This window comes from Arthrobacter sp. K4-10C (genome assembly GCF_059090085.1).
In genome coordinates, this window is sequence record NZ_JBNHFI010000001.1 from 1 (window position 1) to 230,686 (window position 230,686).

General features: G+C 65.8%; 198 protein-coding genes, 3 tRNA genes and 1 riboswitch (1 of these 202 cut by a window edge). Of the genes, 76 read left to right on the forward strand and 125 right to left on the reverse strand.

Annotated features, from left to right (window positions below; translation table 11 throughout):
- Nucleotides 1-174: 174 nt before the first annotated feature.
- On the reverse strand, nucleotides 175-450 hold the full coding sequence (locus tag AC5RUU_RS00005; protein ID WP_493973187.1) for a helix-turn-helix domain-containing protein: 276 nt from the start codon (nucleotides 448-450) through the stop codon (nucleotides 175-177).
- Between the two features lie 302 nt (nucleotides 451-752).
- The gene (locus AC5RUU_RS00010; RefSeq protein ID WP_493973188.1) at nucleotides 753-1,634 is read right to left on the reverse strand and encodes a glycosyltransferase family 2 protein; all 882 of its coding nucleotides are present in this window, start codon (nucleotides 1,632-1,634) and stop codon (nucleotides 753-755) included.
- A 164-nt stretch (nucleotides 1,635-1,798) separates the two neighbouring features.
- Here AC5RUU_RS00010 and AC5RUU_RS00015 point away from each other — a divergent pair, with 164 nt between their 5' ends.
- From AC5RUU_RS00015 to AC5RUU_RS00045, 7 genes are all read left to right on the forward strand, one after another.
- Complete coding sequence (locus AC5RUU_RS00015; protein ID WP_493973189.1) at nucleotides 1,799-2,563, forward strand: glycosyltransferase; 765 nt, start codon at nucleotides 1,799-1,801, stop codon at nucleotides 2,561-2,563.
- Nucleotides 2,563-3,498, forward strand: a complete 936-nt coding sequence (locus AC5RUU_RS00020; protein WP_493973190.1) for a glycosyltransferase — start codon at nucleotides 2,563-2,565, stop codon at nucleotides 3,496-3,498. Before AC5RUU_RS00015 ends, AC5RUU_RS00020 begins: the two co-directional genes overlap by 1 nt.
- Nucleotides 3,499-3,553: 55 nt before the next feature.
- A complete protein-coding gene (locus tag AC5RUU_RS00025; protein ID WP_493973191.1) occupies nucleotides 3,554-4,597 on the forward strand; it encodes a hypothetical protein in 1,044 nt (347 codons plus the stop codon).
- Nucleotides 4,598-4,624: 27 nt separating this feature from the next.
- Complete coding sequence (locus AC5RUU_RS00030; RefSeq protein WP_493973192.1) at nucleotides 4,625-5,857, forward strand: lipopolysaccharide biosynthesis protein; 1,233 nt, start codon at nucleotides 4,625-4,627, stop codon at nucleotides 5,855-5,857.
- Nucleotides 5,858-5,862: 5 nt separating this feature from the next.
- Entirely contained in the window at nucleotides 5,863-7,827 is a 1,965-nt protein-coding gene (locus AC5RUU_RS00035; RefSeq protein WP_493973665.1) for a DUF6541 family protein, read from the forward strand.
- Nucleotides 7,828-7,894: 67 nt separating this feature from the next.
- Nucleotides 7,895-8,959, forward strand: a complete 1,065-nt coding sequence (locus AC5RUU_RS00040; RefSeq protein WP_493973193.1) for a substrate-binding domain-containing protein — start codon at nucleotides 7,895-7,897, stop codon at nucleotides 8,957-8,959.
- Nucleotides 8,956-10,644 (forward strand): DUF2142 domain-containing protein, encoded by a 1,689-nt coding sequence (locus AC5RUU_RS00045; RefSeq protein ID WP_493973194.1) that lies wholly within the window; start codon nucleotides 8,956-8,958, stop codon nucleotides 10,642-10,644. The genes AC5RUU_RS00040 and AC5RUU_RS00045 overlap by 4 nt, the downstream gene beginning before the upstream one ends.
- Nucleotides 10,645-11,545: 901 nt before the next feature.
- Here AC5RUU_RS00045 and AC5RUU_RS00050 read toward each other — a convergent pair.
- Nucleotides 11,546-12,028, reverse strand: a complete 483-nt coding sequence (locus tag AC5RUU_RS00050) for a GtrA family protein (protein ID WP_493973195.1) — start codon at nucleotides 12,026-12,028, stop codon at nucleotides 11,546-11,548.
- Between the two features lie 74 nt (nucleotides 12,029-12,102).
- Here AC5RUU_RS00050 and AC5RUU_RS00055 point away from each other — a divergent pair, with 74 nt between their 5' ends.
- Entirely contained in the window at nucleotides 12,103-13,698 is a 1,596-nt protein-coding gene (locus AC5RUU_RS00055) for a DUF2142 domain-containing protein (RefSeq protein WP_493973196.1), read from the forward strand.
- Between the two features lies 1 nt (nucleotide 13,699).
- Here the strand turns inward: AC5RUU_RS00055 and AC5RUU_RS00060 are convergent, their stop codons facing one another.
- The 3 genes from AC5RUU_RS00060 to AC5RUU_RS00070 form a co-directional block, all read right to left on the reverse strand.
- Nucleotides 13,700-15,553 (reverse strand): glycosyltransferase, encoded by a 1,854-nt coding sequence (locus tag AC5RUU_RS00060; protein ID WP_493973197.1) that lies wholly within the window; start codon nucleotides 15,551-15,553, stop codon nucleotides 13,700-13,702.
- Between the two features lie 167 nt (nucleotides 15,554-15,720).
- Nucleotides 15,721-16,908, reverse strand: a complete 1,188-nt coding sequence (gene glf, locus AC5RUU_RS00065; protein ID WP_493973198.1) for a UDP-galactopyranose mutase — start codon at nucleotides 16,906-16,908, stop codon at nucleotides 15,721-15,723.
- A 122-nt stretch (nucleotides 16,909-17,030) separates the two neighbouring features.
- Nucleotides 17,031-17,615 (reverse strand): acyltransferase, encoded by a 585-nt coding sequence (locus AC5RUU_RS00070; RefSeq protein WP_493973199.1) that lies wholly within the window; start codon nucleotides 17,613-17,615, stop codon nucleotides 17,031-17,033.
- A 180-nt stretch (nucleotides 17,616-17,795) separates the two neighbouring features.
- On the opposite strand from AC5RUU_RS00070, the gene AC5RUU_RS00075 reads away from it, so the two are divergent.
- Nucleotides 17,796-21,824, forward strand: a complete 4,029-nt coding sequence (locus AC5RUU_RS00075; protein WP_493973200.1) for a type VII secretion EssC family protein — start codon at nucleotides 17,796-17,798, stop codon at nucleotides 21,822-21,824.
- Here the strand turns inward: AC5RUU_RS00075 and AC5RUU_RS00080 are convergent.
- Nucleotides 21,785-22,177 carry a hypothetical protein gene (locus AC5RUU_RS00080; protein ID WP_493973666.1) on the reverse strand — a complete coding sequence of 131 codons (393 nt, stop codon included), beginning with the start codon at nucleotides 22,175-22,177 and terminating at the stop codon, nucleotides 21,785-21,787. The genes AC5RUU_RS00075 and AC5RUU_RS00080 overlap by 40 nt on opposite strands.
- A gap of 324 nt (nucleotides 22,178-22,501) precedes the next feature.
- Between AC5RUU_RS00080 and AC5RUU_RS00085 the strand changes: the two genes are divergently transcribed.
- On the forward strand, nucleotides 22,502-22,750 hold the full coding sequence (locus AC5RUU_RS00085) for a WhiB family transcriptional regulator (protein ID WP_493973201.1): 249 nt from the start codon (nucleotides 22,502-22,504) through the stop codon (nucleotides 22,748-22,750).
- Nucleotides 22,751-22,870: 120 nt separating this feature from the next.
- Here the strand turns inward: AC5RUU_RS00085 and AC5RUU_RS00090 are convergent, their stop codons facing one another.
- The 4 genes from AC5RUU_RS00090 to AC5RUU_RS00105 are packed head-to-tail and all read right to left on the reverse strand — an operon-like array spanning nucleotide 22,871 to nucleotide 31,239.
- Nucleotides 22,871-24,337, reverse strand: a complete 1,467-nt coding sequence (locus tag AC5RUU_RS00090; RefSeq protein ID WP_493973202.1) for a sensor histidine kinase — start codon at nucleotides 24,335-24,337, stop codon at nucleotides 22,871-22,873.
- 28 nt (nucleotides 24,338-24,365) lie between these two features.
- The gene (locus tag AC5RUU_RS00095) at nucleotides 24,366-29,219 is read right to left on the reverse strand and encodes an NAD-glutamate dehydrogenase (RefSeq protein WP_493973203.1); all 4,854 of its coding nucleotides are present in this window, start codon (nucleotides 29,217-29,219) and stop codon (nucleotides 24,366-24,368) included.
- A 56-nt stretch (nucleotides 29,220-29,275) separates the two neighbouring features.
- Nucleotides 29,276-30,598 (reverse strand): CpaE/TadZ family protein, encoded by a 1,323-nt coding sequence (locus tag AC5RUU_RS00100; RefSeq protein ID WP_493973204.1) that lies wholly within the window; start codon nucleotides 30,596-30,598, stop codon nucleotides 29,276-29,278.
- Nucleotides 30,595-31,239, reverse strand: a complete 645-nt coding sequence (locus AC5RUU_RS00105) for a hypothetical protein (protein WP_493973205.1) — start codon at nucleotides 31,237-31,239, stop codon at nucleotides 30,595-30,597. The genes AC5RUU_RS00100 and AC5RUU_RS00105 overlap by 4 nt, the downstream gene beginning before the upstream one ends.
- Before the next feature lie 152 nt (nucleotides 31,240-31,391).
- Here AC5RUU_RS00105 and AC5RUU_RS00110 point away from each other — a divergent pair, with 152 nt between their 5' ends.
- Nucleotides 31,392-31,607: a helix-turn-helix domain-containing protein gene (locus AC5RUU_RS00110; protein WP_009356834.1), complete on the forward strand. Its 216-nt coding sequence runs from the start codon at nucleotides 31,392-31,394 to the stop codon at nucleotides 31,605-31,607.
- A gap of 44 nt (nucleotides 31,608-31,651) precedes the next feature.
- On the opposite strand, the gene AC5RUU_RS00115 is transcribed toward AC5RUU_RS00110, so the two are convergent.
- Nucleotides 31,652-32,266 carry a hypothetical protein gene (locus tag AC5RUU_RS00115; RefSeq protein WP_493973206.1) on the reverse strand — a complete coding sequence of 205 codons (615 nt, stop codon included), beginning with the start codon at nucleotides 32,264-32,266 and terminating at the stop codon, nucleotides 31,652-31,654.
- 93 nt (nucleotides 32,267-32,359) lie between these two features.
- Between AC5RUU_RS00115 and AC5RUU_RS00120 the strand changes: the two genes are divergently transcribed.
- Nucleotides 32,360-33,229, forward strand: coding sequence for a LysM peptidoglycan-binding domain-containing protein (locus tag AC5RUU_RS00120; protein ID WP_493973207.1), 870 nt, complete (start codon nucleotides 32,360-32,362; stop codon nucleotides 33,227-33,229).
- A gap of 83 nt (nucleotides 33,230-33,312) precedes the next feature.
- Nucleotides 33,313-33,819, forward strand: coding sequence for an Rv3235 family protein (locus AC5RUU_RS00125; RefSeq protein WP_493973208.1), 507 nt, complete (start codon nucleotides 33,313-33,315; stop codon nucleotides 33,817-33,819).
- A gap of 84 nt (nucleotides 33,820-33,903) precedes the next feature.
- Here the strand turns inward: AC5RUU_RS00125 and secA are convergent, their stop codons facing one another.
- From secA to mtrA, 7 genes are all read right to left on the reverse strand, one after another.
- Nucleotides 33,904-36,642 (reverse strand): preprotein translocase subunit SecA, encoded by a 2,739-nt coding sequence (gene secA, locus AC5RUU_RS00130; protein WP_493973209.1) that lies wholly within the window; start codon nucleotides 36,640-36,642, stop codon nucleotides 33,904-33,906.
- A gap of 99 nt (nucleotides 36,643-36,741) precedes the next feature.
- Complete coding sequence (locus AC5RUU_RS00135; protein ID WP_493973210.1) at nucleotides 36,742-37,947, reverse strand: winged helix-turn-helix domain-containing protein; 1,206 nt, start codon at nucleotides 37,945-37,947, stop codon at nucleotides 36,742-36,744.
- A 30-nt stretch (nucleotides 37,948-37,977) separates the two neighbouring features.
- Nucleotides 37,978-38,703 carry a ribosome hibernation-promoting factor, HPF/YfiA family gene (gene hpf / locus AC5RUU_RS00140; protein WP_493973211.1) on the reverse strand — a complete coding sequence of 242 codons (726 nt, stop codon included), beginning with the start codon at nucleotides 38,701-38,703 and terminating at the stop codon, nucleotides 37,978-37,980.
- Nucleotides 38,704-38,876: 173 nt separating this feature from the next.
- Entirely contained in the window at nucleotides 38,877-39,761 is an 885-nt protein-coding gene (locus AC5RUU_RS00145; protein ID WP_493973212.1) for a ComF family protein, read from the reverse strand.
- A gap of 133 nt (nucleotides 39,762-39,894) precedes the next feature.
- A complete protein-coding gene (locus tag AC5RUU_RS00150; RefSeq protein ID WP_493973667.1) occupies nucleotides 39,895-41,607 on the reverse strand; it encodes an LpqB family beta-propeller domain-containing protein in 1,713 nt (570 codons plus the stop codon).
- Nucleotides 41,607-43,553, reverse strand: a complete 1,947-nt coding sequence (gene mtrB, locus AC5RUU_RS00155) for an MtrAB system histidine kinase MtrB (protein WP_493973213.1) — start codon at nucleotides 43,551-43,553, stop codon at nucleotides 41,607-41,609. The genes AC5RUU_RS00150 and mtrB overlap by 1 nt, the downstream gene beginning before the upstream one ends.
- Nucleotides 43,525-44,199 carry an MtrAB system response regulator MtrA gene (mtrA, locus tag AC5RUU_RS00160; protein WP_493973214.1) on the reverse strand — a complete coding sequence of 225 codons (675 nt, stop codon included), beginning with the start codon at nucleotides 44,197-44,199 and terminating at the stop codon, nucleotides 43,525-43,527. The genes mtrB and mtrA overlap by 29 nt, the downstream gene beginning before the upstream one ends.
- A gap of 407 nt (nucleotides 44,200-44,606) precedes the next feature.
- On the opposite strand from mtrA, the gene AC5RUU_RS00165 reads away from it, so the two are divergent.
- Genes AC5RUU_RS00165 through AC5RUU_RS00190 form a run of 6 tightly spaced genes read left to right on the forward strand, consistent with a single transcriptional unit; the run spans nucleotide 44,607 to nucleotide 50,551 of the window.
- Entirely contained in the window at nucleotides 44,607-45,689 is a 1,083-nt protein-coding gene (locus AC5RUU_RS00165) for a DUF7847 domain-containing protein (protein WP_493973215.1), read from the forward strand.
- Complete coding sequence (locus AC5RUU_RS00170) at nucleotides 45,679-46,320, forward strand: DUF4129 domain-containing protein (RefSeq protein WP_493973216.1); 642 nt, start codon at nucleotides 45,679-45,681, stop codon at nucleotides 46,318-46,320. Before AC5RUU_RS00165 ends, AC5RUU_RS00170 begins: the two co-directional genes overlap by 11 nt.
- A complete protein-coding gene (locus tag AC5RUU_RS00175; RefSeq protein WP_493973217.1) occupies nucleotides 46,317-47,519 on the forward strand; it encodes a DUF4350 domain-containing protein in 1,203 nt (400 codons plus the stop codon). The genes AC5RUU_RS00170 and AC5RUU_RS00175 overlap by 4 nt, the downstream gene beginning before the upstream one ends.
- Nucleotides 47,516-48,511, forward strand: coding sequence for an AAA family ATPase (locus AC5RUU_RS00180; protein ID WP_493973218.1), 996 nt, complete (start codon nucleotides 47,516-47,518; stop codon nucleotides 48,509-48,511). Before AC5RUU_RS00175 ends, AC5RUU_RS00180 begins: the two co-directional genes overlap by 4 nt.
- Nucleotides 48,511-49,803 (forward strand): DUF58 domain-containing protein, encoded by a 1,293-nt coding sequence (locus tag AC5RUU_RS00185; RefSeq protein WP_493973219.1) that lies wholly within the window; start codon nucleotides 48,511-48,513, stop codon nucleotides 49,801-49,803. The genes AC5RUU_RS00180 and AC5RUU_RS00185 overlap by 1 nt, the downstream gene beginning before the upstream one ends.
- Before the next feature lie 34 nt (nucleotides 49,804-49,837).
- Complete coding sequence (locus tag AC5RUU_RS00190; RefSeq protein WP_493973220.1) at nucleotides 49,838-50,551, forward strand: DUF4166 domain-containing protein; 714 nt, start codon at nucleotides 49,838-49,840, stop codon at nucleotides 50,549-50,551.
- A gap of 13 nt (nucleotides 50,552-50,564) precedes the next feature.
- Here the strand turns inward: AC5RUU_RS00190 and AC5RUU_RS00195 are convergent, their stop codons facing one another.
- The 5 genes from AC5RUU_RS00195 to AC5RUU_RS00215 form a co-directional block, all read right to left on the reverse strand.
- Nucleotides 50,565-51,629 (reverse strand): uroporphyrinogen decarboxylase/cobalamine-independent methonine synthase family protein, encoded by a 1,065-nt coding sequence (locus AC5RUU_RS00195; RefSeq protein ID WP_493973668.1) that lies wholly within the window; start codon nucleotides 51,627-51,629, stop codon nucleotides 50,565-50,567.
- Nucleotides 51,630-51,631: 2 nt separating this feature from the next.
- The gene (locus AC5RUU_RS00200; RefSeq protein ID WP_493973221.1) at nucleotides 51,632-52,039 is read right to left on the reverse strand and encodes a chorismate mutase; all 408 of its coding nucleotides are present in this window, start codon (nucleotides 52,037-52,039) and stop codon (nucleotides 51,632-51,634) included.
- Nucleotides 52,040-52,098: 59 nt separating this feature from the next.
- Nucleotides 52,099-53,226 (reverse strand): tRNA 2-thiouridine(34) synthase MnmA, encoded by a 1,128-nt coding sequence (gene mnmA, locus AC5RUU_RS00205; protein ID WP_493973222.1) that lies wholly within the window; start codon nucleotides 53,224-53,226, stop codon nucleotides 52,099-52,101.
- A 144-nt stretch (nucleotides 53,227-53,370) separates the two neighbouring features.
- The gene (locus AC5RUU_RS00210) at nucleotides 53,371-54,600 is read right to left on the reverse strand and encodes a cysteine desulfurase family protein (protein WP_493973223.1); all 1,230 of its coding nucleotides are present in this window, start codon (nucleotides 54,598-54,600) and stop codon (nucleotides 53,371-53,373) included.
- A gap of 65 nt (nucleotides 54,601-54,665) precedes the next feature.
- Nucleotides 54,666-55,331, reverse strand: a complete 666-nt coding sequence (locus tag AC5RUU_RS00215; RefSeq protein WP_493973224.1) for a helix-turn-helix transcriptional regulator — start codon at nucleotides 55,329-55,331, stop codon at nucleotides 54,666-54,668.
- 84 nt (nucleotides 55,332-55,415) lie between these two features.
- On the opposite strand from AC5RUU_RS00215, the gene AC5RUU_RS00220 reads away from it, so the two are divergent.
- The gene (locus tag AC5RUU_RS00220; protein WP_493973225.1) at nucleotides 55,416-55,835 is read left to right on the forward strand and encodes a hypothetical protein; all 420 of its coding nucleotides are present in this window, start codon (nucleotides 55,416-55,418) and stop codon (nucleotides 55,833-55,835) included.
- 140 nt (nucleotides 55,836-55,975) lie between these two features.
- Here the strand turns inward: AC5RUU_RS00220 and AC5RUU_RS00225 are convergent, their stop codons facing one another.
- Entirely contained in the window at nucleotides 55,976-56,665 is a 690-nt protein-coding gene (locus AC5RUU_RS00225; protein ID WP_493973226.1) for a hypothetical protein, read from the reverse strand.
- Nucleotides 56,666-56,850: 185 nt separating this feature from the next.
- Here AC5RUU_RS00225 and AC5RUU_RS00230 point away from each other — a divergent pair, with 185 nt between their 5' ends.
- From AC5RUU_RS00230 to AC5RUU_RS00245, 4 genes are all read left to right on the forward strand, one after another.
- A complete protein-coding gene (locus AC5RUU_RS00230; protein ID WP_493973227.1) occupies nucleotides 56,851-57,798 on the forward strand; it encodes a J domain-containing protein in 948 nt (315 codons plus the stop codon).
- 36 nt (nucleotides 57,799-57,834) lie between these two features.
- Nucleotides 57,835-58,302, forward strand: coding sequence for a tRNA (cytidine(34)-2'-O)-methyltransferase (locus tag AC5RUU_RS00235; protein WP_493973228.1), 468 nt, complete (start codon nucleotides 57,835-57,837; stop codon nucleotides 58,300-58,302).
- A gap of 206 nt (nucleotides 58,303-58,508) precedes the next feature.
- Complete coding sequence (locus tag AC5RUU_RS00240) at nucleotides 58,509-59,117, forward strand: sigma-70 family RNA polymerase sigma factor (RefSeq protein WP_493973229.1); 609 nt, start codon at nucleotides 58,509-58,511, stop codon at nucleotides 59,115-59,117.
- A gap of 1 nt (nucleotide 59,118) precedes the next feature.
- Nucleotides 59,119-59,985 (forward strand): anti-sigma factor, encoded by an 867-nt coding sequence (locus AC5RUU_RS00245; RefSeq protein ID WP_493973230.1) that lies wholly within the window; start codon nucleotides 59,119-59,121, stop codon nucleotides 59,983-59,985.
- Nucleotides 59,986-60,085: 100 nt separating this feature from the next.
- Here AC5RUU_RS00245 and AC5RUU_RS00250 read toward each other — a convergent pair whose 3' ends face one another.
- The 4 genes from AC5RUU_RS00250 to AC5RUU_RS00265 all read right to left on the reverse strand — a co-directional run bounded on the left by AC5RUU_RS00250 (nucleotide 60,086) and on the right by AC5RUU_RS00265 (nucleotide 64,494).
- The gene (locus AC5RUU_RS00250; RefSeq protein WP_493973231.1) at nucleotides 60,086-60,865 is read right to left on the reverse strand and encodes a PIG-L deacetylase family protein; all 780 of its coding nucleotides are present in this window, start codon (nucleotides 60,863-60,865) and stop codon (nucleotides 60,086-60,088) included.
- 4 nt (nucleotides 60,866-60,869) lie between these two features.
- Entirely contained in the window at nucleotides 60,870-61,817 is a 948-nt protein-coding gene (locus tag AC5RUU_RS00255) for an electron transfer flavoprotein subunit alpha/FixB family protein (protein WP_493973232.1), read from the reverse strand.
- 14 nt (nucleotides 61,818-61,831) lie between these two features.
- Nucleotides 61,832-62,623 carry an electron transfer flavoprotein subunit beta/FixA family protein gene (locus AC5RUU_RS00260; RefSeq protein ID WP_493973669.1) on the reverse strand — a complete coding sequence of 264 codons (792 nt, stop codon included), beginning with the start codon at nucleotides 62,621-62,623 and terminating at the stop codon, nucleotides 61,832-61,834.
- Nucleotides 62,624-62,865: 242 nt separating this feature from the next.
- Nucleotides 62,866-64,494, reverse strand: coding sequence for a S1C family serine protease (locus tag AC5RUU_RS00265; RefSeq protein ID WP_493973233.1), 1,629 nt, complete (start codon nucleotides 64,492-64,494; stop codon nucleotides 62,866-62,868).
- Nucleotides 64,495-64,780: 286 nt separating this feature from the next.
- Here AC5RUU_RS00265 and AC5RUU_RS00270 point away from each other — a divergent pair, with 286 nt between their 5' ends.
- The 3 genes from AC5RUU_RS00270 (at nucleotide 64,781) to AC5RUU_RS00280 (ending at nucleotide 69,247) form a co-directional block, all read left to right on the forward strand.
- Nucleotides 64,781-66,829, forward strand: coding sequence for a TPM domain-containing protein (locus AC5RUU_RS00270; protein ID WP_493973234.1), 2,049 nt, complete (start codon nucleotides 64,781-64,783; stop codon nucleotides 66,827-66,829).
- Nucleotides 66,830-66,936: 107 nt separating this feature from the next.
- Nucleotides 66,937-67,725 (forward strand): PspA/IM30 family protein, encoded by a 789-nt coding sequence (locus tag AC5RUU_RS00275; protein ID WP_493973235.1) that lies wholly within the window; start codon nucleotides 66,937-66,939, stop codon nucleotides 67,723-67,725.
- A 94-nt stretch (nucleotides 67,726-67,819) separates the two neighbouring features.
- Nucleotides 67,820-69,247 (forward strand): cryptochrome/photolyase family protein, encoded by a 1,428-nt coding sequence (locus tag AC5RUU_RS00280; protein WP_493973236.1) that lies wholly within the window; start codon nucleotides 67,820-67,822, stop codon nucleotides 69,245-69,247.
- 6 nt (nucleotides 69,248-69,253) lie between these two features.
- Here AC5RUU_RS00280 and AC5RUU_RS00285 read toward each other — a convergent pair whose 3' ends face one another.
- From AC5RUU_RS00285 to AC5RUU_RS00305, 5 genes are all read right to left on the reverse strand, one after another.
- Nucleotides 69,254-70,186, reverse strand: coding sequence for a cytochrome b/b6 domain-containing protein (locus AC5RUU_RS00285; protein ID WP_493973237.1), 933 nt, complete (start codon nucleotides 70,184-70,186; stop codon nucleotides 69,254-69,256).
- A 141-nt stretch (nucleotides 70,187-70,327) separates the two neighbouring features.
- A tRNA-Met gene (locus AC5RUU_RS00290) sits at nucleotides 70,328-70,401 on the reverse strand.
- 120 nt (nucleotides 70,402-70,521) lie between these two features.
- A tRNA-Met gene (locus AC5RUU_RS00295) sits at nucleotides 70,522-70,595 on the reverse strand.
- Between the two features lie 115 nt (nucleotides 70,596-70,710).
- Nucleotides 70,711-73,686, reverse strand: coding sequence for a UPF0182 family membrane protein (locus tag AC5RUU_RS00300; RefSeq protein WP_493973238.1), 2,976 nt, complete (start codon nucleotides 73,684-73,686; stop codon nucleotides 70,711-70,713).
- Nucleotides 73,687-73,851: 165 nt separating this feature from the next.
- Nucleotides 73,852-75,036, reverse strand: a complete 1,185-nt coding sequence (locus tag AC5RUU_RS00305; RefSeq protein WP_493973239.1) for a YlbL family protein — start codon at nucleotides 75,034-75,036, stop codon at nucleotides 73,852-73,854.
- Nucleotides 75,037-75,173: 137 nt separating this feature from the next.
- Between AC5RUU_RS00305 and AC5RUU_RS00310 the strand changes: the two genes are divergently transcribed.
- Nucleotides 75,174-76,589, forward strand: a complete 1,416-nt coding sequence (locus AC5RUU_RS00310; protein WP_493973240.1) for a zinc-dependent metalloprotease — start codon at nucleotides 75,174-75,176, stop codon at nucleotides 76,587-76,589.
- A 27-nt stretch (nucleotides 76,590-76,616) separates the two neighbouring features.
- Here the strand turns inward: AC5RUU_RS00310 and AC5RUU_RS00315 are convergent, their stop codons facing one another.
- Genes AC5RUU_RS00315 through nudC form a run of 3 tightly spaced genes read right to left on the reverse strand, consistent with a single transcriptional unit; the run spans nucleotide 76,617 to nucleotide 80,477 of the window.
- Nucleotides 76,617-77,270 (reverse strand): M48 metallopeptidase family protein, encoded by a 654-nt coding sequence (locus tag AC5RUU_RS00315; RefSeq protein ID WP_493973241.1) that lies wholly within the window; start codon nucleotides 77,268-77,270, stop codon nucleotides 76,617-76,619.
- Nucleotides 77,267-79,402 carry an ATP-dependent DNA helicase UvrD2 gene (locus tag AC5RUU_RS00320; protein ID WP_493973242.1) on the reverse strand — a complete coding sequence of 712 codons (2,136 nt, stop codon included), beginning with the start codon at nucleotides 79,400-79,402 and terminating at the stop codon, nucleotides 77,267-77,269. The genes AC5RUU_RS00315 and AC5RUU_RS00320 overlap by 4 nt, the downstream gene beginning before the upstream one ends.
- A gap of 55 nt (nucleotides 79,403-79,457) precedes the next feature.
- Complete coding sequence (gene nudC, locus AC5RUU_RS00325) at nucleotides 79,458-80,477, reverse strand: NAD(+) diphosphatase (protein WP_493973243.1); 1,020 nt, start codon at nucleotides 80,475-80,477, stop codon at nucleotides 79,458-79,460.
- Between the two features lie 144 nt (nucleotides 80,478-80,621).
- Between nudC and AC5RUU_RS00330 the strand changes: the two genes are divergently transcribed.
- Nucleotides 80,622-81,926, forward strand: coding sequence for a macrolide 2'-phosphotransferase (locus AC5RUU_RS00330; protein ID WP_493973244.1), 1,305 nt, complete (start codon nucleotides 80,622-80,624; stop codon nucleotides 81,924-81,926).
- Between the two features lie 39 nt (nucleotides 81,927-81,965).
- Here the strand turns inward: AC5RUU_RS00330 and AC5RUU_RS00335 are convergent, their stop codons facing one another.
- The 3 genes from AC5RUU_RS00335 to AC5RUU_RS00345 form a co-directional block, all read right to left on the reverse strand.
- A complete protein-coding gene (locus AC5RUU_RS00335; protein ID WP_493973245.1) occupies nucleotides 81,966-85,505 on the reverse strand; it encodes an ATP-dependent helicase in 3,540 nt (1,179 codons plus the stop codon).
- Entirely contained in the window at nucleotides 85,502-88,741 is a 3,240-nt protein-coding gene (locus AC5RUU_RS00340; protein ID WP_493973670.1) for an ATP-dependent helicase, read from the reverse strand. The genes AC5RUU_RS00335 and AC5RUU_RS00340 overlap by 4 nt, the downstream gene beginning before the upstream one ends.
- 140 nt (nucleotides 88,742-88,881) lie before the next feature.
- Nucleotides 88,882-89,298 carry an MGMT family protein gene (locus tag AC5RUU_RS00345; RefSeq protein WP_493973246.1) on the reverse strand — a complete coding sequence of 139 codons (417 nt, stop codon included), beginning with the start codon at nucleotides 89,296-89,298 and terminating at the stop codon, nucleotides 88,882-88,884.
- 63 nt (nucleotides 89,299-89,361) lie between these two features.
- On the opposite strand from AC5RUU_RS00345, the gene AC5RUU_RS00350 reads away from it, so the two are divergent.
- The 4 genes from AC5RUU_RS00350 (at nucleotide 89,362) to AC5RUU_RS00365 (ending at nucleotide 92,857) form a co-directional block, all read left to right on the forward strand.
- Nucleotides 89,362-90,072, forward strand: a complete 711-nt coding sequence (locus tag AC5RUU_RS00350; RefSeq protein WP_493973247.1) for a 3'-5' exonuclease — start codon at nucleotides 89,362-89,364, stop codon at nucleotides 90,070-90,072.
- A 334-nt stretch (nucleotides 90,073-90,406) separates the two neighbouring features.
- The gene (locus tag AC5RUU_RS00355) at nucleotides 90,407-91,342 is read left to right on the forward strand and encodes a substrate-binding periplasmic protein (RefSeq protein ID WP_493973248.1); all 936 of its coding nucleotides are present in this window, start codon (nucleotides 90,407-90,409) and stop codon (nucleotides 91,340-91,342) included.
- A gap of 16 nt (nucleotides 91,343-91,358) precedes the next feature.
- On the forward strand, nucleotides 91,359-92,123 hold the full coding sequence (locus AC5RUU_RS00360; RefSeq protein ID WP_493973249.1) for an amino acid ABC transporter permease: 765 nt from the start codon (nucleotides 91,359-91,361) through the stop codon (nucleotides 92,121-92,123).
- Nucleotides 92,120-92,857: an amino acid ABC transporter ATP-binding protein gene (locus AC5RUU_RS00365; protein WP_493973250.1), complete on the forward strand. Its 738-nt coding sequence runs from the start codon at nucleotides 92,120-92,122 to the stop codon at nucleotides 92,855-92,857. Before AC5RUU_RS00360 ends, AC5RUU_RS00365 begins: the two co-directional genes overlap by 4 nt.
- 110 nt (nucleotides 92,858-92,967) lie before the next feature.
- Here AC5RUU_RS00365 and hemL read toward each other — a convergent pair whose 3' ends face one another.
- From hemL to hemE, 10 genes are all read right to left on the reverse strand, one after another.
- Nucleotides 92,968-94,299, reverse strand: a complete 1,332-nt coding sequence (gene hemL, locus AC5RUU_RS00370; protein ID WP_493973251.1) for a glutamate-1-semialdehyde 2,1-aminomutase — start codon at nucleotides 94,297-94,299, stop codon at nucleotides 92,968-92,970.
- 29 nt (nucleotides 94,300-94,328) lie between these two features.
- Nucleotides 94,329-95,402 carry an LLM class flavin-dependent oxidoreductase gene (locus tag AC5RUU_RS00375; RefSeq protein WP_493973252.1) on the reverse strand — a complete coding sequence of 358 codons (1,074 nt, stop codon included), beginning with the start codon at nucleotides 95,400-95,402 and terminating at the stop codon, nucleotides 94,329-94,331.
- Nucleotides 95,402-96,382, reverse strand: a complete 981-nt coding sequence (gene hemB / locus AC5RUU_RS00380) for a porphobilinogen synthase (RefSeq protein WP_493973253.1) — start codon at nucleotides 96,380-96,382, stop codon at nucleotides 95,402-95,404. Before hemB ends, AC5RUU_RS00375 begins: the two co-directional genes overlap by 1 nt.
- 11 nt (nucleotides 96,383-96,393) lie before the next feature.
- A complete protein-coding gene (locus AC5RUU_RS00385) occupies nucleotides 96,394-97,302 on the reverse strand; it encodes a uroporphyrinogen-III synthase (RefSeq protein ID WP_493973254.1) in 909 nt (302 codons plus the stop codon).
- A gap of 7 nt (nucleotides 97,303-97,309) precedes the next feature.
- Nucleotides 97,310-98,308, reverse strand: a complete 999-nt coding sequence (hemC, locus tag AC5RUU_RS00390) for a hydroxymethylbilane synthase (protein WP_493973255.1) — start codon at nucleotides 98,306-98,308, stop codon at nucleotides 97,310-97,312.
- Nucleotides 98,305-99,567, reverse strand: coding sequence for a ferrochelatase (locus AC5RUU_RS00395; protein WP_493973256.1), 1,263 nt, complete (start codon nucleotides 99,565-99,567; stop codon nucleotides 98,305-98,307). The genes hemC and AC5RUU_RS00395 overlap by 4 nt, the downstream gene beginning before the upstream one ends.
- Nucleotides 99,564-100,265, reverse strand: a complete 702-nt coding sequence (hemQ, locus tag AC5RUU_RS00400; protein ID WP_493973257.1) for a hydrogen peroxide-dependent heme synthase — start codon at nucleotides 100,263-100,265, stop codon at nucleotides 99,564-99,566. The genes AC5RUU_RS00395 and hemQ overlap by 4 nt, the downstream gene beginning before the upstream one ends.
- A gap of 116 nt (nucleotides 100,266-100,381) precedes the next feature.
- Complete coding sequence (locus AC5RUU_RS00405) at nucleotides 100,382-101,305, reverse strand: hypothetical protein (RefSeq protein WP_493973258.1); 924 nt, start codon at nucleotides 101,303-101,305, stop codon at nucleotides 100,382-100,384.
- 139 nt (nucleotides 101,306-101,444) lie between these two features.
- Nucleotides 101,445-102,905, reverse strand: coding sequence for a protoporphyrinogen oxidase (gene hemG / locus AC5RUU_RS00410; protein WP_493973259.1), 1,461 nt, complete (start codon nucleotides 102,903-102,905; stop codon nucleotides 101,445-101,447).
- A 3-nt stretch (nucleotides 102,906-102,908) separates the two neighbouring features.
- Entirely contained in the window at nucleotides 102,909-104,003 is a 1,095-nt protein-coding gene (hemE, locus tag AC5RUU_RS00415) for a uroporphyrinogen decarboxylase (RefSeq protein ID WP_493973260.1), read from the reverse strand.
- Between the two features lie 158 nt (nucleotides 104,004-104,161).
- Between hemE and AC5RUU_RS00420 the strand changes: the two genes are divergently transcribed.
- Nucleotides 104,162-105,481 (forward strand): glutamyl-tRNA reductase, encoded by a 1,320-nt coding sequence (locus tag AC5RUU_RS00420; RefSeq protein ID WP_493973261.1) that lies wholly within the window; start codon nucleotides 104,162-104,164, stop codon nucleotides 105,479-105,481.
- Between the two features lie 139 nt (nucleotides 105,482-105,620).
- On the opposite strand, the gene moeB is transcribed toward AC5RUU_RS00420, so the two are convergent.
- Entirely contained in the window at nucleotides 105,621-106,820 is a 1,200-nt protein-coding gene (gene moeB / locus AC5RUU_RS00425; protein ID WP_493973262.1) for a molybdopterin-synthase adenylyltransferase MoeB, read from the reverse strand.
- An 84-nt stretch (nucleotides 106,821-106,904) separates the two neighbouring features.
- On the opposite strand from moeB, the gene AC5RUU_RS00430 reads away from it, so the two are divergent.
- From AC5RUU_RS00430 to AC5RUU_RS00440, 3 genes are read left to right on the forward strand one after another with little or no spacing between them, the layout of a single operon-like run.
- The gene (locus AC5RUU_RS00430; RefSeq protein ID WP_493973263.1) at nucleotides 106,905-107,570 is read left to right on the forward strand and encodes a TetR/AcrR family transcriptional regulator; all 666 of its coding nucleotides are present in this window, start codon (nucleotides 106,905-106,907) and stop codon (nucleotides 107,568-107,570) included.
- 49 nt (nucleotides 107,571-107,619) lie between these two features.
- Nucleotides 107,620-107,844: a DUF3107 domain-containing protein gene (locus AC5RUU_RS00435; protein ID WP_493973264.1), complete on the forward strand. Its 225-nt coding sequence runs from the start codon at nucleotides 107,620-107,622 to the stop codon at nucleotides 107,842-107,844.
- Between the two features lie 36 nt (nucleotides 107,845-107,880).
- Complete coding sequence (locus tag AC5RUU_RS00440) at nucleotides 107,881-108,183, forward strand: hypothetical protein (RefSeq protein ID WP_493973265.1); 303 nt, start codon at nucleotides 107,881-107,883, stop codon at nucleotides 108,181-108,183.
- A gap of 72 nt (nucleotides 108,184-108,255) precedes the next feature.
- Here the strand turns inward: AC5RUU_RS00440 and AC5RUU_RS00445 are convergent, their stop codons facing one another.
- From AC5RUU_RS00445 to thiO, 4 genes are all read right to left on the reverse strand, one after another.
- A complete protein-coding gene (locus AC5RUU_RS00445) occupies nucleotides 108,256-108,594 on the reverse strand; it encodes a 4a-hydroxytetrahydrobiopterin dehydratase (protein WP_493973266.1) in 339 nt (112 codons plus the stop codon).
- 45 nt (nucleotides 108,595-108,639) lie between these two features.
- Entirely contained in the window at nucleotides 108,640-109,455 is an 816-nt protein-coding gene (locus AC5RUU_RS00450) for a thiazole synthase (RefSeq protein WP_493973267.1), read from the reverse strand.
- A 4-nt stretch (nucleotides 109,456-109,459) separates the two neighbouring features.
- On the reverse strand, nucleotides 109,460-109,696 hold the full coding sequence (gene thiS, locus AC5RUU_RS00455; RefSeq protein ID WP_493973268.1) for a sulfur carrier protein ThiS: 237 nt from the start codon (nucleotides 109,694-109,696) through the stop codon (nucleotides 109,460-109,462).
- Entirely contained in the window at nucleotides 109,693-111,027 is a 1,335-nt protein-coding gene (gene thiO, locus AC5RUU_RS00460) for a glycine oxidase ThiO (RefSeq protein ID WP_493973269.1), read from the reverse strand. Before thiO ends, thiS begins: the two co-directional genes overlap by 4 nt.
- A riboswitch (TPP riboswitch) is annotated at nucleotides 111,020-111,138 on the reverse strand. (Overlaps the previous gene by 8 nt.)
- 27 nt (nucleotides 111,139-111,165) lie before the next feature.
- Between thiO and thiE the strand changes: the two genes are divergently transcribed.
- From thiE to AC5RUU_RS00480, 4 genes are all read left to right on the forward strand, one after another.
- On the forward strand, nucleotides 111,166-111,906 hold the full coding sequence (thiE, locus tag AC5RUU_RS00465) for a thiamine phosphate synthase (RefSeq protein WP_493973270.1): 741 nt from the start codon (nucleotides 111,166-111,168) through the stop codon (nucleotides 111,904-111,906).
- Between the two features lie 85 nt (nucleotides 111,907-111,991).
- The gene (locus tag AC5RUU_RS00470) at nucleotides 111,992-113,488 is read left to right on the forward strand and encodes an RNB domain-containing ribonuclease (protein ID WP_493973271.1); all 1,497 of its coding nucleotides are present in this window, start codon (nucleotides 111,992-111,994) and stop codon (nucleotides 113,486-113,488) included.
- A 302-nt stretch (nucleotides 113,489-113,790) separates the two neighbouring features.
- Nucleotides 113,791-115,503: a DEAD/DEAH box helicase gene (locus tag AC5RUU_RS00475; RefSeq protein ID WP_493973272.1), complete on the forward strand. Its 1,713-nt coding sequence runs from the start codon at nucleotides 113,791-113,793 to the stop codon at nucleotides 115,501-115,503.
- 8 nt (nucleotides 115,504-115,511) lie between these two features.
- On the forward strand, nucleotides 115,512-116,384 hold the full coding sequence (locus AC5RUU_RS00480) for a DNA-methyltransferase (RefSeq protein ID WP_493973273.1): 873 nt from the start codon (nucleotides 115,512-115,514) through the stop codon (nucleotides 116,382-116,384).
- Between the two features lie 62 nt (nucleotides 116,385-116,446).
- Here the strand turns inward: AC5RUU_RS00480 and AC5RUU_RS00485 are convergent, their stop codons facing one another.
- Complete coding sequence (locus tag AC5RUU_RS00485) at nucleotides 116,447-117,295, reverse strand: PHP domain-containing protein (protein WP_493973274.1); 849 nt, start codon at nucleotides 117,293-117,295, stop codon at nucleotides 116,447-116,449.
- Nucleotides 117,296-117,375: 80 nt separating this feature from the next.
- On the opposite strand from AC5RUU_RS00485, the gene AC5RUU_RS00490 reads away from it, so the two are divergent.
- The gene (locus AC5RUU_RS00490; RefSeq protein ID WP_493973275.1) at nucleotides 117,376-118,956 is read left to right on the forward strand and encodes an aminopeptidase P family protein; all 1,581 of its coding nucleotides are present in this window, start codon (nucleotides 117,376-117,378) and stop codon (nucleotides 118,954-118,956) included.
- Between the two features lie 79 nt (nucleotides 118,957-119,035).
- Here the strand turns inward: AC5RUU_RS00490 and AC5RUU_RS00495 are convergent, their stop codons facing one another.
- Nucleotides 119,036-120,016, reverse strand: coding sequence for a YflT domain-containing protein (locus AC5RUU_RS00495; protein WP_493973276.1), 981 nt, complete (start codon nucleotides 120,014-120,016; stop codon nucleotides 119,036-119,038).
- Nucleotides 120,017-120,093: 77 nt separating this feature from the next.
- Here AC5RUU_RS00495 and AC5RUU_RS00500 point away from each other — a divergent pair, with 77 nt between their 5' ends.
- Genes AC5RUU_RS00500 through AC5RUU_RS00510 form a run of 3 tightly spaced genes read left to right on the forward strand, consistent with a single transcriptional unit; the run spans nucleotide 120,094 to nucleotide 123,206 of the window.
- Entirely contained in the window at nucleotides 120,094-121,377 is a 1,284-nt protein-coding gene (locus AC5RUU_RS00500) for a magnesium transporter MgtE N-terminal domain-containing protein (protein WP_493973277.1), read from the forward strand.
- Nucleotides 121,361-122,065, forward strand: coding sequence for a DUF1003 domain-containing protein (locus AC5RUU_RS00505; protein WP_493973278.1), 705 nt, complete (start codon nucleotides 121,361-121,363; stop codon nucleotides 122,063-122,065). Before AC5RUU_RS00500 ends, AC5RUU_RS00505 begins: the two co-directional genes overlap by 17 nt.
- Nucleotides 122,066-122,102: 37 nt before the next feature.
- On the forward strand, nucleotides 122,103-123,206 hold the full coding sequence (locus AC5RUU_RS00510) for an Mrp/NBP35 family ATP-binding protein (RefSeq protein WP_493973279.1): 1,104 nt from the start codon (nucleotides 122,103-122,105) through the stop codon (nucleotides 123,204-123,206).
- Between the two features lie 50 nt (nucleotides 123,207-123,256).
- Here the strand turns inward: AC5RUU_RS00510 and AC5RUU_RS00515 are convergent, their stop codons facing one another.
- From AC5RUU_RS00515 to sigE, 3 genes are all read right to left on the reverse strand, one after another.
- Nucleotides 123,257-123,667 (reverse strand): twin-arginine translocase TatA/TatE family subunit, encoded by a 411-nt coding sequence (locus AC5RUU_RS00515; protein ID WP_493973280.1) that lies wholly within the window; start codon nucleotides 123,665-123,667, stop codon nucleotides 123,257-123,259.
- 69 nt (nucleotides 123,668-123,736) lie between these two features.
- On the reverse strand, nucleotides 123,737-124,597 hold the full coding sequence (locus tag AC5RUU_RS00520) for an anti-sigma factor (RefSeq protein WP_493973281.1): 861 nt from the start codon (nucleotides 124,595-124,597) through the stop codon (nucleotides 123,737-123,739).
- A gap of 7 nt (nucleotides 124,598-124,604) precedes the next feature.
- On the reverse strand, nucleotides 124,605-125,219 hold the full coding sequence (gene sigE / locus AC5RUU_RS00525; protein ID WP_493973282.1) for an RNA polymerase sigma factor SigE: 615 nt from the start codon (nucleotides 125,217-125,219) through the stop codon (nucleotides 124,605-124,607).
- Between the two features lie 228 nt (nucleotides 125,220-125,447).
- On the opposite strand from sigE, the gene AC5RUU_RS00530 reads away from it, so the two are divergent.
- Nucleotides 125,448-126,080, forward strand: a complete 633-nt coding sequence (locus AC5RUU_RS00530) for an O-methyltransferase (protein WP_493973283.1) — start codon at nucleotides 125,448-125,450, stop codon at nucleotides 126,078-126,080.
- A gap of 87 nt (nucleotides 126,081-126,167) precedes the next feature.
- On the opposite strand, the gene AC5RUU_RS00535 is transcribed toward AC5RUU_RS00530, so the two are convergent.
- The 4 genes from AC5RUU_RS00535 to AC5RUU_RS00550 all read right to left on the reverse strand — a co-directional run bounded on the left by AC5RUU_RS00535 (nucleotide 126,168) and on the right by AC5RUU_RS00550 (nucleotide 129,095).
- Nucleotides 126,168-126,335, reverse strand: coding sequence for a DUF3117 domain-containing protein (locus AC5RUU_RS00535; protein ID WP_009357720.1), 168 nt, complete (start codon nucleotides 126,333-126,335; stop codon nucleotides 126,168-126,170).
- Nucleotides 126,336-126,567: 232 nt separating this feature from the next.
- Complete coding sequence (locus AC5RUU_RS00540; RefSeq protein ID WP_493973284.1) at nucleotides 126,568-127,848, reverse strand: hypothetical protein; 1,281 nt, start codon at nucleotides 127,846-127,848, stop codon at nucleotides 126,568-126,570.
- Entirely contained in the window at nucleotides 127,845-128,264 is a 420-nt protein-coding gene (locus AC5RUU_RS00545; RefSeq protein ID WP_493973285.1) for a DivIVA domain-containing protein, read from the reverse strand. The genes AC5RUU_RS00540 and AC5RUU_RS00545 overlap by 4 nt, the downstream gene beginning before the upstream one ends.
- Before the next feature lie 48 nt (nucleotides 128,265-128,312).
- Nucleotides 128,313-129,095: an LOG family protein gene (locus tag AC5RUU_RS00550; RefSeq protein WP_493973286.1), complete on the reverse strand. Its 783-nt coding sequence runs from the start codon at nucleotides 129,093-129,095 to the stop codon at nucleotides 128,313-128,315.
- A gap of 103 nt (nucleotides 129,096-129,198) precedes the next feature.
- Here AC5RUU_RS00550 and AC5RUU_RS00555 point away from each other — a divergent pair, with 103 nt between their 5' ends.
- From AC5RUU_RS00555 to AC5RUU_RS00570, 4 genes are all read left to right on the forward strand, one after another.
- Nucleotides 129,199-129,954: an amino acid ABC transporter ATP-binding protein gene (locus AC5RUU_RS00555; protein WP_493973287.1), complete on the forward strand. Its 756-nt coding sequence runs from the start codon at nucleotides 129,199-129,201 to the stop codon at nucleotides 129,952-129,954.
- Between the two features lie 76 nt (nucleotides 129,955-130,030).
- A complete protein-coding gene (locus AC5RUU_RS00560) occupies nucleotides 130,031-130,918 on the forward strand; it encodes a glutamate ABC transporter substrate-binding protein (RefSeq protein WP_493973288.1) in 888 nt (295 codons plus the stop codon).
- An 80-nt stretch (nucleotides 130,919-130,998) separates the two neighbouring features.
- On the forward strand, nucleotides 130,999-131,649 hold the full coding sequence (locus tag AC5RUU_RS00565; RefSeq protein ID WP_493973289.1) for an amino acid ABC transporter permease: 651 nt from the start codon (nucleotides 130,999-131,001) through the stop codon (nucleotides 131,647-131,649).
- Nucleotides 131,646-132,485, forward strand: a complete 840-nt coding sequence (locus AC5RUU_RS00570; protein WP_493973290.1) for an amino acid ABC transporter permease — start codon at nucleotides 131,646-131,648, stop codon at nucleotides 132,483-132,485. Before AC5RUU_RS00565 ends, AC5RUU_RS00570 begins: the two co-directional genes overlap by 4 nt.
- Before the next feature lie 173 nt (nucleotides 132,486-132,658).
- Here AC5RUU_RS00570 and AC5RUU_RS00575 read toward each other — a convergent pair whose 3' ends face one another.
- Both AC5RUU_RS00575 and dapE read right to left on the reverse strand, forming a co-directional pair.
- Nucleotides 132,659-133,693: an AAA family ATPase gene (locus tag AC5RUU_RS00575; RefSeq protein ID WP_493973291.1), complete on the reverse strand. Its 1,035-nt coding sequence runs from the start codon at nucleotides 133,691-133,693 to the stop codon at nucleotides 132,659-132,661.
- A gap of 298 nt (nucleotides 133,694-133,991) precedes the next feature.
- Nucleotides 133,992-135,167: a succinyl-diaminopimelate desuccinylase gene (gene dapE / locus AC5RUU_RS00580; RefSeq protein WP_493973292.1), complete on the reverse strand. Its 1,176-nt coding sequence runs from the start codon at nucleotides 135,165-135,167 to the stop codon at nucleotides 133,992-133,994.
- A 51-nt stretch (nucleotides 135,168-135,218) separates the two neighbouring features.
- Between dapE and dapD the strand changes: the two genes are divergently transcribed.
- Together dapD and AC5RUU_RS00590 are read left to right on the forward strand one after the other, a co-directional pair.
- Nucleotides 135,219-136,253: a 2,3,4,5-tetrahydropyridine-2,6-dicarboxylate N-succinyltransferase gene (dapD, locus tag AC5RUU_RS00585; RefSeq protein ID WP_493973293.1), complete on the forward strand. Its 1,035-nt coding sequence runs from the start codon at nucleotides 135,219-135,221 to the stop codon at nucleotides 136,251-136,253.
- A 7-nt stretch (nucleotides 136,254-136,260) separates the two neighbouring features.
- The gene (locus AC5RUU_RS00590) at nucleotides 136,261-137,112 is read left to right on the forward strand and encodes a transglycosylase SLT domain-containing protein (RefSeq protein WP_493973294.1); all 852 of its coding nucleotides are present in this window, start codon (nucleotides 136,261-136,263) and stop codon (nucleotides 137,110-137,112) included.
- A 21-nt stretch (nucleotides 137,113-137,133) separates the two neighbouring features.
- Here AC5RUU_RS00590 and AC5RUU_RS00595 read toward each other — a convergent pair whose 3' ends face one another.
- Nucleotides 137,134-137,745, reverse strand: coding sequence for a hypothetical protein (locus tag AC5RUU_RS00595; RefSeq protein WP_493973295.1), 612 nt, complete (start codon nucleotides 137,743-137,745; stop codon nucleotides 137,134-137,136).
- Between the two features lie 98 nt (nucleotides 137,746-137,843).
- Nucleotides 137,844-138,452 (reverse strand): TetR/AcrR family transcriptional regulator, encoded by a 609-nt coding sequence (locus AC5RUU_RS00600; RefSeq protein WP_493973296.1) that lies wholly within the window; start codon nucleotides 138,450-138,452, stop codon nucleotides 137,844-137,846.
- Nucleotides 138,453-138,557: 105 nt separating this feature from the next.
- On the opposite strand from AC5RUU_RS00600, the gene galE reads away from it, so the two are divergent.
- The gene (gene galE / locus AC5RUU_RS00605; protein WP_493973297.1) at nucleotides 138,558-139,571 is read left to right on the forward strand and encodes a UDP-glucose 4-epimerase GalE; all 1,014 of its coding nucleotides are present in this window, start codon (nucleotides 138,558-138,560) and stop codon (nucleotides 139,569-139,571) included.
- A gap of 124 nt (nucleotides 139,572-139,695) precedes the next feature.
- Here galE and AC5RUU_RS00610 read toward each other — a convergent pair whose 3' ends face one another.
- The 3 genes from AC5RUU_RS00610 to fdxA all read right to left on the reverse strand — a co-directional run bounded on the left by AC5RUU_RS00610 (nucleotide 139,696) and on the right by fdxA (nucleotide 142,712).
- Nucleotides 139,696-140,982: a citrate synthase gene (locus AC5RUU_RS00610; RefSeq protein ID WP_493973298.1), complete on the reverse strand. Its 1,287-nt coding sequence runs from the start codon at nucleotides 140,980-140,982 to the stop codon at nucleotides 139,696-139,698.
- Nucleotides 140,983-141,231: 249 nt separating this feature from the next.
- Entirely contained in the window at nucleotides 141,232-142,371 is a 1,140-nt protein-coding gene (dapC, locus tag AC5RUU_RS00615) for a succinyldiaminopimelate transaminase (RefSeq protein WP_493973299.1), read from the reverse strand.
- Between the two features lie 14 nt (nucleotides 142,372-142,385).
- Nucleotides 142,386-142,712, reverse strand: coding sequence for a ferredoxin (fdxA, locus tag AC5RUU_RS00620; RefSeq protein ID WP_009356972.1), 327 nt, complete (start codon nucleotides 142,710-142,712; stop codon nucleotides 142,386-142,388).
- 137 nt (nucleotides 142,713-142,849) lie between these two features.
- Here fdxA and AC5RUU_RS00625 point away from each other — a divergent pair, with 137 nt between their 5' ends.
- Entirely contained in the window at nucleotides 142,850-143,083 is a 234-nt protein-coding gene (locus tag AC5RUU_RS00625; RefSeq protein ID WP_493973300.1) for a putative acetyltransferase, read from the forward strand.
- A gap of 117 nt (nucleotides 143,084-143,200) precedes the next feature.
- Here the strand turns inward: AC5RUU_RS00625 and typA are convergent, their stop codons facing one another.
- Nucleotides 143,201-145,129: a translational GTPase TypA gene (gene typA, locus AC5RUU_RS00630; protein ID WP_493973301.1), complete on the reverse strand. Its 1,929-nt coding sequence runs from the start codon at nucleotides 145,127-145,129 to the stop codon at nucleotides 143,201-143,203.
- 278 nt (nucleotides 145,130-145,407) lie between these two features.
- Here typA and AC5RUU_RS00635 point away from each other — a divergent pair, with 278 nt between their 5' ends.
- Nucleotides 145,408-146,265 carry an SGNH/GDSL hydrolase family protein gene (locus AC5RUU_RS00635; protein ID WP_493973302.1) on the forward strand — a complete coding sequence of 286 codons (858 nt, stop codon included), beginning with the start codon at nucleotides 145,408-145,410 and terminating at the stop codon, nucleotides 146,263-146,265.
- An 81-nt stretch (nucleotides 146,266-146,346) separates the two neighbouring features.
- On the opposite strand, the gene AC5RUU_RS00640 is transcribed toward AC5RUU_RS00635, so the two are convergent.
- The 6 genes from AC5RUU_RS00640 to ychF form a co-directional block, all read right to left on the reverse strand.
- On the reverse strand, nucleotides 146,347-148,053 hold the full coding sequence (locus AC5RUU_RS00640) for a dipeptide ABC transporter ATP-binding protein (RefSeq protein ID WP_493973303.1): 1,707 nt from the start codon (nucleotides 148,051-148,053) through the stop codon (nucleotides 146,347-146,349).
- 11 nt (nucleotides 148,054-148,064) lie between these two features.
- On the reverse strand, nucleotides 148,065-149,009 hold the full coding sequence (locus AC5RUU_RS00645; protein WP_493973304.1) for an ABC transporter permease: 945 nt from the start codon (nucleotides 149,007-149,009) through the stop codon (nucleotides 148,065-148,067).
- Nucleotides 148,999-149,928, reverse strand: a complete 930-nt coding sequence (locus AC5RUU_RS00650; RefSeq protein WP_493973305.1) for an ABC transporter permease — start codon at nucleotides 149,926-149,928, stop codon at nucleotides 148,999-149,001. Before AC5RUU_RS00650 ends, AC5RUU_RS00645 begins: the two co-directional genes overlap by 11 nt.
- A gap of 122 nt (nucleotides 149,929-150,050) precedes the next feature.
- Nucleotides 150,051-151,736 (reverse strand): peptide ABC transporter substrate-binding protein, encoded by a 1,686-nt coding sequence (locus AC5RUU_RS00655; RefSeq protein ID WP_493973306.1) that lies wholly within the window; start codon nucleotides 151,734-151,736, stop codon nucleotides 150,051-150,053.
- Between the two features lie 289 nt (nucleotides 151,737-152,025).
- Nucleotides 152,026-153,786, reverse strand: coding sequence for an ABC transporter family substrate-binding protein (locus AC5RUU_RS00660; protein WP_493973307.1), 1,761 nt, complete (start codon nucleotides 153,784-153,786; stop codon nucleotides 152,026-152,028).
- Between the two features lie 105 nt (nucleotides 153,787-153,891).
- On the reverse strand, nucleotides 153,892-154,977 hold the full coding sequence (gene ychF / locus AC5RUU_RS00665; protein WP_493973308.1) for a redox-regulated ATPase YchF: 1,086 nt from the start codon (nucleotides 154,975-154,977) through the stop codon (nucleotides 153,892-153,894).
- Nucleotides 154,978-155,068: 91 nt separating this feature from the next.
- Between ychF and AC5RUU_RS00670 the strand changes: the two genes are divergently transcribed.
- Entirely contained in the window at nucleotides 155,069-156,295 is a 1,227-nt protein-coding gene (locus tag AC5RUU_RS00670) for a DNA recombination protein RmuC (RefSeq protein WP_493973309.1), read from the forward strand.
- A gap of 23 nt (nucleotides 156,296-156,318) precedes the next feature.
- On the opposite strand, the gene AC5RUU_RS00675 is transcribed toward AC5RUU_RS00670, so the two are convergent.
- Together AC5RUU_RS00675 and AC5RUU_RS00680 are read right to left on the reverse strand one after the other, a co-directional pair.
- On the reverse strand, nucleotides 156,319-157,398 hold the full coding sequence (locus AC5RUU_RS00675; RefSeq protein ID WP_493973310.1) for a 4-hydroxy-3-methylbut-2-enyl diphosphate reductase: 1,080 nt from the start codon (nucleotides 157,396-157,398) through the stop codon (nucleotides 156,319-156,321).
- Between the two features lie 9 nt (nucleotides 157,399-157,407).
- Nucleotides 157,408-158,247, reverse strand: coding sequence for a hypothetical protein (locus AC5RUU_RS00680; RefSeq protein WP_493973311.1), 840 nt, complete (start codon nucleotides 158,245-158,247; stop codon nucleotides 157,408-157,410).
- 173 nt (nucleotides 158,248-158,420) lie between these two features.
- Between AC5RUU_RS00680 and xseA the strand changes: the two genes are divergently transcribed.
- Both xseA and AC5RUU_RS00690 read left to right on the forward strand, forming a co-directional pair.
- Nucleotides 158,421-159,758, forward strand: coding sequence for an exodeoxyribonuclease VII large subunit (xseA, locus tag AC5RUU_RS00685; protein WP_493973312.1), 1,338 nt, complete (start codon nucleotides 158,421-158,423; stop codon nucleotides 159,756-159,758).
- Nucleotides 159,751-159,969: an exodeoxyribonuclease VII small subunit gene (locus AC5RUU_RS00690; RefSeq protein WP_493973313.1), complete on the forward strand. Its 219-nt coding sequence runs from the start codon at nucleotides 159,751-159,753 to the stop codon at nucleotides 159,967-159,969. Before xseA ends, AC5RUU_RS00690 begins: the two co-directional genes overlap by 8 nt.
- 76 nt (nucleotides 159,970-160,045) lie before the next feature.
- Here the strand turns inward: AC5RUU_RS00690 and AC5RUU_RS00695 are convergent, their stop codons facing one another.
- The 6 genes from AC5RUU_RS00695 to AC5RUU_RS00720 all read right to left on the reverse strand — a co-directional run bounded on the left by AC5RUU_RS00695 (nucleotide 160,046) and on the right by AC5RUU_RS00720 (nucleotide 165,847).
- Nucleotides 160,046-160,900: a polyphosphate kinase 2 family protein gene (locus AC5RUU_RS00695; protein ID WP_493973314.1), complete on the reverse strand. Its 855-nt coding sequence runs from the start codon at nucleotides 160,898-160,900 to the stop codon at nucleotides 160,046-160,048.
- A gap of 52 nt (nucleotides 160,901-160,952) precedes the next feature.
- The gene (locus tag AC5RUU_RS00700; RefSeq protein WP_493973315.1) at nucleotides 160,953-162,173 is read right to left on the reverse strand and encodes a pyridoxal phosphate-dependent aminotransferase; all 1,221 of its coding nucleotides are present in this window, start codon (nucleotides 162,171-162,173) and stop codon (nucleotides 160,953-160,955) included.
- 143 nt (nucleotides 162,174-162,316) lie between these two features.
- Entirely contained in the window at nucleotides 162,317-163,279 is a 963-nt protein-coding gene (locus tag AC5RUU_RS00705) for an ABC transporter substrate-binding protein (protein ID WP_493973316.1), read from the reverse strand.
- The gene (locus tag AC5RUU_RS00710; RefSeq protein ID WP_493973317.1) at nucleotides 163,276-164,022 is read right to left on the reverse strand and encodes an ABC transporter permease; all 747 of its coding nucleotides are present in this window, start codon (nucleotides 164,020-164,022) and stop codon (nucleotides 163,276-163,278) included. Before AC5RUU_RS00710 ends, AC5RUU_RS00705 begins: the two co-directional genes overlap by 4 nt.
- A complete protein-coding gene (locus AC5RUU_RS00715) occupies nucleotides 164,019-164,747 on the reverse strand; it encodes an ABC transporter permease (protein WP_493973318.1) in 729 nt (242 codons plus the stop codon). The genes AC5RUU_RS00710 and AC5RUU_RS00715 overlap by 4 nt, the downstream gene beginning before the upstream one ends.
- On the reverse strand, nucleotides 164,747-165,847 hold the full coding sequence (locus AC5RUU_RS00720) for an ABC transporter ATP-binding protein (RefSeq protein WP_493973319.1): 1,101 nt from the start codon (nucleotides 165,845-165,847) through the stop codon (nucleotides 164,747-164,749). The genes AC5RUU_RS00715 and AC5RUU_RS00720 overlap by 1 nt, the downstream gene beginning before the upstream one ends.
- A 246-nt stretch (nucleotides 165,848-166,093) precedes the next feature.
- On the opposite strand from AC5RUU_RS00720, the gene AC5RUU_RS00725 reads away from it, so the two are divergent.
- Nucleotides 166,094-167,110: a pirin family protein gene (locus tag AC5RUU_RS00725; RefSeq protein WP_493973320.1), complete on the forward strand. Its 1,017-nt coding sequence runs from the start codon at nucleotides 166,094-166,096 to the stop codon at nucleotides 167,108-167,110.
- A 37-nt stretch (nucleotides 167,111-167,147) separates the two neighbouring features.
- Here AC5RUU_RS00725 and AC5RUU_RS00730 read toward each other — a convergent pair whose 3' ends face one another.
- Both AC5RUU_RS00730 and AC5RUU_RS00735 read right to left on the reverse strand, forming a co-directional pair.
- Nucleotides 167,148-168,098: an N-acetylglucosamine kinase gene (locus AC5RUU_RS00730; protein WP_493973321.1), complete on the reverse strand. Its 951-nt coding sequence runs from the start codon at nucleotides 168,096-168,098 to the stop codon at nucleotides 167,148-167,150.
- A gap of 84 nt (nucleotides 168,099-168,182) precedes the next feature.
- Nucleotides 168,183-169,157, reverse strand: a complete 975-nt coding sequence (locus AC5RUU_RS00735; protein WP_493973322.1) for a LysR family transcriptional regulator — start codon at nucleotides 169,155-169,157, stop codon at nucleotides 168,183-168,185.
- 105 nt (nucleotides 169,158-169,262) lie between these two features.
- Between AC5RUU_RS00735 and AC5RUU_RS00740 the strand changes: the two genes are divergently transcribed.
- Nucleotides 169,263-170,537, forward strand: a complete 1,275-nt coding sequence (locus AC5RUU_RS00740; protein ID WP_493973323.1) for an MFS transporter — start codon at nucleotides 169,263-169,265, stop codon at nucleotides 170,535-170,537.
- Nucleotides 170,538-170,652: 115 nt separating this feature from the next.
- A complete protein-coding gene (locus tag AC5RUU_RS00745) occupies nucleotides 170,653-171,156 on the forward strand; it encodes an Lrp/AsnC family transcriptional regulator (protein WP_493973324.1) in 504 nt (167 codons plus the stop codon).
- A 17-nt stretch (nucleotides 171,157-171,173) separates the two neighbouring features.
- On the opposite strand, the gene AC5RUU_RS00750 is transcribed toward AC5RUU_RS00745, so the two are convergent.
- A complete protein-coding gene (locus AC5RUU_RS00750) occupies nucleotides 171,174-172,424 on the reverse strand; it encodes an MFS transporter (protein WP_493973325.1) in 1,251 nt (416 codons plus the stop codon).
- Between the two features lie 169 nt (nucleotides 172,425-172,593).
- On the opposite strand from AC5RUU_RS00750, the gene AC5RUU_RS00755 reads away from it, so the two are divergent.
- The 3 genes from AC5RUU_RS00755 to corA all read left to right on the forward strand — a co-directional run bounded on the left by AC5RUU_RS00755 (nucleotide 172,594) and on the right by corA (nucleotide 174,599).
- Nucleotides 172,594-173,073, forward strand: coding sequence for an Lrp/AsnC family transcriptional regulator (locus AC5RUU_RS00755; protein WP_493973326.1), 480 nt, complete (start codon nucleotides 172,594-172,596; stop codon nucleotides 173,071-173,073).
- Between the two features lie 70 nt (nucleotides 173,074-173,143).
- On the forward strand, nucleotides 173,144-173,569 hold the full coding sequence (locus AC5RUU_RS00760) for a DUF1761 domain-containing protein (RefSeq protein WP_493973327.1): 426 nt from the start codon (nucleotides 173,144-173,146) through the stop codon (nucleotides 173,567-173,569).
- Nucleotides 173,570-173,603: 34 nt separating this feature from the next.
- Entirely contained in the window at nucleotides 173,604-174,599 is a 996-nt protein-coding gene (gene corA / locus AC5RUU_RS00765) for a magnesium/cobalt transporter CorA (RefSeq protein WP_493973328.1), read from the forward strand.
- A gap of 24 nt (nucleotides 174,600-174,623) precedes the next feature.
- Here corA and AC5RUU_RS00770 read toward each other — a convergent pair.
- The 4 genes from AC5RUU_RS00770 to galU all read right to left on the reverse strand — a co-directional run bounded on the left by AC5RUU_RS00770 (nucleotide 174,624) and on the right by galU (nucleotide 177,373).
- Nucleotides 174,624-174,696: transfer RNA gene (locus tag AC5RUU_RS00770), tRNA-Ala, on the reverse strand.
- Nucleotides 174,697-174,827: 131 nt separating this feature from the next.
- Nucleotides 174,828-175,736: a hypothetical protein gene (locus tag AC5RUU_RS00775; RefSeq protein ID WP_493973671.1), complete on the reverse strand. Its 909-nt coding sequence runs from the start codon at nucleotides 175,734-175,736 to the stop codon at nucleotides 174,828-174,830.
- Nucleotides 175,737-175,841: 105 nt separating this feature from the next.
- Nucleotides 175,842-176,462, reverse strand: a complete 621-nt coding sequence (locus AC5RUU_RS00780) for a GNAT family N-acetyltransferase (RefSeq protein WP_493973329.1) — start codon at nucleotides 176,460-176,462, stop codon at nucleotides 175,842-175,844.
- 5 nt (nucleotides 176,463-176,467) lie between these two features.
- Nucleotides 176,468-177,373, reverse strand: a complete 906-nt coding sequence (gene galU / locus AC5RUU_RS00785; protein WP_493973330.1) for a UTP--glucose-1-phosphate uridylyltransferase GalU — start codon at nucleotides 177,371-177,373, stop codon at nucleotides 176,468-176,470.
- Nucleotides 177,374-177,482: 109 nt separating this feature from the next.
- Between galU and AC5RUU_RS00790 the strand changes: the two genes are divergently transcribed.
- The 3 genes from AC5RUU_RS00790 (at nucleotide 177,483) to AC5RUU_RS00800 (ending at nucleotide 179,340) form a co-directional block, all read left to right on the forward strand.
- Nucleotides 177,483-178,103 carry a 5-formyltetrahydrofolate cyclo-ligase gene (locus AC5RUU_RS00790; protein WP_493973331.1) on the forward strand — a complete coding sequence of 207 codons (621 nt, stop codon included), beginning with the start codon at nucleotides 177,483-177,485 and terminating at the stop codon, nucleotides 178,101-178,103.
- 116 nt (nucleotides 178,104-178,219) lie between these two features.
- On the forward strand, nucleotides 178,220-178,492 hold the full coding sequence (locus AC5RUU_RS00795; protein WP_493973332.1) for an FmdB family zinc ribbon protein: 273 nt from the start codon (nucleotides 178,220-178,222) through the stop codon (nucleotides 178,490-178,492).
- A 110-nt stretch (nucleotides 178,493-178,602) separates the two neighbouring features.
- Nucleotides 178,603-179,340, forward strand: coding sequence for an RcpC/CpaB family pilus assembly protein (locus AC5RUU_RS00800; RefSeq protein ID WP_493973333.1), 738 nt, complete (start codon nucleotides 178,603-178,605; stop codon nucleotides 179,338-179,340).
- Nucleotides 179,341-179,375: 35 nt separating this feature from the next.
- Here AC5RUU_RS00800 and AC5RUU_RS00805 read toward each other — a convergent pair whose 3' ends face one another.
- The 16 genes from AC5RUU_RS00805 to AC5RUU_RS00880 all read right to left on the reverse strand — a co-directional run bounded on the left by AC5RUU_RS00805 (nucleotide 179,376) and on the right by AC5RUU_RS00880 (nucleotide 203,177).
- Complete coding sequence (locus AC5RUU_RS00805) at nucleotides 179,376-183,578, reverse strand: AAA family ATPase (RefSeq protein ID WP_493973334.1); 4,203 nt, start codon at nucleotides 183,576-183,578, stop codon at nucleotides 179,376-179,378.
- 129 nt (nucleotides 183,579-183,707) lie between these two features.
- A complete protein-coding gene (gene guaA, locus AC5RUU_RS00810; protein WP_493973335.1) occupies nucleotides 183,708-185,297 on the reverse strand; it encodes a glutamine-hydrolyzing GMP synthase in 1,590 nt (529 codons plus the stop codon).
- Nucleotides 185,298-185,412: 115 nt separating this feature from the next.
- Complete coding sequence (locus AC5RUU_RS00815) at nucleotides 185,413-185,925, reverse strand: DUF3817 domain-containing protein (RefSeq protein WP_493973336.1); 513 nt, start codon at nucleotides 185,923-185,925, stop codon at nucleotides 185,413-185,415.
- Entirely contained in the window at nucleotides 185,922-186,773 is an 852-nt protein-coding gene (locus AC5RUU_RS00820) for an SURF1 family protein (RefSeq protein ID WP_493973337.1), read from the reverse strand. The genes AC5RUU_RS00815 and AC5RUU_RS00820 overlap by 4 nt, the downstream gene beginning before the upstream one ends.
- A 70-nt stretch (nucleotides 186,774-186,843) precedes the next feature.
- The gene (locus AC5RUU_RS00825) at nucleotides 186,844-187,332 is read right to left on the reverse strand and encodes a PTS sugar transporter subunit IIA (protein ID WP_493973338.1); all 489 of its coding nucleotides are present in this window, start codon (nucleotides 187,330-187,332) and stop codon (nucleotides 186,844-186,846) included.
- A 39-nt stretch (nucleotides 187,333-187,371) separates the two neighbouring features.
- Entirely contained in the window at nucleotides 187,372-189,111 is a 1,740-nt protein-coding gene (locus AC5RUU_RS00830; protein ID WP_493973339.1) for a glycerol-3-phosphate dehydrogenase/oxidase, read from the reverse strand.
- A gap of 109 nt (nucleotides 189,112-189,220) precedes the next feature.
- Nucleotides 189,221-190,357, reverse strand: coding sequence for a GuaB3 family IMP dehydrogenase-related protein (locus AC5RUU_RS00835; protein WP_493973340.1), 1,137 nt, complete (start codon nucleotides 190,355-190,357; stop codon nucleotides 189,221-189,223).
- A gap of 38 nt (nucleotides 190,358-190,395) precedes the next feature.
- Nucleotides 190,396-192,255, reverse strand: a complete 1,860-nt coding sequence (locus AC5RUU_RS00840; protein WP_493973341.1) for an ABC transporter ATP-binding protein — start codon at nucleotides 192,253-192,255, stop codon at nucleotides 190,396-190,398.
- A 37-nt stretch (nucleotides 192,256-192,292) separates the two neighbouring features.
- Nucleotides 192,293-192,700 carry a hypothetical protein gene (locus AC5RUU_RS00845; RefSeq protein WP_493973342.1) on the reverse strand — a complete coding sequence of 136 codons (408 nt, stop codon included), beginning with the start codon at nucleotides 192,698-192,700 and terminating at the stop codon, nucleotides 192,293-192,295.
- A gap of 100 nt (nucleotides 192,701-192,800) precedes the next feature.
- Entirely contained in the window at nucleotides 192,801-194,156 is a 1,356-nt protein-coding gene (locus tag AC5RUU_RS00850) for a hypothetical protein (RefSeq protein ID WP_493973343.1), read from the reverse strand.
- Between the two features lie 92 nt (nucleotides 194,157-194,248).
- On the reverse strand, nucleotides 194,249-195,760 hold the full coding sequence (gene guaB, locus AC5RUU_RS00855) for an IMP dehydrogenase (RefSeq protein ID WP_493973344.1): 1,512 nt from the start codon (nucleotides 195,758-195,760) through the stop codon (nucleotides 194,249-194,251).
- A gap of 227 nt (nucleotides 195,761-195,987) precedes the next feature.
- Nucleotides 195,988-198,060: an acyltransferase family protein gene (locus AC5RUU_RS00860; RefSeq protein WP_493973672.1), complete on the reverse strand. Its 2,073-nt coding sequence runs from the start codon at nucleotides 198,058-198,060 to the stop codon at nucleotides 195,988-195,990.
- Between the two features lie 204 nt (nucleotides 198,061-198,264).
- Nucleotides 198,265-199,383: a flavin-containing monooxygenase gene (locus AC5RUU_RS00865; RefSeq protein WP_493973345.1), complete on the reverse strand. Its 1,119-nt coding sequence runs from the start codon at nucleotides 199,381-199,383 to the stop codon at nucleotides 198,265-198,267.
- The gene (locus AC5RUU_RS00870; protein ID WP_493973346.1) at nucleotides 199,380-199,727 is read right to left on the reverse strand and encodes a hypothetical protein; all 348 of its coding nucleotides are present in this window, start codon (nucleotides 199,725-199,727) and stop codon (nucleotides 199,380-199,382) included. Before AC5RUU_RS00870 ends, AC5RUU_RS00865 begins: the two co-directional genes overlap by 4 nt.
- A 92-nt stretch (nucleotides 199,728-199,819) precedes the next feature.
- On the reverse strand, nucleotides 199,820-201,454 hold the full coding sequence (locus AC5RUU_RS00875) for a response regulator transcription factor (RefSeq protein ID WP_493973347.1): 1,635 nt from the start codon (nucleotides 201,452-201,454) through the stop codon (nucleotides 199,820-199,822).
- A 199-nt stretch (nucleotides 201,455-201,653) separates the two neighbouring features.
- On the reverse strand, nucleotides 201,654-203,177 hold the full coding sequence (locus tag AC5RUU_RS00880; RefSeq protein ID WP_493973348.1) for an ATP-dependent DNA ligase: 1,524 nt from the start codon (nucleotides 203,175-203,177) through the stop codon (nucleotides 201,654-201,656).
- A 101-nt stretch (nucleotides 203,178-203,278) separates the two neighbouring features.
- Here AC5RUU_RS00880 and AC5RUU_RS00885 point away from each other — a divergent pair, with 101 nt between their 5' ends.
- Complete coding sequence (locus AC5RUU_RS00885) at nucleotides 203,279-203,881, forward strand: dihydrofolate reductase family protein (protein WP_493973349.1); 603 nt, start codon at nucleotides 203,279-203,281, stop codon at nucleotides 203,879-203,881.
- Nucleotides 203,882-203,968: 87 nt separating this feature from the next.
- On the opposite strand, the gene groL is transcribed toward AC5RUU_RS00885, so the two are convergent.
- Together groL and groES are read right to left on the reverse strand one after the other, a co-directional pair.
- Complete coding sequence (gene groL / locus AC5RUU_RS00890) at nucleotides 203,969-205,579, reverse strand: chaperonin GroEL (RefSeq protein ID WP_493973350.1); 1,611 nt, start codon at nucleotides 205,577-205,579, stop codon at nucleotides 203,969-203,971.
- A 77-nt stretch (nucleotides 205,580-205,656) separates the two neighbouring features.
- Nucleotides 205,657-205,950, reverse strand: coding sequence for a co-chaperone GroES (gene groES, locus AC5RUU_RS00895; RefSeq protein ID WP_493973351.1), 294 nt, complete (start codon nucleotides 205,948-205,950; stop codon nucleotides 205,657-205,659).
- A 225-nt stretch (nucleotides 205,951-206,175) separates the two neighbouring features.
- Here groES and AC5RUU_RS00900 point away from each other — a divergent pair, with 225 nt between their 5' ends.
- Nucleotides 206,176-207,093, forward strand: a complete 918-nt coding sequence (locus tag AC5RUU_RS00900) for a DMT family transporter (protein WP_493973352.1) — start codon at nucleotides 206,176-206,178, stop codon at nucleotides 207,091-207,093.
- Here the strand turns inward: AC5RUU_RS00900 and AC5RUU_RS00905 are convergent.
- A complete protein-coding gene (locus tag AC5RUU_RS00905; protein WP_493973353.1) occupies nucleotides 207,033-207,413 on the reverse strand; it encodes a hypothetical protein in 381 nt (126 codons plus the stop codon). The two genes, AC5RUU_RS00900 and AC5RUU_RS00905, sit on opposite strands and share 61 nt — an antisense overlap.
- Nucleotides 207,414-207,466: 53 nt before the next feature.
- Here AC5RUU_RS00905 and AC5RUU_RS00910 point away from each other — a divergent pair, with 53 nt between their 5' ends.
- A complete protein-coding gene (locus tag AC5RUU_RS00910; RefSeq protein WP_493973354.1) occupies nucleotides 207,467-208,711 on the forward strand; it encodes a THUMP-like domain-containing protein in 1,245 nt (414 codons plus the stop codon).
- Nucleotides 208,712-208,730: 19 nt separating this feature from the next.
- Here AC5RUU_RS00910 and AC5RUU_RS00915 read toward each other — a convergent pair whose 3' ends face one another.
- Nucleotides 208,731-209,549: a shikimate 5-dehydrogenase gene (locus tag AC5RUU_RS00915; protein ID WP_493973355.1), complete on the reverse strand. Its 819-nt coding sequence runs from the start codon at nucleotides 209,547-209,549 to the stop codon at nucleotides 208,731-208,733.
- A 27-nt stretch (nucleotides 209,550-209,576) separates the two neighbouring features.
- Nucleotides 209,577-211,010, reverse strand: a complete 1,434-nt coding sequence (locus AC5RUU_RS00920) for a glycoside hydrolase family 3 N-terminal domain-containing protein (protein WP_493973673.1) — start codon at nucleotides 211,008-211,010, stop codon at nucleotides 209,577-209,579.
- Nucleotides 211,011-211,377: 367 nt separating this feature from the next.
- On the opposite strand from AC5RUU_RS00920, the gene AC5RUU_RS00925 reads away from it, so the two are divergent.
- A complete protein-coding gene (locus AC5RUU_RS00925) occupies nucleotides 211,378-212,529 on the forward strand; it encodes a glutamate--cysteine ligase (protein ID WP_493973356.1) in 1,152 nt (383 codons plus the stop codon).
- Between the two features lie 20 nt (nucleotides 212,530-212,549).
- Here the strand turns inward: AC5RUU_RS00925 and tsaD are convergent, their stop codons facing one another.
- The 6 genes from tsaD to AC5RUU_RS00955 all read right to left on the reverse strand — a co-directional run bounded on the left by tsaD (nucleotide 212,550) and on the right by AC5RUU_RS00955 (nucleotide 217,903).
- Nucleotides 212,550-213,638 (reverse strand): tRNA (adenosine(37)-N6)-threonylcarbamoyltransferase complex transferase subunit TsaD, encoded by a 1,089-nt coding sequence (tsaD, locus tag AC5RUU_RS00930; RefSeq protein WP_493973357.1) that lies wholly within the window; start codon nucleotides 213,636-213,638, stop codon nucleotides 212,550-212,552.
- Entirely contained in the window at nucleotides 213,635-214,093 is a 459-nt protein-coding gene (gene rimI, locus AC5RUU_RS00935) for a ribosomal protein S18-alanine N-acetyltransferase (protein WP_493973674.1), read from the reverse strand. Before rimI ends, tsaD begins: the two co-directional genes overlap by 4 nt.
- Nucleotides 214,094-214,137: 44 nt before the next feature.
- Nucleotides 214,138-214,809, reverse strand: coding sequence for a tRNA (adenosine(37)-N6)-threonylcarbamoyltransferase complex dimerization subunit type 1 TsaB (gene tsaB / locus AC5RUU_RS00940; protein ID WP_493973358.1), 672 nt, complete (start codon nucleotides 214,807-214,809; stop codon nucleotides 214,138-214,140).
- Nucleotides 214,809-215,441 carry a tRNA (adenosine(37)-N6)-threonylcarbamoyltransferase complex ATPase subunit type 1 TsaE gene (gene tsaE / locus AC5RUU_RS00945; RefSeq protein ID WP_493973359.1) on the reverse strand — a complete coding sequence of 211 codons (633 nt, stop codon included), beginning with the start codon at nucleotides 215,439-215,441 and terminating at the stop codon, nucleotides 214,809-214,811. The genes tsaB and tsaE overlap by 1 nt, the downstream gene beginning before the upstream one ends.
- Nucleotides 215,438-216,673, reverse strand: a complete 1,236-nt coding sequence (gene alr / locus AC5RUU_RS00950; RefSeq protein WP_493973360.1) for an alanine racemase — start codon at nucleotides 216,671-216,673, stop codon at nucleotides 215,438-215,440. Before alr ends, tsaE begins: the two co-directional genes overlap by 4 nt.
- A 138-nt stretch (nucleotides 216,674-216,811) precedes the next feature.
- On the reverse strand, nucleotides 216,812-217,903 hold the full coding sequence (locus AC5RUU_RS00955) for a carbohydrate kinase family protein (RefSeq protein WP_493973361.1): 1,092 nt from the start codon (nucleotides 217,901-217,903) through the stop codon (nucleotides 216,812-216,814).
- 114 nt (nucleotides 217,904-218,017) lie between these two features.
- On the opposite strand from AC5RUU_RS00955, the gene AC5RUU_RS00960 reads away from it, so the two are divergent.
- The 4 genes from AC5RUU_RS00960 (at nucleotide 218,018) to AC5RUU_RS00975 (ending at nucleotide 223,694) form a co-directional block, all read left to right on the forward strand.
- On the forward strand, nucleotides 218,018-219,409 hold the full coding sequence (locus AC5RUU_RS00960) for a family 4 glycosyl hydrolase (RefSeq protein WP_493973362.1): 1,392 nt from the start codon (nucleotides 218,018-218,020) through the stop codon (nucleotides 219,407-219,409).
- A 96-nt stretch (nucleotides 219,410-219,505) separates the two neighbouring features.
- Complete coding sequence (mshA, locus tag AC5RUU_RS00965; protein ID WP_493973363.1) at nucleotides 219,506-220,771, forward strand: D-inositol-3-phosphate glycosyltransferase; 1,266 nt, start codon at nucleotides 219,506-219,508, stop codon at nucleotides 220,769-220,771.
- A 72-nt stretch (nucleotides 220,772-220,843) separates the two neighbouring features.
- On the forward strand, nucleotides 220,844-222,520 hold the full coding sequence (locus AC5RUU_RS00970; protein ID WP_493973675.1) for a formate--tetrahydrofolate ligase: 1,677 nt from the start codon (nucleotides 220,844-220,846) through the stop codon (nucleotides 222,518-222,520).
- Nucleotides 222,521-223,325: 805 nt separating this feature from the next.
- Nucleotides 223,326-223,694, forward strand: a complete 369-nt coding sequence (locus AC5RUU_RS00975) for an endonuclease domain-containing protein (RefSeq protein ID WP_493973676.1) — start codon at nucleotides 223,326-223,328, stop codon at nucleotides 223,692-223,694.
- On the opposite strand, the gene AC5RUU_RS00980 is transcribed toward AC5RUU_RS00975, so the two are convergent.
- Nucleotides 223,647-224,201: a DUF2306 domain-containing protein gene (locus AC5RUU_RS00980; protein WP_493973364.1), complete on the reverse strand. Its 555-nt coding sequence runs from the start codon at nucleotides 224,199-224,201 to the stop codon at nucleotides 223,647-223,649. The two genes, AC5RUU_RS00975 and AC5RUU_RS00980, sit on opposite strands and share 48 nt — an antisense overlap.
- A gap of 106 nt (nucleotides 224,202-224,307) precedes the next feature.
- Here AC5RUU_RS00980 and AC5RUU_RS00985 point away from each other — a divergent pair, with 106 nt between their 5' ends.
- Nucleotides 224,308-224,991, forward strand: a complete 684-nt coding sequence (locus tag AC5RUU_RS00985) for a MerR family transcriptional regulator (protein WP_493973365.1) — start codon at nucleotides 224,308-224,310, stop codon at nucleotides 224,989-224,991.
- Nucleotides 224,992-225,041: 50 nt separating this feature from the next.
- Here the strand turns inward: AC5RUU_RS00985 and AC5RUU_RS00990 are convergent, their stop codons facing one another.
- The 4 genes from AC5RUU_RS00990 to treZ all read right to left on the reverse strand — a co-directional run.
- Nucleotides 225,042-226,127, reverse strand: a complete 1,086-nt coding sequence (locus tag AC5RUU_RS00990) for an inositol-3-phosphate synthase (RefSeq protein ID WP_493973366.1) — start codon at nucleotides 226,125-226,127, stop codon at nucleotides 225,042-225,044.
- Between the two features lie 149 nt (nucleotides 226,128-226,276).
- On the reverse strand, nucleotides 226,277-227,320 hold the full coding sequence (gene mgrA, locus AC5RUU_RS00995) for an L-glyceraldehyde 3-phosphate reductase (protein ID WP_493973367.1): 1,044 nt from the start codon (nucleotides 227,318-227,320) through the stop codon (nucleotides 226,277-226,279).
- A gap of 51 nt (nucleotides 227,321-227,371) precedes the next feature.
- Entirely contained in the window at nucleotides 227,372-229,993 is a 2,622-nt protein-coding gene (locus AC5RUU_RS01000; protein WP_493973368.1) for a hypothetical protein, read from the reverse strand.
- Nucleotides 229,994-230,098: 105 nt separating this feature from the next.
- On the reverse strand, nucleotides 230,099-230,686 hold the final stretch of the coding sequence (treZ, locus tag AC5RUU_RS01005; RefSeq protein ID WP_493973369.1) for a malto-oligosyltrehalose trehalohydrolase. Its footprint extends 1,203 nt past the window's final position; the window shows 588 of its 1,791 coding nt (coding positions 1,204-1,791); the start codon falls outside the window, past its right edge; it ends in the stop codon at nucleotides 230,099-230,101.

The window sequence follows — 230,686 nt, forward strand, 5'->3', positions numbered from 1 at the left end:
AACGGGCATGGTTCTCCATGAAGATTTCAGTGACCGCGTCCTTTAGTGCTGCTTGCGGGTCGGGAGTCTGGAGTCGGCTCTGGTGATAGAAGTAGGTGGACCGGGCCAGTCCGGCAACGTCCAGAAGTACATCCAGCCGGTGTTCGGCCTTGAGAGCGATGACGGCACGGGCCTTTAGCGCCGCCCCTCGTCCCTCAAGGCCTGCACTTTTCCCAAGAAGGCCACCTCTGCCCTCAGACGCTCGTTCTCGCGGCGCAGACGCTGCAGCTCTGATTCAGGCTTCGCGGGAGCAGCAAGGCTTGATTTGGGACGGCCTTTCGGTTTCGGGCGCAGGCCTTCCTGGCCCTCATCCCTGTATTGCTGAGCCCACTTCTCCAGCAAACGCGGAGATGACAAATCAAGTTCCTTCGCCAACGCAACCTTGTTCTCGCCTGAAAGGAAACGCTGCACGGCCTCAAGCTGAAATCAAACGAAAACAACCGCTTGGTTGGCTTGGTCACCAGTGCCGTACCTCCACGAACCCGCCATCGCTCGTACAGCCTACGGACCGGACCTTTGTCCACTCCAAGTCGCGCTGCCGCCGCCTTAGCTCCCCAACCAGCATCAAACAAAGATACCGCCGCCTCGCGCTGCTCCGCTGATAGCGAACTGTCCTCACGCATAAAACTGCTCCCCGAAAACCGGAACTGAATTTCTCAGTCCAACTTTCGGGGAGCAGTTCAGTTCAGGGCGTCCCTTTTCTTTCCAGTGGACTAGCTCACGATGTGCTTGGCCAGCCGGGGCAGCGAATCGAACTTGCCTTTTTGGACTGACTTCAGGATCAAGGAAGCGGCGTTCAGCCGCGACGTCGTGTGAAAACTTGCGGCTCGCGCCGCACCCTTCCAGCCCAGGCGGCTGAAGCGCTCGGCCTGCTGCTGGAAAAACCGCCGCTCCTCATCAAAGCGCCTGCCGTCCAATGCCCTCACCGACGAATCCGATGCCGAGTGCCGGCGATAAAGGAACGCCAGCACGGGATCGACAATCATGGAACCGTGTTCGGCCGCGATATCCAGCAGGAGGGCGAGATCCTGGACCACGTCCAGTCCTTCAGTGAAGCCAATACGCTTGACGGTTTCAGAGCGCCATGCGAGTGAAGGGAAATAAGCCCAGTCCGCGCGGACGAGGCTGGTTGCCATCACCTCACCCTTCAGTTCGATGCGCTCACTCGTTTTTGGGGCGTACACCTTTTTCACAGCATCGACGAGGGGCGTGCAGGCGATGCCCTGTTCGTCGATCACCTGGACGCCTGGCTGGACCACGTCGGCATTTGGATACTCCTCAAAGGCGCTCACCACCACGTCCAAGTAATTTGGGAGCATGATGTCGTCGGCGCCCATGATGACCACATAGGGCGCTTCAACCAGGGTCAGTGCCTTGCGGTAGTTACCGTTGGCACCAAGATTGTTCTCGTTTTTCAGGTAGGTGACGCGGGAGTCGGTGATAGTCGAGAACCAGCGTTCAGGCTCGGGATCCGGATAGCCGTCGTCGATGACAACAAGCCGCCAGTCCTGGTTCTCCTGATTCATCACGCTGCGGGCGGCGAGCTTCATTTGATGGACATCGCCGTAGTACGGCAACATTACGTCAACGGTCATGGACCTGAGGTTCCTTCCGTGGTTTCCGCTCGAAGAGCTCGGCGGCTGCATCCACTCGATTATAGTTGACCAGCACCGCGTCCTTCCCGGCAGGCGCAGCTTGCTAGACTGCTTGGGACCTGCCCGCCCCGCTGGCACCGCCCGGAGGCACGAGGAGAAAACTTATGGAGCCCGCAACCGCCCCGAAGCCACGCGTCAGCGTGTGCATGGCGGCGTACAATGGCGCCCGCCACATCAAAGAGCAGATTGACTCGATACTGACGGAAATCGGCCGCCACGACGAGCTGATAATCGTCAATGACTGTTCCACTGATGAGACGCCGGCCATTGTTGCTGGAATTAACGATCCACGGATCCGCCTAATCCTGGCCGAGCGCAATAACGGCTACGTTCGTACTTTCGAATGGGCCCTCAGCGAGGCCCGCGGAGAGTTCATCTTCCTTTCCGACCAGGACGACGTGTGGCTGCCGGGCCGGGTAGAACGCATGATTTCGGCCATGGGCGGCAAGGACATGGCGGTCAGCAACTGCAAGCACTTTGATGGGCCCCTGGGAGCCTTTCACGAGATCCGACTTCGGCCGGAAGATTCATCGCACTCTGTCCGCAACATTCTCGGTATCGTAATTGGCTATCGCCTGCATTGGGGCTGCGCCATGGCGATCCGGCATAGGCTCCTCAAGCAGGTGTTGCCTTTCCCCTCCTACATGAATGAGTCCCACGACCAGTGGCTGGCCACTGTGGGAAATGTCAACCGCTCCATCGTCTACATGGAAGAAGACACCATCCTGCATCGGTTGCACGGTGAAAACCTGACCCCGCACGGCATACGTTCCGCATCGAAGATCCTGAAGGCGCGGGTCGTCTTCCTCCGAAACGTCTACGAGGCGGTCCGGCGGGCACGTCGGGCAACTCGGGCCAGGGCAGCCTGATGGGGTCTGAAGAGCTGGGAACATCCGGGCCGAGCCGGGACGTGTGCGGAGTTGTTTCGGCCTTTAACCCCGGACCCGAAAACGTAGCGAACGTCACATGGCTCCTCGACTTCGTGGAACACGTCGTTGTCGTTGACGACGGTTCGCCCAACGACGTCTCCCAGGCACTGGAGGAGATGGAGCGGGCAGGTGCTGTCGTCGTCAGGCTCGGCACCAACTCCGGGATTGCCAGGGCACTCAACGTTGGAATCAAGGAAGCAATCGACCGGTGGGATCCCGAGTGGATCGTGACCATGGACCAGGACTCGCGGTTCACCGGCGACTACGTGGCCTCTGCCCTGGCAACGGCGCAAAGCTCCCAGGAGCCGGACAGCGTAGGCATGGTCTGCGCCGAATCGCACAACAACATTCCCCTGCCAACGTGGGGCAGCCCGGAAGAACCCCAAATTTTTGACCCGATGACCAGTGGCACCCTGGTGCGTACCAGCTCGTTCAAGGCGATTGGCTTCTTTGACGAAGGCTTCTTCATCGATTGCGTGGATTCAGAATTCAACGCCCGTCTCCGGGAACGGGGACTGCGCGCCCTGGCTGGAAGGGGCTGCAACCTGGAGCACAGCCTGGGAAACGCACGTCCCATGAAAATTCTCGGATGGCACGCACGGGTGGGCTCAAAAAAACTTTACGTGTACTACCACGCACCATTCCGGGTTTACTACATCACACGCAACTCATTGATTCTCGCCCGCCGGTACGCCCTAAAACAGCCCGCATGGGTCCTTCGCCGGATTTACATGGAGATCCAAAGCCACGTGGTGCGGTTCGGGTTTGGCCCCAACCGGAAGAAACATCTCCTTGCCGCTACAGCCGGCATTCGTGATGCTTTCCGCCAAAAGATGGGCAAGATAGACGAGTCCCTCGCCGCCCGCCTGCGTTAGCAAATTTCATTATTCAGCAGTTGCCTATGGCCCGGCCGAGATCGAAAGACCAGTCATGACCACCACTTCAGGAACAATCTTCGTCCTCTACCACAGGGGGTTGAGGACCGGGGGCCCCGAAGCCCTTCACCAGCTCGTAGATATGCTGCGGGAGCTTGGGCAGGATGCCTACCTTGTCCCGCATCCCCACACCACGCACAATTCGCGGGTCGAGCAGTACAACGGCTACAACGCTCCCGAGGCTCCTGAAATTGTGGATGCGCCGGAGAACGTAGTTGTTTATCCCGAGACTTACGTTTATGAGATGTCGAAGGTAAAACTGGCGCGGCGCATGTGCTGGTGGCTGAGCATCGATAATTCCCTGACGTTCATGGCGGAACGGATGTGGCAGCGTAACACCGCCGGGCTGGTGGAAAAGGCCAAAGAAAGCGCATTTCCATACGCACGGATGTGGAAAAACCGGGTCAACCCCGGGATGCTCCGAAAGGACCGGGATGTGGTCCACCTGGTTCAGTCATCCTATGCGTGGGCCTTCATTGCCACACGCCTGGATGTAGTGCCGTCACTCCTATCCGACTACACACCGAATGCTGAGTTCCAGGGCTCGCCTAAGCCTGCGCGCAACCGGCAGCTTGTAACCTACAATCCCGCCAAGGGCGGCCATCTCATTGAGGCCGTCCAGGCCCAATGCCCGTCATCCATTGAGTGGCGCCCCATTGCCGGCATGACAAGGTCCGAGGTGGTTGCCACCCTCCAGGGTTGCGGCGTTTACCTGGATCTGGGCCACCACCCCGGCAAGGACCGCATGCCCCGCGAGGCTGCGCTGTCTGGTGCACTCACCGTCGTGGCGCGCCGCGGTTCAGGCGCCTTCTACGCGGATGTCCCTGTCCCGTGGGAACATAAAGTCACCCCTGGTCACGACGAAGTGCCCACAGCTGCAGCTATGCTTCCGCAACTCATCAACAACTTTGACGCCGAGGTTGCTAAGCAGGACAGCTACCGGGCCGCTATCCTCAATGAGCGTTCCAGGTTCAAGAGCGAAGTCGAGGATGTTTTTGTCAGGGGTCGGCTTGGCAAGGACGCCTATGACTACCTGTAGCGCGTGCCCCAAGCCAGGGGGAACGGCATGATCAAAAGGATCGCAGCGTTTGCCGGGCTGCCGCTGCTCGCTTCCCTGGCATCGTTCATCCTCCTGCCGATCATTGCGCACGTCGGCGGAACCCCGGCCTGGAATTCCTTGGCTGTGGGCCAGGCAGTTGGGTCAATCGCCGCCATTGTCATAGCACTGGGATGGCCCCTCACGGGACCAGCCGCTGTGGCATCAGCGCCGGAAGAGCATATACGACGGCGGCATTACGCCGTCAGCTTCGTCACCCGTTCGTTCATGTTCGTTTGCGCAGTGCCCCTCATGGCGGTTGCCCTGACGTTCACGAGCGGCAGCAACCAGTTTTGGGTGGCCTTCCTGATGGCGTGTGCCCAGGGTGCCGCAGGCCTGACTCCGGCCTGGTACTGCATCGCAACCGGACATGCCGGCCGGATAGCGAAGTACGATGTCGTGCCGCGTATGATCGCCACCCTTGGCGTGATTCCGCTGTTGTTTGCTACGGGCCAGATGTACATCTACCCACTCGCTTTGCTGGTGCTTGGACTCGCCGGTACCCTCTGGTTCAACAAAGACCATTCCAGCCGGCAGGATTTCGCGGGGCTCACCCTGCCGACCGTGCTGAAGGAAATCTGGGGGCTTCGAGCCGGAGCAGGCATCACCGTTGCCGCCGGGGCGTACGCCTCCACGCCTGTGCTGGTGGTGCAGTTCGCGGCTTCAGCTGGCGGCCTGGCCGCATTCGTGTCAGCCGAAAAGTTCTACCGCATCGGGCAACTTGCCACTGCCGCCCTGGGCAACAGCCTCCAGGGCTGGGTCAGCGAGTTCGGCACCGACCACAGGCACCGGCGGAAGTTCTCCCTGATGGCCCTCACGGGACTAGGCCTTGCAGGCTGGCTGATTCTGGCACTGCTCGGTCCGTGGACCAGTGAACGGCTGTTCGGGTCGGAGCGGGCGGCTGACTTCTGGACGTGTTTCTGGTTTGGCCTGTCGTTCCTGCTTGTCTGCGTGACAACGTCCACTGGCGCGCATTGGCTTGTGCCCGCAAAGCGGATGCGCGTTGTGTTCTCCAGCACCATCACCGGTGCTGTGGTGGGCCTGCCCGCCATGATCATCCTTTCAGGCTTGATGGGTGGCCAGGGCGGAGCCCTTGGGCTGGCGATCGGTGAGATAGCAGTCACAGCCATCCAGATCCGCGCGATCCTGCAACTTCTTCGGGATAAGGCGCCGCAGGACAGGACCGAGGAAGTACCTTCGTGAGCTGGATGGGTATCCTTCCCGCGGTCATAGTGGCAATCCTCCTGCTATATATCCCCGGTGCTGTTATCGCCGTTTGCCTCAAGTTCCGCTTGGGCAGCGTTCTCGGCCTCGCGCCCCTTCATTCGACGGCGGCTGCCGGACTCGCCGGAGTGCTTGCCGGGGTTCTGGGCATCCCCTGGGGCGTTCTTCCGTTCATCGTCGTCGCCCTGTTGCTCGCCGGGGCCGCCCTGCTGATCACGCGCGGGATTCGCTGGCGAGTAGCGGGTGCTCCGCCGTGGCGGCAGTGCCTGCCTTTCGCCGCCGTGGCGCTCGCTACTGTCCCTATCACCTGGCGCTTCATCCAGTTGGTCGGCTCGCCCGAGCACCCTTCCCAGGTTTTCGATAACGTCTTCCACCTGAACGCCATCCGGTACATCCTGGACACGGGAAACGCCTCGTCCTTAACCCTCGCGTCGCTTCAGGGGGTGTCCGGTCTCGATGCTGTATATCCTGCCGCGTGGCACTCTTTCGCCGCCCTTGTGGTGCAGCTGACCGCCGTCGACATTGCAACGTCCCAAAACGTGCTCAACCTGGTCCTCGCAGCTGTACTGTGGCCGGCCTCCTGTCTGTTCCTCGTTGCCAAGACAATCTCGCGCCGGCCTGCCGCCCTCCTTGTCGCTGCCGTCGTCGCGGCCACCCAAGTGGCCTTCCCGTTCCTCATGATCGTCTGGGGCCCGCTGTTTCCATATGCGCTGGCGGTTAGCATGATGCCCGCGGTCATAACTTCCCTGGCAGCGGTGGCCCGGGTTGGGCGTACGCGGACGGACCCGCTGCGCAGCTGGGTCGCCTCACTGCTGCTCGCGCTGGCAGGACTTGCCTTCGCCCACACGAGTTCAATCAACACCACTATTGCGGTAAGTTTCCCAATCGTGGGGCTGGTCTGGTGGCGTCTTGCGAGGAACACCAGATTCCAGGCAAGCGCCGTGCGGTCGTGGCTTTTCATCGGCGGGACCCTGTTTGCCCTTGTAGTGGCAGCAGCGTTCTGGTTGAAATTGCGTCCTGCGCCCTACGATAACTGGGGTCCTTCTGTTAAGCCGGGTGCGGCCGTCGGGGAGATCCTCACAGTCAGTCCCATGCAATCTGCCATACCGGCGCTCGTCGTTGCCGTCCTTTCCGTCGCCGGTTTGCTGACGGTGTTTCGACGGCGGAGGCTGCGCTGGATAGCGGCATGTTACGGCGTGGTTGGCGGGCTGTATGTGGTGGCCGCGTCGTTTCCCAAGGGCGCACTGCGAGATGCACTGGTGGGCACCTGGTACCAGGACACCTACCGGCTGGCTGCCCTCCTCCCGCTGTTCGCAACACCCCTGGCCGTCGTGGGCGGTTTGCGTCTCTGGGATTCCTGGCGGGCCTCTACCGTCGCAATCCGCATGCAGGGCGGCCTGGAGCGTCGCTTCCGCAGGCTGGCGGACTGTGGCGCAGTGGCCCTGGCCGCCATCACTGCAGCTGTTTTCACGGTGCTGGCGACATTCGCCGGGCCGGTCACGCACTATATCGGCGGCGCATCCACTGTGTACCGGTTCGACGCGGCTTCCGAGTTGCTGACTCCGGATGAACTTGCACTCTTGAAACGCCTCCCAAATCACGTTCCCGCCGATGCCGTCATTGCCGATAACCCCTGGAACGGCAGTTCCCTTGCGTACGCTTACAGCGGTCGGCGCGTCTTGACGGCCCATCTGTTTGCGGAAAAAGACCAGGACGCAACACTCATTGACGAACGCCTCAAGGATGGGCCGAACGATGCCCGTGTCTGTGCCGCGCTAAGGAGCAAAAACGTTCAATACGTGTTGGATTTCGGAAGCCGGTATCTGATAGATCTGCCTGGTTCCCGGGAATATCCCGGTGTCACGGACATCGGTGAAGTCCTTGGTCTGACCCTTGTGGATTCGCAAGGCGAAGCGGCACGCCTGTACAAAATCTCAACATGCATATAACAAGCCCCCGCCACTGCCCAACGTTCACCTGCCCATACTTTCTTTGTACGGGCACTAGGCTGGAGAGGTGATTCCCGTTTCTCGCCGAGCAAAACTAAGGACTGCGGTCTTGTTGTCGGGACTCCTGTCCCTGTCTGCATGTGCCGCCACTCCCCCAGGCACCGTTCAAGGTGCCCTTACTGGAATCGGCAGCAACGCCGCCCAAGGGGCTGTCAGCGCATGGGGTCTGGCTTGGGGCAGCGCAGTCAAAGGCACTTCGGTGAGCTATTCTCCCGATGGCGCGGCACCGGGGCTCAAAGCCTTCCAGGACGGCCAGGCACATTTCGCGGTGGGTTCGGCACCCCTTTCCGATCAGGAAGCCGCAGCTGTGCGGGGATTGTGCACATCTGACGGCGCCGTATCGGTGGCTGCAGGCGTTTTACCGGTGGGTGTTGCCGTCAAAATCAAAGGCGTCAATGACATTGTGCTGGATGCCCCCAGCCTCGCTGCAATCCTGCAGGGCGAGGTCACGCGCTGGAACGATCCGCGCCTCCTCGCCCTGAACCCCGGGTCGGCATTGCCCGACCTCGAAATCACCGTCATCGCGCCGGAGGGTCCGTCGGATACGGTCCGTCCAGTAAACGATTACCTTGGCCGGGAAGCTGGCACTGACTGGGAACCTGACGCGCCGGACCGCTGGCCGTCCACCGTCGAAGGACAAGTTTCGTCCTCGCAGCTGGACCTCGCCGACAAACTGGACGGTACAAATGGCGGGCTTTCCATCCTCGATGGAAGCATCATCGGCAACAGGTTTACCCCTGCGCAGCTCGTCTTTGATGGCAAGCCCAGGAGGCTTCAGGCGTCCTCTGTCGTCGACGCCGTCACTACTGGTGACGTCAGTTCTTCCCCGCGCAGCGTGGTCCAGAGCCTCGACGGGCGCTCCGGCTATGCACTGGGCACTGTGATCTACGTACATATGTGCCGGGAGTACTCCGAACCAGCCTTGACCGGACTGAGCCGGTCGTTGGGCGATAGCCTCCTCAGCGAAGACGCGCAGAAGAACGCGAATGCATTTGCCTTCGTCATGTCACCAAGCAAGACGGCGGTAAGCGAAGGACGTGCACTGATTGGCACCAACGGAGACGGACAATGACCCTTTTCTTCAATAACGTCCGCCGCGGCCTTCCACGTCCACTGCCGACGTTCGGGCTCCTTGCCACGATCTTTGCCCTGCTGTTCGGCCTATGGTCGATGGCCACCCCACTCATGGGTGCGCCCGACGAACCGGCGCACACCATCAAGGCTGCTGCGGTAGTCCGGGGCCAGGTTCTTGTCGAGGAAGGCACCTCCTTTGGTCATGGCGTCCATGTCCGGGTCCCCAACTACATCGCCAGCCTCCACGCCCAAAGCTGCTATAAATTCAATCGTGCCCAGGCAGCTGACTGCGCAGCTCCGGTCTATGCGGACGATACATTCACAAACATCGGCGTGACCTCCGCGGGGTCGTACAACCCGATGTACTACTGGGTGGTCGGACTCCCCACCCTCTTCATGTCCGGTGCCCCTGCCATTTATGCCATGAGGCTGGTCAGCGCCTTGCTGTGCGCGCTGTTTTTCGCGGCCGGGTTCACTGCCCTGACCGAACTGAGACGGCCGAAGTATCCGGTCCTCGTGGCTGCGTTGACCATGACACCGATGATCCTGTTCCTCGGAGGAGGCATCAACCCCAACTCGCTGGAAATTGCGGCCACAATGGCGGCGTTCGCGGGATTCGTCGTCGTCCTGGATAACTGGCGCAATACCAGACGGGTGCTGCCTGCACTTGCAACAGTCGTAGCGGCCACCGTGGTACTGGCAAATGCCCGGCAAATTTCCCTCGTGTGGCTGCTTTGTGCCCTGATCGTCGGCGTATGTTCGTTCCGGCTCCGCCGCACGATGGCAGTGTTCAAGGACAGAAGGGTTCTGACAGCTGTCGGTTTGGCTGTCCCTGGCGCGTTGCTGGGGCTCCTGTGGATGTACGTCGCAGCCAACGGGCCGGCGAATGTCGGAGTGGCTCCCGAAGGAATTGCGAATCCCCGTCCGGACGCCCCTCTGTACCGGGGCTTCATGATCATGCTGGACCGGACCTACGACTTCTTCCCGCAGTACATCGGCACCATGGGATGGCTGGACACACCAGCGCCGGAACTGGTCACGCTCGTTTGGGGCGGCCTCATGGTCGCTGCCTTAATCATCCCCTTCTGTGTCCGCCCCCTCCGCAACTGGACCGGTTACTGGGTGGCCTTGGCCATGCTCTACCTGGTCCCCGCACTGCTGCAAACCGCCCTGTGGCGCGGCATGGGGTTCATTTGGCAGGGACGGTACACACTGCCGCTCGTCGTCGTCCTCTTCATCAGCGTTGGACTGGGTTTGCGGAAGCTTCGATTCCCCACCAGCCCGGTTGCGGTGCACATTTCACGGGTGTTGTTCTGGCTGGTTGTGTTTTGCCACACCCTGACGTTTGTCTACGTTCTGCGACGCTACGTCGTGGGCATCAGCGAGATCGCCAACTGGCAAACGCTGTTTTCGTCTCCCGACTGGCAGCCACCCCTCGGCTGGTTTGCCTTGACTGTCGCCTATCTGCTCGTGACAGCCACCGGGGTTCTGCTCCTGTTCCGGTACCTCCACCGGGGCCAGCCGCTCATTGACCGGACCAGCGGTCGTGGCGGTCACCTATGGAAAACGCCCGAACAGCGGCAAACCCTGCCGGAAACTGCCGCGAGCACAGAGGCTGAGCCAAATCCCGGTGACCGCGTTGCTTCAGGTTCCGGGCTCCCGGCGGGCCAGGGTCAGTCCTAGGGGCGTGTCTCCTAAAGCTGCCAGCCAGATGCTGACTGCTCTGAGGACAGCTCCGCCCCGGTAGGTCAGGGCGAGTTGTCGTAGCCCGTGGCCGAGGCATGCCATTGCTTGTAAATGTCGAAGTTGCGTTCGACGACGTTTCGGCCGGACTCGCTCCGGGCGGGTCGGGGGCCCTGCCCAAACCTGCCCGGTTAATCTTCGTGTAATTCGACCGGGCCCCCTGCGGTGCGGCGAAGGTTGGTGCCGTGCTGGTGGGCGCGGTCTACCGTCGAGTCCACTGATATCAACCGCTCCCCTTCACCCCGCACATCCGCCACCGTCAGCAGCCCGGCCAGGACCCTGTCCCGAGTTCCATCACCGCTATAGCGGCGGTGCCGCTTCCAAATCGTCTGCCACGAACCAAACTCGGACGGCCACATCCCGTCAAGCGATCCCTCACCGGTACCGGTAAATGATGCCTTCGATCACCCGGCGGTCGTCCCGGAAGGGACGACCGCGACGGCCAGCAGACGACGGCAGCAACGGCTCAATGCGGGCCACTGCCCATTAGCCAAATAAGAAGTACGCGACACCCATCAAGCATCTCGGAGAGAGGACGAGGATTAGGAGACGCGCCCGTGAGGCAGGTGCCACAGGCGCACCCAGGAACAGAGCGATGGGTGAAGGCATCCGGCACGACCAGCAGTTCGCAAATAAGTCACGGCCGGGCCTGGAATTCTGTCGGCTGGTCCCGGGCGCTGGATGCCCATCCCTGTAAGGCCGTAGTCCGGTTTGGGTAGCGTCCGACGCGACCGCGGGCGTAACCGTAACTGGTATTTGGGCGGGCGCCTCCCTACGGTTGCCGTAGGAAGCAAAACCATGCCACTGAACTGGCGCAAGTCCCCCGGCAGGACCAAGCCTCTCAGGCCGGCAGGCTGCTATTGTCGGGAGTCCGCTTGAAGATCCAGTGACGGTAAAGAAGGTAATTCCAGACCGTTGTCATGACCGTGGCCGTCGCCTTACCGATGATGTATGACCACCCAAGCGCGTCGAAGCCTGTGACGACCAAATCGATGACCGCGATGTTTACGAGCACCAACAGGATGTATTTAGCGGCGCTGACGCTGCCCTTGTTAGTGGCGCGGAAGGTGAACATGCGCTGCAGCAGGAAATTGAAGACCAGGCTGACGATGAATGCGATGGGTGTTGCAACCCAAAGGGCTACACCAAAAACTTCATGAAGCAGGGCCAGGATCCCCAGGTCGAGCGCAAAAGAAAGGCCGCCGACAAACAGGAACCGCACAACAGCGTTTTCATATAAGCCAATAGCGAGCCCGGGGACTGCAGGGGGCGCATCAACGGGGGGTCCTGGGGACGACGATGCACGAGAAATCGAACTGCGCATCGTTATTTATCCTCCCCAGAAGCTGGAGCGCACGGATTTAAACTGCGAGCGTCCAAAGTATGGTTAAACCTATCATGCAAAATTCCATTAGCCAGTTACGGCCGCCGTCAGTGAGATCTTTCAGGCGGGACGACAGCCGCCCGTCACCGCTCCGCGTGCTGTTAGTTTCCTGGATACTGTTCGGCTGCATCGGGACCCTTTGGAGCTTCGCGTCACCCCTGATGTCGATCCCCGACGAAGCCGCTCACACGATAAAGGCCGCTGCCGTAGCCCGGGGTCAACTGAGCGGCAACAGCCAAGGGGGCCAAGGTGAACCCGTATCGGTTTCAGTGCCCGGCTATATCGCCCACCTCAACGAATACAACTGCTTCGCTACAAGGCCGAGCGTCACACCTGCGTGCTCTCCGGCTATCGACGGGGCTGATCGGGGGCCAACTTCCGCCACAACAACAGCAGGCAACTACAACCCCGTCTACTACGCCGTAGTAGGCCTCGGCAGTCGTGGGTTGACGGGCGAAGTGGCCATATACGCAATGCGACTCATCAGTTCGTGGATGACCGCGTTCTTTCTGGCGGCCACCTTTTGCGCAGCCACTTCATTTCGAAGATTCCAGATGCCAACGATTGCCGCAGCTGTAGCCCTAACCCCTGCAGTGTTTTTCCTCACCGGCGCCGTCAACCCAAATGCCTTGGAAATCGCCTCTACTGCGGCCTTTTTCATGAATCTGTGTCTCATTCTTGAACAATCCTCCCGGCAACGGCCAACGACGCTCAATGTAGCCGCCATGACCGCAGCCGGAGTATTGCTGGCCAATACCAGGCCACTCTCACTGGTGTGGCTGTGTCTGGCAGCTGTTGCGGCAGCTCTCACCAGCAGTATTCCTGCGCTGGTACGGACCCTGAAAAACAGATCATTCCAAGTGAGCATTCTCTTGGTGGGCATGTCGAGCCTTTTCTCAATCTGGTGGACGCTGAGCGCGCGCAGTTTCGACAGTCTTTTCTCCGTCACTCCGCCCATCCCAAAAGAGGAAGCTGCGCTGCTGATGCTCGAACGCACTGTCGGGTACATGCGCGAATATGTGGGGGTTCTGGGCTCCCTGGATACTGCACCACCGATAGACGTGGTTTATGCGTGGGTGCTGGGGTACGGCTCTATCTTGTTCCTGTCGTTCACTGCCAGGCCAGTTCGGGGAAGGTGGTCCGTTGGGCTTCTGGCAACCTCTGTAATCCTGATTCCGGTTCTCCTTCAGGCCGGCAGCAGCGAAAGCCTGGGATGGATCTGGCAGGGCCGCTATGCGCTGGCCATTGTAGTGACACTGATTCTGGCTTCGGGACTTGCTCTTCGTTTTCACTCCTGGCGACTGGGGCCGGTGATGAGGTCCAGAATCCGTTTGGGCATTGTCTTAGGGATTGCAGCTCACACGTATCTTATGGCTGAAGGCCTTCGCCGGTACACGGTGGGTGACCACGGCGACCACGTCAACTGGACCGAGATGTTCCAGCCTGAGTGGCAGCCTCCGGGCACCTGGCAGGTCCTCGCACTTGCCTATCTCCTGCTGCTGACAGTGAGTGGTGTATGCCTTTACCGTCTGTTGACAGCGCCCCGGCCCCTGCCGGGGACCCTGGCAGGGGCTGCCCGGACCAGCCAGACGGCCGCGCACACCGTTTAGGCTAGCTGGAAGCTGCAGCGCTCCTGGCGGCAGGGCCACCTGGGTGGCCCTGCCCGGGGGCAGCAGCCTCGAAGGTTCTGCGCCAGGCCTCCATCGACACCAGGGCCGGCAGTGCCGATTTGTACTCCTCGGCCAGGGCATCCCACTCTTTGTAAAGCCGTGCATGCTGACTAGCTGACTGCTTGAGCATCGCCCTGAGTTTTGCGGGATCGCGCTTGTACCAGGAAGCCGCGGTTCCCTCAGCATTTGAAACCACCACGGAATCGTAGTGTGCAATCCGGAACCAGCGGTTATCAATGTGGGCAAGATACGCCTGTGGACGTGCCAAGGACTCCGGGGACGGCCGCCTCAGTAGTTGCCTGGCCACTGTGGCCATGCCCCACTGGACCATATCCTTCTTCGCCGGCATCTGGATGTCCGCGGAGGACGACAAGCCCGCACCGAGTACGGGAGCCGGAAATTCGTCCACGTCCTCAAGCATCTGAGCATCCGAATATGCACCGCGACGGACCAGGATCTCGGAAAGCTTAGTGGGCAACGACGGATGAAGATGCCCGGGGCCGGACAGCAGGTCCACGCGGGCGTTCAGCCTGTTGTGCACCGTGAAGTACTGAAGCGAGACGAGGTGCTTAACGTCTTCCTGGAAAGACTCGCGAAGAACATTGCCGCCCTTGGGGTGGGGACTGTGCAGCAGCGCAGTGATGAGCCGGTTGCGGTTGTGGAAGTACGCCTGCCATCCGACAAGGTCGTCTTTGTCAATCCACGAAATGTGCCATAGCGCCGAACCGGGGAGGGATACAGTCCGGAACCCTGCGGCACGGGCACGCAAGCCGTACTCCGAGTCATCCCACTTGATGAACAGGGGCAGCGGTAGACCCACCCGGCGAATCACTGAGGTGGGGATCATGCACATCCACCACCCGTTGTAGTCAACATCAAAACGCCGGTGCAGCCATGGCGTCTGCCGGAGGTTGGATACGCTGAAGTCGTGCCGCATCTGCATGTCCCGGTGCGGCTGGCTCGGCGAGAAGCGGCGGGAATCGATTGTTTCGCCCATCGAGTACAGCGTGCTTCTGCTGTACAGGTCGAACATGTGCCCGCCGACGATCGTGGGACTCTTGCACCGGCCGGAGAATGCCATCATCCGCATGATGCTCTCCGGTTCCATGACCACGTCGTCATCCAGTAAGAGGACGTAGTCGCTGCCGTTTTCCACGCCCTCGTACATTCCACGGGCGAACCCCCCGGAGCCTCCCAGATTCGCCTGGTTGATCACCCGGAGCTTCGGACCCAGTAGGGCCGCAACTTCCGCGAAGCCCGGCTGGTCAACAACCTTCCGGGAGCCCTGGTCAACAATGATCACTTCTTTCGCGAGATCCAGTGCATCGGAGTGGCCCGCGAGAGTCCGGACGTTGGCCAGGCAGAAGTCCGGCTTGTCCATGGTCGTAATCTGGATTGTGGCTTTTTCCCCGCTGCGAAGCGGCGGAGGACCTTCCCAGCGCGCCTGCTTCAGGATGAGATCTCCGGCACTGGAGGCAAGATCGAACCAGTACCACCCGCCGTCGCCGAACGGCTTTATGGTCAGCTCAAATTCTGTTCGGGCATCGTTCTCAACCCTGGCCCCGTCCACGCGCTGGATTGTGCCCCGAGCGTTCGACTTGTACACGGTGACAGATCCCCGGCCTGAAGTCTCTACTACGAGGCGGACGTCCCGAAGGTTGGTCCAGCGGCGCCAGTAGCTGGCAGGAAAGGCGTTGAAGTACGTCCCCAATGAGAGTTGCTCACCGGACCGTACCCGAACAGATTGGCGCGACAGCAGGTCGTCTACGTGTACTTCGCGGGTACTGGAACCCACGAGATGCAGTTTTTGTTCAACAGGTTTGGGATTCCTGGCGAATTCGTCGCTTTCCCTGAAGCGAACCCCGGTTGCCGGGCCGGCATCCGCATAGAGGGACATCGTGTCCACCCCGGACTCCGGCGGGAAAATTACCCTCTGAAGTGTCGTCCAGCCCGGCGCGGCGTTCATGCGTCGACGCCTCCGCTTTCCAGCTTTGCGCCGCTTTCATAGTGCGGCCGGATCTTGTTGTCGAACATGCTCAGTGCCGACCCGATGGCCATGTGCATGTCCAGGTACTTGTACGTTCCGAGTCGCCCGCCGAACAAAACATCCTTCTCAGCGGCCGCAAGGTCGCGGTACTTAAGCAGCCGCTCGCGGTCCGCCGTCGTATTGACGGGGTAGTACGGCTCGTCGCCCTTCTCGGCGAAGCGCGAGAACTCGCGCATGATGACGGTCTTCTCCGTCTGGTAGTCGCGCTCCGGGTGGAAGTGGCGGGGTTCGATGACCCGGGTGTAGGGGACGTCGTCGTCGTTGTAGTTCACAACTGATGTGCCCTGGAAGTCCTCGATGTCGAGTACTTCCTCCTCGAAGTCGATGGTCCGCCACGAGAGGTCGCCCTCGGCGTAGTCAAAGTAGCGGTCAACAGGTCCCGTGTACACGACCGGAATGCGGCCTACAACTTTGTTCTTGCTGTATTCGTGCGACTCGTCAAAGAAGTCGGTGTTCAGGCGCACCTCGATGTTCGGGTGCTCCGCCATCTTCTCGATCCAGGCGGTGTAGCCGTTGGTAGGCAGGCCCTCGTACTTGTCGTTGAAGTACCGGTTGTCATAGTTGTAGCGCACCGGGAGCCGCGAAATGATCCCGGCGGGCAGGTCCTTGGGATCCGTCTGCCACTGCTTACCGGTGTAGTGCTTGATGAAGGCCTCGTACAGCGGACGGCCGATCAGCTGGATGCCCTTGTCATTCAGGTTCTGCGGATCGGTGCCAGCGAGCTCGCCGGCCTGTTCCTGAATAAGCTCACGTGCCTGGCCGGGGGTGAGGTTGGCACGGAAAAACTGGTTGATCGTTGCAAGGTTGATGGGCAGGGAGAAGACCTCGCCCTTATGGACGCCATAGACCTTGTGAACGTAGTTCGTGAAGGTTGTGAACCGGTTCACATACTCCCAGACGCGCTCATTGGACGTGTGGAACAGGTGTGCCCCGTAGCGGTGCACCTCGATGCCGGTCTGCTCTTCCTTCTCGCTGTAGGCATTGCCGCCAATGTGGTGGCGGCGGTCGATGACGACGACCTTGAGGCCGAGCTCGGTAGCGGCCTGTTCTGCAATTGTCAGGCCAAAAAAGCCAGACCCAACGATGACAAGGTCAGCGGTCACAAAATCTCCTGGTTTGAATGCGGGCAGCGCAATGATGCGCATCGTCTGCTGCTCTAGCCTACCCGAGCCGCCGCAGCGCCCGTCGAATCAGCGGCCGCTTCCCGCCGTCGTATGCCCTGCTTTCAGGCTTCGCGCAAACTCCCGTCGTGTTCCTGGTACCGCGTCCCGGTCCGGGGGCATACCCACTCCTGGCCTTCCTGCCGGAGTGGCTGTCCTGCCCTGCCCACCCAGCCAATACGACGCGCGGGAACGCCGGCAACAAGGGCGAAGTCCGGCACGTCCCTCGTTACCACGGCCCCTGCCGCCACAGTAGCCCATGCCCCGATAGTGACGGGGGCAATGCAAACTGCACGGGCACCCACCGCAGCGCCTTCCCGTATGGTGACGCCGACTTTGTCCCAGTCGTCCTCGGTTTTCAGCCCGCCCTCGGGTGTCACGGCCCGGGGGAAGACGTCGTTGGTCAGCACCACAGCGGGGCCGATAAAGACCCCGGCCTCGAGCACGGCGGGTTCATACACAAGTGCGTAATTCTGCACCTTGCAATTGTCGCCAAGAACGGCCCCCGGCCCGATGTACGCCCCACGGCCAATGACGCAGTTCTCCCCCACCCGGGCCGACTCCCTGACCTGGGCGAGGTGCCAGACGTTGGTACCCTGGCCAATCTCGCAGTCGGGAGAGATATCAGCGGTGACTGCAATGGTGCTCACGAGAGGCTCCTTCGTGATGGGGACCACGCCCGGGTCCGTCTGTAGCGATCCTAACCGTGGCGCGACTGACGGGCGCAGAAAGGCTGAAGCGGTGTGGTTGTCCACATAGGACCCCCGTGCAGGAGCGGAGCCTGGCACGGCTGGCTAGCGTGAAGTGAACGGCAACAAGGATCGGTGCTTATGACGTTGCACTGCACACTGGTTGGCAGCCCGGACTCGCACTTGGCCGTCCAGCCACTCGAGCTGACAATTGACGCCCCCGACGGCGCTGCCGGCGCCGACATCTGCGGGCAGCTTGCAGAGAAATTTGGTACAGGAATGGTCACCGTGGAGGGCGAGGACCTGAGGTCGGTGCGGCTGGGAACCCCGCCGCTGGTCACCGGCGCAGTATTGGTCGACGGCGGCGCAGCACCAATGCGGCGAAAGCAGCAGCGCCGCCCTGGCGGCGATCAGGCTGCCGGGCTCGTCCTTGCCGTTCATACGGGCGCCGGCGCCGGAACTGTCGTGCCGCTGAGGCGCGGCACGTACAGCATCGGCAGGACCAATGCCCGCATTGTCATCCCGGACGCGGAGTTGTCCAGGCAGCACGCACGCATGGTTGTCACCGATACCGACATCTTCATTGAAGATCTGGACAGCGTGAATGGCACTTATGTGGACGGTGAAAGAATCCGGAACTCGGCCGTATCCACTGGCTCGAACATAAGGTGCGGAAGTACCACGATGTCCCTGGTGTTCGCCGACATCCCCGTCAAGGGACTAGGCAACGCCGGCGCTTCAGTCCAGGAACCCATCACAGTACCGGGCCGGGCTGATCCCGGAAGCCGAGCAGCCCTCCTTGTCACCGCAACGCTTCCACTTGCCATTGGTGTTGGCCTGGCCGTCTTTACGGGCATGTGGATGTTCCTGGCCTTCGCCGCAACCTCCGCGCTGGCCCTTCTTATCCCTGTAATTGCCGACCGCCGCCAACGGCGGGAAATCGTCACGGCAGTCAGGAAGGCAGTTGGTCAGGACCGGGAGCGGCGGCTGGCGTCGGGGCCCTCCCTTGCCATGGTGGCACTGGCAAAGGGAGATAAACGCAGTTCGTCTGTCTTCCCGGCAGATGAGGGCGGGATCTGGCTGCGGCTGGGAGAGGCGGAGCAGGACGCGAACGTCGTCATCGCACCGGCCGCGGCCGCCGTGGACGTCCCGTCCGCCGGAGCAGTCCCGGTGGTCCTTGACGTGCTGCGGCCCCGCACTGTTTTCCAGGGAACACGGCCTTTGCTGGACGGAATGATCAGGTCCATTGTCATGCAGCTTTCCGGATACCCCCGGTGCCGGAGCACGCGTCTCATCATTCACGGGCAGCCAAAGAACCTCCCTCTCAGCGCACGCTATCTGCCGGGTGTGACCCTGACGTCAACTGCAGCCGCCTGCCGGCGGGCGGTGGCAGAGGGATTTGCAAACGGTTACCAGTATGGTGTGCTTCTGTTGGCAGACACGGCGGCTGACGGCACCACGGCTGGCATGCTCCCTGTAGATGCGCTCCTGGGCGGGTGGAAAGTCCTCGAATTCGATTCGGCTGCAACCGGCGGACAAAACGGAGACGTCATCCTGAAGGGGTGCGCCGCTACCCTGCGCCGGCCGGGAAACGACACTGACTTTGTGCCTGACCTCCCACCGGAGGAGGTCTTCAACGGATTCTGCCGGCTGCTGGCGGCTGCTCCCCGCACACCGAACCCCGGGGAAGAGGCAGTACCGTCCACCTGTACCCTGGGCGACGTACTGCCGCTGTCAGCCGCCCAGACGGCCGCACGCTGGGATGCGAGCGCCCGGAGCGACGGACTGTCGGCGCCAATCGGACTTACCGCCGGCGGAGCCAGAGCGCTGGACCTTCACGCCGACGGACCCCATGTGCTGGTTGCCGGGACGACCGGGTCGGGCAAGTCCGAACTGCTCCGCAGCCTCACCCTTTCGCTGGCGCTCACTCATGCGCCGGACCGGGTCAACTTCCTCTTCGTGGACTTCAAGGGCGGCTCGGGGCTCGGTCCGCTGAGCGGCCTGGTTCACTGCGTGGGGCTGTTGACGGACCTGAGCACGGACGAACTGGAACGCACCCTGGCCTCACTTCGGGCAGAGGTCAGGCTCCGTGAGCAGGCATTCGCGGCGGCACGGGTTCCGGACCTTTCGGGGTACCGTGCCACAGCGAAGTCCAAGGACCTGTTGCTTCCCCACCTGGTCATCATCATCGACGAATTCCGGATGCTTGTTGATGATGCTCCCGAGGCACTTCGCGAGCTGATGCGCCTGGCATCCGTTGGGCGGTCCCTCGGCATTCATCTCGTCATGGCCACCCAACGACCCCAAGGCGCCCTGACGGCTGACATCCGCGCAAACATCACCTCCAGCATCGCCTTGCGGGTGCAGTCGGACATGGAGTCCGTTGACGTCATCGGTTCCAAGGCGGCGGCAGGCATCAGCGTCGATGCCCCCGGACGGGCCTTCCTGGCACGGGGCAAGGAACCCGCCCAGGAATTCCAGGCGGCAACCACTGGCCTGGTCCATGACCCGGCCACCGGGGGTGACACCATCAACGTGCAACTCACCACCGAGTACCTCACATCAGAGGCTTCTGCGCCTCCGGATGGGGAACTGCAGACGCCCGCCCAGGCCGCGGGACCACTGGTGGCCATGATTCGTGATCTTTGGGCTGTGCGCGACGGGGCACCCCCGCGTCTTCCGGTCGCCGCTCCCCTGCCGCAGGACATCCCGGAACCTCCGGAGGACGACGCGCCTGCCGGCAGTTCCGCCACGTGCCGGTCGGACTGGTCCATTGCCCTTGGAGCGATCGACCTTCCCAGGGCGCAGTCCGTGCAACCTCTCGTCTGGAGACCGGCCGCAGACAGGCATCTGGCTCTGATTGGCGCTCCCGCTTCCGGCGCAAACGAAACGGTGGAGATGGTAGTGCGGCGGCTGCTTGTCCACCAGGAGATGGCACACTGCTATCTCCTGGATGGCGCCGGAACTCTCCACGACATCGCCGCGCACAGCCGAGTAGGCGCACACACGGGCCTGCATGAGCTTCGACGCGCGGTTCGGGTGCTTGAGAAAGTGGCTGTCGAATCAACCCGCCGGCTCAGCCGGCCGGGGGAGCCCGCGCTTCCGCTGGTGGTGGTGGTCTCCGAATGGGGGTCGTGGGTGTCGGCGTTCAGGTCCGGGCCATTGGCGTGGGCCGAAGACCTCGTCCACGATCTGGTGCGCGACGGTGGCCGCGCGGGTGTCACCGTTGTCATCTCGGGCGACCGGGAACTTGTCACTGCCAGGTTTTGTGGGGCCCTGCCCAACCGGCTCTACTTTCCTGCCGGTTCGAACCAGGACAGCAGGGTTGCCTGGCCCCGGATGCCATCTACGCCGGCAATAAAAAACAGGGCGGTGGCTTTCGGTCCGGTCTCAGGCGGGGACGCGGCGGTCTGCCAGGTGTTCCGGACCATCGCCGGCCGGAAGTGGAGCAAAAGCCCGGCTGGCCGACTCACCGGTCACCGGGCGGAACCTCCACCCTTCCGCGTGGAACCACTGCCTATGCGGATAACGGCGCCGGAGGTCCTTGCCCTGGATGCAGTCCCGGCAGCGCCTGGCAGCCCGCCGCCGGGGCGTTTGCCCCAGGACGTGCTCGTTGGAGTGGGTGGCGACGAGCTTTCTCCTGTTTCCCTTCCGCTAACCCCTGGAGGCGTCGTCGCGATCCTCGGGAGGGCCGGCAGCGGCAAGACCAACGCGGTGAATGCGTTACAGGAACTGAACCCCGCACATTCCTGGCTTTGCCCCGGGACCAGAGGTGAAGACTCCAACCCCTGGGCCCGCGTGCTGCGGGCTGTCCGGGCCGGGGATCTGCCCAAGCAAACGGTGCTGCTGGCCGATGACGCGGACCTTCTGCTCCCCGCGGCCATGCGCGATCTCTCAGAGCTGCAGTCGCTGGGCCAGCCGGTGGTGCTGACTGCCAACTACAGCCCCCTGCTCCTGCAGCGTGTTCCACTCGCCATGGGTGCCCGCGCCTCTGGAACGGCACTGCTGCTCGGCCCGGCCACATTTACCGACGGGGACGCCTTCGGGGTGCGCTTTGAAGTGGAACCGGGTCCACCTCCGGGCAGGGGGGTGCTCATTGCCGGTGGACGTTCCCGCGCAATCCAGGTGGCCTACAGTGCGGGCGGCGCACTTCCCGTGCGGGAGGCATAGCTGATCACCTTATTGTGGAACAGGAGCACGATGGCGGCGGCCGCGGGTACGAGCATGGCTAAACCGGCAACGACAAGGCCACCGGTCAGGGTCGGGAATCCAATCGTGAGAACGAACAACTGGGCCACGAGGGCAGCAGCCCGGGTCCAGCGGTATCCCCGGTAGAGGAAAACCGCCACCGCATACAGCCACGCTGCAAATGCGAGCAAGAGAACGAGGGTAAATACCGCCCCCCACCAGGACAGGACCGGGCTACCGGCCAGCAACTGGTAGCCGTACCAGCCTGCTGCCACCAGGAGGGCGGTTGCCTCGGCGCCCGCGATAATCGACACAACGAGGGCTGCAGGCGGCACGCGGCCCCCGAGCCAGGGGCCACCACCGGGCGAACGCAGCGGCTCCTCTGCAGGGGAAGAGGATGGTTCGGGATTCACCGGGGGTCTTGACACACTGGCACCCTACCGGAGATAGTCGGTCATTGGTGAGGACCAGCACGGCCAGTGTGATGTATCGCTCAGCGTTCTGGGGATATCAGCCCCTAGAACCCCTTGTTTACACAGCGTTAACATGACAGGCTTGATTCAGATGACCAAGGGGGCCCTGCCGGGCCCTTTTCCTTTGTAGCTACTAGTGAATTATTTCACAAGAAGCACTTCCCAGAAATGGAGCAACTGATCAGCATGGATTGGCGTAACCGCGCAGCGTGCCTGGATAAGGACCCGGAACTGTTCTTCCCGGTCGGGAACACGGGCCCGGCCCTGCTGCAGATCGAGGAAGCCAAGAGCGTCTGCCGCCGGTGCGCGGTGGTGGACACCTGCCTGCAGTGGGCACTTGAGTCCGGCCAGGACGCCGGTGTCTGGGGAGGCATGAGCGAAGACGAGCGCCGCGCACTCAAGCGCCGGGCAGCCCGCGCACGCCGCGCTTCCTGATCGAGCAAAGCACGAGCCCCTGCCGCAACCTGGTTGCGGCAGGGGCTCTGTCTTTAAAAGACCGTGGGCGCTTTAAGGACCGTGGGCGGCAGTGGAACCTGCCGCCTACGTGCCTTATGGCTACTTTCCTGACAAACTGAGCCGGATCCGGACGGCGGTGCCGCCACCCTCCCGGGGCTGCCACTGGATGGTGCCACCGAGTTCGCTCGTCACCAGGGTGCGCACGATCTGCAGGCCCAGCCCCTCAACATGAGGCGTATCGGGCAGGCCCACACCGTCGTCGGCAATCGTCACTGTGAGTTCCTCGCCGTCTTCCCCTTCGGAACGGTCAGCAATGAGCCACACGGTTCCGGCCCTGCCCTCCAGCCCGTGCTCCACCGCATTGGTCACCAGTTCATTGATGACCAACGCCAGCGGTGTGGCGAGGTCACTGGGGAGTTCACCAAATGTTCCCGAGCGCTCGGTCCTAACCTGCTGGGACGGCGAGGCGACTTCCGCGGAAAGCCGGAACTGGCGCCCAATCAGCTCGTCGAAGTCGACGCTCTGCGTCAACCCCTGCGACAGGGTTTCATGGACAAGGGCGATGGTGGCAACCCGCCGCATCGCCTGTTCCAGGCCTTGCTTGGCCTCTTCGCTGACCATCCGGCGCGACTGCATCCGCAAAAGCGCAGCAACGGTCTGGAGGTTGTTCTTCACACGGTGGTGGATCTCCCGGATGGTTGCGTCCTTGGTCACCAGCTCCATCTCGCGCCGCCTCAGCTCGGACACATCGCGGCATAGGACCAGCGCACCGAAGCGCTGCTGTTCGTCCCGAAGCGGAATGGCCCGGAGCGACAGGCTGACACCCCGGGACTCGATTTCACTGCGCCACGGCATCCTGCCAGTGACCACCAAGGGCAGCGTCTCGTCCACCATCCGCCGGTCCTTGAGCAGGCTTGCTGTGACCTCGGCAAGTGAGCGGCCTTCGAGGGACTCCCCGTCACCAAGCCGCCGGAAAGCAGAGACACCATTGGGGCTGGCGTATTGGACCACGCCCTCGGCATCGAGCCGGATCAGCCCGTCCCCCACACGTGGCGCACCCCGTCGGGATCCGGTGGGCGAGGCAAAGTCGGGCCACAAACCGAGCGTGCCCATCCGCAGGAGGTCATAGGCGCACTGGCGGTACGTCAGCTCAAGCCGGGATGGCATTCGGGAGCTGGACAGGTCCATGTGCGTTGTCACCACTGCAAGCGTCCGGCCGTTCCGGACCATGGGCACAGCCTCCACCCGGAGCGCCATGTCGCTGCTCCAGTTGGTTTCACTGGACCGCTCAATGGCCCGGCTGTTCCACGCCTTGTCCACGAGCGGTTGCAGGTCCGACCGAATGCCCTCGCCCACGAAGTCTCCATGGAAGACCGTGTGCGTGGTGGACGGCCGGACGTGCGCCAACGCCACATACCCGTGGTCCGGGTGGGGGAACCAGAGTGCCAGGTCGGCGAACGCCAGGTCCGCCACCATCTGCCAGTCCCCCACCAACAGGTGCAGCCACTCGGCATCGCCCGGCCCGAAATCAGCATGCTCCCTGATAGGGTCCGTAAAGATTGCCACTGCACCTCCATTTGCGACGCCGGATTGGCTAGCGTCGGACGATTGACCTCAAGAGCCTCAATGCTACCGACAGTGACGCCATATCATCTGACTCGAGTGCGTTCACCTCATCGAACATGCTCTTGGCCCGGCCCAGCTGCTCCGCGTTCTGCGCCTCCCATTCCTTCAGCCGTGCCTCCGGAGAGTCAGCCACCTCGGTGGCGTCCAGCACCGCCGTCGTCATGTCCGAAACTGTGGAATACAGGTCATCCCGCAGCGCCGCCCTGGCCAGGGCCTGCCACCGGTCCTGCCGGGGCAGGCTGCTGATCCGTTCCAGCAGGGAGTCTGCATGGAAGCGGTTGAATACGGTGTAGTAAACAGCTGCGATATGCTCCACCGGATCCTTCCGGGCCCGGGCGATCTTGGCGATGTCCAGGAGGACGAAGCTCTCGAAGAGCTCGGCCCACCGCAGGGCCAGCCCTTCCGGAAGTTCCCATTCACGCGCCGTTTCCAGCCAGCCGGCCACCCGGTCCCGGTCGTCACCGCGCAGGTAGTCAAGCAGGCGGGCACGCATCGGGTCCATAAGAGGCTTGAACTCGGCCACCACGTCCGCGATGGGTTGGGAAACGGACCCCTGGGTGAGGAGCCACCGGACCGCGCGGTCCAACAGCCGGCGGATATCGAGATGCACCGTGCTCCAGTGTTCCGTCGGGAACGATGCAGGCAGGCTGTTCAATTCCCCGACCATGGCATCCAGCTCATAGATCTCCCGGAGTGCCACAAACGCCTTGGCCACCGCCACTTCGCTGGCGGACGTCTCTTCCATTACCCGGAAGGCGAAGGTGATGCCGCCGAGATTGATGATGTCGTTAGCCACCACGGTCGCAATGATCTCGCGGCGCAGCGGATGGGTGTCCAGTTCGGCGTCGAAGCGCTCGCGCAGCTGCCGGGGGAAGTAATCCCGCAGTGTCTGGCGGAACCAGGGATCGTCAGCGAGGCTGCTTTCCCGGAGCGCAGAAGTCAACTCGATCTTCACGTAGGCGGCCAGCACTGACAGCTCAGGAGACGTCAATCCCTGTCCTTGCTGCAGCCTCTCCCGCAGGGTCTCGGTGGTGGGCAGCGCCTCGAGGTCCCGCTTCAGGTCGGCCGACTTTTCCAGCCAGTCCATCAGCCGCTCGTAGCTGGGACTCCACTCGGCCACCTTGGTCCTGTCGTTCAGCAGCAGGATGTTCTGGTCGATGTTGTCCTCCAGCACCAGGCGGGCGACTTCATCGGTCATCGAGGCAAGGAATCCGGGCCGTTCGTCCGCGGAAAGCTTCCCCGCCGCAACCATCCGGTCCACGAAGATCTTGATGTTGACCTCATGATCGGAGCAGTCCACGCCGGCAGAATTGTCGATGGCGTCAGTGTTGAGGATGACCCCCTGCAGGGCGGCTTCGATCCGGCCGCGCTGTGTCATGCCGAGGTTGCCGCCTTCGCCCACGACCTTGACGCGCAGGTCCCGGCCGTCAACACGGATGGCATCATTAGCCTTGTCCCCCACCGATGCGTTGGACTCGGTGCTGGCCTTGACGTAGGTTCCGATGCCGCCGTTGTACAACAAGTCGGCGGGGGCCAGGAGGATTGCCCGCAGGAGTTCTGGCGGGCTGAGTTCCGTCGTCCCGGCGGGAAGCCCCAGCGCGGCGCGCACCTGTGCAGAAACGGGGATGGACTTGGCCTGCCGCGGGAAGACGCCGCCGCCCTCGCTGATGAGGGACTTGTCGTAGTCGTCCCAGGACGACCTCGGCAGCTCAAACAGCCGCTGGCGTTCTTCGAAGGAGGCCTCTTCGTCCGGGTTGGGGTCCAGGAAAATATGGCGGTGGTCAAACGCGGCCAGCAGGCGGATGTGCCGTGAGAGCAGCATCCCGTTGCCGAAGACGTCGCCGGACATATCTCCAACGCCCACCACCGTAAACGGCTGGGTTTGTGTATCCAGGTCGAGCTCACTGAAGTGCCGCTTTACGGATTCCCAGGCACCGCGGGCAGTGATGCCCATGGCCTTGTGGTCGTATCCCACGGATCCGCCGGAAGCGAAGGCATCGCCTAGCCAGAACCCGTATTCCGCGGCCAGCCCGTTGGCGATGTCGGAGAACGTGGCGGTTCCCTTGTCCGCTGCGACCACGAGGTAGGAATCGTCGTCGTCGTGCCTGACAACGTTCGACGGCGGCACAAGCCTTTCGCCGTCGCCCTCCGTCACGAGGTTGTCGGTGAGGTCGAGCAGGCCCCTGATAAACGTCTTGTAGCTCTCTACCCCCTCGGCCATCCACGCGGCCCGGTCTACAGCCGGATCCGGAAGCTGCTTTGCGAAGAAACCGCCCTTTGCGCCGGTGGGCACGATGACGGCATTCTTGACGGTCTGCGCCTTTACCAGGCCCAGGACCTCGGTGCGGAAGTCCTCCCGGCGGTCAGACCAGCGAAGCCCGCCGCGGGCCACCTTGCCGAAACGGAGGTGGACACCCTCGACGCGGGGTGCGTAGACCCAGATCTCGTACTTGGGCCGCGGGAAGGGCAGCCCGTCAATCCGGGACGGATCGAGCTTGAAACTCAGGTGCCGCTTGTCCTGGTAGTAGTTGGTGCGCAGTGTGGCTTCAATCAGGTTGGCGAACGTTCGCAGCACCCTGTCGGCGTCGAGCGTGGCCACCTTCTCGATCGAGGCTGCCAGCTCCTGCCGCACCGTCTCCTGCACGTCCAGCCGCTCGTCGTCGGTGAGGGCCGGATCAAAACGCGCGACGAAGAGCGCGCTCAGGCCCCTGGCGACATCCGGATTTGCCAGCAAAGTGTCCGCCATGAAGCCGAAGGAGTTGGTGTTGCCCATCTGCCGCATGTACCGGGCGTAGGCCCGGAGCACGGTGATCTGCCGCCACTGCATGCCCTCTCGGAGGACCAGCCTGTCGAATGCATCGGATTCAGCTGCCCCTGTAACAGCGGCGCTGAAGGAATCTGCCAGCAGCTCGCCGGTGGCCACCGGGTCCACACCCGCGGGGTACTTCAACCCGAGGTCGTAGAGGAAGAAGTCACGGCGGTCCGCCGTCTCGATCTCGAACGGCCGCTCGTCCAGGACTTCGAGCCCCAGGTTGTGGAAGTAGGGCAGGATCTGGCTGAGGCTCTTGGGCTCGAGCATGTAGAGCTTGACCCGGGCATCCTCCTCGAGCGTCGCCCCTGCCCCCTCGGGAAGGTAGACGTGGACACCGGGCCGTTCCTGGCGGGCGCCCACGGCCCGTTCGGCCGCCGCCCCATACTTCTCGAATCGGGAAATGTCCTCGAGGGCATCCTCCACTTCGTAGTCCACCCGGTAACTTGCCGGGAAAGCCTCAGCCCAAATAGCAGCGAGTTCCTTGGCTTCCTCAGCGTCCCGGCCCTCCCGGAGGACCTCGGCTATGCCCTCACTCCATGAGCGGGCAGCGCGGACCAGCCGTTTCTCGAGCTCGGCGGTGTTGACGTGGCTGACGTCGGCGTTCTTGGGCAGGCGGATACGGAAGAACAGGCGGGCGAGTGCCGACTCGGTCATGCGTGCCTCGTAGTCGATGGACACCGCCTGGAACGTTTCGCGCAGTTCCTGCTCGATGCGGAGCCGGACATTGGTGGTGTACCGGTCGCGGGGAAGGTAGACAACGGCGGACATGAACCGCCCGTAGATGTCGGGCCGCAGGAACAGCCGGGTCCGCCGGCGCTCCTGGAGTTTCTGTATACCCAGTGCAGTGGCAGCCAGGTCAGGGACTTCAATCTGGAATAGTTCGTCACGGGGGTAGGTTTCGAGGATTCCCAGCAGGTCCTTGCCGGAGTGGGAATCAGGCGGGAAGCCGGCGCTGCGCAGGACGGCGTCCACTTTCTCGCGGACGATCGGGATGTTCCTGACCGAGCCGGTGTAGGCGCTCGTTGCAAAGAGTCCGATGAAGCGGCGTTCGCCGTTCACATTGCCAGCGGCGTCGAAGCTTTTGACACCGATGTAGTCGAGGTATGCAGAGCGATGGACGGTGGAGCGGGAGTTGGCCTTGGTGATGACGAGGGCGCGCTTTTCCCGTGCCTTCTTCCGGCCCGTGTCCGTGAGGTGCTGGATGTGCGGTGAGTCGGCGGCAGCCCGCAGAAGCCCCAGGCCGCTGTCCTCGCGAAGCTCCAGGACGTCCTCCCCGTCCACATTCACGAGGTCGTATTCCCGGTAGCCCAGGAAGGTGAAGTTTCCGTCATCGAGCCAGTGCAGGAGGTCCTTCGCCTGCCGCAGCTCCGCGATTTGTGCCGGGTTCGCCACCTGGTCCAGGCTTTCGGAAATCTGCCGCGCCTTCTGGCGCATCTTGGGCCAGTCCTCCACGGCAGCACGGACATCGTTGAGGACGCGGTTCAGGCCCTCCAGCAGGGACGCCTTGGCTTCCTCGGAGATGCGGTTGATTTCGACGGCGATCCAGGACTCCATGTGCGAGGCATTCTCGCCCTGCGCAATGAGGTGGGACAGGCTGGGCATGGCTGCCGTGTCACCGCTGGAAATACCGATGTGGGAGGGAACCCTGTTGACCTTGACGAGGTTTCCGTTTTCCCTGTTGCGCGTTGCGACGATCAGCGGGTGGACCACCAGCTTGATGGCCGCGTGCTGACGGACGAGCTCCGCGTTGACCGAATCAACCAGGAACGGCATGTCGTCGGTAACGACGAAGACAACACTGCTGTCTTCTTCATCCACGATGGCGGTATTGGCCTGGCCGGGCCGCCGCACTGCTGCCACCTTACGGTGGTTCTCCGCCCGTGCGACGAGTACTTCGCGGGCGTAGCTCCGCGCGTCCTCCTCAGCGAGATGCTGGTAGTAGTCCCCAATGAAGCCTTCAGCACCTTCAATTGAAAGGGGTTGATCCTCCACGCTGGATCCCGACGACATCGACACACGCCTCCATCACAAGTATTTGCCGCTCCATTGCAGCTCTTATGGCGAGCCTAGTCCTTTGCCCGGCGCCGTGCTGTGGAAGAAAAGACAGAGGGTTTGGACTTCTGCTGGACAGGTGCACAAACGAGGTCTCGAACGGCGTTGCGCAGGGCGGAGTCGGGAGCGGCCTCGAGCAGGAGGGACCCTGCCAGCAGGGCGGCATCCGCAGCCGCCGGATCGTGCGGCAGGAAAGCCTTGAGTTCGAACACCGGTCCAAATCTTTCCCATGCGTCCCGCAATTGCCGTTCCGGGTTTCTGCCGACGGACGAAGCACGGACCTTGTTCATCACCACCACGGGAGAAGCCTGGGGAACGGCCGCCTTGAGTTCCGCAAGCCCGCGCACCAAACGCGGCACTCCCACAGGATCCGCAGCTCCGACTGCATATATCGTGTCGGCCAGTTCGAGTGGACGCAGGGTTGCTGCGTTCCGGCGCGGAGCCATGGTGTCGAAGCTGAGTTCTTCATCCGCTTCAAGGCAAAAGCCGGTGTCAACAACGACGACGTCGGCGCTCTGGCGGGCGCGCTCCAGCACCACCGCAAGGGCTGGTGCACGCAGCTCCGTCCACCGGTCGGCGCGCGTGATGCCCGTCAACACCTTGAAGGTGCCGGAGGTGGTGGCGACCGGAGTGACGATTCTTTCCAGGGCGGCAAGATCAAGAGCGCCGTGATCCGCCAGCCTGCACGCCTGCGCCACGCCGGCCGATTCGTCCAACAGGCCAAGCACGGCGGCTACACTTGCCCCGTAACTGTCGGCGTCGATGAGAAGAACCTCCTTCCCGTCCGCTGCCAGTTCACCGGCGACGTTGGCCGCGAGGGTAGTGCGCCCCGGAGAACCTGCAGGGCCCCACACCGCAATGATTCTTCCCCTTTCCGGTCCCCCGGGACCGGCTGCCGGCACCTCTGCAGGTACTGTCTTTAGGGCAGCACCGGTATCGGCAAGGGAACTGCGGCCTTTCGAATGGTCCGTTGAACGCGGGCCGGCTCCCGTCAACTGCTCTACTGCGTCCGCGATTTGTCGGGACAGTTCGGCTGATTCCACCCCGGACAAAGCGCAGGAGACACCAATCTGGCGCAACCGGGCCACTTCATCGGCATTGTCAGTCAGCGCTATGAGGGCAACTCCCACCGCTTCAAGCCGGTCCACCAGCGAGGCCGTTAGCCCCTCGGAGCCATCCGCAACCACCGCAGCCCTCGCCAACCCGCTCTGGCACGCCGCCAGGAGTTCCGCGAGCTCGCCACATCTTCTGACCACCGTCACAGGCCCGTGCAGCCGCTCAAGTCCGCCCACCAAATCCTCCCGGCTCTGGCCAACGGTGACTACCGGGATACTCATCGGGTTCCGCCGCCCGGATTCCAGACAACCGAGATTTTCGCCTCATTGGCTTGCGCCCCGAGCAAAGCAGGCATCTGGCTGTCCTCCACGAGCACCATGAGGACAGTAGTCCTGGTAGACCCGAGGGCGGTGGAGCCTTCCGCAACCTCAGCGATCTCGGCGCCGGGAAGGAGGAGTTTTGGCTCGCTGAAGCCATTTTTCGCATCCGGCTGGGCCACCCAGACGTCCACCCTGGCACCCGCTACCGCCTGGGACGGAAGCGTCCCGTCAACGGTAATGGCCACCGGCTTGCGGTCAAGGTCATCCACCTCACCAAGGCTGGACCGGGGAACCAGCTGGTCCTTCCCGATCCGCTGCAAGGCGATTACCCCTTGAGGCAAACCGGATTCCACAGGGATGTAGTGCCGTTCCGTTTCGCCAAGACGGACTTTCGCCCGGACGACGTTCTCGGGCGTCAACGCCTCGCCAACAGCAATACCGTCCCGGGCCGCGTAAACCTCTGTGGTCCGGTCGGCACTGTTGACCAGGAAGACCACTCCGGCCACGGACACCAGAACCAGGAGCATCCCCATCAGCAGGCGGGGGTCCTTCCAGGACGGGCGCTTGAGGCGCGCAGCCGTGGCCGTCGATTCTGGAACCATGCCGTATCCCCCTGATAGCTCCGGCGCCCCCAGTGTGGCCGGACACCTCATTGTTGCGGCAAGTGGCGCCGGAACAAAAGTCATTTAGCCTAAACAAAGCCAATCTGTGGATAAGAGCAGCAAACCGATCCAGATGATGGCAAAATGGACGCATGCCCAGGTTCCTGACGCTCGCGGATGTAGCCGAGCAACTGCAGATCAATTCGCCTGCCGCGTACGCACTAGTGCGAAGCGGGGAACTGAAGGCTATCCAGGTTGGCGGCCGTGGCCAATGGCGCGTTGAAGAGAAGATGCTTGAGCAGTACATCGAGGAGCGTTACGCCGAGGCCAGCCGGATGATACAGGAGTCAAAGTCCAGGTCCGTTTGACCGCGCCCCGCCCCGCCCGGGCCGCTTCGGTCAACGCTCCGCGCCTAAAGCTCCCTGGGAAGCGGTGACCTGATGGCGGTCAACGCCGTGAACGGGACCGTGGAAACCTGATTGACGTTTGGTCCCCGACGCACCTCGCCGGGCGTGACTGCGGCCAAGTCGAAGTAGTCCTGCCCCACCCTGTCGATGACTCCTTCCATGCGGAGGGTTCCCGTGCCGCTTCCCAGGGTGACAGTTAGTCCGGTACGGTCCCTGGCCAGGGCACGCAGGGAGTGCGCGAGTCCTATCGCACGGCGCACCTGTGATGTCTCTGCCCGCGAAAACCTGCCAAGTCCCACGTACCGAGCCGCAGCAGCATAGGGAATGAGGATTTGGTGGTGTTCCTCCTGAAGGACTAAGGCATCCACTCCGGCATGCGTCAATGTGCCATGGATAGCTTCCCCGCCGAACAGGTAGACGCCCACGCGGCAGCCCAAGGCAGCGCGCAACCTGCCGGCGAAGCCGGTGTTCACCAGCTCGACCCTGGCCCGTTCGTTCACTTCGGCATCGAATGCGAGCCGGTCCGACTCAGCCAGTTGGCCTTCCATGTCATTGAAGAGTGCATCCCAGCGCATCCGGCCAGCGTAAATGCCGCCCTGCACCCGGTCAATCCCGGACATTTTCCACTCCAGCGTCTGGACAAACATGAAGACCAGCGCGCAAACTGAGTCAAACGATGCCAAAGATTATCAAACTGCATCAAAGGGGAAGAGATGTCGCGTTCTGCCAGAATCACGATTGGAGCCGATGCCGCTGCGGCAGCTGGTCTGCTGCTGTTGGGGATCCTGCTCTTCCTCATCGGAGCGGGACTGATCGGGCAGTGGCAAGAGGCGTCTGCCCGGAACCAGGCCTACACGGTTGAGCAACTTCTGGGCACGGCCGCAGCGGCAGCCGGTGCCATCCTGCTCGTTTGGTGGCTTGCTGCGTTGGCTTGTTCCGCAGCCAGCCTGGTTCTGGAGCGGCGAGGGAAGGACAGGGCGGCTGCAGCCACGCGCAAGGTTTCGCCCGCATTCATGCGTCGGCTGGTTATTGCGGCAGTGTCCTTTCAACTGGTGTCGGGAGCTGCTCACGCGGCAACTCCTGCACCCGGACCGCAGTGGGCACCGACGCAGGGGCAGGAGGCCGCGGTGCCTGCAGCCGGGCACCGGGGGGCGGGGCCGACATGGAAGGCGGAACCTGCGCCGGAACCGGCATCGCCGCCACACCCTGCATCCGTAACTGTCCCGGACAGGGCAGACAGCGCGTTGCCGGAACCGGGGACTGGCGACCAGCCCGCTCCCGCTTCAACCGTCCATCCTGGCTGGCAACCGTCGGCACCTGTCGTCGAGCCCGGGCTGCTGGCAGGACCTGCCGTCCGCGCGCAGTCCCCATCGCCTGTGGCGGACGGGCACTCCGCATCGGTGGCTGTGCTGGCGGGAGACAGCCTCTGGGACATCGTGTCGAACTATTTGGGGCCGGAGGCCTCGGACGTGGATATTGCCCTTGAGTGGCCGCGATGGTACGAGGCCAATAAAGCTCTCATCGGCCAGAACCCGGATGTGCTCCTCCCGGGGCAGATCCTGCTGCCGCCTACTACGACGTAATCCGCCAACCGGCAGGCAACCCGGCCAGCCGGACCCACGTTCGCGAATCTCTGAACGCGAACTAAATAACACAAGGGGAATCCATGTCTGCAGTCACGCCGCTCCGTTCCGTCCAGGGAATGGCAGCCAACAAGCCAGGAACAACCGGGGGGCCGGGCAAAGCTGGAGTCCCGCCGATGGACCAGAGCCGCAACCGCCTTCCACGGCCCCCGGGCGCACCTGCCCTGCGGGCAACGGACGAAGCAGCAGAAGTACGGACCATCTCCCGTGGCACCGTCCAGGCCGCGATGGAAGTGCTGGCCGGAATACGGCCCATCCACCAGCTGGCACGCCGGCTCGATCCGCGATGCCTGGCAAACCTGCAACACCGCGCCTCCCTGATCCGGCGGGAACTTACCCGTACCGGAAACCCGGAACTGGCCCGGCTGCACAGGAACTCCACGGTCCGCTCCGTCCGCGTCTGCGAGGTTGCCGAGGGCATCTTCGAGGCCAGCGCGGTCGTGGTGGATGACATCCGGGCCCGCGCCGTAGCCATCCGGCTGGAGCGCAGCAAGCAGGTATGGAGGGTGACCGAACTTGTCATCGGCTGACCTACGAAAAGAGGCAGGTCCGGAATTCCGGACCTGCCTCATATTGTTCGCCGGCTTCCGGCGGGCTGAATCAACAAGCGGGGGTCAGCGCCGTTTTTTCTTGGCCGGGCGCCTGGCCGCATCCTGGGCTGCCGCCTTGGCCGGGTTTCCGGAACGGCCGGACGAGCGGGTTTCCACCCGGGTCTGGGTTCCGCCGCTTTCGCTGGGCGCCGTGTACTGAAGCTGCGCCGGCTTTTCCGGCGCTTCCAAGCCTGCTGCCTTCACCTGTGGCTCCACATGCTCCGTGTGGCCTCCGGCAGCGTCCGGTACGACCACGTCCTGGGCAGGCGTGACTTCCACTTCCAGGTTGAACAGGAACCCCACGCTTTCTTCGCGGATGGCCTCCATCATGCTTTGGAACAGGACGAAGCCCTCACGCTGGTATTCAACTAGCGGGTCACGCTGCGCCATGGCGCGCAGCCCGATTCCCTCTTTGAGGTAGTCCATTTCGTAAAGGTGTTCCTGCCATTTGCGTCCGATGACGGACAGGACCACGCGGCGTTCCAGCTCCCGCATGCTCTCGGAGCCGATGGCTTCTTCCCGTGCCTGGTAAACCAGGCGGGCGTCGGACAACAGTTCTTCCTTCAGGAACTCAACGGTCAGCCGGGACTTGCCGCCAGCCTCTTCGATGATGTCCTCGGCTGTGACGGTGACCGGGTAGAGGGTCTTCAGGTTGGTCCACAGCTGGTTGAAGTCCCAGTCGTCGCCGTTACCTTCCGCGGTTGCGTCATCGATCAGGGCCGTGATGGTGTCCTCAACGAAGAACTGCACCTTCTCGTGCAGGTCATCGCCTTCCAGGATCCGCCGCCGATCGCTGTAGATGGCCTCGCGCTGGCGGTTCAGGACGTCGTCGTACTTCAGCACGTTCTTGCGCTGCTCGGCGTTGCGGCCTTCCACCTGTCCCTGGGCCGAAGCAATAGCCCGGGATACCAGCTTGGATTCCAGCGCCACGTCATCCGGTACCGAGCTGTTCATGAGGCGTTCTGCGGCACCCGAGTTGAAGAGCCGCATGAGGTCATCGGTCAGGGACAGGTAGAAGCGGGACTCACCCGGGTCGCCCTGGCGGCCCGACCGTCCGCGGAGCTGGTTGTCAATGCGGCGGGATTCGTGCCGTTCGGTGCCAAGGACGTAGAGGCCGCCCAGGTTCAGCACTTCCTCATGTTCGTCCTTGACGGACTGCTTGGCGGATTCGAGTGCTGCCGGCCAGGCGGACTCGTACTCCTCGGAATTTTCCTGCGGGTCCAGCCCGCGCTTGGCAAGTTCAGCAACGGCAGTGAATTCCGCGTTGCCGCCCAGCATGATGTCGGTACCGCGGCCGGCCATGTTGGTTGCAACGGTGACGGCGCCCTTTCGGCCTGCCTGGGCAACGATGGCAGCTTCGCGCGCATGGTTCTTGGCGTTCAGGACCTCGTGACGGATGCCTTCCTTGGCAAGGAGCCGGGACAGGTATTCGCTCTTTTCGACGCTGGTGGTGCCAACCAGGACCGGCTGGCCTTTCTCGTGGCGTTCGGCAATGTCCCGCACCACGGCGTCGAACTTGACGGTTTCATTCTTGAAAACCAGGTCCGACTGGTCGATCCGCTGCATGTCCCGGTTGGTGGGGATGGGCACCACGCCGAGCTTGTAGGTGCTCATGAACTCGGCAGCCTCGGTTTCCGCGGTGCCCGTCATGCCCGAGAGCTTGTGGTACATGCGGAAGTAGTTCTGCAGCGTCACCGTGGCCAGCGTCTGGTTCTCGGCCTTGATCTCGACGCCTTCCTTGGCCTCGATTGCCTGGTGCATGCCCTCGTTGTAGCGCCGGCCGGCCAGGATACGGCCGGTGTGCTCATCCACGATCAGGACTTCTCCGTCGAGGATGACGTAGTCCTTGTCGCGCTTAAACAGTTCCTTCGCCTTGATGGCGTTGTTGAGGAACCCGATCAGGGGCGTGTTCGCGGATTCGTACAGGTTCGAGATGCCGAGGTAATCCTCGACCTTCTCGATGCCGCTCTCCAGCACGCCTACGGTGCGCTTTTTCTCGTCGACCTCGTAGTCCTTCTCGGGCTGCAGCCGGAGAACCACCTTGGCGAACTCGCTGTACCACCGGTTGGTATCGCCCTGGGCGGGACCGGAGATGATGAGGGGCGTACGGGCCTCGTCAATCAGGATCGAGTCCACCTCGTCCACGATCGCATAGTTGTGCCCTCGCTGGACCAATTCGTTCCGGTCCCAGGCCATGTTGTCTCGAAGATAGTCAAAACCGAACTCGTTGTTGGTTCCGTAAGTGATGTCGGCGGCGTACTGCTGGCGCCGCACAGCGGGGTCCTGGTTGGACAGGATGCATCCGCTGGTAAGGCCGAGGAACCGGTAGACACGGCCCATCAGGTCGGACTGGTATTCGGCGAGGTAGTCGTTGACGGTGACCACGTGGACACCCTTGCCGGTGAGGGCGTTCAGGTAGGCAGGAGCGGTTGCCACCAGGGTCTTGCCTTCACCGGTCTTCATCTCCGCGATGTTGCCAAGGTGCAGGGCGGCGCCGCCCATCAACTGGACGTCAAAGTGCCGCATGCCCAGGGTCCGCGACGATGCCTCCCTAACTGCGGCGAATGCCTCCGGGAGCAGGTCGTCCAGCTTTTCGCCGTCCTGGTGCCGTTCGCGGAGCCGGTCCGTTTCCTCGCGGAGCTCAGCGTCGGTGAAGGTCTTGAACGAGTCTTCGAGGGCATTGATGGAGTCGGCATAGTTCCGCAGTTGCCGCAGGGTTTTTTTGTCACCTGTGCGCAGTAGTTTTTCGATAAGTGATGCCACGTGAAAATGCTCCCAGTCTGATGCAGCCGAATTCTGGCGTTTTTAGTCTACGGGAGAGACACCCGCCAGATGCCTGTTTCCCTCAGAGCTGATCCGCACCTATCCGAGTGCCACAGCCCTGGCGAGCTCCGGCGCAAGGTCACCGGCTGGCCGCACTTCCACCTCGCGCAGTCCCAGCCACTCCGCCATGAGGGCAAGTTCTGCGGCCAGTTCGACGGCGGTGTCCGGCGGGGCATAAGGCTCGGCGTAGGCGGATCTCGCCAGCAGCTTCCCGCCGGTGCGGTCGGCCTTGAGATCCACCCTGGCAACGACCCTGTCACGGAGAAGGAACGGAAGGACATAGTAGCCGAACCGCCGCTTGTGTTCCGGAGTGTAAATCTCAATCCTGTAGTGGAAGCCGAACAGTTCCTCGAGCCGGCGGCGTTCAAAAACCAGGGAATCGAACGGGCTGAGCAGGGCGCGGCCCACGGCACGGCGCGGCAGGACGGCATCCACGTGCCGGTAAATGTCCCGTTTCCAGCCCGCCACCGTCACCGGCTCCAGCCTTCCCAGCCGCACCAGGTGCTCCACGGACTGGGCCGTTGCCTTGACGGGCGTGCGGAAGTAATCGGCGAAGCACCGCACAGTTCCGATGCCGTGTGCTTGGGCCGCAGCCTCCGTCAGCCGGTGCAGTGCCGCGGAAGGGTCGCGGGCAGGATCGCTGTCCACGTCCGGCAGTACTCTCGAGGCCAGCGTGTACTTGCGCTCGAATTGCTCGGTCCGCGAGGCTGCCGAAACCAGCCCCTCCTCAAACAGATGCTCCAGCACTCTTTTGACCGCGTTCCAGTTCCAGCCCCAGTTCGCCGTTTGTTTTTCCTCAACATGGCCGATTCTGGCAGTCAGTTCCGATGCGGTAAGGGGCCGGCTGCCCGCCAGGGTCTCCAGTATCCTGGCGGCTACGGCGGCCCGCTGGCTGGGATCCATGCGTGCCGCGCCAACCCAGGCCCGCCTCTGCCACAGCAGTAGGTCCTGGTAGTGCTCGGGCCGGATGTAGCTTGCCTCATGGGCCCAGTACTCCACCATGCGCCGCGGAGGGGTGGCGGACATCCGCTGCAGGATTGTGCGGTCGTAGTTGCCGAGCCGGGAGAAGAAGGGCAGGAAATGGCTGCGCGAGAGGACATTCACGGAGTCGATCTGGACCAGCTGTATTTGGGCAAAGGTCCGGCCCACCGTCCGCGAAGTTACGGGGCCGGCGGGCCGTCCTTTGTGGAGTCCCTGTGCTGCCAAAGCGATCCGCCGCGCCTGGTCCAGGCTTAGCGGAGGCACATCAGTCCTCTCTGGTGGTGGCTGCCACCTTTAGGCGTTGGCGGCAGCGTCATCCGCACGGTAGGCAAGGATCTTTTCTTCGATCACAGTGTCCCCGGGCTCGCATTCGTGGTCCAGCGTAATGACGCCGTACGTCCAGCCGCGGCGCCGGTACACCACCGAGGGTGTGTTGGTTGCTTTGTCCACGAAGAGGTAGAAATCGTGGCCGACAAGCTCCATGTTGTCGACGGCGTCATCCAGGGAGAGGGATGCGGCCGGAAAGACCTTGCGGCGGATCAATACCGGAGAATCCCCGGCGGGAATGTCGTTGTCCACGTCGTAGGGGGACCTGTCTGCGGGGGCGGCCGCAGCGTCGTTCCGGTGGCTCGCCTCAACGTACAGCGGTTCGTGGGCACTGGCGGGCTCAAGTGCGGCAGTCGCTTCACGGACGGCCTTGGGGGTGTGGCGCCCATGGTGGACCTTCTTGCGGTCCTTGGCGCGGCGGAGACGCTCAAGCAGTTTGTTGTAAGCAAGATCAAACGCCGCGAATTTGTCGGCGGCACTGGCTTCGGCACGGATCACAGGTCCACGGCCCAGCACTGTCACCTCAACGGTCAGCTGGTCGCCGGTCTGCCGGGCATTCGTCTCCTTGGAGACCTTGGCATCGACGCGCTGGACCTTGTCTCCAAGCGATTCGATCTTCGAGATCTTCTCCCCGGCATATTCGCGGAACCGGTCTGAAACTGTCAGATTTCGTCCGCTGATCATAAACTCCATGGTGCCCTCCAAATGACTTCGGTGACACGACGGCGGCACTTCGCTGGGCCGAGCTGTTTGACAGTCGAGCCCCTTTCCGAGCCGCCATCGACAGGTACATTCTGTTCTTGGTACCCACCACCGACGTTAGTTCATAGCCATCCGTTATTCATCCTTTCCTGGTTTATTTTTTTCTAAGTCATGGTTGCTTCCGCGGCTTCGGCGGCATCCGTGCCGCCGCCGGCAGCATCGGGCGGGCGTGTCGCGGCCAGGACCACTGCACCGGTGACAATTGCCCCCGCGTGGTGCAGGGCCCGGGCTGCCTCCGCCAGGGTTGCGCCGGTGGTGAGGACGTCGTCAACGACAATGCAGCGGCATCCCACCACCCCCGCCCGGGCCCGCTTCCGGACCTTCATGGACCCGCGAACCCGTCTGGTCCGGGCTCCCCGGCCGAGCCCTTTCTGACCGCCGGGAAGCCGCGCGCCTGACCGGCTGGTGTTCGCAAGGACATCTGTCACCCGGACCCCCGGCAGGTGCCGTGCAGCATCGGCCAGGAGCAGGTGGACGGGACTGAATCCCCGGGTCACGAAGGCCGCGGAACTCGTGGGAACAGGGACAAGGAAAATTGCCTGCCCCTCCCCCGCCGCCGCCCGGACGGCGCCGGCAAGTACGCGGCCAAGGACGTCTCCCAGCTGACGCTGGCCGTGCCGCTTGAAGGACAAAAGCGCCTGCGAGAGTTCCTCGCGGTAGACACCGGCCGCTACGACGGGCAACAGTACCCTGCCCCCGACATCCATCAGCGCCGGCGCTCCGCCCTCAGCCCTAAACGGAGCCCTGGCCAGGCGCCTGATGTTGCGGGTGCAGGCGTTGCAGAGCGCACGGTCTTCCGCGCCGCAGCACACGCAATCCACCGGAACGGCCAGGGCCAGGAGATCGGCGGCCGCGCCGGACAGGTGGTCTCCCAGACGCAGCAGCCGGCTTCGGTGCCCGGAGCGGTGCCTGGCGGACCTGGGTGCGGGAGGGAAAAGATCTGGATCCGCCCGGGCTCGGCGTGGGCCCGGCTGGAAGGATGCGCTCATGGCTCCACGTTCCGCGCCGCCAGCCCTGAGCGGTAGGTGCAGGCGATGTATGTGGATATCCCGCGCCGGGCAAGGGTTGCGGGTTGGGCAGCCCTGCCGTCTCCTACCCGGGGAATTCCTACCCGGGGAATTCCTATCCTGGGAACGAGGGATCAATAGGCCCCTTGATCTGGGGCGACCAGCCGTTGCCCAGCCGTTGGAAAATGCCCTCCTCCGACTGGCCGTAAACCTCCTCCGCGCCATTTCCTGCGCTAAGGGCCACAAGCCCGGGCCACGGAGCGAGCTGCTGCGGCTGCCCGGAGGTGAGGGACAGCAGTTCCGGGGTGACGTTGGCCGACGCTGACCCCTTCATGACGGCAACTGTGGTGTCGCTGACCCACGCCCCCTGGTCCGGGTTGCTTTCGGTCGCCAGCGTGACGGGCGCCGTCAGTTCCCGCGGCGTCCCGTCCCCGCCGCGGATGATGCCTGCCACCTGCACCCGTGTCCTGCCGTTCTGTTCTGAAATGACCAGCGCGCGGACACCCTCCCGTGAGATCCGGAATTCCTTCACCGTCCGGCCGGCGAGCCAGGCAGGCGCCAGGGTTACGGTCGGGACGGACGAGCCCTCGGCCACCCCGGACGGGCGGTAGGCAACAACCTCGGTGGCGCCGTTCGCGCCCGGCCCCGCAGTCCACACCCAGTCGTTCAATCCAAAGGAGGGGCGGCTCAGCGTGCTCCGGGTGGTGAGGGCACGTGCCGGCTGGCCTGGATTGATGCTGTACAGCGTGGTCCTGCTGTCATTGAGGAACGCCGCCGTCTGGGACACCGGGGATTCTGCCGGGAACCGCGGATTCAACGCGGAGACCGGCTGCATGTCCGGCAACGGGGAAACCCTGTTGTTCTCGTACCTCACCAGTTCATTGCCGCTGATGGCGATTTGGCGCGAGGGCACGCTCTTGTCCTGCACCGGCGGCAAAACCGACCCGTCGTCCTCCACCCGCACCAGGTCCTGGTTGGCCCGCAACTCAACATTGACCACATCGGGCTGGCTCCGGAAGGTCAACGTCAGCTGCATCTGCATGCGCAGGCGGTCCTCCGGCGAGGTTTCCATTAATTCCTTCGCGGTCAGGTCCACCTGGGCAGCACCGGACACCACCGGGACGGATTCACGGGCCAGCTTGATGCCGGAAGGGAAGGCACTGGCTACTGCACCGCGCAGGTACGGTGCCGGCCCCGCAAGCAGGGCGCTGGTCATTGCCTTCACCGTCTTGTTCCTGATGAACCACCGGACGTCCGGGACCGCGTACGTGAAGGTGGGGTCATAGAAGTAGATCGGATACGCTCCGTAAATCACCTTGAACGTTTCCTCAGCGATGGCAGTACCGTCCGGAATCGCGGAGATGCGCCACTCACCGTCCACCTGGGTGACCGTTACAGGAATCTTTTCGACCGTTCCTTCCGGGGACTGGGTGGCAATGCCGTCAGCATCAACGGTGTAGGCAACGTCGAGCTCGTAGTTGAAGACGTTTTCGGTGTCTGTTGCCACCACCCGCGCGTCCCTGTAGACGAGGGCGCGCTGGTCCGGCTTCCAGGACACGGAGGAAGCCTGGGTCAGGTATTGGCGGGCGACGGCGTAGTCGTCCTCGTAGCCGCTGCCTGCCCGGTAGAAGTAGTCAATGATGGTCTCGGGTGAGGCGCCCGCTTGCGGGGCTGCCGGGAGGAACACGGGTGCGCTGAGGTTTCCGGCGCTGCCTTCACTGCTCTTTCCCACCGGTCCCGAGGTGGGAATGCGCGCGCAGCCGGCCAGGACGAGCAGGATGGCCAGCAGGAAGGCGGCCCCTTTTACCTGGCCGAGCCGGGGGCCCATCACTGCGTTTCCTTCGACGTCGGCACCGGAGCCAGGCGGGCGCTGCCTGTTTCGAGGACCAGCATGTTGCGGTTGTCCGTTTCCCTGGGAATGTTGCGCGGTTCACCTGGCGCCATGACGTCGTCAGGTTCGAGCTGGACTGGCGACGTGTCTATTTCTTCCCCCTGGCGGAGCGGCAGCGTGAGCCGGAAGTTGGCGCCGGCGCCCTTCCTGCCCCAGGCCTGGAGCCAGCCGTTGTGCAGCTTTGTGTCCTCCATGGCGATCGACAGCCCCAGTCCGCTGCCGCCCGTGGTGCGGGCCCGGGCAGGATCCGCGCGCCAGAACCTGTCGAAGACACGGGCGGCTTGCGCCGGTTCCATGCCGATGCCCTGGTCGCGCACGGCAATTCCGACGGCGGCCTGGTTGGCTGCCACGGTAACCGTCACGGGTTTCCCCTCACCGTGTTCAACGGCGTTGAGGATCAGGTTCCGCAGGATGCGGTCGATACGCCGTGCATCCATTTCCACGATGATGGCGCCGGCGGGAGCGCTCAGGACAATTTCGGACCCGTATTCGGCTGCCACGGGCGCCGCCCCTTCGATGACGTGGGCAACAACCTGCAGGATGTCTTCCGGTTCGGCATCCAGCACGGCCACGCCGGCATCGAAGCGGGAAATTTCGAGAAGGTCGGACAGCAGGGACTGGAAGCGCTCCACCTGGTTATAGAGCAATTCGGCGGAGCGTTTGTTAATGGGGTCGAATTCATCGCGGGCGTCATAGAGCACCTCTGCTGCCATCCGCACGGTGGTCAGTGGCGTCCGGAGCTCATGGGAGACGTCGGAGACGAATCGCTGCTGCATCTGGGAAAGGGTGGCCAGTTGGGTGATCTGCTCCTGCAGGCTTGCAGCCATGTGGTTGAAGGAAGCGCCCAGTCGTGCCACTTCATCCTCACCGCGGACCACCATCCGTTCCTGCAACTGGCCGGCAGCAAGTTTCTCGGACACCATCGCGGCATGGCTGACAGGGCTGACCACGTTGCGGGTGACATACCAGGCGACAGCACCGATCAGCAGCACCAGCACCGCACCGCCCGCCCACAGCACGCGCTGGATCTCATCCAGGGTCTGCTGGGCGGTGTTCAGGTCGTAAATCAGGTACAGCTCGTAGACGGTGCCGTTAAAGGTCACTTTGTTGCCCACGGCGATGCCGGGGCGGTCCTCGGTGCCCACGGGAATCACGGTGGACGCCCAGTACTGGTCCTTGCCGGACTCCTGCACGGCTTTCCGCAGGTCAGGTGGGATGACGCTCACGGTCAACTGGTCCGAAGCACGGGATTCGACCCACCGGTTCCTGGGCTTGGTCTGCTCCGGCATCGCCTCGAAAACGTAGCGGCGCTGGATGACCGAACCCCGTCCCTCCACCGCGTTCAAGGTGTCGTAAACCAGGGTGATCACACTTGACTGGTCGGTGACCTGGGCGCCGTCGAACGTCTCCTGGACCTGCTTGACGTTGTAGCGGGTCTCCGATTCGGCCTGCGTCAGGCGCTCCTGGAACAGGTTGTGGGCAATCTGGTGGGAAAGGTACGCGCCCACCACCGCGAACGATGTGACGGCCAGCAGCAGTGTGGTCAGGACTGTCCGGAACTGCAGGGAACGGCGCCACCGCCGTTGCAGCGCACGTCCCAGGTAGCGCAGGGCAGGAAGGAACCGCCGGAACCCTGTGTTCACCAGCCGTGCCACCCGGAGACTGACGATCAGGGCACGGCGCTGCCAGATCCGGCCACGGAACGCCAGTTGCCGGAAGCCCGGGGTCTGGGCATCGGTATGTTCCGGACCGGGGCGCGAGTCAGCTGCCCCAAGGCGCTCGGGAGCGCGCCCGGGAGTGGGGGTCGCTGGCGGGGAAACGCCGGCACCGCGTCCCCCGTCGGAAGCAGCGGGGTCAGGCCCCTGCTTTGTAGCCGACACCACGCACCGTCAATACGACTTCCGGGGCCTCCGGGTCCTGCTCAATCTTGGACCGCAGGCGCTGGACATGGACGTTCACCAGGCGCGTATCTGCTGCGTGGCGGTAGCCCCAGACCTGTTCGAGAAGCAGTTCACGGGTGAACACCTGCCACGGCTTTCGCGCCAGGGCCACCAGGAGGTCAAACTCAAGCGGCGTCAGCGAGATCCGTTCGTTTCCCCGGCTGACGGTATGGCCTGCGACGTCGATAGTGATGTCGGCGATGCGCAGCGTTTCAGGTGCCTTCTGGTCGCCGGGGCGGAGGCGGGCCCGGACCCTGGCTACCAGCTCGGCGGGCTTGAACGGTTTTGGCACATAATCGTCGGCGCCGGATTCCAGTCCGCGGACGACGTCCGAAGTGTCCGACTTGGCGGTGAGCATGACGATCGGTACATCCGACTCGGCACGGATCTGCCGGCAGACCTCGATGCCGTCCACACCGGGAAGCATGAGGTCCAGCAGTACAAGGTCCGGCCTGGATGACCGGAATACATCAAGCGCCTTTGCGCCGTCCGCACAGAAGACGGGCTCAAAGCCGTCATTGCGAAGAACAATTCCAATCATTTCGGCCAGCGCTTCATCATCGTCAACCACCAGAATGCGTGCCTTCATAGTTATATATTCCCTTATCAGGCATGCTTTGTCCTGTTCAGCGGCCTACGGCATGGCGGAACGCTAGGACGGCCGACGCCGGAACTATAGGCTGGGGTCATGCCGCACCTTCCCCGCGCCTTCCGCACTCTGTGCCGGGCGCGGCGGGTCAGCTGACGGCCTGGTAAGGGGGAAGGAACATGGTGTCACCACAGGATTCAGGCCCGCAGTGGCCCGGACAACAATGGCCTGGGCAGCAGCCTTCGGGTTCTCAGTGGCCTGGACCACATCAGGGTGCCGGGCAGCAGCAGTGGGGACCGCCCGGCTGGCAGCAGCAACCTCCCGGGCAGCAGCCGCCGTGGGGCGCGCCCCCGAACACGGGATCCCCCTATGCAGGCGCTCCCTATGGCGGGGCTGCTTACCCGGGAATGCAGAACGGCGGCCCCTACGGCCAGCCCCGCTACGTAGCCCCGCCCAAGCCCGGCATTGTTCCGCTGCGCCCGCTGATGTTCGGGGAAATCATGGACGGTTCCTTCCAGGCCATCCGGCGGAATGCGAAGGCGATGCTGGGCGCAGCCTTGCTGGCCCAGTCGCTGACGGCAATCCTTGCCGCCGTGATCACTGCCGTGACCGCAACGTCCATGGGTTCGATCGAAGCCTGGGCCGAGAGCGCCAGCCCGGCAGATATGGCATCGCTGGGATTCGGGTTCTTTGCCGCCATCCTGGTGGTTGGCCTGCTGACCCTGTTGATCTCGGCAGTCCTGCAGGGGGCCATGGTGGTTCCGGTGGCGCGGGCGATCCTGAACCGGCGGACGGGTTTCCGCCAGATGTGGATGCTCTCGCGGTCAAGGGCGGGTGCGCTCATCAGGCTGGCGCTGTTGCTAATGGCGGCCGCCCTTCTCGCGTTCGCCCTTCTCGCTGTGCTTGCGGTAGCCCTCGTGTCCAGCATGGAAGGGACCGGCGCCTTCCTGCTCATCCCGGCGGTTCTGGCGTTCATTGCGCTGTTCATCTGGATCGGCGTCAAACTGATGGTCGCTCCCGCCGCCGTCGTCATTGAGGAGCTGGGAGCCCTCGCCGGGTTGCGCCGGTCCTGGGAGCTGACCCGCGCCAACTGGTGGCGGATCCTGGGCATCACGCTGGTGGTCAGCATCCTGGTGGGGATCATCAGCCAGGTGGTGATGATCCCGGTAAGCCTTCTGGCAGGTTTCCTCACCACTTTCGCCGATCCCCACGGGGGCACCGAACAGGCGGCGGCAGTCGCCGTGGCCCTGGGAGTGGTCACAGCCGTCCTTGGGGCACTTGTGGGCGCCCTCGGGTACGCGTTCCAGACCTCCGTGATGGCGCTGCTCTACATGGACCTCCGGATGCGGAAGGACGGCCTGGACATCACCCTCCTCCGGCTTATGGAATCGGGGGCGGATCCCGACGGTGTACCCGGCCGCACCACCCCCGCTGACGTCCGCGGACCGGATGCCGGGCCTGCCCCGGGGGCTTGGCCACATGTCCGCTGAACCACCGGTACTCCCCGAACGAGGGGAAGCCCGGCAGTGGGCCGCGGAGGAACTGGCCAAGGCCGAGTACCGGGATGCCGCCCCGTCATGGCTTGAGACCATGTGGGACAACTTCCTGGACTGGTTCTCATCCCTTGACGGATCCACGCAGTCCCCCGGCCCGCTGCCAAGCCCGGTCATCGGCATCGTGATCGCCGTCATCATTGCGGCCGCCGTCATCCTCGCGAGGCCCCGCCTGAACGCTGCATCACGGCAGGCAAGGGAGATCTTCGAGCCGGACAGCGTCCTCTCCGCTGCTGACTACCGGAAGCGCGCCGAAGCGGCGGCCGCAACAGGAAACTGGGGGGACGCCGTCGTCGAACGATTCCGTGCCCTGGTGAGCGCAGCTGAAGACCGCACCATCCTGGATCCGCAGCCCGGGCGCACAGCAGACGAAGTGGCACGCGACCTCGCGGTGCCGTTCCCTGCCGAAGCGCGGCGCCTGGATCGCGCGGCAGGCGCCTTCGACGCGGTCCGTTACGGAAACATGCTGGCCAGCCAAGCCGATTACCAGGACATCACCGGGCTGGATACCGCCCTCCAGACACGCAAGCCGGAACCCGCAGTGCAGCCCCCGGCGGTCCCGGCATGACGGAAGTCCTTTCTGCCGGTGCCCACCAGGCAGGGACCGGCCCGGACCCGGATCCCGGTGCCGGACGAAGCCCCCGGTCGTGGCTCCGCAGGCACCGGGCATTTGCTGCCCTTGGCATGGTGGTAGCTGTCGCTTTGGGCCTGGTCATCTGGGGCCAATTGGCTCCCAAAGGCGACGACGTTCCACTGTCCGCCAGCAACGCGGGCCCGGAAGGAGCCCGGGCGGTCACCCAGATCCTGGGCCGCCATGGGGTGGACGTGCACAGCGCGGGGACCTTCGAGGAGGCGATGTCCGCGCTGGAGGTAAGCTCCTCCCCCACCCTCCTGCTGTACGACCGCAACGGCATCCTTGACGAACCGCAGCTCCTGGAGCTGGCGGCCTCGGCCGGGCACGTTGTAGTGGTCACCCCGCGGCTGCAAACACTAACCGCCCTGGACAGCGGCATCCGGCAGGCGGGCGTGGTGCCCGAAGGCTCTCCCCTGCTGGCCCCCGGCTGTCCACTTCCTGACGCGCAGGCGGCCGGGGACATCTCCGGCGGGCAGGGTTTCGTGTACGACGGCGGGGTGTCCTGTTACCGCCCTTCCGGGGGTACCGCCGGGCTGCTTGCCGTCAGCCAGGACGGGCGGCTGACCGTCCTCGGCAGCCCGGCCGTCCTGGCCAACGGGCAGCTGGATGAACTGGGACATGCAGCCCTTGCGCTCCGGACGCTGGGCAGGACGCCGGACCTTGTCTGGTACCTGCCATCGCTGGAGGACCTGGAAACGTCCGGCCCGGGGCAAACCCTGGAGGACCTGGCGCCCGATTGGGTCCGCTTCTTGGGCCCCTGGCTGCTGGTCGTCGCCTTGGCCGCGATCGCGTGGCGGGGCAGGCGGACCGGCCCCCTCGTGTTCGAGCCGCTGCCCGTGGTGGTGAAGGCCGTGGAGACCGCCGAGGGCCGCGCCCGGATGTACCACGATTCCCACGCTATCGACCAGGCCCGCGACAACCTCCGGGCGGGCCTCCTGGTACGGCTTGCCGGGAAACTGCGGCTGGGACCCGGGGCCTCTGCTGACACCGTCATTGATGCGGCGGCCCGGTTGCTGGGCAGGCCCGCGGCCGAGGTTCGGAATCTCGTCAACCACCGCCCAGAAAGCGAGTCCCGGCTCGTGGCCTGGGCCCAGGAACTGGACAACCTAGAGAAAGAGGTCAGTGGCCGATGAACGAACACGGCAGCGGCCAGCGGGTCCTGGACCCGATGGAGCACGATTCTGCCCGGCAGGCCCTGCTGGACGTGCGCCACGAAGTGTCAAAGGCGGTAGTGGGGCAGGACGCCACTGTCACCGGCATGTTAATTGCCCTGCTGTCCCAGGGGCATGTGCTGCTGGAGGGTGTGCCGGGTGTCGCCAAGACCCTGCTGGTGCGGGCCCTGTCTGCTGCGCTGGACCTCGACACCAAGCGGGTGCAGTTCACTCCTGACCTGATGCCTGGCGATGTCACCGGCTCCCTGGTCTATGACTCGCACACCTCCGAATTCACATTCCGGGAGGGACCGGTTTTCACAAACCTCCTCCTCGCGGACGAAATCAACCGGACGCCGCCAAAGACCCAGGCCTCACTGCTGGAGGCGATGGAGGAACGGCAGGTCTCCGTGGACGGCGTGTCACGCCCGCTGCCAGCTCCGTTCCTCGTGGCCGCCACCCAGAACCCCGTGGAGTACGAAGGGACCTACCCGCTTCCGGAAGCACAACTGGACCGCTTCCTGCTCAAACTCACCATGCCCCTGCCTGAGCGCACTGATGAGATGGAGGTCATCCGCCGCCACGCCGCCGGCTTTGACCCCCGCGATTTGTCGGCCGCCGGGGTGCGCGCCGTGGCGGATGCCACGGACCTGGCCCGGGCGCGCCACGCCGTCACGGGGGTCGCCGTCGAGCAGGAAATCATCGGCTACATCGTGGACCTTGTGCGGGCCACCCGCGCGGCACCGTCGTTCCTGCTCGGTGTGTCGCCGCGTGGCGCCACCGCTCTGCTGAACACTTCACGGTCCTGGGCCTGGCTTTCCGGCAGGGGTTTCGTGACCCCCGACGACGTCAAGGCGCTGGCCCTGCCCTGCCTGCGGCACCGGGTTGCGCTGCAGCCCGAAGCCCAGATGGACGGTGTCCGGGTGGACGACGTCCTGGGCAGCATCCTGGCGTCTGTTCCCGTTCCCCGCTGATGGCCATCTCCGGGCGCTTTGTCCTGTTGGTACTGCTGGGCCTGGTGCCTGTCCTGCTCATGCCCGGATGGGGGACGGTGCTCGCCGTAGTGGCCGTGCTCGCAACCTTGTGCGGAGCCGACCTCCTTCTTGCCGGCTCACTGAAGCCCGTAAGAGTGCTGCGCTCCGATCCGGGCAACGTCACCCTGAACGGGACAGCTGAGGCCCGGCTCAGTGTCAGCAACGACGGGAGCCGCCGCCTGCACGGCATCCTCCGCGATGGCTGGCAGCCGTCCGCGGGAGCAGGTAATCCGGTCCAGCGCATCGACATCCCGGCCCACGAAACCAGGCGCATTGCAGTTCGGCTCCGGCCAATCCGCCGCGGAGACCTCAAGGCCCCGCACGTCACGCTGCGCTCCTTCGGGCCCCTCCTGCTCGCCGCACGCCAGCGGACCATAGACTGCCCCGGGGCGCTGCGCGTCCTGCCTCCGTTCAATTCGCGGCGGCACCTGCCGTCCAAGCTGCGGAAGCTAAGGGAGCTGGACGGGAAAGCCGCCGTCCAGATCCGGGGCGCAGGCACCGAGTTCGACTCCCTGCGCGACTACGTCCGCGGTGACGATGTCCGCTCCATCGACTGGCGGGCAACCGCGCGGCGGTCCGCCGTCGTGGTCCGCACGTGGCGGCCTGAACGCGACCGGCGCGTGGTGATGGTCCTGGACACCTCGCGGACCTCGGCGGCGAGGATCGATGACGAAACCCGCCTCGATACCGGCATGGAAGCCGCGCTCCTGCTCGGTGTCCTCGCCGAGCGTGGCGGGGACCGGGTGGACTTCCTTGCCTTTGACCGCCGGACCCGGGCCCGGGCAGGATCCGCGGTGCAGGGCAACCTGCTCGGGCAGCTGGTCCAGGCCATGGCACCACTGGACCCGGAGCTCATCGAAATGGACTGGCCGGCCATCCCGGCCCAGGTCCGTGCCGTCACCGCCCACCGCTCCCTGGTGGTGCTGCTGACGTCCCTCGACAGCGGGGCGCCTGAGGAAGGCCTGCTGCCCGCCGCGGCTCGGCTTGCGCAGGACCACGTCGTGGTGGTGGCAGCTGTCCGGGATCCACAGCTGGGCACGATGCTGCGGGAACGCGGTGACGCCGCCGGAGTGTTCCGTGCCGCCGCTGCAGAACGCGCACTCCTGCAGCGTGCCGCAGTCAGCGCCGAACTCCGCCGCTACGGCGTGGAAGTGGTGGACGCGGAACCACACCAGTTGCCCCCGCGGCTGGCGGACATGTACATCAGGCTCAAAGCGGCCGGTAAATTGTGAGGCCAGTGGAGTCTTTCCCGGCAGGAGGAGCTTTGTGAACGTACCCATCTACCAGCAGGTCCTTGGCACGGACTTTGCCAGGCTGCAGCCTGAACTGCAGGACTATTTCTCCCTGGTGCCCGGCTCCGGCACCTATGGAATCGGCGAAGGCACGTTCGACGTGGTGGGCTGCCGGCAGGAGTGGCTGCGTCCGCTGCTGCGCCTCACCAGTAGAGAGGAAGCCTTCTTCCCCGATTACGGCGAGAACATTCCGTTCCGGATCGAGAACCACGCCCACCAGGACCCGTTCGGCCGGTCCAGCCTTACCGCGCGGCGCGAGATCCGGTTTCCCTCCCGGACCCGTATCTTCCAGGACACCACCAGCGCCACCACCCGGAACGGGGCCCCGCAGCTGGTGGACTACGTGGGCCGCTACCGCCGGATGGTGACCGACCTGAACCTGAGTGTCACTCCGACGGGAAGACTGCGCGGAGTCTCGGAGGCTTCACGGCTCTTCCTCGGCCCGCTCCGCGTGCCCCTGCCTGCGCGCGTGGACGCCAAGGCGTATGCCGAACAATGGTGGGATCCTGAAGGAGGACCCAGCGGCAAGCACCGCATCCAGGTGAAGGTCATCCAGCCGCAGATTGGCCTGGTCCTTGTCTACGCCGGCAGTTTCGACTACCGGCTGCGTCCCTACACCGGAGGCAGTCCGGCCCAGAGCTTCCTGCCGCGCTACGCACAGCCGGACCGCTGGGAGAACCGGGTATAGGGCGGGCTGGCCGCTAGCCCAGGGCTAGCTGGTTCAGGCCGTCCGCCAGCTGGGTCAGCCGGCCCAGCACGGCGGTAGCCTGCGCAGGGGTCTGCCCCGCCAGGCCCGCCGACGGCGTGACGCGCAGGGTGTGGAGGGACGACGCCGGCAAACCGAGCTGCCGCCAGGGGCGCCACAGGGATTCCACGCAGTCCGCGACTTTGGGGAGGCTTCCTCCGTCCACGTCCAGCGCCCCCGCCCACAGCCGCTTGCCCGCCTCAACCGCCCCCGCCAGCTGCTCCCATTGCCGGGAAGTCAGGGCCTTCAAGGCCACTGCGACGCCGTCGGCGCCGGAGGCAAGGATGGTTTCGATCGGCGCCTCGATGGCGGGAACGGACACCACCACTTCACCAGCTCCCGCGGCGCGAAGGGCTTCTATCACCACGCGCCACGATTCCCGGGCTTCAGCCGAGCCCACAGCCCGCAGGGTGCGGTAGCCGCTGGCGGTGGGAATGGTGCCGGCGAGCACGGCGGCAATATCGGGTTCGTCCAGCTGGACCACCAGGCGTGCGCCCGGTACGGCCGCGGCTACACGGGCGAGATAACCGCCCACACCGGCGGCCAGCGAGTCGGCAAGGTCCCGCCGTGCACCGTAGTCCACCAGCGCGCGTTCGCCGTTGTGAAGATGCAACCCGGCGGCAAGGCTGAGGGGGCCCACCACCTGGACTTTGATTTCCTCCGCGGCCGTCTCCTCGGTCCCGGCCACGTCGGCCAGGACGTTGATGTCGGTGGCGAGCGCCGAGGCTGCGCGGCGGACGTCCTTTCCGGGGCGGTCGACAAGCCGCCACCCGTAGGGCTGGACGTCGACGGCCAGTTCCTCGAGCAGCGAGGCGGTGCGTCCCAGGGCGTCGGAGCCAACGCCGCGGGCCGGCAGTTCGGCGAGGAACGGCAGATGCGGGCGGCCGAGTTCGCCGCGGATGATCCGGGCGGCTTCCAAAGGGTCCTCGCCCGGCCATGGTCCAAGACCGGTTGCAGTCACTTCCGCCGGCGGCGCCTTGTCCAAAGCGGCACCGGCGGCGGGTTCGCGCCGTTCACCCATGGTCACGCGAGTGCTGATGCCTGCGGGTGCTGGCCTGAGGCTGCCTGGTGGTCCTCGGCGATTGCTTCATGGTGGCGGATGACTTCGCCGATGATGAAGTTCAGGAATTTTTCGGCGAAGGCCGGATCCAGGTGGGCGTCCTCGGCGAGTCGGCGGAGCCTGGCGATCTGGGCGGTCTCACGTCCCGGGTCACCGGCAGGAAGCCGGTGGGCGGCTTTCAGGAACCCCACCTTCTGGGTGGCCTTGAAGCGCTCGGCCAGGAGGTACACCAGCGTGGCGTCGATGTTGTCGATGCTGGAGCGGATGGACAGCAGTTCAGCCATCACCGAGTTGTCCACCTGGCCGGCCAATGAACTGGCGGAAGGATCGTATTCGTCGGATTCGGGTGAGGGGAGGTTGTGCTGCGTCATGTTCCCAGTCTATGGGCAGGCGGGCCGTTGAACCGGGTGTTAAGGGCCGGTGCCGGTGGTTAGAGTGCGGCGCGCTGCAGGGACCGTGCGGCGTCGATGGTTGCCTGGCCCAGGACCCGGCTGCCCTGGTAGAGGACCACGGTCTGCCCGGGAGCAACCCCGCGAAGGGGGTCTGCCAGCCGCACCACCAGCTGGCCGGCCGCTTCTGCGCCCATCTCCATGCGGGCAGCTGCAGGTACGGGATCACCGTGGGCGCGCACCTGCGCGTAGCAGTCGAACTCCTCGCCGTTTTCCACTTCCGGGATGGGCAGGCCCGCCCACGACACCTTGACGCCCCGGATCTCGTCAATGGCGAGCAGGGCCTGGGGACCCACCACTACTTTGTTTTCCTTGGGCCGGATCTCAAGCACGAACCGGGGCTTCCCGTCAGCTGCGGGGGTTCCCAGCTTCAGGCCCCGGCGCTGGCCGACGGTAAAGGCGTTGGCGCCGGGGTGCTCGCCCACCTTCGCGCCGGTCTCGTCCACGATGTCACCGCGGGTCATCTCGATTTTCTCGGCGAGCCACCCGGCCGTGTCGCCGTCGGGAATGAAGCAGATGTCATGGCTGTCGGGCTTGTTGGCCACCGAGAGCCCGCGGCGCTCGGCCTCCGCCCGGACTTCGGCCTTCGACGGCGTGTCGGCGAGCGGGAACATGGAGTGCTTAAGCTGCTCATGGGTCAGGACGCCCAGGACGTAGCTTTGGTCCTTGGCCCAGTCCGCGGCGCGGTGCAGTTCACGGTTTCCGTCCGCGTCCTCGATGACCTTGGCGTAGTGGCCGGTGCAGACGGCGTCGAAGCCCAGCGCAATCGCCTTTTCCAGCAGGGCCGCGAACTTGATCCGCTCATTGCAGCGCATGCACGGGTTGGGGGTGCGCCCGGCCGCGTACTCATCGATGAAGTCCTGGACCACGTCTTCCTTGAAGCGCTCCGAGAAGTCCCACACGTAGTAGGGAATGCCCAGGACGTCGCAGGCCCGCCAGGCATCACGGGAATCCTCGATGGTGCAGCAGCCGCGGCTGCCCGTCCGCAGGGTGCCTGGCATCCGCGACAGCGCCAGGTGGACCCCGACGACGTCGTGCCCGGCCTCCACGGCGCGGGCGGCGGCAACAGCGGAGTCAACTCCGCCGCTCATGGCTGCTAGAACTCGCATGCTGGCTTTCTGTCGGGGAAGGTTTCGGCCGGCACCGGCAGGGGTCCGGACCGGCAGTGCGGATCGAACAGGCAGGCTCCCGGAAACGATCCTCGCCTATCTATTCTACGGCCTCGTGTAAAGCGCCCAGCATCGGATACACGGTCAGCGGTTGCCGGTCCCCTGCCGGGCAACGGTGCCGGCTGTCTGGATTGAGGACTCGTGCCCGGCCATTCCCGCCTGCCTGGCACGGGCATAGGCATCCGGAAGGGCAGCCAGCAGGGCATCGACGTCGCCGTCCGCGGACGCATGGCCCAGGGTGAAGCGCTGGGCGCCGCGGGCTGTTTCCTCGTCGAGCCCCATGGCGAGCAGGACGTGGGACGGGCGCGGCACTCCGGCCGTGCAGGCGGACCCCGTGGACGACTCCACGCCTGCCAGGTCCAGGAGAAACAGAAGTGAGTCTCCTTCACAGCCCGGGAAGGTGAAGTGCGCATTGCCGGGGAGCCGGCCGGCGCCCGGTGCACCGCGGAGGACTGCCTCCGGAACCCGTTCCAGGACGCCCTCGATAAGGCGGTCCCGCAGGGTTGCGATGCGCCCGGCTTCCTCGGTAAGGGTGGAGGTCGCAGACCCCGCGGCGGCGGCGAAGGCTGCTATGGAGGCGGTGTCCAGGGTGCCCGAGCGGACGTCGCGTTCCTGCCCGCCGCCGTGCTGGACAGGGGTGAGTTTGACGGCGCGTCCGAGCAGGAGGGCTCCCACGCCCACGGGTCCGCCGATCTTGTGCCCGGAGATCGACATGGCGTCCAGGCCGGACTCCTTGAAGTTCACGGGAAGCGACCCGAAAGCCTGCACCGCGTCCGAATGCACCGGAACGCCGGCAGCGTGGGCCAGTTCCACAACCCGGCGCACCGGCTGGATGGTACCCACCTCGTTGTTGGCCCACATCACGGTCACCAGCGCGATACTGGCCGGGTCCCGTGCCAGTTCGGCTTCGAGGAACTCCAGGTCCACCACGCCGTTGCCGTCCACGGGCAGCCAGGTCACCTGGGCGCCTTCATGGCGCTCCAGCCACTCCACGGTGTCCAGCACTGCGTGGTGTTCGACGGCGGAGCACAGGATGCGCCGCCGCACTGGGTTTTCCGCGAGGCGGGCCCAGTAAAGGCCTTTGACGGCAAGGTTGTCCGATTCAGTTCCGCCGGACGTGAAGATGACTTCCGACGGGTGCGCGCCGGCGGCAGCGGCCACGGCCTCGCGGGCATCCTCGACCACGCGGCGGGCCCTCCGGCCGGAACCGTGTAGCGACGACGGGTTGCCGGTGCGGGCGAGTTCCCGGGTCAGGGCAGCTAGCGCCTCGGCCGAAAGGGGGGTGGTTGCAGCATGATCGAGGTAGGCGGGCACCCTGTAATTCTAGCCGGGCGCGCCTGCGACTGCCCCGGCAAGCACGGCCATTGAGTCCGCCGCGGCTACTCGGCTGGAGCGATCCGGGCACAGCAGTGGCCAGGCTGGTCTGCCTCTACCACACGGTCCCCGGGGACGCCGCACCCGGCTGCGGCACCCTGCAGGAACGCCCCGTTCATGGAGCACACCACGCCTGCGTGCGCCTGGGACAGCCGGTGGAAAGGGCAGTTCGGCAGCAGGAACCCACCGTCGGCGTCCGGTTCCGGCCGGTACCCTGCCGCGGCCAGGAATTCCTCAAGGGATTCGGCCCCCGCAGCCAGTTCCCGGCCTTTGCGGAACGCAGCTTCCCGCAGTGAGTCGCCAGCAGGCTCGCCCAGCGCCTGCGACCTTTCGATGGCCTCGGCCAGGAGGTCCCCGGCAAGGTCGTAGTTCCGGTCCGGGACCGAGGCATTCACTTCGCCCGCGATGGACCGGTACATCTTTGCGGGGCGGCCCGACCCTGGTCCCGTCCTGCCTGGAGGCTTGTGGAATTCAACAGCCAGCAGGCCGTCCTGGACCAGCCGGTCCAGGTGGAACGAAACCGTGCTTCTGGGGAGTCCGGCAGACCGCGCAACCTCGTCCCGGCCCACGGCATGCGGCGACTGCGCCACCAGCTCAAAGAGCTGCAGCCGTTTCTCATCCGTAAGGGAGGCGAGCGCAGCGATCCGCCGCGCCCAGGGAAGCCTGTTCATAGGATCCAATCCAAAGTCAAGATCTCTTGATTATAGACACCGCCGATTCTAAAATAGTGATACCTACTTTTAGAAGGAGTTGCCATGAAAATTGCATCCGCGGTGCAGGCGCATCATGTTCCGACTATTGATCCTGCCCGCCAGGCGTTCCTGCTGCTGCGCACCGTCTTCACGGTCGCGCCGATCATTTTCGGCCTGGACAAGTTCACCAATATCCTGGCCGACTGGACCATATACCTCGCCCCGCAGGCCACCGCGGTAGTTCCCGTCCCGGCCCAGACATTCATGTATGTCGTGGGCGCCGTGGAGATAGCTGCCGGAATCATCGTCGCGGTCCGCCCGCGGTTCGGCTCGCTCGTGGTGGCGGCATGGCTTGCCGGCATCATCATCAACCTCCTCCTGCTGGGGGCCTTCTACGATGTGGCGCTCCGTGATTTCGGGCTCCTGGTGGGCGCACTGGCACTCAACCGGCTCTCCCAACGCGGTACCCACCCCGCCGCCTAGGGTCAGCCTTCCTCCCGGGACGCTGACCCAGCCGCAGAAAAGGCCAAGGTGCCGGCAGCCGGTCTTCCCGGCCGCCGGCATGGCCATGACCGGTAGCATGCATCAACTGGCGGAGCACTAACGGGCGAAGCACCTGCTGCTCACCTCGACGGCGGCACAACCCGGAGCCTGCTGGCCACATCTGCGCGGGCTGCAGCGAGGGTGGCAGCATCGGGGCAGGACACGGAAACGTAGATGGACGAACCTGCGGTTGCGAAAAGCCGTGCCATTACAGCTGTGGCCTTGCCGCGTGGCGCCGCCTGCTCAAGTGCCAGGACTTCTACGCGGCGCTCAGGAGCCTCCGGACTTTCGCCCCAGCGCAAAGTGTCTGCCTTCAGGTAGCCCGGCAGGATGGTCGGGTCAAGGTACTCGAACAACGCAACAGTGGATTCGCGGTCGTCGCCCCGGGCGAGGGCCTCCTGGCCGCTGCGGACCTTGGCAGCCACGAGGCAACCGTCCGCTTTCAGGTACTGGTTTTCTCCCGCCACGCTTTCCTTGACGGTTTTCCAGCCTGGCGCATCCTTCAGCCCGTCGGAGATGCCGACGGGTACGCCGCGGGCCAGGATGCCGCCGGCGCTGAAGGGCAGGTCCTGTGCAGCTACGGCTTCGGCGTCATGCCCGGGTGTGATGGTGGGGGTGGCCAGGGCCGGCGCGCTTGGTGCCACCTCCGGGGCGGCAGGGTCTCGCACGTCAATGCTGCAGCCGCTGAGAAGGACGGCGGCCACCGCGGCTGCCGGGACCGCCCTCCGCCTGCTGTAACCGGCAGGCCGTTCCGCCGTCGGCTTTTCCATATCCACCCCATCGCATTCCCCATCGGCCCGCTCGGCCGTGCATGCACGAGTCTAGACTGCGGAAGGCGGGGAACCTGCGGAACCCGAACGGTCGTTATCTCATCAGGGCACGGTTCCAATGCTGGCTAAACTGGGCTGGCCCGGCTCGCCCTTAAGGGCCGGCCCACGAGGAAAAGGATGAGTGCTTGACCGAGTGCAGCAGCTCCTATTACCAGGTCCTTCAGGTGGCGGTCACTGCCACCGAGAAGGAGATCAAGGTGGCCTATCGGCGTGCTGCCCGCACCGCGCATCCGGACCATGGCGGAGACGCTGCGTCCTTCCGGCGGGTGACCGCAGCGTACGAGACCCTCATCGATCCGAAGCGCCGCAAAGCATACGACCGTTCCTACGCGGCAGGCACGGTCCGGGACACCGCTGACACTGAACCGCACTTTGATGCCCCTCCGGCCGGGAGCCGCGCCTCAGCCACAGTCCACCGGCCAGCGAGCGCCCGCAACACGGCCGGGGATCCACCCGTCTATGTGCCGCCCTACGAGGGCGGAACGGCGGGCAGCGTTCCGCTCATTCCGTTGGCGCAGGCCAGCCAGCAGGTTCACGGTATGCCCCGGAAGCGCGGCATTTTCGGTGCCGAGGCCAGGATCCAGCGGGAGATGCGGACGGTCCAGCTCCTGACCCGCCAGGTGCTGCCGGCCATTCCGGCTGCCCGGCTCATCAACGGGCTCCAGTCACCGGCGGACAACACCCACATCGACCACGCAGTCCTGTCTGGTTACCGGTTGGCACTGGTCAACTCCATGCTCCTTCCCAAAGGCGCGTACGCGTGGGATGGCAGGACCCTGAACCACGGCTCGCGCACCATTGCCCCGCCGCAGCTGGCGCACCTGGTGCGGGCCATGCAGGACATCTTTCCGGAACTGAACGTCACCGGCTGGACAGTGGTCCTTAGCCCCAGCGGAAACCTGCACGAGCCGGTCATCGACCATCACCGGCGCCCGGCAGGAGCGCTGGAAACGGTGCAAATCGTGAACGGAGCGGGGATGGTGCGTGGCATCAAGGAGTTCCTTGCCGCCGGGCCAGCGCCCAACACCGTCAACGTCCCCGTCCTGGCCCGGCTTCTGCGCGGCATGCACTGAACCGCGTTCAGGGCGGTCTGTCGCTAGGATGGGAACGTGTTCCGCATCCTCTTCCATGCCCCTGAAATCCCCGGCAATACCGGCAACGCCATCCGGCTTGCCGCCATCACAGGGGCTGAACTGCACCTTGTGGAACCTCTCGGGTTTGACTTCTCCGACGCCAAACTGCGGCGGGCCGGACTCGACTACCACGACCTCGCCGTCGTTACCGTGCACAAAACCATAGACGACGCCTGGCAGCGCCTGCAGCCGGAACGCGTCTACGCCTTCACCTCGGACGGAGCGGCCAGCTACACGGACATCGCGTACCAGCCCGGCGATGTCCTGATGTTCGGCAGGGAGTCCGTAGGCCTTCCAGAGGAACTGAAAAAGGACCCCCACGTCACCGCCACGGTGCGGCTGCCCATGCTTCCCGCACTGCGTTCACTCAACCTGGCCAACGCCGCATCCATTGCCGTATATGAGGCATGGCGGCAGCAGGGGTTTGCTGGCGCCCGGATCTGAGCCCCCCGGCGGCGCCGGGGCTGCAAGATATTCTTCCCGCCCGCCCATCCAAGTCCTCCCCCACCCCGAATAACTCGTGGAAACAATTCCAGCGGTGATCGGGGAGCGGCGGGGTGACACTACTAGATGCAGGCTCTCCGGCAGGCACCGGCACCCGCAGCCGGCCGGCTGAAGGTCCACCGCCGTCAGACTTATGCTTGGTTGTGATGGAAACTCCCAACGCGCCGAATACCGAGGGCCTTGCCGCGGTTACAGATCCGCCGGTTGACCTCAGCCAGCGCCTTGTGCTCCTTCTGGAAGGCATTGCCCAAGGCGACCAGGCGGCGTTCGCGGAGTTCTACCGGCTCACGTCCCGCCGGGTGTTCGGCATGGCGCGCAGGGTGCTGATCGACCCGGAACTGAGCGAGGACACCACCCAGGAAGTCTTCCTTCAGGTGTGGCAGAGTGCGGCGAAATTCGATCCAGGTGCAGGCAGCCCGCTTTCCTGGCTCATGACCATTTCGCACCGCCGTGCGGTTGACAAAGTCCGGTCATCGCAGTCATCGACGGACCGCGAGGCGAAGTACGGCGCCAGCACCCAGGACATCGACCACGACACCGTTTCCGATGAAGTAGGCAGCAGGCTCGAAGCCGAAGCGGTGGTCCGCTGCCTGGGAACGCTGACCGAAACCCAGCAGGAGTCCGTACGCCTTGCTTACTACGGCGGCCTCACGTACCGCGAGGTGGCAGAGCAGCTGAACGCAGCAATACCAACCATCAAGTCCCGCATCCGCGACGGACTGATCAGATTGAAGACCTGTTTGGGGGTGAGTTGAGATGTCAGACACGAACCATGGACGCAACGGCAGTTCCGGAGCTTTCGGCGATACCGTTGCAATGGACCTGGCCTCAGGCCGGGCTGTGGACCTGTCGGAGCTTTATGCCCTGGACGCCTTTTCGGACCACGAACGCCAGGCCATAGAGGACTACATCTCAGCTGCCCCGGAAGCGGAACGTCTTGCTTTCCTGGAGCGCGTCCGCCAGGCACGCGAGACGCTGGCCATGACGTTCCGGTTCGAGGACGAGCCTCCTGCGGACCTTTTCAACCGCATCGTCGCCCAGCTGCCGGACAACCCCAACATGCGGCAGGAGGTAAAGTCCGACGCCAGCGCTCCCGCCGCCCCGCCAGGCCCCACTGTCGGGGCGGACAGCGCCGATGAGCTCGCCGCAGCACGGCAGCGCCGCGAGGAACGGCGCCGGCCAGCCGGGACGCGCCGCTGGCTTGCCGGCGTTGCCGCCGCTGCAGCAATTGCGCTGGGCGGCGTTGGGGTGGGTTCCTACATTGCCGACCAGAACGATCCCGTCAACCAGGTTGTCCGGGCGGGCGACCTTCGTGAGGCGTCGGTAGGAGTGTCCGGAGGCGGCACCGCCACCCTGCTCATATCGTCGTCGAAAGACGCCGCGGTGGTGAAGATGAATGGTGTTCCGGCCCCGCCTGACGGCAAGGTCTACCAGATGTGGCTGATTCCCAAGGACGGTTCGGCCCCCGTTTCACAGGGCCTGATGGATGAGGACGCGCTGTCCAAGCCAGCTGTGGTGCAGGGCATCTCCTCCGCCTCCGCCCTGGGAATCACCGTGGAACCGGTGGGCGGCTCCCAATCCCCCACATTGCCCACAGTGGCCGCGGCGGAGCTTGGCGCCTAGCTTGTACGGCCCGGCCGTCCGTGAAACATCGAGCGCCCCGTTTCCTTCGTCCGAAGGAAACGGGGCGCTCCTGTTGCACCGATTAGTGGAAGGCCGCTTATCAGAAGCCCGCGATGGTCCCGGGCCCGTTGATAGCCACCACATGGAAGGCTTCGGCGCTGCGGCCCTCGGGAAGTCCCGCCCGGGCGGCATTGGCGCGCATGCCCTGGCGGACGGTGGCCTCCATTGCGTCTACGTCGGGGTGCTGGCTGACGTGGACGTGGATTGCGTCCAGCTTGGCTTCCAGCTGGTCGGTGACGTCCACGAAGTGGTTTTCCCGCTCCTCCGGTCCGGCATACAACCAGAGCCAGGGCAGCTTGAAGGCTTCCAGGCCGGACTCCGCAAGTTCCGGGTAGGCGAAAGGGTTCTCCACCGCCGGATAGACAGCCCTGGTCACTGCCTCGCCCACCGCCAAGTGGTCAGGATGGCTCTTCTGGATGCGCCGCCAGTTCCGCTCGGGGTGCATGGAAAGCACGACGTCGGGACGGACCTGCCGGATCAGGCGAACCACGGCTTTCATCACCTCATGCGAGGGTTCGAGGTACCCGTCACGCTGGTGCAGGTAGTGGATGTCAGTGACTCCCACCAGCTTGGCCGCACGGCGCTGCTCGGCGTCACGCATGGCGATGATCTCCGCCCGGTGCGCGGGGTCAAAGCCCCCGGCGTCGCCGTCGGTCATGATGCAGTAGCTGACCTCCACTCCGGCAGCCGTCCAGGCAGCGATGGTGCCGGCGGCGCCGAAGTCGATGTCGTCAGGGTGTGCCGCGAAACAGAGCACCCGCCCAACCCGGTCCGTGGCCGGGTTGAACGGGCTCTGTGCCTGCGGGGTCAATGCAGCCAAAGATTCAGCCTTTACGCTTCTTGATCTCCGCGGTTGCCTGTGGCAGCACATCGAAGACGTCCCCGATGATGCCGAAATCGGCGATCTCGAATACCGGCGACTCCGCATCCTTGTTGACGGCCACGATGACCTTGGCCGTTTGCATGCCGGCTTTCTGCTGGATGGCACCGGAAATGCCTGCGGAGATGTAAAGCTGCGGGGACACGGTCTTGCCCGTCTGCCCCACCTGCGCGTCGTGGCTTATCCAGCCGGCGTCCGTGGCCGCGCGTGATGCTCCCACGGCTGCACCCAGCGCGTCAGCGAGCTCCTCGACGGGTCCGAAGTCACCGTCCAGGCCGCGTCCACCGGCAACAACGATGCGGGCGTCCGTCAGGTCGGGCCGGCCGCTCGCCACCTTCTGCTCGCGGGCGGTGATGCGGGCGGCTGCCGGAGTTGCGGGTACTTCCACCGTGACAGTTTCGGGTGACGACGGTGTGGCGGCAGGCTCAGGGGTGATGTTGTTGGCCTTCAGCGTCACAACGGAGACGGGGGTCTTGGCCTTGCAGGAAGTGTTGTAGGAGCCGGCCAGGACGGACTTGTGCACCGTTCCGTCCTCGTCCACGCCCACTGCGTCGGTGATGACGCCGGCGTTGAGCCGGATCCCCGCGCGGGCTGCAATTTCCTTGCCTTCGGGCGAGTTGTCCAGCAGGACAACGGCTGCACCGGAGGTCTCCGCCGCTGCCGCTACGAAGGCAGCCTTGGGAGCGACCAGGTAGTCATCCAGGTCCTGGGCCGAGGGGCGGAAGACCGTGCTGACGCCGTATTCGGCGAGCGCGCCCCCAACGGCGTCGGAAACCTCTCCGTTGACGGCAACAACGCTTTCACCCAGGGAACGGGCCAGCGTCAGCAGTTCCAGACTGCTCTTCTTCAGCCCTGCGCCGGGGTTGTCAAGAAATACGAGTACTTTTGCCATGTCTGTAATCCCTCTTAGAGCAGCTTCTGTGCGGCCAGGAAGTCGACCAGCTTGATGCCGGCATCGCCTTCGTCGGTGATGATGGTGCCTGCTGTCCGCGGCGGCCGTTCCTCGGCGCTGATCACGCTGGTCCAGGAACCGGCGTGTCCCACCTGCGAGGGGTCCACGCCGATGTCCGCGAGGGACAGGGTGGTGATGCTCTTGCGCTTGGCCGCAATGATGCCCTTGAAGTTGGGGTACCGGGGCTCGTTGATCTGGTCTGTCACGGACACGACGGCGGGCAGCGGTGCTTCCACCGTCTCGGAGGAGGTGTCTGCATCCCGGCGGGCGCTCAGGCGGCCGGCGGACACCTCGAGCGAAGACGCAAAGGTGACCTGCGGCAGGCCAAGGCGTTCGGCCAGCTGGGCCGGCACCAGGGACGTTTCGCCGTCGGTGGAGGCCATGCCCGTGATGACCAGGTCCACCTGGCCCACGTGGCGTACCGCTGCGGCCAGCGCCAGGGAGGTGGCAGCGGCATCAGAGCCGGCCAGGGCGTCGTCCGAAAGGTGGATGCCCTCGGTGGCGCCCATCTGCAGGGTCTTCTTAACGGCGTTGACTGCGCCTGCCGGGCCCATGGTCAGGGCTATGACCTGGTTGCCGGCCTTACTTCCGCCTCGTGCCTCGGCCAGCTGCAGTGCCGCCTCAAGCGCGTATTCGTCAAGCTCGGACAGGATGCTCTCATCGCGGTCCGTCGTGTAGCCCTCCCCGTTGAGGTGACGGTCGAACTGGGCGTCCGGTACATGCTTGACCAGGACGATGATCTTCAATGTATCTTCCACTGTATTGACAGCAGCCTTCCATGCTTGTGGACAGCCAGCCGGGTGAGGTCATGGCCGCGGAATGCCCGGCAAACGGGTAGCTCCTAGCTAACCATAAAGCCGCACCCCTGCGCCCTCTTCCGTTAACGCCTGTGTCAGCGCTCCCCCAGGGGCGGGCATCACGACGGCGGGGTCCCTGCCCGAGGTGGGGACACCGCCGTCGTACTGCCAGGTGAGTCTGGCAACAGCGCCTAGCTGGCCGCGGTTCCCAGCGTGACGTCGAAGGTCTGTTCCTGGCCGTTGCGCAGGACAGTGATCTTCACCTTCGAGCCGGCGGGCTGTTCACGGACCGCGGCGGTCAGCTGGTTAGGTTCGCCGATGGCAAGGTCGTTGAACTTGGTGACGACGTCGCCCACCTTGATGCCGGCCTTGGCTGCAGCCGAGTCGGGTTCGACGGTGGCGACCTCCGCGCCCACTGAGAACTCAGACGACGTGCTGGAGGCGGCCTTCGGCTTGACACTGACACCCAACTGGCCGTGGGAAGCCTTGCCGGTGTCGATGATTTCCTGGGCAACGCGCTTGGCGTGGTTGATCGGGATGCTGAAGCCTACGCCGATGTTTCCGCTGGTGGCCGATGCGCTGGAACCCGCAGAGGCGATGGCCACGTTGACGCCGATGACCTCACCGCTGGTGTTGACCAGGGCGCCGCCGGAGTTGCCGGGGTTGATGGCGGCGTCCGTCTGGATCACGTTGATGGAGATCTCACCCTGGCCCGCCGCCTGCTGGCTCTGTCCGCCGCCCGGAGGCGCGAACTGGAAGCCGCCCTCGTCGTCGCCCTCTGCGTTGTCGCCCTCTTTGGGGGCTGCTGCCGAGGCCACGCTGATGGTCCTGTTGAGGGTGGAGACGATGCCATCGGTGACCGTTCCGGTGAGGCCGAGGGGGGAACCAATGGCGATGGCTGTGTCGCCCACGTTGAGCTTCCCGGAATCTCCCAGCGTGGCGGGCGTCAGGCCCGAGCCGGCGTCCACCTTGATAACTGCGAGGTCTGAGAGCGGATCGGTACCCACCAGCTTGGCGGGGATGACCCGGCCGTCACTGGCGCGGACCTCAAGGGCAGCATTCGCCGTCTGGCCGTCGAGGGTGACCACGTGCGTGTTGGTCAAGATATGCCCCTCGTCGTCCAGCACGATGCCGGACCCGGTGCCGCCCGCGCTGCCGCTGGATGCACTGATGGTCACGACGCTCGGCGATGCTTTCACCGCCGCTGCCGTGATCTCGTTGACTGAGTCCTGGTTGTTGACGATGACTGTGCCAGGCTGGCTGTTGCCGCTCGCGGCCGTTGAGGATCCGGTGTTACCGAAGAACTCCGCCGAACCGACGGTCGCCACGCCGCCGCCCACCAGGCCGGCAGCGAGGATGCTGGCCACAAGGGTACCGACGCCGAAACTGGCCTTCCGGCGCGGCGCATCCTTGGGGTTCGGGGTATAGCCCGCCGCTCCCCCATAGGCGGCCTGGCCGCCCTGGTCGTGGTGTCCGGGCTGCTGGTAGCTGTGCTGCGGGTACTGCTGGGCGGACTGCTGGCCTTGGCCGTAGCCGGCCTGCCCGTAGAACGGCTGGCGCTGCGGGTAGTCCGGGCGGGGGCCGCCGGGCAGTTCCTGGGTGGGATTCGTGCCGTATTGACCCACGTCTTCGGTGGGGTGCTGCAACGGCGGAGTACCCTGCCCGCTGCCAGCCGGGGCTGTCCCGTTCGCTTCCGCCGCGTCGTCCGCATGCCGAGCCTCCGGGGTCCGTTCCTCTTGGCGGGCGGAGTGCTGCTCCCAGGGGTCCTGGCGGCCGGCGCGGCCGTCCGGAGCCGGTCCGGGAGTTTGGTTCTCAGTCATGGGACTTCCTTTCATCCTCTTCTGCATTAACTATGGCCCCCTTGGCTGGATCAAGCTCGGATGTTTGCTGAGAGCTTCCTGAAGGGTCGATTCGGCTCTCCCGGTCCCCCTTGCAGCGTTTCGCTGCTGGCATATTCACCCCAATGGACGGGGTGTGGGGTGCACCATAGAATCAAGATGAATTGCCACAGCGACCTGCGGCTTCACACCAAGCGTGGGGGCGCTGTTGGATTCTGAGACGACTGATTCGTCCCGAATCGGTGTCAGGCGTGCTGAAGGGTTGCACATGCGGTCAAAGTTCAAACATATACTCGCCGTGATCGGCCTAACCGGCATGCTGGCGGTACCCGCCGGCGCCGCCTGGGCTGAGGACCCGGTCACCATCCCCTCGGGCACCAACATTGTTGACGAGGCCAACGTCCTCGGCAGCCGCAAGGGCGAGGTGCAGGAGGCTATACAAAAGCTCCTAAAGGATCACAAGTACAACCTCTATGTTGTGACGGTCGATTCGTTTACCAACCCAGCTGATCCCGCGGCCTGGGCACAGGCTGTAGCAACGAACAAGAGTATGGGCCGGTCCGACGCCATCCTGGCGATAGCCGAGGAGGGCAAATTCAGCTTCGTCCTGAATTCGGCCAGTCCCATCAAATCCAAACAGGGGGCCATCAGCCAAAACGCCGTCACGGCCAACCTGGCTGGCGGTAACCCGGACTTCGCCCAGGCAGCCATTGACACCGCGGCCGCCATCGGCAATGCTGCCGGCGGTGGCGGCGGAACGGTACCTTCTGACAATGGCGCCGGCGCTGCAGTTCTCGTTGGGACCGGCGTTGTGGCGGCCGGTGGTGCAGGTGCCTATCTGTACTTCCGCAACAAGCGGAAGAAGGCCTCCGCTTCCCAGTCGTCCTCAGCGAGCTATGGGCCGCAGGGTGCCGCCGTTGATCCGCTGGCTTCCCTGAGCGTCGAGGAACTCCGCCGCAAGAGCGGTTCGCTGCTGATTGAAGCCGACGACGCGATCAAGTCCAGCGAGCAGGAACTGATGTTCGCCCAGGCACAGTACGGGGACTCTGCGGTCGGCAACTTCACCAAGGCGCTTGACGAAGCCAAGGGCCACATGACGGAGTCCTTCAAGCTCCAGCAGCAGCTTGACGACCACATCCCGGACACTGAAGAGCAGCAACGAACCTGGCTGGGTGAGATCATCCGCCGTTCGGAGGCCGCCCTGGCCTCGCTCCAGGAGCAGAAGGCGGATTTCGACTCCTTGCGCGAGCTTGAAAAGAACGCTCCGCAGGCCCTTTCCACGGTCAACGCCGGAGCCCGTGAGGCGGATGCGAAGATCGCCAGTGCGGAACAGTCGCTCACTGCCCTGCGCGCGAAATACGCCGAAAGCGCCCTGACGCAGGTCTCGGACAACATCCTGCAGGCCAAGGAACGCCTTGCGTTCGTTCAAAATGCCACGGCCACCGCGGAACAAAAGCTCAGCGAAGGCGAAGGCAGCCTGGCAGCCGTGGCCGTCCGTGCCGCCGAAGAAAGCCTGCACCAGACCAACGTCCTCCTGGATGCCATCTCCAAGGTCTCGTCAAACCTTGACGAGGCGCGGAACAGGCTTGAGGCCGCCGTCGTGGACACGTCCCAGGACCTTGCCCAGGCCCGGGCCATGATCCAGTCCGGTGCACACCCGGAGCTTGCCGGCCCGGTGGCGGGTGTGGAAGCCGCGCTGTCGCAGGTCAAGGCCGAGATTCACGGCGGCAAGATCGATCCGATCGCCACCCTGCAGCGCGTGGAAACTGCCCACCAGTCGCTCGACCAGGCCCTGACCGGCATCCGGGACCAGCGGGAACAGTCCCGGCGCGCGCAGGCCTCGCTCCAGCAAACCATCATGTCCGCCCAGGCCCAGATCAGTGCCACTTCGGACTACATCACGGCCCGCCGCGGCGGCGTTGGCACAGAGGCCCGAACGCGGCTGGCTGAGTCGCAGCGCAACCTGGACTACGCCCTTTCGATCTCCCGGACAGACCCCGTCACTGCCCTGACCTATGCTCAGCAGGCCCACGCGCTGGCGGCGCAGGCAGCCCAGCTGGCGCAGGCTGACGTGGACCACTTCGGCGGCTACGCCGACCAGGGCTATGGGCGGGGCGGCATGTTCGGCGGCGGTGGAGGCGGCGGCCTTGGCGGCGCCATACTTGGCGGCATCCTCATCAACTCCATCCTCAACGGAGGCGGTGGCGGCGGCTGGGGCGGCGGTCACAGCGACGGCGGAGGCTGGGGTGGCGGCGACTTCGGCGGCGGCGATTTTGGCGGTGGAGACTTCGGCGGCGGGGACTCCGGAAGTTTCTAACTCATAGGCTAGGCGCCTGCCGGAAACATCCGGCGGGCGCCTTGAAGCAGTAAACCACTGTTCACGGATGTCAGTGGCCACCACAGAGCAGGACGAAAGGTAACACCATGGTTAAGCAGTCCATTTTCGGCCGTATCGCGCAGCTGGCAAAGGCGAACATCAACTCCTTGCTGGACAACGCTGAGGATCCGCAGAAGATGCTGGACCAGATGGTCCGGGACTACACCAACAACATTGCCGAGGCCGAGTCCGCCGTCGCACAGACCATCGGTAACCTCCGCATGCTCGAAGACGACTACAACGAGGACATCAAGAACGCCCGCGACTGGGGAAACAAGGCCCTGGCGGCTTCCCGGAAGGCTGATGAGTTCCGCGCCGCCGGTGACGCAGTCGACGCCGAGAAGTTCGACAACCTGGCCAAGGTTGCGCTGCAGCGACAGATGGCGGCTGAGAACGAGGCAAAGGGCGCCGAGCCCAGCATCGCGTCCCAGCGTGAGGTGGTGGACAAGCTGAAGACTGGCCTGGACCAGATGAAGGGCAAGCTCAACCAGCTGACCAGCAAGCGTAACGAGCTGGTGGCCCGGTCCAAGACGGCCGCGGCTCAGTCGCAGGTCCACGATGCCATCAAGAGCATTGACATCATGGACCCCACCAGTGAAGTGGGCCGGTTCGAAGAGAAGATCCGCCGCGAGGAAGCCAAGGTCCGTGGCCAGCAGGAGTTGGCCGCCTCCAGCCTGGACGCACAGTTCAACCAGCTTGAGGATCTTGGGGAACAGGTGGAGATTGAAGCCCGTCTGGCTGCCCTGAAGTCCGGCGGCGCAAAGCCGGCCATTGGCTCAGGTAACTCCACCTCTTCCCAGTCAACGGTGGAAGAAGCGGATTTCGACAAGCTCTAACGGTCACCAGGGGTTCATTCTCCCGCAATTTGAGCAAGGGCCGGGGCCGTAAACCCCGGCCCTTTGCCGTGCCGCAAGTGTGTAGCGTGGTGGGATGGCTACTTCCGATGTGACCTCCCTTGTGTGGCTGCGCGACGATCTGCGCCTGGATGACAACCCCGCGTTGATGGAAGCCGCGGGACTCGGTTTGCCCATGACGGTCGTCTACATCCTGGACGAAGAGTCCGAAGGGATCCGTCCGCTGGGTGGTGCCACCCGCTGGTGGCTGCACCATTCGCTCACCGCGCTTGCCGCCGACCTGGAAGCCAAAGGATCCCGCCTGCTGCTGCGCCGTGGCCGCTCGGTCGACATCATCCGGGAACTCGCTAGGCAGACGAAGGCCTGCCATCTCCTTTGGAACCGCAGGTACGGGCTGCCGGAGCGCGATATAGACGCAGGACTCAAGGACTGGGCCAGTGAAAACGGCATCCAGGCCTCAAGTTTCCAGGCGAACCTCCTCTTCGAGCCTTGGACCATCCGCACCGGGGCCGGCGGACCATACAAGGTCTACTCCCCGTTTTGGCGGGCCTGTCTGGCAACTTCGGACCTGCGCGACCCCCTGGATGCGCCGGAAAGGTTGCCTGCACCTGCCAACTCCGGGCGGAGGCTCCCAACCAGCGACCCCCTGGGCAACTGGAAGCTGTTGCCTGCCTCCCCCGACTGGAGCGGAGGGTTGGCCGACACCTGGGAGCCCGGCGAGAAGGGGGCAGCCCACCGCCTCGGGGACTTCCTGGACGGCCCGATCGAGGACTACGGGATTGGCAGGAACATCCCGGGCACCGAGGGAACCAGCCGGCTCTCGCCGCACCTGCGCTTTGGCGAAGTAAGTCCCTTCCGCGTGTGGCGGGAAATCAGCCGGCGGTTCCCGCAGAAGGTGCCTGCCGACGTCGGAATCTTCCGTTCGGAGCTTGGATGGCGGGAATTCAACTGGCACCTGCTGTACCACAACCCGGACCTTGCCACCCGCAGCTTCCGGCCGGAGTTCGACAGGTTCACGTGGGGGCAGCTGAGCCGCAGGGAACTTACCGCCTGGCAGCAGGGAAAGACCGGCTACCCGTTGGTTGACGCCGGAATGCGGCAATTGTGGAAGACCGGCTGGATGCACAACCGCGTCCGGATGGCCGCAGCGTCGTTCCTTGTCAAGAACCTCCTCACCGATTGGCGCATCGGGGAGGAATGGTTCTGGGACACCCTGGTGGACGCCGACGCCGCCAACAACCCAGCAAACTGGCAGTGGGTGGCCGGATCAGGCGCAGATGCCTCGCCCTATTACCGGATCTTCAATCCGGTGACGCAGAGCAGGAAGTTCGACGCCGATGGCACGTACCTGCGTGCGTTCATTCCTGAACTCGAGGGCCTTGAGGGCAAGGCGATACACGAGCCCTGGACGGCAGAGAGTGGCGGCTACCCCAAGCCCCTGGTGGATTTGCCGGAGTCGCGGGCGCGGGCCCTGGAGGCTTACCGGAAGCTCAAGGACGACTGAAGCAGGTCACCGGCCGACTTTGCCCATCAGGGACGCGATGGGCCGAAGGAAGATTGGGCGGGCCAGGAACCAGGCCGCGACCATGACCGCCACCGAGGCGAGGAAAACCCAGAATCCGAGCCAGCCGTCGTCGTCCCGGGCCCCGTACATGTGGTTGAGGTTTCGCAGTGCGCCGGTAGCCAGAACCAGGAAGACATGGACCACGATGAAGGCCACGAAGTAGATCATCACCGGGAAGTGGACGGCGCGGGCCCATTCGATGGGGTAGGCCTTGTTGAGGCCGGCCGCCTTCTTGGGCCAGGCCGAGGACATACGGAGGCCGGTGATGAAGGCCAGCGGAGCGGCGATGAATACAGTGATGAAGTACGTGAGCAGCTGAAGGGCGTTGTAGTTGACCCAGCCGTTTTCCGTGGGCCAGTCAAGCGATGCGTACTGCAGGGCCGCGGAGAGGGCGTTCGGGAAAACGTCCCAGCTGGTGGGGACGATGCGCATCCACTGCCCGGTGGCGAACAGCAGCACCGCGAAAACGAGACCGTTGAGGATCCACAGGGCGTCCAGTGTCAGGTGGAACCACAACTCCAGGCTGATCTTGGTGGGGGCGTTCCTGGTCCGGATCAGGCCCTTGTTGTTGCGCGTCCAGTACCCGCTGGGACGCGTGGTAGTGCGCACCTGCCACCCGGTGCGGATGATCAGCAGCAGGAAGAACGCGTTCAGGAAATGCTGCCAGGCCAGCCAGGCAGGGAAGCCAACCGGAGCATTCTCCGGAAGCTCCGAATGGCCCGGGTAGTCCGCCACAAAGGAGGCGACTGCCGGCAGCCCCACCAGCCACCTGGCCACCAGCACCACCAGGACAAGCGCCACGAGGACAGCAGGCACGCCCCAGTAGAGTCGGGACCGCTTAGCCGCGGCGGCGCCGGGCTTCTTCGTGGGTGTGGACATCGAGCAACATTCCTCTCCAGAATGACTGGCCAACTGCTCACTGCTGTGAGGCTCTGCGAAAGAGAATACTAGGAACTAACCGTATTCAAGGAAAAAAGAAGACCCCGCCCGGCTGTTCCGCCGGTCGGGGTCTTTCATAAGTTGCGGGGACAGGATTTGAACCTGTGACCTCTGGGTTATGAGCCCAGCGAGCTACCGAACTGCTCCACCCCGCGTCGCTGAACCAACACTACCCTACTTTTGCGCCGGCATTTACCAACCTGGCCGGCTCCTGGAGGCCAGGGTTTAAGCAGGAAGGTCCGGACACTGTTCCCAGTATCCGGACCTTCCGTCAGTTGCGGGGACAGGATTTGAACCTGTGACCTCTGGGTTATGAGCCCAGCGAGCTACCGAACTGCTCCACCCCGCGTCGCAAGAACTACTTTACCGGGAGGTGAACAGGCGGCCAAATCGAAGCGGCGTGATGTCCGTTACGCCGACCGGCACCCGGCCCACAACGGGCTGGGTGCCGGCCGCCGACGTCGCTAGCTGCTCGGTGAAGGCGACGGCGAAGCTTCAGGCGTTGCCGTCGCCGCCGGTGCCGGGGATGCCTCAGGGGCGGCAACCGGAATCTTCGCCTCGGCATCCACTGCCTTCTGGAGGGCTGCTGCGATCCTCTTTTGGGCCTCGCCGTAGGCAGCGAAGTCACCGGACGCCAGTGCCGCCTGCCCGGCCTGCATGGCCGCGTTTGCCTCGTCCAGCGCCGCCTTCAGTTCGGCCTTCGCATCCGCTCCCCCGGGCGCCGCGGGAGTTCCCGGATCAGCAGGCGTCTGGCCGTTGTTGTCCGAGTCACCGGCAGCAGCACCGGAATCACCGCCGAAGAGTTGTTTCAGCGCCTCATCCAGGGTGGGCGCGAAGCCAACCTTGTCGCCGAACGCCACCAGCACTCGCTGCAGAGTGGGGTAGGACGTCTCGCCGGTGGACTTGAGGTAGACCGGCTGCACGTACAGGATGCCGCCGCCCACAGGCAGGGTAAGCAGGTTTCCGTTCAGCACGTCCGAGGCGCCCTGGCGCAGCAGGTTAAGGGCCTGCGACACCGTGGGGTCGGAGTTGAACTTGTTCTGTGCCTGGCCGGGACCGGGAACCTGGATCTCCGGCGGGATCTGCAGCAGCCGCAGCTTGCCGTAGCTGTCGGCCTTGACGCCGGCTTCATTACCCGCGTCGGAGTCTGCTGCCAGGAATCCGTACAGGACGTTGCGGGCATTGCCGTTCACGATCTGCGGGATGTAGGAGGACGTCAGCTGGAAGGCGGGCTTGTCCTGGTCCGGCATCTGCAGGGACATGTAGAACGGCGGCTGCTTGACGTCCGCGTTCGAGTCCACGGTGGGGTCGTTCGGCACGCTCCAGACGTCCTTGGTCTGGTAAAACGTGGACGGGTCCGTGACGTGGTACTCGCCCAGGAGCTGGCGCTGGACCTTGAACAGGTCCTCCGGATACCGGACATGGCTCATGACTGCACCCGACATCTCGGAGTAGGGCTTCAGCGAGGTGGGGAACACCTTCTGCCATGCCTTCAGCAGCGGGTCCTGGTCATCCCAGGCATACAGCGTGACGGACCCGTCGTACGCATCCACCGTGGCCTTCACCGAGTTCCGGATGTAGTTGACGGTGCTGTTGGGCAAGGCGACGGCCCTGCCGGACGTGGTCTGGGAGTCCGCGGTGGCATCGGAGAGCTGCGCCTGCTGCGAGTACGGGTAGTACTGGCTGGTGGTGTAACCGTCCACAATCCATTTGACGCGGCCGTCCACCACTGCCGGGTAGGCGTTGCCGTCAACCGTCAGGTAGGGGGCAACCTTCTCCACCCGCTCGCGCGGGTTGCGGTCATACAGGATCTGCGACTCCGGGTTCACGCCGTCCGAAAGCAGCAGGTCCGACGACTGGAACTTGATGGCGTACAGCACCTTGTTGAAGAAGCTGCCCACGTTCGGGCCGCCGTTACCCTCGAAGGTGTACTGGGTCTCACCCGCGCCGGACGGCCGGTCCTGCTCCCGCGGCGGGGCGCCGTCGGGGGCGCCCACGATTGAGTAGTCAGGGGACGATTCGCCGAAGTAGATCCTCGGTTCGTACGTGGAGTCATCACCCAGCACGCCGGTAGACGGGATGCCCGACTGCAGGAATTCCGGTTTGCCGTCCACGGTGAACTTGTTGCCCTTGGCCGCCACCACGCCGTAGCCGTGCGTGTAGACGACATGCTGGTTGAGCCAGCCCTGCTGGTTCGTGTTCACGTTGGTGGGGTTGAGCTCCCGGACGGCAATCACGGTGTCCTGGATCTCGCCGTCAACCTCGTAACGGTCCACGTTCAGGGCTTCCGGGAACTGGTAGTACGGCCGGTATTGCTCGAGCTGGGAGAAAGCGTCCGAAATCAGGTTGGGGTCAAGCAGCCTGATGTTCGCGGTGGTCTGCGCATCCGGTGCCAGGGCTCCCGTGCTGGCGGTGTTGGTGGCGTCGTACCGGCTCACCTCGATCGCATCAAGGCCGTACGCCTTGCGGGTGTTGTCGATGTTGCGCTGGATGAATTCCTTCTCCAGCGTCTCTTCGGAGGGGCGCACCTGGAACTGCTGGATGACCCAAGGGTAGACGCCTCCGGCCAGGATGGAGGTGATGACCAGCATTGCCGTTCCAATGACGGGCAGGCGCCAGCGGCCGATAACGGCGGCCACCACGAAGAGGATGGCGACGAGCACTGCGGCGACGGCAAGGATGGCCTTGGTGGGAATGACGGCGTTGACGTCGGTGTACAGGGCGCCGGCCCACCGTCCGTTGTTGCTCTGCACTGCGGAGTAGCGGTCAAGCCAGAAGTTGACGCCCAGCAGCACCAGGAACGCGGCACCGGTGACGGCTATGTGGATCTGGGCTGCGCGGCTGGTGAACACGCCGCGTTCCATCAGCCGGATGCTGCCGTAGAGGTAGTGCGTCAGGATGCCCGCGATTCCGGCAATCACCACCACGCTGATCAGGAAGCCTGTAATGAAGCCGAGGAAGGGCAGGACCATCAGGTAGAAGCTGATGTCCAGGCCGAATTCCGGATCAGGCTGGCCGAAGCCCTCCTGGTTGAAGAAGAGCAGGACCTTCTGCCACTGGCTTGCGGCGGCGCTGCCCGCGAAGAGGCCGAAGAGGACGGGAAGGCCCACCATAACCACCCGCCGGACAGGCTCCAGCTGTGCCTGGTAGCGGTTGAGGTTGTCCCGGATGTCGGAGTCCGGGGCATACACCGGCCTGGCATGGTAGGCGATGCGGATGGCGAAGAACACTGCCGCGAACATGATGGCGAAGCCGGCCGCGAAGATGGCGATCCGGACAAGGTTCTCTGTGACGAAGACTTCGATGAAGCCCAGCTGGCGGTACCAGAGGACGTCGGTCCAGACGTTGGCGAAGAAGATGAAGCCCACAACCACGAGGGCAACAACAATCAGGGTGGGCGTCAGCGCTCCGCGCCGGGAAGGAGGTCTGCCTGTGGACATTGTGCTGGCGGGACGGGACAAACTGGGTACCTCATAGCTGGTCGTCAGATATTTGAAGCGGGCGAGCGAGCGGCTGACTCCGCCGGCCAACGGCTGGTTTTGTCCGCCATAATTGCCACGAGTGGCGGTAAAGCTTAGTTCCTGTCAAGTCTAGTTGCGCCCAGTCTAGTTGTTTGTGCACGTCGGCAGGCCGGATAGGTCCTGTCCGCTGCCGGCCCGTTCGACGGCGGCCCTCGCCTCAGCCAGGTTCTCCACCCGCACCACCTGCAACCCGTCGGGGATGTGCCCGGCAACTTCCGCGCAGTTGGCGGCGGGCGCAAGGAACAGCGTGGCTCCCCCGGCACGGGCGCCGTGCATCTTCTGCGCGATTCCGCCGATGGGGCCCACGACGCCGTCCGGGGAGATGGTACCGGTGCCGGCTATATGCTTACCGCCCGTAAGGTCCCCCGGGGTGACCGTATCGATGATGCCCAGCGAAAACATCAGCCCCGCCGAGGGGCCGGCAACCTTCTCAAGGGAGATCTCCACGTCGAAAGGGAAGGTGAACAAGTACTTGAGCATGACACCGAGGATGAACCTGCCCTCACCGTTGTCCTTGGGGATGATCGTCTCGGCGACTTGCTGCCCGTCCCGCTCCACCACGACGGCGGCGGGAGCGCCGTTGCCGGCCGCCAGTTCCTCCTGGATGACGGACAGTGCGGTGATGTCCTTGCCGTTGATGGTCTTGAGTATGTCCCCCGGCTCGATCTTGCCGGCCGATGCCGAGCCCTCGGAAAGGCCTGCTGCCTGGAGCTGCTGGCCATACGGAATGTCCAGTTCATTGAGGGCGGAGGCCACTGCGTTCTCCTGCGACGTGGTCATGGCCACGGCCCCTTGCTCCTCGGCTTCCTGCTTTGTTGTGCCGGTGGGGTAAATCAGTTCCACCGGCTGGACGGCTTTGGTGGGGTCAAGCCACGCGGAAAAGGCACGGAGGATGCTGACAGGACCGGTGGGGCCGCCGTCAACGTAGACAGTGGTGAGGTCAAGGTTGCCCGCGGCCGGGTAGGACTCCCGTCCGGTGACTTTGATGACAGGTGTCCCCTGGCTTTGTCCCAGCGTGTTGTACGTGGGTCCGGGCGTCTCGACAACATAGGGCACCGGAAGCGTAGCGACGCCGATTCCCAGGCCAAGTGCTGCCAATCCCGCAAGCATCATGGCGGACACCCGAGGGTCCCGCGGTGCCGCGCCCTCGTCCAGAGGTTCGGGGCCGCCGTCGTCCGTTCCGCTGCTGTCCCTTTCCCAGGAGAAGGAACCCTGGGGAAAGTCTGGAGCGTGCTCCTCGGAGGGGTGGCTGCCACGGGTTGTCGTCACGCCATCAACACTACGCGGTGGCGCCACCGGTACAGCTCTTTGCCTACAGCGAACGGTACCGGAGCGCGGCAGACAGCCGCCGGCAGCCGCGGTACCGTGAAGGTTGATCAACAGTCACACCGACGATCGGCGGGATCATGACCTCCAATCCACTTAATCCGTCCAACGGCGACGACAACCCCAAAGACCCGTTGACCGAGATGCTGCAGAACCTCATGGGCGGCAAGGGCATGGAAAACTTCGACCCCGCCGAACTGGCCAAGGCCGCCGGGCTGCCCAATGACCCCAACCTGCTGGCCCAGATGTTCTCCCAGGTCCAGGCCATGATGAGTGCACCGTCCGAGGGGCCTGTGAACTGGACGCTGGCGCACGACAATGCCCGCCGGGTGGCGGCAAGCAGCTCCGACCCCTCCGTGACGTCCCAGCAGTCCCGCGACGTCGACGAGGCCCTGCGCCTGGCGGAACTCTGGCTTGACCCCGTCACGGACCTGCCCGCCACTGGGCTGATCGGCCGCGCGTGGTCCCGGGCGGAGTGGGTGGAGGCGACGCTGGGCACCTGGAAGAGGCTGACCGAACCCGTCGCCAACAGCATCGCCAACGCGTTGTCGTCCGCCATGACGGAACAGATGCCCGAGGAAATGAAGTCCATGATGGGCGGCGCCTCGTCCATGCTCCAGAACATGGGCGGCGCCATCTTCGGCATGCAACTGGGCCAGGCGATCGGCGCCCTCTCCGCGGACGTGGTCAGCTCCACCGATATCGGCGTGCCCCTGGCCGACCTTGAAATGGCCCTGCTGCCCGCCAACGTTGCCGCCTTCGGTGAAGGCCTTTCCCTGCCCGAAAATGACATCCGGCTCTTCCTCGCAGTGCGGGAAGCGGCCCATGCCCGGCTCTTCGTCCAGGTTCCCTGGCTGCGGGGACACCTGCTGGGCGCTATCGAGGCCTACGCCCGGGGCATCCACATCGACACGTCACGCATCGAAGAACTGGCAAGGGACCTTGATCCCAGCAATCCCGAAGGCATCCAGGAGGCCCTGTCGCAGGGCGTCTTCATGCCCCAGCGGACACCGGCCCAGGAACAGGCACTGGAAAAGCTGGAAACGGCACTCGCCCTCGTCGAGGGGTGGGTGGATGAACTGACCGCCGCGGCGACGGAGAAGATGCTGCCCTCCGCCGGGGCCCTGCGGGAAACCGTCCGCCGCCGCCGCGCCACCGGTGGGCCGGCCGAGCACGCATTCGCTTCACTGGTAGGGCTGGAACTGCGGCCCCGGCGGCTGCGCGACGCCGCCACGCTCTGGGCCGCACTGAAGGAAGAGCGCGGAATCGAAGGCCGCGACGCCATCTGGCACCACCCGGACCTCCTGCCCACGGCCGAGGACCTGGACGATCCGAAGGGATTCAGCGGACGCCGCAAGCTTGCCGAGGCCAGCGACAGCGAAGTGGACGATGCACTGCAGAAACTGCTTAGCGGCGGGTTCGACGCTCCGGCACCGGATGCCGGCGAAGACGGGGCAAAGGACGACGACGGCGGGGACAGCCAGCCCAAGGGCTGACGACCGTCGTGGCAGGGTAAGCCCTGGCTAGTCGGCGTCCGCCGGCCAGTGTTCCTGCCCCGGGAGTCCGCTGCCGGAGCCTCCGCCTTCGGCCTCTGCGGCGAGGCCGCGGGCGGTGGCAAACGACACCCCTTCAAGGAATGCCTTGGCACGCTGTGTTTCCGGATATGCCTCCAGCAGTTTCCAGAAGGCCGCGTTGTGTCCGGCCACCAGAAGATGCGCGAGTTCGTGGAGCAGGACGTAATCGGTCACCCATTGGGGCATGGGCCGGAGTTTGTCCGAAAGCCGGATGGTTCCGTCTGCCGGAGTGGCTGATCCCCAGCGCGAGTTCTGGTTACTGACCCAGCGCACTGACGTTGGAACGGCCCGCCCGCCCAGATAGCGTGCCGAAAGGTGGGCGGCGTGGGCCGCGAGCGCCGCGTCCGACGCCGGGCGCTTCCGGCCGGCTGCCGCGCGGCGCTCCCCCTGCCGTTGCAGCTTGTCCAGCATCCGGCGGACCCATTCGGTTTCCTGGGCTGCGCTGAAACGCGCCGGGATCGCGACGACGGCCGTCCCGTTCTCCCAGAACGCTGCCACAGTGCGGGTCCGGCGGGCGGAACGGCGTACTTCCACCGGTGCGCCGTCAGCGGTGGTCCGGACTTCAGCTGCCCGCCGGTCCGCCGCCGACCGTCCCGGATTCACAGTGCGGTGCTTTCCGTCAGGACCCGGAGGACGTCTTCGCCGTACTTTTCCAGCTTCGAGGGGCCTACCCCGGCCAGTCCGGCGAGTTCTTCCAGCGAACCGGGCCGGGCCTCGGCGATGGCCGTCAGCGTTGCATCCGTGAAGACTACGAAGGCGGGGACGTCTGCGGACATCGCCATCTCCCGGCGCCAGTTCCGCAGGGCCTCAAAGGTTTGTTCCTCGTAACTTGGTGGACACGCATTGCAACGCCCCACCTTGCGTTCGGCGCCGGTGGCGAGCATGCTTCCGCAGACCCTGCAGACGGCGGGGGCGGCCGCCTTCCGGCGTGGCGCCGCGCCCTTGCCGCGCGTGGTTGAGCTTGCCACCGACGCAGGCCGCAGCCCGTCAAGGAACCGGGACGGCTTCCGGTTGGCGCGGCCGCCGGGTGTCCGGGCGGTACTCCACGACAGGGCAAGGTGTTCGCGCGCACGGGTGATCCCGACGTACAGGAGCCGGCGTTCCTCATCCACCGATTCCGGCGAGTCGGCGAAGGAAATGGGCATCAGGCCTTCACTGAGCCCGACGAGGAACACGGCGTCCCATTCCAGTCCCTTCGCAGCGTGCAGGGACGCCAGCGTCACGCCCTGGACAGTGGGAGCGTGCTGGGCCAGCGAACGTTCCTGGAGTTCGTTGACGAAGTCCACCAGGCCAAATTGCGGTCCGCGGCTTTGGACGAGTTCGTCGGCCAGTGCAACCAGCGCCGCCAGCGACTCCCAGCGTTCCCGGAGCGCTCCCCCGCTGTGTGGAGCCGAGTCGGTGTAACCGAGGGAAGAGACGATGTCGCGGACAAGCTGCCCCAGGGGTTCCGGCGAATCCGTCCCGCTCACTGCCCTGGTTGCTGCCCGCAGCTGGAGGATGGCGTCCCGGACTTCCTTGCGGGCGAAGAACCGTTCCCCTCCGCGCAGCTGGTACCCGATCCCGGCGGCGGCCAGGGCTTGTTCGTAGGCTTCGGACTGGCCGTTGGTCCGGAAAAGGATGGTCACCTCGCTGGCCGGCGTGCCGTCGTCGAGGAGCGCCCTGATTTTCTGGGCCACGGTAGCGGCCTCGGCTTCGTCGTCGGCGCACTCCGTGAAGGTGGGCACCGGGCCTGCGGGCCGCTGCGCCACGAGCTGCAACGGTGTTGCCCATGCCGCATCGGCAGCCGGTCCGCCGCTCCGGCGGCCTGCCAGCAGGTCGTTGGCCAGCTTCACCACCTGCGGTGTGGAGCGATAGTCCCTGATGAGCTTGACCACGCTGGCCTGCGGATAGCGTGCCTTGAAGTCCAGGAGGTGGCGCGGTGAGGCGCCGGTAAAGGAGTAGATGGTCTGGCTGGCGTCACCCACGACGCACAGTTCGTCGCGCCCGCCCAGCCACAGGTCCAGAAGCCGCTGCTGCAGCGGCGAGACGTCCTGGTACTCGTCCACCACGAAGTGCCGGTACTGTTCACGGACCGTGGCGGCAACCCGATCGTCTTCCTGCAGGATGCCGACGGTGATCAACAGGACGTCCTCGAAATCGATCACGTTGCGGTCGGTCTTGACGTCCTCGTAGGCCTGGAACACCCGGGCCACGGCTGTGAGGTCGAAGCCGCCCGGCGTGCCCCTTCCCTGCGCGTTTTCGAGGTAGTTGGCGGGAGTCAGCATGGACACCTTGGCCCACTCGATTTCCGAGGCGAGGTCCCGGATGGAGGCACGGTCCGTGCTCAGCCTGAGCCGGCGCGCTGCCTCGGCCAGCATCTGGGCTTTATGGTCCAGGAGGTTCGGAAGCGAGCCGCCCACAGCTTGCGGCCAAAAGAACTGGAGCTGGCGCAGGGCGGCGGCGTGGAAGGTTCGGGCCTGGACATTGCCCGCGCCAAGATCCCGGAGCCGGCTGCGCATCTCGGCGGCGGCGCGGGCGGTGAACGTCACGGCCAGCAGCCGCTGCGGGGTATAGACGCCGGAGTGGACTCCATAGGCGATGCGGTGGGTGATGGCCCGGGTCTTTCCCGTCCCTGCACCGGCAAGCACGCAAAGGGGCCCGCTGAGCGTGCTCGCCACCTCACGCTGTTCAGCGTCCAGCCCGCCAAGGATGCGGTCCTCGAGCGATGCTGCCCCGTCAAAAATCTCTGTCGTCACTTCTGCCGCTTTGTGTCTCGACTACCGCATGCTTGGAGTCTGGTGGATATGGAGTCTAGGCGCCGGCTCGGTCCTCGATCCGCCCGCCGTACCAGTGCTCAATGAGCGCCCGCGCGATGGAGAGCCTGCTGGAGATGGTGATGTCCCCCCTGAGCACGGCGTCCTGGAGTTCCTCCCGGCTGAACCAGCGCGCCCTGGTGACCTCCACGCCGTCGGGCGTTGCCTTCGCGTCTTCGGTGACGGCGGTAAATCCAAGCATAAGGGAGGCGGGGAACGGCCAGGACTGCGAGCCAAGGTATTGGCAGGCACTCACGCGCACCCCCACTTCCTCAAAAACTTCCCGCACCACAGCCTGTTCCAGCGATTCGCCGGGCTCAACGAACCCTGCAAGCGTGGAGAAGTTCTTCGCGTCCACCGGGCCCCCGCCGCCCAGCAGCAGCCTGCCGTCCGGACCCACCACGGTGACGATGATCGCAGGGTCCGTCCGCGGATAATGCTCGGACGAATCTGCCGGACAGCGGCGCACCCAGCCGCCCGTTTCTACCACCGTGGGCGTCCCGCACCGCGGACAGTGGGTGTGGCCGGAGTGCCAGTTGGCGATGGCGCTTGCCTCAACGAACAGGGCAGTGTGGGTGGCACTGAGGCCGGCAGCCACATCCCGGAATCCCGCCCAGGCTGCATCGCCCGGTATGCCACCGGTGCCTGGTTCAACCGGTTCCGGAAGGACGTAGAGCACCAACTCTGTGCCGGCCGGAAGATCGGCCCCGGGCAGGGCGGCACCGAGGTAAACCACCAGGTCCGGAGCGGCAAAGGCCGCCGAGAGCCCCTCCAGCAGGTCCCTGGCGCCGGCCATGAACAGGCCGCCGCCCTGCACCAGTCCCTGCCGGCCGGACAGGACGATAGCCAGAGTGCCGGGTGCAGCCAGGAGTTCCTCCACCATTCCGGGCTTTGCGCGCACAGCCGATCCCCGGTCAACCAGGGCCGGCGGAACAGGAAGCAGGGTCTCCCGAAGATGGTTGGCCGGCAGCGCCGGCGCTCCCTGATGGACCGGTGTGACAGAATCCGCGTGGCTCATGGATCCACCGTACTGACATGGACCGACAATCCGCATTCGGCCGGACAACGGTAACCGTAGGAAGGGGTACCCCATTTGCACTGATCTGAAGACTCGCCGCCGGCAGACCGGTGACTTGGACGGCGGGCAATCTACCGTGGAACGGTGAGAAGAAAACCGATTGAACTGGCAGCCGTTGCAACCGCGGCAGTCCCCGGACTGACCCCAACGGCCGTTAGCTCTGCCCCGGATGATCCCGCGGACTTCGATTCGGCTCTGCTCCTGGATTCGGAGGGCAAGCGCTGGCGCGTTCGGTCCCCCCGGCACGCTGAGGCCAGCGCCCGGCTGGAGACGGAATTCCTGGTGCTGCGGGCCTTCGCACCCGGTGTCCGGGCCGAGCTTCCGTTCCTGATGCCCACTGTGGCGGGCAGCGTCCGGCTGGGAACCCTGAGCACATTTGTCTACTCACACCTGGCCGGCAGCACCCGCAGCGTTGAGGAACTAACCGCGGGCCCGGAAGCCCTGGCCCGCGAAATCGGCGCAGCCCTGGCAGCCATCCACGACCTGCCACGGGCCTTGGTCAACAACGCTGACCTGCCCAGCTACACTCCCAACGAATTCCGCCAGCGCAGGCTGAATGAACTGGACCAGGCGGCCACCACGGGAAAGATTCCACCGGCACTCCTGCTGCGGTGGGAACATGCCATGGAGGATGTATCCCTCTGGCGCTTCAATCCATGCGTGGTCCACGGAGACCTGCACGAGGACAACATTCTGGTGGAAGGCCAGCGCGTCACGGCCGTGACGGGGTGGACCGACCTCCGGATCGGCGACCCGGCTGACGACTTCGCCTGGCTGGTGGCCTCCAATGAGCAGGACTTCGTGGATGCCGTGCTGGCCAGCTACACCGCCAGCCGGCGCGACACCCCGGACAGCCATCTGCTGCGGCGGGCGGCCCTTTCGGCCGAATTCGCCCTCGCCCAGTACCTGGTCAAGGGAATCGCGGCAGGCGATCCGGGGATCGTAGCCGAGGCGGAAGGCATGCTGGAAACCCTCGCGAGTGACATTGCCGAACATGGCGGCCAGCCCATCAGTGTCGAGCCACAGCCCACTGCCGGGGAGGCGGCGGGCGGCGGAATTTTGAGCGCGGCCACCCCGGCCGGCGTGCCCGGCAGTGGCGAGTCCCACGTGGACGCGCGGCGTGAAGAGGCGTCCGACGGCGGCCCACGAACGGGTGTGCCCCCTGTTACCGTTGTCCCCGTCCCGGCCCAGCCCGCTGTGGAAATTGTTCCCGTCCCGGCCCAGCCCGTGGTGGAAGCGACCCCCCTGCAGGCCAGGCCGGCTGTTCACGTTGCCCCCATTCCCGTCGAACCGGGGCAGGCGGCCGGCGGGCAGCCGGGAACTTCCCCGGATGATCCCGACGACACCTCCACCACGGCCCTTCCCGTGATCAACGCCAACCAGCCGTAAGCCAGCGGGCGGGCCGGTGGCCGCTGCCCTCGCGGCTCCTCAGCCGGAGCCCAGGGCGGCCGCGACGATTGCCTCCAGCTGGGCTGCTGTTCCAAGATCGTGCGGCCGCACCAGCTCGTTGTCTGCCACGTAGAAAAACGCTGCCCGGACGTCCTCCAGCGGAACGTTCTTCAGCCGCGCCCATGCCAGCCGGTACACGGCAAGCTGCACCGACCTGGCCCGTAGCTGTGCACCGGAGGGACGGCGGCCGGTCTTCCAGTCCACGAGGTCCCAGCGCCCGTCGGCGTCCTGGAACACCGCGTCGATGCGCCCGCGCACCACCACCTCGCCCACGCGGGTTTCAACGGGGACCTCCACGAAGGCTGGGGACCGCTCAGCCCAGGGTGAAGCCCGGAAGGTGTCCACCATGGAATCGAGATCGTAGGCGGCGTCGATATGCTCGTCCGAACCGGGAGCTTCCCCCAGGTCGAGCATCCCGGCAGCGCCGAAATATTCCTCCACCCAGGCGTGGAACGCGGTTCCTTTCCGCGCTGACATCCCGGGCTCGCGCGGAACCGGACGACGCAGCCTGGCGAGCACCTCCGACGGGTCGTCCCCCAGATCCACCAGCATGGATGCGGAGATGTGGCCGGGCAGGTGAACATCCTGGCCGTGGGACCTTTTGGCCCTTCGCTCCAGCAGCAGCGCCGCTTCCCGGGCCCACCCCTCTGCCGTTCCGCCCAAACCGGTGCTGCACGCCTGGCTGCCTTCAACCCCTGGCACTTCGGGCTCCAGTTGTTCCCCGCCGGACTCCAGTTCGGCCAGCACGCGGGCAGCTGCCATGTCCATGGCGTGCCTGCGTCCCCGGGCAAGCCGGAGCCGCTCCCCCGTGCGGGGGTCCACGGGGCCTTCCAGCGGATCGTACGGCCACCCCGCCACCTCGGTTTCAGCGGACAGCGGACTGCTTTCGGGCAAGGCAGCTTCCTCAAGGGACCGCGGGTGGACCGACGCCGGGGCAGGCCCCCTACCCACCGCCGTTTTCACGAGGACATCGAGTTCGGCAAGGAACGGTGACATTTCGGCCCGGGCGGCACGCGATCCCACCCAGGCAGCGCTGGACACCCACAACACGTGCTTGGCCCGGGTGTAGGCAACGTAGGCGAGGCGGCGTTCCTCCGATTCCCCGTGCGCCTGCACCGCTGCCTTGAAGTCCTTTTCGGCGTCCAGCCAGCCCTTCTGGTCCGGCTGGTCCAGGTCCCATTGCGGCAGGTCCGCACGGTCCCCGCGCAAGGGCCACGGCAGTGCCGCACTCCCGCTGCTCCAACGGGAGTCCTTGTCCGTGGGAAACGCGCCGGCGTTCAGCCCGGGTACGAAGACCACGTCCCACTCCAGGCCCTTGGAGGCGTGGACGGTGAGCAGCTGGACGGCTTCCCGGTTTACATCAGCCGGCGGGGCTTCCAGCCCGTTTTCCTCGGCTGCGGCAGCCTCAAGCCAGGCCAGGAAGGCAAGGATGTCCACCCGTTGGGATGTGCGAAGAAAACCGGCTGCGGCATCCTGGAAGGCATCCAAGTTGCGGCGGGCCTGGTGGATGCTGACGCCTGGGCCCGCCGCAACCTCGATGTCCAGGAGCATGGCCCGCTCCACTTCGCCGAGCAGCGTGGTGAGGTCGTCACCGAGGTAGCCGCGGAGCTGCCGCAGCTCCGCGGACAGCTGGACCAGCCGGCTCCGGGCCGCTGCGCTGAGGCTCCTGCCGCTGGCGGAGGTCCATCCGTCCCGCGGCAGCCAGTCCAGCGCCTCCACCAGGCTGGCGCCATCCGTCAGGTCGCCCTCAAGGACCGTCGGACCACCGTCGGCAGACCCGTCACCGGACAGCTCCGCGGCCTGCCCGCGCCGGCGGGCCAGATGGCTGGACCAGTCCCGCAGTGCCATCAGGTCCGCAGGCCCAATCCGCCACCTCGCTCCTGCCAGGAGACGCATGAGGGCGTCAGATCGGCCCGGGTCCGCGAGCACCCGCAAAGTGGCAACGAGGTCCACCACCTCCGGCGTGTCCAGGAGTCCGCCAAGGCCCACGATCTCGTAGGGGATGCCCCTAGCCTCCAACTGGCGGCGGATCACTTCCATCTGCGCGCGCCGCCGGCACAGGACGGCGATGGCCGGCGGCACCGGTGAGCCGTCAGGCTTCACCTCGAAGTCGGTCACCTTGTACTTCAGGACATCCTCCGCAAGTGCCGAGGCTTCCTCCACGTCACTGCCGAAACGGCCAAGCACAACAGCGCCCTCGGCCGCGTAGGGACTGGGCTGCAGCGGAGGCACGTCCACTGGAGCAGCTCCTCCTCCACCTGCCGGTCCCCGCTGTGCCCCGGCCCTGCCCAGCGCTTCCGACATCACGTTGGCTGCCGCCAGGATGGAGCGCCCGTTGCGCCACGCGGTGGTCAGGTAGGACGTGGGCGCAGGTGCCCAGCGCGCCGGTTCACCCGCCGGCGCATCCCGCACCGGAAACTCCCGGACGAAATGGAACAGCTGGCCGGCCGACGCTCCCCGGAAGCCGTAAATCGACTGGTTGGGATCCCCGACGGCCGTCACCGCATGTCCCCCACCGAACAGGCGGGAGAAGAGCACCAACTGGGCATGCGAGGTGTCCTGGAACTCATCGAGCAGGACCACCCTATACCGCTCGCGCTCCATGTGGGCGGCTACCGGGACGTCCCTGGCGACCTTGGCTGCGAGGGCCACCAGGTCCCCAAAATCGAGGGCACCGCGGCTCCGCTTTGCCGCCGCGTACCTGCCTACCATGTCCGCAACGCTGGCCCTGGTCCTGAGCATGCCGGCCAGCTCGGCGGCGGCCTGCGGAGCGTTCTTCTTCTTGTCTGCCAGGTAAGGAAGGGACTTAAAGTCCTGCAGCCTCGCCATCAGCCAGGCCTCAACGTCCTCCGGCTCCTGGAGGTGTTCCGCACATTCCCCGGCGAGCTGGATGACCGCCTTTACCAGCGTGGACTTTGCGGCACGGAAGTGGGTGTATTCGCCGTCGTAAGCCTCCACCACTTCACTGGCAAGCTGCCATGCCTGCGCGCCGCCCAGGAGGACCACATCCCGTTCCACCCCCAGGCGCAGCCCGTAGTCGGCGACGATGCCGCTTGCGAACGAGTGGTAAGTGGACACCTTCGGTTCCAGCGCGTCGCTGGTGAGCAGGCCTTCCGGAAAAACCCTGTGCGCGCTGTCATTGGCGACCAGCTGCTGGAGAGCCACCAGCTTGGCACGGATCCGGGACGCGAGTTCACCGGCTGCCTTCCGGGTAAAAGTTACGCCGAGGACTTCCTCCGGCCGCACCCAGCCGTTGGCCACAAGCCACACAACCCGGTCCGCCATGGTGGCTGTCTTTCCCGACCCGGCCCCGGCAATGACCAGCCGGGGCGCCAGCGGAGAGGAAATGATGGCCGACTGTTCCAGGGTGGGCACATTCTTTTCCCCGAGGAGCACCGACAGCTCCTCAGGGGTAAACCGCGGCTCCGGCGGCTGGGGAACCGCCCTGGGCGTTCCGGGCAGCACGGTGTCCGCCCCGGCGCCATGCTGGCTGGGCAGCACATCGAGGCTGTGGCTCATTCCGTCACCTGCCTTCCCCGCACGCACAGCGGACACACCTCCGGAAGCTTGCAGCCATGGCCTCCATGGCTGCTCTTTGCCGGATCATGCCGGGCAACAAACTCCTTACCGCCCATCACTTTCGCTGCGTCCTTCACCATGTCGAGGGCCCAGTTCTCCTGCGGGTCGAGTGCATCCTGTTGCTGGACGGCGGGGTTTTTGGCGCTTGTTCCGAGCTGGGCCAGCACAGCCCCGCCAGGCAGGGAGCCACCCTGGCTGTCTGTTATTCCCGTGAAGCCACCGGCGAGAACCGCAGCCTGGTAGGCACCGAGCTGGGGATGCCTGGCCAGCTCGCCCTTGCCGGGCTGCCGCTTGCCCGTCTTAAGGTCAACGATGACCAGCCTGCCTTCGCTGTCGATTTCGAGGCGGTCCACCTGGCCCCGGAGGACGGCTTCCCGCGGCGCCGCTTCATCCACTGCCACCTCGCCGAGGGCAACTTCAAAATCCTGTTCCACTCCCACGAGGCTGCGGCCCTCGCTACGCATCACCAGGATGTACTGGGCAAGCTTGCGCACCATTGCCTCCGCACGCTGGAAATCGAGCCTTCCCTCCCAGTTGTCCTTCATGCCCAAGGCAGGCCAGCGGCGCACCAGCTCCGCGACATACTCCGCGCCCGATGCTTCCGGCAACTCCTGCGCGATGGCGTGCACCAGCGTTCCCAGGCTGCGGGCGAAGTCTGTGGCCGCTTCACCGCCTGCTGCCTGCACAAACCAGTCCAGCGGCGACTTCTGCACGGTTTCCACTTTCGACGGCGACACGGACACGGTACCGCCTGGCGGTACCACTGCCGCCTCCGAGGTGAGCGGCGCGAGGCCCCACCATGTGGAGGGATGGGCACCCGGGACGGGGGGCTCGGCCGCCGCCAGCCGGGCCAGCACCCGTGCCGCTTCCCGGGCCTTTGGAGCTTCACTTCCGTCCAACTGGGCGTGTTGCCGCAGCTCGGCGACGAGGGCCCGCAGGGTCATGGGACGTTCCACTGCAGTAAAACCCCTGCGCTCCTGGCCCCGCTCCAGCGGCGCGACATAGTCGAGGAACGAGGACGGCTGGTCGTCCTCGGAAGAAACGGCAGTACAAATCAGCAACTCCCGCGACCGGGAGACGGCGGTGGAAAAGCTGCGCAGTTCGTCGTAACGGATGTCGCGGAGCCGGCTCAGGGGATCACGTTGCAGCGCATAGCCGGTGCCGTGTTCGACGGCGTCCGCGTACAGGGTGCTGCCCAGGAGCTCCCCCCGGAGCCGGGTATTGGGCCACACCCCCTCCTGAAGGCCTGCCACAATCACCACCGGCCATTCCCTCCCTGCTGCACTGGCGGGCGTCATCAGCTCCACCGCGTCGTCCACCTGCGCGCGGGCGGCAAGGGTGTCCATGGGAAGTTCCTGGTTAAGGAGGTACTCCAGGAACTGTTCAGGCCCGGCCCCAGGCATCTGGTCAACATAGCGCTCAGCCGTGTGGAACAGCGCCATCATGGCGTCAAGGTCGCGGTCGGCGCGGGCCCCGTGCGGGCCCCCCGCCAGCGCGGTTTCCGTCCATGATGCTGCCAGGCCGGTGGAACTCCATAACGCCCACAGCACCGATTCGGCGTTGGCGCCGGGCTGGAACGCTGCCTCACGGCCGGACTGGATCATCCGGGCAGTGCGCCTGGCTGCCCTGCCCTCGATCCCCAAGGCACCCAGCGCGCCGGGCTCCAGCAACGCCTCAACGAGGAGTGCATCGCTGGTCCGCCCGCCGCCGCCCAGCAACTCCTCGCGCCTGAGGGACTGCCGGAGCCGCCGGAGTTCGATGGACGTGGCACCCCCGATCCGGGAAGTGAGGAGGGACACCGCGGCTTCCGGGGTCAGGAGCGTGGGGTCCAGTGCGATGGCAAAAGCATCCAGGAGGGGGCGGACCGCCACCTCGTCCCGGACGGCAGACTCGGCCACCGGTACCCGCACCGGGATACCCTGCCCGGAAAGATAACGCTGCAGTTCGCTGACCTGCCCGCCGTTGCGCACAATGACCGCGATCTCCGTGAGGTCCCGGCCAAGGTTGATGTGCTGGTCCAGGATCCGCTGGGCAACATACCGGAGTTCATGCACGGCAGAAGGAACCAGGTGCGCCTCCACAGCACCATCCTGGCGGTTCCCGCCCGCGGGGTCCTCGGCCGGCTGGTTCTCCTCCAAGTGATCCAGCCGCCGGGCAAGCCGTCCGCCCGCCCGCTGGGAAATCCGGCCGGCGACGCCGAGCCAGGCCTCCGCCAGTGCCGGAGCCAGGCGGTGTGAATGGGACAGCGGACGCTCCACCACCGGTGCTTGCGGCGACAGCAGCCGGGGCAACTCGGCCACGAGGTCCGGCCGTGCCCCGCGGAAGCCCTGGACCACGGTGTCCGGCGAGTACGCCACGTAGCAGTCCTGCCGGGCAGCGATGTCTGCCAGCAGTTCGAACACTGCGGGGTTCGCTTCCTGGATATCGTCCACCACGATCAGCTGCAGCCGCTCCCGTTCGGCTGCGAGGAATTCCGGAGCATCCTGGAAGATGTGTCGTGCCGCCGTGATGATCCCGGCGGGGTCGAAGGCCTCCGGCATCCGCAGGTCCAGGACGTCCCGGTATTCGTTGTACAGGGCGGCCGCAGCGATCCAATCGGGCCTGCCGCACTCCCGGCCGAGCTGGGAAAGATCCTCTGCCGTCCGCCCGGATTCGATGATCCGGTCGAAAAGCTGCCGGACCTCCTGGCGGAACCCGCGGGTTTCCAGTGCGCCGTCCAGGTCCTCCGGCCAAGGAAGTTCCAGGCCCGGCAGACGGTGCCCTTCCAGGAGTTCCTTGATGATGAGGTCCTGCTCGGGGCCGGACAGCAGGCGTGGCGGCCTGGCCCGCGGAATGATCCCCTCGGCCTTGGCGCGCCTGATGAGGTCGAAGGCATAGGATGCCCACGTCCGCGCGGGGGTTGTGCTGAGGCTCCGGTCCAGCCGGGCGGTGAAGCGGTCGCGAAGGAAGTCCGCTGCCAGCCGGCTGGGGGCAAGAATCAGCATGCGCTCGGGATCGATACTATCCTGGAGGGCGCGCTTGACGGCGGCCTCGATGAGGACGGTGGTCTTACCGGTCCCGGGGGCCCCTGGCACCAGGACGGGTCCGGCACCCCGGGGAACATCGACGGCGGCCTGCTGGTCAGGGCTCAGCGCCGGCGCGGCCGCGTGGATCTGGCGCGGAGGCAGCAACCGCAGGGCGGCTGACGGATGCCTGGCGGGGTGGACGTCCTGGCTGCCGCCTGCAGTGTCAGCTCCGGAGTGGAATGCGGGCTCCTGCCCCGGCTGCAGATCCTGCCGGTATTCGTCGCGTGGCCCCGTGAAGGGAAGTGTTACTGTCACACCGACATTCCATCATCAGCCACCGACAATCTGTGGAGCCGACGCTCCAGCTCCTCGGCGATAGTGTCCACACGGTCCAAATCCTGGTCCGTCGGTGCCCACCGTGCAGCGGGCAGATCCACGCGCCACCGGCCCTCCCCGGTCCGAAGGAAGGCCTCGTAGGCTCCGGTGAGCGGCGTTTTTTCGTCGAGGTAATGGCGCAGGGCTTCGGCTTCATGTCCTTCGGGAGCATGTCCGCTCGCTTTGAGGACGCGCCACCATGAAACACCGCTTCCGTAATGGCTCAGCACCGACCCCACCTGCCGCGGCCCGCCTGATCCCAGCAGTTCGGCGACGTCCCCGTATGAAACAGCGGACCCGGCCGGTACCAGCCCCACAACGGCCAGCACCGCCTCCACGTACTCAATCCGCATTGCTCCAATGTATCCGCAGTGGCGCTCCCGGGAATTGTCCGGGGTCCCCCTTAGCGTTGAAGCATGAGCACTTGGAACACCCTCCCCCGAGCAGCCTTCGACCTCGAAACCACCGGACGGAACTCACGTGCGGCGCGGATTGTCACGGCGTCGGTCACCGTTGTGGACCACAAAGGCGACATCATCAACGAGCATGAGTGGCTGGCGGATCCCGGTGTGGAGATTCCCGTGGAAGCCAGCGATGTTCATGGCGTCACCACCGAACAGGCACGGCGGGACGGGCGCCCCGCCCATGAGGTCACCAGGGAGCTGGCGGGCGTCCTGCAGGACCTTTTCGACGCCGGCGTTCCCGTCATTGCCTTCAACGCCAGCTACGACTTCACTGTGCTGGCCGCCGAGTCTGCCCGCTATGGCGTGCCGCAACTCACACGGTTCCCCGTCCTTGATCCCTACGTCATGAACAAGCAGGTGGACCGGTACCGGAAGGGCAAGCGTACCCTCACGGCTCTTTGCGAAGAGTACGGCGTGGTCCTGGACAACGCGCACACCTCGGCGGCGGACGCCCTGGCAACGTTGAAGGTGCTCGACGCAATGGCAGGGAAGTTTCCCAAGCTGATGATGCCCGCCAGCCAACTACACCAGCTCCAGGTCGACTGGGCCGTGAGCCAGGCTGCGGACTTCCAAGGCTACCTCCGCAAGACCAAGCCCGCCGCCGTCATAGAAGGTGACTGGCCGGTGCTCCCGCCGCAGGACGCAAGCACCGGCGGATTCTAGGCGCGCTACCAGCCGGGACTAATGTAATGCGAGGTAAGTCACAGTAATCATGCTTTCCATTTCGGCGGTCCCAGCCCCGCCCGGATTCGCCGTTCACGGCGGGCACCAGCAGTTACATGTGGGACGAAGAGGGTTCTCCGAATAAAGTTCTGGGATCCGCCCGGAATGACGTGCAGTAGTTTCGCCATCGGTCCACTTTCAGTGAAGTGAGACAATAAAGTTTTGCGGTCACCCCTGCCCTAGCCATGCTTGACCAGCACGGGGCAGGTGCCAGGCGCCACCAGCGCAGCCTTGCGGCCCGGTTGACTTATGACTCAATGAAAGTGACAACCTGATGAAAATCAAAGCGATGAAGTGGCTGACTACCGCTCCCGTTGCACTGGCCCTGGCGGTTTCCCTGGCCGCGTGCGGCTCAGGATCCTCGGAGCCCAGCGGCACCCCGACTGATGCCCTCGCCGGCAGTGACCAGCAGACGCTGGACAAGTACACCACTGCCGATGTCACCCCGATCGACCAGATTGACAAGACCAAGCTCGGCCTCAACACCGAGGGCAGGCTCGAAGTGGGAACCCTCTCGGACGCCCCGCCGAACATCTTTATTGACCCCTCCGGCAAGTTCACCGGCTACGACAACGAGCTGCTGCGCGCCGTCGCCGCCAAGCTTGGCCTCGAGGTGGAATTTGTTGCCACCGACTTCTCGGCCCTCCTTTCCCAGGTGCAGACCAAGCAGTTCGACGTCGGATCCTCGTCTATCTCCACCACTGAGGCCCGCCGCCAGAACGTCGGCTTCACCAACGGCTACGACTTCGGCTACATGGCCGTCGTCGCGAAGACTGACGGCGACGTCAAGGGCTTTGACGACCTGACCGCCGACCTGCGCATCGGCGTGGTGCAGGGCACCGTGCAGGACGACTACGTCACCAACACCCTGAAGATGGAACCCATCCGCTTCCCTGATTACGCCACCGTCTACGCCAACGTGCGCAACGGCCAGGTGGATGCCTGGGTGGCTCCGTCCCAGCAGGCTGAAGGACAGGTCAAGGAAGGCGACGGCACCGCCATTGTCGAGTCCAAGGTCAACACGGAGAACTTCACCGCGTACGCCGTGGCCAAAGACAACCAGCCCCTGATTGACGCGCTGAACTCCGGCCTTGACGCCGTTATCGCTGACGGAACCTGGTCCAAGCTGACCAAAGAATGGTACCCGGACCGTGAAATGCCGAGTGACTGGAAGCCGGGCAGCAAGGCCGCCACGGTTCCCCAGAGCTGATTGAGCCGGGACGTTCATGGATCTCCTGGACCAGCTTGCTGACACCTTCTTCAACTGGGAGGAAATGGCGAAAGTCATCCCCGCCCTGCTCATGGTGGGTCTTCCCAACACCCTGATGCTGGCTGTGGCCTCGGGCATCCTCGGTTCCCTGCTGGGGCTGCTGCTGGCCATGATGGGCATATCCCGCAACGCGGGGGCCCGTTGGGCGGCACGCATCTACACCGATGTTTTCCGTGGCCTCCCGGCAATCCTCGTGATCCTGATGATCGGCATCGGCCTGAGCCCGATCGCCAGGGAAATCACAGGCTCGCGGAACCCGTATCCCCTGGGCATCCTGGCCCTGACCCTGATTGCTGCCGCCTACATCGGCGAGATCTTCCGGTCGGGTATCCAGAGTGTTGAAAAGGGCCAGCTTGAGGCTTCACGGGCGCTCGGATTCAGCTACGGCAGTTCCATGCGCCTGGTTGTTGTTCCGCAGGGCATCCGGCGGGTACTTCCGGCCTTGGTGAACCAGTTCATCTCGCTGCTGAAGGATTCCTCGCTGGTGTTCATGCTGGGCCTGGCAGCCTCTGACCGGGAAATCTTCCGGATCGGAAATGACGCCATGGCTAACACAGGCAACCTCTCGCCCCTGGTGGCTGCGGGCGTCCTGTACCTGATCCTGACCGTCCCGCTCACCCACTTCGTGAACTTCATCGACCACCGGCTGCGTACCGGCAAGCCGGAGAAGAAGGAGCCCGACGAGCTGGCAGCACCTATCGGCAAGGGGGCACAGGCATGACGGAATTCGTTTCCGGAACCCTGACCGGCAAGAACCTGCACCTGTCCTTCGGCCACAACCACGTTCTCCGCGGCATCGATCTGCATGTGGAGAAGGGAACCACAGCATCGGTGATCGGCCCTTCCGGGTCAGGCAAATCCACGCTGTTGCGGGTCATGAACCGGCTGATTGAGCCGGACCAGGGCGACATCCTGCTGGATGGCCGTTCTGTCCTGAAGGACAACCCGGACGAGCTCCGGCAGCGGATCGGCATGGTGTTCCAGCAGTTCAACCTGTTCCCGCACAAGACCGTGGTGGACAACGTGTCGCTGGCGCTGCGCAAGCTCCGGAAGCTGCCCAAGGACCAGGCCCGTGCCGAGGCCCTGGAGCAGCTGGACCTGGTGGGTTTGAGGCACAAGGCCGACTCCCGCCCGGCCAACCTCTCCGGCGGCCAGCAGCAGCGCGTGGCGATTGCCCGCGCGCTGGCCATGAAGCCCGAGGTCATGTTCTTCGATGAGGCCACGTCGGCCCTGGACCCCGAGCTGGTCAAGGGCGTCCTGGCCCTGATGACGGACCTCGCGAAGGGCGGCATGACCATGGTGGTGGTGACCCACGAAATGGGCTTTTCCCGCAACGTCTCGGACAACGTCACGTTCATGGATGCCGGCGTGGTGGTGGAGTCCGGTCCGCCGGAGCAAATCTTTACCGCACCCCGCACCGACCGGCTCAAGGGCTTCCTCTCGGACGTCCTGTAAGCATAGAGACAGAAATCCCCGCCTTTCGGACCTCTCCCCCATACATGGTGGGCGGATGGGTCCGGGAGGCGGGGATTTCTTTGTGCCGGGGTGAGCGGCCGACGCCGGGACTAGCCTTGGGCGGCAGCGGCAGCCTTGGCTGCCGCCGGAAGGGCGTCGAAGATCCGGTTCATGGCGGCATCGTCGTGCGCAGCAGAGAGGAACCAGGCCTCAAACACCGACGGCGGCAAATAGACGCCGGACTCCAGCATCGAGTGGAAGAACGGCGCGTAGCGGAAGGACTCCTGGGCCTGCGCGTCAGCGTAGTTGTGGACACCGTGCGCCGAGGTTCCGAAGGCCACCGAGAACAGGTTTCCGGCGAACTGGATGGAGTGGTCCACGCCGGCGGCATCCAGGGCGGCGGAAAGGGCAGAAGAGAGTTCCAGCGAGCGGGCATCGATGTAGGAGTAGACGTCGCGGGTGGCATGCGTCAGCGTGGCAACCCCGGCGGCCATGGCCACGGGGTTGCCGGACAGCGTTCCTGCCTGGTACACAGGACCGATGGGGGCCAGGTGGTCCATGACATCGGCCCGTCCGCCAAGTGCCGCCGTCGGCATGCCGCCGCCGATGACCTTGCCAAAGGTCAGCAGGTCCGGGGTCCAGGGGTCGGTGGCATCGGGCGCCCCGCCGGTGAGACCCCAGTAGCCGGAGTAGCCGGTACGGAAGCCCGTAAGAACCTCGTCCACGATGAGCAGCGCCCCGTGTTCCCGTGTGATCCGGGACAGTCCCAGGTTGAAGCCCTCTTCCGGCGTGACCACACCCATGTTGGCGGGAGCGGCCTCAGTAATGACGGCTGCGATGTTGGGTCCGTGCGCTGCGAACGCTTCCTTGACGGCGGTGAGGTCGTTGTAGGGAAGGACCAGGGTTTCGGCGGCGGTGGCCTCAGTGACACCGGCGGAACCGGGCAGGGCGAGGGTGGCCACGCCTGATCCGGCCGACGCCAGCAGTCCGTCCAGGTGGCCGTGGTAGCAGCCGGCGAACTTGATGATCAGGTTGCGTCCGGTGAACCCGCGGGCCAGCCGGACCGCCGTCATGGTGGCTTCGGTGCCGGTGGACACCATCCGCAGGCGCTCGACGGCGGGCACGCGTTCCTGGACAATGGCCGCCAGGTTAGCCTCGTCCGGGGTGGAGGCACCGAAAGACAGTCCACGGTCCACCGCTGCGTGGACAGCTTCCAGAACTGCCGGGTGCGCGTGGCCCAGCAGCGCCGGTCCCCAGGAGCAGACCAGGTCCACGTATTCCTTGCCGTCCGCGTCCGTCAGGTAGGGGCCCTTGGCGGCCACCATGAAGCGGGGGGTTCCGCCGACGGAGCCGAAAGCGCGGACCGGCGAATTGACGCCGCCGGGCATCAGTCTGCGGGCGCGGTCAAAAAGTTCCTCGTTGCGAGGGTTGCTGGAAGTCATGGTTCCTATTCTCTCAGTTGGCCGGTCCGTCAGGAGTTCAGCAGTTCGGCGACGCGGGGCACCACCGCCGTACCCATCAGCTCGATGGAGCGCATCATGGCGGCGTGTGGCAGCGGCCCATTGCTGTATTTGAGGTCGAAGCGGTCCACCCCCAGGTTCCGCTTGAGCTGCACAATCTTCCGGGCCACGGTCTCCGGCGACCCAACGTAGAGCGCTCCTTCCGGAGCGCAGAGGGCATCGAACTCGCCGCGCCCGGCAGGGCCCCATCCCCGTTCGGCTCCGAGCTTGTTGCGCAGCTTCAACCAGTGCGGGAAAAGCTCTTCCCGGGCCTGCTCGTCGGTGTCAGCAACATGCCCGGGCGAATGAGTGGCAACCTGCTGCATCGGATGCCCGTACTTGGACATGGCCTCCCGGTACAGGTCCACCAGCGGGCGAAACGCGCGCGGCTGGCCGCCGATGATCGCGAAGATAATCGGGTAGCCGTACTGGGCGCAGCGGAGCACCGACTCAGGGGTACCGCCAACGCCGATCCAAGTGGGCAACAGGTGGTGTTCCAGATGCGGGTGGACGCTGAGCCCGGACAGGGCGGGCCGGGTGCGGCCTTCCCAGTGCACCGGCTTCTGCGCCCGCACCTTGTCGAAGAGTTCGAGCTTCTCTTCGAACAGGACCTCGTAATCGGCCAGGTCGAACCCGAAGAGGGGGAACGATTCCACAAAGGAGCCACGGCCCAGCATGACCTCGGCGCGGCCGTTGGAGAGGGCGTCCACGGTGGAGAACCGCTGGAACACCCGGATGGGATCGTCCGAGCTCAGGACGGTAACCGCCGAGCCGAGCCTGATCTGCGACGTGCGGGCGGCCGCTGCCGCCAGGAAGACCTCCGGCGCGGACACCGCATAGTCCTTGCGGTGGTGCTCCCCCACGCCGAACGCGTGTAGTCCGACGGCGTCGGCCAGTTCCGCCTGTTCCAGCAGCTGCCGCAGGACTTCAGCATGCGCCTGCGGGCTGCCGTCCGGATTCTCGCCGACGTCACCGAACGTGTTGAGGCCCAGCAGGATGCTGTTCTCCCCTACGGGAGCGGTAGGCCCGGAAGCGGCTTCGGTCATCAGGACTCCCTGAGCCAGCCGGCGAGCTCGGCCGCCCAGTAGGTCAGGACCATGGAGGCACCGGCCCGGCGGATTCCCAGCACGGACTCGGTGATGGCCGCCCGGCGGTCGATCCAGCCGTTGGCCGCGGCAGCCTCGATCATGGCGTACTCTCCGGAGATCTGGTAGGCCGCCACCGGCACGGGGCTCATCGCGGCGACGTCGGCCACGATGTCCAAGTAGCTCATTGCCGGTTTGACCATGACGATGTCGGCGCCCTCGGCCAGGTCCAGCTCCACCTCGCGCAGTGCCTCGGTGCGGTTGCCGGCGTCCATTTGGTAGGTCCGGCGGTCTCCCTTCAACTGGGAATCGACGGCCTCGCGGAACGGGCCGTAGAAGGCGGACGCATACTTCGCCGAGTACGCGATAACCGAGGTGTTGGCGTGGCCGGCGTCGTCGAGGGCGGTCCGGATGGCGGCGATCTGTCCGTCCATCATGCCGGAGGGCCCCAGCATGTGTGCTCCCGCGTCCGCCTGGGCCACGGCCATCCGTGCGTAGATCTCCACGGTGCGGTCGTTGTCCACGTACCCGTCGTCGTCGAGCACTCCGCAGTGGCCGTGGTCAGTGAATTCGTCCAGGCACACGTCGCTCATGATCACCAGGCTGTCCCCCACCTCGGCCCGGACGTCCCGGATGGCCTTGTTCAGTACGCCTTTCGGGTCGAGCGACGCCGAGCCCTCGGCATTCCGAATTTCCGGAATCCCGAACAGCATGATGCCGCCCAATCCGAGTTCGGCGGCCTCGGCGGCGGCACGCTTCAGGGTGTCCGTAGTATGCTGCACGACGCCCGGCATGGACGTGATGGGGTTCGGCTCGCTAAGCCCCTCCCGGATGAAAGCGGGAAGGATGAGCTCCGCCGGTGCGAGGCGGGTTTCGGCAGTCAGCCGGCGCATGGCGGGCGTGGTCCGAAGGCGGCGGGGGCGCTGGCGGGGGAAAGTCATGATCCTGTCCTTCACGTTGTTCCGGGTGGTTGCGGATGCGGGGCCGGAGCGGAACCGGCAGGCCCAAGGGCGGACTGGACCGCGGCGACAAGGCCGTCCGGCGTCGGCTCAGCCGCCACCGCTGCCACCTGCAGGCCGAGCGCGGCGGCCTGCTCCGCCGTCGAACGCCCGATCACCACAAGCCGGCAGCCGTGCAGCGGCGAGAGGTCGGCGATGCGGCGCACGGCGCTGGGTGAGGCTGCGAGGACAGCGTCAATGCTGCTGTCCGCGAAGCCCGCTTGGGCGGCTGCGGACGAGAGGAGGGAGTACGACGGTGGCGCCTGGCCCGCTCCCCCGCCCTCTGCCGGGACGGCGAGCCTGCGCTCCGCTGCCGCCGGGTAATCCACCGTACGGTACGCGGCCACCACCGTGACCTTGCTGCCCGCCGCTGCCAGTCCTTCCGCAAGAAGGGGGGCGGCAATATCGGCCTGGGGCAGCAGGACCCGTCCGCCGCCGGGCCATACATCGAGCAGGCCGGCGGCGGACTGCTCATCCGAAGGCGTCAGGTGCACGTCCATGCCGTTGGCCTCCAGCAGCCTTCGGGTGGCTGGACCCACGGCGGCGATTTGGGTGCCGGCGGGGATCCAACCGTGCAGGGCAAGGCCACGCTCACGTGCCTCCCCGAGGAGCACATGGACGGTGGTGGCGCTGGTGAGCACAAGCCAGTCGAAAGCCCCGGCTCCGAGCGCATCACAGGCAACGTCAAGTGAATGCTGGTCCGGCGCCCGCTCGAAGTCGATGAGGGGCAGGAGCAGCGCGCTGGCCCCCGCGTGCTCCAGCGCAGCCACGAGTTCCAGCGAACGCTCCGGGCTGCGGGTGATCAGGACGCGGGCTCCGGCCAGCGGCTTGCCCGGTCCTGATCCACGGGATTGCAGTCCCATGGCCAGGTCAGGATGCCTGAAGGTCTGCAATGTCGGCGGCACCGCCGGCAAGGAGGACTTCGGCCAGTTCAATGCCCAAGAGGGTGGCTCCCACTTCGGTGAGCCCGTCGGTTGCCCGTTTGTCGCGGACGGACGCGGTGCCGTCCACCGCGCAGACAACGGCCTCGAGGTGGAGCGTGCTGCCCTTCCGGTAGGCGTACGCGCCCACGGGAGCCGCGCAACCGGCCTCGAGCCGGGCCAGCAGGGCCCGCTCCGCCGTGACCGCCAGCCGGGTGTCCGGATCGTCGAGTGCGGCGAGTGCCTGGGCGAGCACGGCCTGGGATCCTTCCGTTGACCCGGGTTTCCGGGGCGCGTCGGCGGTGCGGCATTCGATGGCCAGGGAACCCTGCCCGGCGGCGGGAAGCATGACGTCGGTTTCGAGGAATTCGCTGACCGCGTCGAGCCTGTTGATGCGCTCCAGGCCTGCGGCGGCGAGCACCACGGCGTCGAGGTCGCAGGACTTGCCGGGCACTACCTGGTCGGTGATGTTGCCGGGAAGCCCGGGCACCCGGCCAAGCCGTGTGTCCACATTGCCGCGGATGTCCAGGATCTGCAGGTCGGGCCGGGCTGCGCGGAGCTGGGCTGCCCGCCGGGGCGAGCCGGTGCCCACCGTGGCGCCGGCAGGCAAATCGGCAAGCTTCAGCCCGTCCCGGGCACAGAGGACATCCCTGACGTCCACGCGCCGCGGCGTCGCCGCCAGGCTCAGCCCCACGGCTGCGCCGGTGGGCAGGTCCTTGAGCGAATGGACGGCCACATCGCATTCGTTTCGCAGCAGCGCATCGCGCAGGGCTGCCACAAAGACGCCCGTGCCGCCCATCTGCGACAGTGAGCCGGTGAGCACGTCGCCATCGGTCCTGATATGGACGAGCTCGACGGGAAAGCCTCCGACGGCGGCCAGCTGGTCGGCGGTCTGCTGCGTCTGCGTCAGTGCCAGTTTGCTGGCACGGGTTCCGATCCGGACTGTCACTGCTGTGCAGCTCCCTGCGATGCACCCGGCTGCCCGGAAGCAGCAGGATACGGGTCGTGGCCTGTTCCCACAGTGGTGTCCGCTCCGGAAATAGTAGGCTTCTCACCGCGGAAGTTGGCGCAGCACCCTGGCCGGCAGACGTCGTACCAGGGACCCAGGTCCGTCACGGCTGGACGGTCACCGATGTAGTTTGCCTCGGTGCGTTCGCAGATGAGGTCCACCAGGCCGTTGACGAACTTGCGGTGCGTGCCGGGCGTGGGAACACGCGTGGCGGCCAGCCCCAGGTTGGCACAGGTCTCCAGGGCCTCGGTGTCCAGGTCCCAGACAACCTCCATGTGGTCGCTGACGAATCCCAGCGGCACAATGACGATGCCCTTGATGCCCTGGCCGGCGAGTTCCTCAATGGCGTCGTTGATGTCGGGCTCAAGCCACGGCACGTGCGGGGCGCCGGAGCGTGACTGGTAAACCAGTGACCACGGCGCGGTGAGGCCGGAATCTTCCTCGACCCGCTGGATGACGGCCGCAGCGGTTGCCAGGTGCTGAGCCACGTACGCCGAGCCCTCCTCGAACTCGCGCGGTTCGCCCTCGGACCGACCGGCGGCCTCGGCGTCCCGGGTGGGGATGGAGTGGGTGGCGAAGAGAATCTGGACAGGAGCATCCGCAGTGCCTGCCTCGGCGAGCTTGGCACGGACGTCGGCGAGGCCCGCCGCGGTGCCTTCCACGAACGGCTCCACGAATCCGGGGTGGTCGAAGTACTGGCGTACCTTGTCCACTTCCAGGCGGCCGTCCAGGCCTGTTTCAGTCAGCGCCATGCCAATGTCCTCGCGGTACTGGCGGCAGCTGGAGTAACAGGAGTAGGCACTGGTGGTGATCATCAGCAGGCGGCGGTGGCCGGCGTCGTACGCGTCCTGCAGGGTTTCCGGGATGTACGGCGCCCAGTTGCGGTTGCCCCACAGCACCGGAAGGTCGATCCCGCGCGCTGCCAGCTCGGCTTCAAGCGCAGCCTTCAGCTCGCGGTTCTGCTGGTTGATGGGGCTGATGCCGCCGTTGGCACGGTAATGGTGGGAGACTTCCTCGAGCCGCTCGTCAGGGATGCCGCGGCCGCGGGTGACGTTGCGCAGGAAGGGGATGACGTCCTCCTGGCCTTCGGGGCCGCCGAAGGAGGCGAGGAGGACGGCGTCGTAGTTCTTGGGGGCCATGCGGCCGGCCTCGGTGACGGGATTGGCGGCGGTGAGGCCCTGGGGATCGAGGGAACTCATGCCAGCACCTCGGCTACCTCGGCGGCGGAGATCCGGCGGCCCGTGTAGAACGGGATTTCCTCGCGGACGTGATTGCGTGCCTCCGTGGCGCGCAAATGCCGCATGAGGTCCACCAGGTCGACGAGCTCGGGTGCTTCCAGCCCGAGGATCCATTCCCAGTCACCGAGTGCAAAGGAAGACACCGTGTTGGAGATGACCTGCGGGAAGTCCCGGCCGAGCAGGCCGTGGTCGCGGAGCATCTTGCCGCGCTCCGCCTCAGGCAGGATGTACCACTCGTAGGAACGGACGAACGGGTAGACACACAGCCATTCCGCCGGTGCAACACCGCGCGAGTAGGCGGGCGTGTGGTTCTTGGCGAACTCCGCCTCGCGGTGGACGCCCATAGCCGACCAAACGATTTCCGTTCCGGCGAAGAGCGAGCTGCGGCGGATGTCCCGGATGGCCTGCTGCAGTGCTTCGGGCTTGGGGCCGTGGAGCCACACCATGACGTCCGCGTCGGCGCGCATGGCTGAGACGTCGTAGCTGCCGCGGTGGGTCACCCGTCCCTCGGCCAGCCGCAGCAGCAGGGCCTCGAAATCGGCGGCGGCATCCGCACTGCGGACCACTGCCTCCGACCGCCTGAAGACCGTCCAGAGGGTAAAGAACTGCTCAGCTGATTCTTCGGTTTTAGTGACAGATTCGGCAGAAGTGTGGCTCATGGTTACAAGTTTGCCCTTTAGTACCCGCCAAGTCGAAACCGACAACTTCTACAACGTGTAGAAGTGTTAAACATCACACCTGCGCTCGTTACCCTGTGTCAGCAGCGGCTTCCAGGCTAGAGATTGCGCAGGCGGAACAGCACCAGTCCGGCCGCACCGGCCACCCCCACCAGGCCGGAACCGAGCCACACCATGGCACTGCGCGGTTCTGGCTGCGCATTCAGCGTGGCACGGCTCACCGGACTGCTGGCGGCACTGTAGGGCGTCCACCCAGTGCGGGCCTGAGGCACGTCGTACGGCGGTGCATCGCCCGCCTGGCTGCCGGCCGCACCGGCGGCTGCGCCGGTTGCCGTCCCCGCAGCGGTAGTGGCCTTTTCCGTCGGAAGCTTCCCGGACTCCATGGATTTCTCCGCACCGGATTCCGGCGCTGCCCCGGGGCCAGCTTTAGGGGCGGAGGACCCGGCGGCGGCAGGTGCTGACGCAGCGGGAGGTGTCGGCGTCAAGGCAGGGGTTGAGCCGGCTGGGGCCGCGGTGGCCCCGGCCTGCGACGGCACGGGAGCAGACTTGGTCTGCGTAGGGGCCGCAGCAGGCGCGGCGCCGGCGGGTGCCTTCGCGGTGGGTTCGGCACCAGTCGCAGCAGCGGACGCCGACGACGTCGGTGTGGGCACGGCCGTCGCGGACGGGGAAAGGGTGGCAGTTACAGCCGGAAGGAGTGCCGTGGGCACCGACAGCACCGAACCGGAAGGCGGGGCTGACGGAGTAGGACCAGCCTGCTGCTGCGCGGGCTTGCCCTTACCTGCGGCCCCCTTGCCGTTGGAGTTCTTTTCGTTCTGCCCGGCTTCCCCGGAGTTCCCCCGCAGGGACGCTTCCTGCGGCCGGGAGCCTGTTTCCTGCGTGACCGGGACTTTGGGGTTGCCGGAACCGGACACCCCTTCTTCTGCTTGGGACGCCGGGACGCCTGTGGCTAGAACCAGTACCGCTCCGATCGCCGCGGCATAGCCGCCGCGTCGGATTCCCCCATGGATACCGGTCCGGGACATTGAAAGCTCGGACCTGTTTTGAACCATAGTTCTCGACACTAACCATGGAGCAGCCGGAATGGAAAGCTGGTGACACCCGCCAGGGGCACCTGTCGGGCACGCGACCGGTGCTGAATAAACCGCTGACCAGCGGAGACGTTCAGCCAGCCAGATTCCGCATTTGTTGCCGCGTGTCGGACACCACGGCGGCCAGTCCGTTGCCGGCCACCCAGCCGCCCACCACTGCGAGGCCTCCCGCCGCCGTGCAGGCTTCCCGGATGGCCGTCACCCGTGCCCGGTGGCCGACGGCGGCAAACGGCAGGGCGCCGCGCCAGCGGACGACGTCCCAGTCCAGGACGCTTTCCCTGCTGATGCCAACTCCCAGGAGGGCTGCGGCATCGCGGAGGGAGGCAGCCAAGAGGGCGTCATCCGTTTCCGGACCGGCAGGGTGCACGGCCGCGCCGTCCACCCTGCCGTAGGAAAGCCGCAGGACGTGCCGGCCGGGGCCGGCGGCAGCGGCCAGCCAGTCCCATTTGCCGGTGGCGTGCGTCAGCGCCTTCGCCTCGATACCGGGGGTTTGCGGTGCCACCAGCACACCCGTGCCGCGGGGACGGCGGTCCAGGGCGGGATTGTCCAGCACCAGCGTGACGAGCTTGACGTCGGGCCCGGAGGCAGGCTTTTTCCCCGCAACGGCAGGGACTGCCCCCGCGAGCAGGTCGACGGCGGCCGGACCGTCCACCGCCACCACCAGCAGGCCGGCGTCGAACATTGCCCTCGCTGACTTAACACTCCATCCTTCCGCGCTGCGGGCGACGGAGACAGCGGGCGTGCCGGCCAAAAGCGTGACACCCCGTCCGCGGATGTCGTCCAGCAGTGCACGCACCAGTGTGTGCATGCCGCCTTCCAGGCCGGCGACGGCGGATCCTGCCTTTGCGGGCCGGGCGGACGGGGAAGGCTGGCCTGGCGTCCGTGCGGTGCCGGCGGGGTCCCGCCGCTGGGCGGCCACGGCCGCGGCGAGGGAACCGTGCTGCCGGAGCCGGGCGCGGAGTCCGGGTGCCACCATGTCAACGTCCAGCAGCCCGGGATCGGCAGAGTGGACTCCTCCCACCACAGGGGCGACCAGCCGTTCCAGGACCCGGGCGCCCATCCTGGCCTTGACGAGGGCGGAAACGCTGGTCACGTCCTGCCTTGCGCCTACCGAGGCCGGCAGGATCCGGTCCACGGAGGCCCGAAGGGAGCCCAGGAAGCCCAGGGACCGGCGGACCTCCGGATCCCAAGGATTGGCGGGGATCCCCAGCACGCCCGTCTTGGGCAGCTCCCGCGGGCCTTCTGGCAACTGGACCCAGGCACCGCCCGGCCGGGGCGAAACAATCCTGGCTCCCAGCCCCAGTTCGGCAGCCAGCTGCGAAACGGCGTCGGACCTGGTGGCGAAGGATTCCGCGCCGCTGTCCAGGGTCAGGCCCGCGACTACGTGGCTGCCCACACAGCCTCCCCATGCAGTCCCGGCCTCCAGGACCGTAACCCGGTAGCCGGCAGCCGCCAGCTCCCGGGCTGAGATCAGCCCGGAGATGCCGCCGCCCAGCACCAGCGCGGTCCGGGCCGTGGACGGCGAACTGCCCACGCGTTACTCCGGCGCGATGGAGTGGATGAGCTCCACTACCCGGGTGAGGACATCGGGGTTCGTCTCGGGTGGCACGCCGTGGCCAAGGTTGAGAACGTGCCCGGGTGCCGCGGCGCCGGCCGCGATGACCTCCCGGACATGCGCTTCGAGAACTTCCCACGGTGCCGGCAGCAGTGCGGGATCGATGTTTCCCTGAAGCGGCACGGTGCCTCCGAGGCGGCGGTTGGCCTCGTCAAGGGGCAGCCGGTAGTCCACGCCCACCACATCCACGCCAACGTCCCGCATGGCCACCAGGAGCTCCGAGGTGCCGGTGCCGAAGTGGACCAGTGGCGCGCCCAGATGCCGTACGTGGTCCAGCGCGCGGGACGACGCCGGGGCCACAAACCGGGTGTAGTCTGCGAGGCCCAGGGATCCTGCCCAGGAGTCGAACAGCTGGCCCGCCGAGGCGCCGGCCTCGAGCTGAGCCTGCAGGAACATGCCGGAGGCGTCGGCCGCCCAGTTGGCCAGGGCGGCCCAGGTTTCGGGGTCGGCGTGCATCATGGTGCGCGGCCCAAGGTGGTCGCGGGACGGCTTGCCCTCAACCATGTAGGCGGCCAGGGTGAACGGGGCTCCGGCAAACCCGATCAACGGGGTCTTGCCGAGTTCAGCCACAGTCAGCCGGACCGCTTCGCGGATGGGTTCCAGCGCTTCCCAGGTTAGCTGCGGCAGTGCTGCGACGTCTGCCGCGGTGCGGACAGGCTTATCGAGTACGGGGCCAACTCCCGGAACGATGTCCACGCCGACACCGGCGAGCTTCAGCGGGATGACGATGTCGGAGAAGAAGATGCCGGCGTCAACGTCATGCCGGCGGACCGGCTGGAGGGTGATCTCGGATGCCAGCTCGGGCCGGAGGCAGGAGTCCAGCATGGCGATGCCTTCACGGACCTTGAGGTACTCCGGCAGTGAACGCCCTGCCTGCCGCATGAACCAGACGGGCCGGCGGGAGGGCTTGCCGCCGCGGTAGGCCGTGATCAGCGGGGAGTCGGCCGTGCGGCCGTCCAGCAGCGGATGGTCAGCGGCAAGGGCGCCGGCAGCGGAGACGGCAGGGCTAGGAGTCATGCCTTTGATTGTGCCGAAAATCAGCGCCAAAAGATAACGACAGCCTGTCATCCCGGAAGGAGCGGAATCCGCCGTGGCGGGAATCACAGAACCGGGAGGCCCGTGACTTGCCCGGGAGTTGTTCTACCGAGGAACGAAAAAGCTATGATTGGTCTGCTGTGGTTCTTTTTTCATTGGTGGCTACACACGCCGACATCGATCTTGAGACCGTTGCTCAGTTGAGCAACGGTTCCTCCGGGATCGCCACATCCGCTCTCTCCGGATCGCCGGCGGTGACGGGTGCGGTTGTCCTTGCCACCTGCAACCGCTACGAAATCTACGGCGAGGCGCCCCACCCGGACGACGTCGAAGCTGCCCGCGCGGCGCTGGTCGCCCAGATCAGCGAGGCCAGCGGCCTGAGCGAACCGCTCGTGTCCCGCTCCCTCAGCACCCGCACCGGCCCTGAAGTGTCCCAGCACCTCTTCGCCGTCAGCGCCGGACTCGACTCCGCCGTCGTCGGCGAACGGGAAATCGCGGGCCAGGTACGCCGCGCCCTCATCACCGCCCAGCACGAAGGTACGGCCAGCGCGGGCCTGGTGCGGCTGTTCCAGGCGGCGTCCAAAACGGCAAAAGACGTCGGCGCCCAGACGGCGCTCGGCTCACGCGGCCTTTCCATCGTCTCGGTGGCCTTGGACCTCGCAACCGATCTTTCCGAAAGCCCGGACTGGGCGACCAAGAAAGTGGTGGTCTTCGGGACCGGGGCCTATGCCGGCGCCACCATGGCGCTGCTGCGCGAACGCGGCTGCACGGACATCTCCGTCTTCTCCTCCTCCGGCCGGGCCGAAGGCTTCGTTGCCACCCGTGGCGGCACCGCCCTCGACGCCGATTCCCTCCATTCGGCAGTGGCGGCAGCAGACGTCATGATTGGCTGCAGCGGCTCGGACACGCGGGTGGAGGCTGATGAACTGGCCCAGGTCCGCGCCAATTCCCCCCAGCCGCTGATCGCCATCGACCTGGCGCTCACCCACGACTTCGACCCCGCCGTCGGCGAGCTCGACGGCGTCGAACTCCTTACCCTGGAATCAGTCCGCCTCGCCGCGCCGCAGGAACAGGCCGAATCGCTGGCCCAGGCAAGCGGAATCGTCAACGGCGCTGCCAAGGCTTTTGAACAGGAACGTGAGGCGCGGTCCGTGGATTCGGCCATTGTTGCCCTCCGCCGCCATACCATGAACGTCCTGGATGCGGAGATGGAGAAAGTCCGGGCACGGCACGGTTGCACCGCTGCGGCCGAGGAAGTGGAATTCGCACTCCGCCGCATGGTGAAGCAGCTGCTGCACGTGCCCACCGTCCGCGCCCGGGAACTGGCCGCCAACGGCCAGCAGGATGAATATGTGGCGGCCTTGGAGGCCCTTTACGGCATCACCGTGGAGCAGCCCGCCGCCCGCGCTTCCGCCCCGGCTGAGTGCCCGGTGGACCACCAGGGACTCGAGAGCGCCTGACCGGCCACGCCCCACCCGGCGACGCTCTCTAACATCCTGCGCCTAACCTGGCAACGTTCTCTCACTTTCCTGGAGGGAGTGAGAAAGCGTCGCCCAAATTGAAGCCAAAAGTGAGAGAGCGTCTCTGGCGGGTTCCGGCCTAGTAAACGGGTTTGTGCGGTTCCACGTCGCGCACCCAGGAGAGAATGCCGCCGTCGAGATGGCTGACCCGCTGGTAGCCCGCCTTCTGTGCCGCCGCCAGGACGTTGGCTGACCTCGTCCCGGCCTTGCACAGGAACACGATGTCCCTGTCCTGCGGAATTTCCGCCCAGGCATCCCCTGCCAGGATCCGCCCCTGCGGAATCAGCACGGCACCGTCGATCCGGACAATGTCGAATTCGCCCGGCTCCCGAACGTCCACCAGCTCAAAGTCCTTCAGCCCGGCTTTCCGGGACGCCAGCATGGTGGCCAGCTGCGTGGCCGTGACGGTGTGTTCGGTATCCGCGGGCGAGGCAGGGGTGATGCCGCAGAAAGCCTCGTAGTCCGTCAAATCGGTGATGGGCTCCGCCGCGGGGTCCTTGGACACGCGGATCTCCCGCCAGCTGCCGCCCAGGGCATCGAACAGGGCGACGCGGCCGAGCAGGGAACGTCCGACGCCGGTAACCAGCTTGACTGCCTCCGTCACCATCAGCGATCCGACGGCGGCGCACAGCATGCCGAACACGCCGCCCTCGCCGCAGGACGGAACGGAGCCCGCGGGCGGTGCCTCCGGGTAGAGGTCGCGGTAGGTGGGGCCGTGCTTTGCCCAAAACACGCTGACCTGGCCGTCGAACCGGAAGATTGATCCCCAGACGTAGGGCTTGCCGAGGATGGCTGCGGCATCGTTGACCAGGTAGCGTGTGGCAAAGTTGTCCGCCCCGTCAAGGATCAGGTCGTAGCCGGCGAACAGCTCCAGGGCATTCGAAGCGTCCAGGCGCACGTCGTGCAGCCGGACGTCCACCAGCGGGTTGAGCGCGGCGATGGCGTCCCGGGCCGACTCGATCTTGGGCCTGCCTACGTCGGCCACGCCGTGGATGACCTGGCGCTGCAGGTTGGAAAGGTCCACGGCGTCGTCATCGATGATGCCGATGGTTCCGACACCGGCTGCCGCCAGGTATAGCAGCGCCGGCGATCCCAGCCCGCCGGCGCCAATCACCAGGACTTTCGCATTCTTGAGCCGCCGCTGCCCGAGGGTCCCGATTTCGGGAATGATGAGGTGCCGGGAGTAGCGCTCCACCTCCGCAGGGGTGAGCTCACCGGCGGGTTCCACCAGGGGATCCAACGAAACAGATGAAACATTTGCGGTGAAAGTCGAAGCCATACTTCAATGTATGCCCCGGGGTACCGCCGGGTCATATTACCCCGCAGTAAAGTGGAGGTAACTGCAACGGAAAGAAGGACAAGCGTGGTCCATGAAGCACGGGCTGGCCGCCCGCCCGCCGCCGAACCGCAGGCTTCCGCGCGTCCGGCAGGACAGCGCTCCGCCCGGCTTCCCCGGGACGAGCGCCGCGCCCAGCTCCTTTCCGCAGCCCAGGAAGTGTTCGTGGCGAACGGCTACCACGGCGCGGCCATGGACGAAATCGCTGAGACGGCCCACGTGAGCAAACCCGTTTTGTACCAGCATTTTCCGTCGAAACGGGAGCTGTACCTGGCACTGCTGGAAAGCCACCTTGCATCCCTCACGGAGCTGATGCTCGGGGCACTGAACTCCACTACCGACAATAAGGAACGCGTGCAGGCCGTCATGCGGGCCTACTTCCAATTCATTGCCAACGACGACCAAGCCCACCGCCTGGTCTTCGAATCCGACCTCATCAACGACCCCGATGTCAGCTCGCGGCTGGAGACGTTCAACCGCACCTTCGCCGATGCAATTGCACGCGTTATTGCCGAGGACACGAAGCTCCCCCATCTTGAAGCGGAGCTCCTGGGGCGGGGACTTGCCGGAATGGCCCATGTCAGTGCCCGCTACTGGCTCGAGACGGACGGCAACCTGGACCTCGATGTGGCCAGTGACCTCATCTACCGTTTAGCTTGGCGCGGAATCTCTCGCTTCCCCAAGGAGTCCTAGACTACAAATAAGACATCATCAACGAACTTTGACTGGCTGGGAGGCCCCTGTGGAAATTAAGATCGGCGTTCAGAATGTTGGCCGCGAGATTGTGCTGGAATCGACCCAGGACGCAGAGACGGTGGCCAAGGTTGTGGGCGAAGCCATCAACGCCGGCAGCGAGCTTCGCCTCACGGACGACAAGGGACGCCTGATCATTATTCCCGGCAATGCCCTCGGCTACGTGGAGATCGGCGCCGAAGAGGTCCGCCGCGTAGGATTCGGCCAGTTCTAGCCTCCGCTGGCATAGCCGCAAATCCCGAGGAGATCCATGCTTTCCCTGACCATCGTTGTGCTGGCGACGGCGGCCGCAGGCTTTATCGTCTGGGCGAATGACAAGCGGCACACCAAGTACGGTGCGGGCCTGCCGGCGGGCGTCGCCGTCGTTGTGGGGGCCCTGGCCTGGATCGTTTTGATGGCGGCGGGCTTCGGCTACCTGCCGGGGCTGACCTGGCTTCCGTGGGTCCTTCCCATCGTGCTGGGCGCTGCCGCGGCCGTCGCTGCCGTCCTTTACCTGGGCCGCAGCCGCGCCCGGCATGACACCCAGCGGCTCACGGCGATCCTTCGCCGCTGAGCCTGGCAATGCCGCAGTGCACGTGGCCGCCGCCCATCAGGGCGGCGGCCACGGTCCTTTAAAACCGGTCGGCTACTGCCCGGGCGGGTAGCGGGACGGTTCAGCTTTCGCCCCCACGGCAGCCGCTGCCTCGCTGGCGCCGGTTGCCGCAGCGAGGTCCCGTGTGGTCACCTGCCCGCCTGCGTCATGCGAGCTGTAGCGGATGAAGACGCAGTTGTAGCGCCAGTCCAGGTCCGGATGGTGGTTCTGCTCTTCGGCCAGGCGTCCAACGGCGGCGATCAGCGTCAGTGCGGCCGCCGCCGTCGGCGTCTTGAAGACGGTGACCAGCCCGCCGTTGTTGTACCGCCAGTCCGGCAGCCGGATAAGGGCTTCGTCAATTTGTTCCGGAGGAAGGACACCTTTGCCGGCCACTGTTGCTCCTTGGTCCAGGGGCATCGGCCGGCACGATGTAGAGGGCTACAGGAATTCCGCCCGACCTTCCATCGCCGACGACGCCAGCGCGTGTTCGCGGCGGGGTATGCGGCCTGCCGCTTTTGCCAGCCTACCGGCGATGACGGCGTGTTTGAATGCCTCCCCCATCAGGGCCGGGTTTTGCGCCCGGGTTACCGCCGTGGCCAACAGCACGGCGTCACAGCCGAGTTCCATGGCGAGTGCGGCGTCGGAGGCCGTGCCGATCCCGGCGTCAAGGACGACGGGAACAGAGGCACGGGAGACGATGAGCTCGATGTTGTGCGGGTTAAGGATTCCCAGGCCCGTGCCAATGGGTGCTCCAAGCGGCATCACCGCCGTGGCGCCGAGGTTCTCCAGCCGCAGTGCAAGGACGGGGTCGTCGTTGGTGTAGGCGAACACCTTGAAGCCACGGCTCACCAGCTGTTCGGTTGCGTCCACGAGTTCAACGGCGTCAGGGAGGAGCGTATGCTCGTCGGCAATGACCTCGAGTTTCACCCAGTCTGTTTCCAGCGCCTCGCGTGCGAGTTCGGCCGTGAGGACTGCATCCCGGGCCGTGAAGCAGCCGGCAGTATTGGGCAGCACCCGTATGCCGTGGTCCACCAGCAGCTGGAACAGCGAGCCCGTCTCCGCGGTGGAATAGCGCCGCATCGCCACGGTGGTCAGCGCCGTGCCGGAGGCCAGGAGAGCCGCGCCCAGGCCCTGCAGGCTGGGGGCACCGCCGGTGCCCATGATCAGCCGGGATGCCAGGGGAACGCCGTCGATGACCAGGGCGTCGTCCAGTACAGGCGCTCCAGCCGAGGGAAGGGTGGTGCTTTCCGTCATGGTGTCAGCCTCCCTGCACAGCCGTGACGAGTTCGACGTCGTCACCGTCGGCGAGCGCTGTTGCGAACCATTGGCTGCGGGGCACCACGACGGCGTTGTGTGCCACCGCGACGCCCAGCCTTTTGCCGTCCGTTGCCTGGCCGTCAGGGCCGAGTGCGCGGCCGGTGACCTCGCCGACGAGCGTAGTGATGGAGGCCCCTTCAGCCACCAAGTGGTGGTTTCCGTTCAGGGTGATCTTCATGCTGTCTCCTTGATGTTGAAACTTGGGGCGGGGGATTCATGGCCGGAAAAGCGGCCCGGGTTGAACGGCTCCCAGCGGGGGTCCGCGGTGCCGTCCAAGAGATCCCGGCAGATGGCGGCGGCGACGGGCGAGAGGAGGACGCCGTGCCGGAAGAACCCCGTGGCGATGATCAGGCCGGCGATGTGAGCCGGCTGCCCGGGACTTGATTCACCAGACACCGGCACCCTTCCCAGCAGCGGGGCATTGTCCGGGGTTCCCGGCCGGGCCCGCGCCGTGCACTCCAACACTTCAAGCTCGGCGACAGCGGGCACCAGTACCTGCGCGTCCCGGAGGAGCTGGTAGACCCCGCCCGCGGATACGCCGCTGCGGCCAGAGCAGGGGTTTTGGTGCGCCGGGGCATCAGTCCCGGCGAGGGCGTCCTCACGCTGGGTGGCTCCGATCACCACTGTCCCGTCCGCCCGGGGGACGATGTACACCGGCACGCCGCGGACCAGTCCACGGACGGTGGAAGTCACCAGCGGTTGGAGCTGGCGGGGCACGGCAAGGCGCAGGATGTCCCCATGCACTGGCCGCAGCGGCAGGTGCAGGCCCCCTGGAAGGTCCGACAGGCCGCCGGCGTCCAGTCCATTGGCCACCACTGTTTCGCCGGCCAGGACGGTGCCGCCGCCAGCGAGCCGGACGCCGGCAACTTCTCCGCCGGCCCACACCAGGCCCAGGGCCCGGTCCGGCACCGCGTAGCCATCCACCGTCCCTGCTGCGGTTCCGATGCCGCCGGTGCGGGCAACGTGGTCTGCCATGGCGCGCCGCAGGCAGGACACCAGGAGACGGGGATCCACCTGGTGGTCCGAGGGTGTGTCGAGGGCGCAGGCGATGGCCGGGCTCAGCAGGGGTTCACGCCGCCGGGCCTCGCGGACGGTCAGGGGCTCCACCGCAAGTCCGTTGGCCGCCTGCACCGCGCGCAGGTCCATCAGTGCCTGGCGGTCGGCGGCATCGGCACCCACGGCGAGGGTCGGTGTCGGAAGGTAGCCGGTTCGCTGACCGGAGGCGGCCTCCAATTCGGTGGCAAAGCGGGGCCACTTGGCCGAGGACGCCAGCATGAGGTCCAGGAGGTCCTCCTCCTGGTAGTGCAACTCGCTCACGGGCGCGAGCATCCCGGCAGCCGCCCAGCTGGCACCTGAGCCCGGCGCGTCGTCGATCAGCGCCACGGTGCGCCCCGAGCGTTGGGCTTCCCAGGCGATCGCGTGTCCGACCACGCCCCCGCCGATCACTGCTACGTCGGCCCGGATGGTGCTGTCCGGGGACGCCGGGGGCGCTGTGTCTGGGATGCGCATGTGGTTCCTTCCCTACGCCGGTACTAGCCGGATCAGGTCAAGCGGTCGGCTCTAACGCCCTCTCAGCCGGGCGCTTTATGACAGCTGCCACGGGCTCCCGCAGTACGAGGCCAGTGTAGAGGAACTAGGCTTGCAGCCATGAATGTGTCCCGCTCCCCTGCCGCTGCCGGCGCCTCCGCAACCGATGCCTTCACCACAGCCGAAGGAACCTTCGGGCTGAAGGCTGCCCGCCTGTACCTTTGCACCGACGCCCGCCGGGACCGGGGCGACTTCGCGGACTTCGTCGACGCTGCCTTCGCCGGGGGCGTGGACATCATCCAGCTCCGCGACAAGTCCATCGAAGCGGCGGAGGAGCTGGAACTCCTGGCCGTCCTGAAGGAGACCGCGCAGCGCCACGGCCGGTTGTGGGCCGTCAACGACCGTGCCGACATCGCCGTGCTGTCCGGTGCGCCCGTGTTCCACATCGGCCAAAAGGACCTGCCTCTGCCGGCGGCACGCACCCTGCTCAACGGCAACGGTGCCATCGGGCTCTCAAGCCACACGACGGCCCAAGTTGATGCCGCCCTCGCTGCCGCAGCCGGACCCGCCGGCCTGGACTACTTTTGCGTGGGGCCGGTCTGGGCCACACCCACCAAACCCGGCAGGGCCGCGGTCGGACTGGACCTGGTGAGGTACGCCGCAACAGCCACTGCCGGTTCCCGTGACGCCGGATCCGGGGTGCCCTGGTTCGCGATCGGCGGCATCGACCACGCCAATGTGGAGCAGGTGGTGGACGCCGGAGCCCGCAGGATTGTGGTGGTCCGTGCGATCACCGAAGCGACCGACCCCGCCGCGGCGGCAGCCTCACTCCTGGCCACCCTGGATGCTGCCGGTTCCTGACTTGCCCGGCAGGGCAACACGGCCCGGCCCTTCCGTGGAGCCGATGCCCTGCATATTCGACGGTCTTCCGGCTAGGCTGATTTTCGTGTCACATCATCGGCTGGCTCCCAACGTCCATGAGCACAACAACGCCCTGGAAGAGGCATTGGGCGCGTTGCGGACGGAGCTGGAACTTCCGGGGCCGTACCCGGAACCTGCTGTCCGTGACGCGGAGGCCGCCGTGGCTGCGCTGGAACTGCCGGCCTACGATCTGACCGGGGTCGAATTCATCACCATCGACCCCGCGTCGTCCACCGACCTGGACCAGGCCCTGTTCATCGAAGCCGACGGCGACGGCTACCACGTGCTGTACGCCATCGCCGACGTTCCCGCCTTCGTAACGCCCGGCGGTCCGCTGGACACCGAAACCCGGCGCCGCGGGCAGACTTTCTATGCCCCCGACGGGCGGATTCCGCTGCATCCGGAGGTGATCAGCGAAGGCGCGGGAAGCCTGCTGCCGGGGCAGGACTGTTCCGCCTTTGTCTGGGACTTCCGCCTGGACGGGAACGCGGAAGTCACCTCTGTCGCTGTCAGGCGGGCGAGGATTCGCAGCCGGGCCAAATTGAGCTACAAGGGCGCGCAGGCCGAGCTGGATGCCGGGAGCGCATCCCCGGTCCTGCAACTGCTGAAAGAAGTGGGCCTCAAGCGCGTGGAGCTGGAACGCGCGCGGGACGGCGCCAGCCTTAACATGCCGGAGCAGGAGATTGTCCAGCTCCCGGATGGGGGCTACCGTATCGCCGCCGCCCCGCAGCTGCCCGTTGAGGACTGGAACGCCCAGATCTCGCTCATGACGGGGATGGCCGCGGCGCAGCTCATGCTGGCTGGCAAAGTGGGGATCCTGCGGACCATGCCGGCACCCGATGAACGTTCCCTGAACCACTTCAGGCTCCAGACTGAGGTGCTGGGGAAACCGTGGGACGGGCAGGCCGGCTACGGCGAGTACCTGCGCACCCTGGACCCCACCGAACCCCGCCAGCTGGCGATCCTGCACTCGGCAGGGATGCTGTTCCGTGGAGCCTCCTACACTGCCTTTGACGGCAGCATCCCGGAGGACGCGGTCCAGTCAGCCATCGGTGCCGCCTACGCCCACACCACCGCTCCCCTGCGACGGCTAGTGGACCGTTTCGTGCTGGTGATCTGTGAGGCCCTGAGCAATGGCGGCAACGTGCCCGGCTGGGCACGGGAGGCCCTTCCCTCACTGCCCGAGATCATGGCGGGCTCTGACCAGCTGGCGTCCCGGATGGAGCGGATGGCCCTGGATACCGTGGAAGCTGCGCTGCTGGTGAACCATGTCGGCCAGGAGTTCGATGCCATCGTCATCTCCGGGTCGAAGCCGCAGAAGGACAACGGGAACGGTGGCAACGGCAGGAACGGAAACGGGAAGAACGGAAACGGGAACGGCGGCTCCGGCGTCATCCAGATTGCCGAACCTGCCGTAACGGCCCGCTGCGCCGGCGATCTGGAGTCAGGCACGAAGGTCCGCGTCCGCCTGCTTTCCTCCGACATCGCCACCCGTGAGGTCCACTTCGAACTGGTCGACTGACGCGCGCTGGAGGCCCAGCTTCCCGGCCTGCAAAGCGCAAAAGCCGGTATTCAGGCCCTGTGCCGCTAGACTGGAGGAGTAGAAATGGATGCCCGGTCGTTGATTTCCTTGATTTGAAACCAACAAGCCCGCCCCTACGCGATCTTGAGATTTGCCCGCTGGTCACCAGTGCCAGCATTTAGATAGCCCGCGATCGGCTTCCACTGGAATTGCTTGCGCGCTTCGAGCGTGCTCCGGACCGGCCTTGCGGCCGGTCCGTTGAGCAGGCAGCGCCAATGCCCAAATGAATAAGGAAACTCCCTGTGAGTGAATTGCATACCCACCAGCTTCTGACAGACGAGACCGGCACTGAGACCATTGAGCCGGAAGAGACCATCATCTCGGACGAGAAGCCGCACGAAATTGCGGAGAAGTCCTTCTCCGACTACAACGTCCGCGAGGACATCGTAGAATCGCTGGCCGACGCCGGGATCACCCACCCCTTCCCCATCCAGGCCATGACCCTGCCGGTGGCACTGTCCGGACACGACATCATTGGCCAGGCCAAGACCGGCACCGGCAAGACCCTCGGTTTCGGCATCCCCGCCCTGCAGCGTGTCATCGGCCAGGACGACCCCGGCTACGCCAAGCTGGCCGTCCCGGGTGCACCGCAGGCACTGGTGATTGTCCCCACCCGTGAACTCGCAGTGCAGGTGGCCAACGACCTGCAGACGGCATCCCGCAAGCGCAATGCCCGCATCGCCACCATCTATGGCGGCCGTGCCTATGAGCCTCAGGTGGAGGCGCTGAAGCAGGGCGTGGAGGTTGTGGTTGGCACCCCCGGACGCCTCATCGACCTCTACAAGCAACGGCACCTGAGCCTCAAGAACGTCAAAATCGTGGTCCTTGACGAGGCTGATGAAATGCTGGACCTCGGGTTCCTGCCTGACGTGGAGACCCTGATCGCCGCCACCCCGGCCGTCCGGCAGACCCTGCTGTTCTCCGCCACCATGCCCGGCCCGGTCATCGCGATGGCCCGGCGCTACATGACGCAGCCCACACACATCCGCGCCGCCGATCCGGACGACGAGGGATTGACCAAGCGCGACATCCGCCAGCTGATCTACCGCGCCCACAGCATGGACAAGACCGAGGTGGTGGCCCGCATCCTCCAGGCCAGGGGCCGCGGACGCACCATCATCTTCACCAAGACCAAGCGCACCGCCGCCAAGGTGGCAGAGGAGTTGGTGGACCGCGGGTTCGCCGCCGCCGCCATCCACGGCGACCTGGGCCAGGGTGCCCGCGAACAGGCCCTGCGTGCCTTCCGCAACAACAAGGTGGATGTCCTGGTGGCCACGGACGTCGCGGCCCGCGGCATCGACGTCGAGGACGTCACCCACGTCATCAATTACCAGTGCGTGGAAGACGAGAAGATCTACCTGCACCGGGTGGGCCGCACCGGCCGCGCCGGTAACAAGGGCACAGCGGTTACGTTCGTGGACTGGGACGACATGCCGCGCTGGGGACTGATCAACAAGGCCCTGGGCCTGAGCGTGCCCGAGCCCGTGGAAACGTACTCGTCCTCGCCCCACCTGTACACGGACCTCGATATCCCCGAGGGCACCAAGGGCCGGCTGCCGCGTGACAAGCGGACGCTTGCCGGGGTGGACGCCGAGGTCCTCGAGGACCTGGGCGAGACGGGCAAGAAGAACAGCCGCGGCGGGGACGGCCGCGACCGCGCCGGACGGGGACGCCAGGGCCGCCCCGGCACCCGCGAAGGCGGACGCGAAGGCACCCGCGAAGGCGGACGGGAAGGCGGACGTGAAGGCGGACGGGGTGGCGAGTCCGGCGGCCGCTCGGGCGAGCGCCGCCGTCGTACGCCCGATTCAGCGGCCGCCGGCCCCGCCGGCGAGGCTGCATCGAACGACGGCGAGCAGCCCACGCGTGCCCGCCGCACCCGGACCCGGACCCGCCGCCGGAACGGCGAAGTGGTTGCCGGCACCGACAAGGGTGCACAGCCTGGCACTGAGGGCTAACTGCCCTGATGACTGACACTGTTTGGGCGCCGGACGGCGGCAGCCTGGTGGTGCACGCGGACAACGCGGAGTACCTCCCCACGCTGCCGGACGGCGCCTTCACACTGATTTACGTGGATCCGCCCTTCAACACGGGCAGGCCGCAGCGGCGCCAGGAGACCAGGATGGTGGCCAACGCCGAGGGCGGCGGGGACCGCGTGGGCTTCAAGGGCCGCTCCTATGACACCATCAAGGGCGCCCTGCACCGTTACGACGACGCGTTCAGCGACTACTGGTCCTTCCTGGAGCCACGGCTCGTGGAAGCGTGGCGGCTGCTCGCTGAGGACGGGACGTTGTACCTGCACCTCGACTACCGCGAGGTTCATTACGCCAAGGTGATGCTGGACGCCATCTTTGGCCGGGAATGCTTCCTGAACGAAATCATCTGGGCCTATGACTACGGCGCCCGCGCCAAGAACCGCTGGCCCACCAAGCATGACAACATCCTGGTCTACGTCAAGAACCCGGCGAAGTACCACTTCGACAGCGCCGAGGTGGACCGGGAACCGTACATGGCCCCCGGACTGGTCACCCCGGCCAAGCGCGAGCTGGGCAAGCTGCCCACCGACGTCTGGTGGCACACCATCGTCTCCCCCACCGGCAAGGAAAAAACGGGCTACCCCACGCAGAAGCCGGAGGGCCTGGTCCGCCGCGTGGTGGCCGCGTCGAGCCGGCCCGGTGACTGGTGCCTGGACTTCTTCGCCGGCTCCGGAACGCTGGGCGCGGTGGCTGCGAAGTTGGGCCGCAGGTTCGTGTGCGTGGACCAGAACCAGCCCGCCGTGGACATCATGGCGAAGCGCCTGGGTGCGCACGCCACCCTCGTGACCCGCCAGCCCAACTAGGTCGCACTAACTGTCGTTTTGACCGCCCAAAACGACATGTGCTGCTACTTAGTTGGGAAGGGTCAGGGGCGGACGACGGCGGTCCCGGTCCCCAGGTCCTCGATCCGGGCAAGGACATCCGGCGCCGTGAGGTTTTCACCCAGCAGGTTGGGTTTGCCGGTGCCGTGGTAATCGGAGGATCCCGTGACCAGCAGGTCGTGCTTCGCCGCCAGCCGCCGGAGGAACGCGCGCCCTTCCTCCGGGTTGTCGCGGTGGTCAATCTCCAGGCCTGCCAGGCCGGCGTCGATCATCTCCCGGTAGGTACGCTCCCCGACTGTCCTGCCGCGTGCGGAGGCCACAGGGTGGGCAAACACCGGGACTCCCCCGGCGGCGCGGACAAGTTCGACGGCGGTGGCGGGGTCCGGTGCGTAGTGCTGGATGAAGTAGCGCGAACGCGAGGTGAGGATGGTGGCAAAGGCCTCGGAACGGTCCTCCACCACCCCTGCGGCCACGAGGGCGTCGGCGATGTGGGGGCGTCCGAGGGTGGCGCCGGGAGCCACGTGGTGGATGACGTCGTCCCAGGTGAGCGGATAATCCTCAGCCAGGAGCGTAACCATCCGCTCGGCGCGGGTGAGCCGGGCGTCCTTGGCTTTGGTGATTTCCTCCAGCAGACCCGCGTGGGCGGGATCATGCAGGTAGCTCAGGAGGTGGACGCTGATGCCTTCCCCGGTCCGGCAGGAAACCTCCATGCCGGGCACCAGTGCCACCCCTTGTTCAACAGCTGCCGCGGACGCTTCCGCCCAGCCATCCGTTGAGTCGTGGTCGGTCAGTGCCACCACATCCAGTCCGGCGCGGGCGGCGGACGCCATTACCTCGGCGGGTTTCTCCGTGCCGTCGGAGACATTGGAGTGGGCATGCAGGTCAATCCTCACCTGTCCAGACTAGTAGACACTGGCGCCAACCCCGGCGGAACCCGTTCGCATCGCCGGGAACCTGGTGAGACGATGGTGCCGTGAACGATGCCGAAAACACCCCGAACTCTGCTTCCCAGCCGCTGGAAGAGCGCGTCAACAACCGCTCGCAGCGCCCCAGTTCCGACGCCTTCAAAGCCTTCATGGCCAGCAACTGGGCGCCGTCCAGCCAGGAACTTCCGGGCCGCGACGCCGTGGCCGCCTACGTCGCGACCCGGCGTAAGGCCATCTCGGCCAAGTTCAGGGGGGAACGCCTGGTCATCCCCGCGGGTCCGCTGAAGGTCCGCTCCAACGACTGCGACTACCGCTTCCGCCCGCACTCGGGCTTTGCCCACCTGACCGGCCTTGGCCTGGACCACGAGCCGGACGCTGTCCTGATCCTGGAACCCGTGGAGGAAGGAAAGGGCGACGACGGCGGGCATCACCGCGCCACGCTGTACTTCCGGCCGCTGGCCGGCAGGGACACGGAGCAGTTCTACGCCGACGCGCGGTCGGGCGAGTTCTGGATTGGCGCCCGCCCCACCCTGGCCGAATTCGAGGCCCGCCTGGGCCTGGCAACAGCCCACATCGACCAGCTGGAAACAGCCATCACCAAGAACGTGGGCGCCCCGGAAATCGGCGGCATCTCCATCCGCCTGGTGCGCAAGGTGGACGAGAACATCGACGCGCTTGTGGACACCGCCCGGTACAACACCGCCAAGGACCCCGAAAACCTGGACCTCGGCGTGCTCGATGCCATGGACGAAAAGCTCAGTGAGGCCCTCTCCGAGCTGCGCCTGCTCAAGGATGAGTGGGAAATCGAGCAGATGAAGGCTGCGGTGGCTGCCACCGTTGAAGGGTTCGAAGAAGTAGTAAGGGCACTGCCCCGTGCCCTCACCCATGCCCGCGGGGAGCGTGTGGTGGAAGGCGCGTTCTTCGCCCGTGCACGCGAGGTGGGCAACGAACTGGGCTATGACACCATTGCAGCCTCCGGGAACAACGCAACAGTCCTGCACTGGACCCGCAATACGGGAAAGGTCCACGCCGGCGACCTGCTGCTGCTGGACGCCGGCGTCGAGGTGGACTCACTGTACACGGCGGACATCACGCGGACCCTTCCGGCCAGCGGGGCGTTCAGTGACGTGCAGCGCAAGGTTTACCAGGCAGTGCTTGACGCGGCTGACGCAGGCTTCGCCGCGGCGCAGCCCGGCACCAAATTCCGCGATATCCACACGGCGGCCACCACCGTCCTGGCCGAACGGCTGTCTGAATGGGGCCTCCTCCCGGTCAGCGTGGAAGAAGCCATCAGCCCCGAAGGCCAGCAGCACCGCCGCTGGATGCCCCACGGCACCAGCCACCACCTGGGCCTTGACGTCCATGACTGCGCCCAGGCCAAGCGGGAACTCTACCTGGACGGCATCCTCACCGAGGGCATGGTGTTCACCATCGAGCCCGGCCTATATTTCAAGGCCGAAGACCTGGCGATCCCGGAGGAATACCGCGGCATCGGTGTCCGGATCGAGGACGACATCCTGATGACCGCCGACGGCCCCGTCAACCTCAGTGCAGCCCTGCCCCGCAAGGCAGAGGACGTGGAGGACTGGATGGCCGGCATCTACCGCGAGGCGGACGGCGCGAAGTAGCAAGGCAAACAAAAACGGGCCACCGGATGTGGACTGGATCAGTCCACATCCGGTGGCCCGCTTTGCGGAAGGGTAAGGCCTACTGCCGTGGATCGGCCGGGCGCTGCCCGTTTGCGTCAGGGTTTTCGTCGGCCCCCGGCTGGTTGCCGCTGCCCTGGACCCCGTCCTGCGTAGCCTCGGTGTGACCGGCAACGGGAGCCGCGCCCGGCCGGGCGGGCTCTGCAGCCGGAGCCTGCGGCAGCCGCACCCCGTACTGGGGCCGGCCGTCCGGCAGGTCCGGGTAACGGACCGAGCGTGCCGGTGCAGCTGCCGGCTCCTGGCGGGCGCCGCCGTCGTAATTCTGCCCGTCAAACTGTGGGCCGCCCTGCTGCTGGCCGCCGGCAGGGTAGCCGCCGTTCTGCGCGGAAGACCCGGTGGACTGCCCGTAGGGGTCGTGCCAGCCGGACGGACGGGCAGGGCCCTGGCCCGGCTTCTGGTAGGGCTGGTCCTGCTGGTACGGCTGGTTGTAGTGGTCCCGCTGGGTGTAGGGGCCGCTGCCCGCCGCCGCGTCCGAGGGGGTCATCGGGAGCTGGTGCAGGAGCCGGCGGGCCTCGTGCGAGGCCTCGGGCGGGACGATGACGTCATAAGTGGTGGCAACCACTTGGCTGGTGGAGGTGAAGTCCCTCTTGCCGCGCTGCATGGCGTAGGTGACAATCCCGAAGAGCATGAAGAACGCGGCGCCCATCAGCACCGAGGTGAGGATGGAGAAGTACCCCGGCGACGGCGCGAAGAAGGACAGCATGACGCCGACGAACAGGCCGAACCACATGCCGCTCAACGCCCCGGAGAGCGCCACGCGGGGGTAGCTCAGGCGCCCGGTCACCCGCTCCACCATCTTCAGTTCGTTGCCTACGATGGATACCGTTTGAACCGGGAACTGCTGGTCCGCGAGGTAGTCCACCGCTTTCTGGGCGTCGAGGTAGGAGGTGTAGGAGCCGACGGTGTCGCCGGTGGGAACGGCCCTGGCCTGGTCCATGCCGTTGGGGCCACCTGCCTTGGGAGCACCAAAAATGTTTGCCATACCCCCATTCTTGCCCATGAGCATGGATGCTGGCTGTGAATTCAGCTAAAAGAGAGCAGACTCGGTAGCCTGTAGGGGTGAGCACAACACCTACTCGCGTCTTTGTCGCGCGCCTGCTGGGACTCGACGTCTTCGACCCGCTGGGCGACCGGCTGGGCCGGCTGCGCGATGTTGTTGTGCTGTCCCGCGGAACCCAGGGTGCCCCGCATGTTGTGGGCATCGTGGTGGAAGTACCGGGAAAGAAGCGCGTCTTCGTTCCGATGACGCGCATTACGTCCATCGACCAGACGCAGATCATCTGCACAGGGCTGGTGAACCTGCGCCGCTTTGAGCAGCGCGGCGCGGAAACACTGGTGGTGGCCGAGATGTTCGACCGCCGGGTTACCCTGCGGGACGGCAGCGGTGACGCCACCATCGAAGATATCGCCATGGACCAGCACCGTTCCCGTGACTGGTTCGTCAGCAAGCTTTTTGTCCGGCGGGGCCATTCACTGTCCCCCCTGAGCCGGCTGCGGCGGAACGAGACGCTGATCATCGACTGGGCCGACGCGCTGCAGGGCCCGCGGACGGAGCCCCAGGCCGCAACCCAGTTCGTGGCCAATCACGAGGACCTCAAGCCCGCGGACTTTGCCGAGGCGCTGCAGGAGATGAGCGACAAGCGCCGCTTCGAAGTGGCCAGCGAGCTTCAGGACGAACGCCTCGCAGACGTCCTGCAGGAACTGCCGGAAGACGACCAGGTGGAGATCCTTTCCGCCCTGGATGTCCAGCGCGCCGCCGACGTGCTGGAGGAGATGGACCCGGACGACGCCGCCGACCTCCTTGGCGAGCTTCCCTCCGCCCAGGCGGAGGAACTGCTCCAGCTGATGGAACCGGAAGGCGCCGAAGACGTCCGACGGCTGCTGGAATACGACGAGGACACCGCCGGCGGCCTGATGACGCCCGTGCCCGTCATCCTGCCCCCGGAGGCCACGGTTGCCGAGGCGCTGGCCCATGTGCGCCGCGAGGAACTGTCCCCGGCGCTTGCATCCTCAATCTTCATTACCCGGCCGCCGCTGGAAACTCCCACCGGCCGTTTCCTGGGCGTGGTGCACATCCAGCAGCTGTTGCGGTTCCCGCCGTTCGAGCCGCTGGGCAACCTGGTGGACAAGAACCTCGAACCGCTGTCCGACCAGGCACACATCAGCGAGGTGGCCCGGACCCTGGCCACGTACAACCTGAACTCACTTCCGGTGGTCAACGACGCCGGCCGGCTTGTGGGGGCGGTGACTGTTGATGACGTCCTGGATCATCTGTTGCCGGATGATTGGCGCGCCCATGATGGCGAAGCCCCGATAAGAAAGCTCGGTGGACGTATTGGCTGACAACACTGCTCCAAAGAACCCCGGCCAGCGGCACCCTGGCAAGCCAGCCAAGAACAATGTGGGCAGCCTGGATACACCCCTGAGCGGCCGCCAGCGGATCCTGCCCAAGCTCTCCCCCGACCCTGATGCCTTTGGCCACGCCACCGAAGGTTTTGCCCGCTTCATGGGCACCCCGCAGTTCCTGCTCTACATGACGGTGTTTGTGGTTGTCTGGCTGGCCTGGAACACGTTTGCACCGTTCCAATGGCAGTTCGACTCCCGCGACCTCGGCTTTACGCTCCTCACCCTGATGCTGTCGTTGCAGGCCTCGTACGCGGCGCCGCTGCTGCTGCTGGCCCAGAACCGGCAGGACGACCGGGACCGCGTTTCGCTGCAGCAGGACCGCCAGCGTGCCGAGCGCAACCTGTCCGACACCGAGTACCTCACCCGGGAACTGGCTTCGCTGCGGATCGCGCTGCGTGAGGTTGCCACCCGTGACTACGTCCGGGCGGAGCTGCGGTCGCTGCTGGAGGACATGCTGGAGGCGCAGGAGGAGTTGCGGACCCACGACCCCTCCGGCCCCGGGAGCCACGAGTCTCCGAAGGACAAGGTCAAGGACAAGCTGCGGGAACAGCGTGACCGGCAGCGGAGCCCCAGGACGCAGCAGATTCCAAGGGTTAAACCCGGCCATTCCTCCCAGGACCGCTAAGGAGCGCACCATCAGTAACACCTCGCTGGCGGAGGCTGTGCATCACGCACTGGCCACCGTGATCGACCCCGAGTTGCGCCGCCCCATAACGGAGCTGGGCATGGTGGAGTCCGTTGAAATTTCCGACGGCGGCAGGGTGCGCCTCGCCGTGCTGCTCACCATTGCCGGCTGCCCGCTGCGGGACACCATCACCGCGGATTCCGAGAAGGCGCTGTCCGCGGTACCTGGCGTCACCGCCGTCGACATTGACCTGAAAGTCATGAACCAGGCGCAGCGGGATGCACTCAAGGAAAAGCTCCGCGGCGCCGGCGCCCAGCGCGGCATCCCGTTCAACCAGCCCGAGTCGCTCACCAAGGTCTTCGCCGTCGCCAGCGGCAAGGGCGGTGTAGGGAAGTCCTCGGTCACCGTGAACCTGGCCTGCGCAATGGCTGCGCAGGGCCTGCGGGTGGGCATTGTGGACGCGGACGTGTACGGCTTCTCCGTTCCTGCCCTGATGGGCATCACCCAGGCGCCCACCCGGGTGGACGACATGATCCTGCCGCCCGTTGCCTACGGGGTGAAGGTGATCTCCATTGGCATGTTCGTCACCGGCAACCAGCCCGTGGCCTGGCGCGGCCCCATGCTGCACCGCGCCCTGGAGCAGTTCCTCACCGACGTCTATTTCGGCGACCTGGACGCCCTGTTCCTTGACCTTCCGCCGGGTACCGGGGACATCGCCATCTCCGTTGCCCAGTTGTTGCCCAAAGCCGAGATCCTGGTGGTCACCACGCCCCAGGCCGCAGCAGCGGATGTCGCAGAGCGGGCCGGCGCCATCGCCACCCAGACCGGCCAGAAGGTAGCGGGCGTCATCGAGAACATGTCCTATTTGGAGATGCCCGACGGCGGCCGGATGGAATTGTTCGGAAGCGGCGGCGGGGCGGTCCTCACCCAGAGATTGACGGCCACGGTGGGTGCGGAGGTTCCCCTGCTGGGGCAGATCCCGCTGGACATCCAGCTCCGTGAAGGCGGGGATGCAGGAGTTCCGATCGTCATTGGCCAGGCCGGCACGCCCGCAGCTGCGGCGCTGTCGGGTATCGCTGCCCGGCTTGCGGCGGTGCCGCGGGGGCTGGCGGGCATGAAACTGGGGCTCCAGCCGCGCTGACGGACGCTGCGGCGTCCGCTTGGGACGGTCAGGTGCGGGTGGCCGGACGCTCAGGTGGCTTCGGTGTCGTAGGGCGCGGCTTCTCCGGCCGGGAGCGACTGCACCACGCGCTGCGGCCCGGCCGGAGCGTGCTCCACGGCGGCGACGGCCGCCGCGCCCGAGACAGCGGCCACTGCGGCCGGTGCGCCTGCGCTGACCGGTTTGGAGTCCTCGTCGAGGAGTGCTTCCTTGATGATGCGGCGGGGATCGTATTGGCGGGGATCGTATTTCTTCCAGTCGACATCGTCGATGTCGATCCCCACTTCTTCCTTGATCTGCTCGCGGGCGCCGGATGCCATCCGGCGGACTTCCTTGACGAGGTTCGCCAGCTTCTGGGTGTATTCGGGCAGCCTCTGGGGACCGATCACCAGGACGCCAATGATCAGCAGAAGAAAGAACTCCGGGCCGTTGATTCCAAACACTTTAGGAAGATTACCCTCTCCGGGCTGCCACTGACGATTTCCCTCCCGCGGTGGCGGCCACTGCGCCCATCACCGCGTAAAGAGGGCCACGACGTTGTTGATCCCGCGCTGCATCCGGGAGCCCACGGACTCGCCGGCCCCGGACCGCGCCGTCTCCTTCGCGGCGGCTGCCACTCCGGCTGCGGATTGGCTGCCCAGCCGCTGCAGGATAGGCACGGCATCGTCGGCCCGGTCTGCGGGAAGGTCGGACTCGTAGGTGAAAGTACGGCCCAATGCCCTGTACGTGGCGGTCCACGGGGAGGAGCCACCCAGTTGCAGCGGGCTGCCCTGCTGCGCGGTGACAGCCTGTGCCGCCTCGCCGGTGGCGTGCTGTTCGGTGACGGTGGCGTAGTGGGACCCGTCGGTGAGTCGAAGGGCAACGGCCGGCTGGCCGTCAATGACAACAGCCCTGGCTGACTCAAGGCGGAACCCCATGGCTTCGAGTTCCGGGCACGCCCAGCCCTCATCGCGCAGCCTGCTGAGCTGGTCCCCGGTCAAAGTCCGGCCATCCGCAGGAGTCTGCGAGGAAACCTTGGAGAATGCCGCTGATGTGGCGGCGCCCGGACGATTGGCCGGGTCACCGGCGGCAACATAGGCTCCCACTGCGAGCACGCCGGCGGCGGCAACGGTGCTGCCGGCTGCCATGGCCAGCGTGCGGACCGCTGTACGCGGCGCCGGGGAGTGGGTGGCAGCACGTGGCTCTGCCGCCAGCGCCGACGTGCGGGCCAGGAGTCGCGCGGTCAGGTCATCGCTGGCCGGTGGGATGGGGGCCGCGCGAAGCCGTTCCAGGTACTGGCGTTCCCGGCGCAGGGCGGATGCGCATTCGTGGCACGCCGAGACGTGGCCGGGGGTTCTCTGGTGCCTGCCGCCGAGGGGGAACCGGGACCTCATGCGCCGATCAGAGGATGCCGGCTATGCGCGGCATGGCGAGCTTGCGCCGTGCCTGCTGCGGACGCGGATCCCGGTGGGCCAGCTTCTCCCGGAGCATGGTCCGGCCGCGGTGGATGCGGGACCGGACGGTGCCAAGCTTCACGCCGAGCGCCTCTGCCACCTCATCGTAAGACAGCCCCTCCAGGTCGCACAGGACCACGGCGGCCCGGAAGTCCGGCGGCAGTTCCTCCAGCGCGGCCTGGACGTCAAGGTCCAGGTTGTTCAGTTCGAAGCTCTGCTCAGGACCCGGTTCGCGTCCCGGCAGGCGCGATTCCGCGTCCTCGGCCAGAGCATCGAACCGGATGCGGGTTTTGCGCCGTGCCTGGTCAAGGAACAGGTTGGTGGTGATCCGGTGCAGCCAGCCGTCGAGCGTTCCGGGCTTGAAGTTCTCCAGCGACCGGAACACACGGACGAACACCTCCTGGGTGAGGTCTTCGGCGTCGAACTTGTTGCCGGTCAGGCGGTAGGCCAGCCGGTACACTTTTGCCGAGTGGTTGGTGACTACTTCTTCCCAGGTAGGACGGACCCACTCAGCCTCGGGATTGTTTGTTGCAGGGACAGGTGCCACAACTGAAGATGACATCGTCCACTCCCCTCGTGGAATGCTAACGCCCGGATACTGTTGACATCTCTGATTCGGCGCCGATCACCTTTTGGATGAGCGGATAATAATCATTTCAAACTTGGCTGGGAATTTCCTGACTGCCGGAAATTTCAGCCGTAGGCGCAACCCCCCGCCTCCGCTGCCGGCTCCCCCGGACACAGTAGGCTGTAGGAGACATTCCCCCTTACGCCCAGAAAGCGAATATTCATGAGCGCCGACAAGTCCATCAGCTGGTCCTATGCAGAAGATCTGCCTGCTGAGGATGAGGTCATGCTTCGGGCACGGGAGCGCTCCTTTGAACTTGGCGTTACTCCCATCGGGCCGGGGGTAGGTGCTGTCCTCACCGTCCTGGCCGCCGCCTCCAAGGCACAGACCGCCGTCGAGATCGGGACTGGCGCAGGGGTGTCCGGCGTGTGCCTCCTCCGTGGCCTGGGCCCGCAGGCTGTCCTGACCACCATCGACGTCGACGTCGAGCACCTGAAGGCTGCCCGCGAGGCTTTCGCGGAGGCCGGCAGCCCCGCCAACCGTACCCGGACCATTTCCGGCCGGGCGGGCGATGTCCTGCCGCGGCTTACAGACGCCGCCTACGACCTGGTGTTTGTTGACGCGGACAAGCCGGGCCTGCCCGGCTATGTTGAGCAGGCCATCCGGCTCCTGAAGCGCGCCGGCCTGCTGATCATCAACGACGCCCTGGATAAAGACAAAGTGGCCAACCCGGCTGGACGCGAGGCAAGCACGGTGGTCCTCCGCCAGGTGGGCAAGTCCATCCGCGACGACGACCGGCTGGCCTCGGCAATGCTTCCCACCGGAGACGGCCTGCTGGTGGCCGTCAAGAAATAGCATCCGCCGAGCATCCGCGCAGCAGGCGCACAGACGCCAAAAAGGACAGGGTCCGCAGCCCGGGGCTGCGGACCCTGTCCGGCACGATTATTCGGTAACGCCTACCAGGCATTCCTTCAGGTTTGCTGCTTCGGCAGCGTTCAGTTCGACTACCAGGCGCCCGCCGCCTTCGAGCGGGACGCGCATGATCAGGCTGCGGCCCTCCTTGGTGACTTCCATTGGGCCGTCGCCGGTGCGTGGTTTCATAGCCGCCATGAGGAAATTCCCCTCCAATTTGTCCCAGGACTGATCAGCCCGGGCGGGCTGTGTCCGCATGTCGATCAAGCCGCTATGGCGGGTTGCTTCCACCGCCAAGGCTGCGCGTATTCTGAATGCTTTTTGTCCTTGCTTACTTATCATTATCGCGGAATTACCCGCGCGTAGCTAATCGATGGACATTTTCGGCAAACCGATATTCCTGTCCTGACCTGCATCGAAGTTCGCCGCGCTACGGCGGGTAATCGCCGCCGCCCGGCAATTGCGCCCAGGCCCACAGCCAGACGATCCAAACAATCTGGAGCAGCAGGAACATGGTGACCACGGTGCCTCGGTAGGCCCGCGACCTCGACAGCAGCACCGCTCCCAGCGCCAGAGGGAAGAGCGGCAGCAGCATCCGGAAGGTACTGGTTTGCGGATGCAGGAACGCCACCAGGTAGCCCATGTAGCACGCGCACCACAACCGGAGTTCGACGCCGATACGCACCACGGATGGAAGGAACAGCATCAGGCCGAAAAGGGCCACGAATACAAACGGCGCGAGCAGTCCCAGCACCGGACCGAAGAGGTCGACGCCGGTATCGAACCACGGCTTGAAAGGCACCAGGTCGTGTCCCCGCCAGACCGTCTCGGTCTTGGTATAGGCCTCGAAGTCACCGGTTGCGGCCCACGCCGCAACCGGCCAGGCCAGGGCCGATACTCCGGCGACGGCCGTGAGGACAGCCAGCGCAACCAGGTCGCCGGCGGAGTGGGGTTCCCCTGCCCGGACGGCAGTATCCGCTCCGCTGAAGCGTCGCAGGAGCGGGAACCGCTGCAGGAACCGGTAGACCAGGACGAGCCCGAGCATGAGCGCGAAGGGAACCCCCACAGGACGCGAAAGGCATAGAAGCACCACCACCGGGATGGCCCAGAGGTACTGCCGGCGCACCACCAGCAGCAGGGCGGCCGCCAGGAGAAGCAGCGACAGCGACTCGGCGTATGGCACCTGCAGCACCGCCGACACCGGGAAGGTGGCGAAGAAGGCGACGCCCCACAGCGCCGGCGAGTGCGCCACCTTATGCCGGAACAGGGCGTAGACCAGCAGTGCCGCCCCCCAGCCGGCCAGCATTGCAATGATAGTGAGCGAGGCAGCCGCGTTCAGTCCGGTGATGCTGCCCAAGCCTCCTGCAAGCGACGGAAACAGTGGGTAGAAGGCCCAGGCGTTCTCCTGTACGTTGCCGGCGGCGTCCGTGGGAAGTACGGAAGGATACCCGTTGGCGATGATCTCGGCGTACCAGCGGGCGTCCCAGATGTTGATGAAGTTCCAATAGTCGGGCTTGGCCGGGAACCAGGGGTTGGGACCCTGGTGGAGGGCGGCCGCCATGAAGATGCAGGCGCTGGCCAGCCGGGCGCCAATGTAGACGGCGGAGACCTGCGCCCACCAGGGCCAGTTGCGGATGGCCGTGCCGGCGCGGAGGGCCAGTGCCTGCGTGGAAGCGGCGATGCCCGACCTGCGCCGCGCCACAGTGCTCACTGGCTGCTCTCCCGGGGTGCCGCCGTCCCGCCGTCGGGCGCTCCCGTGGATCCGCCGTCGTTCATTGCCGCGTTGCTTGCAGGGGGCTGCTCCTCAAGGGCCAGCAGGCGGGCGCGCAGCTCCTCAACCTCCCGCTGCCTGGCAGCAAGCTGGTCCCGCAGCTCATCGAGGACCTGGTCCACCTGGTCCATCCGGTATCCCCGGAGCCCCAGCGAGAAACGAATGCTGTCCACATCCTCAGGAGCAGCGCCGGCGGGCAACAGCACCGGGGGAAGGTTGGCTGGCGGCTGTTCAAAGCCAGTGTCCAGCAGCGCCGGCAATGGCCGGTCGTCCGTGCCTCTGCCCCGGCGCCCCACGCTGGCCCAGACAACAGCCCCGACCAGCACGATGGCGAGGAAAACCAGAAAAAAGCTCACTGTTCCATCGTGCCAGACCGGCCCGGCATGCCAGACCGGCGCGCTGACCTATTCCGGCCGCTGCTCCCCGTTCGGTGAAGGGGTAATGGCCACGTGCAGCACCCGGTCCACGGCTTCGGCCGGATCGTCAACGAGTTGGATCAAGTCCAGGTCCTTTTCCGAGACCATGCCTTCGGCCACCAGGGTTCCGCGGATCCAGTCGATCATGGGCCCCCAGAACTCGACCCCGAGAAGCACGATGGGGAACGACGTCACCTTGCGGGTCTGGACCAGCACCATGGCCTCGAACAGTTCGTCGAGGGTGCCCAGGCCGCCGGGGAGCACGATGAACCCCTGGGCGTACTTGACGAACATGGTCTTGCGGGCAAAGAAGTACCGGAAGTTGATGCCAAGGTCCACCCACTGGTTCAGGCCCTGTTCGAAGGGAAGCTCGATGCCCAGTCCCACGGAGACCCCGTTGCCTTCCACGGTGCCGCGGTTGGCTGCCTCCATGGATCCGGGTCCCCCGCCGGTGATGACAGCGACGCCGGCCTCGGCCAGTTTCCTGCCGACTTCGACGCCCATCTCGTAGTAGGGGCTGCCCGGTTTGGTGCGCGCGGAGCCGAAGACGCTGACCGCCTTACCGATGTCGGCCAGGGCGCCGAAACCCTCAACGAACTCGCTTTGGATCCTCAGGACACGCCACGGATCGGTATGGACGAACTGCCCGGGCCCCTTGGTATCAAGCAGATGCTGGTCCGACATTTCCACCGCTGCCTGCTTGCGGCGCAGTTCGAGGGGCCCCTTACGGCGCGGCTGGGAGTTCTTGGCCGGATCTGCATTGATGCTCATTCCCCTAGGCTAACCTCCCGCGGCAGGTATCTCTTGAATCACGATCCGCAGGAACGTGGGGTGATTCCCGTCATAAGGACCCGCAGTTCGCTAGATTCTTCCTATGACTACTCTTGTGCCCGGCGATACCCTCGTTTCCCTGCAGGCCGTCAATAAGCATTACGGCCAGTTGCACGTTTTGAAGGACATAAATCTGCAGGTCCGCAAGGGCGAGGTCGTTGTGGTCATCGGGCCTTCCGGGTCCGGTAAGTCCACTTTGTGCCGCGCCATCAACCGTCTTGAGACCATCGAGAGCGGGACCATCAGCATCGATGGAAAGGTGCTCCCGGAGGAAGGCAAGGAACTCGCGCAGCTCCGTGCCGACGTCGGAATGGTTTTCCAGTCGTTCAACCTTTTCGCGCACAAGACCATCCTGGAGAACGTCACCCTCGGCCCCATCAAGGTCAAGGGTGTCGCCAAGGCCACCGCGGACAAGGACGCCATGGCGCTCCTTGAACGCGTGGGGGTCGGGCACCAGGCGCCCAAGCTGCCGGCCCAGCTCTCCGGCGGCCAGCAGCAGCGCGTGGCCATCGCCCGTGCCCTGGCCATGAAGCCCAAGGTAATGCTCTTCGACGAGCCCACATCGGCACTGGACCCCGAGATGATCAACGAGGTCCTGGATGTGATGATCCAGCTCGCCAAGGAAGGCATGACGATGATCGTGGTCACCCACGAGATGGGCTTCGCCCGCAAAGCCGCGGACCGCGTTGTCTTCATGGCGGACGGCCAGATCGTCGAGGACGCCACCCCGGAGGAGTTCTTCACGAACCCGAAGAGCGACCGGGCCAAGGACTTCCTGTCCAAGCTCCTCACCCACTGAGACACCTCCAACTCGAACAACCACACTCAAGTTCGCACCCAGGCCGTGACCCACGGCCACCAATGAAAGGAATGTCATGAAGGCATTTATGACCCGGCGGAAGTCATTCTTCGTGGCGGCTACCGCTGCCATCGCCCTGTCCCTGAGCGCCTGTGGCGGCGGCGGCGCCGGAACCACCAGCGACCCCACCGTGGCCGAGAAGCCCACCTTCGCCGCCGGCACCACCATGGAAAAGCTCTCCACCGCCGGAAGCATCAAGATCGGCACCAAGTTCGACCAGCCGCTGTTCGGCCAGGTGGGCCTTGACGGCAAGCCGGTGGGCTTCGACGTCGAAATCGGCAAGCTGATCGCCGCCAAGCTGGGCATCCCCGCGGACAAGATCGAATGGTCCGAGACCGTATCCGCAAACCGCGAACCCTTCATCGAGCAGGGCAGGGTAGACCTGGTCATCGCCACCTACACCATCAACGACAAGCGCAAGCAGGTTGTCAGCTTCGCCGGCCCGTACTATGAGGCCGGCCAGGCACTGATGGTGAACAAGGACAACGACACCATCAAGACCCCCGAGGACGTCAGGGGCAAGAAGGTCTGCTCGGTCACCGGCTCCACCCCTGCTGCCACCATCGTTGACCAGTACGGCGCCGAGCTCGTCCCGGCTGCAACCTACTCCGCCTGCCTCGAGCCGCTGCGCAACAAGCAGGTTGAAGCGATCACCACCGACAACGTGATCCTGGCCGGATTCGTGGACAAGGAACCGGACGCCTTCAAGCTCGCGTCGGACGAGACCTTCACCAAGGAGCCGTACGGCATCGGCCTGAAGAAGGACGACACCGAGTTCCGCAACTGGATCAACGACCAGCTGGAAGCGTTCGAAGAGGACGGGTCCTACAAGAAGGCCTGGGAAGCAACCGCGGGTTCAGTCATCAAGACTGCCCCCGAGCTGCCCGAGATTGACCGCTACTAAGTCAGTCGCGAGTTGCCGGGGCCGCCTGACGGCCCCGGCAACGTCCGCTTCCCCGTCCACGCCCACAGCCGAAGGATCCAATGGACGTTATTCTTGAAAACCTCCCTCTGTACTGGGAGGGCTTTCTCCGCACACTTTTCCTATCCGCCGTTTCCGGGATCATCGCGCTGGTGCTCGGTACGCTGCTCGCAGCAGCCAGGGTCTCACCAGTGGCTGCGCTCCGCGGCTTCAGCACGGTTTACGTGGAGGTGCTCCGAAACACTCCACTGACCATCGCCTTCTTCTTCGCAGCGATCGTCCTTCCCCGGCTCGGAGTTACCTTCGAACAGTTCGAGATTGCCGCAATCATTGCGCTCAGTACATACACCGCAGCGTTCATCGCCGAAGCTGTCCGCTCCGGTGTCAACAGCGTCCCGGTGGGCCAGGCCGAGGCCGCCCGCAGTATTGGCATGAACTTCGGGCAGGTCCTGAACCTCATCATCCTCCCCCAGGCGCTAAGGACAGTGGTCCCGCCGCTCATCAACATCCTGATCGCCCTGGTGAAGAACTCCTCGGTGGCCGGCGCATTCTTCGTCCTCGAGCTGTTCGGCTACGGGCGGCAGCTGGCCAACGCCAACGGTGACGCGGTGATGGCCGTGTTGCTGGGCACTGCATTCTTCTATCTGCTACTCACCGTTCCGCTGGGCATCCTGGCCAGCACGGTGGAACGAAAGGTGGCGATTGCCCGATGAGTTCTGTCCTCTACGACGTTCCGGGTCCCAAAGCCCGGCGTATCTCCCTGATCGGCTCGGTAGCAGGTTCGCTGCTGATCCTTGGGCTGCTGGCGTGGATCATCATGACCCTTGCCCAACAGGGCATTTTCGAAGGCCGCCGCTGGCAGATTTTCACCCGCGCCGACGTCTGGACGCTCCTGGGCAATGGCCTGGGGGCAACCCTCAGCGCCGCCGCCCTGGCAGCCGTCATCGCTTTCCCCCTGGGACTGCTGCTGTGCCTGCTCCGCATCTCGGACGCGGCCGTTATCCGGGTCCCTATCCGGGTGGTGCTGGAGTTCCTCCGCGGCATGCCAGTCGTCCTGATGATGCTGTTCGTCCTCCTGGGCTTCGGCACCTCGCCGTTCATTGCTGTTGTCACCGGCCTGGTGCTCTACAACTCGGCGGTGTTTGCGGAGATCATCCGTGCGGGCATCCAGTCACTGCCCCGGGGGCAGCGGGAGGCCGGCCTCGCCATCGGTCTGACCAGTTTCAAGTCACGCATGCTCATAGAGCTTCCGCAGGCCATCCGCCGCATGATGCCGTCCCTGGTGGCGCAGATGGTGGTGCTCCTGAAGGACACCTCGCTTGGCTACATCGTGGCGTACGGCGAGCTGCTGCGCGCCGTACAGGTGATGGCGGACTTCCTGGGTACCCAGTTCCTGTTCCCCATCTTCTTCGTTGCCGCCGCGATTTACATCGCCATCAACATCCTGGTGTCCAGGCTTGCCGTCTGGATCGAGCGCCGGGGTTCGAAGAAGGCAGCCGGCGGAACGGTCAAGGCTGAACCCGCAGCCGTCGAGGCCGGAACGCCGTAAATCCTCAAAGATGCTGGGAGGGCCCGGACCCTCGGATGAACTGCTCCCCGAAAGTTGGACTGGAAATTCAGTGCTAACTCGCGGGGAGCAGTTTCATGTTTAGGGGCAGCTCGTTGTTTGAGGAGCAGCGCGAAGCCGCGGTGGCGCTGTTTGCGACCGGTTGGGGGTCCATGTCAGACCATCCAGCGCCACCAGCGTGGCCGCTCCGGTTCCGGCGTCGGTTCCGGCTCCGGCTCCTCGCCCAAGGCCAGCGCGGCCTCGACGATGTCGTCCGCGGTGAGCGTCATGACGGCTTCACGATCGAGGGCATCGAGACTTTGTTCCTCGTCGAGCGACAGCCGCAGCGCCTGGCGGTTGAGCGCCTGCTCGAACAGCGTACGGGCGAACCGTGCGTTGCCGGAGTCCTCGCCCGCGTGGAGCCCGGTGAGGATGCGGCGCAGCATCTGGTCCGCACCCGGCTCCAGCCTGTACTCGTGCTGGGCCAGCATCTGGTGGAAGATGGTCTGGAGTGCGTCGACGGAGTAGTCGGGGAACGTGATCTCGCGGGCGAACCGGGAGCGCAGTCCGGGGTTCGAGAGCAAGAAGGACTCCATCAGCCGCGGGTATCCGGCCACGATCACGACCAGGCGGTGGCGGTGGTCCTCCATCCGCTTGAGCAGGACCTCGATCGCCTCAGGGCCGAAGTCCATCCGGCCGTCCTCCGGGGCCAGCGCGTAGGCCTCGTCGATGAACAGGACGCCGTCCAGCGCACGCCGGATCACGCGGTCCGTCTTGATGGCGGTCGCGCCGACGTACTGCCCCACCAGGCCCGAACGGTCGACCTCCACCAGGTGGCCTTTCTGCAGCAGACCGACAGCGCGGTACATCTCGGCCAGGAGCCGCGCCACGGTGGTTTTGCCCGTGCCCGGGTTTCCGAGGAACACCAGATGCTGTGATGTGGCCACCTCAGGCAGGCCGTGCGCCTTACGGCGGGCCTGAACCTGGAGCAGCGCGACGAGGGCCCGCACCTGTTCCTTCACGGTCTCCAGTCCGACCAGCGCGTCGAGCTCGGCCTGCACCTCGGACAGCGGCCGGGCCGGCCCGGGCCTCGCACCGATGAGATCGCCGACCAGGTCGTCGACGCGCTCCGAACCGGGCAGCTTGAGTTGATCGGCCAGATGGCCGATGGTTTCGCGCAGGTCGTCGAGCGGATTGCGGCTGGCAGCCATGCATCCACTGTAGTACTCGATTGCCTTGTTCCCTCGCGGGCAAACACAACCCTGAAATCCAAGCGCTAAATTTTTCCGCCACTTCATGAGTTGGCGATACCGTCCTTCGCCACCGCCGCCGGTATTCCGTCAGCCGGGGTGCGACGATACAACTGCCATCCTTGATGGGATCGAGCGTCTTCACCGGATCTTTGAGGTCCAGCTCCCGCTTGCAGAGCTCCGCTCCAGGGCAAGGAGCTATGCAAGCTTTTCCTCTCCGACTTGGCCGTCGTACGTGAAAGCTTGGGTTGGGCCAGCGTCAGCCCGCCAGCCAGTCCTGCAAGGCGGCGAGGCATTTGCGGATCGCGTCGGCGTGGACGTGTTCGTTGTCCTTGTGCGCCAGCAGGGCGTCCCCTGGCCCGAAGTTTACCGCCGGGATGCCCAGCTCGCTGAAGCGCGCGACGTCGGTCCATCCGTATTTCGGTTTGGGCTCCGCTCCCACCGCGGCAACGAAAGAGGCGGCTGCCGGATGCTGCAGGCCGGGCCGGGCGCCTGCCGCGGCATCGGTTCGGATAACGTCGAAGCCCTCCAGCAGCCCCCGGACCACCGCCTCCGCCTGGTCAGGCGTCTTGTCCGGGGCAAACCGGTAGTTGATCTCCACCACGCAGCGGTCCGGGATGACGTTGCCGGCGGTACCTCCGTTGATCTTCACCGCGTTGAGGCTCTCGCGGTAGTCCAGGCCGTCCACGGTGATGGTCTTGGGCTCATAGGCGGCGAGCCGCGCCAGGATGGGCGCCGCGGCGTGAATGGCGTTGTTGCCCATCCAGGCCCGGGCCGAGTGTGCCGCTTCCCCCACGGTTGTTGCTTCAAAGCGGCTGGTACCGTTGCACCCGCCTTCTACGGTGCCGTCCGTGGGTTCCAGCAGGATGGCGAAGTCACCGTGCAGCAGCTCCCCATGATGCCGGACCAGGCGGCCCAGGCCGCTCTTCACCGCTTCCACTTCCTCGTGATCGTAGAAAACGAAGGTGACGTCCCGCCCGGGCTGCGTGCCGCCGTCGAACATTGTTGCCGCCAGCGCAAGCTGCACAGCCACGCCGCCCTTCATGTCCGTAGCGCCCCGGCCGTACAGGACCCCTTGTCCCGGAACCCCTGACTCCCATGTGGAAGGCACCGTTCCCTTCGCCCCTTCGGCCAGGGGAAGCGGGACGGTATCCAGGTGCCCGGCCAGGATGACCCGCTCGGGATGCCCCAGGTTGGTGCGGGCGATAATGGCATCACCGTCGCGGACAACGCTGAGCTGGGGGATCTGCAGGAGCGCAGCTTCGACGGCGTCCGCGATCTCTTTCTCGTTCCCCGAAACGCTGTCAATGTCCATGAGGGCCGCAGTGAGCAGAGCCACGTCCTGCCGGAGATCCAGCCGGGCCGGCGCTGTTTCCCCTCCTGGATCGTGGGTGGCGAGAGCGGAAGCGGGGTCCGGGGCTGTTTCGGCAGTCACGAAGCCAGTCTAGTTCGAACCCGGCGCCCGGCCCTCGATAGACTGGAGCACATGACTGAAACCGCTTCTTCCGCCGTGCCCGAAACCTTGAACGCCCCCACTGACGAACGCGCCGCCTACGGCTTCGGCCTGGCCACCATCGCCACCGGCAAGGAAACAGGTGAGGCAACGGTGCTGGACGCCTGGTTCCCCGCACCGGCCCTCGGCGTTGCCGCCGAAAACCTGCGTTCAGTGGAGAACGCTGATGAGGCCCTGACGCAGATCGCCGAAAACGGCACCGACGCGGACCGCGGCACGGAGCAGAAGGTGGTGTTCGTCCAGATCAATCTCGACGAGGCTCCTGCCGACACGGTCGACGCCTACCTCCGGCTCCACCTGCTCTCACACCGGCTGGTCCGGCCCAACACCATCAACCTGGACGGCATCTTCGGCAAGCTGCCCAACGTTGTCTGGACGAACTTCGGCCCCGCCGCTGTGGAGGGCTTCGAACTTACCCGCGCCCGGCTCCGCCGCCGCGGCCCCGTGACGGTCTACGGCATCGACAAATTCCCCCGGATGGTGGACTACGTGGTTCCCGCCGGTGTCCGGATCGCCGACGCCGACCGCGTCCGCCTCGGCGCGCACCTCGCCGCGGGCACCACGGTGATGCACGAGGGCTTCGTGAACTTCAACGCCGGAACCCTGGGCACTTCGATGGTGGAGGGCCGCATTTCTGCGGGCGTTGTCACCGGTGACGGCAGCGACGTGGGCGGCGGCGCATCCATCATGGGCACCCTCTCAGGTGGTGGCAAGGAAAAGATCACCATTGGCGAGCGTGTCCTGCTGGGCGCCAACTCCGGCGTGGGGATCAGCATCGGGGACGACTCCGTGGTGGAAGCCGGCCTGTACGTCACGGCCGGGACCCGCGTCCGGGTGCCGGGTCCGAAGGACGAGGTGGGCGAGGACACCACCAAGATCGTGAAGGCCGCGGAACTCTCGGGCGTCCCCAACCTGCTGTTCCGCCGTAACTCCACCACAGGTGCGGTGGAGGTCCTTCCCCGCAAGGGCCAAACGGTGGAACTGAACGACGCCCTGCACGCCAACTAACTTCGCAGTGGCACGCAGACGCGGCCTGCGCCGCCTGGCGGTACTCCTGCTCGCACTTGCCCTGGTGGCTGGCGGCATCTATTCCGCAGTGCTTTTCGTACAGCGTTCCGAGACCCTCGTCTCGGAACGCTGCACCGCCGTGGTCGGCGAACGGGCGGCTGAACTGGCCCCGGACCAGGCGGTATACGCCTCGCTGATCACCGCAGTCGCCGTCCAGCGGGGACTGCCTCCGCGCGCGGCGAGCATTGCCCTCGCTACGGCGATGCAGGAGTCCAAGCTGCGGAACATCGGGCACGGCGACCAGGCGGGACCGGATTCACGCGGGTTGTTCCAGCAGCGTCCGTCACAGGGCTGGGGCACCGAGGAGCAAGTCATGGACCCCTACTACGCGGTCAACGCCTTCTATGACGCACTGGTCCGGATTCCGGGCTATGAATCCATGGAAATCACCGACGCCGCGCAGCAGGTCCAGCGCTCCGCATACCCCACCGCCTACGCACAGCACGAGGACATGGGCAGGTTTTTCGCGTCGGGACTGTCCGGCCAGACCCCTGGGGCCGTGCACTGCACGCTCCGATCCACGGAGTCGGCGGGCGACGCCACCGCAGTATCGGCCGAACTGGACCGTGCCTACGGTTCCCTGGGCGCAGCCATCGAGGGGCAGACCCTGGTGGTGGAAGCCAGCGGCAGCCAGGCGTGGTCCGTGGCCCAATGGGCGGTGGCCAACGCAAAGGGCCTTGAGGTGACGCAGGTGGAAGTGGCGGGCCGCAGCTGGGACCGGGCGGAACGCGACGGCTGGAAAGAATCTGCCGCCCCGGACGGCCAGGTGCGGATCACGGTGGCGGCGCAGGACATCTGAGCCGCCGCCCGACTCCGGAACTCAGACGAGGATCTCCACCACCGGCTGCACGTAGCTGCGGAACAGCTCGGGCTGCCCCATCAGCTGGTGGCTCATGATGATCTTGTCCGGCTCCACGTACCAGGCCCGCTGTTCATTCAGTGGCAGTTCGATGATGGTCAGCTTGAAGTCACGTGAGTCCCGCCCTACTTCCATCAGGCGATCATCCACCATGTCCTCCAGCAGCTGGTGTGTGCCGCTCGCGACGCGCTCCGCCTCCAGCTCCGCGTACTCGCTGCGCCGCTCCCGGGCCCAGGTGAGGGCAGAGCCGAAGTGCGCCTGCAGCACCCGCTGGAGGGCAGGCGAATTGCCGAAGGCTGCAAAGTCCGGTGGTGAGAGCTCCGGCGAGGTCTGCGGATAGGCTTTGAGGAGTTGCTCCCACCAGGCTTCCCACTCCGTCTTGAGCGCTTGCAATCCGCCGACGTCGGCCGTCAGGTGGGTATGGTCGGCAGGACGGATCTTGGGGGCGGCATGGGAGAGTACCGGGTGGCCGGCGCCGTTCAGTCCCGCTGTGTCGCGGACGTACAGCGCGATCATCATGGGCCCGGACGTGTCCGTCGTGATCTGCCAACCCGTGCCAGTTGCCTGATGCATCCCAAGTCCTTCCTGCGGCACTCTCGCCGGATCCGGTGATCCGGTTCGGCGCCCCCGGCTATCAGTCTATTCCCGCTCCCTGCCCACGTTAACGCCCCTTACCGTTCCAGCCCGTCAAGGTGCCGCTCAAGGACGCCGCTGCACATCTGTGCTGTCATCCAGCCGGGTTGGAGCAGGGCGTGCATGCAGAGCCCGTCGAGGGTGGCGAGCAGGCGTTCCGCTTCCAGCACCAGGCTCTCCTCCGCTTCCCCGTCAGGCAGCAGGGCGGCCACCACCTGACCGATGATGGCGGCGACTTGGCGGTGGCTCCGGTCCGCCACGGGCGCAAGGAAGGGCCGGATCCTTGCCGCGTTCTTGAATGCCATCCAGGCACAGGCATCCAGTGCCCGCGGCTCGTCCAGGGGCAGGACCGCGCCAACCAGGGCCAGCACCGCTGCGCGCTGTTCCGGAGAGCCCTGGGCCGCTGCCGCAAGGCCGGGCATCCCGTTCTCCAGCCGATTGACGATGCGGTCCACCACCGTGGCAAAGGCGTATGCCAGCAGTTCGTCACTGCCGGAAAAGTAGTGCCGGACGGACCCGACGGCGAGTCCCGCCTCGTCCGCCACTTCCCGCAGCGATGCCCGTTCCAGCCCATCCGCCGCGATGATTCGAAGTACGGCTTCCACGACGTCCTGGCGGCGGGCTTGGGCATCAACAATCTTAGGCACCCATCTTATGTAGCACAATTGTGCTTAAACGTCCCAAGCGTACGCCTCCTGACCGGCATCCGGAACGCGGCGGAGCAGCACGGCCCGGTGGGATAGCGTTGAGGCATGAAAATTCTGGTTACAGGGGGCACCGGCTACATCGGTTCCCATACTGTTCTTTCCCTGCAGGAAGCCGGCCATGACGTGGTCGTCATCGACAACCTCGTCAACTCCAGCGAAGAGTCCCTGCGGCGGGTTGCCGAACTCACCGGCAAGACCGCCGAGTTCCACACTGTGGACCTGGTGGACGAAGCGGCCGTGGAGCGTGTGTTCGCCGGGACCGCCATCGACGCCGTCATTCACTTCGCCGGCCTGAAGGCTGTCGGGGAATCAGTGCAGGAGCCCCTGAAGTACTACTACAACAACCTGGTGGGCACCCTGAACCTGATCCGCGTGATGGAACGGCATGATGTCCGGTCCTTCGTGTTCAGTTCCTCGGCAACCGTCTACGGCGAGCACAACCCCATCCCCTACGTGGAAAAGATGGAGATCGGCGCCAACAACCCCTACGGCCGCACCAAGGAGCAAATCGAGGACATCCTGTCCGACCTCGGCGCTGCGGACCCGCGCTGGCATATAGCCCTGCTGCGCTATTTCAACCCCGTGGGCGCCCATCCCTCCGGCCGGATCGGCGAGGACCCGCAGGGCATCCCCAACAACCTTGTCCCGTTCATCGCGCAGGTGGCAGTCGGCAGGCGCGAAAAGCTGATGGTTTTCGGCGGCGACTACGACACGCCGGACGGCACCTGCCTGCGCGACTACATCCACGTGGTGGACCTCGCCGAGGGCCACGTGGCCGCCCTGAACCACGTCGCGGACCGCGCCGGAGTCTTCCGCTGGAACCTCGGCTCGGGCAAGGGCTCCTCGGTGCTGGAGGTGTTGCGCTCCTTCGAGAAAGCGGCGGGGAAGCCTATCCCCTACGAAATCACCGGGCGCCGCGCGGGCGACCTCCCGGCCTTTTGGGCCGACGCCACCTCCGCACTGGCTGACCTCAGCTGGTCGACCACCAAAACCGTGGACCAGATGTGCGAGGACCACTGGCGCTGGCAGAAGAACAACCCCCTGGGCTACGAGTCCTGATTTCCAGGTCCGGACATGCAGGCTCACCCACGCGTGAGCTTGGTGGAAGCTGGTCCGCATAAGCTCAAGCCGGGTACGAAACGGCCGCCCACCTCGGGAGGTGGGCGGCCGTCGTCGTCATATCTCAGCGGGCCGGGTAATCCCTGGCCGGTTCGCCGATGTAGAGCTGGCGCGGGCGCCCGATCTTGGTGTTGGGGTCGCTGATCATTTCACGCCACTGCGCAATCCAGCCTGGAAGGCGCCCGATGGCGAACAGCACGGTGAACATCTTCTCCGGGAAGCCCATGGCCTTGTAGATCAGGCCGGTGTAGAAGTCCACGTTCGGGTAGAGCTTGCGCTGGATGAAGTAGTCGTCGTTGAGCGCCTTCTCCTCCAGGCGCAGCGCGATGTCCAGCAGTTCGTCGTTGCCGCCGAGCTTGCTCAGGATCTCGTGCGCCGTGGCCTTGACGATCTTCGCGCGCGGATCGTAGTTCTTGTAGACGCGGTGCCCGAAGCCCATGAGGCGGACGCCGTCTTCCTTGTTCTTGACCTTCTCCATGTAGTCCTCGGGCTTGAGGCCCTCGGCCTGGATCTGCCGGAGCATCTTCAGCACGGCCTCGTTGGCACCGCCGTGGGCCGGGCCGAAGAGGGCATTAATGCCCGCCGAAACAGAGGCAAAGAGGTTGGCGTTGGAGGAACCGACCAGGCGCACGGTGGACGTGGAGCAGTTCTGCTCGTGGTCCGCGTGCAGGATGAGCAGCAGGTCCAGTGCCTTCACGATGACCGGGTCCAGTTCGTACTGCTCGGCGGGCAGGCCGAAGCTGAGGCGCAGGAAGTTCTCCACGAGGTTCATGGAGTTGTCCGGGTACAGCATGGGCTGGCCGATGGACTTCTTGTGCGCGTACGCCGCGATGACCGGAAGCTTGGCCATCAGGCGGATGGTAGAAACTTCCACCTGCTCTGCATTGAACGGATCCAGCGAGTCCTGGTAGAACGTGGACAGCGCGGACACGGCCGAGGACAGGACCGGCATCGGATGTGCATCACGGGGGAAGCCACCGAAGAAGCCTTTCAACTCTTCGTGGAGCAGCGTGTGGCGCCGGATCTTCTGGTCGAACTCTTCCAGCTCAGTGGGTGTTGGCAGGTTGCCGTAGATCAGCAGGTAGGAAACCTCAAGGAAGCTGGAGTGCTGCGCCAGCTGCTCGATAGGGTACCCGCGGTAGCGCAGGATGCCCGCATCGCCATCGATGTAGGTGATGGCGGACGTGGTTGCTGCGGTATTCATGAAGCCTGGGTCAAAGGTGACTGCGCCCGTCTGCTTCAGCAGCTTGGAAACATCGTAGCCTTCGTTTCCTTCGATAACCGGGATGCGCGGGAGCTTCAGCTCGCCACCTGCGTGCAGCAGGGTCGCAGCGTTGTTGGTCTCAGTCATGGAGTCCCCTTCATGAGGCTTCTGGGCCTCTGTCGAAAGCTTGATCCAATATCAGGTGAGCCGCGCACTGACCCTGAGGACACAGGTTCCAACACCCGGGCTGCCTTCTTGTAGAAAGCCACCATTGATCAGTTAAAAAGTACCGCCCCTTGGCGGGTGTCACTAATCCGCGACGGTTCGAAAGCGCCTAAAATGCCCGCAATGTGGTGCGAGTCACACGATTGTTACGGGGACGGGAAGCTGCTGCGATCAGCGGAGGCGGGCCGCCGCTGCATCGATCCGCTCGTCAGTTCCGGTAAGGGCAACCCGGACGTAACCGTTGCCAGCCTCGCCGTAGAAGACTCCGGGGCCCACCACAATGCCCCGTTCTGCCAGGCGGGACACCGTGTCCCACGTGTCCTCCCCCGCCGTGGACCACAGGTACAGCCCGGCGTCAGAATCCTTGATCTCCAGGCCAAAATCCAGCAGGGCCGGAACCAGCCGTTCGCGGCGCCCGCGGTACAGGTCCTTCTGGGCCTCGACGTGTTCGTCGTTGCCCAGCGCAACGCGCATGGCCTCCTGCACGGGGTACGGAACGATCATGCCCGCGTGTTTGCGGCTGTTGACCAGGTTGGGCATCAGGTCCGGATCACCGGCAACAAAGGCCGCACGGTAGCCTGCCACGTTGGACTGCTTGCTCAGCGAATAGACGGCGAGCAGGCCCTGATGCGAGCCGCCGGCGACGCGGGGATCCAGGATGCTGGGAACCGGCTGGCCGCCGCGCTGCACATCCCAGGTTCCCCAGCCCAGTTCCGCATAGCATTCATCCGACGCCACCACAGCCCCCAGTTCACGGGCCTGGACCACGAGTGCCTTCAGCGAGTCGGCGTCACGGACACTGCCGGTGGGATTCCCAGGGGAATTGACCCAGATAAGCCGAACACGCGAGCGGGTGGCGTCGTCGAGTTCGTCAAGGTTGTCGGTTGCAACAGAGGTGACCCCGGCCAGGGTTGCGCCGATATCGTACGTCGGGTACGCCACCTTGGGACGCACGACGACGTCCCCCGGCTTCAGGCCGAGCAGCAGCGGCAGCCACGCCACAAGTTCCTTGGAACCGACGCTGGGCATGATGTTGCGGGGGTCCAGGCCGGCCACTCCGCGGCGCCGCTCGAACCAGGCTGCGATGGCTTCGCGAAGCGCCGGAGTGCCATGCACGGTGGGGTACCCCGGAGCGTCGGCAGCAGCCTTCAGGGCGTCCTGGATGAGTGCCGGTGTGGGGTCCACCGGCGTCCCGATGGACAGGTTGACAACGCCGTCAGGGTGTTTCGAGGCCTTTGCGAGGTACGGCGCCATGGCCTCCCACGGGTAATCGGGCAGGTCAAGGCCGAACGGGTTCACTGCTGCAGTCACCTTTCCCGCAGGCGCTAGTGGTCTTGGTTCTGCGGCGGCAGGGCGGCGATCATCGGGTGGTCCTTGCCGGTGTTGCCGATCTTGGCGGCACCGCCGGGGGAACCGAGGTCGTCAAAGAACTCCACGTTGGCCTTGTAGTAGTCAGCCCACTCGTCCGGGGTGTCGTCCTCGTAGTAAATGGCCTCAACCGGGCACACGGGCTCGCAGGCGCCGCAGTCGACGCATTCGTCCGGATGTATGTACAGCGAACGCTCACCCTCATAGATGCAGTCGACGGGGCATTCTTCGATACATGCCTTGTCTTTGACATCTACACACGGCTGCGCGATTACGTACGTCACGTCCCTGGCCTCTCCACGTTGGTTCCGGCGACCCGCCGGTTCTTGCGTCCGGCAGCTGCGGCCGGACTCTTGACATCTGAGCCTATTATCTCCCAGCCCGTTCCCGCGAACCTAGCCGGGCCGCCTAGTATGAACTGGTGAGTCAGCCGCCTACCCCTGCAGGGTTCCTCGCCGCCGCCGAACCGGGGACGCGGGTTGTGGTGCGCTACCGGCTCGAAAACGGACTCACCGATGCCCTCGGCCACCTGGTCTCCTGCGACGCCGGTGCCTGCACCGTCCGCACCCGGCAGGCCGACGTCGTCATTCCCCTAGACCTGGTGGTGGCGGCCAAGCAGGTCCCCCCGGCGCCGGAGCGCAGGCGGCCCCGCTAAGGACGGCCGCCGCTGAGCAGGAACTGCCCCTGCGGGTCGACGCCGGCATTGGCGCAGTCTGGAACGCAGAATGCCACCGGCAAGGTGCCGGTGGCATTCTGTGGAACTGCGGGACTGCTAGGCCTTGGCGCGGGCGCGGTTGGCCTTGGCACGCTCGTTGGTGTCCAGGATGACCTTGCGGATGCGGATAGCCTCCGGAGTCACTTCCACGCACTCGTCCTCACGGGCGAATTCCAGCGACTCTTCGAGGGTCAGCTCGCGCGGCGGCGTCAGGTTCTCGAAGGTATCGGAAGAAGCGGCACGCATGTTGGTGAGCTTCTTTTCCTTCGTAATGTTGACGTCCATGTCGTCGGCGCGGGAGTTCTCGCCCACGATCATGCCCTCGTACACCTCAGAGGTGGGCTTGACGAAGAAGGAGCCGCGCTCCTGCAGGTTGATCATGGCAAACGGGGTCACCACACCGGCGCGGTCGGCAACCATGGAACCGTTGGTACGGTACTCGATGGGGCCGGCCCACGGCTCGTAGCCTTCCGAGATGGAGGCGGCAATACCGGCACCGCGGGTGTCGGTGAGGAACTTGGTACGGAAACCGATCAGGCCACGCGCCGGAACGATGAACTCCATGCGGCACCAGCCTGTGCCGTGGTTGGCCATGTTGGTCATGCGGCCCTTGCGTGCGGCCATCAGCTGGGTGACGGCGCCCAGGTATTCCTCGGGGACGTCGATGGTCATGTGTTCCATCGGCTCGTGGATCTTGCCGTCGATGGTCCTGGTAACCACCTGCGGCTTGCCGACGGTCAGTTCGAAACCTTCGCGGCGCATCTGCTCCACCAGGATGGCGAGGGCGAGCTCGCCACGGCCCTGGACTTCCCAGGCGTCGGGACGCTCGGTGGGGAGCACCTTGATGGAGACGTTACCGATCAGTTCCTTGTCCAGGCGGTCCTTCACCTGGCGGGCGGTGACCTTGGCGCCCTTGACCTTGCCGGCCAGCGGCGAGGTGTTGATACCGATGGTCATGGAGATCGCGGGATCGTCCACGGTGATCAGCGGCAGCGGCTGCGGGTTTTCGACATCGGTGAGGGTCTCACCAATGGTGATGTCCTCGATGCCGGCCACGGCCACAATCTCACCGGGTCCGGCGGACTCTGCCGGCACGCGCTCCAGGGCCTTGGTGGCAAGGAGTTCGGTGATCTTGACTGTCTTCAGCTCGCCGTTCTGGCGTGCCCAGGCTACCTGCTGGCCCTTACGAAGAGTGCCGTTGTAGATGCGGAGCAGGGCGAGGCGGCCCAGGAACGGCGAAGCGTCCAGGTTGGTGACGTGCGCCTGCAGGACACCTTCCGGGTTGTACTTGGGTGCCGGGATGTGCTCAATGATGGTCTTGAACAGCGGCTCCAGGTCCTCATTGTCAGGAGCGGAACCGTTGGCGGGCTGCTCCAGGGAGGCGCGGCCAACCTTGGCTGCGGCGTAGACAACGGGAACTTCAAGGACCTTGTCCAGGTCAAGGTCCGGGACGTCGTCGGCCAGGTCCGAGGCAAGGCCCAGGAGCAGGTCCATGGACTCGTGGACAACCTCGTCGATGCGGGCGTCCGGACGGTCCGTCTTGTTGACCAGCAGGATGACCGGCAGGTGCGCGGCAAGGGCCTTGCGCAGCACGAACCGGGTCTGCGGCAGCGGGCCCTCGGAGGAGTCCACCAGCAGCACCACGCCGTCCACCATGGACAGGCCGCGCTCCACCTCGCCACCGAAGTCAGCGTGGCCGGGTGTGTCGATCACGTTAATAGTGATGGTCTCGCCGTTCGAGGACGGACCGTTGTAGGCCACCGTGGTGTTCTTGGCCAGGATGGTGATGCCCTTTTCGCGCTCAAGGTCACCGGAGTCCATCACGCGGTCTTCGAGGTGGTTGTGCTCGGCAAAGGAGTTGGTCTGCTTGAGCATGGCGTCGACCAGGGTGGTCTTGCCGTGGTCAACGTGGGCCACGATCGCGACGTTGCGCAGGTCACTGCGCGATGCAGTGGCTACCGCTGTGTTGGTGGTGGTTTCAGACATGCGTAATGGCTCGATTCAGTGGAGTCAGCTGTTGTATCGCGCCATTTCCTACCGGAACGCACGACGGATTTGGCCCTTTGCACGGGGCACCTTGCTCCATTCTACCGGCAGTGGCATTTATTGGCCTAAATCTCGGGGCCGCGGGCCGGGGGCGGACGTAGCGCCGTCACGCCACACGGAAGAAAGGTGAGTAAAATCACTGGCTTATCGTGCCGGCATGCCACATGATTGCTCTGACATACCACGCACGACGCATTGAGCAGGGCCGGAGACACCACATGATGAGAGCCTTGGCCGGGGGCCGCCTGGGCACCTCCGGCGCGGCCGCCGTCGTTGTTCTGTCCGCCCTCCTCCCCCTGGCGGGCTGCGCGGTTCCTGCTTCCTCCCCCGGAGCCCCTGCGGCGCATGCCGCTGCCGCACCGGCCCGGGCCGCGGCGGCGGGAGTGCCGGCCGCGGGTGCCAAAGTTTGGAACCCCGGCAACGGCCGGCTCGAGGCGGTTGTCCCCGACATCACCAGGACAGTCCTGCTGATCGGGGACTCCCAGTCGGAGCCTGCCGACAGCTGGCCGCGCCAAGGCCTGGCCGCTGCGGGGTACAAGGTCTACTTCTGCGGGCGGGGCGGCACGGGGTTCGTGTCTGCCAACGGCAATACCGGCAACTACATCGATGCCCTCAAGGACGGTGACTGGCTGCTTCCATCGGGGACGCCCGCCCTGATCGTGATCCAGGGCGGAGGCAATGACGCCGCAAGCGGGGCAAATGACCGGCAGATCGCCGCCAACGCGGAAACGCTCATTGCGGAGCTGCAGGCCCGCTACCCCGGCACACGCATTGCCATGATCGGCACCCTTGCCCGCGGCGCGGGCAAGGGTGGAGGGCGCCGGACGGAAGTCGATACCCTGCTGGGTTCGGTGGCCGCGGCCCACAACCTGCCGTTTGTATCAGTGGGCGACTGGTTGAGCCGGTACGGCCTGGCGAAGGACCTGGCTGATGCGGTGCATATGAACCCTGCAGGGCGCAAAGCACTCGGAATCCTGCTGGAGCAGCGGCTGCGTGACCTTGGACTGGACCGGAAGCAAACCCCGGACGCGCCGCCGGTGCTGGCCGCCGGAGCTGCCGGCGGGAACCAGGACTGATTGCGGGTAGAACGCGGCTGAAAAAACGGCTGGAACCGGTGCCCGCAGGCACCGGCTCCAGCCGTTATCCACTTAACGCAGCTATGCCACTTCGGGCGGCAGCATCAGCTTTGCCCCTGGGATGGCGTTGAGCAGGGCCTTGGTGTAGTCCTCCCGCGGCGCTTCGAAGACCTGGTCGGTGGAACCTGTCTCCACCAGTCGCCCCTTTTCCATGACGCATACATGGTCCGCAATCTGCCGGACAACCGCGAGGTCGTGAGTGATGAAGAGGTAGGTCAGCCCAAGGTTCGACTGGAGATCCGCGAGCAGGTTCAGGACCTGTGCCTGTACCAGCACGTCCAGCGCGGACACCGCCTCGTCACAGATGATGACCTCCGGGTCCAGAGCCAGGGCACGGGCAATGGCCACACGCTGCCGCTGCCCGCCTGAGAGCTCGTTCGGGTACCGCTGCATGGCGGACTGTGGCAGCGCCACCTGGTCCAGCAGCTCCCGGACCTTCTTCTCGCGGCTTGCACCGTCGCCGACCTTGTGGACCCGCAACGGCTCCTCAATGGTGCGGAAGATGTTGTACATCGGATCAAGGGAACCGTAGGGATCCTGGAAGATCGGCTGCACGCGGCGCCGGAACTTGAACAGGTCCCCAGCCTTGAGCTGCGAGGTGTCCACGCCGTCGAAGAGGATCCTGCCGTCCGTTGGTTTTTCCAGCTGCAGCACCATCTTGGCGACCGTGGACTTGCCCGAACCGGACTCTCCGACAATCGCCGTCGTGGTTCCGCGCCGGACGTCGAAGCTGACGCCGTCCACCGCGGCGAAGTCCGTTGACTTCCCAAAGCCCTGGCGGAGCTTGTACACCTTCCTCAGGTCCTGGATCTGCAGGACGTTGTCCGCGGCCGTGGCCTCGGCGGCAGGAGCCAGCAGGTCCGCCGTCTCCACCCCCTGCTCCTTGGCCGCCTGGATGCGGCGGCTGGCCAGGGACGGTGCGGATTCCACAAGCCTCCTGGTATACGGATGCTGCGGGTTGCGGAGCAGTTCCAGTGAAGGCCCGGCTTCCACCACCCGGCCCTGGTACATCACCACCACCTTGTCTGCCCGTTCTGCTGCCAGGCCAAGGTCGTGGGTAATGAGCAGCACCGAGGTGCCCAGATCGGTGGTCATGGTGTCCAGATGGTCCAGGATCTGCCGCTGCACCGTGACGTCCAGGGCCGACGTCGGCTCATCAGCAATAAGGAGGCGCGGCTGGCACGAAAGTCCAATGGCAATCAGGGCGCGCTGGCGCATGCCGCCGGAGAATTCGTGCGGGTACTGGTTCGCACGCCGCCTGGCGTCCGGAAGGCCGGCTTCGGACAGCACCTTGGCGATGTCCTCCGGCCCGCTGGGCCGGCCATTGGCACGCAGCGTCTCCCGGACCTGGTAACCGATCTTCCACACCGGGTTCAGGTTGGACATGGGGTCCTGGGGGACCATGCCGATGGTGTTGCCGCGCAGCTCGATCATGCGCTGCTCGCTGGCATGCGCAATGTCCTCGCCGTCAAGCAGGATCTGGCCGCCGGAGACGCGTCCGTTGTTGGGAAGCAGTCCGATGGCGGCCAGCGCGGTGGTTGACTTGCCGGAGCCGGACTCCCCCACGATCGCCACCGTCTCGCCCGGCATGATGGTCAGGTGCGCATCGCGCACAGCCTGGACTTCACCGCCGCTGGTTTTGAACGTGATGGCGAGGTCGCGGATTTCCAGCAACGGTTTGGTGCCCGTGGTGCCGGCTTCCTCGATGCGGACGTCTGGAGTTGTCATCTCTTTATCTCTCATCGCTGGCGGCTCTTGGGATCGAGGGCGTCGCGGACGGCGTCACCGAGCATGATGAAGCTGAGCACCGTGATGGACAGCGCCGCGGCGGGATACAGCATGATTTCCGGGCTGGTGCGAATGGAGGCTTGCGCCCCTGCGATGTCGTTGCCCCAGGACATGATGCTTTGCGGCAGACCGATACCCAGGAAGGACAGGGTTGCCTCGGCGACAATGAAGACACCCAGTTCCAGGGTTGCCAGCACAATGATCGGTGCCAATGCGTTCGGCAGCACGTGGCGCAGCAGCGCCCCGAACCTGGAAACTCCGAGGGCCTGGGCGGCCGTAACGAAGTCCGCGTTGCGCACTTCGATGACGGCACCGCGGGTGATGCGTGCCATTTGCGGCCAGGCCAGGAGCGAGATGACAAACACCACGGTCCAGACGCTCTTGTTCTCCCGGAAGAAGGGCAATTGGGTGATCACCAGCGCGCCCAGGATCAGCGGCAGCGCGAAGAAAATGTCACCCAGTCGGGCGAGGACCGCATCCAACCAGCCGCCGTAGTACCCGGCCAGCGCGCCGAGGGTGACGCCGATGACCAGCACGCACAACACGGAGAGGATGCCAACGGACAGGGACGCCTGCGTTCCGTGGATGACGCGCGAGTAGACGTCGCAGCCCTGGAAGGTAAACCCGAACGGGTGTCCAGCGATCGGACCGCCTTCCGAGTTGGCCAGCTCGCAGCCCTCGTTAGGCGGCACCGACGTGAAGAGGCCCGGGAACAAGGCCACCACGGTCAGCGCCAGGATGAGCAACGCGGAGATGATGAACAGCGGACGACGGCGGAGCTTGCGCCACGCGTCCGCCCACAGGCTGAGCGGTGCCTGGTCAGTCTTGACGGCGTCCGTTGCCAGCAGCGGCGTTTCGTCGATGGGAGCCACGAAGTGGCTGTTGTTACTGGTCATAGCGGATCCTCGGGTCAAGCCAGGCGTACAGGAGGTCGACGAGCAGGTTGGCCACCACGAACACCAGCACCAGCACGCTGACGATGGAGACGATGGTGGGTCCTTCGCTGCGCAGGACTGCCTGGTAGAGCTTGTTGCCGACGCCCGGAACGTTGAAGATGCCTTCGGTGACAATGGCGCCCCCCATGAGGCCGCCAAGGTTGGCGCCGAGGTAGGTGACGACAGGGATCAGCGAATTGCGCAGGATGTGGGCCAGGACTACACGCGGGCGGGAGAGACCCTTGGCGGTTGCGGTCCGTACATAGTCCGCGTTCATGTTTTCGCTGACCGAGGCCCGGGTCAGGCGAAGGACGTACGCGAAGGACACGAGGCCCAGGACGACGGCAGGAAGCAGCAAGGTACCCCAGTCGGCATTGGCGCCGACTGTTGGTTTGGCCCAGCCCAGCTGAACGCCAAAGACGAGCTGGAAAACGAAGCCCAGGACGAAGGTGGGAACTGCGATGACCACCAGGGACGCCACCAGGACGGTGGAATCGAACCAGCCGCCACGGCGCAGGCCAGCGAAAACGCCAAAGGCCACGCCGAAGATCGCCTGGATGGCAAGGGCTTCGATGGCGAGCATGGCTGTCACCGGGAACACGCGCGCAAGGCTTGCCGCGATGGGCTGGCCGGTGAAATCGTTGCCCAGGTTGAAGGTGAAGAGGTTTTTCAGGAAGAGCCCGTACTGCACCCAGAACGGTTCGTCCAGGTGGTATTGGCTTCGGAGGGTGTCGATGACGGCCTGCGGGGGCTGGCGGTCGCCGAAGAGCGCCGCGATAGGGTCGCCGGGCAGGGCGAACACCATGTAGTACACCAAAAGAGTGGTGCCGAGGAAGACGGGGATCACCTGGAGGAGTCGGCGCAGGATGAAGCTGACCACGGGATCACCAGCCTTCCGGAAGGGAAGTAAACAGGTTCATGGGTGCCTTCCTGCCGTACAAGCCAATGGGGGCCCGGCCGTGACCGGACCCCCATGTGCCTGGCGGCAAGTGAGTTCTGGAACTACTTAGCCGTGATATCGAAGTAGCGGATGCCGCCGTTCCAGCCGGTCTCGGCCTTCACGACGTTGTTGCTCCATACGATCGGCCGTGCCTGGTCCCAAAGCGGCAGGCCCGGAAGATCCTCGAAGAGGATTTCCTGTGCCTCGTTGAACTTGGCATTCGCCTCTTCGGTGGTCTTGGCGGCGAGACCCTCCTTGAGCAGATTGTCGAACTCGGGGTTCGAGTACTTCTCGTAGTTGGAGGAGGCGTTCGTAGCCCAGACAGGTCCCAGGAAGTTGTACAGCGACGGGTAATCGCCCTGCCAGCCGGCGCGGGTCAGGCCGGGGAGCTGCTGGGACTTGCGCAGGTTCAGCACCTCAGCGAACTTCGCGAAGGGCTGGATCTCAGCCTGGATACCCAGGTTGTTCTTGAAGCCGTTGGCCACGGCGTCGATCCATTCCTTGTTGCCGCCGTCGGTGTTGGAGGCAATCTGGAGCGGCTTGGAGTCGTCGTACGGCTGGATCTTCTCAGCCTGGGCCCAGAGGTCCTTGGCCTTGGCGGCGTCGAATTTCAGGACCTCGGTGCCTGCAAGGCCTTCCTCAAAACCGTCGATGACCGGCGGAACAAAAGCCTTGGCCGGGGTGCGGGTGCCGTTGAAGACAACCTTGGCGATTTCCTCGCGGTTGATGGCGTAGGAGAGCGCCTGGCGGCGGAGCTTGCCGGCTTCACCCTGGAAATTCGGGTTGTACGGCGGGATGTTCAACGTGGAGTTGGTGGCAACCGGCTTGGTGGCGTTGCGGTCCGGGAAATCGGCGACGTAGGTCTTCAGGGCGTTGGACGGAAGAACGTCGGTGACATCCAGGTTGTCGGACTGCAGGTCGGTGTAGGCCGGGCCCGGATCCGTGTAGAACTTGAACGTGACGCCGCCGTTCTTGGACTCGCGCGGACCGTTGTAGTCCGGGTTCTTCACGAGCGAGATGGACTGGTCGTGAACCCAGGCGCCTTCTTTTTCCATCTTGTACGGGCCGTTGCCCACCGGGTTCTCACCGAACGCCTTCGGGTCCGCAAGGGCGGCAGAAGGAAGCGGGAAGAACGCCGAGTAACCAAGGCGCAGCGACCAGTCAGCCTCGGGCTGGGCCAGCTTTACCGTGATGGTGGAGTCATCAGTTGCTGCAAGACCGGACATAGTCTCGGCTGTGGGGGCCGGAGTGGTGGTGGTCTTGCCGTCGGCGCTGGTCTCCTGGGTGACGGCGGAAACTTCCTCGTAGCCTGCAATGGATTCGAAGAAGAATCCGTTGTTCTGAAGGTTCTTGGAGTTCGCGGCAAAGTTCCAGGAATCCACGAACGTCTTGGCGGTGATTTCCTCGCCGTTGGTGAACTTGTGGCCCTGCTTGACCTTGATGGTCCAGTTCTGGGCGTCAGCGGATTCGATGGACTCCGCCAGGGCGTTGACCGGCTTGCCGCCGGCGTCGTAGGTCCGCAGGCCTTCGAAGAGCAACTCGACCACGCGGCCGCCATACACTTCGTTGGTGTTCGCCGGCAGCAACGGGTTCTGTGGTTCGTTGCTGTAGGCGGTGATCACCTTGTTGGGATCGCCGGCGGAGTCGCCGGCACCTTCGGTGGTGCCGCCTCCAGCGCCGCACCCGGTCAGGGCAAGTGCGGCGATAGCCACGATGCCCAATGCTTTGGAAGTGCGCTTGAAACGCATTCCGCCTCCTATGAGTTGTGGGAGATAACGAGGGGATTCTTGTGCTTCCCCGCAGGCCGGACGCAGCTTTGGACTTGTGACGCGGCCTACATATGACGAGCAGCCTAACCGCACGAAGTCCAAATATTGGTACTCCGTTGCCAAACCGTGACCGGGGTGACCCAGTTCGGTCCCCGGTAAACGGAAGTTGTGCAAGTCACATGCTACTCGCCGGTAGCGTTATCGATGAATCGGCCGTGTGAGCGCTCACAACCAGGCGGCGAAGGGCTCCCGCCAGCGCCGCGAGCTGTCAGGCCAGCCGCCAATCCCAGACATTCCACCAGACGCCGAGAGGGCCGGAGCTTGATTTCACGCCGGAGATCCTTGGGCCGAAGGCGGTGGTGCCGATGGTCTGGTACAACGGAAGGCCGTAGGCGTTCTCCCAGATCTCCTTGTCGATGTCGGCAAGCAGTTCGTCCTGCTTGCCAAGGTCGGTGGTCCCTGCCAGCTCTTCCATGGCCCTGTCGGCGTCGGCGTCGGAGAAACCGTTGAAGTTGCTGCCCGCACCCGTGCGGAAGATCTGTGGAACCCGGCTCACACCGGCGCTGGTGCCGATCCAGCCCAGCAGCGCCGCATCGTGGCCTTCCCCGCCGAGCGACTTTGCCCAGTCGGCACTGCCTTGCCCGCCGTCCTCTACCCGGAACCCCGCAAGCGCAGCCGAGTCCCGGATCAACTCGAAAGCCTTGGCACGGTTGGGGTTGTCCAAGTTGTACAGAATCCGGACTGTGGGGGTCTCCCCCTCCAGGAGGGCCTTGGCGGCATCAATGTCAACCTTGGCGAAGTCGGACGAGCCATTGTTCTTTGCGGTGTCCGCGTACTTGGGCTGGGCCGGCAGGAAGACATGGGAGTCGAGCGGCTTTGCCTCCGGCTGCAGGTCCCCCACCACGGCTTCGACAATTGCCTGGCGCGGGACGGTCTTGAGGAATGCCTCGCGGACGTCCCGGTCGGCGAAGGGGCCGGAGAAGTTGAGGTCCAGATGGTCGTAGCCGGACTGGTTGTACCTTTCAACGGTGTTGCCCTGCTCCGCCAGGCCCGCGAACACGTCCTCGGTACCGGCAGACGGCTGGGGGGAAATGATGTCCGCCTGCCTATTCCGCAGGGCGTCAACCGCAGCCGGAAGGGCACCGGTGAACCGGATAGTGATCTCATCCAGCCAGGGTTCGGATCCCCAGACATAGTCTCTGTTCCGGACGAGCCTCATCGAGACTTCCGGAACAATGTCCACCACGATGTAAGGGCCGCTGGAAAGGTACAGGGCGGGATCGTCGGGAAGTGTTTTGGTATCGAAGCCCGAGTTCCAGAAATCGCTGACTGACTTCAGCTCTGCATTGACCACGGGCTTCCCGGGGTCGCCCCGGGGCGAATTGCGGAGCAGTTCAACCAGGTCTTCTTCATCGTTGAGCCCGCTCTTCGCGGCAACGACGTGCGCGGGAAGGCCGACGTCGAACGCCACTTCCCAATCGGCGTAGGGAATGGCGTATTCAAGGGTGATGGAGCGCCCGTCTCCCCCGAGTTCCGGGAAGACGGTTCCTGCCAGGCCGCTGGTGTCCGACGCGGTGGAGAAGTACTTGGTGCCGGTCCCCGCCGTAGGGTCGGCGTTGTCGAAGTAGCCCGAGCCGGCCGCCCAGCTGAGGAGGAGGTCGCCGGCGTCGATCGCCTCGCCGTCGGACCATTTGACGCCTTCATTGACCGTGTATTTCACCTTCAGGGGCTCGTCGGAAACCTTTTCGAACCTCCCGAACTTGTCATTGCGCACCACCGCTGCCTTGTCGTCCAGGTAGTAGAACCCGGAGTGGGTGATGTATCCGACCTTCGAATTGATATCAGTGTTGCCGTCTGCGCTGTAGGGGTTGAAGGACGAGAACGCGTTGACCTCTGCGACCGTGGCAACGCCGCCCCGTTTCGCCTCCCCCACAATCACGGGCGCACTGCCGCCGCCGGAGCAGCCCGAAAGTACCACCGCAGCCGCCATGGCCGCGGTGATATAACGCATCAGACGCCTGACCGGCATGCCGCCTCCTTGTGTTTTCCTTCCGGGAAAGGGGACCTGGAGTCGCCAGGATCACGCCCTACATAGTCAGGATAAGGTGTCCGACCGGGCAGACACTGAACCGGCTCAGACGTTGAAGCGGAACTCCACCACGTCGCCGTCGGCCATGACGTATTCCTTGCCCTCGATCCGGACCTTGCCGCGGGACTTGGCTTCCGCCATGGAGCCGGCCTCGACGAGGTCGTCGAAGGAGACCACTTCGGCTTTGATGAAGCCGCGCTGGAAGTCGGAGTGGATGACACCTGCGGCCTGGGGCGCGGTGTCCCCCTGCTTGATGGTCCAGGCGCGTGCCTCCTTGGGCCCTGCCGTGAGGTAGGTCTGCAGTCCGAGGGTGTGGAAGCCGACGCGTGCCAGCTGGTCCAGCCCGGACTCGTCCTGGCCGTTCATCTCCAGCATTTCGCGGGCTTCTTCCTCGTCCAGTTCAACCAGGTCAGCCTCAAGCTTCGCGTCGAGGAAGATGCAGTCGGCAGGGGCCACCAGGGCGCGCAGCTCCTCCTGCTTTTCCGGGCTGCCAAGGATTCCCTCGTCCGCGTTGAACACGTAGATGAAGGGCTTTGCCGTGAGCAGGCTGAGCTCCTTGAGGTGTTCCATCTCCAGCTTGTCGCTCTTGATCGAGGAGTAGATGGTGTCTCCGCGCTCAAGCACCGCCTGGGCAGCCTTGATGGCTGCCAGCTCGGCCGCCTCGCGCTTCTTGATCTTGACCTCTTTTTCGATCCGGGGAATGGCCTTCTCGATGGTCTGCAGGTCGGCGAGGATGAGCTCGGTGTTGATGGTTTCCATGTCCGAGCGGGGATCCACCTTGCCGTCCACGTGGACGACGTCGGGATCATCGAACACGCGCACCACTTCCGCGATGGCCTCGGCTTCACGGATGTTGGCCAGGAACTGGTTGCCCAGCCCTTCCCCTTCGGATGCGCCCTTGACGATGCCGGCAATGTCCACGAAGGAGACGGCGGCGGGCAGCACGCGCTGTGAACCGTAAATTCCGGCCAGCTTGTCGAGGCGGGGGTCGGGCAGGTTCACGACGCCGACGTTCGGTTCGATGGTGGCGAACGGATAGTTCGCGGCCAGCACTTGGTTGCGGGTGAGCGCGTTGAAGAGGGTTGATTTGCCGACGTTGGGCAGTCCGACGATGCCAATAGTAAGAGCCACGAGCATTGATTCTACCCGCAGGGCGTCCGCCGCCTGTACCCGGCGGATGTCACTGCCCTCGATTGTCTGACCCCCATGCAACAGTGAGGGCATGGATGTTTTTGCGTTGATTCTGGCCTTGTTCATGTTGCTGCTTGGCGCCCTTGCCGGTGCAGCTGCCACCTACTTTTCACTGCGGAAGAATTCGCACGCACTCGAGGCGGACTTCGACGCTGTCTCGTCCCGGCTTTCGGAGGTCAGCGCACAGTACGCAGCGGCCGACGCCGAGCGGCGGCTTTTGGCGGCGCAGAACCGGGAACTTGGCGAGGCACGATCGCAGGACGGCAGCGTGCTCCGCGCCCTGGCGCCAGTGGCGGAAAAGCTTTCGGCGGTGCAGCAGCAGGTGGCGCTGCTGGAGCGGGACCGGGTGGAGCAGTACGGCCAGCTCGCGCAGCAGCTCCAGGAGGCCCGCCTCTCCGACGAACAGCTGATCCGGTCAACGCATGCGCTGGAGTCGGCCCTGCGCTCGAACAGCGCCCGCGGCCAGTGGGGCGAGGTACAGCTGCGGCGGGTGGTGGAAGCCTCAGGAATGTTGCGCCATGTCGATTTTGTGGAACAGCTGCACAGTGCCGGCAGCGATTCGGCTGTCCGCCCTGATCTTGTGGTCCAACTGCCGGGCGAAAAGCAGCTGGTGGTCGATGCCAAGGTTCCATTGTCGTCCTACCTTGAAGCGCAGGAACTTGGAGCATCGGATCCCCGGCACGGGCAGCAGCGGCTGACGGCGGCGGCGGACAGCCGGTCGCAGCAGGCGCTGCTGGCTGCCCATGCGAAGGCCCTGAGGGCGCACGTGGACTCGCTCAGCAACAAGAAGTACTGGGATATTCCTGGGAACTCGCCCGAACTGGTGATCTGCTTTGTGCCGGCCGAATCCATTCTCGCGGCTGCACTCACCGCGGACGCGGAACTTTTGGACCACGCCCTGTCCAGGAACGTGGTCCTGGCCTCCCCCAGCACCCTGCTGGCCGTGCTGAAGTCGGTGGCCTTCACATGGCGGCAGGATGTCCTCACGGACAGCGCCCGGGAACTCTTCGATCTGGCCAGGCAGCTTTACGACAGGATGGGGACGCTCGGCGAGAACGTCAGCAAGCTGGGCTCGTCGCTGAAATCGTCGGTGGACCGCTACAACGCCATGGTGGGCACGCTCGAGGCCCGGGTTCTGCCCACTGCGCGGAAGTTGAACACGCTGGAGGAAACCGGGCTGGTGGCGCCGTCGGCCGTGGAAGCCACGCCGCGCGCACTGGCCGCTCCGGAGCTCCAACACGACGAGGCCGCAGCCTAGCAGGAGCGAGGAACGGCGGAAAGTCAGCTGCGGGGCCTGCGCCCGCCCAGGGCGCGGCTGACATCGCCGGCCTGCTTCAGGGTTGCGCGGAGTTCCTTGGGCAGCGAGAAAAGGAGGTCCTCCTCCGCGGTGACCACTTCCTCCACAGTGCCGTAACCGTACTCGGCCAACAGGCGCAGCACGTCCTGCACCAGCACTTCGGGGACGGAGGCCCCGGACGTCACGCCCACGGTGGCCACGCCCTCGAACCAGGCCTCGTCAACCTCGTTGGCGAAATCCACCCGGTAGGAGGCCTTGGCACCGTATTCCAGCGCAACCTCCACGAGCCGGACGGAGTTGGAGGAGTTGGCCGAGCCCACAACGATCACCAGGTCCGCCTGGGGCGAGATCTTCTTGATGGCCACCTGCCGGTTGGTGGTGGCGTAGCAGATGTCGTCGCTGGGGGGATCCTGGAGCGTGGGGAACCGTTCCTTCAGCAGCCGCACGGTCTCCATGGTCTCGTCGACGCTGAGGGTGGTCTGCGAGAGCCAGATGACTTTCTCCGGATCGCGGACGGTGACCTTGTCCACCTCGTGGGGGCCGTTGATGATCTGGATGTGCTCCGGCGCTTCGCCGGCCGTGCCTTCCACTTCCTCGTGCCCGTCGTGGCCGATCAGGAGGATGTCGAAGTCATCCTTGGCGAACCGGACCGCTTCCTTGTGGACCTTGGTCACCAGGGGGCAGGTGGCATCAATAGTGCGCAAGCCCCGCTCCTCGGCTGATTCGACCACCGCGGGAGAGACTCCGTGCGCGGAAAAGATGACCAGTGCGCCCTCGGGAACCTCATCTGTTTCATCCACGAAGATGGCGCCCTTTTCCTCCAAGGAGCTGACCACATGGACGTTGTGCACAATCTGCTTCCGCACGTACACCGGCGGACCGTAGTGCTCCAGGGCCTTCTCGACGGCAATGACAGCACGGTCAACACCGGCGCAGTAGCCGCGGGGAGCGGCCAGCAGCACTCTCTTCGTTCCCAGGACCGGGGCTGCAGCTGCTACTTCCTCGGGCGAGCGGCGCCGACGCGGGACGGTGGGCATCGAAAGGGAAACAGCTGAGGAGGTCATTCCTCCATGCTACCGGGTTGCCTTTGGCCGCCTCCGCGATGCGATCCCGGCCACAGCACCGAGCAGCACCAGCACGCCGCCCGCAATGGCTGCGGCCACGGTCCATCCAGTGAAGTCCGCAGTGGCGGCTGCCACGAACTCATTCCTGAACATGTTGGCCACCTCATTACCGGTGTCCATGCCAAGGGCCTGCGCCGAACCGAGCTGCGCACCGAGTGCCCACAAGCCAGAAAGCAGCAGCCCGCCAAGCCCGGCGCCCACCAGCACCGTCCAGCGCCGGCGTGCCGCAACCAGGGCCAGGAGGAAGGCGATCGCCGAGCCGACAGCGAGCATGTATCCCATCGGGGCATACGTGGCCAGCCGCTCCGTCCACTCCCGATGTTCGGGCTGGCCGACGTTGATCAGGGTCTCCCCCGGCGGATCCAGCGGAAGCCTGGCGGCACGCGAAATTTCCTCAATCCCCAAGGCCACAAGAGGTGCGACATCCAAGGTCAGGGAGGACGCGGACCCTGTGGCACCAGGTTGCGGAAAGCTCAGCCGATGGCTTTTGCGCAGCGTCTCCTCCCAGGCGGCGGGGTAGCCCGGCAGGCCGGCCAGGGAAGTGGCGGCATCCTCCAGCACCGGCTGGACGAGGTCGGCGAGGAACCCGGGAACAGCGCTGGTGTCGATGGTTCCCACGGCAGCCGTCGCCAGCTGTTGCTGGAATTCGGGGTTCTTTCCCAGCGGGGCCGCCAACTCCACGAAGCCGTCCTCGCGGACAAGGTTGCGGTCCAGCCAGATGGCCGGTACGGCCACGGCTGCCAGCAGGACACCCAGCACAGTGGCCACGGCGGAAACAAAAGTGCGCACAGCAGGTCCTTAAGGTTGATGGCGGTAGACCCATCCTAGGCAGGGATCGTGGCCGGCTTCTGTCAGTCCCGCATGCTACAGCTTATGGATAAGGTTGAATGACCCGCCGCCAGCAGCCGCACTAAAGACAAAGGACCCCATGCCCGCAGCTCCAGCCCAGCAAGGGCGTTTGCATGTCTGACCAGGCTTCCCTTCCCGGCACGGTACCCTCCTCGCTGCCGGCCACGGCTGCCGAAACTACCCCGGACAATCCCTGGCCGTTGCAGTTGCTCTCGCAGAAGCTCAAAGCCCACATCGACAGGACGCCGTCCGCCTGGGTCGAAGGCCAGGTCATCGAGCTGAACCGGCGCGGCAGCAACGCCTACCTGACATTGAGGGACGTTGATGCCGAGGTCTCCCTGCCCGCATCGGTATGGACCAAGGTACTGGAACGCCAGAACCTTCCCCTGGAGCGCGGATCCCGCGTGGTGGCCCTGCTGAAGCCCGAATTTTGGATGAAGACAGGCCGGCTGAACATGCTGGTCCGGGACATCCGGCCCGTGGGCCTGGGTGACCTGCTTGCCCGGATTGAAAGGCTGCGGCAGGCTCTCTCCGCCGAAGGGCTCTTTGCCGATTCCCGCAAGAAACCCCTCCCCATGCTGCCGCACCGTATCGGCCTTATCACCGGCAGGGATTCGGATGCCAAGAAGGATATCCTGCGGAACGCAGCGCTGCGCTGGCCAGCTGTGGAGTTCGAAATCCGTGAGGTGGCTGTCCAAGGCAACACGGCGGTGTCACAGGTTGTCCGGGCCCTCCGCGAGCTTGACGCGCACCCAGTGGTAGACGTCATTGTCATCGCCCGCGGCGGCGGCGCGCTGGAGGACCTGCTGCCCTTCAACAGTGAGGAGCTGGTCCGGGCCGTGGCGGCAGCGGCAACCCCGGTGGTGAGCGCAATTGGGCACGAGGCGGACCGGCCGCTGCTGGATGACGTCGCCGACCTTCGCGCGTCCACTCCCACCGACGCCGCAAAACGGATCGTGCCCGAGGTTTCCGAGGAACTGGCCGGCGTCCGGCAGGCGCGGGAACAGCTGAGGCGCTGCATGGAACGCCTGGTGGACCGGGAAGCGGACAGGCTGGCTTCGTTGCACTCCCGGCCGGTTCTGGCATCTCCGGAAGGACTGGTCACTGTGCGCGCCGAGGAAATCGAGCGGCTGCTGAGGAGGTCATCCGCTGCCGTTAACTCCACTGTGGTGCGGGCCGCGGACCAGCTGGAGCACCTCAAGGCGCAGGTGCGTGCGCTGTCACCGCAGAAGACGCTCGACCGGGGGTACGCCGTCGTCGAACTCGAAGGCCGGCAGGCTGGCCCCACTGCGGTCGCCGGCCATGCCGTGGTCCGCCGGCCGGCGGATGCCCCGGCAGGCTCACCGCTCGCCATCCGCGTGGCGGAAGGGCGCTTCGGTGCCACCTCCACAGGTACGGGCACCCCAATTCCGGACACGGACATCCAGCAGGAAGGAGACGCTCATGAGTGAGCAGACAACAGATTCGGGCATAGCGGGCCTGAGCTACGAGGAGGCACGCGAGCAGCTCATCGCGGTTGTGGGCCGGCTCGAGGCGGGAGGCGCGAGCCTGGAAGAGTCGCTCGCCCTGTGGGAGCGGGGCGAAGCCCTGGCCGCGCGCTGCGAAGAATGGCTGGAGGGGGCAAGGAAGCGGCTGGCCGCTGCCCGCGACCAGCCGCTGTAAGCATCACGGTGTAAGAGGCACCGGTCATGCAGGCAGAAGCGGGCCCACAATCAAACGGGGCCCAGGGCATGCAGGCTCAGGACCGGAGGATGAGCTCCCGTTCGGTGGCAACGTCGAACTCGGCCTTGGGCCACTCAAGGTGCATGTCGGCCAGGGCCCCCAGCAGAAGCTGCTGCACGGCGATCCGGGCATACCACTTCTTGTTGGCCGGAACCACGTGCCACGGAGCATCCTGGGTGCTGGTCTCCTCGATTGCGGCCTGGTAGGCATCCATGTAGTCCTCCCAGAACGCACGCTCGTCGAGGTCGCCGCGGCTGTATTTCCAGTGCTTGGCGGGGTTGTCCAGCCGCGCCAGCAGCCGCGCCTTCTGTTCCTTCCCGCTGATGTGGAGCATCACCTTAACCACTTTTGTTCCCGAGTCCGTAAGGCGTGCCTCGAACTCCCTGATGGCCACATAGCGCCGCTTGATTTCGTCTGGAGTCGCCCAGCCATGCACGCGGTGGATCAGGACGTCCTCATAGTGGGAACGGTCAAATACCCCCACCATGCCGGCGGCCGGCACCTCCTTTTCGATCCGCCAGAGGAAGTCGTAGGACTTCTCCTCGTCCGTAGGTGCCTTGAAGGCCTTGAACTGGACACCCTGGGGGTCCATGGCGGCCATGACATGGTGGACGATGCCGCCCTTGCCGGCGGTATCCATGGCTTGGAGGATCAGCAGGATCCGCTTGCGGCCGCCGAAGCGGGACTCAGCGAACAGCTTCTCCTGCAGCTCACTGAGCTCGTCATCCATGTCCGCCAACAGGAGTTTGCCGTCCTCCTTGCTGCCGCTGTAGCCGGGGGTTGACTCGGGGTCGATGGAGGCGAGGGAAAACCCATCGCCCACCCGAAGGGATTCAGAAGGATGCTGATCGAAGCGAATGACGCCGGCCATTGGGGGATCCTTTCCGCGAGGTGCCACGGGACGCAAAGCCCGTGTGCACAGGCTAGTTCCCCTGGTACCTGCTCAGGAAGTCCCCCATCCGGCCAACTGCTTCCTCGATGTCCTTGATGTTGGGGAGGGTGACCATGCGGAAGTGGTCCGGGCGCACCCAGTTGAAGGCCCGCCCGTGGGACACCAGGATCTTCTGCTCCTTGAGGAGGTCCAGGACGAACTTCTCGTCGTCACGGATGTGATAGACCTCAGGGTCAAGTTTCGGGAACAGGTACAGAGCACCCCGGGCCTGCTGCGTGCTAACGCCGGGAATGGCGTTCAGCATGTCGTAGGCCTTGTTCCGCTGTTCCAACAGGCGGCCGCCGGGCAGGATCAGGTCGTTGATGCTCTGGTATCCGCCCAGGGCAGTCTGGATGGCGTGCTGCGCCGGGACGTTGGCGCACAGGCGCATGTTGGCGAGCAGGCTGATGCCTTCAAGGTAGTCGGCGGCGTCCTTTTTGGGGCCTGAAATGGCCATCCAGCCGGCACGGTAGCCGCATACCCTGTACGCCTTGGACAGACCGCTGAAGGTCAGGCAGAGGACGTGGTCCCCGGTGAGCTTGGCGAGGTTGATATGGACGGCATCCTCATAAAGGATCTTTTCGTAGATCTCGTCGGCGAAGATCACCAGCCCGTGCTTTTCGGCCAGGGCCACAATGCGCTTGAGCGTCTCCTCCGGGTATACGGCACCGGTGGGATTGTTCGGGTTGATCACCACGATGCCCTTGGTCCGGGGCGTGATTTTTGCTTCGAGGTCCTCCAGGTCGGGCTGCCAGCCGGACTCCTCGTCACAGAGGTAGTGCACAGGCTTTCCGCTGGCCAGCGCCACGGACGCGGTCCAGAGCGGGTAGTCCGGGGTGGGGATGAGGACTTCGTCGCCGTCGTCCAGCAACGCCATCAGGGACATGGTGATGAGTTCGCTGACGCCGTTGCCCAGGTAGATATCGTCCACGTGGATGTTCTGGATGCCGCGGGTCTGGTAGTACTGCGAAACGGCGGTGCGCGCGGAGAAGATGCCGCGGGAGTCGCTGTAGCCCTGGGCGTGGGGCAGGTGGCGGATCATGTCCACCAAAATGGCGTCGGGTGCTTCGAAGCCGAACGGTGCCGGATTGCCAATGTTCAGCTTGAGGATCCGGTGGCCCTCCGCTTCCATCTGCTGGGCGGCCTGAAGGATCGGTCCACGGATGTCGTAAAGGACGTTATTGAGCTTCGTGGACTGCCTGAATTCTGCCATCCCTCAAATATGCCACAGGAAGGATGGACGGCCGTTGAGACGACGCCCACACACGGACGACGGCGGCTGCCGGACTTCGGGAGGTCCGGCAGCCGCCGCCGTGGTCGCCAGCCGCTATGGCACCTGTGAGGTGCGGAAGGCTCCTACTTGAGGATGCCCTTTTCCTTCAGCCAGGCTTCGGCCGCTTCCTTGGCGCCCTGCTTCTGGCTGCCGCTGACCGCCCGGTTGAGGTTGACCAGGTCCTCCGTGGTCAGCATGCCGGAGACGTTGTTGAGCGCTTCCTTGGCCTTGTCAGTCATCTTGGCCTCGTTGTATAGCGGGATGACCTGCTGGGCGATGAAGTTGTTCTTCGGGTCCTCGAGGACCACCAGGTCATTGTCTGCGATGGACGGGGTGGTGGTGTAGATGTCGGCCACCTGGACCCGGTCCTCCAGCAGCGCCTTGAGGGTGAGCGGACCGCCGCCATCGCTGAAGGGCTCCAGCTTTCGAGGCTCGCAGTTGTAGTTCTCCTTCAGGCCGGGCAGCCCGTAAGCACGTTCGGCGAACGTGGCAGGAGCCCCGACGGTGATCTCACTGCAGACCTTGGCCAGGTCCTCGATGGACTTCAGCTGGTACTTTTCGGCCGTTGCCTTGGTCACCACCATGGCGTCCTTGTTCTCCGCTTTGGACGCGTTCAGCACGGCCAGCCCCTCAGGCAGCTTGTCCGGAAGCGCGCCGGCGATGTCCTCCGCCGATTCCTCCGTGGCTTCCTTGTCGACGTGCAGCAGCAGGTTGCCGGTGTAGTCGGGCACAACATCAACCGAACCGTCCTGGACTGCCTTGAAATAGACCTCGCGGGAGCCGATGTTCGGCTTGGTGGTGGCGGTGACGCCGGCGGCGTTTAGTGCCCCTGCATACAGTTCGGCGATGATCTGGCTTTCCGGGAAATCGGCCGAACCGACCACCAGGGACGTTGCTTCACCGGATGCTCCGGCGGTGGTTGCCGGAGGGTTGCTCAGGGGATCGGACGAACCACCGCAGGCGGACAGCGCCATTGCCAGGCCAAGTCCTGCGGCCAAGCTGCCGAAGGCCCGCCTGCCCAGGCGTTGGTGATGGCTTTGTTTCATGGTTTACCTCCTTGGACAACAGTCTCCGTGAATACGGGGTCTGTGAGATCGGCCGCAGCCTGCTGGCTGCGGCGGGACTGCCCTGCTGCCCCTCGTGTCAGGAACAGCCGCTGGAACAGGGACAGGACAAGGTCGACGGCGATGGCCAGCGCGGCAATGAGCAGTGATCCTCCCAGCATCTGCGGGAAGTCGCTCAGGACCAGCCCATCGAAGAGGTACCGGCCCAGGCCGCCCAGGTTGATGTAGGCCACCACGGAGACGGTGGCAATCACCTGCAGCACGCCGGTGCGGAAGCCGCCGAACATCACCGTCAGGGCGTTGGGCAGCTCGGCGCGGAACAGGACCTGGAGCTCTGTCATGCCCACGGCACGGGCGGCGTCCACCACGTTCCGGTCCACGCTGGAAATTCCGGCGTACGTCCCGGCCAGGAGCGGGGGCACGGTCAGGATCACCAGTGCCCATACCGGGGGCATGAGGCCGATGCCGGCGAGCAGGACGAAGAGCGTCAGCAGGCCGAGTGTCGGCAGGGCCCGGAGTGCCCCTGCCAGCGCCACGATGGCCACCCGGCCCCTGCCGGTGTGCCCGACGTACAGGCCTACCGGCAGGGCGATGGCCGCTGCGATCAGCATCACCAGGCCCGTGTACTGAAGATGCTCGCCCAGGCGGGCTGGAATGCCTGTGCTGCCGTTCCAGTGCTCCGGGTCCGCAAGCCAGGCGAAGGTATTGGTGAAGACGTTGCTCACGCGTTCCCACCTCCGAACTTTGGTGCGGCGAACCGGCCGGCCGCAACTGCCTCTTGTGTCCCGCCGCCAACGGGTTGCGGTCCGCGCCGTTTGCCGGCCCGCTCCCACGGCGTGAGGATGCGCTCCAGCAGGACCAGGAACGCATCCATGACCAGCGCCAGGACCAGGATGGCGATGATCCCCACCACCACTTCGGTGACAAAGTCCCGCTGCAGGCCGGAAGTGAACAGCATGCCCAGGTTCCCAATGCCCAGGAGGGCGGCGACGCTGACCAGGGAGATGTTGCTGACGGACACCACCCGCAGGCCGGCGAACAGGACCGGAAGGGACAGCGGCAAGTCAACGTGCAGGAACCGTGCCAGCGGCTTGTACCCCATGGCGACGGCGGCCTGGCTGATGTCCGCGTCCACGGAATCGAAGGCGTCCAAGGCGGCGCGGACCAGCAAGGCGATGGCGTAGATGGTCAGGGCAACCACCACGTTGAGCGGATCCAGGATCCGGGTGCCCAGGATGGTGGGAAGGATGATGAACAGGGCCAGAGACGGGATGGTGTACAGGAGCGAGGATGCCGTCAGCACCACTGAGCGGAGCGCGCGGTGCTGACGGGCGAGCTGGGCCAAAGGAATGGAAATCAGCAGCCCCAGGACCATGGGCACGATGGCCAGCACCATGTGCTGGCCGGCCCGCTCCAAAACCATTCCGCTGTTGGCGAGGAACCACTCCATCAGAGTGCGGCCTGCCGCAGCTGGCGTGCTTCCTCGATCAGGGCGAGGATTTCGCCGCCCCGGATGGCGCCCAGGACTTTGCCCTCGGAATCCACTGCCACGCCCAGGCCCGACGGCGACGACAAGGCCGCGTCCAGCGCCTTGCGAAGGCTTTCGCCGGGCCGGAACAGCGAACCGCCCGGGATGAGTCCTGTGTCGGTGCCGGGGGTCGACCAACCCAGCGGCCGCATGTCCTGGTCCACCACAAGCTGCCAGCCGCCGGCGGTTGCCGGATCGGAGCCGTAGCCGGACGGGCCGCGGACAATGGTCGGCACCGGATGAAGCGTGACGCCGTCGGACGGGGTGAATCCCAGGTGGCGGAAGCCCCGGTCCCGCCCCACGAAGGAGGCCACGAAGTCGTTGGCCGGTGCGCGGAGGATCTCCTCCGGGGTGGCGTACTGGGCGAGCCGTCCGCCCACGGCGAAGACCGCCACCCTGTCACCCAGCGTGGTGGCCTCATCAATATCGTGGGTGACAAAGACGATGGTCTTGGCGAGATCCTTCTGCAGCCGCAGCAGTTCCTGCTGGAGTTCATCGCGGACAACCGGGTCCACGGCGCTGAAGGGCTCATCCATGAGGAGGACCGGCGGGTCCGCTGCCAGGGCCCGGGCCACCCCGACGCGCTGCTGCTGCCCGCCGGAAAGTTGGGAGGGATACCGCTTGGCCAGGGAACGGGCCAGGCCCACCACGTCCAGGAGTTCCTCGGCACGTTTGCGGGCCTCGGCCTTTGACACCCCGTTCAGCCGGGGCACGGTGGCGATGTTGTCCAGCACGGTGCGGTGCGGCAGCAATCCGGAGGACTGCATCACATACCCCATGGAGCGGCGCAATTCGGCAGCCGGCACGGAAGTGACATCTTTGCCGCCCACCGTGATGGCGCCGCTGGTGGGCTCCACCATCCGGTTGATCATCCGCAGGGAGGTGGTCTTGCCGCAGCCGGACGGCCCGACAAACACGGTGATGGCGCCTTTTGCGATGGACAAAGAGAGATTGTCCACGGCCGGCTGTGCGCCGTGGTACTGCTTGGTAACGCTCTGGAACTCGATCATCGCCTGGTCCATGGTGCGGGCTTACCTGTTCTGTTGGACGGCATCTGAATGCACACGACATTGTCATCAGCACGCTGATAGTTACGGTAGCCCAAACCGGAGCCGGCATCACCGGCGGTGGCACCTAATCCCGGCAAAAGGATTCCCTACTGTGACCATTCGGAGCCGCCCAGGGTTCGGACGGGCGTTCCTTCCGCCGGGACCAGCAGGATCGGGGCGTACCGACCGGTTCCGCCCGTACCGGCCTAGAGTTGGAGGGTGACCAACTTGGAAATATCACCGCAGCAGGAAATCTGTCCGCCGGCGGGCGCCGAAGGGACTTCGGGCCCCTGCCTGCAGCTGTGGCCCGAACGCGAAGTGCCGCTGGGCGGCGTACGTGCCATGAACGTCCGCCGCACCCTGCCCCAGCGCGGCCTGCCCACCATCGGTGCGTGGTGCTTCCTGGACAGTTTTGGCCCGGACCGGACGGCCATGTCCGTCCTGCCCCACCCGCACATCGGGCTGCAGACGGTGACCTGGCCCCTGGCCGGGCATGTCCGCCACCGGGACAGCGTAGGCAGCGACGTTGTGGTCCGCCCCGGCGAGCTGAACATCATGACTGCGGGGCACGGGGTCTCGCACTCTGAGTTTGCGGTGCTTCCGCACGCCGGCGGGGAACTGCCGCTGCAGCGCGGCCTGCAGCTGTGGGTGGCACTTCCCGACGGCGAGCGGCACCGCCCCCCGGCCTTTGAACAGCACCGCGAACTGCCGCAGGTCAGCAGGGACGGATTCACCGCAACGGTCATGGTGGGAGAGCTTGCCGGCGTTGCCTCCCCAGCCGTGATGTACTCGCCGATCGTGGGCGCGGACGTGTCCTGTGAGGGGGCCGCACTGCTGCCACTCAACGAGGACTTTGAGCACGGAATCCTGGTGCTCGACGGCGGGCTGGCGCTGGACGGGCAGGACCTTCCTCCCGGACCGCTGGGCTACCTGGGCACCGGCCGGCAGGAACTCCGGCTGCAGGCCCTTCCCGGCACGCGCTTCCTGCTCATCGGCGGCGAGCCGTTCCAGGAGGAACTGCTGATGTGGTGGAACTTCGTGGGCCGCACGCACGAGGAAGTCGAACAGGCCAGGGAGGACTGGGAAGCGCAGGCCGCACTTCCAGAAGGCGACGCACCTTCTGCCCGGTACGGACTGGTTCCGGGCCACGGTCCCGATGCCGGCGCCGAGGCCGGCCGCATCCCGGCTCCCCCGCTGCCGGCGGTACGGCTGACGCCCAGGAAACGCGCGGTCTGATCCCCGGCGGCCGGGCGGTCGGACCCCCGGGCCGGTGTCAGGCCGGCTCGGCCACCAGCTGCAGCACCCCAAACACCGGTTCCTGGTCCAGTACCCGGACGTCTGTAACGCCCGCGCTTCCGAGGTGCTGGCGGAAGGACTCCTGCAGGGGTGCCACGTTCATTCCCAGCCCGCCGCCCAGGATGACCGGGCCCTCAAGCCCAAGCTGGCGGAGCACCTGCAGCGACAGCTCCGCAAGATCCCGCCCGGCCCGGTCCAGCATGGCCTGGCTCCCGGCGTGTCCGGCCGCTGCCGCCTCCACCACATGGCGGGCCTGCTGCGCCCAGAAGCGCCGGCCGGTGTCCGGGGAGTGGAACAGCGCGATGAGCCGGTTGGGATGGTCCACGCCGCAGGACTGCAGAAGGGCTGCGGTGAGCTGGTCGGCGGGCAGTCCCTGGTTCATCCGCCGGAGGCTGTGCCTAACGGCTTCGCGGCCCAGCCAGTATCCGCTGCCTTCATCGCCCAGGAGGTACCCCCAGCCGCCCGCCCGGGCCTCGCCGCCGTCGGCGTTCCTGCCCCAGGCGGCGGATCCGGTTCCGGCGATCACTGCCACGCCGGTGCTGGCATGGCCGGCTGCCAGCAGGAGCCGGGAGTCGTGGACCACTGTGACGCGGGCGCCTGGAACGTGGGGCTGGATGAGCGCGGCCAGGGCGGCCGCGTCCTCATCCGTGTCAATCCCGCCGGATCCCGCATACACCTGGGACACCGTTCCGCCGCCGATCCGGCCAAAAAGGTCGGCAATGTTGCGGGCAGCCTCGTCGCGGCTGACGTTCTGCACATTGGAGCTGCCGGCGGACTCATCGGCAACCGGCACCCCGTCCTCGAACCGGATGCCGTGCGTCTTGGTGCCGCCGATATCCAGGCCGATCACGACGCCGGCCGGCGGGTTGGGTGCGGACGCCACGGGTTCACCCGCGGGCAGGGCAGAGGGGTTTTCGGTGTTCGTCACGTCACAAGGGTACTGGCCGGAACAGATGCGGCGGCCCGTCCACCGGGGCGCCGCCGTGGTCCAGTTGCTCCCAGAGGCTCCGCCTCAGCCCGTGCGCTGCCTGACCAGCCCGGCCAGCAATTGGGGCCCCTGCCCAACCACCATGTTGCGGAAGAGGCGCACAGGCACGGGCTCGGCGTCGGCCTTCCTGCGGCGCCAGCTGAGCCCCACCTCCCGGAATGCAAGGGGCGAGTCGAGGGGAACCTCCACCCAGCCGAGGTTTCCCGTTTCCGGGCTGACGGTCCGGCCCGGCGCGTCCCTACCCGGCGGCAGGATGCTGACGCCCAGCCCGGCGGATACCAGGCCGCGGACCGTATGCGAATCCTGGCTTTCGAAGGCTATCCGTGGCCGGTACCCCGCCTCGCGGAACAGCGCATCAGTCATCGAGCGCATGCCATACCCGGGCTCGAGCGCCACAAAGGGGTCCTTCCTGATGTCCGCCAGGACCGCGGTCGGCCTCCCGGCAAGGGGATGGCTGTGGTGCACCACGAGGCGCAGCGGTTCACGGTACAGCGGGGCGGACTGAAGGTCCCTGCCCTCGGAGGCCACCGGGGCAGTGAGTGCCAGGTCGGCCTCCCCGGCCGCCAACTCCTCCAGGCAGGCATTCCTTGAGCCCTGGCTCAAGGTGAAGACGGCACCCGGATGCCGGCTTCGGAAGGCGCTGATCAGCAGGGGCAGGGTGGCCTCGCCAAAGGTGTGCTGGAATGCCACGGAAATCCTGCCCCGGACCACCTCCGATTCGTCACGCACCAGATCCAGCCCGGCCTGGAATTCCGCGAGCGCCTGCTCGATGTAGGGCAGGAGTGTCCTGGCTGCCGGGGTGAGCCGGACTCCCCTGCCGTCCCTCACCAGGAGTTCTGTACCGACCGCGGCGCTGGCCCGCGCCAGGGCCCTGCTGACCGTGGACTGGGGTACGCCGAGGAGTTGGGCCGTTTCCGTGACGTGCTGGGTGCGTCCCAGCTCGGCCAGCACCGGCAGGAGCGGAAGAAGCTGCGCCAGCTGCTTGTGGTCTGCCTGCATGCCTTGCGCCCCTCGCTACCTCGTTGGAAAATTATCCACTGCTGCTATCAGTCTTCCATGAATAATGCATTGGAGACATGTGTAGGGCCGGGCTACCCTTACAAAATGCCCTCCGAAGCAAGCGTGACCGGCAGTGATTCGCTCTCCCGCTGGGACGGACACACCAAGGGGTCCCGCGCATATGGCCGGATCCTTGCCGGCCTGTCCTTCGCGGGGGTGGCCACCTTTGCGCAGCTCTACTCGACGCAGGCCGTCCTGCCCCTCCTGGCGTCCGACCTGCGCATCACCGCGGCCGAGGCCGCGCTCACCATCTCGTTGGCCACCGTGGGCCTTGCCATCACGGTGATTCCGTGGTCCTTCCTCGCCGACAGGATTGGCCGGGTCAAGGCAATGGCCTGGGGCATCTCCATCGCCACGGTCCTTGGCCTGCTGGTTCCGCTGTCCACGGGCTTCGGCATGCTGCTGGCCTTGCGGCTGCTGGAAGGAATGGCCCTGGGCGGAATTCCCGCCATCGCCATCGCCTACCTCAATGAGGAGGTGACCAAGGCCCACGCGGCGCTGGCCGCCGGCAGCTATGTGGCAGGCACCACGCTCGGTGGCCTCGCCGGACGGCTGGTGGCCGGGCCGGCGGGCGAATTGTGGGGCTGGCGGGCGGCCACCCTGTCCGTTTCCATCCTGGCCACACTGGCCGCGGTCGCCTTCCTGGTCCTGGTGCCGCGGGCACGCGGTTTTGTCTCCTCACGGGCAGCCGGCCTTGGCGGTGCACTCCGGACTCTCGGCGGGCACTTGCGCAACATCCGACTGCTGGCCCTGTACGTGCAGGCGTTCCTGATGATGGGCGGCTTCGTGGCCGTCTACAACTACCTGGGCTTCAGGCTGTCCGGCGAACCCTTCAGCCTGCCCGGGACACTGATCAGCCTCATCTTCCTGGCGTACCTGTCCGGGACGGTGTCCTCGCGCTGGGCCGCCGGGCTGACCATGCGGTTCGGGCGGCGGAACGTCCTGCTGGCGGGGCTGGTTCTTTCGACGGCGGGCCTTGCGTTGACGTTGTCGCCCTACCTCCCGCTGATCCTGGCGGGCCTGGTGGTGTTCACGGGCGGTTTCTTTGCCGCGCACAGCATCGGCGCCGGCTGGACCGGAGCCATCGCCAGCACGGGCCGCGCCCAGGCGGCGTCGCTGTACAACCTGGCTTACTACCTGGGATCAAGCATCATCGGCTGGGCCGGCGGGCTCCTCTTCCAGTCCTACGGCTGGGTTGCCCTGGCGGTGTCCGTGATGGTCCTCGCCTGCCTGACCGGGGCCGCCGTCGCCCTCGTGCATCCTCGAGGGGAGCAGCCGCACGCCGAAGCAGCCGCGCCGGCCTCCCATGAGGCGAATTAACTGCTTGGGACACCGGGGCCGCGGGCGCTGATATTCGGCGGGACGCGCGCGTACGGGCGTGTTCGCGCAGTTTCAGCGGTCTAGGATGAATGAAGGACCGTTGGAAGGAACAGCCGTGAGCATGAATGCCAGGAACACCAGGCCGGGAGCGCACATGGAGCCGCTGGACGCCATCGACGAGCGCCTCCTGGCTGCGCTGGTGGCTGACGCCCGGATTTCCAACAAGCAGCTGGCAGAATTGGTCGGCATAGCCCCCTCCACTGCGCTGATGCGCACCCGTGCCCTCTCCGAGCGCGGCATCGTCCAGGGCTACGAGGCCAAACTCAGCCTCTCCGCCATCGGCAGGTCCGTGCAGGCCCTGGTTGCCGTGCGGCTCCGCGCCCACGACCGCGACCAGATCGACCGCTTCACTGCCCGCGTTCCGCACCTGCCGGCCGTGCTGTCCACCTTCCACACCTCAGGATCGGTGGACTACCTGCTGCACATCGCCGTCGGAAGCACCGAGGACCTGCGGGACTGGGTGCTGGACAACCTGGCGACGGACCCCGTGGTGGGGCATACCGAGACCACCCTGGTGTTCGAACACATCCAGGGCAACCGCGGGCCACTGCCGGACTGAGTGCGTGCCCCGGCTGGCTAACCGTTCCCGCCGTGCCGGCGCACTGCCCGGACCAGCGTCAGGCCGGCCAAGGCAAGCGCCGCGGTACCGCAGGCCAGGACAAAACCGCCCACGGCAACTGCCTGGCCAACCACTCCGGCAGCCCAGCCCAGCCCAAGGACCGGGACGGCACTGCCCAGGTAGGTGATGACGTAGACAGTGCTCACGGTCTGGGCGTGGCGGGAAGGCTCCACCCGGGCGGCGACCTCGTTGAACGCGGTCCGGAATGCCAGCCCCTGCCCGGCCCCGGCAGAGACTGCAGCCAACACCAGCAGCAGCGGGCTGTGCCATGCTCCGGCAACGCCCAGCAGGAAGACCGAGCCGCCCAGGACCGCCAGTCCTGCCGGGACCGTGTAGCGGCCGCGCACTGTCAGCAGCTGGCTTCCAGCGGATGCCCCGAGCGGCAGGGCGGCGAGCAGGCCAATCAGCGGGCGGGACTCCGTGCCCAAAACCTGGCCGAAGTAGCCGGGCGCCAAGGACAGGCAGAAACCGAACACGGCAAAGCTTAGGAATCCGACGGCGGACGCCAGCCAGAAAGCGCCCCGCGCGTTCCGCGACACGGCCAGGCGCCGCGGCGCCAGCGCCTGCAGCGGCCGGGACGCGGCCGGAAGCATGATGGCGGGGCGGGCCCGGATCAGGTACAGCGGCACCAGGAGGGCCGCGAGCATCACGGCGTACACGGAGTAGGGAGCGGTGGTGGCGCCGGGCAACAGGGACAGCAGCCCGCCGAGAACCGGCCCCGCGGCCACTCCCCCGGCAGACGCCAGCAGCGTGAAACGGGATGCCCACTCCGGACGGGACGGCAGCAGCTCGCGCAGGGCAGCCGCACTGGCGCCCGTGGCGAGTGCCACGGCGATGCCCTGCAGGGCCCGCCCGGCGCAGAGCGCCGCGAGCGTGTCCGCAGCGGCGAACACCCAGCCTCCGGCCAGGCCCGTCACCACTGCAAGCAGCAGCGCAGCGCGGCGCCCGATGTGGTCCGACCAGTGCCCGGCCAGCATCAGTGTAGCCACCAGGGATAGGACGTAGCTCGCGAACGCAGCCGACACGTCCAGCGAGGACAGCCGCAGTTGCGCCTGCAGGAGCGGATAGAGGGGCGTGGCCAGGTTTGCTCCCACCAGCAGGACGAAGATGACCGAACCCGCCATCACCAACCGCGCCGTGGTGGACGCGTCCCACCCGGTTCCCGCAGCGGGGGCCGGGCGCATCCGGAGTTCACTGAAGACCGTCAAGGTGCCGCCTTTGGTTCTGCCGCTGCCGGGTGGTCCTTGTGGGGCCCGGCGCGGAGTTGATACGCGATGGCTCCAGAATGAGGCATCGCTGCTCTGCTGATCCGATCTGCATGGAAGAATTGAGCAAGATCATCAAAACTTCCGGGCTTCTGTGATGGAGAGTGACCATTTGAACAATCTCGACCCGACCGACCTGAAGATCCTCCTGGCACTGATCCGCGACCCCCGGATCCAGATCGGAGAGTTGAGCGATTCTGTGGGCGTGGCCCGCAACACTGCCCAGTCGCGGGTCCGCCGGCTCATCAGGGCTGGAGTGCTGCGTCCGGGAGGCCGGGAAGTGGACCTGGAGGCGGTTGGCTATGACGTGGCGGCCTTTGTGACCATCGAAGTCTCACACCGTGAACTGGACGGTGTGATCGCCGCGCTGCGGCTGATCCCCCAGGTCCTGGAAGTCCACGAAATCTCAGGACGCGGCGACGTCTGGTGCCGGGTGGTGGCCACGGACACCCATAACCTGCAGGCTTCGCTGCGGCAGGTCCTGCGGATCAAGGGCGTCATCCGGACCGAAACCGTGCTGGCCCTGCACACCCACATCCACTACCGGACCGAACCCCTGATCAGCGGCCTCGCCAAGACCCCTGCCGGTTGACCATGGGTTGCGCGCGCGGCGCCGGACCCACGTGCCGTCCCCCGGCAGCCGGACAGCTAGGATTTCTTGAATGGATTGGCTCACTTACGTCTCACAGATCAATTGGTTCGCGGTCCTGCTTGCCTTCGCGGCGAGCATGGCAATCGGCTTCGTCTGGTACATGCCGGCGGTGCTGGGCAACCGGTGGATGGCCGCCATCGGCAAGACCGAGGACGACCTGAAAGACCTGAGCGGCGGAGCGGGCATCTGGCTTCCCATGATGGCGGCCTCGGCTTTGACGGCCATCCTCCTTGCGGTGCTCATCAGCAAGCTGGGGCTGGATAATGCCCTGGCGGGCGCGTGGTTCGCCCTGGTGCTGGGGCTTGTCTTCCGGGCCGGCGGCCACGTGATCCACAACGGCTTCGCAGGACGCCCAGCCGCGGTGACGCTGATCGACGCCGGCCATGACCTCCTGGCCATGGCCGTGTCCGGAGCCATCATCGGAGCAATGTCCTGACCATGGTGCACACGGACAGCAAAGGCGCGCCCGCATGACCATCATCGATAACGCCGTCTACGTCCACGGCGTCCGGCACGCCGAGCCGGAGAGCCTGGAGCAGACCTTCGAGACCCTGGCGCACCACGGCGGGATGGCCTGGATCGGGCTGTACCGTCCTACCGCCCAGGAAATGGCCGCTGTGGCAGCCGAATTCGGGCTTCACGCCCTCGCGGTGGAGGATGCCATCTCCGCGCACCAGCGCCCCAAATTGGAACGCTACGAGGACAATCTCTTCACCGTCCTCCGGCCGGCGCGGTACCTGGACGCCAGCGAGACCGTGGAGTTCGGCGAACTCCACATCTTCACCGGCAAGAACTTCGTAGTCACGGTGCGGCATGCCGAGACGGGCGGCGTGGCGCGGGTCCGGAAACGTTTGGAGGCCAGGCCGGACCTTCTCCGCCACGGCCCGGAGGCAGTGCTGTATGCCCTCCTGGACGCGGTGGTGGACGACTACGCCCCCGTGGTGGCCGGGCTTGAAAACGATATCGATGAAATCGAGGATCAACTCTTCAGCGGCGATTCGACGGTGTCACGGCGTATTTATGAGCTGGCCCGTGAGGTGATCCAGTTCCAGCGGGCGATCCACCCGTTGCCGGAAATGATGCACCAGCTGAAACGGGGGTTCGAGAAGTACAGTGTTGAAACCGAGCTCCAGCACAGCCTGCGGGACGTGGAGGACCACGTTGAACGGGTCATTTCCCGGGCCGATTCCTTCCGGGACCTGCTGCAAAACGCCCTGACCCTGGACGGCACGCTGACGGCCAACCGGCAGAACGAGGCCAGCGCCCAGCAGAACGAGCAGGTCAAGAAGATTTCCTCATGGGCTGCCATCCTGTTTGCGCCCTCATTCGTGGCCGGGATCTACGGCATGAATTTCGATCACATGCCCGAGCTGCACTGGGCCTATGGCTACCCGATGTCAATCGGGCTGATGGCAGCCATAGCGGTGGCCATGTACGGCATCTTCAAGAAAAAGGGATGGCTGTAAGGCGTGGGAAACCGGCGAAAAAAGTGGAGCTAAGGAGATTCGAACTCCTGACCTCTTCGATGCGAACGAAGCGCTCTACCAACTGAGCTATAGCCCCGGAACCGACCGCTTGGCGCTGGTGCTGGACCGGTGACCCTAGGCTACAAATTTTCCAGCCCCAACGCCAATCCGCCGCGCGTGCGAGCCTCCGGACCCAAGCGGGCCACGCCGTCGTGCGGCATCTGGTGGCTAGGCGCGGCGGCGCTGCAGGACGTCGTCGAGGTTGCTGAGGGCGCTCTGGGCCTTGCTGAGTTGCGGGGCTTCGGCGGGGGCGGTGACGGGTGTTCCTGCGGCGCCTTGCTTCAGGGAGGGCTTGCCCACGGCTTTCGGAGCAGCCGGCAGCGCGAGCGGCTCAGGCTCCGGACGCTCAGCCTTTGCGGCTTCAACATACACGGGTTTGGGAACCTCCACCGGCTCCCAGGGCGCTCCGGCAGGAGCCCCCGACGCCGCTGCTGCCGCGCTCGTGTCGCCCGCAGCCACGGCAACAGCCAAAGCTGCCTCGCGCAGCTCCTGGGCTGTCAACTGCTGGACTTTCGGCTGCTGGGCTTCCGCGTCAAAGAGCGGGCTTTCCCGGCGTGCGGGGGCGGCTTCGGGCTTCGGTGGAACGCGTTCGGCCACCCGGGGCATCACCGGCGGCGCACTCATTGCTGAGCGAAAGGCGGCGTTGACCTTAACCTTCCGGTCCCGGACGGCAAGCCAACGCAGGATGGCGATAGACACCGCCGTCAGCGCCGCGGACGCCAGCGGGAGGAAGGGCGAGCCCAACCCAAAAGGCAGCAGGATGGCGGTAAAAAGGGCCGTTAGCAGGGACAGGAGTCCGCCAAGCGCCAGCGCGGTGCGGCCGTAACGGATCCGGAGCCGTCCCGCGGGGACCGGACCGGCAGCATTGGCGGCGGGTCCGGCGCTCTTCCTGGCATCCATGGGCTTCTCCTGCTGGGCGGTGACATTCAGTACCAGACCGGTTGGCTGATCCGGTTTTTCCTCGGCCGGGGTATCTGCCGGGAAATCACCGGCAGGCTGGAACTGGTGCCGGTGGTTCCGGAGGACGTAGGGCCCAACCCACACAATCCAGAGCACGACGGCAACCACAAGGATCACTGAGCTGCTAAGGGGGAAGTCCACACTCAAAACCGTATGAGCATCCCGGGCCTTGCCGCGGCATTCGCCCCGGTGTGTCGCACCGCCGCTCGCAAATGACTGGATTTATGACGGCCGGGAGGCAAGCCAGCGCGTCAGCAGCCCCTCCGGAACCTCTTCGGACGTGAGTGCGAACGACCGGTGGTCGGCCCATTCGCCGTTGATATGCAGGTACCGGGGGCGGTATCCCTCATCCCGGAAGCCCAGCTTTTCCACCACGCGCAGGCTTGGGCCGTTTTCGGGGCGGATGTTGATTTCCATGCGATGCAGGCCCAGCGTCTGGAAGCAGTGGTCAGTCACGAGGGCCACGGCAGTGGGAGCAATACCGCGCCCCGCCTTGGCCTGGTCCACCCAGTACCCGAGGGTTGCCATCATGGCCGACCCCCACACGATGGATGACACAGTCAGCTGGCCGATAATCACCGGATTGCGGATGCCCGGCACCCGCTCGGTGATGAGGAACGGCAACGCCGTGGCCTGTGCCGCCTGGGCATTCAACGACCGCACCATTTGCCGGTAGTCCGGCAGGCCCCCGCGCGGGTCCGGGTTTGAGGCCTCCCACGGCGCAAGCCACTGGCTGTTGCGGGAACGGACCTCCGTCCACTCTTTCTTGTCCCGGTACCGGATGGGACGCAGGACCAGGTCACCGCACTCCAGCGTCACAGGCCAAATGGGACCAAACCGCACGGGTACTACTTGGACAGGCCGTCAGTGAACCCCGGCAGCCATTCACGCAAGCCCGGGCCCAGGTCTTCACTGTCGATGGCGAGCTGGACGCAGGCCTTGAGGTAGCTGAGTTTGTCGCCGGTGTCGTACCGGCGTCCCCGGAACACCACGCCGTAGACACCGCGACCTTCACCTTCACCGGATGCGAGCTCCTGCAAGGCGTCCGTCAGCTGGATCTCGCCGCCGCGTCCAGGGCCGGTGCGCTCCAATACCTCGAAGACGGCGGGATGCAGCACGTAACGGCCGATGACGGCCAAGTTGGACGGCGCTTCATCCGCGGACGGCTTCTCAACCAGCCGGTTGACGCGCACGTACGCTTCGCCGTCGATCTCCTGGATGTCGGCGCAGCCATAGGCGCTGATCTGTGCCGGTTCAACTTCGATGAGCGCCACGACCGACCCTCCGGTCTTGGCCTGCACGTCGATCATGGTGCTGAGAAGTTCGTCCCGGGCATCGATGAGGTCATCTCCCAACAGCACGGCGAAGGCTTCATCGCCAACGTGCTGCTTGGCCCGCAACACCGCGTGGCCCAGGCCGTTGGGGTCGCCCTGGCGCACATAATGGATATCGCCCAGGTTGCTGGCTGCCTGGATGGATGCCAGCTTCTGTGTATCCCCCTTGTCGGCGAGCGTGGACTCCAGTGCCGGGACCCGGTCAAAGTGGTCCTCCAGCGCACGCTTGTTCCGTCCGGTGATCATCAGGACATCGTTCAGGCCCACCTGGACGGCTTCCTCGACGACGTACTGGATGGCAGGCTTGTCCACCACGGGCAGCATTTCCTTGGGCATGGCCTTGGTGGCAGGAAGGAACCTGGTGCCCAGTCCGGCAGCGGGGATGACGGCTTTGCGAACTCTCGGGTTACTGGTAGTCACCGGACTAATCTAACGTCAGCGTCAAGCATTCAGTAATCACCGGGCCGGCAGCCAGCCGCACCGGAGCCGGCGAACGAACCGCCACGGCGGGTAATAAAGGAGACACGCAATGCCTCAAGAGCCAAACACCGCCAAAGACGGCATCCGGGCGGCCCACCGCCGACGGAGGGCCACGCGCAGCCCGGCTGAGCTGGAAGCGGCGGGTGCTGCGCTGGCACTCCATGGTGCCGCCTGGGCTGAGGCGGTAGCAGGCGGAAAACCGGCCATGTTCTGCGTATACCTCGGCACCGGGGTTGAGCCGCCCACCCTGCCCCTGATCGCCGCCCTCCACGGCAACGGCCACAGGGTGCTGCTTCCAGTCTGCGAACCCGGCAGGGAGTTGAGTTGGGTCTTCTGGAGCCCCGACAGCACGCTTGAACGCAGCAGGTACGCACCCATACTGGAACCGGCCGGCCCGCGTCACGGACCTGACGTTGCGGGCGAGGCCACGGCGCTGTTCATCCCGGCCACCGCCGTGGATGTCAACGGCAACAGGGTGGGCCAGGGCGGCGGTTACTACGACAAGTTCCTGGGCCACCTCGCCACTGCCGGGAAGGAAATTCCGCTGGCCGCCGTTATCTATGACGATGAACTGCTCCCGGCGGGCCAGATTCCCGCCGAAGAGTTCGACCGTCCCGTTCCCGCTGTCCTGGTCCCGTCCGGGCTGCGACCGCTGGGCAATGTCGCGTAGGCTCCGGCGGGGCAGCCGCGAGGGGATGATAGAATTAGCACTCAGGCCCTGCGACTGCTAATGGATTACCAGGTGGCAGCACGGGACCTCTCGTTTGCCCAAGAGGAGGAGCACCAGTGCCAACATATGCTTACGCCTGCAAGGATTGCGGCCACGCCTTCGACATCGTCCAGTCGTTCTCGGACAGCTCACTGACGTCGTGCCCCGAATGCCAGGGTGCTTTGCGCAAGAAGTTCAACAGCGTAGGCGTCGTGTTCAAGGGATCCGGTTTCTACCGCACCGATTCCCGGGACTCAAAGGGCAGCACCGTTTCCGCTGCGCCGGCCTCCTCCACGCCCGCCGCGTCCACGGCCCCCTCCGCTCCCGCTACCGCGGCTGCCGCCAGCTGATTCCGGCTTTCGCCGTTACGACGGCGGCCCTGCAGCCTATCGTCCGGACGTTGTCCACATAGGCGCAGGGCCGCTGTCTTTTGCGTTTCCAAGGCACCTAGCGTGGCAGCATGCCCGCACAAACCCTCCAGCCCCACCGGGAAGCTCCCGGGTTCCTTCAACGCCGCCGCCGGCCTGTGTCCTCCGGCCGTTCGCGGTCCCGGCGTCCCGGTGCAGGGTTCCCGGGCTGGTTGAGCCGTAACCGCCGTCTTGCCGTGGCATTGCTGCTGTGTGCCGCGGCGGCACTGAGCGTCCACCAGCTCACCCCCGCCCCCGCTTACACCGTCACCGCCCTGGCCGCCGCCCGGGACCTGCCTGCGGGCGCAGCAATGGCAGCGTCCGACATTCACCAGGTCCAGGTTCCGCCGGGCATGGTTGGGGAGGGTGTCCTCCGCGAGCCCGGCGAAGCAGCAGGCAGGCAACTCGCGGCTCCGCTGCGCAAGGGGCAATTGTTGGCTGACGCCCAGCTGCTGGGCCCCGGCCTTCTCACCGGCAGCCCTCCCGGCTCAGCTGCGGTACCCCTGAGGATGGCCGACCCGTCGTCCATCCAGCTCGTCTCCCCCGGGCAGCTGGTCAACGTGGTGCTGACCGCGGCCAATGGATTCGACCAGCAGGAACCGTCCCAGGTCCTCGCCTCGGGAGTGCCGGTGCTGTGGACCTCCACAACGGGCGGGCAGGGCGGCCAGTGGCTCGGCACCCAGGAGACCGACGGGCTGATTGTTGTGGCCGCCAACTCGGAACAGGCGGCCCGGCTGGCCGGGGCATCCACCCAGGGCAAGCTGTTCTTTGTCCTCGTGGGACACCCGTGACCAGCCTCTGCCCTTCGGGGCCGGCGGCAGGAGGACTAACCCCAGTGCGGCGGTTTCTGTTCCTTCAGCCAGGCATCATGGTCATTATCCTTGTCGCCCCAAGCGCGCGGATCATCTTCGGAAGCCGTCGTGGGCAGGATGCCCCCGGCAGGCTTGTGCCCCGCACGGGGGGCCGGGGCGGCTGCAGTGTCCGCAATCCCCCGGGCTTCCGGCGCCGGCAGTTCACTCTCAGTGCTGTTTTGCTCTTCTTCGCTGGCCACCTGGCCCGCCTCCTTGCTGTCCTGTCCGTCCCGGGCAGCCGCGGCCTGATGGCCCGCACGTCGTGCGGGGACGTGGCCGGCGCGCCGTCCGGAAGCCGGGCCGGGGAAATTAGTGACGTTCGATGCCGGGGCGGGCTCCGCAGCGGCATCGATATCATTCAGCGCCTGATCGACGTCGTCGTCAAGGAAGCCGGTGGACGTCGCAGCACGCCCCGGGAGTACAACCTTTTCCAGGCCGAGGTACTTGGCGATCCGGTCTGCGCAGGCGGACGGATCGGTAAACACCTCGATGGTCCACAGCGGCATGTACCGCCAACCCAGCCGCTCCAGCATCTGGGGCCGCAGCCGGCTCCGTTCGCGGACACTCATGGTGCGGTACTGTTCGGTGCCGTCGGACTCGATGGCCACCGGCCAGGGCAGGTCGGCATCGTCCTGGCCCATGGTGCTGAGCGGGTCGGCGGCAGCCACCACGTCAATCGCGCCGTCATACTGGTGCCAGACCCGTGCCCCGCGTGCACGGAGCCGGTCACCCAGGTCCGCAACGAGCGGATCGGCACCGAGTGCCTGTTCGCTGGCGGCGGCGCGGGACGCGGGCGTGCCAAGATCGGTGTTGCCCGAAATTTCACGGTCCAGCAGTGCGTAGAGATCCACGGCCCCGTGCGTCAGCCGGGTGTGGTCCAGGTCCTCGGGCCGGAAGCACGTCAGCACGTGCATCGAGCGCCGGGCACGGGTCATGGCCAGGGCAAACTTCTCCCGGCCTCCCTCGGCAGAGAGCGGTCCGAAGCTGTGCAGGGCGCGCCCGTGCGGTGTCCGGCCGAAGCCCGGCGAGAAGATGACATGGTCGCGCACCAGGCCCTGGGCACGTTCCAGGTCCACAACCCGGAAGGACTCCGGGCCGGCGCCGAAGAACCCGGCCAGGCCCGGATGGTTGGGCAGTTGGAGCCGGATGGACTCACCGATGCGGGCAGCGTGCCGAAGGCTCGCGGTCACCACGGCCAGCGAGGTGCGGGGACGCATCCGCGCGTGCTCGAAGACCAGCTCCACCACCCGGTTGACCTCGGCCACCACGGATTCAACGCCTTCGTGGTCGGCGCTCGGAAGCCCGGTCCCGTCGGGCAGGTATTCGACCAGCAGGGACCGGTCCAGGCCCGTGGCAGACTGGCCTTCCGGCAACCGGCGGAGACCGCCGTCGTAAAAGTTCTTGCTCAGCTGCAGGACCAGGTCCTCGTCCACCGCACGGTAGACGAAATTCAGCCGCCACACCGGCAGCACGGCGGACAGTGCGGTGAACCCGCTCTCAACCCGCTGGTGCGCGGATTCACCGGGAGCCAGGCGTTCCACACCAACAGTGAAGGTGCGGGGGCTCGCAATGCGGGCGTCGCCGAAGGCTATGACCTGGCGGGCGCGGGCGATGGACGGCAGCACCGCCTGCAGCGACGTGGCTTCGGCGTCGAGGATGACCACCGCGTCGAAGTGCTGTTCTGCTGGCAGCAGGCCGGTCATGAGGTAGGGGCTGACGGACCAGACCGGAACCAGGGTGCCGATCAGGTCCGGGGCCTGCGCGGTCAGCGCCGGAAGCGACACCCGGCCGTCCTTGAGCAGGCTGCGGAGGAGGTCTGCCTGGCGGGGATGGTCCGCGATAGCGGTGCGCCAGCGCTCGGCAAGGTCCCAGCGGAGCCGCGCGGCGCCGCTGGCGATGTGTGCATTGTCGGCCAGCCGGTATTCGGCTTCCAGCTGCCGGAGTGCGTCGCCGTCGGACATGGCCAGGTAGTCGTCGCCGCTGATCATCGCTTCAAGGGCCGACTGCCACCATGCCAGTTCCAACTCGGCTGCGACGGAGCCTGCAGGCACCTCCCGCTCGGCCAGGTCGGCCAGAAGCTCCCCCAGCCCGTGCTCGCGCATGTTCTCCACCAGGAGGGTGCGTTCCGGCAGGGTCTTGAGCGTGTCGGTGTCCGCCACCAGCCGCTCAAGGCGTTCCATGAGTTCCTCGTACCGCACTGTGGAGAGCGCTCCGCCGGCCTCGGTGTGCTTGAGGGCCTCGCCCAGCTGGCTGAGCTGGCTGTCCAGCTCCCGGTACATGGCGTTCATCTCGGCGAGTCCGGAGGGAACGGCCGGGTGCCGCTGGGTGGTGGCGTAGCCGGCCCAGAGGGCACGCTGTTCCTGGACAAGCACCAGTGAGCTGTGCAGATCGGCGATGTGGACTCCTGGCCGGACATACTCCTTGGCCACCCTGCGCAGCCGGGACCGCTGCATGGAGGTCATTTCGATGCCGCGCTCCCGCCGCCAGGCAGAGGGGGCGGTGGCGGAGATGAGGTCCGTCACCGGCCTGTCGAAGATGTCCGGGGTGAACTTATCCAGGCTGCCGCGCACGGCCACCAGCAGCTCCAGCTGCTCGCCCCACTCAGCGAAGGATTTCCCCAGGCGGATCTCGGCGTGCTCGGCAACCGCGTTCATACGCTCCCGCAAGGCCGGCAGGCTCTTCGCCACCGATCGGACAAGTTCCTGGGCCTCCTCGGTTTCCTTGCGGGTGAGGAGCCGGGCGCCGTGCCACGGGCTGGTGGTGGCGGCCTTGCTGAAGCTGCCAAGTTCCGCCGCCCTGCGGAGCCTTCCGGCGAGTTCGTCGCGGTCGCGGATGCTGTCCAGGACGCTCCGCTTAAGCCGCACGGTCGTGGCGGGTGCCGGATGGATGGAAGTCAGTTCGGCCAGTGACTGCATGGCCTGGTAGGGCGAACAACCCCAGCGCTGGCGGACATTGTGCAGCGACGCCACGTGGTCCATCAGGGCGTGGCGGTGCTCGGTCAGGGTGTTATGGAGGTTTCCGAGCTGCGGTTCCAGCGACTTTTCGTTGCGGACGATGGCCCGGACCAGCTGGCCCTTCAGCTGCTGGGCCGTCACGTTCCCTGACAGCTGGAACAGGATTGACTCGAGGCCAAGCGACTCCAGCTGGCCGGACACCTCGTTGAGGCTGGCGCGGCGGTCCCCAACCACCAGGACGGTCTTCCCGGCATCCACCAGGGCGCCGATGGTGTTGATCGCCGTCTGCGTCTGCCCGGTGCCTGGCGGGCTGCTGACCACCAGGGAGTCGCCGGCGCGGGCGGCGTCGATAACGTACTGCTGGTCCGTGTCCGCATCGAGCAGGAGCAGTTCGTCCTTGGGGTGCCTGCTGTCCAGCGGCGGGAAACGGGAAGGATCCGGCTCCTCGACGTCCACTACTTCTCCCCCGGCTGCGGTGGCCAGGGCGGACACAATCGGGTTGCTGTCGTTGATCCACGGGTCATCGAGGTTGCCTGACAGGTCCGCGAAGGTTGACACGAGGAGGTTGTGCTGGGCTTCAGCGCCGTGGATGGGACGGATCAGGGTGCCCAGGCGGTCCAGCACCGGCTGGGGGTCGAAGCGGGCGGTGCTGTAGGCAAGGCGCGTGACGGCGTTGACGTCGAAGACGATGCCGTGGATGTTTTTCAGGTGGCGCACCAGTGCCGGGTTGATATGCGCCTGTTCGGTCAGCTGGAGCTCGTAGTCGTCCTCCCCCGGGCGAACTGTCAGGGAAATGGCGGTGAGCATGACGGGCGCCGATATGCGCTGCGGCTTGCCGCCGACGGCGGACGTCCACACCACGGTGCCTGCGGACAAGTAGCCGGCGTCGATGCCGCGGTCGTTGGCGAGTTCGAAAATCTTGGATCTGATGTTGCGCGAGGCCCGTGCCGCAACCACGTACTGCTGCCGGTCCCGGATCAGGGTGGACAGGCGTGTGCGGCGCCCGGCCATGAGCTGGGCCAGGCCGGACGGGTGGGCGTGGGTCAGGTCAATGGAGCCTTCGGGGGTCTTCGTGAAGCGCAGCATCGTGTCTGCACCCGTGACGGGTTTGAGCCCGGACAGCCATTTACGAAGCTCCTCCGAGCCTTCCGGGTGGCCTTGACCAACTGACACTACTGCCTTCTTTTCTGCGCTTGCACGTGACGCCCTGGACCATACCGGCATAGGTTCGAGCGTAGCCGCTTCGGCGCCGGACTCGAGAGACCGCAACACCGGAGTCCCCGAAACTGCGGAGATTCATCCTCGAAACAGAAGCGGCCGGCCTCCTTTGACGGAGGCCGGCCACTCAGGATGCTATTCCCACTCGATGGTTCCCGGCGGCTTGCTGGTGACGTCCAGCACCACCCGGTTTACGCCGTCCACCTCGTTCGTGATCCGGTTCGAGATCCGGGCCAGGAGGTCGTACGGAAGCCGCGACCAGTCGGCCGTCATGGCATCCTCCGAGGAGACCGGGCGGAGCACGATGGGGTGGCCGTAGGTACGGCCGTCACCCATGACGCCAACGCTGCGGACGTCGGCCAGCAGGACCACCGGCATCTGCCAAACTTCGTTGTCCAGGCCGGCTGCGGTGAGTTCGGCGCGGGCGATGGCGTCCGCCTTGCGCAGCAGGTCCAGGCGTTCCTTCGTGACTTCCCCGACGATCCGGATACCCAGGCCGGGACCGGGGAACGGCTGGCGTCCCACGATCTCCTGCGGCAGCCCCAGCTGGGCGCCGACCGCGCGGACCTCGTCCTTGAAGAGGGCGCGCAGCGGTTCGACGAGCTCGAACTGCAGGTCCTCGGGAAGTCCGCCCACGTTGTGGTGGCTCTTGATGTTCGCCGCACCTTCGCCGCCGCCGGACTCGACGACGTCCGGGTACAGGGTGCCCTGGACCAGGAACTTGATTTTCTCGCCATGCGCGGCGGCCTCGGCGATGATGGCCAGTTCGGCTTCCTCAAAGGCACGGATGAATTCGCGGCCGATGATCTTGCGCTTGGTCTCGGGATCGCTGACGCCGGCGAGGGCAGACAGGAAGCGTTCCTGTTCGTTGGCGACATAGAGCTTCACGCCGGTGGCCGCAACAAAGTCACGCTCCACCTGCTCGGCTTCGCCTTCGCGGAGCAGGCCGTGGTCAACGAAGACACAGGTGAGCTGGTCGCCCACGGCGCGCTGGACCAGGGCAGCGGCGACGGCCGAATCCACGCCGCCGGAGAGGCCGCAGATAACGCGGGCGTCGCCCACCTGCTGGCGGATGCGCTCCACCTGTTCCTCGACAATGTTGCCGGTGGTCCAGTTCGCCTCGATCTTGGCGCAGTTGAACAGGAAGTTCTCAAGCACCTGCTGGCCGTAGGCGGAGTGCTTGACCTCGGGGTGCCACTGCACGCCGAAGAGGCCCCTTTCCTCGTTGGCGAAGGCAGCCACTTCGGCGCCCGCCGTCGTCGCCAGGACCTCAAAGCCCTCCGGCGCCCGGTGCACGGAGTCGCCGTGGCTCATCCACGTCTTCTGGTGCTGGGGCATGCCTTCCAGGACGGAGCGCCCCTCGCCGAGGATGGTGGTTTCCGTGGAGCCGTACTCCCGCAGCCCGGTCTTGTCCACCTTGCCGCCGAGGGCGTTGGCCATGGCCTGGAAGCCGTAGCAGATGCCGAAGACCGGAACACCTGCCTCGAACAGGTCGGCGCCCACGCTCGGGGCGCCGTCAGCGTAGACGCTGGACGGTCCGCCGGAAAGGATGATGGCGGCCGGATTCTTGGCGAGGAGCTGCTCGGTGGAGTAGGTATGCGGAACCACTTCCGAATACACGTTTGCTTCCCGGACGCGGCGTGCAATCAGCTGCGCGTACTGGGCACCGTAGTCAACTACCAGCACCGGCTTCTGGGAAGTCTGGGATGCAGTGGGAGTAGTCACCGTAATAGCCTACTTTGCGCCGTTGCACCGGCGCACCTTGAGAAGCTGCGCTGTGACGGAGCAGACGTTCGACGCCGGCGGCCGCCTGGGCGCCGGGCCTCCGGTACCGCTGCGGCTAGTACCGCTGCGGTGCCTGCGGGTTGGCCGCGAGTTCAGCCTCGACTTCGGCGTGGAACTTCTTCTCCACGATGAAGGACAGGAACGGAACCACACCGCCAAGAGCCAGCAGGACCAGCTTGAGGAAGGGCCAGCGCATGAGCGCCCACAGCCGGAAGTTTGACATCAGGTACACCACGTACATCCAGCCGTGCACGATGAGGACGGCGACGGACAGGTTGACACCGTTGAGCACCCCCGGCGGCTCCGCGTCGGCGAACCCGAATCCGAAGGGCTGCCCCGTGACCGCGTTGGTGCCGCCGGCGAACAGGTACTGACCGAAGCCGTACCGGGCCACCAGCTCGGCGCAGAGCAGGAGCAGCATCCCGCCGGTGAGGTAGGCCAGCACTTTGTAGAACTTCAGGGCCGAGCGGATCTGCTTCTCGGTACCGCCGAAGCGCCGCTTCTTGCCAGGGCTCCTGCTGCCTGTGTTCCCGCCTGCGGCGGGAGTGGCCGGTTTCGGTTCAATCATGGCTGTACCCTTTGCTGGTTCGGTTCGGATTGCTGTTCAGGCGCCGGGGTTGCGGCATCGTGTTCTGCCTCGAGGCTTTCCTCGAGGTCCCGGTGGTAGTCGTCCTTGACCAGCCGCCACCAGATGAAGAGGGCAAACCCGGCGAAGACCACCCATTCCAGGGAGTAGAAGAGGTTGAGCCAGTTGATTTGCTGCCCGGGCGGCTGCGGACCGATCTCCAGGGGCAACAGCCTGCCGGGGACGGCGGCGGGGCTGACATCCACTCCTCCGGCCACCTCGGCGGTGGCGGCAACGAAGCCAGGGTAGCTGCTGACCTCCCAGTAGTTGATGAGCTCCGCCACGGAGACGGCGGTGGCTTGGCCCGGCTGCGGCGCGGTGTTGGCGAGGGGGGCTTCGGACGGCAGGAGCCGCCCGGTCAATGCGATAAGGCCCGACGGCGGTGCTGCCGCGTCCGCGGGGTCGGCCACCCATCCGCGGGCCACCGGAATCCAGGTTTGCGGCGAGGCAGCGGCACCTGTCAGTGCGGGGGCTCCTTCGACGGCGAAGGCGGAAACCACCCAGTAGCCGGTTTTCCCGTCGTGCAACCGGCCCGGGACCAGGACCTGCTTGTCCGGGTCGTAGGTGCCCTGGGCACTGACCATCTGGTCGGCGTCACTGCCGTGGAAGAACTCGCCCGGCTGAAGGGTTTCGGTCAGCGGCCGAACCTGCTCTGTGGCGGGGTTGACCGGGGCCTCGGGCTGCGTGGAACGCCCGAACTGCCACTGGCTGAGCAGCACGAACACCCCGGAAATGGCGATCGCAAAGACAAAGCCTGCGATCCATCGGGGTTTAAGGGCAGTTTTCCACACGTCTTAACCGTACTTCGTACCTTTGTAGAACAACTAACGCGGACGCGGACCCGGGTCCGCCCGGGCCGGGTCAGTGGTCGAAGAACACCAGGCTGGAATTTATCAACTCGGCGATGACCTCGGCGTCGTAGGCACGGCGCAGCGATTCGCGGAACGATTCCTTGGACAGGGACCGGGCCAGGGTTGCGAGGACTTCGAGGTGGTCGGAGAAGGAGCTTGCCGGGGTGGCGATGAGAAGGATCACGCTGGCAGGCCCGTCCACGGCACCGAAGTCCAGGGCATGGCCGTACTTGGCGATACCCACGGCAATCGAGGTCCGGGAAACGAACTCGCTGCGCGCGTGCGGCAGTCCGATTCCGCCCGGGAGTCCGGTGGCCAGCTGGTGTTCACGGGCGTTGACGTGCTCGAGGAAGCCTTCCAGGTCCGAGACACGCCCCGCGGCGTGCAGCCGTTCGGCGAGCTGGGTGGCGGCGTCGGCCTTGTCCGATGCCTCCAGTTCCAGGATCACCATCTCGGGGGTGGTGAGGTCGGCATCATACCGGTCAAGTGCTTCCGCCAAGGCGTTTCCCTTCAGTCGGCAGTACGGGGCACCGGCCCCTCAGCGCAAGGGCACGATGTCTTCCACGCCCAGGCGGGCGGCGTCTGCGGATTCGTCGTCCGGCTGTTGCTGGCTGAGGCGTTCGGCCTCCACGCGCGCGATGTAGTGCCGCACCTCATTTTCGCGCTGCGCGTCGCTCCAGCCAAGGACGTCACCCATCAGTTTAGCGACAACCGGGACGGCGGACACACCGCGGTCCCAGGCCTCAATGGAGATCCGGGTCCTCCTGGTCAGCACGTCGTTGACGTGCCGGGCCCCCTCGTGGGTGGCAGCGTAGACGGCCTCGGCCTGGAGGTAGTCGTCAGCTCCCGGAATCGGTTCAGCCAGGGCCGGGTTCCCTTCGATGATCGCCAGCACCTCCGGCGTCAGGGACCCGTACCGGTTGAGCAGGTGTTCGATCCGGGCCACGTGCACGCCTGATTCCTCGGCGGTCCGGTTCCGCCGGTTCCACGCGGCCCGGAAACCGTTGGCCCCGAGCAGCGGGATGGTTTCCGTGCAGCTTGGCGGAACCCGCTCATCCATGGTGCGGGTGGCCTCATCCACAGCATCTTTGGCCATGACCCGATAGGTGGTCCACTTTCCGCCGGCCACAACGACGAGGCCGGGGACGGGGTGCGCCACCACGTGTTCACGGGACAGCTTGGCGGTGGAGTCGTTCTCGCCGGCGAGCAGGGGCCGCAGCCCGGCGTACACGCCTTCCACGTCCTCCCGAGTCAGCGGCCGCTTGAGGACCCGGTTCACGTGCTCGAGGATGTAATCGATGTCCTTGCTGGACGCGGCGGGGTGGGCCTTGTCCAGGTTCCAGTCGGTGTCCGTGGTGCCGATGATCCAGTGCCGTCCCCAGGGTATGACGAACAGCACCGATTTTTCGGTGCGCAGGATCAGCCCCACGGTTGACTGGAACCGGTCGCGCGGCACCACCAGGTGGATGCCCTTGGACGCCCGGACCTTGAGCTGGCCGCGTTCGGTCACCATCGCCTGCGTCTCGTCGGTCCAGACCCCCGTGGCGTTGATGACCTGTTTGGCGCGGATGTTGAAGCGGCTTCCGTCCTCGTGGTTCACCACCTTGGCGCCGACAACGCGTTCGCCTTCGCGGAGGAAGTCCACTACTGCCATCTGGTTCACGGCGTGGGCACCGTAGTACGCGGCGGTCCGTACAAGGTTGGCCACGTATTTGGCGTCATCCACCTGGCCGTCGTAGTAGCGGATGGAGCCAACGAAGGCATCGTTCTTGAGGCTCGGCGCGGCGCGCAGCGTGCCCCGGCGGGACAGGTGTTTGTGGAAGGGCACTCCGCGGCTGTGCCCGCTGGAGATGGACATGGCGTCGTACAGCGCGATGCCTGCCCCCACGTACGGCCGCTCGATGAAGGGTTTGGTGAGCGGGTAAAGGAAGGGCACCGGGCGGGCCAGGTGGGGTGCCAGCTCTGAGAGCAGCAGCCCGCGTTCCTGCAGGGCTTCCTTCACCAGCCCGAAATCGAGCATCTCGAGGTAGCGCAGGCCGCCATGGATGAGCTTGGAGGACCGGGAGGATGTGCCCGCTGCCCAGTCGCTGGCCTCAACGATGCCGACAGTCAGCCCGCGCGTGACGGCGTCAAGGGCTGCTCCCGTTCCAACGATGCCGCCGCCAACAATCAGGATGTCCAGTTCCCGGCCAGGTTCCGAGGAGGCCCGCAGCCGCTGGATGGATGCTTCCCTGGCTTGTGGGCCAAGGGCCCCGTTGTGTGCCGGATCAGTCTTCATTGAACGCCTCCGCTGCCTCTAGTGCCGGTAGTAAAACCACACTACTTGCTGGCGGGACGGTTGGGCAGGCTGGGCGGGGGACGGAGCGGCCCCCGGCCAGCCAGGACGCCTAGTTTCCTGCGTAGGGCGAAACGACGACGTCGACGCGCTGGAATTCCTTCAGGTCCGAATAGCCGGTGGTCGCCATGGAGCGGCGGAGGGCGCCGATGAGGTTGGACGTCCCGTTGGTGTGGTGCCCCGGGCCGAACAGGACTTCCTCGAGCGGGCCGACGGTGCCGACGTTGGCGCGATCGCCACGCGGGAGTTCCAGGTGGTGGGCTTCCTGGCCCCAGTGCCAGCCCTTTCCGGGCGCCTCCTCGGCGCGCGCAAGCGCGCTGCCCAGCATGACGGCGTCGGCTCCCATGGCAATAGCCTTGACGATGTCGCCCGAGGCTCCCATGCCGCCGTCGGCAATCACGTGCACGTACCGGCCGCCGGACTCGTCCATGTAGTCCCGGCGCGCTGCGGCAACGTCGGAAATGGCGGAGGCCATGGGCGAATGGATGCCCAGGGCCCGGCGGGTTGTGGTGGTGGCACCGCCGCCGAAGCCCACCAGCACGCCGGCAGCGCCTGTGCGCATGAGGTGCAGCGCGGGGGTGTAGCCGGCTGCTCCGCCCACGATGACCGGGACGTCCAGTTCATAGATGAACTGCTTGAGGTTCAGCGGCTCGTGGTCCTTGGACACGTGCTCGGCGGAAACCGTGGTGCCGCGGATCACGAAGATGTCCACGCCGGCCGCGACCACCGTCTTGTAGTGTTCCTGCGTCCGCTGCGGGGTAAGGGAACCGGCAACCGTGACGCCGGCCTCGCGCATCTCGGCGAGGCGGGACGTGATCAGTTCGGGCTGGATGGGGGCCTTGTACAGCTCCTGCATCCGCCGGGTGACGGCCGGGCTGTTGGCTTCGCTTTGCAGTCCGCCAATCTCGTCCAGGATGGGCTGCGGGTCTTCATAACGGGTCCAGAGGCCTTCCAGGTCCAGCACGCCGAGGCCGCCGAGCTTGCCCAGGGCAATCGCGGTGGCCGGTGACATGGCCGAATCCATGGGGGCAGCGATGACGGGCATGCTGAACTGGTAGGCGTCGATCTGCCAGGAGACGGAGACATCCTTGGGGTCGCGGGTACGACGGTTGGGGACGATTGCAATGTCATCCAGGGAGTAGGCACGACGCCCACGCTTGCCACGGCCGATCTCTATCTCATAAGTCACTGCACTAGGTTATCCCAGCGGCCGTGTTGTCCTTGATCCTAGATTCCTTCGGCTTCCTCCACGCTGAGCTGCGATTCGAACATCCGGAAATAGCGGCCCCGCAGGGCCACCAGTTCGCGGTGCGTTCCCTGCTCCACGATGCGGCCGTCCTCGAGCATGTAGACGATGTCCGCCTTCTCGATGGTGGCCAGCCGGTGGCTGATGGCGATGATGGTGCTGCTGCGGTCCGCGAAGAGCCTGGTAAAGATCCGGTGCTCGGCGAGGGCATCGATGGCGGAGGTGGGCTCGTCCATCACCATGAAGGAGGCGTCGCGGTAGAAGTTCCTGGCCATGGCAAGCCGCTGCCACTGCCCGCCGGACAGGCCACTGCCCTTGCGGCCTCGCGGGTCCTCCATCCAGTTGCTGACGTGGTTGTCCAGCCCGTTGGGCAGCTTGTTGATGAAGTCCAGCGCCTCGGCGTCAGCTGCGGCACGGCGGATCCGCGCGTCGTCGCGGGGACTTTCGACGTCACCGAAGTAGATGTTTTCGGCGGCGGTGGCGAACTCATACTTGAGGAACTCCTGGCTCAGCACCGCCAGGTGGCGGTGCCAGGAGGTGACGTCGACTCCGGCGAGGTCGACGCCGTCGAGCAGTACCTGCCCGGAGTCAGGGGGGTAGAGCCCGGCGAGGATGCGGATCAGTGTGGACTTCCCGGCGCCATTCTCCCCCACAACCGCGATGTGCTGGCCTTCGCGGATGGTCATGCTGATGCCCCGGATGACTTCGATGTCGCTGCCGGTGTAGGTGAAGCGGATGTCCTTGAGTTCGACTTCCCGGGGCGCGACAAGCAGGGGCGGCGCATGCTCGGAGTGGACGGGCAGGGCCATAAACAGTTCGTAGTCCTTGAGGTTGGCCAGGTCCTCGTCGATGGAGCTGAGGGAGGACACCAGGTTGTTGGCCGTGGACAGTGCCCGGCTGACTATCTGCTGCACATAGAGGAACTGACCCACGGGCTGCGCACGGGCGATGATCTGCCCCACCACCCAGATCAGCGAGACCACTTCCGCGCCGTATTGGAGGGCATCAGCGGCGAGTTGCTTGGGAATGTAGCGCCGCTGGAAATCAAGACGGCGGCGCTCGTCAGCGTCCCTGAGCCGGGACCGGAAGTCCATCAGGAAGCCCACGATGCCGTACAGCCGCATCTCGGCAATATGTTGGGGCCGGAGCAGGTTTTGTTCGATCATCCGGCGCTGCCGCCGGGAATCCACCTGCGTATTCCAGTGGGCAATTTGCTCTCGGGACAGCTTGAACTGCAGGTACACGCTGGGCACGATAGCCACCAGGACAATCACAGCGATCCACCAGCTGACCAGCAGCAGCGCACCCACGGCGAGGATGACCGAAACGAGCTGGGTGAAGATCGCGGCGATCCGGTCCAGCACCCTGGCGTAGGAGTCGGAGAACCTTTTGGCGCGGTCGTACAGGTCTACGGTTTCCTTGTCGTCGTAACGCCAGAACTCGAGGGCAAGGAAGCGCTCATACATCTGGTCGCCAACGATGGCTCCCACCTTGAAGCTCATGAGCTGTTGGATGTACCGGTCCACGCTGCTGAACGCGCCCCAGAAAAGACCCAGCGCCGCGGTGATGATGACATAGACAATGGCGAGTTGACCCGCCCCTGCGTCGCCTGAGTAGGCAGCCGCCAGCGCGGTAGTGGTCAGGGCCGCGAAGTAGGTGGTGACCAGCGGAAGCACGGCCGAGATGAGCGAGCCGAGCACCTTCATGACCACCGCACCCGGGGAGGCGCGGAAGCTGACCCGGAGGACCTGGGCTACTGCCCGGGCATACGGACGAAGGGCCAGCCGCCTCAATGGCTCGCGCTTGGGAGGCACTTCGGCGGGGTGCAGAGAAGGGGGCATGCAGTCAGCCTATTACCGGTGACCGCTGGCAGCGGAGTTAGTATTGCTCCCCATATTCGTACTCCGGGAAGTCAAAGCAGCCACTGTAGCCGGCGATCCGGAGCGATTCCGGGGCCTCCTGGAAAGCAACGATGAGATGGGTGCCGTCCTCGTGCAGAAGCCCGAGCGACCGGTCCCCGTCCAGGGTTTTGTCCTCTGACACTTTCCACCCTTCGCGGCTGCCGATTTCGGCTGCCACTTTATCGAGGAAGGCGTCGCGGTCCACGCCCGGCATCAGGTCCGCCACGGCATCACCGACCCATTTTTTCCGGTTTCCTTCGCAACTCATGAGGCTTGACCTGTCATGGGCGAACGTGGACAGCACGGCATCGGCGGGTAGCAGCGCCACGATTTCCTGCTCTACCGACATGACGCTGGATTTGGCTGATTCGAGGCTGAGGTCCATGTCTTTTCCGTTTCCGATCTGCCCGCACGAGGCCACTACCACAGTCAAGGCTATTGCCCCGGCCGCCCTCCAGGCTGTCCGCCATCGCCGCCCGGCCACCTTACCGCCCAAGGATTTCCTCGCGGATGTCTTCGAGGGGCTTCTCATTCCTGGGGTCCGTGGTGGCGATGAGGCTGTGATTGTTGATGCTGTAGGACTCTGTCCAGGCGAAGCCTCCTGGCGGCTCGTAAACATGTTTCTCAAATGCCGGCTCCTTCATTGGGTAGTTCTCCCCCACGACCCCACTCGCTTCGGCGGTCAGCAGGATGTCCGGGTAGGTGTAGCTGGAATAGGCAGTGCGGGGATCGGGCACCCAGCCGGGAGGCATCGCAGCGCCCGACAGGGCAATGAGCTTATCGAAGTGGGCTCCCTCAAGCTCCGCCCCGGTGAGGTTCCGGACCCCCCAGCTATGGCCCATACCCACCGATTGGGCACCGTCCGGCCGCTCAAGGTCCACGGCGTCCTGGAAGGCCTTAAGGACAGGTGCTGAACCGGCTACGAATTCATCGCTCTTGGCTTCGACCAGGAATGCCTCGACAGGGTCACCGTCGGGAAACTCCGACCCCTTGTACACAAACGCCGCGGTTCCACCTGTTTCGTCCGACGCCACAAGGCGCCCGGCCATCTCTTGGGGACCGCCGGCGTAGAACGATGCCTCGTTGGTGGTGGTACCGGGTACGTAGGTGATGACGGACGTCGTCTTCTGGTCGTAGGTGCCGAGCATCTCCACGATGGACTGCGCTGCAGGGTCATAAGCTGCGAGCCGGAGTTTTCCTTCGACGACCTTTTGAAGGTATTTGAGTCCGTCCTGCCGTTTTTGCCATGCATCATGTTCGGCAGCAAAGCGCGCAGGATAGCTTGAGTCCAGGACCCAGGGATTCAGCCTTGGCTCAGGATCGTTGTTCTTCAGCCAGTCAATCCGGAACTGGGCGTTAAGCCGGTTGGCCTCAATGCGAGCATCGAACGGGATCCCATTGGTGTTTCCCGCCGGGCCGGGGTGGTTGCGGATGAACGCCTGCTGCTGGTCACTGGTCAGCCCCCACCACCATGTCCTTACCTCTGCGGGGGATTTGCCGTGAAGGTCCTCGGGACGGGGCTCCGGGGACCGGCCGCCGCCGGGCAGCGACGGCATCGCTGAAGCGCCGCCTGCCGCACTCGCTGACTGCTGTTCATCGGCCTGCCGCAGCAGATCGTCCGCAGCCTGCTGCAGGAGTGTGGCGGCTGCTCCGAGCGACCGGCTGTGGACGGTCTTCCATTCCTGGCGGAACACCTCCGCATCCGGACCCGGCCAGGGCGTGCCGGCCACTCCGCCGCTCAAAGCCAGCCGCTGTGCATCGAGCTTCCGGCCCGCCGTACGCATGGTGGTTGCAAGCTGCCTCAGCTGCGCAACATCGGCACCGTAGAAACCGCCGCTCAAACCGTCCCCCAATAGCCGGATGTATATCCACCGAATGTACTTTACGGCGCAAAAAGAAGGGATGGGCAGTAGTGCCCATCCCTCCTAAATGGTCAGCGGGATCCGTAGTTTGGCGCCTCGACGGTCATCTGGATGTCGTGCGGGTGGGATTCCTTGAGCCCGGCCGGGGTGATCCGGACGAACTTGCCCCGGGCCTTGAGCTCGGGGATGGTGGGCGCTCCGGTGTAGAACATCGTCTGCCGCAGGCCCCCGACCAGCTGGTAGGCCACGGACGCCAGCGGGCCGCGGTAGGCCACCCGGCCTTCGATGCCCTCGGGGATCAGCTTGTCGTCACCTGAGACATCCGCCTGGAAGTAGCGGTCCTTAGAGTAGGACGTGTTCTTCCCGCGGGACTGCATGGCGCCGAGGGAGCCCATGCCGCGGTAGGACTTGAACTGCTTGCCGTTGACGAAGATCAGCTCGCCCGGGGACTCGTCGCAGCCGGCCAGGAGTGAACCCAGCATCACCGTGTCTGCACCAGCGACCAGCGCCTTGCCGATATCCCCGGAGTACTGCAGCCCGCCGTCGGCGATGAGCGGCACGCCGGCAGGGATGGCAGCCTTCGCGGATTCGTAGATGGCGGTGATCTGCGGGACGCCCACGCCGGCAACCACGCGGGTGGTGCAGATGGAACCCGGGCCAACGCCAACCTTGATGCCGTCGGCGCCGGCGTCGATCAGCGCCTGAGCGCCTTCGCGCGTGGCTGCCTGGCCGCCGATGATGTCCACGTGCGCGGCCACCGGATCCGACTTGAGCCGGCGGATCATGTCCAGCACACCCTGCGAGTGCCCGTTGGCGGTGTCCACGAACAGGGCGTCGACGCCGGCATCCACCAGTGCCATGGCCCGCTCCCAGCCGTCCCCGAAGAAGCCGATGGCAGCACCCACGCGGAGGCGGCCTTCGTCGTCCTTGGTGGCCAGCGGGTACTGCTCCGCCTTGGTGAAGTCCTTGGTGGTGATCAGGCCCTTGAGGCGGCCCTGTTCGTCCACCAGGGGAAGCTTCTCGATCTTGTTGGTGGCCAGCTTGTGCGAGGCCTCTTCGCGGCTGATGCCCACGTGCCCGGTGACCAGCGGCATCTTGGTCATGACGTCACTGACCAGCCGCAGCGGGTAGTCGGACTCGGGCACGAAGCGCGTGTCGCGGTTGGTGACGATGCCCAGGAGGCGGTTTCCCTCGTCCACCACGGGCAGGCCGGACACCCGGTACTGGGCGCACAGGTTGTCCAGTTCAAGCAGGGTCGCTTCGGGACGGATGGTCAGCGGGTTGGTGATCATGCCGGACTCGCTGCGCTTGACGCGGTCCACCTGGTCGGCCTGGTCAGCGATGGACAGGTTGCGGTGCACTACGCCCAGGCCGCCCTGGCGTGCCATGGCGATTGCCATCCGGGATTCCGTGACGGTGTCCATCGCCGCGGACAGCAGCGGTGTTTGTACGGTGATGCGCTTGGAGATCCGCGACGAGGTGTCGGCGTCGGACGGGATGACGTCCGTGTGCCCCGGCAGGAGAAGGACGTCGTCGTAGGTCAGGCCGATGAAGCCAAAGGGATTGTGTTCGGGCTCGGTCATGAGTGCGCCTCTTACCTTGGTTGCTGGGCGGGTAGGGGTTGCAGCCGATGACCAGCCCGTCATTACGGGTCTGGCCTGTGCAGGTGATCGGGACCGCCGCATCACGGCGTTCCGGGGGCAGAAAGTGTTGAGTAAATATTAGAACCTCTGCGCCGATCCCCCTATTCCATGCGTGCAATGTGAGCAACCGCACGGGCCCAACCACCCGCTCCAGTCACCGCCGGGCATCAGCTCCAGCCGGTGGCAGCCAGCAGCCGCTGTTCGAACATGGGAATCATGCTCTCCACATAGGTCCGGGTCAGGTGGTTGTCGTCCTTGTAGACATAGACGTTGCCCACCACGGCGGGGCAGACGCCGCGCGAGCAGATGAAGTCGCTCATGTCCATCAGGTGCAGCCCGTCCAGCTTGCCGCGGTAGCCCTCCAAGGGTGAGGGCTCCACGAGCGATTCGCTCACGGAAGGGTTGCACTCCGGAGCGTCGGCACCGTTCCGTTGGACGCACTCCGGCATGTTGAACGTGAAGCGCGGGTTGTCCCGGATGCCCACCACTTCGATGCCGGCCTCGGTGAACGGACGCACACCCTCCAGATAACCCGGTACCCCGGTTTCGAAGGGGGCCTCCTCGTGCGTCAGGGACGCCACGGTGAAGACGGCATCCGGCCGGTGCTCCATGACGTAGGCGGCGCTGGCCCGGTTGTACGCGTTGCATTCCGCGTTCCTGGTGTCCGACTCGGCGCCGAACCGGCAGGCAGGCATCAGCAGGGTGACCAGCTCCCAGCCCCTGGCTTCGGCGATGGGAGCCAGCGCGCCCAGGTACTGCTGGGAGTGCGAGTCGCCCAGAACCACAATCCGCTTGGTGGCGCCTTCAGCGCGCACGTCCTGGCGGCACCCTTCGAGGATGGGGTCAGCCGTGGCGTTCGCTCCGGTGCAGGGCGCGTGGATGCCGGCCCAGTCGTGATCCAGCGCGGACGGTCCGGGAATGATCTTGGCCTCCGGTGCCGGCACGCCGGCATTCTCCGGGCTGAGCGCCGCGGCACCAGGCGTAAGCTCCCGCGGCTGGGCCGCCGTCGCTGCTTCTTCGGCAGTGAGCGTGGTCTGCCAGATGGCCACGGGCCCGGCCAGCACGGCACCACAGGCAACAATGACGACGGCGGTCCGCCAGGCGCGCAGTTTGGGCCAGTGCCAGTCCCGCAACGGTTTCTCCACGAAACGCGTAGTGAGGACGGCGAGCACAGTCGAGGCGCCCACAATCGCCAGGCCTTGGACAAGGTTGGGTGCTTCCACGCCTGTGGCAGCGAGCGCCAGGACCAGGACAGGCCAGTGCCAGAGGTACAGGGCGTAGGAGTTGTCGCCCAGTGTCACGGCAGGCCTGCTGCCCAGGAAACGGTCCACGCCGAACCGGCTTCCGGTCCGCCCGGCGATGATGATGGCAGCCGCTGAAAGGGTGGGCCAGAGAGCGACGAAGCCGGGGAACGACCGGTCCACGGTCAGCAGCAGGCCGCAGGAAACCATGCCCGCAAGGCCTGCCCATCCGAGCACCACGCGGAGTGCCCGGCCCGGCTTGAGGTAGGGCAGGGCAAGGGCCAGCAGGGAGCCGAGGGCGAACTCCCAGAGCCGTGCCCTCGTGTCGAAGTAGGCGTACGCCTGATTGGTGGCGGTCTGCTCCACGGAGAACGCCAGCGACACCGCGAACACCGCACCGAAGGCCAGCGCGAGCAATCCCCGGTAGGTCAGCCCGGTAAGTGCAGGGATACGGCGCAGCACGGTCAGCAGTGCGGCGCTCCCGGCGAAGGCGAGCGGCCACAGGATGAAGACCTGGCCCTGGATGGACAGCGACCAGAAATGCTGGAGCGGGCTGGCGCCCGCGTGGTCCTGGGCGTAGTAGTCCACCGCGGTGTCAGCGAGCAGCCAGTTCTGGCTGTAGAGCAGCGACGCCCACGCCTGGTCGAGCACCTGGGGCCACCGGCCTTGCGGCAGGATCAGCCAGGTGCCTGCCAGGACACCGAGGATGACCACGACGGCGGCAGGCAGCAACCGCTTGAACAGGTGCAGCCAGTGCGCCAGCAGTCCGAAGGGCCGTCCCGATTCGGCCTTCCGGACGAAGGACAGCGTCAGCAGGAAGGCGGAGATGAGCAGGAAAATATCCACGCCCCCGGATACCCGGCCAAGCCACACGTGGTAGGCCACCACCATCAGGACGGCCAGCGCCCGGAGCCCCTGGACCTCGGGACGGAAGGTTGGCTTCCGCCGCCTCAGTTGGGCTTCTTCAGCACGGCGCGTTATGGCCTCTGTTCCCGCAATCGACACAAATGACCCCTTGAAACCGGCAAGCAAAAACATCAAGCCTACGGGTCTCCGCTGTCCACGGCCAATCGACGGCTCCCTGGAACCGGCCCCGCTTTGGCTGCCGTCCCAGGTATGGCGCGTGTGGCGGGAAGGCAGGCGACGGAATCCGTCAGCTGGCCGGGCGGCAATGGCAGGTTACCAGCGGGCCTGCGTTTCCCGTCATCGTCCCGCTACTCCACGGTGTGCAGCTTCTGGCGCTGCGGCCGGGGACAGCGGGATCTTTGTTGACAGGTACCGGGCATCCCGGGCGCAGCCGGGAAGGGTGGCGGAAGCAGCTGCAAACTGGAATTCCTGGCCCAGGAAGAACAACCCGGGCGAGTCAAGCGCCACCCCGCGCTCCTGCCGGGGCAACCTGCCGCCGTCGAGCATGGCCGGATCGATCCAGCTGAAGTCATCCCTGAAGCCCGTGCACCAGATCACGTTGGAGACTTCTACCCGGGTGCCGTCCGACAGGACCGGCATCCCGTTCTCCACTCCGGCCACCCGCGGCACCAGCTGCACGCCGGCGGCGGCGAGGTCCTTGGACTTCGTCCGGATGAGGGGTGCGGCGTGCTCCTTGAATGCGGGTGCTACTTTACGGCCCAGCGGTGTGTTGAGGGTCAGGACGTGGAGTCCCAGGAACCGCACAATCGGAAGGAAGTAGCGTGCCGCCGTCGGTCCGTGCTTCACGGGAATCTCGCCGCCGGGCTTACCGGCAACAGACGTGGGATGCGTGCGGCTTACCTCCAGGCCAATCTCAGCCCCCGAATTCCCCAGCCCCACCACCAGGACAGGGCCGTCCTGCAGCTGGCCCGGGTTCCGGTATCGGCTGGAATGCAGCTGGACAATTGAAGGATCCAGCTCCGCGGCAAAGCCGGGCACTTTGGGTGCCTGGCTGCAGCCGGTAGCCACGACGACGTTGCGGGCCTCCCAGCGCTGCCCATTGGAGGCAGCAATGAAGCGGCCGTCTTCCCGCCACAGCCGGTCCACGCGGACGCTGTGGATCACCGGCAGACCGAACCGGTCCCCATAGCCTTCCAGGTATCCGGCCACGTCGTCCTTTGTGGGGAACGACAAGGGGTCTGCCGGGAAGGGAGCCCCCGGCAGGCCATCGTATTTGGCGGGGGTGAACACCCGGAGCGAATCCCAGCGCTGGCGCCAGGCGTCGCCGGTGCGCGGATTGGCGTCCAGGATAAGGAAGTTCCGGTTCTGTTCCTTCAAATAGTGGCCCATGGCGAGGCCGGACTGCCCGCCCCCGATGATCATGGTGTCCAGCGTGCCGGTCTGGTTGGTGTTCATGACTGTGCTCCTTGGTGGTGTGTGGCAATACCTGCGGCTGAACCATCAACCCGTTCGGCTGCCTTCACGCCTGTTCCGCTGTGCCCGGCCTCCCGATACCGCAGCCACCAGGCGAGCATCAGCGCGGATGCCAGGATGTAGGCGACGTGGAGGGCCCAGATGGGACCGGCCGGGAGGTTGAAGACGTAGACGGAATGGACGGCGTTCGCCACGTTGCTCAGGACGAGGTTGCCCAGGCTGTAGGAGGCGAGGTCCCGCGTACGGGCGGCTTTCACCAGCATGGGCAGCATTCCCAAGGCAAACAGCACTGTCGAAAGTGTGCCGGCAAGGACTGGAAGGTTCATGCTTTGAGGCTATGGTCCGGTCCCCCGGGCGCGCGTCGGCCAAAACGTGTAACTGTGCCGGCCGCCTGGATGGGTAATTTTGTGTAGCCGGATCAGCCTGCCAGTCCGTGCTCGAAGGCATATTTGGTGGCCGCGGACCTGGAGGGGAGGCCCAGCTTCAGGAAGATGTTGCTGACGTGGCGGGCCACAGTCTTCTCACTGAGGTACAGGTCAGCGGCAATTTTCCGGTTGCTGTGGCCGGCAGAGACCAGCCGGAGGACTTCCGTTTCCCGCGTGGTGAGTGGGGCGGCAGCACCGCCGTCCGCCTCACGCATGAGCGAGGCCGCCCAGGCAGCGGCGGGTGCGGCCCGCAGGTCCAGGAACTCCGCATGCGCCGCCTCGAATTCCATCAGGGCCGACGTTTCGTCGCCGAGCTCGCGGCACACCCTCCCGATCAGGACGCGGCAGCAGGCAGCCTCGAAGGGGACACCGAGTTCAACCCACAGGTGCCAGGCCTGCCGCAGCGCTTGCGAGGCGCCGGTGGGATCCCCCTCATCGAGCCGGACGGCGCCGTCGGCCTGCCCCGCTACGGCGCGAATCATCCGTCGGGGGCATTCGCGGGCAAAGTCAATCAGCTCCTGGGCACCCTTCCGGGCCGCCGGCAGGTCCGGCACTGCCAGTTCTATCTGCACCAGCGCCGGCAGCAAGTGCCGGCGGGCAGCCGCGTCGGACACCCCGGCCGCCCGGCGGATCATGGCCTGCGCACGCTTTGCGTCCCCGCGCGCCAACTGCAGGAGTGCCAGGCCCGGCTGGGGTTCGTAACCGCTGCGGGCCGCATGGCTGTATGAAGCTTCGGCTGCGTCCAGGTCGCCGCTTAGCCTCTGCACTTCCGCCTGCTGGTAGTAGCCGCCGTAAAGCGCCCAGGGATCCCCCTTGGTGGAGCGCTCCTGGGCGACGGCGGCCGCCTCCAAAGCTTCGGCCCACGCCCCATGCAACCGGAAGAGTTCGGCGCGGTGTGCTTGGCACTGGCCGCTGAACGCCACAGTGTCCGGGCGGGCACGGCACCAGCGGTCCAGCTCCGCCGTCCATTCAAGGGCCCGTTCCAGATCAAAGGCCAACTGGCAGTTGCCTATGACCGCGCAGTAAATAATTCCCGACGGAACCGCCGACAGTTCACCCGCAGTCACGGCCACCATGACCTCGTCGAACATCCCAAGGCCCTCCTCGGCACGGCCAAGTGCCAGCGTTGCCTGCCCTGTTCCAAGCAAGGCGAGCGCGGACAGGTCCTTGTTCTGAAACCGACGGCCAAAGTCCGCAGCCTGGGAAAACAGCTCAAGGGCGGCTTCCGGATCCCCGCCATACAGCTTGCCCAGTGCAACCGGCACGATCATGAAGCCTTGCACCGCGTCGGGTTCGGCGAGTTCATCAACCAGCCTCTGGCCACGGGCCAGCCAACCCCCGGCGCGCGCCGCCTCTCCCGAATTCGTCAGGTGCATCACCATCCACGCGGCACAGCGGGCAGCACCAACTACATCGCCAACGATCAGGTATTCCTCGTGGGCCCGGGTGAGGGTGTCCATGCCCGCACTTGTGCTGCCCGTCAGGATTTCCGCCGTTGCCAGCCGTTCGAGGTCAGCCGCTGGCAGTCCGCCCTTTTGGTCGGCATCACGGAGGTTTTGGAAGGCCTCGGTCCAGCGGTGCTCCTGGAACGCTGACCGGCCCCTGTCGATGCCCGTCTCCGCCGACACCTGGCCTCCTCCCGGATACCACCCGCCCGGTCCCCCGTCTCCGTCGTACGTTGATTCGGGGTACTTAGTCGTCACGGTACGCCCACCACAACCCCTGCACAAGCAGGTGCAGGGGCCTCGAAAGCATGCCGTCCGAGTGAATCTCCGTGGCTCCAATCCCGTGCGAAAACCACCCGGCCGGGAGCGCCGCGGCATGCAGCTACGAACGGAGCAGGGCGCGCAGCGCCTGGATGGTGTCGGCCCCGGCCGGCGTCTTGTCGTCCCGGTAGCGCTTGACGCGTGCGAACCGGAGCGCGATTCCGCCCGGGTAGCGTGGGGACTGCTGCACGCCGTCGATCGCAATCTCCACCACCGTCACCGGTTCCACCCAGACGGTGTTCGCCGTGCGCCGCACCTCGATCTCCTGGAACCGCTCCGTCTGCCAGCGCAGCAGCTCATCCGTAAGGCCCTTGAAGGTCTTGCCGACCATCACGTAGCTGCCGGGTTCGCCGAACTCGCCAGCCGGATCGAGGGCTCCGAGGTGCAGGTTCGACAACATCCCGGTTCGCCGCCCCGAGCCCCACTCACAGGCGAGCACCACCAGGTCATAGGTCAGCACCGGTTTCACCTTGATCCAGTTGGACCCGCGGCGGCCGGCCGCGTAGGCGGAATTGACAGCCTTCACCACCACACCTTCGTGCCCGGCCGCGAGCGCCTCGTGCGAGATTTTCTCGGCAACGGCGGCGTCCGCCGTGATCTCTCCCGGGATCCGGTAGTCCGGAGCGATACGCTCAAGCACCCCGATGCGCGTCGCCAGCGGCTCGTCAAGCAAGTCACGCCCGTCGATGTGCAGCACGTCGAAGAACCACGGATGCAGCAGCGTGGAGCGCACCGCATCCGCCCCGAACCGCGACATGGTCTCCTGGAACGGCCGCGGGGCGCCGTCCTCACCCAGGGCGAGGGTCTCGCCGTCGAGGATTACATCGCGGACGGGCAGGCCGCGCACCACCTCCACCACCTCGGGCAGCCGGTGCGTCACCTCCGCCAGGGTACGGGTGTAGATGCGCACCTCGTCGCCCGAGCGGTGCACCTGGATGCGGGCGCCGTCGAGCTTGTATTCCACGGAGGCTTCCCCCGTGGTCTCCAGCGCGGCTGCCGCGCTGGAAGCGGTTGCGGCCAGCATGGGCTGCACGGGGCGTCCGACGACGAGGCCGACGGCGTCAAGCTGGGCCGCAGTTCCCGTCATCGCCAGCAGGGCGGTTTCGCCGAGGTCGCCGGAGAGCATTGCCGCGCGGCGCACGGATTCGACGGGCCGGCCGGCGGCACGGGCCACGGCATCCGTGAGAATGCCCTCAAGCGCACCGGTACGCAGTTCGCCGAGCAGCACGCCGGCGATGAATGCCTGCTCACGTTCGGTGGCAGCGGACATGAGCATCCGCACGGTCGCGGCGCGCTCCGCCGCAGACCCGGCACCCGCGGTGCCGAGCAGACGCTCCAGGGCGGCGTCGACATCAGCGATGGTTAGACGTGCCTCCACGGCCGGCTCTCCCCTGGCTCCCGACATTCCGCGCCAGCCGATCCCCACGCGGCCCTGCCGCGGCCGGGCGATCAGCAAGCCGACGGCGGTCACAATGTCCGCGGGTTCGAGCCGGTGCAGCAGGTCTGCGAGTGCCTCGACCTTGGCAAGCCGGGAGCGGGTGGACGCCACAGCATCACTGGTTTTCACGAGCTCTTCGAGCAGCATGGCACCAGTCTGCCACGGGGGCCGCGGCACGTTCGGGCCCCGCCCGCCGGAGGCCCCGCCTGGCTCTGGACAGCGCCCGGACCCTGCCCCAGAATGGGCGGGTGGGTATCATCGTCGCGAACCTGTTTATGACCCTCGACGGCGTGTACCAGGCGCCCGGCGGCAGTGATGAAGACACTGAGAACGGCTTTGCTTACGGCGGCTGGCAGGCGCCGGTCTCCGATGACGAGTCCGAGGCAGCCATCGAAGCCGAGATCGAGCGCATCGATGCCCTCCTTCTTGGCCGCAAGACCTACGACATATTCGCTGCCTACTGGCCGCACCAGTCAGGTGACATCGGCGGCACGCTCAACCGCGTGCCCAAGTTCGTCGTCTCCGGATCCCTGACCGATCCGGACTGGGCAGGCACCACGGTCCTGCCGGACGCCGCCGCCGCAGGCAGGCTCCGCGAGGAGTTCCACCAGGTGCACATGTTCGGCAGCGGCGTCCTCATCCGTTCACTGCTGGAGGCAGATGTGCTCGACCGCCTCCGCATCTGGCTCTATCCGCTCACCTTGGGGCAGGGCAAGCGCCTCTTTGACACCGGGACGATTCCGGCTTCCTTCCGCCTCGCCGAGCCGGCGCGCTCCTTCCCGAAGGGTGCGGTGTCGCTGGTCTACGAGCGTGCGGGCGGAGTCGAAACGCAGGACATGCCGGGAACGTGATGGGAAGGGTGGTCGCGTCCATCAAAAAACCGGCCCAGCGGATGCTGGACCGGTTTCTTGTGTGCAGTCTTGCAAGCAGACGTCAGCTCAGTGGCTGTGGCCTGCGTGCTCGTCTTCCTCAGCGGCCTTCTCCACAACCAGGGTCTCGGTAGTGAGAACCAGGGCAGCGATGGAGGCTGCGTTGCGCAGGGCTGCACGGGTGACCTTGACGGGGTCGATGACACCGGCGGCGATCAGGTCCTCGTACTCGCCCGACTTGGCGTTGAAGCCGTTGTTGGTTTCGAGCTCGGCGACCTTGGCGGTGATGACGTAGCCATCGAAACCGGCGTTCTGGGCGATCCAGCGCAGCGGCTGCACCAGCGCGCGGCGGACGATGCCCACAGCAGCGGCGGCGTCGCCTTCCAGTGCCTTGACCGCGGGGTCCTCATCCAGTGCCTTGAGGGCGTGGATCAATGCGGAGCCGCCACCGGCCACAATGCCTTCTTCGAGGGCAGCGCGGGTGGAGGAAACAGCATCCTCGATGCGGTGCTTCTTTTCCTTCAGTTCAACCTCGGTAGCAGCACCCACCTTGATGACGCCGATGCCGCCGGCCAGCTTGGCCAGGCGTTCCTGGAGCTTTTCGCGGTCCCAGTCGGAGTCGGTGCGGGCCAGCTCGGCGCGGAGCTGCGCGACGCGTGCTGCCACGTCCTCGGCAGAGCCGGCGCCGTCCACGATGGTGGTGTGGTCCTTGGTGACCGTGATGCGGCGGGCCGTACCCAGCACCTCAAGGCCGACGGTGTCCAGGCTCAGGCCCAGCTCCGGGGAGACAACCTGCGCACCGGTAAGGGTGGCGATGTCCTGCAGCATGGCCTTGCGGCGGTCGCCAAAGCCGGGAGCCTTGACGGCCACGACGTTCAGCGTGCCGCGGATGCGGTTGACGATCAGCGTGGACAGGGCCTCGCCGTCCACGTCCTCGGCGATGATGAACAGGGGCTTGGAAGCCTGCAGCGCCTTCTCCAGCAGCGGCAGGAATTCCTGCAGCGAGGAGATCTTGCCCTGGTTGATCAGGATGAGGGCGTCTTCAAGTACGGCTTCCTGGCGGTCCGCGTCGGTGATGAAGTACGGGGACAGGTAGCCCTTGTCAAACTGCATGCCCTCGGTCAGGACCAGCTCGGTCTGGGTGGTGGAAGATTCCTCGATGGTGATCACACCATCCTTGCCCACCTTGCCGAACGCCTCGGCCAGGAGCTCGCCGATCTCGTCGCTCTGTGCCGAGATGGCCGCGACGCTGGCAACCTGGGTGCCTTCAACGGGGCGGGCGTTCTCCAGCAGGCGGGCGGCGACGGCCTCAACCGAAACCTCGATGCCACGCTTGATCTGTCCGGGGGCAGCGCCGGCAGCGACGTTGCGCAGGCCTTCCTTGACCAGTGCCTGGGCCAGGACGGTGGCCGTGGTGGTGCCGTCGCCGGCAACATCGTTGGTCTTGGTGGCTACTTCCTTGGCCAGCTGTGCACCAAGGTTCTCGTACGGGTCATCCAGCTCAACTTCGCGGGCAATGGTGACGCCGTCGTTGGTGATGGTGGGCGCTCCCCACTTTTTGTCGAGGACAACGTTGCGGCCGCGGGGGCCGAGCGTCACCTTGACAGTGTTGGCGAGCTTATCGATGCCGGCTTCAAGAGACCGGCGGGCAGCGTCGTTAAACGCAAGCTGCTTTGCCATGGTTTTGTCCTTTCAAGACAGAACCCCGCGCAGCTGACCAGCAGAAGGCATGACCAGCGGCACGGGGATCCGGGAAGTTACTTTACGACGATCGCCAGGACGTCGCGGGCGGACAGCACGAGGTACTCGCTGCCGCCGGTCTTGACTTCGGTTCCACCGTACTTGGAGTAGATGACGACGTCGCCGACGGCTACGTCGACCGGTACGCGGTTGCCGTCTTCGAAGCGGCCGGGGCCTACTGCAACAACTTCGCCTTCCTGGGGCTTCTCCTGTGCGGAGTCCGGGATAACCAGGCCGGAAGCCGTGGTCTGCTCGGCTTCGAGCGGGCGGACAACAATACGATCCTCAAGAGGCTTAATAGAGACCGACACTCGGACCTCTCCTTTTCGTCAGCAAATTCGTGGACTTGGAAAGCTTCCGCCCTGGCTGGCAACCGTCGTCGCGGTGCCGGCAGCAGCCTGGCTGGCAGCTCTTCATGTGTTAGCACCCTCCTAGGGAGAGTGCTAATGAAGACTCTATGTGCGGGTTAGCACTCGGTCAAGGCGAGTGCCAGCGTTTCGTCATCGGCGGACGGAGCCGGCGTGTAAATTGAAGCGGTGCGAGCTGCCGTGTACCTCATCCTTGCCAACCTTTTCTGGGCCGGAAATTTCGTGGTGGGCCAGTCGGCCATGCAGACCATGGACCCGCTCCAGCTGACGTTTTGGCGCTGGGCACTGGCTGGCGTTCCGCTGCTCCTCCTGGCCCAGTACGTGGACAGGCCGGACTGGAAGGGCGTACTTCGGCGCTGGCCGGTCCTGCTGCTGCTGAGCCTGCTGGGCATGAGCGGCTACACCCTGCTGCTGTACAGCGCGCTGCAGCACACCTCTGCCCTGAACGCTTCCCTGGTCACGGCAGCCAACCCGGCATTGATCATGGTGCTGGCCGTGGTACTGCTCAAGGACCGGCCCCGTCCGGTGAGCTGGCTGGGTATCGGGTTGGGGCTTGCGGGGGTCCTGCTGGTCCTCACCGGCGGTGACCTGCAGCGGCTGCTGACCTTCTCGATCAACACCGGTGAACTTCTGATCCTCGCAGCCATCACGGTGTGGGGTTTCTACACCATCATCGCCCGCCGGCTGTCCCTGCCCGCCATCACCTCCACCGCCGTACAGGTGGCCCTGGCCGCCGTGGTCCTGGCTCCTGTCGCTGCGGCAGCCGGTGCGGGCCTGCCGTCCACGCCCGCCGAAGGCTGGTCGCTGGCGTTTATCGCCTTGTTCCCGTCGCTGGGCTCCTACCTGCTGTGGAACCTGGCCCTGAAGCGGACCACGGCCGCAAACGCGGGCAACTACCTGAACCTGATCGCCGTCTTTACCGCCGTGATCACGGTGCTGCTTGGTCAGCCCGTCACCGTGGCGCAGGTGGCGGGGGGAATCCTGGTGATATCCGGCGTCCTGCTGACCAGCGCCGGTCAAAAACCTCAGCGGCCCAGGTCCTCGAGACCAACGTCCTCTCCGCCGTCGGTATCCGGCGTCCCCTGATTCCGGCCGCGGTACAGCACTATGGCTGCCACAGCGGCGGCCAGCAGGGAGGCGACCAGGAACACGATGCTCCCGGTCCGGGCCCCGGCGTAAAGTCCGCGGATGTCGCGGGCCTCCTGGGTGTCGTCCTGGATGTTGTTGCCGCCCACGGAATAGACGGTGGCGTTGAAGGTGTCCAGGAAGAAGATGATGGCCAACAGGGCAAGGCAAACCACAGCCGCCACGGACGCCGCGATCAGCGCCGGGCGGGCGTACCTGGCGGGACCCCGGTCCATCGGCTGCTGTTCTTCGGACTGCTGGGGGCCTGCGCTGTCTTCCATGGTTTCAACCCTATCGGCATCCCCCAAGACGCTCCTCCACTAGGCTGGAACGCATGCCCAACGCTGCCCAGGACCAAATCGCACCGCTGCTCACCCCGGAAGGCTGGGAACTGCTGGCGTCCCTGGATTCCTACCAGGAGGCCGCGTCGCTTGAACTGAATTCGGCCCTGCGCAAAGCCGGGCACTCGCCCGAACTGGTGTCCGCCGTCCTCACCCAGTCCCGGCTCCGCACCAGGGCGGAGGCGAAGTTCGGCGAGTTCGCCCGCCAGATGCTCTTCACCCAGGCCGGGCTGGAGCAGGCCACCCGCCTGAACGTTGCGGCCCGCCATGCGCAGCGGTTCGCCGGAGCGGGGATCAGCCACGTGGCGGACCTGGGCTGCGGACTCGGCGCCGATTCCCTCGCCCTGGCGTCCCTGGACGTCACGGTCACAGCAGTGGAAATGGACGAAACAACTGCCGCCTGCGCCACCGTGAACCTCATTCCCTTTCCGAACGCCACCGTGGTTCACGCGGACGCCACCGGGGTTGCGCTGGACGGGATCGACGGCGTGTGGCTGGACCCGGCCCGGAGGGTCACCTCCAGCTCCGGCACCACGCGCATCTGGGACCCCGAGGCCTTTTCGCCGCCGCTGTCCTTCGCGGAGTCCCTCGCGGCGTCCGGAAAGGCCGTGGGAGTGAAGATGGGCCCCGGCATGCCGCATGACGCCGTGCCGCAAGACTGCGAAGCACAGTGGGTGTCCGTGAACGGGGACGTCACCGAAGTGGCGCTCTGGTTCAACGCAGTCCGCCGCCCGGGAGTCCGCCGCTCAGCCCTGGTGCTGGGCCCGGCCGGAGCTGCCGAATTGGTAAGCGCCGAGGATTTCGGGGCCGAAGCGGCGGCGCCGGTGGGCCCCGTGGCGGGCTACCTCTATGAACCGGACGGCGCCGTCATCCGCGCGGGGCTTGTGGCCGACGTCGCACGGGAGCTCGGCGGCCACCTGGTGGACGAGCACATCGCGTATATCTGCGCCCCCGCGCTGATGGACACCCCCTTCGCCCGGGCGTACAAGGTGCTGGATGTCATGCCCTACAACGTCAAGGCGCTCAAGGCGTGGGTGAAGCAGGAAGGCATCACGGTGCTGGACATCAAGAAACGCGGCACCGCGGTCACGCCGGAGGAACTGCGGAAGCAGCTGCTGCCCGGCGGCAGGAATGCAGCCAGGAAGGGCACCGGCAAGACGGCCACCCTGGTCCTGACCCGCATCGGGGAAAACCGGGTGGCCGTCGTGGTGGAACCCGTCCCGGCCGGGACTGGATAAGCCCCACCTGCCATCGGCGCTACTGCGCGCGCATGAACTCCTCGGCAGCCCTCACCTGCTCCGGGCTTGGCCGCACGCCGGTGTAGAGCACGAATTGTTCCAGCGCCTGGATGGTGGCAACTTCCGCGCCCGTGATCACCGGCTTTCCGGCGGCGCGGGCAGCCTGGATCAGGGGGGTTTCAGCGGGCAGGGCAACCACATCGAAGACGAGCTCGGCAGCCTGGATGGCCTCGGTCGGGAAGGCCAGGGTGTCCGCTTCCGCCCCGCCGGCCATTCCAAGCGGGGTGACGTTAATGATCAAGTCCGCCGTGCCGCCGTCGAGCGCTGCACGCCACTGGAAGCCGTACTGGTCAGCGAGCGCCCGTCCGGCGGCCTCGTTCCGGGCGATCACCGTGACGTCCTTGAAGCCGGCGTCCCGGAGCGCCGCAACAGTGGCCTTGGCCATGCCGCCCGCCCCCTGGACCAGGACCGAATAGCCGGTGGGTACGGAGTTGGCGGCGAGCAGCTGCTCGATGGCGGTGTAGTCGGTGTTGTAGGCCTTGAGGTGGCCGTGCGTGTTGACGATGGTGTTGACCGAATCGATGGCCTTGGCGGAGGGGTCCATCTCGTCAACCAGGGCGATGACGTCCTCCTTGTAGGGCATGGAGATGGCGCAGCCGCGGATGCCAAGTCCGCGGACCCCGGCGATGGCCTGTTCCAGGTTGGTGGGGGCGAACGCCTTGTAGATCCAATTGAGCTCCAACTGCCCGTACAGGTGGTTGTGGAACCTTGTCCCGTTGTTGCTGGGACGGGCCGAGAGCGAGATGCAGAGAGTCATGTCTTTATTCAGAATGGGCACCTGACCATTAAACGCTCCCTCCCCGGGTTAGGGGCAGCCGGTTCCGGCCGGGACGTTCCCGACGGCGGCAGGCAGCTTCCCGGGCGCCGGCGCCTTCCCTGCCAGCACCGCGGCCAGCGCGTCGAACGCGGGGTCGCTGCGGCCGTAGAGCGCCAACCGGACGGGCGCGCGGGAGGCATGCAGAACCCAGGGGGCATCCAGGGCCACCTCGATGTCCCCTCCGCCGGGGCGCCCGCCCATCCCGATGAGGTTCACCAGCGGCCCGGATCCGACGGCCAGCCCTGCCCGTACGGCGGCGGCCTCGAACCGTTCCCGGTCCCCAGGCCCGCCGCCGGCCACCCTGACGGCCCCCGGAACCAGGGGTCCGCTGCACGGACCGGACACCATGGTGACGGCCGAGGCCGAGACGCGGGCGGAGACCGGTGCCGCGCTGCCGGCCGGTATCCCTACCGCAGGACCCCTGCGGCCCTGCCAGATCATCATGGTGGCCACCCGCCGGGCAGCCTCGTCCAGCCGCTCGGCGGGGAGGCTGCCCGACTTCGCGGCAGCGACGATGGCAGCATGGGCCTGGGCAACGTCGGCGGGCATCAGCAGCAGGTCGGCGCCGGCCGCCAGTGCCATCACCGCAGCCGTGCCGCCCGGGTACTGCTTGGTCACCGCTCCCATGTTCAGCGCGTCCGTCACCGCCACGCCCTTGAATCCAAGTCCGCGCAGGGCGGCATACGTAGGAGCAGAGAGCGACGCCGGGACGCCGGGTTCCAGCGCGGGCACGGCTATGTGCCCGGTCATCACCATCGGGGTGCCGGCGGCGATGGCCGCCTGGAAGGGCTTCCAGTCCCTGCCACGGAGTTCCTCCAGGCCGGCGGGCTGGGTGGGCAGGCTCTGGTGGGAATCCGCGGTGACGGAACCGTGTCCCGGGAAGTGCTTCACCGTGGGGAGGACGCCGGCCGCGAGCATGCCCTGCGAAAACGCCACTCCGTGCACGGCAGCGACGGCAGGGTCAGCGGACATGGACCGGGCACCGATGGTGGGGTCCGCCGGCCCCATGGTGACGTCCGTGTCCGGGGCGAAATCGACGTTGAAGCCCAGCGGCACCAGTTCGCCGGCCAGGCCCTGCCCGGCTTCCCGGCTCAACGCTCCGCTGCCCGCGGCACCGTAGCTCATGGGTGCGGGCCACTCCGTCAACGGCGGACCCAGGCGGGCCACCATGCCGCCCTCCTGGTCAACCCCGACCAGTCCGGGCCAAGGGTCCCCGTCCGCAACGGTGGCCTGCGCCAGCCGCTGGTTGATGGCGCCCATGCCGGCAAGGTCCACCCGCCCCTGCGGATCACGGGGAACGTTGTCGCCCATGATGATGGACCCCGCCAGGTGCAGCCGCTCGATGGTGGCGGCATGCGCCTCCACATTCTTCCCCTGGAAGAACGGCATCAGCACCTGGCCGGCTTTTTCCTCGGTGGTCATGAGGGCAACGGCCGCGGCGGCGGCGTCCTGGTCCCGCTGTCCCGGGCCCCAGCCCAGCGGCCGGGAACCCGGATCGGGTGAGGGGGATGGTGTGGCGGGCGCCGCCGTCGTACTCCGTGTTTCTGCCGGTGACGCGGGGGACGACGGCGACGACGGCGCGGGGCCGGGCGCGGGGGTGCAGGACGCCAGTGCCACGGCAGACAGGGCGGCCAGGAGGGGGATGGTTTTGTGTGGACTGTCACGCAGGTGCTGGAACGGGGCCATCAATACGATGCTACCCCTGCACTAGACTTGAACCACCCGTTCGCCTGCCGGCAGCAGCCCGTGAGCGGCGTCAGCCAGCGGCAACCGGACAGTAAGGAAACGCGTGAAGATTGACTTCGCTTCATCGAGGCAATCAACCCTCGGTGTTGAATGGGAGCTCGCGCTGGTGGACGGCAACACCGGTGAGCTTGCCTCCGTAGCCAATCAGGTGCTGCGCGGCGTCACCGCCCGCCATCCCGAGCTGAACGAGGACGACGAGCACCCCCACATCAAGCAGGAACTGCTGCTGAACACTGTGGAACTGGTCACGGGAATCTGCGAGACGGCCGCCGAGGCGAAGGAGGACCTGAGCCGGTCCCTTGCCGCCGTCCGGGAAATCACCGACCCCATGGGCGTGGAGCTGTTCTGCGCCGGCAGCCACCCGTTCAGCCCGCCGCAGCTGCAGCCGGTGACGGACAAGGCCCGCTACGCCAAGCTGATCGACCGCACACAGTGGTGGGGCCGGCAGATGGTGATTTACGGTGTGCACGTGCACGTGGGACTGGACCGGCGTGAAAAAGCCCTTCCCGTCCTGGACGGACTGGTCAACTACTTCCCGCACTTCCAGGCCCTGTCCGCCTCCAGCCCGTTCTGGGGCGGCGAGGACACCGGCTACGCGTCCCAGCGTGCCCTGATGTTCCAGCAGCTGCCCACCGCCGGGCTGCCCTTCCAGTTCTCCTCCTGGGAGGAATACGAGTCCTACGTCCAGGACATGTTCACCACGGGCGTGATCGATACCCTCTCCGAGATCCGCTGGGACATCCGGCCGGTACCAAACCTGGGCACCATCGAAATGCGCATCTGCGACGGCCTGGCCACCTTGGAGGAAGTGGGTGCAATCGCCGCGCTCACACAGTGCCTGGTGGACGAGTTCTCCACCATCCTGGACAACGGCGGCAGCATCCCCACCATGCCGCCGTGGCACGTCCAGGAGAACAAGTGGCGCGCCGCCCGGTACGGCATGGACGCCATCATCATCCTGGACGCTGCGGGCAAGGAACAGCTGGTGACCGACCACCTGCTGGAGACCCTGAACCGGCTGGAACCGGTGGCCGCGAAGCTGCGCTGCCCGGACGAGCTGGCCGACGTCGAAAAGATCATCCGCCGCGGGGCGGGCTACCAGCGCCAGCGCAAGGTGGCCGCCGAACACGGCGGCGACTTGCAGGCCGTGGTGCTGGACCTGGTCAAGCAGATGCGGAACGGCCCCACCGCCTGATTCTCCCCCTCGAAGGGTTCCTAGGCGGGGAGGGACACCGACGTCACCGGCAGGGACGAGTCCGGGGCGAAGCTGATTCCGCTCGGTGCCACACCGGCCATCACCAGCTGCGCACCGAGCGCCGCCACCATGGCGCCGTTGTCCGTGCACAAATCCAGCGGCGGCACGTGCAGCCGGATCCCGGCCGAGGCGCACCGCTGGCCCGTGAGCTCCCGGAGCCTTGAATTGGCCGCCACTCCGCCGCCGAGCAGAACATCCTTGATGCCGTGTTCCCGGCAAGCCAGCACGGCCTTGGACGAGATGATGTCCACCACGGCTTCCTGGAAGGCGGCGGCGATATCCGCCACCGGGACCTCCTGGCCGCGGGCCTCGAACTGCTCAACGCAACGGGCGACGGCCGTTTTCAGGCCGCTGAAGGACCAGTCGTAGCGGTGCGGGCCCGGCTCTTCCGCGGTGCCCATGTACTTGGGCTGGCTGAGGCCGCGCGGGAAGCGGATCGCCTTGGGATTGCCGGTGCGGGCCACCTTGTCGATGACGGGGCCACCCGGGTACCCGAGCCCCAGGATGCGGGCCACCTTGTCGTAGGCCTCCCCCGCGGCATCATCGATGGTGGAGCCCAGCAGCACCACATCGTCGGTGATGCTGTTGATTTTCAGGATCTCTGTGTGGCCGCCGGACACTAGCAGGGCGCCGAGGTTTTCCGGCAGCTGCGGGGCCCTGCCATCCTTGCCGTCCAGGAGTCCCACGCCCACGTGCGCCACCAGGTGGTTGATGGCATAGAGCGGTTTGCCGGTGGCCACCGCCAGGGCCTTCGCGGCGCAGACCCCCACCATCAGCGCGCCGGCGAGCCCCGGCCCGGAGGTGACGGCGATCGCGTCCACCTCGTCCAAGGTGACCCCGGCTTCGGAAAGCGCCTGCTCCAGCGTGGGGACGAAGGCGTCAAGGTGCGCCCTGGAGGCAATCTCGGGGATGACGCCGCCGAAGCGGACATGCTCGTCCATCGACGAGGAGACGGTGTTGGTCAGGAGGGTGGTGCCCCGGACGACGCCGACGCCCGTCTCGTCGCAGGAGGATTCGATGCCCAGGACCAGTGGCTGGGTGCGGTTCATTGCTTGTTTCCTTCTTGTGTTTCCCCGTCACCGATGAGCTGGAGCCGCATGATCAGGGCGTCGACGCCATCCCGGTAGTACCGCGGGCGGACGTGGATCTGCTCGAACCCGAAGCGCAGGTACAGCCGCTGCGCACGCGGGTTGTCGGCGCGCACTTCGAGGAGTACGTCCGCGGCGTTCCGGCGGCGGGCCTCGTCTATGAGCCCGGTCAACAGCGTGCTGCCGATGCCCCGGCCCTCATAGCCGGGAACGACGGCGATCGTCTGGACGTCCGCGATGGGTTCGATGCACATGACCCCGGCGTAGCCCACGATGCCCTCGGCGCTTTCCGCCACGAAATAGCGCCGCGTGTCCGGCTGGGCCAGTTCGTCGAGGAACATCTGCAGCGGCCACGCGTCCACGGGAAAGAGCTGCTGTTCCAAGGCATTGACGGCCGGCACGTCGTTGAGGGTCATGTCGCGCACGGTGATGCCGGCCGGGCGGGGATCGGAAGCGGTGCTCACAGTGCCCTCTTCCTGGGTCCGGGGACCTGGGCATCGGAGTCCCGGAGGTACAGCGGTGTGGAGTCCAGGAGGCCGTTGCCGGCGGCCAGCCGGGCCAGCGCGAACTGGCCCAGGTACAGTGCGTCAGGCTGTTCCCGGGCGAAGTCGGGGTTCGCCTGCAGCGCGTCTGCATAGAGCCCGGCTCCGGCCCCGAAGGCGGGCAGGTCCGGCAGGTCCGCGGCGAAGCCCACGTGCGGCCCGTCCTCAAGGCGTGGCAGCTGCCCGTCGGCCAGGCTGTAGCGGGCCCAGTACACCTCCTTGCGCCGGGCGTCGGTCACCACCAGGAATTCGGCTGCGGCTGCGGTGGATTCCGCCACTTCAAGGGCCACGGCGTCCAGGCTCATGAGTCCGTACAGCGGCTTTCCCCAGACAAAACCGAGGGTACGTGCCGTCGCAATTCCTGACCTCAGGCCTGTGAAGGGCCCCGGTCCCACACCAACCACCAGGGCGTTGATGTCCTGCCCCGTGACGCCGGCGCCGGCTAGCATTTCCTCGATTCCGGGTGCCAGCACTTCGGCGTGGCTGCGGGTGTCCTCGGTGGAGAAGCTGGCCACCACGCCTTCAAGTGCGTCATCGGATACGAGCGCGGCGCTGGCCACGGCGGAGGTATCGATCGCGAGGATCAGCATCAGTTGCTCCCTTCGGCGGTGCCCAGTCCGGGGGCAGCCGGCCAGCGCGGGCCGTATCCCCGCATGACGATGGTGCGGGGCTCGTCCGTGTCCTCAGTGTCGAAGTCGAGGCTCTCCGACAGGCTCTCCGTCTGGCCCCCCGTGGAGGACGGACCGGAGGCGGGGCCGGCACCCACCCCAACGGCACCCAGGCCAATGGCGCGGTGGAGGTCGACTTCGAGGCGGCTTTCACTCAGGTGCTCCACCCGGTCGTGTCCCCATTCGACTACCGTCACGGAGGTGTCCAAGGTATTTTCCAGGTCGATGTCGTCAATTTCCGCGGCTGAGCCGAGGCGGTAGGCATCCACGTGGACCAGGTCCGGGCCGCCGGGCCGGGGACCGTCGGGCAGGTTGGGATGGATGCGCACCAGGACGAACGTGGGCGAGATGATGCCGGCGCGGACACCCAGCCCCTCCCCCAGGCCCTGGGTGAAAGTGGTTTTACCGGCACCCAGTTCGCCGGAAAGGACCAGCAGGTCCCCAGCCTCCAGCACCCCGGCAAGCCGTGCACCAAGCGCGGCGGTCTGGTCCGCCGTCGTCGCGGTGAAGGTTTGTTCCCAATTGGGCACGGCGCGCTGGTCGACGGCGGTCACGCGGCTCCCTCCCGGTGCAGGGCAGCGGCGTGCTGCACGGCGGAGGGGTCCTGTTCGTTGATGAAGCGGCGCGGGACCCGCGGGCTGATCCGGGTGACGATCTCGTAGTTGATGGTTCCGGCGGCGCGGGCCCAGTCATCTGCGGTGGGGCCGCCGTCGTCACCGCTGCCGAAAAGTTCTGCTTCGGCACCCAGCAGCGCGGCACCGGCCGGACCGGCGTCGCCAAGGTCGATCACCATCTGGTCCATGGCGATCCTGCCCACCACCGGGTAGGTCCTGCCGGCCACGCGGACGGGACCGCCGGTGGCGATGCGGGGCACGCCGTCGGCATAGCCCACGGGGATCAGGGCAAGGGTGCTGCGGCCGCTGGTGTGGTAGCGGAGGCCGTACGAAACGCCCTGCCCGTCCGGCACCTCCTTGCACTGCGACACCAGGGTCCGGAGCGTCATGGCCGGCCGGAGCCCGAGTTCCGCGGCGGTCTGGCCGTCGAAGGGTGAGAGTCCGTAAATGCCCAGGCCTGCGCGGACCAGGTCGAAGTGGGTGTCCGGCCGGGACAGTGTGGCGGGCGTGTTGGCCAGGTGGCGCACTTCGGGGTCGACGCCGGCGTCCTCGGCAACAGCCAGTGCTTCCCGGAACGCCGCCAGCTGCTGGTCCGTTTCGGGCCGCTCCGGTTCGTCGGCCACGGCAAGGTGGGAGAAGATGCCCACCACGCGCAACAGCCCCTGGTCCTGGTACTCCATGGCTTCGCCCACCACATGGTCCCAGGTATCGAGCGTGGCCCCGTTGCGCCCCAGGCCAGTATCGACTTTCAGGTGGACCCGGGCCGGGCGTTCCTGCTCCCGTGCCGCTGCCACAATGCGGTCAAGTTCCCAGCCGGAGCACCCGATGTCGACGCCGGCAGCCACCGCCGCGCCGAAGTTGCTGTCCACCGTGTGCAGCCACGCGAGCAGCGGGGCATCGATGCCTGCGGCCCGCAGCGCGAGGGCCTCGGAAATATGGGCCACCCCCAGCCAGGAGGCACCGGCTTCGATGGCCGCGCGTGCCACGGGAACGGCACCATGGCCGTAGGCGTCGGCCTTGACGACGGCCATGACCTTCGCCGGCGAGGCAGCGGCAGCGAGCCGGCGGACGTTGTGCCGGATGGCCTCCAGGTCGATCACGGCTGACCGCTCGTGGCGCGGGTCCGGTCCGGGGGCACCGCTGGATTCACCGGTTGTTGCGGGGTAAGTCACCTTAGTGATTCTAGTGCGGGCGGTTCCGGCCGAATAATCGCGGCGGCGCGCACCGGATTCCGGAACCGGGACGGACGGAAGTCCTGCCGGCACATGCCGTCGGGCCCAGGCAGATCCCGGGGGCGCCGCCGTCGGGCGTTAAGCGTCCGAAAAGTGGGCGATGGTGGCCGCGGCCCTGCGCTGGGCGGCGAGCGGAACGTCCTGGACGATCTCCGCGAGGAAACCGAAGCGGCGCAGCCACTGGCTCATCTGCCGCTCCGGCCGGGCGTTTGCGCGCTTCCACCAGTCGGCGATGTCTCCCCAGCCGGGGGCGGCGAGTGATCCGCCTACTTCCTGCACCGCCAGCGAGGCGCACAGGTTGGCGAACCGCAGCCTGTTTCCCAGCGGCCACCCGGCCAGGCTGCCCACGATGAACGCTGCGTCGAAACAGTCACCGGCGCCGGTGGGATCGAACGCTTTCACGGGCAAGGAGGGCACCCACTCCTCTTCCCCCGTTTCGGAATCCACCGCCATGGCCCCTTGCGGGCCGAGCGTCACCACAGCCACCGGAACCCGGTCAGCCAGGGCGTACAGGGCGGTCCAGGGATCGTCCTTTCCGGTGAAGGCCATGGCCTCGCGCTGGTTGGGCAGGAACGCGTGGAAGTACTGCAGGTTCTGCAGCCGCACCGGTGCCCACTCCCCGGTGGGATCCCAGCCGACGTCGCCGAACAGCTTGACCCCCGCCTGGTGCGCCGCCTTCGCCCACGGCTCCACCTCCACGCCCACCTCCGCAATCCCCGCGAGCGCGGGTGGTGGGTTGCCGATCAGTTCCGAGGACGTCACGGGGGGTGCGTGGCCGTGCGTCACCATGGACCGGTCCTTTTCCACGCACAGGGAGACGGTCACGGGCGAATGCCAGCCAGGGACGCGCCTGGACAAGCTGAGGTCCACGTGTTCCTGGCTGGACAGGATCTTCCAGTTGAAGTCACCGTAGCCGTCGTCCCCGAACGCGGCGGCGAGTCCCGTGCGGAGCCCCAGCCGGGCCGCGGCGATGGCCTGGTTGGCCACGCCGCCGGGGCAGCTGCCCATGCCGTCGCTCCAGATTTCGGTACCTGGTTCCGGGCCGTGCGGCAGCCCGGTGAAGATGATGTCCTGGAAAACGGTCCCGGCCAGGAGGACATCGAAGCCCGGCTCCTCGGGCGAGCGGACGGCCGCCAGTGGATCGAAAGGGCGGGCTGGGATGGCGTCCATGTCCGGCACGATACGCCCTGCCGCCGACATCCGGTAGGGGAGGCCGCGCATTGCGGTAGGGCAGGCCGCGCATTGCGGTACGGGCAGGCGGGCGCCGGGCCTAGACTGCTGGTTATGCGGCTTCTCATTGCCGGCGGCGGGGGTTTCCGGGTGCCGCTGATCTACCGGGCACTCACGTCCGGCCGCTTTGCCGGGCTGGTCAGCGACCTGGTGCTGTACGACGTCGATGCCTCCCGCCTGGACGCCGTCACCGCCGTCCTCCGCAGCATGCCCCCCGGCCCGGGAGCAGGCCTTCCGGTCCGCGCCACCACCAGCCTTCCGGAAGCGCTGTCAGGGACCCAGATGGTGTTCGCGGCGATCCGGCCGGGCGGCACGGCGGGGCGCGTTGCGGATGAGAAGGTTGCGCAGGACCTCGGGCTGCTGGGTCAGGAAACCACCGGCGCCGGCGGAATTTCCTACGCCCTGCGGACCATCCCGCACATGCTCGGGCTGGCCCGGTTAATGAAGGAACACTGCCCCGAGGCCTGGCTGATCAACTTCACCAACCCGGCCGGCATGGTCACCGAGGCGCTGGTTCCGGTGCTGGGTGCCAGGGTCGTCGGGATCTGTGATTCGGCGGGCGCCCTGGTGCAGCGGGCGGCACGGGCTGCAGGCGTGGTGTTGCCGGACGGACGGCTCGACGGCGTGGGCTACTACGGGCTGAACCACCTGGGCTGGCTGTACGGGCTGGAGTCCGGCGGCCGGGACGTCCTGCCGGACCTGCTCGCAAACCCCGAAGCGCTTCAGTCCTTCGAGGAGGGCCGGCTGTTTCCACAGCCCTTCCTGGCCAGACTGGGCGCGCTTCCCAACGAGTACCTGTACTACTATTACCGGCTCGACGACGCGCGGCAGGCAATGCGGGCAATGGCCAGCACGCGCGGGGAAACCATCCACAACCAGCAGCAGGAGCTGTATCCGCAGCTGGCCGCCGCCGGCCCTGACGCATACCGCCTGTGGGAAGAGGCGCGCCGTTCGAGGGAGGAGGGCTACCTGGCTGAAGCCCGGGCCGAAGACGAGCACCGGGACGAGGATGACCTGGCCGGCGGCGGTTATGAACGGGTTGCCCTGGCTGCCATGCGCGCCCTCTCAGGGGCCGCGGACACGCAGCTGATCCTGAACACGCGCAACTCCCTTCCCGCCACTGCTGCGGCACCCGCTGGCCAGGCCGCCATCCCCGGGCTGCCGGCGGACGCCGTCGTCGAACTTCCCTGCACGGTGACCCCCGGCGGCGCCCTGCCGCTGCCACAGGCGGAGCCTGCGGAAGAGCAGCTCGGGCTGCTTCGCCGGGTCAAGGAGGTGGAACGGCTCACGGTCCTGGCCGCAACGGAGGGCAGCCGGGACGCGGCCCTGGCCGCGTTCGCCCGGCATCCCCTGGTGGGTTCGCCCGACCTGGCTGCGGCCCTTCTGGCCGGGTACGAGCAGGCCTTTCCCGGGCTGCGGAAGATGTGGGTCGGGACGGGCAGCTGACACACAACGGCGGGCGTTAAGGGAAGGAGTAGTGTTTTATCGAACGCCCAATGATCCGGCGCGCACAGTACGAGCCGGTGGCCGGAAGGAGGTCCCGTGGCATTGATCCGCAGGGTCGCTTTACTCTCCCTCCACACCTCCCCCATGGAGCAGCCGGGGTCCGGTGACGCCGGCGGAATGAACGTTTACATCCGCGAACTGGCCTCGGCACTGGCCGAAGCAGGCGTTGAAGTGGAGATCTTCACCCGTGCCACCTCCGCCGGGCAGCCCGCCGTCGAACACCCCGATCCCGGTGTCTGCGTGCACAACGTCCTGGCCGGGCCGCCCAGGAAGATTCCCAAGGAGGAACTTCCCGGGCTGCTGCACAGCATGGTGGCCGAGATCGAGCAGATCCGCCGCCGGCAGCCGCACGGACGCTACGACGTCATCCATTCCCACTACTGGGTGTCCGGTATCGCCGGGCTGGAACTGTCCGAACTGTGGGGCGTTCCCCTGGTCCACACCATGCACACGATGGCCAAGGTCAAAAACCTGCTGCTGCAGTCCGGTGAGCAGCCTGAGCCCCGGCGGCGCGAGCTGGGCGAGCACCGGATCGTGGATGGCTCTGCCCGGCTGATCGCGAACACAGCTTCCGAGGCTGCAGAACTCGTGTCCCACTACGGCGGCACATACGACCGGATCGACATCGCCCCGCCGGGCGTGGACCTGAGCACCTTCACACCGGCATTCCGGACCCGGTCCCGGGCAGAACGGGGCATCGATCCCGGCACGTTCCACCTGCTGTTCGCCGGCCGCATCCAGCGGCTGAAGGGGCCGCAGATCCTGGTCAAGGCAGCGGCACTGCTGCGCCGGCGGCGGCCGGACATCAACCTGCGGCTCACCATCCTGGGCTCGTTGAGCGGGAACAAGGAGTTCAACCTGCGGCGGCTGGTTGCCGAGGCTGGAATGGACGACGTCGTCACGCAGCTTCCGCCGGTCAAGGCACCGGAGCTGGCGGCCTGGTTCCGGGCGGCCGACGTTGTGGTGATGCCGTCGTTCAGCGAATCCTTCGGGCTGGTGGCCCTGGAGGCGCAGGCCTGCGGCACTCCCGTCGTTGCCACGCGAGTGGGAGGACTTTCACGGGCCATCTTCCACGGCCGCACCGGGCTGCTTGTGGACGGGCATCACGCCGCGGACTGGGCCGATGCGCTGGAGGCCCTCTACGACGACCCCGCCACCCGGCAGGACATGGGCCGTGCAGCGGCGATCCGGGCGCAGAACTCCGGCTGGTCCCGCACCGCCGCCATTACGCTCGAAAGCTACCACGCCGCCGTCGACAACCATGTGGGGCACCGGCTGGTGCCGGCGGTTCCCGCATCCTGAAGGCTGGCGCGCCGGGGCTTAGAGGCCGGTTTTACCGGGTACGGTACCTGTGACGCACAGGAAAGGACGATGATGTCTGGTTTCCCCTCCGACCTTGAGATAGCACGCGCCGCACGGATCCGGCCGATTCCGGAAATAGCCGCCGCCGCGGGGATCAACGCCGATGCGGTGGAGTTGTATGGGCGGTTCAAGGCGAAGATCGACCCCGCCCGGCTGGACGCCCCGCCCCCGGCCGGGAAGGTGGTGCTGGTTTCGGCCATGTCCCCCACGCCCGCGGGTGAGGGGAAGTCCACCACCACGGTGGGCCTTGCCGATTCTCTTGCCCGGGCCGGGCACAAGGTGATGATCGCGCTGCGGGAGCCGTCGCTGGGTCCCGTCCTGGGCATGAAGGGCGGCGCGACCGGCGGCGGCTACTCCCAGGTGCTGCCGATGGACGAGATAAACCTGCACTTTACCGGCGACTTCCACGCCATCACCTCGGCGAACAACGCGCTGATGGCGCTGGTGGACAACCACATCTACCAGGGCAATCAGCTGAACATCGATCCGCGCCGGATGACCTTCAAGCGGGTCTTGGACATGAATGACCGGGCCCTGCGGGAAGTGGTCATCGGGCTGGGCGGGCCCGCCCAGGGGGTCCCGCGCCAGGACGGGTTCGACATCACCGTGGCCTCCGAGATCATGGCGGTGTTCTGCCTCGCCACGGACCTCGCCGACCTCCGCGAGCGCCTGGGCCGGATCACGTTCGGGTACACGTTCGACAGGAATCCGGTGACGGTGGCCGACCTTGGCGTCCAGGGGGCGCTGGCGCTGCTGCTGAAGGAAGCCATCAAGCCCAACCTGGTGCAGAGCATCGCCGGCACTCCCGCACTGGTGCACGGCGGCCCGTTCGCCAACATTGCCCACGGCTGCAACTCGCTGATTGCCACCCAGACGGCCCGCCGGCTGGCGGACATCGTGGTGACCGAGGCCGGCTTCGGCGCGGACCTTGGCGCGGAGAAGTTCATGGACATCAAGGCCCGGATTGGGGCTTTGGCTCCTGCGGCCGTGGTGGTGGTGGCCACGGTGCGGGCGCTGAAGATGCAGGGCGGGGTGGCCAAGGACCAGCTGACCCGGCCGGACCTCGCCTCGCTGGAGGCCGGGGTGGGGAACCTGCGACGGCATGTCCGCAACGTGGAGAAGTTCGGCGTGACCCCGGTGGTGGCCATCAACCGGTTCTCCTCGGATTCCGCCGAGGAGCTCGAGTGGCTGCTGGCCTGGTGCGCGGCGGAGGGCATCCCCGCCGCCGTGGCGGATGTCTGGGGGCGGGGCGGCGGCGGGGACGGCGGCGATGAGCTCGCGGCCCTGGTCGCCGGGGTGGTGGCGCGTCCCAACAGCTTCCGGCACCTCTATCCTCTGGAGCTCTCTGTGGAGGACAAGATCCGGACCATCGTGCAGGAGATCTACGGGGCGGACGGCGTGGACTTCTCGGTCCCGGCCCTGAAGCGGCTGGCCGACATCGAGCGGAACGGCTGGACGGGGCTTCCGGTGTGCATGGCCAAGACCCAGTACTCCTTCACGGACGACGCCTCCCGGCTCGGCGCCCCCAAGGGCTTCACCATCCACGTCCGCGACCTGCTGCCCAAGACCGGCGCGGGCTTCATCGTGGCGCTCACCGGAGCGGTGATGACCATGCCCGGCCTCCCGGCCGTCCCCGCGGCCCTGCGCATGGATGTGGACGAGGCCGGCAACCCCGTCGGCCTCACCTAACCTCCCCTTCCCCCACGCTCCCTGACATCCTGCGCCCTTTCCCCACGCTCTCTCACATCCTGCGCCCCTTTGGACAACCATCGATCACTTATGGCGGCTTCCAACGGAGCCCTATTGCAGTGGCCAGGGGCCCTTTTGGAGTACAGGACCGGCCTTGGCAGGGCGCCTGTGGATAACTTCCGCCGTCTGTCGGCGGTTTGAATAAGAATGCAGTATGCGAAGCAGCCCTCCCTTACCGGCAAACCTGGCACATTCTCCGTTCACCCTCGCGGATGCAGCCGCAGTGGGTGTAACACGCCAGCGTCTGCGGAGCGGCGCCGTCGAGCATGTCAGCCGCGGCCTGTACCGTCCCTCCTCGTGGGACTTTCAGCTGGAGGAGGCTGCACGTGCGCTATCGAAGGCTACACCGGGGGCCTGGATATCCCATGTCACGGCTGCACGCCTCCGCAATTCCTGCCTGCCGCCGTGGCTGTCTGACTGCAGCGAGTTGCATCTCAGTAAGCCACGAGCCCTGCCCCCCGTCCGGCGGAAAGGAATTTGCGCCCACACTGTATTGGTCGCCCCGGGAGAGGTGGAGATGGTAGACGGCATATGGTTGAGCACCCGATCCCGGACGTGGCTGGACATGGCACGGATACTGCCCCTCAACCACTTGGTGGCCTTGGGTGATGAACTTATCCGGATACCCCGTCCCGACTTTGAAGGCCGGGCACACGCCCATGCTTCCGTTGCTGATCTGCGGGCTATGGTTGGGCGACACCCCAATCTCCAAGGGATCGTTCGTGCCAGGCAAGCGCTGGACCTGATGCGTGTGGGCGCGGACTCGGCACCGGAGACCTTACTCCGCCTGGCCATACTCGACGCGGGCCTGCCTGAACCAGAACTGCAGATATACCTCCGGCCGGAAGATGACCGTTCCCCGTCCGCGGACCTGGGTTTTCGACGGCGGCGCGTTGCCATCCAATACGACGGCGGCCATCACCTTCAAGAGCCTCAGCGACTGAGCGACCGGCGAAGAAACAAGGCCTTTGAAGCGGCTGGATGGACTGTCCTGATGTTCGACAAAGGGGACTTGCAGGACGGGTTTTCCACTGCAATAAAGAAAATAAAACGGGCCATCAGGACTTCACCTATGGATCCTCCTGCCGCCTCCGGGTTTGCCAGTGCCCTCTAGCGCCGTTCCGCCATGTAGGCCGCCGCGCGCACCCGCCGTCGGACTTTCTGCCCCGCGGGACGGCCGGACGACGGATCGCCCTTCGCCCCGGAGCAGGGACAGGTAAAGGGCACCCACGCCCAGCAGTACGAGCGCGGCAACAAAGATGGCTGTGCCAGGATCGGACATGAGGAGCTCCGGAATGCTCCGGCCCGGGACGCCGATGGCGAAACCGAATGCGATGACAATCCCAACGTAGCTGCCGATCATGTTGCCGCGGTGAGCGGGAATGTTGCGCCGGATCGCACTGACGAGGCCGAGCGTGACGGTGAAGATGGTGAAAGCTGACAGCGCGTGCAGCCAGCTGAAGTGCCCCTCGGTGACGATCCCGAAACTGCTGAAGCACACGTAATACATGGCAGCCACCCAGAGGTAGCCCATTGTGCGGTGGATGCGGTCCCGCCGTCGTCGAAGAATTTGTACTGGCCCGATCCCCAAAACAAAAAGGGCGGCTACAACGTGGCTCACAAGCAAGACATCCCAATGTTCCATACGTCTAAGATAGAACCACTATCCAATAGGTGTACATCAAGATAGTCGAGCCTTTGGCAGCTATCTTGTGACGGAGGGCGCCATGCAACTCAAGGAGCTCAGCGAGCTCACCGGCACGTCACCGGCCAGCATAAAGTACTACCTGCGGGAGGGGCTCCTGCCTCCCGGCGAATCGGTCCACGCAACGCGGGCCCGGTACTCGGCCAGCCATGTGAAGCGGCTGAAGCTGATCCAGGCGCTGCGGCAGATCGTCGAGCTGACGATCGAGCAGATCCGGGGCATCCTGGCGTTAGCCGACGACGGCGTCCCCCACCTAGCGCTGCTTGCACACGTCCAGCGCGTGGTCCTTGGGCTGGGCTCTGACGGCGGCGAGATCGCCCGCACGTCTGCGGCAGACGCCGTCGTAAGACTACGGAAGTGGCCGGACGTGGACAGCGACGCCCGCGCCGCCCTCGACCGGCACATCTCGCGGATGGAGGGGCTTGGAATTGAGCTCCCGATCGATCTTCTCGATCAGTACAGCAGCGCCGTAGACGCGATCGCCGGGCTGGACCTGGCGGCAACCACTGCAGAGAAAGACACGGACAGCGTCATACTCACCGCTGCGGTAGGGATGCACATGCACTCACAGCTGATGCTCAAGCTGCTGGCCCTGGCACAGGCCAGCCATGCAATCCGCCGCTTGGATGGCGGCGCCGGCCCCTCAACGCCGAACGCTCCCCCGTCAGAAACGGAGGAGCGTTCGTTGGAAACCCGCCACACGTGAGAGAGCGTTCGTTGGAAACCCGCCAAAAGTGGGAGAGCGTCCGGGAGGGGTTAGCGCTCCAGGTCGCCGCGGATGAAGGCTTCCACCTTTTCGCGGGCGAGGTCGTCGTTGAACTGCTCCGGCGGCGACTTCATGAAGTAGCTGGACGCGGAGAGCAGCGGGCCGCCGACGCCGCGGTCCAGGCCGATCTTGGCGGCGCGGATGGCGTCGATGATCACGCCGGCGGAGTTTGGCGAGTCCCAAACCTCCAGCTTGTACTCGAGTGACACAGGTGCGTCGCCAAAGTTGCGGCCCTCAAGGCGGACGAAAGCCCACTTGCGGTCATCGAGCCACTGGACGTAGTCGGACGGTCCGATGTGGACATCCTTGGCGGCCAGCTCGGCCTCGACGTTTGAGGTGACGGCCTGGGTCTTGGAAATCTTCTTGGACTCCAGGCGGTCGCGCTCCAGCATGTTCTTGAAGTCCATGTTGCCGCCGACGTTCAGCTGGTACGTGCGGTCCAAGGTGACGCCGCGGTCTTCGAACAGCTTGGCCATGACACGGTGCGTGATGGTGGCACCGATCTGGCTCTTGATGTCGTCGCCGACAATCGGCACACCGGCGGCGGTGAACTTGTCGGCCCATTCCTTGGTGCCGGCGATGAAGACGGGCAGCGCGTTGACGAATGCAACGCCGGCGTCGATGGCAGCCTGCGCGTAGAACTCGGCGGCGTCCTGGGAACCGACGGGCAGGTAGCAGACCATGACGTCGACCTTGGCGTCCTTGAGTGCCTGGACCACGTCAACGGGCTCTTCGGTGGACTCCTCGATCGTCTCGAGGTAGTACTTGCCCAGGCCGTCCAGGGTGTGTCCGCGCTGGACTGTGACCCCGGTGGGCGGCACGTCGGCGATCTTGATGGTGTTGTTTTCGCTGGCCAGGATGGCATCGGCCAGGTCGTGCCCGACCTTCTTGCCGTCGACGTCGAACGCGGCGACGAATTCAACATCACCCACGTGGTACTGGCCGAACTCAACGTGCATCAGGCCCGGGATGGTGGTGTTGGGGTCGGCGTCCTTGTAGTAGTGGACGCCCTGGACCAGCGAGGCGGCGCAGTTGCCTACGCCGACGATGGCAACACGGATCGGATGTGAAGACACGGAACTCCTTTGAGGACAAAACGTCAGCCGGCCGGGGTGCGTCGGGGAGGATTGCGACGGCGGCCGGCTGGTACGGCGCCGCGCGGCGCCTTTTCATAGTACCCAACAGCGCGGGACGGGGCATTGTTCCCCGTCCCCCGCTTTAACAATCAGGACACAGGCTGCTTCCACAGGTTGATATCGGATTCGACGGCGAATTCGTCGATAGCCGCAAGCTCCCCGGGCGTGAAGTCCAGGTTGTTGATGGCCGCCAGGGAGTCCTCCAGCTGCCGGACGCTGGACGCACCGATGAGGGCAGAGGTGACAGGCGAGCCCTTCGGCTGGTCGCGGAGGATCCAGGCGATGGCCATCTGGGCCAGCGACTGTCCGCGGCCCTCGGCGATGGCATGCAGCCCGCGGATCCGGTCCAATTTCTCGTCAGTGATGGCGTCCTCGGACAGGAACCGGGCCTTGGCGGCGCGGGAGTCGGCGGGAATGCCGTTGAGGTACCGGTTGGTGAGCATGCCCTGGGCCAGGGGCGAGAAGGCGATGGACCCGGCACCCACCTGGTCCAGTGCCTCGTACAGGTTGGGCGTGCCGTTCTCGGTCCAGCGGTTGAGCATGGAGTAGCTGGGCTGGTGGATCAGCAGCGGCGTGCCCAGTTCCTTCAGGATGCGGGCAGCCTCGATGGTCTGCTCCGGCGTGTAGGAGGAGATGCCGGCGTAGAGGGCCTTTCCAGAGCGGACGGCGTAGTCCAATGCCCCCATGGTTTCCTCCATGGGGGTTTCGGGGTCCGGGCGGTGGCTGTAGAAGATGTCCACGTAGTCCAGGCCCATCCGCTGCAGGGACTGGTCAAGGCTGGAAATGAGGTATTTGCGCGAACCCCACTCGCCGTAGGGGCCAGGCCACATGTAGTACCCGGCCTTGGTGGAGATGACCAGTTGGTCCCGGTAGGGCTTGAAGTCGTCCTGCAGGTGCCTGCCGAAGTTGGTCTCCGCGGAGCCGTCCGGCGGGCCGTAGTTGTTGGCAAGGTCAAAGTGGTTGACGCCGAGGTCGAAGGCGCGGCGTAGGATGGCACCTTGTTCGTCGAAGCGCTTGTCATCACCGAAGTTGTGCCACAGGCCCAGGGAGACGGCCGGGAGCTTCAGGCCGCTGCGGCCGACGCGGCGGTAGGGCATGGAATCGTAGCGGTCCTCCGCTGCAGAATAAGTCATACGTTCCATCCTGCCAGCTGTGACGCGGGCAACAGACCCAAACGGCCAAGGTTACGGTTGGGGAGCCGGCAAAGCGCTGACGACGTCGGCAATCGCCTTCTCGTACTGCCGCGTCTGGAGGTAGTCGCTATGGCTCACAACCAGGAACTGGTAAGTGTAGGGATCCATCTCTTGGGCATAAGGATCCGTATCCACAACTTCAGTTCCGCCTGGGCCTGTGTACAGTACCGGAAATCCCAAGTAGTCGGTCTTGCGGTACAGGTTTACCCACCGGTTGCGACCGGGCCCGAGGATACTTCCAAGGCTCATTACGGCCGGGCCCGCCGGACCATTGAGTGATTCTCGCTCAATGAGTGGTCCTCCCGGCTCCAACAAGCCGGTTCGCGCGACAGGAGCAGTGGAGAGCACTGCTGGCCCGAAAAGCTCAGGAAAGAACCGGCCAAAGTACGGACGCAACTGTGTTCCGTAGGTCAGCAGTCCGATCCGATTGAATGGGAGGGTGGGGCGGGTTGCCCTCAAATGAAAGAGCGCGGCGACCGCGATAACGGCACCCAAGCTGTGTGCCGCGACCACCACTTTTCCTGTTCCTGGCGGCGGCGATCCCTCTGCGCCGTCCAACCAAGCGGCAATCCTTGCGGCAAATTCAGGAACCGCACGCTCACCATAGCTAGGAGGGCCGAACGGGTGGGCGGCCTTGGGCATAAAGCACATCAAATCCCAAAGGAGGGCCAGGGGTCGCGAGTTGGGCCTGGCTGACAGGACGGCCAGGGCAAGGATTGCCGCACCGGCAGCGACAAGGCCCAGAACTCCGAGTTCTTCGACAACCTCAATCATTACCGCCTCCCAGCCGGACTTCCATGACTCCTTAAAGGCGGCCAAGACCAAGGCCGCCAGCAGTCCCAGGAAGATAAAAAAGGCCAGCAGCGAGGCAACAGCTTCTGCCCTATGGGCGAGAGAAGCGGTGCGTCTGGAAGCTAGTAACTTCCGACCGGCAACTTTTTCCTGCGGCAACGGCCGGGCCACACCATAAGCGGCGAGCAAGTCGTCCACCGCGGCATCGGACGTGTTCCAAGCCATGGAATGCACTGCCCGCCAGGAGCAGAATCCCCAGATGACAGCTGCCAGGATAATCACACCGAGGAGCAAGCCGCTGAAGAGCGCAAAGACCGGCGGCGACTCCAACACGTCATCGACTACAGGTCCGTACCTCCACATCCCGTCGTCGCTGGTGCTGCGCCGCTCAAGATTGCCCTGCAAGAACGTTGCTGCCGCCCCCACTATCGCGCAGCTTAGGATGGTCGCGGCCCCCAAAGCCAGGGTGGAAAAGACTGCGGAGCCCTTACCCCGCCAGCCTAGCGACCGCTTGTCGTAATCCTTCCTGGGGAGCAGGCACATCAGGCCGATCAGTACCAGCATGGCGACCATGAGCCCTGCGGGAGCAGCGCTAAGGCCCAGCATGCCTGGTGCTCCCCCGGTTGAAGCCGTGTCCTCAGCGAATATGGAGGTGAGCACCGCCGTGGCTGCGCTAATGATTGCCGCAACGGCGATCGGCCCCCGCCACGAGCGACTAGCGTGCGAAGGGAGATCGGGGTTATCGGCAGATTTCCGAACCGTCTCTATGCCGGCTGTGGCGACAGCAGCAGCCCCCACCAGCCACGCGCACAACATCGCGAACCCGGCCGAACCCATCCGCTCCGGCATCAACTGTGGAACGCAGGCGCTAAAGAACGTATCCAAGCTTCGGCAGCCGTCCGCGATCCGCGGAAGAAATGCGTCCCAGGCTATGATGGCTGCTACCGCGCCCAATGCGGCCCACACGTGTAGCCATCCGTTGTAGCGAATCTCCTGCCGGGCTTCCCACAGATTCGGGATCATAAGGGTGGGGATCGCCGCTTGCGGTTCGCTGTCTGAGACAGGCGCTGCCGCCGCCGGACCGGGGCCGAGGTTGGGCCTGGGATGGAACCGGGTCCGGGCCAGGTAAGCGACGGCAGCGAGAACGCCCATGGCGACGAGGGGCAGCATGGTGAACAAGGCAATGCGCTGGCCTCGGGTCCAAAGTGCCAGTTCGTCCAAGAAAGCCGGCAATGTCGAGCAGATCTGCTCTTCCCGTGCCGGCAAGCCACCCTCTCCCGGCACGTCGGCCGGAAAACATTGGACCGCGATCAGGTCCAGCGAAACCACGGCGGCCGTCACCACAAAATACAGCGTGAGGACCAGGGCAAATAATCTGATGCGTCCCGCGCCGTCGCCGCCAGGACGCGCGTCGGCTGCATAGACCACAGGGACCTCCCCTGCCTCCCCAGGATCGGGAAACGTCACGCGGGGCAGGGGCCTGCTCCAGTAGGCAGTGTTGGTCAGTCCAAAAGGCATCAGCAGGAACCAGGCAGTCCGAACCGCGGCATCAGCGATCTTGCTGGCGAAGCCAACTCCGGTGAAACGTGCCAACCGGCCCCAAGAATATGCCTCCACCACACGAAGGCTGCCGTTAGTCGATTGGGCGTCGTCTCCTGCCTTCACCCGGTAGAAGCCGGCAAGGTCATCGCCCCAACAGAGCTCGACTTCCTCAGGAGTCAGCGTGGCGTTGCCAGATCGAAGCAGTTCATGCGGAGGAGTATTGCGGACCCCATGGATCCGGAGTTCAAGCGTCGGATGAACCTCCGTATCGCTATCCACTGGATCCCCCATCAAGGCCTCCAACGCCCGCACCCACACACCGAGCTGGCCCTTACGGCCAGTTAGTACGCGAATAGTACGCCTAGGATAACTCCAGTGTCTATACTAACCTTTCGCCGTTCTCGGCTTATTGGTTAGGATGGCGGCGCTCCACGGCGCCAGGGCGAGGGCCTCGCCCTCCAGGCCGCTCCCCTCGTCGGTCGCCAGCAGAACCGAGCCGGAAGCTCCGTCCAGCCGGACCTTGGCGTCCGAGAAGTTGATAAGCACCTCGACGCTGCCGCGGCGGAACCGCAGCCAGCGCTCGTCGTCGTCGAACGCCACCTCCGTCTCGGTGAACCCAAGCCCGGCCAGCTCGGCGTGCTCGCGCCGCAGTGCTGTCAACCGCCGGTAAAGGTCCAGCAGCCGGGCGTGTTCGCCCGTGGAGGCCTCATCCCAGTTCAGCTTGGACCGTCGGAAGGTCTCCGGGTCCTGGGGGTCAGGCACGACGGCGGGATCCCACCCCAAACGTTCGAATTCCTTGATGCGCCCTTCCGCCGTGGCCTTGCCAAGCTCGGGTTCCGGGTGCGACGTGAAGAACTGCCACGGGGTGGAGGCAGCGAACTCCTCACCCATGAACAGCATCGGCGTGAAAGGTGAGGTGAGGGTGAGCACCGCGGCCACGGCCAGCTGCCCGTAGTCCAGCGACTGCGAGAG

Coding starts and splice junctions, on each gene's coding strand:
- AC5RUU_RS00740 (WP_493973323.1), top strand. CDS start 169,263: ATGCCCTCCGAAGCAAGCGTGACCGGCAGTGATTCGCTCTCCCGCTGG.
- AC5RUU_RS00670 (WP_493973309.1), top strand. CDS start 155,069: ATGGATGTTTTTGCGTTGATTCTGGCCTTGTTCATGTTGCTGCTTGGC.
- AC5RUU_RS00840 (WP_493973341.1), bottom strand. CDS start 192,255: ATGCCCCCTTCTCTGCACCCCGCCGAAGTGCCTCCCAAGCGCGAGCCA.
- hpf (WP_493973211.1), bottom strand. CDS start 38,703: ATGGAGTTTATGATCAGCGGACGAAATCTGACAGTTTCAGACCGGTTC.
- dapD (WP_493973293.1), top strand. CDS start 135,219: ATGACTGAAACCGCTTCTTCCGCCGTGCCCGAAACCTTGAACGCCCCC.
- AC5RUU_RS00015 (WP_493973189.1), top strand. CDS start 1,799: ATGGAGCCCGCAACCGCCCCGAAGCCACGCGTCAGCGTGTGCATGGCG.
- AC5RUU_RS00530 (WP_493973283.1), top strand. CDS start 125,448: ATGAGCGCCGACAAGTCCATCAGCTGGTCCTATGCAGAAGATCTGCCT.
- corA (WP_493973328.1), top strand. CDS start 173,604: ATGACCATCATCGATAACGCCGTCTACGTCCACGGCGTCCGGCACGCC.
- AC5RUU_RS00285 (WP_493973237.1), bottom strand. CDS start 70,186: ATGTCCACACCCACGAAGAAGCCCGGCGCCGCCGCGGCTAAGCGGTCC.
- AC5RUU_RS00920 (WP_493973673.1), bottom strand. CDS start 211,010: ATGACCACCGAGGAAAAAGCCGGCCAGGTGCTGATGCCGTTCTTCCAG.
- AC5RUU_RS00165 (WP_493973215.1), top strand. CDS start 44,607: ATGCAGAACGGCGGCCCCTACGGCCAGCCCCGCTACGTAGCCCCGCCC.
- AC5RUU_RS00640 (WP_493973303.1), bottom strand. CDS start 148,053: ATGACAACTCCAGACGTCCGCATCGAGGAAGCCGGCACCACGGGCACC.
- moeB (WP_493973262.1), bottom strand. CDS start 106,820: ATGGCTTCGACTTTCACCGCAAATGTTTCATCTGTTTCGTTGGATCCC.
- AC5RUU_RS00350 (WP_493973247.1), top strand. CDS start 89,362: ATGAGCACTTGGAACACCCTCCCCCGAGCAGCCTTCGACCTCGAAACC.
- AC5RUU_RS00175 (WP_493973217.1), top strand. CDS start 46,317: ATGACGGAAGTCCTTTCTGCCGGTGCCCACCAGGCAGGGACCGGCCCG.
- AC5RUU_RS00610 (WP_493973298.1), bottom strand. CDS start 140,982: ATGACTGAGACCAACAACGCTGCGACCCTGCTGCACGCAGGTGGCGAG.
- typA (WP_493973301.1), bottom strand. CDS start 145,129: ATGTCTGAAACCACCACCAACACAGCGGTAGCCACTGCATCGCGCAGT.
- sigE (WP_493973282.1), bottom strand. CDS start 125,219: ATGTCATCTTCAGTTGTGGCACCTGTCCCTGCAACAAACAATCCCGAG.
- xseA (WP_493973312.1), top strand. CDS start 158,421: ATGTCTGACCAGGCTTCCCTTCCCGGCACGGTACCCTCCTCGCTGCCG.
- AC5RUU_RS00270 (WP_493973234.1), top strand. CDS start 64,781: ATGCGGTCAAAGTTCAAACATATACTCGCCGTGATCGGCCTAACCGGC.
- AC5RUU_RS00695 (WP_493973314.1), bottom strand. CDS start 160,900: ATGGCCGGCGTCATTCGCTTCGATCAGCATCCTTCTGAATCCCTTCGG.
- AC5RUU_RS00045 (WP_493973194.1), top strand. CDS start 8,956: ATGACCCTTTTCTTCAATAACGTCCGCCGCGGCCTTCCACGTCCACTG.
- AC5RUU_RS00375 (WP_493973252.1), bottom strand. CDS start 95,402: ATGACCGAAGCCGCTTCCGGGCCTACCGCTCCCGTAGGGGAGAACAGC.
- AC5RUU_RS00095 (WP_493973203.1), bottom strand. CDS start 29,219: ATGTCGTCGGGATCCAGCGTGGAGGATCAACCCCTTTCAATTGAAGGT.
- AC5RUU_RS00495 (WP_493973276.1), bottom strand. CDS start 120,016: ATGGCAAACATTTTTGGTGCTCCCAAGGCAGGTGGCCCCAACGGCATG.
- AC5RUU_RS00310 (WP_493973240.1), top strand. CDS start 75,174: ATGACCTCCAATCCACTTAATCCGTCCAACGGCGACGACAACCCCAAA.
- AC5RUU_RS00265 (WP_493973233.1), bottom strand. CDS start 64,494: ATGACTGAGAACCAAACTCCCGGACCGGCTCCGGACGGCCGCGCCGGC.
- mnmA (WP_493973222.1), bottom strand. CDS start 53,226: ATGCGAGTTCTAGCAGCCATGAGCGGCGGAGTTGACTCCGCTGTTGCC.
- AC5RUU_RS00035 (WP_493973665.1), top strand. CDS start 5,863: ATGGGTATCCTTCCCGCGGTCATAGTGGCAATCCTCCTGCTATATATC.
- AC5RUU_RS00010 (WP_493973188.1), bottom strand. CDS start 1,634: ATGACCGTTGACGTAATGTTGCCGTACTACGGCGATGTCCATCAAATG.
- AC5RUU_RS00355 (WP_493973248.1), top strand. CDS start 90,407: ATGAAAATCAAAGCGATGAAGTGGCTGACTACCGCTCCCGTTGCACTG.
- AC5RUU_RS00300 (WP_493973238.1), bottom strand. CDS start 73,686: ATGTCCACAGGCAGACCTCCTTCCCGGCGCGGAGCGCTGACGCCCACC.
- AC5RUU_RS00790 (WP_493973331.1), top strand. CDS start 177,483: ATGCCTCAAGAGCCAAACACCGCCAAAGACGGCATCCGGGCGGCCCAC.
- AC5RUU_RS00880 (WP_493973348.1), bottom strand. CDS start 203,177: ATGCTGCTCGAAGAGCTCGTGAAAACCAGTGATGCTGTGGCGTCCACC.
- AC5RUU_RS00830 (WP_493973339.1), bottom strand. CDS start 189,111: ATGAAGACTGATCCGGCACACAACGGGGCCCTTGGCCCACAAGCCAGG.
- guaB (WP_493973344.1), bottom strand. CDS start 195,760: ATGACCGAGCCCGAACACAATCCCTTTGGCTTCATCGGCCTGACCTAC.
- AC5RUU_RS00170 (WP_493973216.1), top strand. CDS start 45,679: ATGTCCGCTGAACCACCGGTACTCCCCGAACGAGGGGAAGCCCGGCAG.
- AC5RUU_RS00150 (WP_493973667.1), bottom strand. CDS start 41,607: ATGGGCCCCCGGCTCGGCCAGGTAAAAGGGGCCGCCTTCCTGCTGGCC.
- hemE (WP_493973260.1), bottom strand. CDS start 104,003: ATGACTCCTAGCCCTGCCGTCTCCGCTGCCGGCGCCCTTGCCGCTGAC.
- AC5RUU_RS00125 (WP_493973208.1), top strand. CDS start 33,313: ATGTCTGCAGTCACGCCGCTCCGTTCCGTCCAGGGAATGGCAGCCAAC.
- AC5RUU_RS00025 (WP_493973191.1), top strand. CDS start 3,554: ATGACCACCACTTCAGGAACAATCTTCGTCCTCTACCACAGGGGGTTG.
- AC5RUU_RS00100 (WP_493973204.1), bottom strand. CDS start 30,598: ATGAGTATCCCGGTAGTCACCGTTGGCCAGAGCCGGGAGGATTTGGTG.
- AC5RUU_RS00520 (WP_493973281.1), bottom strand. CDS start 124,597: ATGAGGTCCCGGTTCCCCCTCGGCGGCAGGCACCAGAGAACCCCCGGC.
- groL (WP_493973350.1), bottom strand. CDS start 205,579: ATGGCAAAGCAGCTTGCGTTTAACGACGCTGCCCGCCGGTCTCTTGAA.
- AC5RUU_RS00180 (WP_493973218.1), top strand. CDS start 47,516: ATGAACGAACACGGCAGCGGCCAGCGGGTCCTGGACCCGATGGAGCAC.
- AC5RUU_RS00960 (WP_493973362.1), top strand. CDS start 218,018: ATGCGGCTTCTCATTGCCGGCGGCGGGGGTTTCCGGGTGCCGCTGATC.
- AC5RUU_RS00335 (WP_493973245.1), bottom strand. CDS start 85,505: ATGAGCCACAGCCTCGATGTGCTGCCCAGCCAGCATGGCGCCGGGGCG.
- thiE (WP_493973270.1), top strand. CDS start 111,166: ATGAATGTGTCCCGCTCCCCTGCCGCTGCCGGCGCCTCCGCAACCGAT.
- AC5RUU_RS00800 (WP_493973333.1), top strand. CDS start 178,603: ATGCCCGCACAAACCCTCCAGCCCCACCGGGAAGCTCCCGGGTTCCTT.
- AC5RUU_RS00970 (WP_493973675.1), top strand. CDS start 220,844: ATGTCTGGTTTCCCCTCCGACCTTGAGATAGCACGCGCCGCACGGATC.
- AC5RUU_RS00700 (WP_493973315.1), bottom strand. CDS start 162,173: ATGGCAGAATTCAGGCAGTCCACGAAGCTCAATAACGTCCTTTACGAC.
- AC5RUU_RS00805 (WP_493973334.1), bottom strand. CDS start 183,578: ATGCCGGTATGGTCCAGGGCGTCACGTGCAAGCGCAGAAAAGAAGGCA.
- AC5RUU_RS00865 (WP_493973345.1), bottom strand. CDS start 199,383: ATGAACACCAACCAGACCGGCACGCTGGACACCATGATCATCGGGGGC.
- AC5RUU_RS00570 (WP_493973290.1), top strand. CDS start 131,646: ATGAGTTCTGTCCTCTACGACGTTCCGGGTCCCAAAGCCCGGCGTATC.
- AC5RUU_RS00085 (WP_493973201.1), top strand. CDS start 22,502: ATGGATTGGCGTAACCGCGCAGCGTGCCTGGATAAGGACCCGGAACTG.
- AC5RUU_RS00655 (WP_493973306.1), bottom strand. CDS start 151,736: ATGCGTTTCAAGCGCACTTCCAAAGCATTGGGCATCGTGGCTATCGCC.
- AC5RUU_RS00555 (WP_493973287.1), top strand. CDS start 129,199: ATGACTACTCTTGTGCCCGGCGATACCCTCGTTTCCCTGCAGGCCGTC.
- AC5RUU_RS00050 (WP_493973195.1), bottom strand. CDS start 12,028: ATGCGCAGTTCGATTTCTCGTGCATCGTCGTCCCCAGGACCCCCCGTT.
- AC5RUU_RS00255 (WP_493973232.1), bottom strand. CDS start 61,817: ATGGCAAAAGTACTCGTATTTCTTGACAACCCCGGCGCAGGGCTGAAG.
- AC5RUU_RS00195 (WP_493973668.1), bottom strand. CDS start 51,629: ATGGGTGAACGGCGCGAACCCGCCGCCGGTGCCGCTTTGGACAAGGCG.
- AC5RUU_RS00720 (WP_493973319.1), bottom strand. CDS start 165,847: ATGGACCAGGCGATGATCGAGTTCCAGAGCGTTACCAAGCAGTACCAC.
- AC5RUU_RS00030 (WP_493973192.1), top strand. CDS start 4,625: ATGATCAAAAGGATCGCAGCGTTTGCCGGGCTGCCGCTGCTCGCTTCC.
- AC5RUU_RS00975 (WP_493973676.1), top strand. CDS start 223,326: ATGCGTGTGGGCGCGGACTCGGCACCGGAGACCTTACTCCGCCTGGCC.
- AC5RUU_RS00690 (WP_493973313.1), top strand. CDS start 159,751: ATGAGTGAGCAGACAACAGATTCGGGCATAGCGGGCCTGAGCTACGAG.
- AC5RUU_RS00480 (WP_493973273.1), top strand. CDS start 115,512: ATGACTGACACTGTTTGGGCGCCGGACGGCGGCAGCCTGGTGGTGCAC.
- AC5RUU_RS00870 (WP_493973346.1), bottom strand. CDS start 199,727: ATGAACCTTCCAGTCCTTGCCGGCACACTTTCGACAGTGCTGTTTGCC.
- hemL (WP_493973251.1), bottom strand. CDS start 94,299: ATGACTTCCAGCAACCCTCGCAACGAGGAACTTTTTGACCGCGCCCGC.
- mgrA (WP_493973367.1), bottom strand. CDS start 227,320: ATGACTTATTCTGCAGCGGAGGACCGCTACGATTCCATGCCCTACCGC.
- AC5RUU_RS00535 (WP_009357720.1), bottom strand. CDS start 126,335: ATGGCGGCTATGAAACCACGCACCGGCGACGGCCCAATGGAAGTCACC.
- hemQ (WP_493973257.1), bottom strand. CDS start 100,265: ATGAGCCACACTTCTGCCGAATCTGTCACTAAAACCGAAGAATCAGCT.
- AC5RUU_RS00815 (WP_493973336.1), bottom strand. CDS start 185,925: ATGATTGAACCGAAACCGGCCACTCCCGCCGCAGGCGGGAACACAGGC.
- mtrA (WP_493973214.1), bottom strand. CDS start 44,199: ATGAAGGCACGCATTCTGGTGGTTGACGATGATGAAGCGCTGGCCGAA.
- nudC (WP_493973243.1), bottom strand. CDS start 80,477: ATGAGCCACGCGGATTCTGTCACACCGGTCCATCAGGGAGCGCCGGCG.
- AC5RUU_RS00225 (WP_493973226.1), bottom strand. CDS start 56,665: ATGGAAAAGCCGACGGCGGAACGGCCTGCCGGTTACAGCAGGCGGAGG.
- AC5RUU_RS00185 (WP_493973219.1), top strand. CDS start 48,511: ATGGCCATCTCCGGGCGCTTTGTCCTGTTGGTACTGCTGGGCCTGGTG.
- AC5RUU_RS00760 (WP_493973327.1), top strand. CDS start 173,144: ATGGATTGGCTCACTTACGTCTCACAGATCAATTGGTTCGCGGTCCTG.
- AC5RUU_RS00985 (WP_493973365.1), top strand. CDS start 224,308: ATGCAACTCAAGGAGCTCAGCGAGCTCACCGGCACGTCACCGGCCAGC.
- AC5RUU_RS00575 (WP_493973291.1), bottom strand. CDS start 133,693: ATGGCTGCCAGCCGCAATCCGCTCGACGACCTGCGCGAAACCATCGGC.
- AC5RUU_RS00110 (WP_009356834.1), top strand. CDS start 31,392: ATGCCCAGGTTCCTGACGCTCGCGGATGTAGCCGAGCAACTGCAGATC.
- AC5RUU_RS00280 (WP_493973236.1), top strand. CDS start 67,820: ATGGCTACTTCCGATGTGACCTCCCTTGTGTGGCTGCGCGACGATCTG.
- rimI (WP_493973674.1), bottom strand. CDS start 214,093: ATGACCCTCAACGACGTGCCGGCCGTCAATGCCTTGGAACAGCAGCTC.
- AC5RUU_RS00675 (WP_493973310.1), bottom strand. CDS start 157,398: ATGACCTCCTCAGCTGTTTCCCTTTCGATGCCCACCGTCCCGCGTCGG.
- AC5RUU_RS00145 (WP_493973212.1), bottom strand. CDS start 39,761: ATGAGCGCATCCTTCCAGCCGGGCCCACGCCGAGCCCGGGCGGATCCA.
- AC5RUU_RS00385 (WP_493973254.1), bottom strand. CDS start 97,302: ATGGGACTGCAATCCCGTGGATCAGGACCGGGCAAGCCGCTGGCCGGA.
- thiO (WP_493973269.1), bottom strand. CDS start 111,027: ATGCGCATCCCAGACACAGCGCCCCCGGCGTCCCCGGACAGCACCATC.
- AC5RUU_RS00715 (WP_493973318.1), bottom strand. CDS start 164,747: ATGGAGTGGTTCCTCGCCAACAGCGGAATGGTTTTGGAGCGGGCCGGC.
- AC5RUU_RS00275 (WP_493973235.1), top strand. CDS start 66,937: ATGGTTAAGCAGTCCATTTTCGGCCGTATCGCGCAGCTGGCAAAGGCG.
- AC5RUU_RS00565 (WP_493973289.1), top strand. CDS start 130,999: ATGGACGTTATTCTTGAAAACCTCCCTCTGTACTGGGAGGGCTTTCTC.
- AC5RUU_RS00240 (WP_493973229.1), top strand. CDS start 58,509: ATGGAAACTCCCAACGCGCCGAATACCGAGGGCCTTGCCGCGGTTACA.
- AC5RUU_RS00450 (WP_493973267.1), bottom strand. CDS start 109,455: ATGACGGAAAGCACCACCCTTCCCTCGGCTGGAGCGCCTGTACTGGAC.
- AC5RUU_RS00405 (WP_493973258.1), bottom strand. CDS start 101,305: ATGTCCCGGACCGGTATCCATGGGGGAATCCGACGCGGCGGCTATGCC.
- AC5RUU_RS00705 (WP_493973316.1), bottom strand. CDS start 163,279: ATGAAACAAAGCCATCACCAACGCCTGGGCAGGCGGGCCTTCGGCAGC.
- AC5RUU_RS00955 (WP_493973361.1), bottom strand. CDS start 217,903: ATGGACGCCATCCCAGCCCGCCCTTTCGATCCACTGGCGGCCGTCCGC.
- galE (WP_493973297.1), top strand. CDS start 138,558: ATGAAAATTCTGGTTACAGGGGGCACCGGCTACATCGGTTCCCATACT.
- AC5RUU_RS00020 (WP_493973190.1), top strand. CDS start 2,563: ATGGGGTCTGAAGAGCTGGGAACATCCGGGCCGAGCCGGGACGTGTGC.
- AC5RUU_RS00105 (WP_493973205.1), bottom strand. CDS start 31,239: ATGGTTCCAGAATCGACGGCCACGGCTGCGCGCCTCAAGCGCCCGTCC.
- AC5RUU_RS00215 (WP_493973224.1), bottom strand. CDS start 55,331: ATGAACAGGCTTCCCTGGGCGCGGCGGATCGCTGCGCTCGCCTCCCTT.
- AC5RUU_RS00200 (WP_493973221.1), bottom strand. CDS start 52,039: ATGACGCAGCACAACCTCCCCTCACCCGAATCCGACGAATACGATCCT.
- AC5RUU_RS00075 (WP_493973200.1), top strand. CDS start 17,796: ATGACGTTGCACTGCACACTGGTTGGCAGCCCGGACTCGCACTTGGCC.
- AC5RUU_RS00365 (WP_493973250.1), top strand. CDS start 92,120: ATGACGGAATTCGTTTCCGGAACCCTGACCGGCAAGAACCTGCACCTG.
- AC5RUU_RS00345 (WP_493973246.1), bottom strand. CDS start 89,298: ATGCGGATTGAGTACGTGGAGGCGGTGCTGGCCGTTGTGGGGCTGGTA.
- AC5RUU_RS00120 (WP_493973207.1), top strand. CDS start 32,360: ATGTCGCGTTCTGCCAGAATCACGATTGGAGCCGATGCCGCTGCGGCA.
- AC5RUU_RS00395 (WP_493973256.1), bottom strand. CDS start 99,567: ATGAGTTCCCTCGATCCCCAGGGCCTCACCGCCGCCAATCCCGTCACC.
- hemB (WP_493973253.1), bottom strand. CDS start 96,382: ATGACTTTCCCCCGCCAGCGCCCCCGCCGCCTTCGGACCACGCCCGCC.
- AC5RUU_RS00845 (WP_493973342.1), bottom strand. CDS start 192,700: ATGGACCTCAGCCTCGAATCAGCCAAATCCAGCGTCATGTCGGTAGAG.
- tsaD (WP_493973357.1), bottom strand. CDS start 213,638: ATGAACCGCACCCAGCCACTGGTCCTGGGCATCGAATCCTCCTGCGAC.
- AC5RUU_RS00055 (WP_493973196.1), top strand. CDS start 12,103: ATGCAAAATTCCATTAGCCAGTTACGGCCGCCGTCAGTGAGATCTTTC.
- AC5RUU_RS00645 (WP_493973304.1), bottom strand. CDS start 149,009: ATGACCAGTAACAACAGCCACTTCGTGGCTCCCATCGACGAAACGCCG.
- AC5RUU_RS00220 (WP_493973225.1), top strand. CDS start 55,416: ATGAAAATTGCATCCGCGGTGCAGGCGCATCATGTTCCGACTATTGAT.
- AC5RUU_RS00550 (WP_493973286.1), bottom strand. CDS start 129,095: ATGAGCATCAATGCAGATCCGGCCAAGAACTCCCAGCCGCGCCGTAAG.
- AC5RUU_RS00635 (WP_493973302.1), top strand. CDS start 145,408: ATGATGAGAGCCTTGGCCGGGGGCCGCCTGGGCACCTCCGGCGCGGCC.
- AC5RUU_RS00910 (WP_493973354.1), top strand. CDS start 207,467: ATGCCCAACGCTGCCCAGGACCAAATCGCACCGCTGCTCACCCCGGAA.
- thiS (WP_493973268.1), bottom strand. CDS start 109,696: ATGAAGATCACCCTGAACGGAAACCACCACTTGGTGGCTGAAGGGGCC.
- tsaB (WP_493973358.1), bottom strand. CDS start 214,809: ATGCTGATCCTCGCGATCGATACCTCCGCCGTGGCCAGCGCCGCGCTC.
- AC5RUU_RS00595 (WP_493973295.1), bottom strand. CDS start 137,745: ATGCATCAGGCAACTGGCACGGGTTGGCAGATCACGACGGACACGTCC.
- AC5RUU_RS00360 (WP_493973249.1), top strand. CDS start 91,359: ATGGATCTCCTGGACCAGCTTGCTGACACCTTCTTCAACTGGGAGGAA.
- AC5RUU_RS00440 (WP_493973265.1), top strand. CDS start 107,881: ATGCTTTCCCTGACCATCGTTGTGCTGGCGACGGCGGCCGCAGGCTTT.
- AC5RUU_RS00905 (WP_493973353.1), bottom strand. CDS start 207,413: ATGGAAGACAGCGCAGGCCCCCAGCAGTCCGAAGAACAGCAGCCGATG.
- AC5RUU_RS00115 (WP_493973206.1), bottom strand. CDS start 32,266: ATGTCCGGGATTGACCGGGTGCAGGGCGGCATTTACGCTGGCCGGATG.
- AC5RUU_RS00660 (WP_493973307.1), bottom strand. CDS start 153,786: ATGCCGGTCAGGCGTCTGATGCGTTATATCACCGCGGCCATGGCGGCT.
- AC5RUU_RS00245 (WP_493973230.1), top strand. CDS start 59,119: ATGTCAGACACGAACCATGGACGCAACGGCAGTTCCGGAGCTTTCGGC.
- AC5RUU_RS00560 (WP_493973288.1), top strand. CDS start 130,031: ATGAAGGCATTTATGACCCGGCGGAAGTCATTCTTCGTGGCGGCTACC.
- AC5RUU_RS00735 (WP_493973322.1), bottom strand. CDS start 169,157: ATGCAGGCAGACCACAAGCAGCTGGCGCAGCTTCTTCCGCTCCTGCCG.